The organism is Actinomycetospora chibensis (assembly GCF_028737215.1).
In the GTDB taxonomy this organism is placed as follows: Bacteria; Actinomycetota; Actinomycetes; order Mycobacteriales; family Pseudonocardiaceae; genus Actinomycetospora; species Actinomycetospora chibensis.
The window spans coordinates 57,672-240,879 of sequence record NZ_JAQZAM010000012.1 but is presented as its reverse complement, the minus strand read 5'-3'; the positions used below and the strand labels follow the sequence as shown (position 1 = coordinate 240,879).

Annotated in this window: 178 protein-coding genes, 1 tRNA gene and 1 riboswitch (1 of these 180 running past the window's edge); of the genes, 78 read left to right on the top strand and 101 right to left on the bottom strand. The window is 74.5% G+C overall.

Features of this window, described 5'->3' with window-relative positions:
• Positions 1-56 precede the first annotated feature (56 nt).
• Positions 57-509: a protein-tyrosine phosphatase family protein gene (locus tag PH189_RS19840; protein WP_274190548.1), complete on the bottom strand. Its 453-nt coding sequence runs from the start codon at positions 507-509 to the stop codon at positions 57-59.
• Positions 510-700: 191 nt separating this feature from the next.
• On the opposite strand from PH189_RS19840, the gene PH189_RS19835 reads away from it, so the two are divergent.
• From PH189_RS19835 to PH189_RS19820, 4 genes are all read left to right on the top strand, one after another.
• A complete protein-coding gene (locus PH189_RS19835) occupies positions 701-1,672 on the top strand; it encodes a heparin lyase I family protein (RefSeq protein WP_274190547.1) in 972 nt (323 codons plus the stop codon).
• 246 nt (positions 1,673-1,918) lie between these two features.
• On the top strand, positions 1,919-2,356 hold the full coding sequence (locus tag PH189_RS19830; RefSeq protein ID WP_274190546.1) for a hypothetical protein: 438 nt from the start codon (positions 1,919-1,921) through the stop codon (positions 2,354-2,356).
• A gap of 94 nt (positions 2,357-2,450) precedes the next feature.
• A complete protein-coding gene (locus PH189_RS19825; RefSeq protein ID WP_274190545.1) occupies positions 2,451-4,553 on the top strand; it encodes an HNH endonuclease signature motif containing protein in 2,103 nt (700 codons plus the stop codon).
• 76 nt (positions 4,554-4,629) lie between these two features.
• Positions 4,630-4,860, top strand: a complete 231-nt coding sequence (locus PH189_RS19820; protein ID WP_274190544.1) for a hypothetical protein — start codon at positions 4,630-4,632, stop codon at positions 4,858-4,860.
• A 17-nt stretch (positions 4,861-4,877) separates the two neighbouring features.
• Here the strand turns inward: PH189_RS19820 and PH189_RS19815 are convergent, their stop codons facing one another.
• Positions 4,878-5,255 carry a cupin domain-containing protein gene (locus tag PH189_RS19815; RefSeq protein WP_274190543.1) on the bottom strand — a complete coding sequence of 126 codons (378 nt, stop codon included), beginning with the start codon at positions 5,253-5,255 and terminating at the stop codon, positions 4,878-4,880.
• Positions 5,252-7,408: an RNA polymerase sigma-70 factor gene (locus PH189_RS19810; protein ID WP_274190542.1), complete on the bottom strand. Its 2,157-nt coding sequence runs from the start codon at positions 7,406-7,408 to the stop codon at positions 5,252-5,254. Before PH189_RS19810 ends, PH189_RS19815 begins: the two co-directional genes overlap by 4 nt.
• A 184-nt stretch (positions 7,409-7,592) precedes the next feature.
• On the opposite strand from PH189_RS19810, the gene aceE reads away from it, so the two are divergent.
• The 4 genes from aceE to PH189_RS19790 all read left to right on the top strand — a co-directional run bounded on the left by aceE (position 7,593) and on the right by PH189_RS19790 (position 14,362).
• The gene (gene aceE / locus PH189_RS19805) at positions 7,593-10,286 is read left to right on the top strand and encodes a pyruvate dehydrogenase (acetyl-transferring), homodimeric type (RefSeq protein WP_274190541.1); all 2,694 of its coding nucleotides are present in this window, start codon (positions 7,593-7,595) and stop codon (positions 10,284-10,286) included.
• 35 nt (positions 10,287-10,321) lie between these two features.
• On the top strand, positions 10,322-11,695 hold the full coding sequence (locus PH189_RS19800) for a 2-oxo acid dehydrogenase subunit E2 (protein WP_274190540.1): 1,374 nt from the start codon (positions 10,322-10,324) through the stop codon (positions 11,693-11,695).
• 101 nt (positions 11,696-11,796) lie between these two features.
• Complete coding sequence (lpdA, locus tag PH189_RS19795; protein ID WP_274190539.1) at positions 11,797-13,584, top strand: dihydrolipoyl dehydrogenase; 1,788 nt, start codon at positions 11,797-11,799, stop codon at positions 13,582-13,584.
• 31 nt (positions 13,585-13,615) lie between these two features.
• Positions 13,616-14,362 carry a phosphotransferase gene (locus PH189_RS19790; protein ID WP_274190538.1) on the top strand — a complete coding sequence of 249 codons (747 nt, stop codon included), beginning with the start codon at positions 13,616-13,618 and terminating at the stop codon, positions 14,360-14,362.
• Here PH189_RS19790 and PH189_RS19785 read toward each other — a convergent pair.
• A complete protein-coding gene (locus tag PH189_RS19785) occupies positions 14,337-14,945 on the bottom strand; it encodes a dihydrofolate reductase family protein (RefSeq protein WP_274190537.1) in 609 nt (202 codons plus the stop codon). The two genes, PH189_RS19790 and PH189_RS19785, sit on opposite strands and share 26 nt — an antisense overlap.
• 117 nt (positions 14,946-15,062) lie before the next feature.
• Between PH189_RS19785 and PH189_RS19780 the strand changes: the two genes are divergently transcribed.
• The gene (locus PH189_RS19780) at positions 15,063-15,545 is read left to right on the top strand and encodes a peroxiredoxin (protein WP_274190536.1); all 483 of its coding nucleotides are present in this window, start codon (positions 15,063-15,065) and stop codon (positions 15,543-15,545) included.
• A 71-nt stretch (positions 15,546-15,616) separates the two neighbouring features.
• On the opposite strand, the gene denD is transcribed toward PH189_RS19780, so the two are convergent.
• Genes denD through PH189_RS19765 form a run of 3 tightly spaced genes read right to left on the bottom strand, consistent with a single transcriptional unit; the run spans position 15,617 to position 18,337 of the window.
• Positions 15,617-16,576 (bottom strand): D-erythronate dehydrogenase, encoded by a 960-nt coding sequence (gene denD / locus PH189_RS19775; protein ID WP_274190535.1) that lies wholly within the window; start codon positions 16,574-16,576, stop codon positions 15,617-15,619.
• A complete protein-coding gene (locus tag PH189_RS19770; protein ID WP_274190534.1) occupies positions 16,567-17,943 on the bottom strand; it encodes a four-carbon acid sugar kinase family protein in 1,377 nt (458 codons plus the stop codon). The genes denD and PH189_RS19770 overlap by 10 nt, the downstream gene beginning before the upstream one ends.
• Positions 17,944-17,974: 31 nt before the next feature.
• Positions 17,975-18,337: a nuclear transport factor 2 family protein gene (locus PH189_RS19765; RefSeq protein ID WP_274190533.1), complete on the bottom strand. Its 363-nt coding sequence runs from the start codon at positions 18,335-18,337 to the stop codon at positions 17,975-17,977.
• Positions 18,338-18,691: 354 nt separating this feature from the next.
• Here PH189_RS19765 and PH189_RS19760 point away from each other — a divergent pair, with 354 nt between their 5' ends.
• The 7 genes from PH189_RS19760 (at position 18,692) to PH189_RS19730 (ending at position 25,563) form a co-directional block, all read left to right on the top strand.
• Complete coding sequence (locus PH189_RS19760; protein ID WP_274190532.1) at positions 18,692-19,288, top strand: TMEM165/GDT1 family protein; 597 nt, start codon at positions 18,692-18,694, stop codon at positions 19,286-19,288.
• A gap of 92 nt (positions 19,289-19,380) precedes the next feature.
• A complete protein-coding gene (locus PH189_RS19755; protein ID WP_274190531.1) occupies positions 19,381-21,030 on the top strand; it encodes an IucA/IucC family protein in 1,650 nt (549 codons plus the stop codon).
• Positions 21,027-22,832 (top strand): IucA/IucC family protein, encoded by a 1,806-nt coding sequence (locus tag PH189_RS19750; RefSeq protein ID WP_274190530.1) that lies wholly within the window; start codon positions 21,027-21,029, stop codon positions 22,830-22,832. Before PH189_RS19755 ends, PH189_RS19750 begins: the two co-directional genes overlap by 4 nt.
• Before the next feature lie 52 nt (positions 22,833-22,884).
• Positions 22,885-24,081 (top strand): type III PLP-dependent enzyme, encoded by a 1,197-nt coding sequence (locus PH189_RS19745; protein ID WP_274190529.1) that lies wholly within the window; start codon positions 22,885-22,887, stop codon positions 24,079-24,081.
• 9 nt (positions 24,082-24,090) lie between these two features.
• Positions 24,091-24,333 carry a hypothetical protein gene (locus PH189_RS19740; protein ID WP_274190528.1) on the top strand — a complete coding sequence of 81 codons (243 nt, stop codon included), beginning with the start codon at positions 24,091-24,093 and terminating at the stop codon, positions 24,331-24,333.
• A 16-nt stretch (positions 24,334-24,349) separates the two neighbouring features.
• Positions 24,350-25,027 (top strand): GNAT family N-acetyltransferase, encoded by a 678-nt coding sequence (locus tag PH189_RS19735; RefSeq protein WP_274190527.1) that lies wholly within the window; start codon positions 24,350-24,352, stop codon positions 25,025-25,027.
• A gap of 41 nt (positions 25,028-25,068) precedes the next feature.
• Positions 25,069-25,563, top strand: a complete 495-nt coding sequence (locus PH189_RS19730) for a 2'-5' RNA ligase family protein (RefSeq protein WP_274190526.1) — start codon at positions 25,069-25,071, stop codon at positions 25,561-25,563.
• Between the two features lie 12 nt (positions 25,564-25,575).
• Here the strand turns inward: PH189_RS19730 and PH189_RS19725 are convergent, their stop codons facing one another.
• Positions 25,576-26,043 (bottom strand): SRPBCC family protein, encoded by a 468-nt coding sequence (locus PH189_RS19725; protein WP_337994171.1) that lies wholly within the window; start codon positions 26,041-26,043, stop codon positions 25,576-25,578.
• A 145-nt stretch (positions 26,044-26,188) separates the two neighbouring features.
• On the opposite strand from PH189_RS19725, the gene PH189_RS19720 reads away from it, so the two are divergent.
• The 5 genes from PH189_RS19720 to PH189_RS19700 all read left to right on the top strand — a co-directional run bounded on the left by PH189_RS19720 (position 26,189) and on the right by PH189_RS19700 (position 30,909).
• Positions 26,189-26,617, top strand: a complete 429-nt coding sequence (locus tag PH189_RS19720; RefSeq protein ID WP_274190524.1) for a helix-turn-helix domain-containing protein — start codon at positions 26,189-26,191, stop codon at positions 26,615-26,617.
• A gap of 90 nt (positions 26,618-26,707) precedes the next feature.
• A complete protein-coding gene (msrA, locus tag PH189_RS19715; RefSeq protein WP_274190523.1) occupies positions 26,708-27,223 on the top strand; it encodes a peptide-methionine (S)-S-oxide reductase MsrA in 516 nt (171 codons plus the stop codon).
• Positions 27,220-28,023 carry a DUF1684 domain-containing protein gene (locus PH189_RS19710; protein WP_274190522.1) on the top strand — a complete coding sequence of 268 codons (804 nt, stop codon included), beginning with the start codon at positions 27,220-27,222 and terminating at the stop codon, positions 28,021-28,023. The genes msrA and PH189_RS19710 overlap by 4 nt, the downstream gene beginning before the upstream one ends.
• A 43-nt stretch (positions 28,024-28,066) precedes the next feature.
• On the top strand, positions 28,067-28,900 hold the full coding sequence (locus PH189_RS19705; RefSeq protein ID WP_274190521.1) for a mycofactocin-coupled SDR family oxidoreductase: 834 nt from the start codon (positions 28,067-28,069) through the stop codon (positions 28,898-28,900).
• A complete protein-coding gene (locus PH189_RS19700; RefSeq protein ID WP_274190520.1) occupies positions 28,900-30,909 on the top strand; it encodes a CehA/McbA family metallohydrolase in 2,010 nt (669 codons plus the stop codon). Before PH189_RS19705 ends, PH189_RS19700 begins: the two co-directional genes overlap by 1 nt.
• Before the next feature lie 56 nt (positions 30,910-30,965).
• Here the strand turns inward: PH189_RS19700 and PH189_RS19695 are convergent, their stop codons facing one another.
• Positions 30,966-31,736 (bottom strand): methylated-DNA--[protein]-cysteine S-methyltransferase, encoded by a 771-nt coding sequence (locus tag PH189_RS19695; RefSeq protein WP_274190519.1) that lies wholly within the window; start codon positions 31,734-31,736, stop codon positions 30,966-30,968.
• The gene (locus PH189_RS19690) at positions 31,733-32,302 is read right to left on the bottom strand and encodes an RNA polymerase sigma factor (protein WP_274190518.1); all 570 of its coding nucleotides are present in this window, start codon (positions 32,300-32,302) and stop codon (positions 31,733-31,735) included. Before PH189_RS19690 ends, PH189_RS19695 begins: the two co-directional genes overlap by 4 nt.
• Before the next feature lie 87 nt (positions 32,303-32,389).
• Here PH189_RS19690 and PH189_RS19685 point away from each other — a divergent pair, with 87 nt between their 5' ends.
• Genes PH189_RS19685 through PH189_RS19670 form a run of 4 tightly spaced genes read left to right on the top strand, consistent with a single transcriptional unit; the run spans position 32,390 to position 34,704 of the window.
• Positions 32,390-32,746, top strand: a complete 357-nt coding sequence (locus PH189_RS19685) for a VOC family protein (RefSeq protein ID WP_274190517.1) — start codon at positions 32,390-32,392, stop codon at positions 32,744-32,746.
• Between the two features lie 19 nt (positions 32,747-32,765).
• Complete coding sequence (locus PH189_RS19680) at positions 32,766-33,497, top strand: SDR family oxidoreductase (protein ID WP_274190516.1); 732 nt, start codon at positions 32,766-32,768, stop codon at positions 33,495-33,497.
• A gap of 14 nt (positions 33,498-33,511) precedes the next feature.
• Positions 33,512-33,970: a GatB/YqeY domain-containing protein gene (locus PH189_RS19675; protein WP_274190515.1), complete on the top strand. Its 459-nt coding sequence runs from the start codon at positions 33,512-33,514 to the stop codon at positions 33,968-33,970.
• Positions 33,971-33,978: 8 nt separating this feature from the next.
• Positions 33,979-34,704 (top strand): SDR family NAD(P)-dependent oxidoreductase, encoded by a 726-nt coding sequence (locus tag PH189_RS19670; RefSeq protein ID WP_274190514.1) that lies wholly within the window; start codon positions 33,979-33,981, stop codon positions 34,702-34,704.
• Positions 34,705-34,888: 184 nt separating this feature from the next.
• Here the strand turns inward: PH189_RS19670 and PH189_RS19665 are convergent, their stop codons facing one another.
• Complete coding sequence (locus PH189_RS19665; RefSeq protein ID WP_274190513.1) at positions 34,889-35,635, bottom strand: sulfite exporter TauE/SafE family protein; 747 nt, start codon at positions 35,633-35,635, stop codon at positions 34,889-34,891.
• A 53-nt stretch (positions 35,636-35,688) separates the two neighbouring features.
• On the opposite strand from PH189_RS19665, the gene PH189_RS19660 reads away from it, so the two are divergent.
• From PH189_RS19660 to selD, 3 genes are all read left to right on the top strand, one after another.
• Positions 35,689-35,922: an RNA-binding S4 domain-containing protein gene (locus PH189_RS19660; protein WP_337994170.1), complete on the top strand. Its 234-nt coding sequence runs from the start codon at positions 35,689-35,691 to the stop codon at positions 35,920-35,922.
• A gap of 394 nt (positions 35,923-36,316) precedes the next feature.
• Positions 36,317-37,021 carry a DUF742 domain-containing protein gene (locus PH189_RS19655; RefSeq protein WP_274190511.1) on the top strand — a complete coding sequence of 235 codons (705 nt, stop codon included), beginning with the start codon at positions 36,317-36,319 and terminating at the stop codon, positions 37,019-37,021.
• 9 nt (positions 37,022-37,030) lie between these two features.
• A complete protein-coding gene (gene selD, locus PH189_RS19650; protein WP_274190510.1) occupies positions 37,031-38,047 on the top strand; it encodes a selenide, water dikinase SelD in 1,017 nt (338 codons plus the stop codon).
• A gap of 31 nt (positions 38,048-38,078) precedes the next feature.
• On the opposite strand, the gene PH189_RS19645 is transcribed toward selD, so the two are convergent.
• A complete protein-coding gene (locus PH189_RS19645; RefSeq protein ID WP_274190509.1) occupies positions 38,079-39,203 on the bottom strand; it encodes a glycosyltransferase family 9 protein in 1,125 nt (374 codons plus the stop codon).
• A 24-nt stretch (positions 39,204-39,227) separates the two neighbouring features.
• Between PH189_RS19645 and PH189_RS19640 the strand changes: the two genes are divergently transcribed.
• The 8 genes from PH189_RS19640 (at position 39,228) to gcvP (ending at position 47,480) form a co-directional block, all read left to right on the top strand.
• Positions 39,228-39,977 (top strand): SDR family oxidoreductase, encoded by a 750-nt coding sequence (locus PH189_RS19640; RefSeq protein ID WP_274190508.1) that lies wholly within the window; start codon positions 39,228-39,230, stop codon positions 39,975-39,977.
• A gap of 39 nt (positions 39,978-40,016) precedes the next feature.
• The gene (gene clsA, locus PH189_RS19635) at positions 40,017-40,595 is read left to right on the top strand and encodes a cardiolipin synthase ClsA (protein WP_274190507.1); all 579 of its coding nucleotides are present in this window, start codon (positions 40,017-40,019) and stop codon (positions 40,593-40,595) included.
• Positions 40,596-40,703: 108 nt separating this feature from the next.
• Positions 40,704-41,093, top strand: a complete 390-nt coding sequence (gene gcvH, locus PH189_RS19630; protein WP_274190506.1) for a glycine cleavage system protein GcvH — start codon at positions 40,704-40,706, stop codon at positions 41,091-41,093.
• Positions 41,094-41,349: 256 nt separating this feature from the next.
• On the top strand, positions 41,350-41,817 hold the full coding sequence (gene garA / locus PH189_RS19625; RefSeq protein WP_274190505.1) for a glycogen accumulation regulator GarA: 468 nt from the start codon (positions 41,350-41,352) through the stop codon (positions 41,815-41,817).
• Positions 41,814-42,707 carry a MerR family transcriptional regulator gene (locus PH189_RS19620; protein WP_274190504.1) on the top strand — a complete coding sequence of 298 codons (894 nt, stop codon included), beginning with the start codon at positions 41,814-41,816 and terminating at the stop codon, positions 42,705-42,707. Before garA ends, PH189_RS19620 begins: the two co-directional genes overlap by 4 nt.
• 135 nt (positions 42,708-42,842) lie before the next feature.
• On the top strand, positions 42,843-43,316 hold the full coding sequence (locus PH189_RS19615; protein WP_133828637.1) for a bifunctional nuclease family protein: 474 nt from the start codon (positions 42,843-42,845) through the stop codon (positions 43,314-43,316).
• 186 nt (positions 43,317-43,502) lie between these two features.
• Positions 43,503-44,117 carry a MerR family transcriptional regulator gene (locus PH189_RS19610; protein WP_378014908.1) on the top strand — a complete coding sequence of 205 codons (615 nt, stop codon included), beginning with the start codon at positions 43,503-43,505 and terminating at the stop codon, positions 44,115-44,117.
• 76 nt (positions 44,118-44,193) lie between these two features.
• Positions 44,194-44,298: riboswitch (glycine riboswitch) on the top strand.
• Positions 44,299-44,516: 218 nt separating this feature from the next.
• Positions 44,517-47,480 (top strand): aminomethyl-transferring glycine dehydrogenase, encoded by a 2,964-nt coding sequence (gene gcvP / locus PH189_RS19605; RefSeq protein ID WP_274190503.1) that lies wholly within the window; start codon positions 44,517-44,519, stop codon positions 47,478-47,480.
• A 76-nt stretch (positions 47,481-47,556) separates the two neighbouring features.
• Here the strand turns inward: gcvP and PH189_RS30345 are convergent, their stop codons facing one another.
• The 10 genes from PH189_RS30345 to PH189_RS19550 all read right to left on the bottom strand — a co-directional run bounded on the left by PH189_RS30345 (position 47,557) and on the right by PH189_RS19550 (position 57,287).
• Positions 47,557-48,117: a Clp protease N-terminal domain-containing protein gene (locus tag PH189_RS30345; protein WP_337994169.1), complete on the bottom strand. Its 561-nt coding sequence runs from the start codon at positions 48,115-48,117 to the stop codon at positions 47,557-47,559.
• A 24-nt stretch (positions 48,118-48,141) separates the two neighbouring features.
• A complete protein-coding gene (locus PH189_RS19590; protein ID WP_274190502.1) occupies positions 48,142-48,360 on the bottom strand; it encodes a helix-turn-helix domain-containing protein in 219 nt (72 codons plus the stop codon).
• A gap of 49 nt (positions 48,361-48,409) precedes the next feature.
• Entirely contained in the window at positions 48,410-49,201 is a 792-nt protein-coding gene (locus PH189_RS19585; protein WP_274190501.1) for a universal stress protein, read from the bottom strand.
• Positions 49,198-50,607 carry an APC family permease gene (locus PH189_RS19580; protein ID WP_274190559.1) on the bottom strand — a complete coding sequence of 470 codons (1,410 nt, stop codon included), beginning with the start codon at positions 50,605-50,607 and terminating at the stop codon, positions 49,198-49,200. Before PH189_RS19580 ends, PH189_RS19585 begins: the two co-directional genes overlap by 4 nt.
• A gap of 115 nt (positions 50,608-50,722) precedes the next feature.
• Positions 50,723-52,027: an MFS transporter gene (locus tag PH189_RS19575; protein ID WP_274190558.1), complete on the bottom strand. Its 1,305-nt coding sequence runs from the start codon at positions 52,025-52,027 to the stop codon at positions 50,723-50,725.
• Between the two features lie 134 nt (positions 52,028-52,161).
• Positions 52,162-52,944, bottom strand: coding sequence for a VldE C-terminal domain-containing protein (locus PH189_RS19570; protein WP_274190500.1), 783 nt, complete (start codon positions 52,942-52,944; stop codon positions 52,162-52,164).
• A gap of 355 nt (positions 52,945-53,299) precedes the next feature.
• Positions 53,300-54,274 (bottom strand): NAD(P)/FAD-dependent oxidoreductase, encoded by a 975-nt coding sequence (locus PH189_RS19565; protein WP_274190499.1) that lies wholly within the window; start codon positions 54,272-54,274, stop codon positions 53,300-53,302.
• Positions 54,271-55,452, bottom strand: a complete 1,182-nt coding sequence (locus PH189_RS19560; RefSeq protein WP_274190498.1) for a hemolysin family protein — start codon at positions 55,450-55,452, stop codon at positions 54,271-54,273. The genes PH189_RS19565 and PH189_RS19560 overlap by 4 nt, the downstream gene beginning before the upstream one ends.
• Positions 55,449-56,804, bottom strand: coding sequence for a hemolysin family protein (locus PH189_RS19555; protein WP_274190497.1), 1,356 nt, complete (start codon positions 56,802-56,804; stop codon positions 55,449-55,451). Before PH189_RS19555 ends, PH189_RS19560 begins: the two co-directional genes overlap by 4 nt.
• An 18-nt stretch (positions 56,805-56,822) precedes the next feature.
• On the bottom strand, positions 56,823-57,287 hold the full coding sequence (locus tag PH189_RS19550; protein WP_274190496.1) for a PPOX class F420-dependent oxidoreductase: 465 nt from the start codon (positions 57,285-57,287) through the stop codon (positions 56,823-56,825).
• Positions 57,288-57,354: 67 nt separating this feature from the next.
• Here PH189_RS19550 and PH189_RS19545 point away from each other — a divergent pair, with 67 nt between their 5' ends.
• From PH189_RS19545 to PH189_RS19530, 4 genes are all read left to right on the top strand, one after another.
• The gene (locus tag PH189_RS19545) at positions 57,355-58,107 is read left to right on the top strand and encodes an SDR family oxidoreductase (protein ID WP_274190495.1); all 753 of its coding nucleotides are present in this window, start codon (positions 57,355-57,357) and stop codon (positions 58,105-58,107) included.
• Between the two features lie 57 nt (positions 58,108-58,164).
• On the top strand, positions 58,165-59,139 hold the full coding sequence (gene coaA, locus PH189_RS19540; protein ID WP_274190494.1) for a type I pantothenate kinase: 975 nt from the start codon (positions 58,165-58,167) through the stop codon (positions 59,137-59,139).
• 83 nt (positions 59,140-59,222) lie between these two features.
• Entirely contained in the window at positions 59,223-59,690 is a 468-nt protein-coding gene (locus PH189_RS19535) for a MarR family winged helix-turn-helix transcriptional regulator (RefSeq protein WP_274190493.1), read from the top strand.
• Positions 59,691-59,821: 131 nt separating this feature from the next.
• The gene (locus tag PH189_RS19530; RefSeq protein WP_274190492.1) at positions 59,822-60,319 is read left to right on the top strand and encodes a mycothiol transferase; all 498 of its coding nucleotides are present in this window, start codon (positions 59,822-59,824) and stop codon (positions 60,317-60,319) included.
• Here the strand turns inward: PH189_RS19530 and PH189_RS19525 are convergent.
• A complete protein-coding gene (locus tag PH189_RS19525; RefSeq protein ID WP_274190491.1) occupies positions 60,306-61,094 on the bottom strand; it encodes a DUF427 domain-containing protein in 789 nt (262 codons plus the stop codon). The two genes, PH189_RS19530 and PH189_RS19525, sit on opposite strands and share 14 nt — an antisense overlap.
• A gap of 98 nt (positions 61,095-61,192) precedes the next feature.
• On the opposite strand from PH189_RS19525, the gene PH189_RS19520 reads away from it, so the two are divergent.
• Complete coding sequence (locus PH189_RS19520) at positions 61,193-62,002, top strand: YqjF family protein (protein WP_274190490.1); 810 nt, start codon at positions 61,193-61,195, stop codon at positions 62,000-62,002.
• Here PH189_RS19520 and PH189_RS19515 read toward each other — a convergent pair.
• Positions 61,938-62,324, bottom strand: coding sequence for a hypothetical protein (locus tag PH189_RS19515; protein WP_274190489.1), 387 nt, complete (start codon positions 62,322-62,324; stop codon positions 61,938-61,940). The two genes, PH189_RS19520 and PH189_RS19515, sit on opposite strands and share 65 nt — an antisense overlap.
• A gap of 118 nt (positions 62,325-62,442) precedes the next feature.
• Between PH189_RS19515 and PH189_RS19510 the strand changes: the two genes are divergently transcribed.
• The gene (locus PH189_RS19510) at positions 62,443-63,249 is read left to right on the top strand and encodes an MmyB family transcriptional regulator (RefSeq protein ID WP_274190488.1); all 807 of its coding nucleotides are present in this window, start codon (positions 62,443-62,445) and stop codon (positions 63,247-63,249) included.
• Between the two features lie 290 nt (positions 63,250-63,539).
• Here the strand turns inward: PH189_RS19510 and PH189_RS19505 are convergent, their stop codons facing one another.
• On the bottom strand, positions 63,540-64,142 hold the full coding sequence (locus PH189_RS19505; RefSeq protein WP_274190487.1) for a methyltransferase domain-containing protein: 603 nt from the start codon (positions 64,140-64,142) through the stop codon (positions 63,540-63,542).
• A gap of 89 nt (positions 64,143-64,231) precedes the next feature.
• Between PH189_RS19505 and PH189_RS19500 the strand changes: the two genes are divergently transcribed.
• Genes PH189_RS19500 through PH189_RS19485 form a run of 4 tightly spaced genes read left to right on the top strand, consistent with a single transcriptional unit; the run spans position 64,232 to position 68,055 of the window.
• Entirely contained in the window at positions 64,232-65,122 is an 891-nt protein-coding gene (locus PH189_RS19500; RefSeq protein WP_274190486.1) for an acyl-ACP thioesterase domain-containing protein, read from the top strand.
• A gap of 49 nt (positions 65,123-65,171) precedes the next feature.
• Positions 65,172-65,876, top strand: a complete 705-nt coding sequence (locus tag PH189_RS19495; RefSeq protein WP_274190485.1) for a DUF998 domain-containing protein — start codon at positions 65,172-65,174, stop codon at positions 65,874-65,876.
• A 17-nt stretch (positions 65,877-65,893) separates the two neighbouring features.
• Positions 65,894-67,261, top strand: coding sequence for a pyridoxal phosphate-dependent decarboxylase family protein (locus PH189_RS19490; protein WP_274190484.1), 1,368 nt, complete (start codon positions 65,894-65,896; stop codon positions 67,259-67,261).
• A 29-nt stretch (positions 67,262-67,290) separates the two neighbouring features.
• Entirely contained in the window at positions 67,291-68,055 is a 765-nt protein-coding gene (locus PH189_RS19485; RefSeq protein ID WP_274190483.1) for a 5-formyltetrahydrofolate cyclo-ligase, read from the top strand.
• A gap of 42 nt (positions 68,056-68,097) precedes the next feature.
• On the opposite strand, the gene PH189_RS19480 is transcribed toward PH189_RS19485, so the two are convergent.
• Both PH189_RS19480 and PH189_RS19475 read right to left on the bottom strand, forming a co-directional pair.
• The gene (locus tag PH189_RS19480) at positions 68,098-70,233 is read right to left on the bottom strand and encodes a protein kinase domain-containing protein (protein WP_274190482.1); all 2,136 of its coding nucleotides are present in this window, start codon (positions 70,231-70,233) and stop codon (positions 68,098-68,100) included.
• A gap of 166 nt (positions 70,234-70,399) precedes the next feature.
• Positions 70,400-70,927 carry a hypothetical protein gene (locus tag PH189_RS19475; RefSeq protein ID WP_274190481.1) on the bottom strand — a complete coding sequence of 176 codons (528 nt, stop codon included), beginning with the start codon at positions 70,925-70,927 and terminating at the stop codon, positions 70,400-70,402.
• A gap of 62 nt (positions 70,928-70,989) precedes the next feature.
• Between PH189_RS19475 and PH189_RS19470 the strand changes: the two genes are divergently transcribed.
• On the top strand, positions 70,990-71,652 hold the full coding sequence (locus tag PH189_RS19470) for a TetR/AcrR family transcriptional regulator (protein WP_274190480.1): 663 nt from the start codon (positions 70,990-70,992) through the stop codon (positions 71,650-71,652).
• Positions 71,653-71,923: 271 nt separating this feature from the next.
• Positions 71,924-72,577 carry a sigma-70 family RNA polymerase sigma factor gene (locus PH189_RS19465; RefSeq protein WP_274190479.1) on the top strand — a complete coding sequence of 218 codons (654 nt, stop codon included), beginning with the start codon at positions 71,924-71,926 and terminating at the stop codon, positions 72,575-72,577.
• On the opposite strand, the gene PH189_RS19460 is transcribed toward PH189_RS19465, so the two are convergent.
• The 5 genes from PH189_RS19460 to PH189_RS19435 form a co-directional block, all read right to left on the bottom strand.
• Positions 72,525-73,763 (bottom strand): SAM-dependent methyltransferase, encoded by a 1,239-nt coding sequence (locus PH189_RS19460; protein ID WP_274190478.1) that lies wholly within the window; start codon positions 73,761-73,763, stop codon positions 72,525-72,527. The two genes, PH189_RS19465 and PH189_RS19460, sit on opposite strands and share 53 nt — an antisense overlap.
• An 11-nt stretch (positions 73,764-73,774) precedes the next feature.
• Positions 73,775-75,142 carry an FAD-binding oxidoreductase gene (locus PH189_RS19455; RefSeq protein ID WP_274190477.1) on the bottom strand — a complete coding sequence of 456 codons (1,368 nt, stop codon included), beginning with the start codon at positions 75,140-75,142 and terminating at the stop codon, positions 73,775-73,777.
• 132 nt (positions 75,143-75,274) lie between these two features.
• Positions 75,275-76,210, bottom strand: coding sequence for a YihY/virulence factor BrkB family protein (locus PH189_RS19450; RefSeq protein WP_274190476.1), 936 nt, complete (start codon positions 76,208-76,210; stop codon positions 75,275-75,277).
• 58 nt (positions 76,211-76,268) lie between these two features.
• Positions 76,269-76,796 (bottom strand): UGSC family (seleno)protein, encoded by a 528-nt coding sequence (locus tag PH189_RS30340; protein WP_337994172.1) that lies wholly within the window; start codon positions 76,794-76,796, stop codon positions 76,269-76,271.
• A 5-nt stretch (positions 76,797-76,801) separates the two neighbouring features.
• Positions 76,802-78,250 (bottom strand): thioredoxin family protein, encoded by a 1,449-nt coding sequence (locus tag PH189_RS19435; protein ID WP_274190473.1) that lies wholly within the window; start codon positions 78,248-78,250, stop codon positions 76,802-76,804.
• A 119-nt stretch (positions 78,251-78,369) separates the two neighbouring features.
• Between PH189_RS19435 and PH189_RS19430 the strand changes: the two genes are divergently transcribed.
• From PH189_RS19430 to ligD, 3 genes are read left to right on the top strand one after another with little or no spacing between them, the layout of a single operon-like run.
• Positions 78,370-78,768 (top strand): CopG family transcriptional regulator, encoded by a 399-nt coding sequence (locus PH189_RS19430; RefSeq protein ID WP_274190472.1) that lies wholly within the window; start codon positions 78,370-78,372, stop codon positions 78,766-78,768.
• Between the two features lie 20 nt (positions 78,769-78,788).
• Positions 78,789-79,883 carry an extracellular catalytic domain type 1 short-chain-length polyhydroxyalkanoate depolymerase gene (locus PH189_RS19425; protein WP_274190471.1) on the top strand — a complete coding sequence of 365 codons (1,095 nt, stop codon included), beginning with the start codon at positions 78,789-78,791 and terminating at the stop codon, positions 79,881-79,883.
• A gap of 9 nt (positions 79,884-79,892) precedes the next feature.
• Positions 79,893-81,317 carry a non-homologous end-joining DNA ligase gene (ligD, locus tag PH189_RS19420; protein WP_274190470.1) on the top strand — a complete coding sequence of 475 codons (1,425 nt, stop codon included), beginning with the start codon at positions 79,893-79,895 and terminating at the stop codon, positions 81,315-81,317.
• Between the two features lie 19 nt (positions 81,318-81,336).
• On the opposite strand, the gene PH189_RS19415 is transcribed toward ligD, so the two are convergent.
• Positions 81,337-82,188 (bottom strand): hypothetical protein, encoded by an 852-nt coding sequence (locus tag PH189_RS19415; RefSeq protein ID WP_274190469.1) that lies wholly within the window; start codon positions 82,186-82,188, stop codon positions 81,337-81,339.
• Between the two features lie 154 nt (positions 82,189-82,342).
• Between PH189_RS19415 and PH189_RS19410 the strand changes: the two genes are divergently transcribed.
• Both PH189_RS19410 and PH189_RS19405 read left to right on the top strand, forming a co-directional pair.
• The gene (locus PH189_RS19410) at positions 82,343-83,146 is read left to right on the top strand and encodes a glycerophosphodiester phosphodiesterase family protein (RefSeq protein ID WP_274190468.1); all 804 of its coding nucleotides are present in this window, start codon (positions 82,343-82,345) and stop codon (positions 83,144-83,146) included.
• Positions 83,147-83,368: 222 nt separating this feature from the next.
• The gene (locus tag PH189_RS19405) at positions 83,369-83,713 is read left to right on the top strand and encodes an RNA polymerase-binding protein RbpA (protein ID WP_274190467.1); all 345 of its coding nucleotides are present in this window, start codon (positions 83,369-83,371) and stop codon (positions 83,711-83,713) included.
• Positions 83,714-83,790: 77 nt separating this feature from the next.
• Here the strand turns inward: PH189_RS19405 and PH189_RS19400 are convergent, their stop codons facing one another.
• The 4 genes from PH189_RS19400 to PH189_RS19385 form a co-directional block, all read right to left on the bottom strand.
• Complete coding sequence (locus PH189_RS19400) at positions 83,791-84,564, bottom strand: polyprenol monophosphomannose synthase (protein ID WP_274190466.1); 774 nt, start codon at positions 84,562-84,564, stop codon at positions 83,791-83,793.
• Positions 84,561-86,138 (bottom strand): apolipoprotein N-acyltransferase, encoded by a 1,578-nt coding sequence (gene lnt / locus PH189_RS19395; RefSeq protein ID WP_274190465.1) that lies wholly within the window; start codon positions 86,136-86,138, stop codon positions 84,561-84,563. The genes PH189_RS19400 and lnt overlap by 4 nt, the downstream gene beginning before the upstream one ends.
• The gene (locus tag PH189_RS19390) at positions 86,132-87,241 is read right to left on the bottom strand and encodes a M24 family metallopeptidase (RefSeq protein WP_274190464.1); all 1,110 of its coding nucleotides are present in this window, start codon (positions 87,239-87,241) and stop codon (positions 86,132-86,134) included. Before PH189_RS19390 ends, lnt begins: the two co-directional genes overlap by 7 nt.
• A gap of 73 nt (positions 87,242-87,314) precedes the next feature.
• Entirely contained in the window at positions 87,315-87,521 is a 207-nt protein-coding gene (locus PH189_RS19385) for a hypothetical protein (protein WP_133828686.1), read from the bottom strand.
• Positions 87,522-87,657: 136 nt separating this feature from the next.
• On the opposite strand from PH189_RS19385, the gene PH189_RS19380 reads away from it, so the two are divergent.
• Together PH189_RS19380 and PH189_RS19375 are read left to right on the top strand one after the other, a co-directional pair.
• Positions 87,658-89,628, top strand: a complete 1,971-nt coding sequence (locus PH189_RS19380; RefSeq protein ID WP_274190463.1) for a DUF2339 domain-containing protein — start codon at positions 87,658-87,660, stop codon at positions 89,626-89,628.
• 92 nt (positions 89,629-89,720) lie between these two features.
• On the top strand, positions 89,721-90,692 hold the full coding sequence (locus tag PH189_RS19375) for a 5'-3' exonuclease (protein ID WP_274190462.1): 972 nt from the start codon (positions 89,721-89,723) through the stop codon (positions 90,690-90,692).
• 8 nt (positions 90,693-90,700) lie between these two features.
• Here the strand turns inward: PH189_RS19375 and PH189_RS19370 are convergent, their stop codons facing one another.
• The 10 genes from PH189_RS19370 to pafA form a co-directional block, all read right to left on the bottom strand.
• Positions 90,701-91,114, bottom strand: a complete 414-nt coding sequence (locus tag PH189_RS19370) for an MmcQ/YjbR family DNA-binding protein (protein ID WP_274190461.1) — start codon at positions 91,112-91,114, stop codon at positions 90,701-90,703.
• Positions 91,114-92,202: a DUF4333 domain-containing protein gene (locus PH189_RS19365; RefSeq protein ID WP_274190460.1), complete on the bottom strand. Its 1,089-nt coding sequence runs from the start codon at positions 92,200-92,202 to the stop codon at positions 91,114-91,116. Before PH189_RS19365 ends, PH189_RS19370 begins: the two co-directional genes overlap by 1 nt.
• A gap of 3 nt (positions 92,203-92,205) precedes the next feature.
• Positions 92,206-95,040, bottom strand: a complete 2,835-nt coding sequence (locus tag PH189_RS19360; RefSeq protein ID WP_274190459.1) for a DEAD/DEAH box helicase — start codon at positions 95,038-95,040, stop codon at positions 92,206-92,208.
• 77 nt (positions 95,041-95,117) lie between these two features.
• Complete coding sequence (gene tatC, locus PH189_RS19355) at positions 95,118-96,053, bottom strand: twin-arginine translocase subunit TatC (protein ID WP_274190458.1); 936 nt, start codon at positions 96,051-96,053, stop codon at positions 95,118-95,120.
• Between the two features lie 94 nt (positions 96,054-96,147).
• Positions 96,148-96,441: a Sec-independent protein translocase subunit TatA gene (gene tatA, locus PH189_RS19350; RefSeq protein ID WP_274190457.1), complete on the bottom strand. Its 294-nt coding sequence runs from the start codon at positions 96,439-96,441 to the stop codon at positions 96,148-96,150.
• A complete protein-coding gene (locus PH189_RS19345; protein ID WP_274190456.1) occupies positions 96,438-96,671 on the bottom strand; it encodes a bacteriophage holin in 234 nt (77 codons plus the stop codon). The genes tatA and PH189_RS19345 overlap by 4 nt, the downstream gene beginning before the upstream one ends.
• Positions 96,672-96,818: 147 nt before the next feature.
• The gene (locus PH189_RS19340) at positions 96,819-97,802 is read right to left on the bottom strand and encodes a helix-turn-helix transcriptional regulator (protein ID WP_274190455.1); all 984 of its coding nucleotides are present in this window, start codon (positions 97,800-97,802) and stop codon (positions 96,819-96,821) included.
• A complete protein-coding gene (locus PH189_RS19335; protein WP_274190454.1) occupies positions 97,799-98,794 on the bottom strand; it encodes a helix-turn-helix transcriptional regulator in 996 nt (331 codons plus the stop codon). The genes PH189_RS19340 and PH189_RS19335 overlap by 4 nt, the downstream gene beginning before the upstream one ends.
• A gap of 65 nt (positions 98,795-98,859) precedes the next feature.
• Positions 98,860-100,614 (bottom strand): serine/threonine-protein kinase, encoded by a 1,755-nt coding sequence (locus tag PH189_RS19330; RefSeq protein ID WP_274190453.1) that lies wholly within the window; start codon positions 100,612-100,614, stop codon positions 98,860-98,862.
• A gap of 105 nt (positions 100,615-100,719) precedes the next feature.
• The gene (gene pafA, locus PH189_RS19325; protein ID WP_274190452.1) at positions 100,720-102,078 is read right to left on the bottom strand and encodes a Pup--protein ligase; all 1,359 of its coding nucleotides are present in this window, start codon (positions 102,076-102,078) and stop codon (positions 100,720-100,722) included.
• 91 nt (positions 102,079-102,169) lie between these two features.
• On the opposite strand from pafA, the gene PH189_RS19320 reads away from it, so the two are divergent.
• The 3 genes from PH189_RS19320 to PH189_RS19310 all read left to right on the top strand — a co-directional run bounded on the left by PH189_RS19320 (position 102,170) and on the right by PH189_RS19310 (position 105,911).
• Positions 102,170-103,762: a bifunctional phosphatase PAP2/diacylglycerol kinase family protein gene (locus PH189_RS19320; protein WP_274190451.1), complete on the top strand. Its 1,593-nt coding sequence runs from the start codon at positions 102,170-102,172 to the stop codon at positions 103,760-103,762.
• 56 nt (positions 103,763-103,818) lie between these two features.
• A complete protein-coding gene (locus PH189_RS19315; RefSeq protein WP_274190450.1) occupies positions 103,819-105,336 on the top strand; it encodes a bifunctional phosphatase PAP2/diacylglycerol kinase family protein in 1,518 nt (505 codons plus the stop codon).
• 83 nt (positions 105,337-105,419) lie between these two features.
• Entirely contained in the window at positions 105,420-105,911 is a 492-nt protein-coding gene (locus PH189_RS19310; RefSeq protein WP_274190449.1) for an SRPBCC family protein, read from the top strand.
• A 99-nt stretch (positions 105,912-106,010) separates the two neighbouring features.
• Here the strand turns inward: PH189_RS19310 and prcA are convergent, their stop codons facing one another.
• The 8 genes from prcA to PH189_RS19270 form a co-directional block, all read right to left on the bottom strand.
• Entirely contained in the window at positions 106,011-106,820 is an 810-nt protein-coding gene (gene prcA, locus PH189_RS19305) for a proteasome subunit alpha (protein ID WP_274190448.1), read from the bottom strand.
• 55 nt (positions 106,821-106,875) lie between these two features.
• Complete coding sequence (gene prcB / locus PH189_RS19300; protein ID WP_274190447.1) at positions 106,876-107,712, bottom strand: proteasome subunit beta; 837 nt, start codon at positions 107,710-107,712, stop codon at positions 106,876-106,878.
• Positions 107,713-107,882: 170 nt separating this feature from the next.
• Complete coding sequence (locus tag PH189_RS19295; protein WP_274190446.1) at positions 107,883-108,077, bottom strand: ubiquitin-like protein Pup; 195 nt, start codon at positions 108,075-108,077, stop codon at positions 107,883-107,885.
• 76 nt (positions 108,078-108,153) lie between these two features.
• The gene (gene dop, locus PH189_RS19290; protein ID WP_274190445.1) at positions 108,154-109,671 is read right to left on the bottom strand and encodes a depupylase/deamidase Dop; all 1,518 of its coding nucleotides are present in this window, start codon (positions 109,669-109,671) and stop codon (positions 108,154-108,156) included.
• Between the two features lie 10 nt (positions 109,672-109,681).
• Positions 109,682-111,004, bottom strand: a complete 1,323-nt coding sequence (locus PH189_RS19285; protein WP_274190444.1) for a multidrug effflux MFS transporter — start codon at positions 111,002-111,004, stop codon at positions 109,682-109,684.
• Complete coding sequence (locus tag PH189_RS19280) at positions 111,001-112,296, bottom strand: esterase/lipase family protein (RefSeq protein WP_274190443.1); 1,296 nt, start codon at positions 112,294-112,296, stop codon at positions 111,001-111,003. Before PH189_RS19280 ends, PH189_RS19285 begins: the two co-directional genes overlap by 4 nt.
• A 41-nt stretch (positions 112,297-112,337) precedes the next feature.
• A complete protein-coding gene (arc, locus tag PH189_RS19275; RefSeq protein ID WP_274190442.1) occupies positions 112,338-114,140 on the bottom strand; it encodes a proteasome ATPase in 1,803 nt (600 codons plus the stop codon).
• A 184-nt stretch (positions 114,141-114,324) separates the two neighbouring features.
• Positions 114,325-115,119: a tRNA (adenine-N1)-methyltransferase gene (locus PH189_RS19270; protein WP_420791499.1), complete on the bottom strand. Its 795-nt coding sequence runs from the start codon at positions 115,117-115,119 to the stop codon at positions 114,325-114,327.
• 344 nt (positions 115,120-115,463) lie between these two features.
• Here PH189_RS19270 and PH189_RS19265 point away from each other — a divergent pair, with 344 nt between their 5' ends.
• Positions 115,464-116,306: a RecB family exonuclease gene (locus PH189_RS19265; RefSeq protein ID WP_274190440.1), complete on the top strand. Its 843-nt coding sequence runs from the start codon at positions 115,464-115,466 to the stop codon at positions 116,304-116,306.
• Between the two features lie 6 nt (positions 116,307-116,312).
• On the opposite strand, the gene PH189_RS19260 is transcribed toward PH189_RS19265, so the two are convergent.
• On the bottom strand, positions 116,313-117,344 hold the full coding sequence (locus tag PH189_RS19260) for a hypothetical protein (protein WP_274190439.1): 1,032 nt from the start codon (positions 117,342-117,344) through the stop codon (positions 116,313-116,315).
• 97 nt (positions 117,345-117,441) lie between these two features.
• Between PH189_RS19260 and PH189_RS19255 the strand changes: the two genes are divergently transcribed.
• A complete protein-coding gene (locus PH189_RS19255; protein WP_378014909.1) occupies positions 117,442-118,248 on the top strand; it encodes a thioesterase family protein in 807 nt (268 codons plus the stop codon).
• Positions 118,249-118,263: 15 nt separating this feature from the next.
• On the opposite strand, the gene hisG is transcribed toward PH189_RS19255, so the two are convergent.
• The 4 genes from hisG to metH all read right to left on the bottom strand — a co-directional run bounded on the left by hisG (position 118,264) and on the right by metH (position 124,002).
• The gene (hisG, locus tag PH189_RS19250) at positions 118,264-119,160 is read right to left on the bottom strand and encodes an ATP phosphoribosyltransferase (RefSeq protein ID WP_274190438.1); all 897 of its coding nucleotides are present in this window, start codon (positions 119,158-119,160) and stop codon (positions 118,264-118,266) included.
• A 31-nt stretch (positions 119,161-119,191) separates the two neighbouring features.
• The gene (locus PH189_RS19245) at positions 119,192-119,455 is read right to left on the bottom strand and encodes a phosphoribosyl-ATP diphosphatase (protein ID WP_274190437.1); all 264 of its coding nucleotides are present in this window, start codon (positions 119,453-119,455) and stop codon (positions 119,192-119,194) included.
• Between the two features lie 197 nt (positions 119,456-119,652).
• A complete protein-coding gene (locus PH189_RS19240; RefSeq protein ID WP_378014914.1) occupies positions 119,653-120,327 on the bottom strand; it encodes an HAD family hydrolase in 675 nt (224 codons plus the stop codon).
• Positions 120,328-120,450: 123 nt separating this feature from the next.
• Complete coding sequence (gene metH / locus PH189_RS19235) at positions 120,451-124,002, bottom strand: methionine synthase (protein ID WP_274190435.1); 3,552 nt, start codon at positions 124,000-124,002, stop codon at positions 120,451-120,453.
• A 197-nt stretch (positions 124,003-124,199) separates the two neighbouring features.
• Here metH and PH189_RS19230 point away from each other — a divergent pair, with 197 nt between their 5' ends.
• Complete coding sequence (locus PH189_RS19230) at positions 124,200-125,069, top strand: PAC2 family protein (RefSeq protein WP_274190556.1); 870 nt, start codon at positions 124,200-124,202, stop codon at positions 125,067-125,069.
• Positions 125,066-126,196 (top strand): MFS transporter, encoded by a 1,131-nt coding sequence (locus PH189_RS19225; protein WP_274190434.1) that lies wholly within the window; start codon positions 125,066-125,068, stop codon positions 126,194-126,196. Before PH189_RS19230 ends, PH189_RS19225 begins: the two co-directional genes overlap by 4 nt.
• Positions 126,197-126,388: 192 nt before the next feature.
• Here the strand turns inward: PH189_RS19225 and eccB are convergent, their stop codons facing one another.
• The 5 genes from eccB to PH189_RS19200 all read right to left on the bottom strand — a co-directional run bounded on the left by eccB (position 126,389) and on the right by PH189_RS19200 (position 133,164).
• Entirely contained in the window at positions 126,389-127,807 is a 1,419-nt protein-coding gene (gene eccB, locus PH189_RS19220) for a type VII secretion protein EccB (protein ID WP_274190433.1), read from the bottom strand.
• 50 nt (positions 127,808-127,857) lie between these two features.
• Positions 127,858-128,214, bottom strand: coding sequence for a DUF2237 family protein (locus tag PH189_RS19215; RefSeq protein WP_274190432.1), 357 nt, complete (start codon positions 128,212-128,214; stop codon positions 127,858-127,860).
• Positions 128,215-128,232: 18 nt separating this feature from the next.
• Positions 128,233-129,483 (bottom strand): cysteine--1-D-myo-inosityl 2-amino-2-deoxy-alpha-D-glucopyranoside ligase, encoded by a 1,251-nt coding sequence (gene mshC, locus PH189_RS19210; protein WP_274190431.1) that lies wholly within the window; start codon positions 129,481-129,483, stop codon positions 128,233-128,235.
• Positions 129,484-129,785: 302 nt separating this feature from the next.
• Positions 129,786-131,747, bottom strand: a complete 1,962-nt coding sequence (locus PH189_RS19205; RefSeq protein WP_274190430.1) for a vWA domain-containing protein — start codon at positions 131,745-131,747, stop codon at positions 129,786-129,788.
• Positions 131,737-133,164, bottom strand: coding sequence for an ATP-binding protein (locus tag PH189_RS19200; protein ID WP_274190429.1), 1,428 nt, complete (start codon positions 133,162-133,164; stop codon positions 131,737-131,739). Before PH189_RS19200 ends, PH189_RS19205 begins: the two co-directional genes overlap by 11 nt.
• Before the next feature lie 224 nt (positions 133,165-133,388).
• Between PH189_RS19200 and PH189_RS19195 the strand changes: the two genes are divergently transcribed.
• The 3 genes from PH189_RS19195 (at position 133,389) to PH189_RS19185 (ending at position 135,754) form a co-directional block, all read left to right on the top strand.
• Positions 133,389-133,976, top strand: a complete 588-nt coding sequence (locus tag PH189_RS19195; protein WP_274190555.1) for a class F sortase — start codon at positions 133,389-133,391, stop codon at positions 133,974-133,976.
• A gap of 190 nt (positions 133,977-134,166) precedes the next feature.
• The gene (locus PH189_RS19190) at positions 134,167-134,925 is read left to right on the top strand and encodes an SDR family NAD(P)-dependent oxidoreductase (protein ID WP_274190428.1); all 759 of its coding nucleotides are present in this window, start codon (positions 134,167-134,169) and stop codon (positions 134,923-134,925) included.
• Positions 134,926-134,953: 28 nt separating this feature from the next.
• Entirely contained in the window at positions 134,954-135,754 is an 801-nt protein-coding gene (locus tag PH189_RS19185; protein ID WP_274190427.1) for an enoyl-CoA hydratase/isomerase family protein, read from the top strand.
• Between the two features lie 193 nt (positions 135,755-135,947).
• Here PH189_RS19185 and PH189_RS19180 read toward each other — a convergent pair whose 3' ends face one another.
• The 5 genes from PH189_RS19180 to PH189_RS19160 form a co-directional block, all read right to left on the bottom strand.
• Positions 135,948-136,934: an MBL fold metallo-hydrolase gene (locus PH189_RS19180; protein ID WP_274190426.1), complete on the bottom strand. Its 987-nt coding sequence runs from the start codon at positions 136,932-136,934 to the stop codon at positions 135,948-135,950.
• Complete coding sequence (locus tag PH189_RS19175; protein WP_274190554.1) at positions 136,919-137,677, bottom strand: SCO1664 family protein; 759 nt, start codon at positions 137,675-137,677, stop codon at positions 136,919-136,921. Before PH189_RS19175 ends, PH189_RS19180 begins: the two co-directional genes overlap by 16 nt.
• A gap of 70 nt (positions 137,678-137,747) precedes the next feature.
• Positions 137,748-138,317, bottom strand: a complete 570-nt coding sequence (locus PH189_RS19170; RefSeq protein ID WP_274190425.1) for a DUF3090 domain-containing protein — start codon at positions 138,315-138,317, stop codon at positions 137,748-137,750.
• A 73-nt stretch (positions 138,318-138,390) separates the two neighbouring features.
• A complete protein-coding gene (locus PH189_RS19165) occupies positions 138,391-139,143 on the bottom strand; it encodes a histidine phosphatase family protein (RefSeq protein WP_274190424.1) in 753 nt (250 codons plus the stop codon).
• Positions 139,144-139,168: 25 nt separating this feature from the next.
• Positions 139,169-140,017, bottom strand: coding sequence for an undecaprenyl-diphosphate phosphatase (locus PH189_RS19160; RefSeq protein ID WP_274190553.1), 849 nt, complete (start codon positions 140,015-140,017; stop codon positions 139,169-139,171).
• A gap of 109 nt (positions 140,018-140,126) precedes the next feature.
• Between PH189_RS19160 and PH189_RS19155 the strand changes: the two genes are divergently transcribed.
• Together PH189_RS19155 and PH189_RS19150 are read left to right on the top strand one after the other, a co-directional pair.
• Positions 140,127-141,116 carry an aldo/keto reductase gene (locus tag PH189_RS19155; protein WP_274190423.1) on the top strand — a complete coding sequence of 330 codons (990 nt, stop codon included), beginning with the start codon at positions 140,127-140,129 and terminating at the stop codon, positions 141,114-141,116.
• Between the two features lie 90 nt (positions 141,117-141,206).
• A complete protein-coding gene (locus PH189_RS19150; protein ID WP_274190422.1) occupies positions 141,207-141,449 on the top strand; it encodes a DUF5703 family protein in 243 nt (80 codons plus the stop codon).
• Between the two features lie 56 nt (positions 141,450-141,505).
• Here PH189_RS19150 and PH189_RS19145 read toward each other — a convergent pair whose 3' ends face one another.
• Positions 141,506-142,453, bottom strand: a complete 948-nt coding sequence (locus tag PH189_RS19145; RefSeq protein ID WP_274190421.1) for an NADPH:quinone oxidoreductase family protein — start codon at positions 142,451-142,453, stop codon at positions 141,506-141,508.
• Between the two features lie 85 nt (positions 142,454-142,538).
• The gene (locus PH189_RS19140; RefSeq protein WP_274190420.1) at positions 142,539-143,855 is read right to left on the bottom strand and encodes a M20/M25/M40 family metallo-hydrolase; all 1,317 of its coding nucleotides are present in this window, start codon (positions 143,853-143,855) and stop codon (positions 142,539-142,541) included.
• Positions 143,856-143,919: 64 nt separating this feature from the next.
• On the opposite strand from PH189_RS19140, the gene PH189_RS19135 reads away from it, so the two are divergent.
• The 3 genes from PH189_RS19135 to PH189_RS19125 all read left to right on the top strand — a co-directional run bounded on the left by PH189_RS19135 (position 143,920) and on the right by PH189_RS19125 (position 145,804).
• Positions 143,920-144,003, top strand: a tRNA-Leu gene (locus tag PH189_RS19135).
• Between the two features lie 74 nt (positions 144,004-144,077).
• Positions 144,078-144,809 carry a VOC family protein gene (locus PH189_RS19130; RefSeq protein ID WP_274190419.1) on the top strand — a complete coding sequence of 244 codons (732 nt, stop codon included), beginning with the start codon at positions 144,078-144,080 and terminating at the stop codon, positions 144,807-144,809.
• 47 nt (positions 144,810-144,856) lie between these two features.
• On the top strand, positions 144,857-145,804 hold the full coding sequence (locus tag PH189_RS19125) for an endonuclease/exonuclease/phosphatase family protein (RefSeq protein ID WP_274190418.1): 948 nt from the start codon (positions 144,857-144,859) through the stop codon (positions 145,802-145,804).
• Positions 145,805-145,809: 5 nt separating this feature from the next.
• Here PH189_RS19125 and PH189_RS19120 read toward each other — a convergent pair whose 3' ends face one another.
• The 7 genes from PH189_RS19120 to PH189_RS19090 all read right to left on the bottom strand — a co-directional run bounded on the left by PH189_RS19120 (position 145,810) and on the right by PH189_RS19090 (position 153,273).
• Entirely contained in the window at positions 145,810-146,241 is a 432-nt protein-coding gene (locus tag PH189_RS19120; RefSeq protein WP_274190417.1) for an MOSC domain-containing protein, read from the bottom strand.
• Positions 146,242-146,272: 31 nt separating this feature from the next.
• Positions 146,273-147,313, bottom strand: a complete 1,041-nt coding sequence (locus tag PH189_RS19115; protein WP_274190416.1) for an LLM class flavin-dependent oxidoreductase — start codon at positions 147,311-147,313, stop codon at positions 146,273-146,275.
• A complete protein-coding gene (gene htpG / locus PH189_RS19110; RefSeq protein WP_274190415.1) occupies positions 147,313-149,160 on the bottom strand; it encodes a molecular chaperone HtpG in 1,848 nt (615 codons plus the stop codon). The genes PH189_RS19115 and htpG overlap by 1 nt, the downstream gene beginning before the upstream one ends.
• 288 nt (positions 149,161-149,448) lie before the next feature.
• Positions 149,449-149,853, bottom strand: coding sequence for a hypothetical protein (locus PH189_RS19105; RefSeq protein WP_274190414.1), 405 nt, complete (start codon positions 149,851-149,853; stop codon positions 149,449-149,451).
• Positions 149,846-151,327, bottom strand: coding sequence for a multicopper oxidase family protein (locus PH189_RS19100; RefSeq protein ID WP_274190413.1), 1,482 nt, complete (start codon positions 151,325-151,327; stop codon positions 149,846-149,848). Before PH189_RS19100 ends, PH189_RS19105 begins: the two co-directional genes overlap by 8 nt.
• Before the next feature lie 141 nt (positions 151,328-151,468).
• Complete coding sequence (locus PH189_RS19095) at positions 151,469-152,140, bottom strand: response regulator (RefSeq protein WP_274190412.1); 672 nt, start codon at positions 152,138-152,140, stop codon at positions 151,469-151,471.
• On the bottom strand, positions 152,137-153,273 hold the full coding sequence (locus tag PH189_RS19090; RefSeq protein WP_274190411.1) for a sensor histidine kinase: 1,137 nt from the start codon (positions 153,271-153,273) through the stop codon (positions 152,137-152,139). Before PH189_RS19090 ends, PH189_RS19095 begins: the two co-directional genes overlap by 4 nt.
• Positions 153,274-153,412: 139 nt before the next feature.
• On the opposite strand from PH189_RS19090, the gene ilvA reads away from it, so the two are divergent.
• Positions 153,413-154,693 (top strand): threonine ammonia-lyase IlvA, encoded by a 1,281-nt coding sequence (ilvA, locus tag PH189_RS19085; protein WP_274190410.1) that lies wholly within the window; start codon positions 153,413-153,415, stop codon positions 154,691-154,693.
• Here ilvA and PH189_RS19080 read toward each other — a convergent pair.
• The 5 genes from PH189_RS19080 to PH189_RS19060 form a co-directional block, all read right to left on the bottom strand.
• A complete protein-coding gene (locus PH189_RS19080) occupies positions 154,690-155,229 on the bottom strand; it encodes a GNAT family N-acetyltransferase (RefSeq protein ID WP_274190409.1) in 540 nt (179 codons plus the stop codon). The two genes, ilvA and PH189_RS19080, sit on opposite strands and share 4 nt — an antisense overlap.
• A 37-nt stretch (positions 155,230-155,266) precedes the next feature.
• Positions 155,267-156,478 (bottom strand): MFS transporter, encoded by a 1,212-nt coding sequence (locus tag PH189_RS19075; RefSeq protein WP_378014910.1) that lies wholly within the window; start codon positions 156,476-156,478, stop codon positions 155,267-155,269.
• 64 nt (positions 156,479-156,542) lie between these two features.
• Positions 156,543-158,444: a cytochrome c oxidase assembly protein gene (locus tag PH189_RS19070; RefSeq protein WP_274190407.1), complete on the bottom strand. Its 1,902-nt coding sequence runs from the start codon at positions 158,442-158,444 to the stop codon at positions 156,543-156,545.
• On the bottom strand, positions 158,441-158,866 hold the full coding sequence (locus PH189_RS19065) for a hypothetical protein (RefSeq protein WP_274190406.1): 426 nt from the start codon (positions 158,864-158,866) through the stop codon (positions 158,441-158,443). The genes PH189_RS19070 and PH189_RS19065 overlap by 4 nt, the downstream gene beginning before the upstream one ends.
• A gap of 189 nt (positions 158,867-159,055) precedes the next feature.
• A complete protein-coding gene (locus PH189_RS19060) occupies positions 159,056-160,051 on the bottom strand; it encodes an RDD family protein (RefSeq protein WP_274190405.1) in 996 nt (331 codons plus the stop codon).
• A 41-nt stretch (positions 160,052-160,092) separates the two neighbouring features.
• On the opposite strand from PH189_RS19060, the gene PH189_RS19055 reads away from it, so the two are divergent.
• Genes PH189_RS19055 through PH189_RS19045 form a run of 3 tightly spaced genes read left to right on the top strand, consistent with a single transcriptional unit; the run spans position 160,093 to position 161,974 of the window.
• Positions 160,093-161,094 (top strand): stage II sporulation protein M, encoded by a 1,002-nt coding sequence (locus PH189_RS19055; protein WP_274190404.1) that lies wholly within the window; start codon positions 160,093-160,095, stop codon positions 161,092-161,094.
• Complete coding sequence (locus PH189_RS19050) at positions 161,091-161,543, top strand: helix-turn-helix transcriptional regulator (protein WP_274190403.1); 453 nt, start codon at positions 161,091-161,093, stop codon at positions 161,541-161,543. Before PH189_RS19055 ends, PH189_RS19050 begins: the two co-directional genes overlap by 4 nt.
• Positions 161,540-161,974, top strand: a complete 435-nt coding sequence (locus tag PH189_RS19045) for a VOC family protein (RefSeq protein WP_274190402.1) — start codon at positions 161,540-161,542, stop codon at positions 161,972-161,974. Before PH189_RS19050 ends, PH189_RS19045 begins: the two co-directional genes overlap by 4 nt.
• Here PH189_RS19045 and PH189_RS19040 read toward each other — a convergent pair whose 3' ends face one another.
• From PH189_RS19040 to PH189_RS19020, 5 genes are read right to left on the bottom strand one after another with little or no spacing between them, the layout of a single operon-like run.
• Positions 161,975-163,297: a DUF58 domain-containing protein gene (locus PH189_RS19040; protein ID WP_274190401.1), complete on the bottom strand. Its 1,323-nt coding sequence runs from the start codon at positions 163,295-163,297 to the stop codon at positions 161,975-161,977. It lies immediately after the preceding gene.
• 23 nt (positions 163,298-163,320) lie between these two features.
• Positions 163,321-164,295 carry an AAA family ATPase gene (locus tag PH189_RS19035; RefSeq protein ID WP_274190400.1) on the bottom strand — a complete coding sequence of 325 codons (975 nt, stop codon included), beginning with the start codon at positions 164,293-164,295 and terminating at the stop codon, positions 163,321-163,323.
• Between the two features lie 12 nt (positions 164,296-164,307).
• Positions 164,308-165,513 carry a DUF4350 domain-containing protein gene (locus PH189_RS19030; RefSeq protein ID WP_274190399.1) on the bottom strand — a complete coding sequence of 402 codons (1,206 nt, stop codon included), beginning with the start codon at positions 165,511-165,513 and terminating at the stop codon, positions 164,308-164,310.
• On the bottom strand, positions 165,510-166,121 hold the full coding sequence (locus PH189_RS19025; RefSeq protein ID WP_274190398.1) for a DUF4129 domain-containing protein: 612 nt from the start codon (positions 166,119-166,121) through the stop codon (positions 165,510-165,512). The genes PH189_RS19030 and PH189_RS19025 overlap by 4 nt, the downstream gene beginning before the upstream one ends.
• Before the next feature lie 50 nt (positions 166,122-166,171).
• Positions 166,172-167,611: a DUF7847 domain-containing protein gene (locus PH189_RS19020; protein WP_274190397.1), complete on the bottom strand. Its 1,440-nt coding sequence runs from the start codon at positions 167,609-167,611 to the stop codon at positions 166,172-166,174.
• A 120-nt stretch (positions 167,612-167,731) separates the two neighbouring features.
• Here PH189_RS19020 and PH189_RS19015 point away from each other — a divergent pair, with 120 nt between their 5' ends.
• On the top strand, positions 167,732-168,322 hold the full coding sequence (locus PH189_RS19015; protein WP_274190396.1) for a putative glycolipid-binding domain-containing protein: 591 nt from the start codon (positions 167,732-167,734) through the stop codon (positions 168,320-168,322).
• A gap of 49 nt (positions 168,323-168,371) precedes the next feature.
• Entirely contained in the window at positions 168,372-169,037 is a 666-nt protein-coding gene (locus PH189_RS19010; protein ID WP_274190395.1) for a TVP38/TMEM64 family protein, read from the top strand.
• Between the two features lie 3 nt (positions 169,038-169,040).
• On the opposite strand, the gene PH189_RS19005 is transcribed toward PH189_RS19010, so the two are convergent.
• Together PH189_RS19005 and PH189_RS19000 are read right to left on the bottom strand one after the other, a co-directional pair.
• Complete coding sequence (locus PH189_RS19005; RefSeq protein WP_274190394.1) at positions 169,041-169,361, bottom strand: hypothetical protein; 321 nt, start codon at positions 169,359-169,361, stop codon at positions 169,041-169,043.
• 124 nt (positions 169,362-169,485) lie between these two features.
• Positions 169,486-171,009, bottom strand: coding sequence for an FAD-dependent oxidoreductase (locus PH189_RS19000; protein ID WP_274190393.1), 1,524 nt, complete (start codon positions 171,007-171,009; stop codon positions 169,486-169,488).
• A 115-nt stretch (positions 171,010-171,124) separates the two neighbouring features.
• Between PH189_RS19000 and PH189_RS18995 the strand changes: the two genes are divergently transcribed.
• Positions 171,125-172,591, top strand: coding sequence for an NAD-dependent succinate-semialdehyde dehydrogenase (locus tag PH189_RS18995; RefSeq protein ID WP_274190392.1), 1,467 nt, complete (start codon positions 171,125-171,127; stop codon positions 172,589-172,591).
• Between the two features lie 47 nt (positions 172,592-172,638).
• On the opposite strand, the gene PH189_RS18990 is transcribed toward PH189_RS18995, so the two are convergent.
• From PH189_RS18990 to PH189_RS18965, 6 genes are all read right to left on the bottom strand, one after another.
• Positions 172,639-173,625, bottom strand: coding sequence for a DUF3616 domain-containing protein (locus tag PH189_RS18990; protein WP_274190391.1), 987 nt, complete (start codon positions 173,623-173,625; stop codon positions 172,639-172,641).
• Positions 173,626-173,707: 82 nt separating this feature from the next.
• Positions 173,708-174,490 (bottom strand): alpha/beta fold hydrolase, encoded by a 783-nt coding sequence (locus PH189_RS18985; protein ID WP_274190390.1) that lies wholly within the window; start codon positions 174,488-174,490, stop codon positions 173,708-173,710.
• 5 nt (positions 174,491-174,495) lie between these two features.
• Complete coding sequence (locus PH189_RS18980; protein WP_274190389.1) at positions 174,496-176,163, bottom strand: glutamate--tRNA ligase; 1,668 nt, start codon at positions 176,161-176,163, stop codon at positions 174,496-174,498.
• 28 nt (positions 176,164-176,191) lie between these two features.
• A complete protein-coding gene (locus PH189_RS18975; RefSeq protein WP_274190388.1) occupies positions 176,192-177,376 on the bottom strand; it encodes an SPFH domain-containing protein in 1,185 nt (394 codons plus the stop codon).
• A 3-nt stretch (positions 177,377-177,379) separates the two neighbouring features.
• Positions 177,380-177,865: an NfeD family protein gene (locus PH189_RS18970; protein WP_274190387.1), complete on the bottom strand. Its 486-nt coding sequence runs from the start codon at positions 177,863-177,865 to the stop codon at positions 177,380-177,382.
• A 41-nt stretch (positions 177,866-177,906) separates the two neighbouring features.
• A complete protein-coding gene (locus PH189_RS18965) occupies positions 177,907-178,854 on the bottom strand; it encodes a DUF3097 family protein (protein ID WP_274190386.1) in 948 nt (315 codons plus the stop codon).
• Positions 178,855-179,151: 297 nt separating this feature from the next.
• On the opposite strand from PH189_RS18965, the gene PH189_RS18960 reads away from it, so the two are divergent.
• The gene (locus PH189_RS18960; RefSeq protein WP_274190385.1) at positions 179,152-179,943 is read left to right on the top strand and encodes a hypothetical protein; all 792 of its coding nucleotides are present in this window, start codon (positions 179,152-179,154) and stop codon (positions 179,941-179,943) included.
• Here PH189_RS18960 and PH189_RS18955 read toward each other — a convergent pair.
• From PH189_RS18955 to PH189_RS18940, 4 genes are all read right to left on the bottom strand, one after another.
• Positions 179,940-180,383 (bottom strand): FmdB family zinc ribbon protein, encoded by a 444-nt coding sequence (locus PH189_RS18955; RefSeq protein ID WP_274190384.1) that lies wholly within the window; start codon positions 180,381-180,383, stop codon positions 179,940-179,942. The two genes, PH189_RS18960 and PH189_RS18955, sit on opposite strands and share 4 nt — an antisense overlap.
• A 4-nt stretch (positions 180,384-180,387) precedes the next feature.
• Positions 180,388-181,680, bottom strand: a complete 1,293-nt coding sequence (locus tag PH189_RS18950) for a hydroxyacid-oxoacid transhydrogenase (RefSeq protein ID WP_274190383.1) — start codon at positions 181,678-181,680, stop codon at positions 180,388-180,390.
• Between the two features lie 16 nt (positions 181,681-181,696).
• Complete coding sequence (locus PH189_RS18945) at positions 181,697-182,518, bottom strand: N-acyl homoserine lactonase family protein (RefSeq protein WP_274190382.1); 822 nt, start codon at positions 182,516-182,518, stop codon at positions 181,697-181,699.
• A 174-nt stretch (positions 182,519-182,692) separates the two neighbouring features.
• Positions 182,693-183,208, bottom strand: partial view of a ferrochelatase gene (locus tag PH189_RS18940; protein WP_378014911.1) — the 3' end only. It continues 534 nt past the right edge of the window; the window shows 516 of its 1,050 coding nt (coding positions 535-1,050); its start codon lies off the right edge, out of view — the gene reads right to left on this strand; the stop codon is at positions 182,693-182,695.

Here is a 183,208-nt window from a genome sequence, read left to right as displayed (position 1 = left end):
GCGTACGCACACCAAGATCTTGTCAGAGTCGTGCCCGATGATTCGTCAGACACGCTCTAGCCGCGTCGCCGCGACATCTCGGCGAAGCGCAGGACCCAGCGCCGCTGCCACGGCGTCTGCACCGCGCGGTAGTGGTAGTGCTCGCGCGTCCAGCTCACGGCGTGGCTGGGCGTGAGGCCGTCGAGGATCGCGAGGCAGGCGACGACGGTACCGGTGCGTCCCTTGCCGGCCTTGCAGGCGGTCTCGACGTGCTCGCCGTCGTGGGCCCGCCGGTACAGCCGCTCGATGGCCCGGACCGCGGCGAGCGGGTCGCGCGGCACGCCGAAGTCGGGCCACTCGAGGCGCTCGTGCTCCCAACGCGGCGTGTAGTCGACGCCGAGATAGAGGCCGAAGTCGGGCTCGCGGCCGCTCGGCAGCGGGTCCCGCACGCCGCGGCCGCGGACGACGGTCCGGCCGGGCAGGACGAGCGTGCCGGACCACGGATCGGACGAATCGGAGCGGGACGCCATTCGCTCACTGTGCACGAGGGGGTCGCGAGGTCCGGCTGCTGGTCGAGACCCCGGCGGTCCTGCGACACCGTGCGGAGCTTCGGGTCCGGCAGACGGCGTATCTCGATGGGCTGGGGCGACATCTGATTGCGCACGAGCGTTTGTCGGGGCGTGGCGCGTTGGCACCCTCTGGTGACCAGGAGGAACCCCTCATGCCGCAACACCGCCTGCTCGACCGTCACGGTGAGGTCGAGGCCCGACTCCGTCGGATGACCGGCGGAACCTCCCACCGTCGGCCCCCGCGCAACGCCCGAAACCTGACCGCCGTGGCGCTCGCGGGCGTCGTCGCCGGGGGAGCGCTGGCCTCCACCGTCGAGCTCACCTCCGGGGACGGTCCGCCGTCGCAGCGACCCGGCTCGGACGGCGGCCGCGGGCCCGGTACGCCCCAGGCGCCCGATCGCGTCGAGGAGCCCGACCGCGACGTGGCGGCCGCGCCCGAGACCGACGGAGCCGTGGTCACCCCGACACCGGCCGTCGCCACCCCGAAGACGACCGCGCCGGCCGCCCCGCTGTGGCTCGGCAGTGGACCCGAGGCCTTCCGCGCCACCCCCTGGAACACCGTCGGCACGACGCCGCCGCGTATGGACGGCGACGCGCTGCGTTTCGCGGTGTCCGGGCCCTACCAGCGCACCGAGCTCGAACCCGCCGTGCCCGCACTGAAGGAGGGCGACGAGCTCTACTTCGCGTTCTCCGTGCGGCTCGACGAGAACTTCCCGGCCGGCGGGTCGAGCCGCCAGGTGATCACCCAGTGGAAGAACGACAGTCCTGGCTCGGCGCCGGTCGACCTGCGGGTGTGGAACGGCCAGCTCGTCCTGCACGGCGGCCACGGCCACCCCTCGGGTCCGTCCACGTTCACGCGCAGCCTGGGGCCGGCGCCGGTGGGTCGCTGGTCGGACGTCGTCGTCCGGGTGCGGTTCTCCGCGAACCCGGACGAGGGCAGCGTCAGTGCCTGGCAGGACGGTGAGCAGGAGGTGGGCTGCTACCACCCGCCCGGCGGCACCCTCTATCCCGGCCAGACCAGCTACCTGAAGACCGGCCTGGCCCGCGAGCCCACGATCACCCGGCCCGCCGAGGTCGCCTTCCGCGACTGGACGGTCGGGCCGACCCTCGGGTCCGTCCGCTGAGTCACCGCCTCGCACGGGCCCTCCACGAGGACGGGTGAACCTTCGGGACACACGGTCCGTGTCACGGGATGACCGTCGCCGATCGAGAGGACGATCCCGTGGACTCATCCACCACCACCGCGTCCCGCCCCGGGGGCGCCCGGCGGGCGGCTCCCGGACCGCTGCGGGCCGTGCAGGTCGCCGCCGTGCTCGCGGTGGTCGTCCTCGCCTGGCAGTTCGTCACGGCCGGGGAGCTGCTCCCGCGCGGTGGCCCGGTGGAGCTGCACGCCGCGGGCGCGATCGCCCTCGTCCTCGCGCTGGTCGGCGGCTTCGGCATCGCGGCCTGGTCCGCTGCGTCGACCACCGACGCCCCCGCCGGGCACCGTCCGCGAGCTCGCCCTGCCGCCGGTCGCGAACTCCGAGACGTCGGGCCTCGCCGGGCTCACCGCGCGGCCGTGGGACACCCAGATCCCGCTGAGCTGCCTGTACCGGGGCGAGCCGCGCCCGACGCCGCCGCCGGACGCGCCGCGCACCACCTACGTCCTCGTGGTGCGGGGCGCGGACGGCACGGAGCAGGAGATCGCGCGGTGGAGCCCGCCGCCCGGCCAGGACGCCGTCGTCAGCGCGTCCACCGACCTGCCGCCCGACCGCGTCCGCGGACTGGAGGTGCGGACCGCCGCGGGCGAGCCGGTCACGCGCTCCTGAGCTGGGAATCGTGACCGATCTGTGACCTGCGGGAGGGGCTGTCGGGGTCGTCGGCGGCCCGGGACTGTCGGGGGCCGCGGCTAGCGTTCCGGCTGTGAGCATCGACCAGGATGTCCGCTCCGGCCTGGCGGCCGAGCTGGACGCCCTGCCGCCCGGGGTGGAGCTGGTCGCCGCCCTGGAGCGCCTGTCGCCGGCGGCACTGACCGGTGAGGACCTCGCTGCCTACCTGCGCGGATGTGCCCGGGCCCAGAGCCGGGGCGCGGCCCGGGCGCTGGACGCGATGCACCACCTGGGCCGGGCGCAGGCCCAGGGCTGTGAGCGGCTCGCGGCGGTGGACGAGTTCTCCGGTGACGAGGTCGCCGCGGTGTTGGGCTGGTCGCGCACGATGTCGAGCCGCAAGCTCGATCTGGCCGAGGACCTGGCCGACCGGTTGCCGGCGGTCGGGGAGGCGCTGTGGGAGGGCTGGCTCGACGAGCCCAAGGCCACCCGGTTCTGCGAGTGGACCCGCGATCTCGCCGACGACCTCGCCCGGCACGTGTGTCAGGTAGTGCTACCCGAGGCGCCGGAGCTGCCGGTGGGGGAGCTGATCCGGCGCATCGAGCAGACCGCGGCGGCCCTCGATCCCGAGTGGGCGGCGCGGCGCGCCCGGCGCGCGGAGAAGAACGCGCGGGTCATCCTCTCGCCGAACCCGACGGGGACCGCGACGTTCTCGGTGTGCGACCTGGCGGCGCCCACGGGGTTGGCGATGCGGGACCGGGTCGACGGGCTGGCCGCGGCGGTCCGTGGGCTCGGGGTGTTGACCCCGGTCGGGACGCTGCGCGCCGAGGTCGCCGCACGCCTGCTGGACGAGAGCACGGCCGGGCTCGCCGACCGGGACGTCGCCCTCCTGCTCGCCGCCGAGTACCACCGGCAGGCCACCGACCTCGGCGACGGGGGGTCGGGCGGGCCGGGTGACGGCGGTCCGGACGACGGGCCGGACGAGGGACCCAGCGACGGCGACCCGACCGACGGCAACCCGACCGACGGCGACCCGACCGACGGCAACCCGACCGACGGCAACCCGACCGACGGCGGCCCGGACGGCAGCGGCCCGGACGACGGCGGCCCGGACGGCAGCGGGCCGAACGACCGCGGCCCGGACGAGGGACCCAGCGACGGCGACCCGACCGACGGCAACCCGGACGACAGCACAGGGCCGGGCGACCCGCCCGACACGCCCGACCTCGGGCAGGGCCTCCTGGACCTCCCCGATCTTCCCGATCTGCCGCCCATGATCGAGGGCCCCGATCCCCGCTCCGGGCGCGTCCGCTCCGGCACCACCGAACTGCGCCTGCGGCTCACCACCGCACTCGGGCTCGACGAGCACCCCGCTGCCGTCCCCGGCTACGGCACCGTGCTCGCCCCCCACGCCCGCACGCTGCTGCAGCGCCACCACGGCGGCGAGTGGCGCATCGTGCTCACCGACGACGACGGGCGTCTGCAGCGCGTCCTGCTCGCCCGGCGCCGCCCGCGGCCACCTCACCGAGATACCGGGCCCCGACCCCGGGGCGAGTCGTGCACCGCGATCGTCGAGCTCCAGGTCCCGGCGACGGTGCTGGCCGCCCTCACTCCTGACGACCATCGCACCCGCACCGGCGACTGGGCGTCACTGCTCACTGAGCTCCACCAGCGCCTGGGAGCGGGCCGGGACGGGCCGCCGGCGCCGGGCCCCGACGACCACATCCGCCGCCGACCCCGCGCCGAGACCGACCGCTGGGTCCGGGTCCGCGACCGGCACTGCATCGTGCCCGCCTGCCGCCGCCCCGCCCACCGGGCCGACCTCGACCACACCGTCGACCACGCCCACGGCGGGCCCAGCGTGCCCGGCAACCTCGGGGTCGTCGATCACCACCACCACCGGGCCAAGCACCACGCCCACTGGCGGATCCGCCAACCGACGCCCGGGCACTTCACCATCTGCACCCGCGCGGGCGTCCACCACACCACCCGCCCGAAGAGGATCCTCGAGCCGCTGCCGGCGCCACGGCCCGCAGCCGGCCCACGGCCCCTGCCCGCCGACGGACCTCACGCAGGTCCCGACGCCGACGACGTCATCTGGCGCCAGACCTTCCTCAAGAGGACTGCCCGGCCCGCCCCGTCGGCCGGACCGACGACCACACCGGGCCGGAGCACCTCCGACGACCCGCCGCCGTTCTAGCTGCTCGACGCGGTTCCGTCGGAGGTGACGGACGCGCGGGCGGCCGACTACCGTGGGAGCGAGGGGAGGGGTCGCGGTGCGGGACGAGGAACTGATCGTCGAGTTCGCGCTGACGCGCCTGGACAACCCCGGACTCGAGCTGGACGAGGTCGCCGCGCTGCTGGTCGCGCGGGTGGGGCCGGAGACGATGGTCGAGCTCGCGGGCCAGAACCTGGCCGACCGCGGCGAGCTGCGCGGCGCCCTGTTCGAGACGGCGGTCGAGCGGGTCATGCGCGTGGTGCTCGCGCTGCGCGACGCCCCGCTCTGAGTCGCCGGCCCGAGTGATCACCCGTCCAGCCGGCGCCCCTGCGACACGACCAGCGCGTCGAACCGCGCCGGGCCGACGATGGTGAGCGCCCGCGCCGGGGCGTCGCCCACGACCTCGAAGCCGTGCTCCACGTCGCGGGGCAGGAAGAGGAACGCGCCCGCCGACGCCGTCCAGCGCTCGTCGCCGCAGAACCCCGCTAGTTCGCCCTCGAGGACGTAGAACATCTCGTCCTCGCCCTCGTGGGTGTGCGCCGGCACCGTCAGCCCGGCAGGCGCCTCCTGCTCCATCACCGCGACGCGTCCCTCCGTGTCGCCGCCGTCCGCCTTCACCGTGAAGGTCGTGCCGTCGAAGTCGTACCGGTCGCCGCTGCCCGCGGGGCGCACGAAGAAGCTCACGCCCCGGAGTCTCGTCGATGCCGCCGGGCGATCGCGTCCGCGCGCACCTTCCAGGCGTCGGCGACCGGGCCCAGGTGCTCGAGCTTGTCGGGGTTGATCACCGTGCGGATCGTCTGGATCCGCCCCTCGAGGACGTCGAGCGCGATGATCGCGACGATCTTGCCGTCCCGGTCCCGCAGGATCGCCCCGGGCTGGTCGTTGATCGTGCGCGGGGCCATGTCGACGACCCCGGGCATGAGGGCGGCGAACCCGCCGACCAGCCGGGCCACGTTCTCGGACCCGACCACCGGACGGGCGAGCGCCGGGCCCTTGCCGCCGCTGTCGCTGACCGCCTGCACGTCGGGCGCGAGCAGCTCCCGGAGTCCGTCGAGGTCGCCGTCGGCGAAGGCGTCGAAGAACCGGGCGGCGAGCTCCTCGCGCTCCCGGCGGTCGGCCGCGAACCGTGGCCGGCCCTCCTCCATGTGCCGGCGGGCCCGCACCGCGAGCTGGCGGCACGCCGCCTCCGAACGCCCGACCGCCGATGCGATCTCGGGGAAGTCGAACGCGAACACCTCCCGCAGCACGAACACCGCGCGCTCCCGCGGGCTCAGGCGCTCGAGCAGCAGCAGCGCCGCCATCGACACCGAGTCCGCGAGCTCCGCGGACCGTTCCGGGTCCTCGTAGGGGTCGGTGAGCAGCGGCTCGGGGAACCACGGCCCGACGTAGGACTCCCGCCGGACCCGGGCCGAGCGCAGGACGTCGATCGAGAGCCGCGTGACCACGGCCGACAGGTACGACTTCACCGACGCGGGCTCGGTCGCCGACGACTCGTAGCGCAACCAGGTCTCCTGGACGGCGTCCTCGGCCTCGCTGACGCTGCCCAGGATCCGGTAGGCGATCGCGAAGAGCAGCGGGCGCAGCGCGGTGAACTCCTCGGTGCGGGTCACGGCGCCGACCCTGCGGCCGACGGGGCCTCCTGGACCGGCCGGTCGGCGTGCGGCCAGCGGATCGCCCCGGGCAGGCGCCGCTCGAGGCCGATCGCCGCGACGGTGCCCCGGACCTGGACCTGCTTGGCCAGCACGGCCGCCCGCCCGGTCACGGCGCGCCCGCGGGCCACGTCGGTCGCGGTGGTCGGCTGCAGCACGGCGTGCCGCCGGGACGAGGCTGACGCAGCGGGCGGTGAAGCCGAGGTCGAGCGGCCGATCGTCGACAGCGCCATCGGCGGCCGGACAGTCGAACCCGATCAGGACGTCCCCGGCCAGGGCGTCCGCGGCGTGCGCGGCCGACGGGAACGCGAACTGGCAGGACATGCTGAACCGCTCGCCGTCCGGCGCGGGCGTGTGCCCCGCGTCGCCGACGGCCAGGACCGCCGGGTGCGACAGCGAGCGCAGCGCGCCGTCGGTGAGGATCGCGCCCCGGTCGTCGACGGCGATCCCGGCGTCGCGGGCGAGCGGGGGCGCGGCGAACCCGCCGCACCAGACGGTGAGCCCGGACGGCACCTCGGCGCCGTCCTCGAGCACCAGGCGGTCCGATGCCACGGCCCGCACCCGGGTCCCGCCGAGCGCCTCCACGCCGAGCCCCTCCAGCGTGCGACGCACGTGCTCCGCCGCCGCCGGGGTGAACCACCCGCCGGCCTCGCCCGCGGTCACCAGGCGGACCGTCACGTCCGGACGGGTCTCGGCCAGCTCGGCGACCGTCTCGAGGCCGGTGAACCCGCCACCGACGACGCTGACGGGTGTGCCCGCGGGCAGCGCGGCGAACGCCCTGCGCAGCCGGTGGGCGGATTCCAGGTCCCCGACAGCGTGGACGAGCTCACCGCCCGGCACCGGCGCGGCCGCGGTCGAGCTGCCGGTGGCGACGACGACCCGGTCGAACGCCAGGGTCCGCGCGCCGTCGGCCCCGGCGACCATCGCGCGCCCGGCGTCCGGGTCGAGCGTCGTCACGTGGCCCTCGACGAGGGTGACCCCCGCGCCCAGCATCCGGCGCAGGTCCGGGGCGGGCACCGCGCGGCCGATGGCGACGTGGTGCAGGCGGAGCCGGTTGACGAACCGCGGACGCGGGTTGACCACCGTGACCTCGGCCCGTCCCCGCGCGCGGCCGGCCAGCCGCACGGCGACCGTCGCGCCCGCGTAGCCGGCGCCGATGACCAGGACCCGCTTCTTCGGTGTGCTCATGTACCCCAGGACGAGATGGGCGGCCCGGCCGTGACATCGCCACCCGTACGCCGGACCTTCCGGTGCTCGAAACGGCGGTTGACGCAGGGTCCCCGACCGGGTGGGGTCTCCGGGGACGGATGACGGTTCGGCGCCACGTGAGCACTCCCCGCACACCCCACGAGCACTGACAGGACTTGCGCGCATGGTTGACGACGACCAGGACCCGACCGGGACCGACGAATGGCGGGAGGCGCTCGAGTCGGTCCTCGCGGTGGAGGGACCCCAGCGCGCCCACGACCTGCTCGACGAGCTGATCGCCCAGGCCCGCGCGGCCGGCGCGCCCGTGCCCTATTCGGCGACGACGCCCTACGTCAACACGATCGCGGTGGAGGACGAGCCCCCGCACCCGGGTGACCGCGCGGTGGAGCACCGCATCCGCTCGGCCATCCGCTGGAACGCCGTCGCGACGGTGCTGCGCGCGAACAAGGAGTCCTCCGAGCTCGGCGGCCACATCGCGAGCTTCCAGTCGGCGGCGACGCTCTACGACACCGGCTTCCAGCACTTCTGGCACGCGCCCTCGGCCGACCACGGCGGCGACCTCGTGATGATGCAGGGGCACTCCTCGCCCGGCATCTACGCGCGCGCGTTCCTCGAGGGCCGCCTCACCGAGGAGCAGATGGACTCCTTCCGCCAGGAGGCGGACGGGAGCGGACTGTCGTCGTACCCGCACCCGTGGTTGATGCCGGACTTCTGGCAGTTCCCGACCGTCTCGATGGGCCTCGGCCCGCTGATGGCGATCTACCAGGCCCGCTTCCTGAAGTACCTGCAGGGCCGGGGGCTGGCCGAGACCGAGAACCGCCACGTCTGGGCGTTCCTGGGCGACGGCGAGATGGACGAGCCCGAGTCGCTGGGCGCGATCTCGCTGGCCGGGCGGGAGCACCTCGACAACCTGATCTTCGTCGTCAACTGCAACCTCCAGCGCCTCGACGGCCCGGTGCGCGGCAACGGGAAGATCATCCAGGAGCTGGAGGGCCTCTTCCGGGGCGCGGGCTGGAACGTCATCAAGGTCATCTGGGGGAGCCGCTGGGACCAGCTGCTCGCCGCGGACACCACCGGGAAGCTCCACCAGCTCATGGAGGAGACCGTCGACGGCGAGTACCAGACCTTCAAGTCCAGGGACGGCGCCTACGTCCGCGAGCACTTCTTCGGGCGCTACCCGGAGACCGCGGCCATGGTCGAGGACTGGACCGACGAGGAGATCTGGGCGCTGACGCGCGGCGGGCACGACCCGTCGAAGATCTACGCGGCCTACTCGGCCGCGGTGGACGAGCCGCACCGTCCCACCGTGATCCTCGCCAAGACCGTCAAGGGCTACGGGATGGGGGAGGCCGGCGAGGGCCAGAACATCTCCCACCAGCAGAAGAAGATGGCGGGCGAGCAGCTCACCATCTTCCGCGACCGGTTCGACCTGCCGATCGCCGACGAGGACATGGAGTCGCTGCCCTACCTGCGCTTCGAGCCCGACAGCGAGGAGGGGATCTACCTCCGGAAGCACCGCGAGGCGCTCGGTGGCTCGTTGCCCGCGCGCCGCCGCACGTCGGAGGCCCTGGAGGTCCCGGACCTCTCCGCCTTCGGCGGCCAGCTCGCCGGATCCGGCGACCGCGAGAACTCCACGACGATGGCGTTCGTCCGCGTCCTCAACACGCTGCTGCGCGACAAGAAGATCGGCAAGCACGTGGTGCCGATCGTCCCGGACGAGTCGCGCACGTTCGGCATGGAGGGCATGTTCCGCCAGTTCGGGATCTTCTCCCGGGTCGGGCAGCTCTACACGCCCGAGGACGCCGGCCAGCTGATGTTCTACAAGGAGGACAAGAACGGCCAGCTGCTCCAGGAGGGCATCAACGAGCTGGGCGCGATGTCCTCGTGGATCGCGGCGGCGACGGCGTACTCCACCAGCGACGTCCCGATGATCCCGTTCTACATCTACTACTCGATGTTCGGGTTCCAGCGCGTCGGCGACCTCGCCTGGGCTGCGGGGGACCTGCGCGCCCGCGGGTTCCTGCTCGGCGGCACCGCCGGGCGCACGACCCTCAACGGCGAGGGCCTGCAGCACGAGGACGGCCACTCGCACCTGCACTCGTCGGTGATCCCCAACTGCGTGTCCTACGACCCGACCTTCGCCTACGAGGTCGCCGTGATCATCGCCGACGGGCTGCGGCGGATGTACGCCGAGCAGGAGGACGTCTTCTACTACCTGACCCTGATGAACGAGAACTACCACCACCCGGCGATGCCCGAGGGCGTCGAGGAGGGGATCGTCAAGGGTCTTTACCTGTTCCGGGAGGGGACGCCGGCCGTCGGGGCGGGAGCCCGGAAGAGCCGCGCCAAGCAGAAGCCGCGCGCCCAGCTCATGGGCTCGGGGACGATCCTGCGCGAGGTGATCGCCGCCGCCGAGATGCTCGAGGACGAGTGGGGTGTGGTCGCCGACGTGTGGAGCGCGCCGAGCTTCACCGAGCTGCGGCGCGACGGCATCGACGTCGCCCGCTGGAACATGCTCCATCCCACCGAGACGCCCCGGCTCTCCTGGGTCGAGCAGTGCCTGGCCGACCGCCCGGCCGGACCCGTCGTCGCGGCGACGGACTACATGCGGGCCTTCCCCGACCAGATCCGGGAGTGGGTGGGCGACCGCCGCTTCGTCGTGCTCGGCACCGACGGCTTCGGCCGCTCGGACTACCGCAAGGCGCTGCGCGACTTCTTCGAGGTCGACCGGCGCTTCGTGGTGGTCGCGACGCTGTCCGCCCTGGCCCGCGACGGAGCCGTCCCGACCGAGAAGGTCGCCGAGGCCATCGAGCGCTACGGCATCGACCCCGAGCGCCCCGCGCCCGCGCACGCCTGACCCCCGACGAGATCGACGAGACCGCGAGGCATCCCATGACGGCCCCCACTGCATCGGCTGATTCGACAACCGAGGTCTCGGTCCCGGACATCGGCGACTTCACCGACGTCCCGATCATCGAACTCCACGTCGCGGTCGGCGACGTGATCGCCGTCGACGATCCGCTGGCCACCCTCGAGTCCGACAAGGCGACGATGGACGTGCCGTCGTCGCACGCCGGGCGCGTCACCGAGGTGCTCGTGGCGGTCGGCGACACCGTCAGCCAGGGCACGCCGGTGGTTCGGCTCGACGCCGCCGACGGCGAGCCCACGGAGGACGGCCCGGCCGAGGCCCCGGAGTCGGAGTCGGCTGCTCCGGTGCCGAAGGACGCGCCCGCGGCCGCCGACGCCGAGGTCACGGCGCAGGAGCCGCCGACGGAGAAGGCCTCCGCTCCGGCGGCGGGGCCCGCCGCCTCCTCGAACGGCGCGAGCAACGGCTCGGGCAACGGCTCCGGGCTCCCCGTCCACGCCGGCCCGAGCGTGCGCAAGCTGGCCCGCGAGTTCGAGGTCGACCTGGACCAGGTGCCGGCCACCGGCCCCAAGGGACGGATCACCAAGTCCGACCTGCTGGCCTATGTCCGCGGCCCCGCGCAGGCACCCGCCGCGGCGCCGGCGGCGGCCCCGTCCGGCGGCTCGGGCATCCCCGAGGTCCCGGCCCAGGACTTCTCGAAGTTCGGTCCGGTCGAGACGCAGCCGCTGTCGAGGATCACGCGGATCTCCGGCCCGTTCCTGCACCGCTCGTGGCTGAACGTCCCGCACGTCACGCACAACGACGACGCCGACATCACCGAGACCGACCGCTTCCGCAAGGAGCTCGACACCCAGGGCAAGGCCGAGGGTTACCGGGTCACGCTGCTCGCGTTCCTCATGAAGGCGTCGGTCTCGGCACTCAAGGCCTACCCGACGCTGAACAGCTCGCTCACGCCCGAGAAGGACGCGCTGATCATGAAGCGCTACTTCCACCTCGGCGTCGCCGTCGACACCCCGGGCGGCCTGGTCGTCCCCGTCATCCGTGACGTCGACCGCAAGGGCATCGTCGAGCTGTCCAAGGAGCTGGGGGAGGTGTCGGCGCGGGCGCGCGACGGCAAGCTCACGGCCGACGACATGAGCGGGGGCACGTTCACGATCTCCAGCCTCGGCGGGATCGGCGGCACGGCGTTCACACCGATCGTCAACGCGCCCGAGGTCGCCATCCTCGGTGTCGTGCGCTCGCGGGTCGCGCCGGTCTGGGACGGCGAGGCCTTCGTGCCGCGCACCCTGCTGCCGCTGTGCCTGTCCTACGACCACCGTGTCATCGACGGCGCCCTGGCCGCGCGCTTCACCCGCCACCTCGCGCACACCATGGGCGACGAACGCCGTCTGCTGCTGTAGGTGCGCTCCGCGCATGTGAGCACTTCGGGGTGCTGGAGCACTCCGAAGTGCTCACATGGCCGGAGGCCACCGAAGTCCCGTCCCCCGCAGAGGAGTACGCCATGGCCGACGAGATCGTGGTCGAGGTCCCCGACATCGGCGACTTCACCGACGTCCCGGTCATCGAGGTCCACGTCGCCGTGGGCAGCGAGGTCGCCCTCGACGAGCCGCTGCTCACCCTCGAGTCCGACAAGGCCACGATGGACGTCCCGGCCGAGACCGCCGGGACGGTCACCGAGATCCGGGTCGCGGTCGGCGACACGGTCTCGCGCGGCACGCCGATCATGGTCGTGACGCCGTCCGAGGGTGGCGCTGCGGGACCGCCGTCGACGCCGGCGCCCGCCTCCAAGACGGGCGCCTCGGAGCGGGCGCCGTCCCGGAACCGGTCCGCGCCGGCGGCCGCCGACGACGGCGCGGTCGGTGACGCGGACCGCCACGTCGGGCTCGTCGTCCTCGGGGCGGGCCCTGGCGGCTACACCGCCGCGTTCCGGGCCGCCGACCTCGGGCTCGAGGTCCTGGTGGTGGACGCCCGGGACAGCCTCGGCGGCGTCTGCCTCAACGTCGGCTGCATCCCGTCGAAGGCGCTGCTGCACGCAGCCAAGGTCATCGCCGAGACCAAGGAGATGAGCGGGCACGGGGTGAAGTTCGGCGCGCCGGAGATCGACCTGGACGAGCTCCGCACGTGGAAGGACGGCGTCGTCGGCCGGCTGACCGGCGGGCTGAAGGGCCTGGCCAAGCAGCGGAAGGTCTCGACGCTGCAGGGGTCGGGACGATTCCTCTCGCCCCACCGCCTCGAGGTCACCGCGCCCGACGGCGCCACCACCGTGGTCGGCTTCGACCAGGTCATCGTGGCCGCGGGTTCGGAGCCGGTCCGCCTGCCGTTCGTGCCCCACGACGACCCGCGCGTGCTCGACTCGACCTCGGCACTCGAGATCGCCGACGTGCCCGGGCGCCTGCTCGTCCTCGGCGGCGGGATCATCGGCCTCGAGATGGCGACGGTGTACGCCGAGCTGGGCTCGAGGATCACCGTGGTCGAGCTGATGGACCAGCTCATCCCCGGCGCGGACAAGGACATCGTGGGCCCGCTGGCCAAGCACATCGGCGCGCGCTACGAGGACATCCACCTCTCCACCAAGGTCACGGCCGTCGAGGCCACGGACGACGGGCTGGTGGTGTCGTTCGACGGCAAGAAGGCACCGGAGACCGACACGTTCGACGCCGTCCTGGTGGCCGTCGGGCGCCGTCCCCTCGGCGCCGCACTGGACCTCGACGCCGCCGGGGTCTCGGTGGACGAGCGCGGCTTCGTCGGGGTCGACGCGCAGATGCGCACGAACGTCCCGCACGTCTTCGCGATCGGCGACGTCGTCGGCCAGCCGATGCTCGCGCACAAGGCGGTGCACGAGGGCAAGGTCGCCGCCGAGGTCGCCGCCGGGCACAAGAGCGCCTTCGACGCCCGCTGCATCCCGTCGGTCGCCTACACCGACCCGGAGGTGGCGTGGGTCGGGGTCACGGAGACCGAGGCGAAGGCGCGCGGCCTGTCGTACGGCTCGGGGACCTTCCCGTGGGCGGCGTCCGGGCGTTCGCTCTCGCTCGGGCGCTCGGAGGGCTCGACCAAGGTCCTCTTCGACACCGAGACCGACCGGATCCTCGGCGCCGGGATCGTCGGCCCCGCGGCGGGGGACCTCATCGCCGAGGCCGCCCTGGCCATCGAGATGGGTGCCGACGCGGCCGACATCGGCCTGACGATCCACCCGCACCCCACGCTCTCGGAGACCATCGGCATGGCTGCCGAGGCCTTCGAAGGCACCCTCACCGACCTCTATCTGCCGAAGAAGGGGGCGAAGAAGTGAGATCGGCGCCGACGACCGTCTCCTGAGCGCCGTGGGCCCGGCCGAGCGCGTGGCGATCGGGTCGGGCTGGGACTCCGACGCCGTCCTGGTCGACGGAAGGTGGGTCGAGCGCACGGCCCGGCGCCCCGCCGCCGAGGCGGGCCTGCGGCGCGAGGCGCGCCTTCTGCCGTGGCTCGCGGCGTGGCTCCCGCTCGCCGTGCCCCGGCCGGTCGTGGTCGGCGAGACGCCGCTGACCGTGCGCCACACATGGGTGCCCGGGTCGGCGCTCGACGCCCCGTCGGCCGACCAGGGGCGGCGGCTCGGGGCGTTCCTGCGCGCGCTGCACGACGTCTCCGTCGACGCGGCCGTGGCGCACGGGCTCCCTGACCCGGCCACGGCCCGCGGGTGGCGGGACCGGTCGGTCGCGCGGTTCGAGGCCGACGTCGCACCCCGCCTGCCCGACGACCGCCGGCTGCGCGCCGCGCTGGAACGCCTGCGGGCGGCGCCGGCCGACGCCGTCGTCCACGGCGATCTCCGGGCCGAACACGTCCTCGTCGGAGACGGTGAGCTCACGGGCGTCATCGACTGGGGCGACGCCCGCGCCGGCGACCCGGCCAAGGACCTCGAGTGGCTGCTGCTCGACACCGGCGTCGCCCCGGCCGTGATCGAGGCCTACGGTGCCGACCTGACCGCTCGCGCCCGCGACTGGCGGCGCGTGGGCCCCTGTTACGCCGTGGTGCACGGCCTCGACACGGGGGACGACGCCCTCGTCGTCAGGGCTCTCGGGGAGCTCGCGTGACGCGGTAGCGCAGGGCCACCGTCCCCGGCCCGACGAGGGTGCGGATCGGCTCGAGCTCGACGAGCTCGGCGGGCATGTCCTCGCCGAAGAGACGCCGCCCCTGCCCGAGCAGGACGGGCACGACCTGCAGCGCCAGCTCGTCGAGCTCCCCGGCCCGCAGGAACGCCCGGGCCGCCTCGGCGCCGTGCAGCAGCACGTCCCGCTCGCCCGCGGCCTCCCGGGCCGCTGCCGCGGCCTCCCGGACGTCGGTGACGTAGCGGGCGTGGCCCGGAGCGGGCGCGTCCGGGACGGAGCGGGTCAGCACGATGATCGGGACGCCGTCGTGGTGGTCGCCGCCCCAGTGACCGGCGTGGTCGAAGGTCCGCCGGCCGGTGAGGACCGCGCCGGTGGCCATCGCCTCGGCGAGCACGAGGGCGTCGACGTCGTCGTCGCTGCGGGCGGTGGCCGGGTCGTCGCCCGCACCGAGGACGAGGGACTCGTGCAGCCGTTCCCCGCCGATCCCCAGGCCCTGATCGGGCCCGTCCTCCGGGCCGGTGACGAATCCGTCCAGGGACATCCACATGTAGAGCACGATCCTGCCCATGGCGGGCCCTTCCGCCGGAGGTCCGGGGACGACAGTGTGAACCCGGTCGTCGGCGAGGACGAACCGTCACTCGGACACCCGACGACGACCGGCCGTTCCCCAGAAGGAGCTGAACGAATGATCTCAGTGGGAGACAAGATCCCCGACGTGCCGCTCGCGACGGTCGGCGCCGACGGCGCCAACCCCGTGCGCTCCGGCGAGCTCTTCGGGACGGGCCGCACCGTCCTGTTCGGCGTGCCCGCCGCCTTCAGCCCCACCTGCAGCGACGCGCACCTCCCGGGCTTCGTGGCCAAGGCCGAGGAGATCAGCGCCAAGGGCGTCGACCGGATCGTCTGCGTGTCGGTGAACGACCCGTTCGTCATGGGCGCCTGGGCGAAGGACCAGGGGGTCGGCGACAGCGTGATCATGCTCGCCGACGGTGCCGCGCTCTTCGCCACGGCGATGGGCCTGAGCATCGACGCGTCCGACTTCGGGCTGGGCGTCCGGTCGTCGCGCTACGCGGCGATCATCGACGACGGCACCCTGACCTGGATCGACGTCGAGGCCGCCCCGCCGGACCACGAGGTCTCCACCGCCGACGCGGTGCTGTCGCACCTCTGACGGGCCGCACCTCTGACGGGCCGCACCTCTGACGGATCTGGGCCCGCGTCCCGTGGCTGCGGGACGCGGGCTCAGCCGCCCCGGTACGCGCGCACGATCTCGTCGTACGACGCGTCCGCGGCCAGGCCCAGCGCCGCCGCGCGCCGGGTCTCGAACCGCGACGGCCAGCTGCCCACGATGGCGACGACGGCCGGGTCCTCGACCCAGTCGACGAGCGCGCTCGTGCCCGGCCCGGCGACGCGGTCGAGGGCCGCTGTCATCTCGCGCGGCGTGGTGGTCAGCGCCGGGAGGTTCATCGCCGTCCGGCTGCCCCAGGTGGCGTCGTCCACCTCGGCGGCCCGGAGGACGCCGTCCAGCGTGCGCTGTGGCGAGGAGAGCGCGACCGGCATGTCCGGGGGCGCCGGGCACGCGGCGCGCTCGCCGGCGAGCGGCTCGCGGATGATCCCGGACAGGAAGCTCGAGGCCGCGGCGTTGGGACGGCCGGGGCGCACCGACACCGTCATCAGCCGCACGGTCCGGCCGCGCACGAAGCCCTTGCGGGTGTAGTCGGCGACGAGCTGCTCGCCGACGAACTTCTGGATGCCGTAGCTGGACTGCGGGCGCGGCAGGGTGTCGTCGTCGACGGGGCCGACCGGCCCGATCGCCGGATCGCTGCCGAAGACCGCGAGCGAGCTCGTGAAGACGAGCACCGGAGGCACCGCGTGGCCACGGGCGTACTCCAGCACCGCGCGGGTGCCGTCGAGGTTGGTGCGCATGCCCAGGTCGAAGTCGGCCTCGGCGGCGCCGCTGACGACCCCCGCGAGGTGGAAGACGGCGTCCGCCTCGTCGCCGAGGGTCCGGCTGAGCTCGCCCTCGATGTGCTCCACCCGAGGGTCGGCGGCGACGTCGTCGGCGGGCGCGACGAGGTCGACGACGACGAGCCGCGTGACGTCGGCCGGCGCCGCACCGCCGAGCCCGACCGGCCCGGCGAGCAGGCGGCGGCACAGCAGCGTCCCGAGGAACCCGGCCCCGCCGGTGACGATCACGCGCATGCGGCCTCCTCGAGGCGGTCGACGACGTCGGCGAGCGCGTCCTCGCCGCCCACGTTCCCGGCGAACACCACCAGGGGCGGCCCGCTCGCCGGCGCCCAGAGCGACACGATCCCCGGCAGCAGCGATCCGCGCACCCACGCCCGGTCGGCCCGCAACGACCCGGTCGCGACGTCCGAGGACGTGATCCCACCCTTGGCGAGGACGTAGGCCGGCGGGCTCGCGGCCGAGTCCGGTCCGGCGACCCGCCCGACGACCCCGGTGAGCGCGGCGCTGACCCGGCGCGCGATCTCCAGGCTCTCGGCCTCGTCGCGACCGGTCACGAGCGTGCGCGAGGTGCTCAGCACGGTGGTGCGGTGCTCGAGGGAGTCCGCGACCTGCGCGACCACGTCGTCGAGGTGCGCATCGTCGGAGTCCAGCACCGTCGGGACGTCGATCTCGACGCGGGCCAGCTCCCGCCGCGCACCGAGGCGCTCGAGCTGGCGGCTCGTGCGGGCCACGTGCGAGCCGACGACGACGAGCCCGTGGCCGGTGCCGACGGCGTCACGGAGGTCGGCGTCGGCGATCGGCGGCTGCCCACCCTGGCCGACGCGGGCGCGGACGAACGACGGGCCCATGCGGTAGACGAACCGTGCGCCGTCCCGCTCGGCGGCGAGGATCGCGAGCACCCCGGCGCGCAGGTCGTCGTCGACCACGGCGTCGAGGACGATCACCCGGGCCCGGGGCAGCGTCACCGGCCCGGCGCGCAGGCTCCCGAGGCCGACCTCGGCGACGTCGTCGGCCGGGATCGCCCCGCCGCTCTTCTCCGCGACCCAGTCGGCGAGGCGGGAGTGGCGGTAGCCGAAGGTGGCGTCGGCGGCGAACTCGCTCTCGGCCACCGGGGCCAGCGTGTCGCCGTCGGCCAGCCAGTGCACGCCGTCCAGGGTGATCCGGCCGGCGTCGGGGAAGGCGGGCGCGAGGACCACGGCGTCGGCGCCGACCTCGGCGGCGATCACGTCGGTCTCGAGCGGGAAGTGCCCGCGCAGCGTCGAGTCGCTGCGGCTGGCGACGATCACCTCGACGCCGCGGCGCCGGGCGACGTCCCGGCACGTCCGCACGACCTCGCGGGTGCGCGCCGCGGCGTCGTCGGGGGCGAGGCTGCGGGTGTTGGTCAGGACGAAGAACGCCGGCGCCCCCTGCGCGAGGGCCCAGTCGACGTCGCCGGCGCTCCAGCGGGTGAGCACCGGGAGGTCGCGGACGGTCTGCGTGCCGGTGGGGTCGTCGTCGAGGACCACGACCGTCGGGGTCCCGGCGAGGGCCGCCCGGACCTCCTCGGCCGGCACCGCCCGCACCGGCGGCAGGCCCGCCGGCCACTCACCGTCCTGCTGCATCGGCCCATGCTCCCCGATGGTGGGGCGGCGGTCAGGAGGAGCCGGAGTCCAGCAGGGTGTGCAGCCGGACGATGCGGCCGTCCTCGACGAGGGCGATGTCGGTGCCCGTGACGACGGGCGCGCCGCCCGCGGGCCCGAAGCCCCACGGGAGCACCCCGAGGTCGCCGCTCACCCGCACGAGGGCGGTGGGGCGGAAGGCGAAGTCCGGCGCGCCGTCCAGCAGCGCCGACACCTTGGCGTCGATCTGGTCGCGACCCCGCACGAGGCCCTCGGGGTCCTGGAACAGGACGTCCTCGGCGTACACCGCGGCGATCGCCTCGTGGCGCCGCGCGGCGTCGCGCTCGTTGAACACCCCGAGCAGGTTGCGCTGCATGAGCTCCTCGACCGTGGCCATACGACGATCATGCCCGCGGCCGCCGGGCGCGTCACCACCGCCCACTTCTCCCCGGAGGCCGTTTCCGCCCGGGCCAATTCGTGATTTCGGCACGCCGAATACTCGAATTCGCGCCGACGACCTCGGTGAGGAGTGCCACCGCGAATCGCAGGGCGCGGCGAACGGGTGCTACGTTCATCGCAGCGAAGGGGAGTAGCTCCCAACATCGCGGTCGACACACTGACGCCCTGCGTCCGGCCGCGGAGGCCGCCGGTTCCACCGGTGGCGGGCGAGACCTTCGGCACCGACCCGTTGAACGGGTTCGGGCCGGAGCGTGCGCCCTCGGTCCGATCCGACCGAGAGGAGCGCGCCCCCGTGACCGGCTTCCTGGCCGCCGCTGCCCTGAGCTTCGCCGTCATCTTCGTCGCGGAGCTCGGTGACAAGTCCCAGCTGATGGCGCTGACGTTCGCCACGCGTTTCCGCGCGCTGCCCGTCCTGCTCGGCATCACCGCCGCCACGGCGATCACCCACGCGGTCTCGGTCGGCGTCGGTTACCTGCTCGGGGCCACCCTTCCCACCTTCTGGATCTCCCTCGCGGCGGCCGTCGCGTTCGTCCTGTTCGGCCTGTGGACCCTGCGCGGCGACTCGCTCTCCGCCGACGAGAAGGACAAGGGCAACGCCACCACGCGCTCCGCGTTCGTGTCGGTCGGCGTCGCGTTCTTCCTCGCCGAGCTCGGCGACAAGACGATGCTCGCCACCGTCACGCTCGCCACCCAGTACCCCGGTACCGGCGGCGTCACGGGGGTCTGGCTCGGATCGACGATCGGCATGGTCGTGGCCGACGGTCTGGCGATCATCCTGGGCCGGGTGCTCGGCCGGAACCTGCCGGAGAAGGCGATCCGGATCGGCGCCGCGGTGCTGTTCTTCGTGTTCGCGGTGTGGCTCGCCGTCGAGGCATTCCTGAACGGCTGAGAATTCATTCACGCGCTTTCTCCCACGCTCCTTCAGGATCGCGTCCCACCCGGGGTGGCGTGACGCGAGCGACGGCGTCGGAGGATGGACCCATGACCGCGCTGTCCCTCCCCGCCGACGCCGTGGTCCGGGCCCGGGCCGCCGCGCGCGAGCGGCTGCTCAACGCGGCGGCGCGGGAGCTCGAGCTCCCGCCCGACGGGCCGGGGCCCTGGCGCCTCGACCTGCTGGAGAGCAGCGCCCTGGTCGCCGAGGTGACCGGCTGGTCGCCGTCGGGGCACCACCGGTGGGGCGAGGAGATCGTCCTCGACACGGGGGCGCACACCCGGCCGGTGTCGCACGAGGAGTTCGTCCACCTCCTGCTCACCCTGCTCGACGCGGCCCTGCCGGACCCGCGGGACTCCCCGACGGACCGGGTGGGGGCTCTGGGTGCGCAGATCCGCACCAGCGTCGCCCGCACGGCCCGCTACCTCGCCGCCCCGGCCCGCCCGGAGCCGGCGGACGCCCCCGGCCGGACCCGGCACGCCGAGCAGGCCGTGCGCACCGGGCACCCCTTCCACCCCGCGCCGAAGAGCATCGAGGGGGTCGACCACGAGGCCGCGGACCGCTTCGCCCCCGAGCTCGGGGTGTCCTTCCGGCGCCACCACCTCGCCGTCCACCCCGACCTCGTGGTGGAGCAGCGGGTCGCGCCCGGCCCCTGGACCCCCGACGAGGTCGCGGCGCACGCTCCCGAGGGCTGGCCCGTCGTCCCCGTCCATCCCTGGCAGATCACGCATCTGCGCGGGCTGCCGGGGACGTCGGCGCTGCTGGCCGACGGGCGGCTCCGGGACCTCGGTCCCCTCGGGGCACCCGTCTACCCCACGTCGTCGGTGCGCACCGTCTGCGACCCCGCGTTCCCGACCGCGTGGAAGCTCCCGCTGCACCTGCGGATCACCAACTTCGTGCGCACCATCCCGGTCGAGCACGCGCGCCGCGCGGTCGACGCGAGCCGGCTGGTGTCGGCCCTGCGGCCGGGATGGCCGACGCCGGGGTTCGAGGTGCTGATCGAGACCGGGTGGCGGGGGGTCGACCCGGCCGCGGTGGGGGAGGACGAGGCGGAGGACCTGATCACGTTGTTCCGCGAGAACCCGTTCGTCGTCGACCCCGCTGCCCCGCGCGTGCTCGCGGGGCTCCTCGAGCCGGGGCCGCGTGGCGGGGAGCCGGCGCTCGTCGGCGAGGTCCGGGCGGCCGGGGGAGACGCCGCGGCCTGGTTGCGGGCGTACCTCGCGGTCGCGCTGGTGCCCATGCTGGCGATCTTCGGCGCGCACGGCCTGGGCTTCGAGGCCCACCTGCAGAACACCCTGCTGCACACCGAGGACGGGGTCCCCGCGCGGTTCTGGGCGCGGGACATGGAGGGTGCGCACGTCAGCCGCGAGCGCCTCCCCGCCGGCCTGGACGCGGCGAGTCCGCTGGTCTACGACGAGGACGAGGCGTGGCAGCGGCTGCGCTACCACGCGGTGGTCAACGGGCTGACCAGCGTGGTCGCGGCCCTGGGCGCCGCGCTCCCGCCGGGGGAGCCGGCGCTGTGGCGGGTGGTCGCCGACGTGCTGGCGGAGGTCACCGGGCCGGGCGCTCCGTACGCGGCCGACCTGCTCACGAGCCCCGCCCTGCCGGCCAAGGCGAACCTCCTGAGCCGCTTCGCCGGGCGCGGCGAGAGCCCCCTCTACGTCGACCTGCCCAACCCGATCAGGAAGGCCGCCGGATGACCGATCGGGTCGACGACGTCCTCGTGCCCGCGCTGCGTGCACCCACCGCCACCGCGGTCCGCCGCCGTCTGTTCCGCCAGACCCTCGCCTCGCTCGTCTACGAGGGTGCGGTCGACGTCGCGACCGACGGCTCGGCGGACGGCAGGGAGCACGTGATCGCCGGCCTCGACCGCGACGGCCGCCCCGTGCGCTACCTCTTCGAGGCCGGCCGGGCCGTCGGGTTCGACCGCGTGCGCCTGTCGGCGGCGCCGGTCCGGCGCGAGGACGCCGACGGCGCGGTGGCCGAGGCCGCGTCGCTGCCGCAGTTCCTGGGCGAGGTCCGCGCCGCGATCCTCGGCGGTGCGCACCCCGAGCAGCTGGCGCGCTTCGCCGTCGAGGTCGAGGAGACGCGCGTCAAGGACGTGCTGGCCGAGTACGTGCGGGCGGGCCGCGACCAGCTCCTCGCCGAGGCCGACCACGAGGCGCTCGAGGGTCTGATCACCGACGGGCACCGCTACCACCCGGCCTACAAGTCGCGGATCGGCTTCGACCTCGACGACGACCTCGCCTACGGCCCCGAGTTCCTCCCGGTGCTGCACCCGTTCTGGGTCGGCGCGCACCGGTCGGTCGCCGAGGTCACCACCTCGGCCGTCGACCCGCCGGATCCGCGGGCCGAGCTGGGTCCGACGACGGCGGCGTCCTTCGACGCCCGGGTCCGCGACGCCGGCGGCGACCCGGCCGACTACGTGTGGCTGCCCGTCCACCCGTGGCAGTGGCGCGAGCGCCTCCGCCGGGCGTTCGCCGACCTGCTGGCCGACGGCCGCCTCGTCGCCCTCGGCCCCGACCCCGCGCCGTTCTCGCCCCAGCAGTCGATCCGCACCCTGAGCTGCCGCGCCGACCCGGCGCGCAGCCACCTCAAGACCGCGCTCGCGATCACGAACACCTCCACGTCCCGCGGCCTCGCCCCGCACACGGTGCGCAACGCCGCCCCGATCTCCGACTGGCTGGCCCGGATCGTGGCGCGCGACGACTACCTCGCCAAGGATGCGCGGGTCATCGTGCTCGGCGAGGTCCACGGCGTCGCCGTTGTTGCGCCGCCCCCGTCGGAGCTGGTCCGCGCCGAGACCGAGGGCGCGCTGGCCGCGATCTGGCGCACGAGCCTCGCGCCGCAGCTCGACGAGGGGGAGCGCGCGGTCCCCGTCACCGGGCTGACGACGACCGAGACCGGCGGCGCCCCGTTGATCGCGCCCTGGCTCGACGCGCACGGCGCCCGGACGTGGGTCGAGGCCCTCGTCGACGCCGTCGCCCTGCCGCTGGTGCACCTGCTGGTGGCGCACGGGCTCGCGCTCGAGTCGCACGCCCAGAACATGTCGCTGGTCCTGCGCGACGGCCTGCCCGCGCGCGTGGCGCTCAAGGACTTCCACGACGGCGTCCGGTTCTGCCGACGCCTGCTCGCCGATCCCGACGACGCCCCGGTGCTCGCCCCGCCGCCGGCACACCACACCAACCGGAACTCGTTCGTCGAGACCGACGAGCCCACCCTCGTGACCGACTTCCTGCTCGATGCGTTCTTCTTCATCAACCTCGGCGAGCTCGGGCTGTTCCTCGCCGAGCACGGGCTGATGGACGAGCCGGAGTTCTGGACGATCGTCGCCACGCGAATCCGGGCCCACGACCGGCGGCACGGCTCCGGGGCGTTCGACCTGTTCGCCCCCACCCTCGAGGTCGAGAAGCTGACCACCCGGCGGCTCACGCCCGACACCGAGCTGGCCCTGCACCGGGTGTCCAACCCGCTGCACCGGTTCGATCCGGAGGCGACCTGATGCTCGTGACCCCACCGGGACCCCACCGCGACCTCGGCGACCGGGACGCCCCGTGACCGCGCTCGACGCCCTGCTCCGCGACCGGGCGGCCCGCGACGAGCCCGTCTGCCTGTTCGCCTACGACCTCGACGGCCTGCGCCGGCACGTCACCGCGGTGGTGGCGGCGCTCCCGCCGCGGTGCCGCATGTACTACGCGATGAAGGCCAACAGCGCCGCCCCGGTCCTGGAGGCCCTGGCGCCGATCGTCGCCGGCTTCGAGGTCGCCTCGGGCGGTGAGATCGCCAAGGTCCGGGCGGTCGCGCCCGCCGCGCCGATCCTCTTCGGGGGACCGGCCAAAACGCCGGCCGAGATCTCCCACGCCCTCGACGCCGCGGTCACGCGCCTGCACGTGGAGAGCGTGCTCGAGCTGCACCGGATCTCCGCCGCGGCGGTGGCCCGCGGGACGACGGTCGAGGTGCTGCTGCGCGTCAACCTCGCGGGCCCCTTCCCGTCGGCGACCCTCGCGATGGCCGGGCGCCCGACCCAGTTCGGCATCGACGAGGCCGACCTCCCCGCCGCGACGGCCGCCGCCACCTCGCTCCCGGGCGTGCGGTTCGCGGGCTTCCACCTGCACTCGCTGTCGAACAACCTCTCCGCGGAGACGCACCTGGAGATGCTCGGGCTCTACCGCGACACCGTCGTGGGCTGGGAGAAGGAGCTCGGGGTCGTCGTGAAGGTGCTCGACGTCGGCGGCGGGATCGGGATCGACTACCAGGACCCCGCCCACCACTTCGACTGGGACGGCTTCACCCGCGGGCTCGTCGCCTGGGTCGACTCGGTCCCCGCCCACTGGCGCGAGATCCAGTTCGAGTGCGGGCGCTACCTCACCGCGGCGTGCGGGAGCTACGCCGTCGAGGTGCTCGACGTGAAGCGCACCCACGGCACGGCCTGGGCGCTCGTGCGGGGCGGGACCCACCACTTCCGGCTGCCCGTCTCGTGGCAGCACAGCCACCCGTTCACGGTGCTGCCGGTCGAGCGGTGGGACCCGTCGGTGCCCCGACCGTCGGTCACCGACGACCGGGTGACGGTGGCGGGGGAGCTGTGCACCCCGAAGGACGTCCTCGCCCGCGACGTCCCGGTCGCGCGAGTGCGCGCGGGCGACGTCCTCGTGTTCGCGCTCGCCGGGGCGTACGGCTGGGACATCTCGCACCACGACTTCCTCAGCCATCCCCACCCGGAGCACGTGTTCCTCGACGACGACCGGGCCTAGGCTGCCGGCATGCATCTGGTGATCTCCGGCCCGGGTCGCTACGACGGCGGGGTCGAGCGCCCGCCCGGACCGGACGGCGGCCCGCCCGCCGAGGTCGAGGTCGTGGGGGGCCGCAAGCTCGTCCGCACCGAGCCCGACGGCACCGAGATCTACGCCGTCACCGTCATCGTCTACACGCACGCCGGCGAGAACAGGGACGGCGTGCCCCGCTACACGCGGGACCGGGACTACACCGAGGAGCGGGCCGGGTAGGCGCGAGGATGCCCGCATGCTGACCGACGGCGTGATCACGCTGGCGGTGATGACCGCCGGCGACGCCGCGGCGCTGGTCGCCGGCGAGGACGACGCCATCGTCCGGCGGCTGGCGGGCGGCCCGGCGACCCCGGTGTCGGCCGAGCGGCACATCCGTGAGCGCGCCGAGGACTGGCGCGGCGACTGGTACCGGGGCGGGACGAAGCTCGCCTGGGGCGTCCGGGACGTCGCGACCGGGGCCCTGGCCGGGACGGCCGAGGTCCAGCTCGTGCAGCCCGAGCTCCCGGCCGGCGCGGCGAACCTGTCCTACAGCGTCTTCCCGCCCTGGCGCGGTCGTGGGTTCGGGTCGCGGGCCGTTGCGCTGATGTGCGCGTTCCTGGCGGCGCGGACCACGGCCACCCTGGCCGTCCTGCGCATCGACGCCGACAACGCCGCCTCGCTGCGGGTGGCCGAGCGCAGCGGGTTCCGGCCGGCCCAGGAGCTCGCCGGGCCCCGCGCGTCGATGCGGTGGTTCGCGCACGACTTGCGGACCCGTCCGGCGCCGGGCCTACAGTCACGCATGTTCTGTCCCACGTGCGGTCTCGACATGTACTGGGTGGTCGCCGACGACGACCCCGTCGGCGGTTGGTGGCAGTGCGACGACGCGCACCGCTGGCGGCGCGCGTTCGGCGGGTTCGCCCCGCTGGACCCCTGAGTCACGCGGCCGTCCCGCTCGCTCCGCACGCCCGCCGCACCATGGTCGCCGCCCTCGTGCCCGGGGCGGAGGCGCTGGTCGGGGCATACCGCGACGAGCTCGACCCGACGGCCCGGCGGGGGCTCGGCCCCCACCTCACGCTCGTGTACCCCTTCGTCGAGCCGGCCGCCGTCACGCACGCGACCGTCGAGGCCCTGCGCGCGGCGGTGGCGCCGACGGCGCCGTTCCGGTGCACCTTCGGCGCGCTGCGGTGGTTCGGGTCGCGGGTGCTGTGGCTGGCGCCGGACCCGGTCGCGCCGTTCCGGGAGATCGCCGACCGGATTCGTCGTCACGTCCCCGGCCTGGCGCCCGAGGAGCGCGAGCTCGTCCCGCACCTGACCGTCGGCCTGCGCCGGGCCGCGCCCCTCGCGGCGCTGCGGGCCGCCGAGGAGGCCCTCGCCCCGCGGCTGCCGCTGACGGTCCGGATCGACCGCGTTCAGCTCATGGTCCGCACCGAGACCTGGGACGTCGGCGCCGAGGTCCTCCTGCGGGGCTGACCCCGCCGGGGGTCAGCGCTTCTCGACGGTGCGGGCGAGGATGCCCAGCGTCGCCTTGAGCGCCTGCTCGGAGATCACCGGGAAGATGTCGCGCTCGGCCCACTCGGGGTGGATGGACGACCAGTCGTAGTACGAGACCACCCGGGTGCCGTCCTCGACGGGCTCGAGGCGGTAGCCGTAGACGTGCCCGATGTACGGGCGTGCCTGGCCCTCGATCGTCCAGGCGATCTCGTGGTCGGGCTCGTAGACGGTGATGACGACGTCGACGTCGTAGCGCCCGAGGGGACGGTCACCGAGCGCCTCGCGGTCCATGTGCACGGTGAAGCGGTCGCCGACGGCCTCCACCGGCTCGCCCGTGGCCTGCATGAGCATGCCCGAGCTGTCGATGGCGACGTGCCCGTGCGGGTCCCGGAGGACGTCGAAGATCGTCGCCGGCTCGGCCTCGATCCAACGGGGGACCTCGATGCGCTGCTCGCTCACGGTGCGGAGCATGTCACCCCCGGTCATCCGATCGCGGTCGACCCGTCGGGGGACGAGCGGAAACGCCGCCGTAACCCACGACACGTCCCGTCCCGCGACGCTGTGGGCTGACGGACCGGAGGGCTCGGCCCGGGGGCGGGGGGACATGAGCGACGCGCTCGCCGGCGCCGTGCCCGGACCGAGTCCCGAGGACACGGTCGCCGCCCAGGTCCGTCGCCGCCGCGAGGCGCTCGGCCTGTCCAACGGCGCCCTCGCCGCCCGCGCGGGGATCTCCCGGGCGATGCTGTCGAAGATCGAGCACCGCCGGACCTCGTGCAGCCTGTCCACCCTGGCGCGGCTCGCCGACGCGCTCGCGGTGCCCGTGTCCGCCCTGCTGGAGGAGGCCCCGGAACGGCACGCCGGGGGTCTCGTGTTCTACGTCCTCGAGGGTGCGCTGGTCTACGGCCACGGGGACGCCCGCCACACGCTGCGCGCCGGCGACGCCCTGGCGCTCGACGGCGAGGGCGAGTACGGACCGTACGAGCTGCTCGAGGCGCCCGTCCGCTTCCGCTCGGTGCTCAGCCGCGAGGCCTGACGTCCGAGGGCCGGGGAACGAGACCGGCGGAACACCGCCCGGCCGACGTGCGTTCACTCGTGAGCACGCCGAGACCGAGGAGGTCCATCAGTGGCCACACAGACCGCCATCCTGGCCGGTGGATGTTTCTGGGGCGCGCAGGAGCTGCTGCGCAAGCGCCCGGGCATCCTCTCCACCCGGGTCGGCTACTCGGGGGACGAGAACACCCCGAACGCGACCTACCGCCGCCACGGCGACCACGCCGAGGCCGTCGAGGTCGTGTTCGACGACGAGGTGATCTCCTACCGCGAGATCCTGGAGTTCTTCTTCCAGATCCACGACCCGTCGACCCGGGACCGCCAGGGCAACGACATCGGCCGCAGCTACCGCTCGGCCATCTACTACACGAACCCCGAGCAGGAGCGCGTCGCGCGCGACACCATCGCCGATGTCGACGCGTCGGGCCTGTGGCCCGGCAAGGTCGTCACCGAGGTGGAGCCGGCCGGTGCCTTCTGGGAGGCCGAGCCGGAGCACCAGGACTACCTGCAGAAGCAGCCCTGGGGCTACACGTGCCACTTCGTCCGTCCCGGCTGGGTGCTGCCTCGCCGTGAGGCGACCTCGGCGTGACGGCGACGGTCGGCGCCGCGGACACGGACCTCGCCGGCGAGTGGGCCGCCTGGCACGCGGAGCGCGAGGACGTCCTGCGCGCTCCGCACGGGTGGCTGAGCCTCACCGGGCTGCACTGGCTGGTGAGCGAGCCTCTCGCCTACCAGGACCTGCCGGGCACCTGGCGTTCGCGTGACGGCGGCGCCGACATCACCGCCCACGTCGCGGACGGCGTCGTCGTCGACGGCGCCGTGGTGGACGGCACGGCGCGCGTCGAGCCCGTCGACGGCAAGCCCGGCGTGTTCGTGACCGTGGGCGAGCGGCGGGTCGAGGTGATCCGTCGCGAGGAGCACGTCGCGCTGCGGGTCCGCGACCCGCAGGCGCCGACCCGGCAGCGGTTCTCCGGGGTGCCGGCATTCCCCGTCGACGCGTCGTGGGTCGTCACCGGGCGGTTCGAGCCCTGGGACGCGCCGCAGCGCATCGACGTCGACACGGTGATCGACGGCCTGGGCTTCCACCCGACGGCCGTCGGCACCGTGCGCTTCACGGTGGGTGGCGCCGACCAGGAGCTCGTCGCCCTGGCCGGGCAGGAGGAGCAGCTCAAGCTCCACTTCCGCGACGGGACGTCCGGGCACTCGACCTACGGCGGCGGGCGCACCGTGAGCACCGACGTGCCGGCCGCCGACGGCACCGTGCGGATCGACCTCAACCGCACGACCAACCTGCCGTGCGCCTTGAGCGCGTTCGCGACCTGCCCGCTGCCGCCGGCGGGCAACGTCGTCACGGTGCCCGTCGAGGCGGGGGAGAAGACCCCGGTCTGACGCCTGGTTCTTTTTTACAACCACTCGGTGCTACGGTCGAACCATGACCGAACGCACCGGGCGCCAGGCGGGCAAGGTCGCGCTCATCACCGGCGCCGCCCGGGGGCAGGGCCGCAGCCACGCGCTGCGGCTCGCCTCCGAGGGCGCCGACGTGATCGCCGTCGACATCTGCGCACCGCTCGACGGCGTCGCCTACCCGATGGCCACCCGCGAGGACCTCGACGAGACCGTCGCGGGCATCCGCGAGCGGGGCGGGCGGGTGAGTGCCCACGTCGCCGACGTCCGCGACGCCGACGCGATCGGCAAGGCCGTCACGGCCGGGGTGGAGGAGCTCGGCGGCGTGGACGCCGTGATCGCGAACGCCGGGATCGGGATGGCGTCGCCGCACGTCACGGCCGCGCAGGCGTTCCGCGACCAGCTGGACGTCAACACCGTCGGGGTCTGGAACACCGTGCAGGCCGCCGCGCCGACCATGATCGCGCAGGGACGCGGCGGAGCGGTCGTCGTCACGAGCTCGTCGATGGGCCTGTCCGGGCGCGGCGGCGACGGCAGCGGCCAGATGGACGGCTACATCGCGAGCAAGCACGCGCTGGTCGGGCTCGTGCGCGGGTGGGCGCACTGGCTCGCACCGCACTCGATCCGCGTCAACTCGGTGCATCCCTCGGGCGTCGCGACGACGATGGTGCTCAACGACGCGGTGGCGGCCCTGTTCACCGACCCGCCCGCCGGGGACGTGCCCGACGTCGGGAACCTGCTGCCCGTGGGGCTCCTCGAGCCCGGCGACATCACCGCGGCCGTGGCCTGGCTGGTCTCCGACGAGGCCCGCTACGTCACCGGCGTCGCGCTTCCCGTCGACGCGGGGTTCGTCGTCCGCTGATGTGTTGTCAGGACGACCAGGTCCTCGACCTGCCCGCCGCGGCGATCGAGGCGCTCGCCCACTACCGGCGTCTGCGCGATCAGCAGGGCTGGGGCTGGGGGGACGACGAGCTCCCGGAGTTCTTCCGGCTCGCGCGCTTCTCGCGTCTCGGGGACCTCGCCGACGCGCTCGCGACGACGGGCGGCGACTGGCCGGCGGCGATCCGACGGGTCGCCGGGGACACGCCCGCTCCGGGGCTGGTGGTGCTCGACGTCGACGCCGGCGGCACCGTCACCCCGCGGGTCGGGGCGCCGAGGCTCGCGTGTGCCGGGCGTCCGGTGACCCTGGACATCGTCGTGGACTCCCTCGTCGGGGCCGAGCTGGACGTGGCCGGGACCCCGGTGACGGTCGAGGCGGGCGGCGCGGCCGTGATGACGGTCGACGTCGACGGGCCGGTGCTGCGGGTCGGCGCGCTCGAGGTCGCCGGCGCGGTCGAGGTGCGGCCCGCGGCGTCCCTGCGGGTGCGGAGCTCGGCGTGGTCGCGGTGGTCGGTCGTCGACGAGGCCGGCGGCGGCTGGTGGCCCGACGGCGTCCCGCCCAAGCACGACGGCGCGCACCGGCCGTACTTCCACGCCCGGGACACGGTGCTGGAGGTGCCCGCGGGGTCGTTCACGGTCACGTGCACCCGGGGCCCCGAGTACGCGGCGGTGAGGACCACGGTGACCGTGAGCTCCGACGAGAGCGTCGACCTCGAACCGGAGCGCCTCGTCGATCCGGCCGCCGAGGGCTGGCGCTCGGCCGACCTGCACGTGCACCTGAACTACTCCGGAGACCTCGTCGTCGCTCCCGAACAGGCCCGGGCCATGCAACGCGGCGAGGGCCTCGAGCTCATGAACCTCACCGCCGGCAACCTCGGCGGCCCGCACGTCTACGACCGGGTGCTGTTCGAGAGCACCGTCGGCGAGGACCTGTGGACCGGGGACGCCGTGGCGCGCACGTCCGTCGAGTTCCGCAACGACCTCCTCGGGCACGTGCACGCCCTGGCGCCGTCGCGGCCCCCCATCCGGTACCAGACCGGGCACCCCGGCACCGAGCACGCGCACGACTGGCCGCCCAACGCCGAGGCCTGCGCGGACCTGCGGGAGGCCGGCGCCTCGGTGGCCTACGCGCACCCGGTGTTCGCGGGGTTCGGCGACGATCCCGACGACCCCTACGGCCCGTTCCTCGCCCCGCACCGGACGGTCGAGGCCCGCGAGCTCGTCGCCGACATCGCCCTCGGGCTGGTCGACGGCCTCGAGGTGGTGTCGTGCTTCGACGACACGGCGGGCGCGGAGCTCTTCCACCGCCTGCTCGGCAGCGGCCTGCGCCCCGCGGCCGTGGCCGGCAGCGACGTCTTCCTCTCGTTCGCCCACGGCCCGGGCGTCGCGTCGAACCCCCCGGGCTGGGTGCGCCTGTACGCCGACCTGGGCGACGCCCCGGTGTCGGCCGAGGCGGTCCGCGACGCCGTCCGGGCGGGGCGGACGGTGGCGACGAACGGGCCGTTCCTGATGTTGACCGTGGACGGTGCCGGCCCGGGCTCCGTGCTCGACGCCCGCCCCGGCCACGTCCTGGACGTCCGCGCGCGGGTGCGGGGCAGCGGGGCGCGGGAGCTCGTGCTCCACGGCCCGGACGGGGAGCTGGCCCGGCGGGCGGTCGACGGTGCCGACGTCGCGCTGACGGTCGAGGTCCCCGTCGACGGACCCCTGTGGCTCGCGGCGAGCGCCCGGGGCGGGCCGCACCCGATGGATCCCGGGCGCCCGGTGTTCGCCCACACCTCGGCGGTGCACGTCGAGGTGGGCGGCCGGCGCGTGGTCCGGGAGGCCGACGTGCGGTGGTGCCTGGGTCTGCTCGACCGCCTGGAGCGCCTGGTGGTCGAGGAGGGCCGCCTCGACCCCGAGCGACGCGACGGCCAGCTCGCCGACCACCGCGCCGTCCTCGACCGCGCCCGCGCCGTCTACCGCGCCGCCCTCAGGGAGAGCCGGACCACGTGAGTGAAGTTCGGGCCCATAGCCCCGAATTCCACTCACGGGTCGGCCGGAGACGTAGGTCAGGGGCGGCAGTCGCGGCAGGGGCGGTAGCCGGCGGCGCGGGCCCGGTCGAGGCTCGCGAAACCGCGGCGGTGGGCGTCGGTGATCCGGCGCGCGTGGTGGCACGACGGGAAGCAGACGACGCCGGTGGTGTCGCTGCCGATCAGGCGGGTGCCCGCGGCGGCGAGGTCGGCGACCCGGTCGAGGTCCAGGCCCTCGCCGGCCAGCAGGGTCGCCTTGTCCCCGGCACCGGAGAGGTACTGCCCGAGGCCGCCGTCGCCGCGCACCACGCGGTGGCAGGGGATGAGCAGCGGCACCGGGTTGCGGGCGAGCGCCGTGCCGACCGCCCGGACCGCCTTCGGGTGCCCGGCCTCGCGGGCCACCCAGCCGTAGGGGCGGACCTGGCCCGCCGGGATGCGCGCCGTGGCGGCGAGGACCTGCCGCGCGAAGTCGCCGACGTCGGTGAGGTCGAGCTCCGGTGGCCCGCCGGTCCCGCGCAGGGCGGGCAGCAGACCCCGGGGCGGGCGCGTCGCCGGGCGCACCGGGCGGCCGTGGCGCGTCCGGTACTCCTCGAGGAACACCTCCAGGTCGCCCGCGTGGGCCGCGGTCCGGAGGAGGCGCACCCCGCCGGCGCCGGCGACGGCGTACACCTCGCCGAGCGGGCTGGGCGCGCGCACCCAGCCGTCGACCACCCGGTCGGTCAGGGTCGTGGGGGCGGGCTCGGCGAGGTCGCGCAGACCGGCCAGCAGGGGGTCGGGGGCCGGGCGGTCTGCGGTCGGGGTGTCGGTCATGCCGTCTCCTCGGTGGTGTCGGCGGTCAGGCGGGCCCGGAGCGCCGCGAGCCCGCGGGCGGCGTGCGACCGGGCGGTGCCCTCGCTGCAGGCGAGGACGGTGGCCACCTCGGCGACGGGCAGGTCGACGACGTGGCGCAGCACCACCGCCGTGCGCTGGGCGACCGGCAGCTCGGCGAGCAGCCCGGCCAGCCGGTCGCCGAGGTCGCCGGTCTCGGCGCGCTCGGCGGGACCGGGGGCCGCGCTCGCGCGGTCGGGCACGGGGGCGACGCCGTCGGTCCGGGGCCGGCGGGCGGCGTCGCGGCGGTCGTTGCGGGCGGTGTTGAGCAGGATGGTCAGCAGCCAGGGCCGCAGGATCAGGCCCTCGATGCGCTCCGGGGTGTAGCCGCGCAGGGCGCGGTAGGCCCGCAGGAGCGCCTCCGCGGCGAGGTCCTCGGCGTCGGCCGTGCGGTCGGAGGTCCTCCGCGCGACCGCGTGCACGACGTCGCCGTGGGCGCGCACCACCGCCTCGAACCCCGCGTCGAGGTCCTCGATCAGCGCGGCGCGCAGCTGCTCGTCGTCCGCCACGTCCAGGAGAACACCAGACTCCCGAGATCCGTGGCGGGTCGGATTCGTCCAAGCCGTCGACGCCCTCGGAACGGCAGGCTGGCGGGCATGACCCCGACCGTGCGCCGCATCGTCGCCAACCTCGCCGTCGACGACCCCGCCGCCGATGCCCCGTTCTGGACCGGCCTGCTCGGGCTCGAGACCCCGATGGACATGGGCTGGATCGTCAACCACAGCGCGGGCACCGCCCAGGTGCAGCTCATCAGCCGCGACGCCACCGCCCCGGAGGACAGCCGCGTCTCGGTGGAGGTGGCGGACCTCGCCACATTGCAGTCGGTCCACGACGGCGCCGTGGCGGCCGGGTACGAGATCGTCCACCCGCTCACCGACGAGCCGTGGGGCGTCCGCCGGTTCTTCGTGCGCACGCCGCAGGGTGTGGTGGTGAACGTGCTCGCCCACGGGTGACCTGACAGGCTCCCGGCCCATGCGGACCTTGATCACCGGAGCGAGCTCGGGGCTGGGCGCGGGCCTGGCCCGCCGGCTCGCCGCGCGCGGACACGACCTCGCGCTCGTCGCCCGGCGCCTCGACCGCCTCGAGGCCCTGCGCGACGAGCTCGCGCCCACCGGGGTCCGGATCGTCGTCGCCGCGCTCGACGTCGACGACCACGACGCCGTCTTCGCGACGATCCGCGCGATGCGCGACGAGCTCGGCGGGCTCGACCGCGTGGTCGTCAACGCGGGGCTCGGCAAGGGCGCGCCGATCGGGACGGGACGGTTCGACGCCAACCTGGCGACGGCGCGGACCAACTTCGTGGCCGCCCTGGCGCAGTGCGAGGCCGCCATGGAGATCTTCCGCGCGCAGAACGCCGGGCACCTCGTCGTCGTGTCCTCGGTGGCCGCCGACCGCGGTCTGAAGGGCGCCCAGACGACGTACGCCGCGACGAAGGCGGGGCTCTCGCACCTCGCCGAGGGCATCCGCGTCGACGTCGCCGACACCCCGATCCGCGTCACCACGCTCGCGCCCGGCTTCATCCGCACCGACCTCAACGCGGGCATGACGATGCCGTTCGCCGTCGACGCCGAGACCGGCACCGAGGCCATGGCCGTCGCGATCGAGCGCGGGCCCGCCTTCGCGTACGTGCCGACGTGGCCGTGGGCGGCCCTCGGCCGGCTGCTGCGGGTGATGCCGACGCCGATTCTGCGTCGCATGACCTGACTACGGTGGTTCGTGTGTCCGAACTGAAGGAACGACTGCGCACCGACCTCACCACCGCGATGAAGGCCCGGGACCAGGTGCGGGTCTCGACGATCCGGATGGCGCTGTCGGCGATCAACACCGAGGAGGTCGCGGGCGAGCAGCACCGCGAGCTCACCGACGACGAGGTGGTCACCGTCCTCGGGCGCGAGTCGAAGAAGCGCCGGGAGTCCGCGGAGGCGTTCGACGGCGCGGGCCGCACGGAGCTCGCCGAGCGCGAGCGCGCCGAGCAGCTCGTGCTGGCCGACTACCTGCCCGCCCAGCTCTCCGACGACGACCTCACGGCGATCGTCGCGGCCGCCATCGCCGAGACCGGCGCGCAGGGCCCGAAGCAGATGGGTGCGGTGATGAAGGTCGTCCAGCCCAAGGTGGCCGGGCAGGCCGACGGCCGGCGCGTGTCCGGCGAGGTGAAGCGTCAGTTGAGCGGCTCGTGAGCCCTGTCGTGACCACTGCGCTCGTCACCGGCGGCGGCACCGGCATCGGGCGGGCCTGCAGCCTCGCCCTGCACCGGGCCGGCCACCCGGTCGCGATCTCCTACCGCCGCTCCGCCGACGATGCCGAGTCGGTCGTCGACGAGATCACCGCCGACGGCGGCCGGGCGGTCGCCGTGCGGGCCGACGTCACCGACGACGCGGCGGTGCGGGCGATGGTCGCCTCGGCCCGCGAGCAGCTGGGGCCGGTCGGAGTGCTGGTGAACAACGCCGGTGCGACGATCCCGATGCCCCTCGACGACCTCGACGGCGCCACCGACGACGTCTGGCAGCAGATGCTCGCGGTCAACCTCATGGCGCCCTGGTACTGCGCCCGCGCGACGGTCGACGACCTGCGCGCCGCCGACGACGGCTGCGTCGTCAACATCGGCTCGATCGCCGGGCTCACGGGCAACGGGTCGTCGCTGCCCTACGCGGTGAGCAAGTCCGCCCTGCACGGCCTGACCCGCTCGCTGGCCCGTGCACTCGCGCCCGTGCGGGTCAACGAGGTGGCTCCGGGCCTCGTGCTGACCCGCTGGTGGGCGGGCAACGAGGACCGTGGCCGCGAGCTCGCCGCCTCGGCCCTGCTCGACCGCGAGACCACGCCCGAGGACGTCGCCGCCGCGGTGCTCGGGGTCGTCGCGAGCCGCGCGATCACCGGCCAGACGATCGTCGTCGACGGGGGCCAGACGCTGTAGCCCGCGCGCGGGGGTGGTGGGGGGCGATGGTGCGGCGGAGTGGTGGGAGCGAGGGACGCCTCGGCTGCGTGAGGCGCAGTGGGGGTGACCCTCGCTGCGACCCGGCGAGCGAGCGGTGACGCAGCGAGGGTCACCTCGGCTGCGTGAGGCGCAGTGGGGGTGACCCTCGCTGCACTGCGGCGCGTCACGGCGTCGTCAGGGCCCGTTGCAGTAGGACGCCGGCGAGGACCAGCCCCGCGACGGCGATGCCGATGCGCAGCACCCTCGGCGGGAGGCGGCGGGCGATCGCGGGGCCGCAGTAGTTGCCGACGAGCAGCCCGCACGTCAACGGCAGCGCCGCCGACCAGGCGACCTCGCCGACGACGGCGAAGGCGACGGCGGCGACGGCGTTGGACGCGCCGAGCAGCACGTTCTTCACCGCGTTGACGCGCACGAGCGAGTCGGCGAGGGCGCGCACGAGCAGGGCCATCATCACGACGCCCGCGGCGGCGCCGAAGTAGCCGCTGTAGACCCCGACCGCGACGACGCCGACGACGGTCGCCGCGCGCCCGCCGCGCGTCGACACCGGAGCGGCGTCGATCCGCGGGGGCCAGAGCAGGACGAGCGACGCGCCGGCGACGAGGAACGGCACGATGAGCGCGAAGGCGTCCGACGGGGTCACGAGCACGAGACCGGCGCCGATGGCCCCGCCCAGGATCGTCAGCGGCAGCAGGCGCAGGACGCGGGGCGCCTGGCCGCGCAGTTCGGGGCGGGAGCCCAGCATCGAGCCGACGCTGCTGACCGCGAGGGCGATGGTGTTGGTCTGGTTGGCCGCCACCGGGGAGAGGCCGACGGCCAGCAGCGCCGGGTAGGAGAACAGCGACGCGAGCCCGGCCATCGACCCGGTGAGCCCGGCACCCAGCCCCGCGACCACCAGCAGCACGACGTCCATCGGGCGCCATCCCACCACCGGGACCCATGCGCCGCCCGGCACACTCTCCGGGTGTGGAGCGCCCGGCCGTCCGTGACATCGACATCCGCGACGAGGGGATCCGTCTCGGTCAGCTCCTGAAGCTCGCCGGTCTCGTCGAGCACGGTGCGGCGGCGCGGGAGGTGCTGGAGGCCGGCGAGGTCACGGTCAACGGCCGGAGCGAGACCCGGCGCGGCCGGCAGATCGCGCCCGGGGACGTCGTGGCCCTCGCGGGGGAGCGGATCCGGGTGCGTCGCTCGGATGGTTGATGAGTACAAACAACGAGACTCGGGGTCGACGTCCCGGCGAACCGGGTGGAACGACGGCGACCCCGAGTCTCGGTGGGAACAGCCCCACGGAGAGAGGTCAAGGTGGGGCTGAGCACCAGCTTAGCGCCCCTGCGCGGGCCCGTCGTCGCTGGACACGGCGGCCGATCCGGTCGACATCGGGTCGTCTTGCGGCCGTGATCCTGCCGTCACCGAGTAACCACAACATCACGTTCGGTCACCGCTCGCGGTGCTGCCCGGACAGATCGCGTGATCGGAGGAGAGACCTGCTCTATCGTGACTCCCGCCCTCGCGTCACGGTCACGATCTCGGGCCGCCGCGCGGGGCGGCTCGGCGGGAGGGATACGCCGATCGGGTCCACCGAGGGGAGCGGAGAGTGAGCGACGGCGACGGCGACGGCACCGACCGGCCGCGCCGTCGCGCGCGCGTCGGTCGCACCGGCGCCCGCTTCCCGCGCGGGATCGTCGAGGACGACCCCGAGGATCAGGGCCCGGTCTCGGAGCCCGTGCCCGTCCCGGAGGCCGCCCCCGAGGAGACCTCCGAGGACGCCACGGTCGGACGCACCGGGGCCCGGTTCGGCTCGCAGCGCCGCCGCGCCCGCCGGGCGGCCGAGCGCGAGGCGGCCGAGGACGCGGTCGTGCCCACCCAGGCCGCGCCGCCACTGCGCCGTTCGGCGGTGTCGGCGGGGCCCGAGGCCGACGACGCGCCGACCCTGCCGCTGTTCATCACCGCGACCCCGCCCCCGGAGAGCACGCGCACCCGCGTCCGTCCGTACGTCCGCACCGGCGGGCGCACGAAGGCGCGCGCCGACCTGGCCGTCGAGACGCTCGTGTCCATCCCCTCGCCGCGCCCGCCGCTGGAGGACCCCGAGCACGTCGCGCTCGGCGACGTGGTGGGCGACCCTCGCTCGGTCGCCGAGGTCGCCGCCCTGCTCTCGGTGCCGCTCGGCGTCGCCCGCGTGATCATCGACGACATGGCGGGCGCGGGGCTGCTGCTCGTCCACCCGCGGGCGGTCGCCGCGTCGGGCGCCCCCTCCCGCGACGTCATGCAGCGTGTGCTGGAGGGCCTGCACAGGCTGTAGAACGGGGGCATGACCGCGACGTCCCCGGCCACGCGCCTCACCGGCTACGCCCACGGCGGCGGCTGCGCCTGCAAGATCCCGCCCGGCGAGCTCGAGGACGTGGTGCGCGGGCTGATGCCGTCGCCGTCGACGACGCGCGAGGGCGAGCTCCTCGTCGGGCTCGAGGACGGCGACGACGCCGCGGCCGTGCGGATCCGCGACGGCCTCGCGCTGATCGCGACCACCGACTTCTTCACCCCGGTCGTCGACGACCCCTACGACTGGGGACGCATCGCGGCGGCCAACGCGCTCTCCGACGTCTACGCCATGGGCGGGCGCCCGGTGATCGCGCTGAACCTGCTGTGCTGGCCGCGCGAGGTGCTGCCCTACGACCTCGCCGCCGAGGTCCTGCGCGGGGGCCTGGCGGTGGCCGACCTCGCCGGCTGCCACGTCGCGGGTGGGCACTCGGTGGACGACCCGGAGCCCAAGTACGGCATGGCGGTCACCGGGGTCGCCGATCCCGAGGCCCTGATCCGCAACGACGCCGCCCGCCCGGGCACGCCGCTGACGCTCACCAAGCCGCTCGGCCTCGGCGTGCTCAACAACCGGCACAAGGCCACCGGCGAGTCGTTCGCCGCGGCCGTCGAGGTGATGACCACGCTCAACGCCGAGGCCTCGCGCGCCGCCGTCGCCGCGGGCATCCGGGCGGGCACCGACATCACCGGCTTCGGGCTGCTCGGCCACGCCCACAAGCTCGCGCGGGCATCCGGGGTCACCGCGGTGATCGACAGCAGTGCCGTGCCGTTCCTCGACGGCGCCCGCGAGGCCGCCCGCGACGGCTACGTGCCCGGCGGGTCGCGGCGCAACCTCGACTGGGTGCGGCCGCACGCGCGCCTCGACCTCGTGGACACCGACGAGACCATGGCCCTGCTGCTCGCCGACGCCCAGACCTCCGGCGGCCTGCTGCTCGCCGGCGAGATCCCCGGGCACCCCGTGGTCGGCGAGATCGTCGCCGCGGAGGAGGGGAGGACGCTCCGCGTCACGTGAGTATCCGGGTCGTCAGGACGACCCGGATCACTCACGTGCGGAGCATCCCCTGCTCCCAGAGGTCCAGCGTGGCCTCGCGGACCTCGGCGACGTCGACGTCGTGGGTCGCGCTCTCCTCGTGCCCGCACCAGCCGTCGAGCACCCGCATCCCGCACACCCGGCACCCACCGTGCCAGGAGACGAGCACCCGGTGCCAGACGCGGGTCAGCGGCGCCACGTCCGCGAGGTTGGCGTAGGTGAAGACGGCGACGGTCGGCGTACCGACCGCGCCCGCGAGGTGCCGCGGCCCCGAGTCGTTGCCGAGCACCAGCGTCGCGCGGGACAGCAGCCCGACCAGGCCCGGCAGATCGAGCGTCCCGACGGCCGTCTCGGGGGTCGAGCGCATGCCCGAGACCACGCGGGCGACCCGCTCGGCCTCCGACGGCCCGCCCGCGACGACCACACGGGCTCCGCGGTCGGCGAGATCCTGGGCGATCGCCCCGAGGCGTTCCTCGGGGTAGCAGCGCCGGGCGTCGGTGGCGCCCGGATGGACGACGAGCAGGGGCGCGTCGCCGGCCGGCACCACCGCGCGCGATGACGCGAGATCCTCGGCCGTGACCTCGACGCACGCCTCCACCCGCGTCGGCGCGGCCCCGGCCGCGGCGGCCACCTCGAGCCAGCGGACGGTGTCGTGCTGGAAGGGCCAGTACGGCACCCAGCGGTCGGGGCGCGGCGCGTCCGGGGTCGCCGACCCCGCCGTCACGCGGGCGCCCAGCCGCAGCAGCAGTGCGTTGGAGTTGCGCCCGCCGCCGTGCATCTGGACCGCGAGGTCGTAGCCGTAGGCCCGCTGCTCGGCGGCCCAGGCCTCGATCTCGTCCTCGCTCGCGTCCGGGTCGGGGCCGACCCGCACGCCGGGCATCAGGGGCACGGTGACGACCCGGTCGACCGGCGACGGCCTGCCGGCGAGCAGCCCGACGTGGTGCTGGGCACCGAGCAGCGTCACCTCGGCGTCGGGGTAGGCGGCGCGCAGGGCGGCCAGCGCGGGCTCGGCGACGACGTAGTCGCCGAGGCCGTTGGCCCGCAGCACCGCGAGGCGCCGGACGTCGGGGACCGGGGGAGCGGGGGCGGCGGGCAGGCCGAGGGCGGGGCTGGTTGACCCGGGCCCGGGAACGATCACGCGCGAGAGCCTACGGTCGGGGGCATGGCAGCAGAGCAGCGCGCAGCGGTGGTGACCGGATCGGGCAGCGGGATCGGGCGGGCGATCGTCGACCGCCTCCACGGTGACGGGTGGTCGGTCCTCGGCGTGGACCTCAAGGCCGACGAGACGCTCCCCGGACCGTCGCTCGGCGCCGACCTCACCACCCGCGAGGGCAACCGCGCCGCGGTGGACACGGCGCTCGAGCAGTTCGGCCGCCTCGACCTCGTCGTGCCCAATGCGGGCTTCCAGCACGTCTCGCCGGTGGCCGACTTCGACGAGGACCGCTGGGACGCCCTCCAGGCGATCCTGCTGACCAGCCCGTTCCTGCTGGCGAAGTACGCGTGGGAGGCCCTGCGCGCGGCCCCGGAGGGCGGGCGCTTCGTCGCGATCGCCTCGGCGCACGCCCTGGCCGCCTCGCCGTACAAGGCGGGCTACGTCTCGGCGAAGCACGGCGTCCTCGGGCTGGTGAAGACCCTCGCGCTCGAGGGCGCCGAGGACGGGATCACCGCCACGGCCGTCTGCCCCGGCTACGTGCGCACCCCGCTGGTCGAGAAGCAGATCGCCGACCAGGCCCGCGCCCACGGGATCAGCGAGGACCGGGTGATCGAAGAGGTCATCCTCACCCCGCACGCCCGCAAGCGGCTCATCGAGCCCTCCGAGGTCGCCGACGTCGTGGCGTTCCTGCAGACCCCGGCCGGGTCCACCTTCACCGGCTCGCCGGTGACGATGGACATGGGCTGGACGGCGCGCTGACCCTGCTGCGGCCGGAAGGTCCGGGGGATACTCCCCGCCGTGACCCTCCGCGAGCTCGCCGGCGAGCGCTGGCTCACCGTGCCCAACGCGCTGAGCTTCGTGCGCCTGCTCGGGGTGCCGCTGTTCCTCTGGCTGCTGCTCGGGCCGCAGGCCGACGGCTGGGCGCTCGTCGTCCTGGTGGCCAGCGGCATCACCGACTGGCTCGACGGCCGGATCGCGCGCGCCCTCGACCAGTACAGCCGCCTCGGCGAGCTCCTCGACCCGCTGGCCGACCGGCTCTACACCGTGGCCACGCTGGTCGCGTTCCTCATCCGCGGGATCGTCCCGTGGTGGGTGCTCGTGCTGATCATCGGACGTGACGTCGTGGTCTCGCTCGCGCTGCCGCTGCTGCGGCGCAAGGGCTACCTGGCCTTCCCGGTGCTCTACATCGGCAAGGCCGCGACGCTCAACCTGCTCTACGCGTTCCCCCTGCTCCTGCTCGCGCAGATGGACTGGGCCGGCGCCGACATCGCCCGTCCGTTCGCCTACGCCTTCACGGTGTGGGGGGTCGCACTGCACCTGTGGTCGGGCGCGCTCTACCTCGTCCAACTCGTCCGGTCACCGGTCGCGACGGCGTGACGTGCACGGTCCCGGCTTGGCCCGCCGGTGCCCGGCGCTCTAGCCTGCCGCCGCCCGGGGAGAACGCGGGCCGGACCGAGCACCAACCCCTGACGTGAGGAGTCGCCGGTGGTCCCCGAGGGCCTGCGCTACACCGCCGAGCACGAGTGGATCACCACGAGCGAGGCCGACCCGTCGGTCGTCCGCGTCGGCATCACCGACTACGCCCAGGACCAGCTCGGCGACGTCGTGTACGTCCAGCTGCCCTCGGTCGGGGCGACGGTGTCCTCCGGCGAGTCCGTCGCCGAGGTCGAGTCCACCAAGTCGGTCTCGGAGATCTACGCGCCGCTCGACGGCGAGGTCATCGCGGTCAACGACGGGCTGGCCGACACCCCGGAGCTCATCAACTCCGACCCGTACGGCTCGGGCTGGATGATGGAGCTGCGCCTGCCCGACCCGCGCGCCCTCGAGGACCTGCTCGACGCGGCCGCCTACCAGGAGATCGTCGACGGGTCCTGACCGTGCGCGGGCCCTCGTTCGGGGAGCCCGGACGGCCGCCACCGTTGACTCTCCGCCACGGCACGCGGACTCTCGCTCACGGTGGGTGGGGAGGGCCTCGACCCCGTGACGGGGACCGGTACCGTGACGGCCACCTCGCGACGATCCGTCACCGAGGCCGGGGACGGGGCCCCTTGAAGGGTCCCGGAGCCGGCCGGGGACGGGCGGGACACCTCGAGCGAGCACGAGACCGAGCACGACACGACGGAGGAGCACGGTGAGCACAGGCGGTCCCCCGGTCCCCCCCGAGCGTCAGGGCGAGACGACGTCGGTCTTCCGGGCCGACTTCCTGGCCGAGCCCGAGACCGAGTCCCGCGGCGCCCCGGTCTCCGGGGTCGACGCGCTGCCCACGGGCTCCGCGCTGCTGGTGGTCAAGCGCGGCCCCAACGCCGGGTCGCGCTTCCTCCTCGACCGGGACACCACGAGCGCGGGGCGGCACCCCGACTCGGACATCTTCCTCGACGACGTCACCGTCTCCCGCCGGCACGCGGAGTTCCGCCGCGACGGCGCGGAGTTCGTGGTGGTGGACGTCGGCAGCCTCAACGGCACGTACGTCAACCGCGAGCCGGTCGACACCGCGGTGCTCGCCAACGGCGACGAGGTGCAGATCGGCAAGTTCCGCCTCGTCTTCCTCACCGGTCCCCGTGACGGCGGGTCGGCCGGGGCGGGGGCGGGGCTGGAGTGACCGCCGCCGGGCTGTCCGAGCCTGGGGGTTCCCCCCTCTCGATCGGCTCGGTGCTCGACGCGCTGCGTGCCGACTTCCCGGAGATCACGATCTCCAAGATCCGGTTCCTCGAGTCCGAGGGACTGATCCGCCCGGCGCGCACCCCGGCGGGCTACCGGCAGTTCTCGCACGCCGACGTCGTGCGCCTGCGGTTCGTGCTGTCCGCGCAGCGCGACCACTACCTGCCCCTCAAGGTCATCCGAGCGCGGCTCGACGAGTTCGACCGCAACCCCGTCGACGGCGGCCCGACGCTGCCGGGGGAGACCCCGGGCGGCGCCGACGGCGCGCTCGCGACGGCGGCGGCCCCGCCGGAGTCGGGCGGCCCCGGCCTCGGTGGACCCGGCGGACCGGGCGGCCCCGGCGGCCCGACCACGCCCTCCGGCCCGAGCGCCGCGGCCACCGCCCGCGTGCGCAGCCTCGCCTCGGTGGCCGACCGCGTCGAGCCCGACGAGGACCCCGACGGCGTCCGCACCGCGCGCGGGGACACCGTGAGCCGCGACGTGCTGCTCGCCGAGGACGGCGTGGACTCCTCGCTGCTCGACGGCCTCGAGCACCACGGCATCCTGCGTCCCGATGCCGACGGCCGCTACGAGCCCGAGGACGTCCTGGTCGCGCGCACCGCGGCCTCCCTCGCGCGTCTCGGTGTCGAGCCGCGCCTGCTGCGCTCGGCGCGCGCCAGCGCGGACCGCGAGGTGGGCCTGCTCGCCCAGCTCGTCACCCCCGTCGCCCGCAGCCGCGGCCCCGAGGCCGCCCGCCGCGCCGAGGAGCTCTCGGCGGAGCTGGCGGCGCTCTCCGGACGCCTGCACGCGCTGCTCGTCGGGTCGGGTCTGCGCCACGGTCTCAAGCGCTGAACCGGCCCGTCACAGGGTCGTCACACGGCCCCCGGCCCGCTGGGCGACGGAGCCCGCGGAGGCCCTCGCGGACTCGGGCGCGGGGGTTCCCGAGCGTGTAGCGTCTCGATCCGTCGATCGAAGGAGGCGAGCCGCATGAGCGAGATGCGTGTCGTGGGGGTTCGGGTCGAGCTCCCCGCGAACCAGCCGATCCTCCTTCTCCGGGAGGCCGAGGGCGACCGGTACCTGCCGATCTGGATCGGCTCCGTCGAGGCCACGGCCATCGCCCTCGAGCAGCAGGGCGTCAAGCCCGCCCGCCCGCTCACCCACGACCTGCTGAAGGACGTGCTGGGCGCGCTGGACCGCCGGCTCGAGCAGGTCCGGATCATCGATCTGCAGGAGGGCACCTTCTACGCCGAGCTGGTGTTCGACGGCGACATCCGCGTCTCCGCCCGCCCCAGCGACTCGGTGGCCCTCGCCCTGCGGGTCGGTGTGCCGATCCACGCCGAGGAGGGGGTCCTCTCCGAGGCCGGTCTGGTGATCCCCGACGAGCAGGAGGACGAGGTCGAGAAGTTCCGCGAGTTCCTCGACTCCGTGTCGCCGGAGGACTTCCGCGGGGCGGATACGTAGTCTCGCGGCACGTCTGAGCGATGGGTCCAGACTCCTCCGTCGTCCGGACCCATCCGTCGGACGCCGCGGAGTACGGGTCGGTTACCCTCACCCTGAAGTCAAGGTCGAGAGTCGCCGCGCGTCGCGTTGACCCCCATCTCCGCCGCTCGTACCGTCGGCGCCACAACGGAACGAGGGAGGCAATCGGTGAGCGGTGGTCAGGACGGCGGACCCGCCGGCCCCGAGCTCGAGCCCCTCGGTCCGGAGGGCGAGCAGGGCTCGCTGTTCGCCGAGGAAGTGTTCGGCGACGGACCGCCCTCGGGTGACGTCGTCGGGTACCGCGGGCCGGCCGCGTGTCAGATCGTCGGCATCACCTACCGCCAGCTCGACTACTGGGCGCGCACCAAGCTCGTGGTCCCGAGCATCCGCTCCGCGACGGGCTCCGGCTCCCAGCGGCTGTACTCGTTCAAGGATCTCGCGGTGCTCAAGGTGGTCAAGAACCTCCTCGACACCGGCGTCTCGCTGAACAACATCCGCGTCGCCGTCGACCAGCTGCGCCGCCACGGCGTGCGCGACCTCGCCCGCATCACGCTGTTCTCCGACGGTGTCACCGTCTACGAGTGCACCTCGCCCGAAGAGGTCGTCGATTTGCTGCAGGGGGGTCAGGGCGTGTTCGGGATCGCCGTCGGCGGTGCCATGCGGGAGATCTCCGGCAGCATCGCCCGCTTCCCCGCCGAGCGGGCCGACACCGCCGTCGTCGACCCGTCGCCGGAGGACGAGCTGGCCTCGCGCCGCAACCGCGGAGCCCGCTCCGCCGGCTGACACCCGCCCGGTGACACGGGCCACGCGGACGCTGGGTCCGGCCGCCCGACTGCGCTATCCTCACCGCGTCGTACTTGGACACCGCGCGGGAGAGACCTGCACACAGAAGCCTCTGGTCGCAGGCGCCGAAGGAGCAACTCCTCCCCGGAACCTCTCAGGCATCCCAGACCGCGCGGAGGAGACGACCTCTGGAAAGAGGTGATCGGTTCCGGTTCCGGCCGGGGTCGACCACCCGCCGATGGTGCAAGCCGAGGGTGAGCCCACCTCACCGGCGAAGCTCTCAGGCGTCCGCACGGTAGCGGGCAGCGGCAGAGGGGGAGGCCGTACGCGACGGACGGCACGATGATGGTGCTGTCCGCGGCGTGCGAGGCCCCTGCTCGCCCTGCCACCGGAGGCGTCATGTCCGCACCGCACGGTTCGCCCCCCCGCTCCTCCTGGGAGTCCGCTCCCCTCGCTGCGCTCGAGCACGGGGTGCCCTTCGCCGACCGGCACATCGGCCCGGACGCCGCGGGCCTCGCGCGCATGCTCGAGACGATCGGCGTCGGCTCGCTGGAGGAGCTCGCCGACACGGCGATGCCCAGCTCGATCCGCACCGATCCGGCCGACTGGTCGGACGACCCCACCGGCCACGCTCCGCCGCCGCCGGCGACCGAGGCCCAGGTGCTCGACGAGCTGCGCGGGATGGCCGCGCGGAACACCACGCTGGAGCCGATGCTCGGCCTGGGCTACCACGGCACGCTCACCCCGCCGGTGATCCGACGCAACGTCCTCGAGGACCCGGCCTGGTACACGGCGTACACGCCCTACCAGCCGGAGATCAGCCAGGGCCGCCTCGAGGCCCTGCTCAACTTCCAGACGATGGTCTGCGACCTCACGGGCCTCGACGTCGCCGGCGCCTCGATGCTCGACGAGTCGACCGCCGCGGCCGAGGCGATGCTGCTGCTGCGCCGGGCGGACAGGACGAAGTCGAGCCGCTTCCTCGTCGACGCCGACACGCTGCCCCAGACCGTCGCGGTGCTGGAGACGCGCGCCGAGGCGCTGGGCATCGAGCTGCAGACCGTCGATGTGACCGGCGGGGCGAGCGGAGCGACGGGGGAGGGGGTGAGTCTTCCGGGTGACGACTTCTTCGGCCTCCTGCTCGCCGCCCCCGGCGCCTCCGGGGCGCTGCGCGACCACCGCACGGTGATCGAGGCCGTGCACGACCGCGGCGCCGCGGTGATCGCCGCGTGCGACCTGCTCGCCGCCACCATGGTCACCCCGCCCGGCGACCTGGGCGCCGACGTCGCGGTCGGCTCCACCCAGCGCTTCGGGGTGCCGCTCGGCTTCGGCGGCCCGCACGCCGGGTTCCTCGCCGTCCGCCAGGGCCTCGCCCGCCAGCTGCCGGGGCGTCTCGTCGGGACGTCGATCGACGCCGACGGCGACCCCGCCCACCGCCTCGCCCTGCAGACCCGCGAGCAGCACATCCGCCGCGACAAGGCCACGAGCAACATCTGCACCGCGCAGGTCCTGCTCGCGGTGATCGCCGCGATGTACGCCGTGCACCACGGGCCGACCGGGCTGCGCACGATCGCGCGGCGCACCCACCGGATGGCCGCCGTGCTGGCCGCGGGCCTGGTCAAGGGTGGCGTCGAGGTGGTGCACCGCGAGTTCTTCGACACCGTCCTGGTGCGCGTGCCCGGCGGGGCCCCGGCCGCCGTCGCCGCCTGTCGCGACGAGGGCATCCTCGTGCGTGAGGTCGACGCCGACCACGTCGGCGTCTCCTGCTCCGAGCGCACGACGCGCGAGCACCTGAAGTCCCTGTGGCGCGCCCTGGGCGCGGGCGACCTCGACGTCTCGGACCTCGACGCCGCCACCGCCGACGCCGTGCCCGCCACGCTCGAGCGGACGTCGTCGTACCTCACGCACCCGGTCTTCCACCGTCACCGCAGCGAGACCGCGCTGCTGCGCTACCTGCGCGAGCTCTCCGACAAGGACGTCGCGCTCGACCGCAGCATGATCCCGCTGGGCAGCTGCACGATGAAGCTCAACGCCACCGCCGAGATGGAGCCGATCACCTACCCGGGCTTCGGCGACCTGCACCCGTTCGCACCGGAGTCCGACGCGCCGGGGATGCTGCAGGTGATCACGGACCTCGAGGACTGGCTGGTGCACCTCACCGGTTACCACGCGGTCTCGCTGCAGCCCAACGCCGGCTCGCAGGGCGAGCTCGCCGGTCTGCTGGCCATCCGCGCCTACCACCGCTCGCGGGGCGACGAGCACCGCGACGTGTGCCTCATCCCGTCGTCGGCGCACGGCACGAACGCCGCGTCCGCGATCTCGGCGGGCATGCGGGTCAAGGTCGTGAAGACCACCGACCGCGGCGACGTCGACCTCGAGGACCTGGAGAAGGTCATCGGGGAGAACGCCGACACGCTCGCCGCGATCATGATCACCTACCCGTCGACGCACGGGGTGTACGAGCCGCGCGTGCGCAAGGTCTGCGCGGCGGTGCACGACGCCGGCGGGCAGGTCTACGTCGACGGCGCCAACCTCAACGCCCTGGTCGGGCTCGCCCGCCCCGGTCGCTTCGGCGCCGACGTCAGCCACCTGAACCTGCACAAGACCTTCTGCATCCCGCACGGCGGCGGGGGCCCCGGCGTCGGTCCGGTCGGCGTGGTCGAGCACCTCGCGCCGTTCCTGCCGAACCACCCGGCCCAGCCGTCCGCCGGGCCCGCGACGGGGATCGGCCCCGTCGCCGGTGCGCCCTGGGGCTCGGCGTCGATCCTGCCGATCTCCTGGGCCTACGTCCGGCTCATGGGCGTCGACGGGCTGCGCCGCGCGACGCTCACCGCCGTGGCCGCGGCCAACTACGTCGCGAAGCGCCTCGACGAGCACTTCCCGGTGCTCTACACCGGGCCGGGCGGCATGGTCGCCCACGAGTGCATCCTCGACCTGCGCCCGCTGACCAAGGCGTCGGGCATCACCGTCGACGACGTCGCCAAGCGCCTCGCCGACTACGGCTTCCACGCGCCGACGATGTCCTTCCCGGTGGCCGGGACGCTGATGGTCGAGCCGACCGAGTCCGAGGACCTCGCCGAGATCGACAGGTTCATCGACGCGATGATCGCCATCCGCGGCGAGATCGCCCGCGTCGAGTCGGGGGAGTGGCCGGCGGACGACAACCCGCTGGTCCACGCGCCCTTCACTGCCCGCTCGGTGCTGGGCGGGGCGTGGGACCACGCCTACTCCCGTGCGGAGGCGGCCTTCCCGGCCGGCGGGCGCCCGACGAAGATCTGGCCCCCGGTGCGGCGCATCGACGCCGCCCACGGCGACCGCCACCTCGTGTGCTCCTGCCCGCCGCTGGAGGAGCTCGCCGAGTCCTAGTACGTGTCAGCGGCGGACCGTCGCAGACGTTGAGTGTCCGTATCGCTCCGTCGATCATTCGACGACCCCGGGGCGGTCAGCCGCTGGCCGCTCCGGGCGCGTCGTCGAGGGCCGCGCGCACCGCGGGCAACGTGACGCCCCGGGCGTGCAGCAGCGGCGCCGCGCGACCGGTCTCGCGGTGGAGCATGCCCAGCAGGACGTGCTCGGAGCCGATGGCGCGGTCGCCGCGGTGCATCGCCTCGCGCAGGGCGAGCTCGAGGACCTTCTTCGCGCCACGGTCGAAGGGGATGCGACCCCAGAGCCGACGTCGCCGCCCGCCCGCGGCCCGGGTGTTCTCGAGCGCACCCGGGCCGAAGGCCTCCTCGATGCGGGCGCGGACCTCGTCGAGGTCGATGCCGACGCCGGCGAGCGCCTCGCGGTCGGGCAGGTCGGGCGGTCCCGCGCGGCGCAGGTCCTCCTCGACCACCGCGAGGGTCACCCCGCGGGCGGCGAGCAGCGCCGCCCCGCGGGTCTCACCTGCCCGGCACAGCCCGAGCAGGAGGTGCTCGCTACCGATGTGGTCGTCGGCGCGCTCGCGGGCCTCCTCCTGGGCCAGGACCACGATCCGGCGCGCCGGATCGGTGAAGCGTTCGAACATGGTCGGACCTCCGCGACGTTCTCCCTAGACGACTCCGCTGCGGCGGTACTTCTTGTGCACCGCCTGCCGGCTGACCGACAGCCCGTCGGCGATCTGCTGCCAGGACCAGCCCTGGTCCCGGGCGTTGCGGACCTGCAGCTCCTCCAGGGACTCGAGGAGCGCCCGCAGGGAGACCACCGCCGCCAGGCCTGTCGCCGGGTCCTGCGAGGACGCCGCCGCCGCCACTGCCGTCGCATCGGCCATGCGTGTCAATCTAGGTTGACACACGCTGAGTGTCAACCGACGTTGACACTCAGAGCGCCGTGGCCCCCGGGGACAGGACGATCGGCACGGGGGAGGCCTCGAGGACGGCGGCGCCGGGGTCGCCGATGAGCAGCCGGGTGGCGGCGCCGGCGGCCGAGGCGCCGGCGACGAGGAGGTCACCCTCGCCCCACTCCAGCGACCGCACGGCCTCCTCGACCGTCTCGTCCGCGACCGCGACGGTCTCGGCGCCGGCGATCCCCAGGCCCTCGAGCGCCTCGCGCTGCGCGCCGATCATCTGCTCGCGCCACTGCTCGACGACCACCCGCTCGGCGTGCAGGCCCGCCTCCGGCGGCACGGTGGGCCCGCGCTGCGGGGCGAAGGACGCGACGCGCAGGGCGGCGTCGGCGCGGCGGGCGAGGTCCGCGGCCGTGGCGAGCACGCTGTGGGCGCGGCGCCCCGGGCCGAACGCGCAGGTCACGCGGGTGACGGCACCGTCGGCGAGCGCGACGTGCCCGGCGAGCGCGACCGGCACGTCGGCGGCCCGCGCGAGGCGGGCGCCCACCGATCCCGGGCGGGGCGGGCCGTCGCCGAGCACCACCAGGTCGGCCTGGCGTGCGTGCGCGGCTCGGGCCAGGCCGCCGGGCACCGAGCGGTCCTCGATGTGCTCGACCTCGACCTCGACACCGTCGATCTCCGGGGTGGCCTCCGGCGTCTCGTCGTGCCCGGGCGGGGAGACGGTGCAGACGACGAGCGGGCCGCCGATCACGCGCGCCAGGCGCGCCCCGAGCGAGACCGCGGCGTCGGGGTCGGTCCCGGGCAGGTGCCCGACGAGCACGGTCACGACGACGCCCCTCCGTCCGACGACCCGGCCGGGGTGCCGATGAGCCGTGAGTGGCGGGCCCCGTAGAGCGCCCAGAAGATCAACGCGGCCGCCAGCCAGAGGACGAACACGAGGTGGGTGATCCAGGAGAGCCCGAGGATGAGGTAGACGCAGGCCGCGATCGACAGGACCGGGGTCACCGGGTAGCCGGGCACGCGGAAGCCGCGGGGGAGGTCCGGCGCGGTCCGGCGCAGCACCATGACCCCGATCGACACGACGCTGAACGCCACGAGGGTCCCCACGCTGACGAGGTCGGCGAGGACGTCGAGCGGCACCAGACCGGCCAGCACGGCGACGGCGATCCCGACGAGGAGCGTCGTGGGCACCGGGGTGAGGGTGCGCGGGTTCACCCGCGAGAGCAGCGGGGGCAGCATTGCGTCGCGGCTCATCGAGAACAGGATCCGGCTCTGGGCGTACATCGTCACCAGGGTGACGCTGAAGATCGAGATGACGGCGCCCGCGGCGAGGACGATCCCCGGCCAGCTGGCGCCCGTCACCTGCGTGAGGATCGCCGCGAGCCCGGCCTCCTGGCCCTCGAACTGCTCCCACGGCTGCGCGCCGAGCGCCGAGACGGCCACCAGCAGGTAGACCACGGTGACGACGACGAGCGAGAGCATCAGGGCGCGGGGGAGGGTGCGTCGTGGGTCCTTGACCTCCTCGCCGGCCGTCGACACGGCGTCGAGGCCGATGAACGAGAAGAACACCGTGCCCGCCGCGGCGCCGATACCCCCGACGCCGAGCGGCGCGAACTCCGCGAAGTTGTCGGCGGAGAACGCGGTGAACGCCAGCCCGACGAACAGCAGCAGGACCGCGAGCTTGATCACCACCATGATCGCGTTGGCCGTGGCCGACTCGCTCACCCCGCGGATCAGCAGCAGGGTGCAGAGGAGGACGAGGACGATCGCCGGCAGGTTGACGATGCCGCCGGCGCCCGGCGCTCCGGACAGCGCCTCGGGCACCCGGACGCCGACCGTGCTCTGGAGGAGGGCGTTGAGGTACTCCGACCAGCCCACCGAGACGGCGGCCGAGGAGACGAGGTACTCGAGGATCAGGCAGGCGGCCACGCCCATCGCCGCGGCCTCGCCGAGGGTGGCGTAGGCGTAGGAGTACGACGACCCGGACACCGGCACCGCCGAGGCCAGCTCGGCGTAGCAGAGTGCGGTCAGTCCGGCGGTGATCCCGGCGATCACGAAGGACAGGACCACCGCGGGCCCGGCCTTCGGGGTGGCCTCGGAGAGCACGAAGAAGATGCCGGTGCCGACCGTCGACCCGATGCCGATGGCCACGAGCTGACCGAGCCCGATCGAGCGCTTGAGGTCCCCGCCCTCGTGGCCCGCGGAGGCGTCGGCGCCGGTCTCGGCCGCCATGGTGGCGATCGGTTTGCGCCGCAACCAGGCGCTGCGGTCCGGTCCCGGCACACGTCCCCCTCAGGGCCTCGGTCAGGTGGTGATCCGCGTCGCCGTCGAGCGGGTGGCGGGGAGCTTAACCCGAGGAGTGCACTACGGCGGAAGGGTGACGCGTGCGCCCGACGACCAGCGCGAGGACCGCGGCCAGGATCGTCACGAGGCCGACGACCCAGAGCCCCGCGCGCTGGCTGCCGGTGAGGTCGGCGAGCCCGCCGGTGACGTACGGCGCGACGAAGCCCGAGAGGTTCCCCAGGGAGTTGATCAGGGCGATGCCGCCGGCCGCGGCCGCCCCGGTGAGGAACTGCGAGGGCAGGGGCCAGAAGGTGGGCAGGGCCGAGCAGGTCCCGACCGCGCAGACCGTCACCGCCGCCATCGTCCAGAACGGGTTGCTCTGGTAGAGCGCGATCGGGATGGCGATGCCGCCGAGGATCATCGGCAGGGCCAGCCACCAGCGCCGCCCGGACTCGCCGGCGAGGAAGCCGCCGTCGGTGCGGGCGGCAGCACGGTCGGCCGCGCGGCTCCAGAGCACCATCCCGACCGCCGCCACCGCGTACGGCACGGACGTGACCAGGCCCTTCTCGACGATGCCGAGCTTGGTCCCGAACTGCTGCTCGAACCCGGAGACGATCGTGGGCAGGAAGAAGCCCAGAGCGTAGAGGCCATAGGTGACGCCGAAGTAGACGAAGGCCAGCACGAGGATGCGCGGCGCGGTCAGGGCTCGGCGCAGCGGCCAGTGGCCGCCGGCCTCCACCTCGGCGGACTCGGCGGCCAGCCGCCGGCTCAGCCACGTCCGCTCGTCCTCGGACAGCCACGACGCCTGCTCGGGACGGTCGGTGAGGGCGAAGAACGTGACGATGCCGAGCAGGATCGCCGGGATGCCCTCGAGCAGGAACATCACCCGCCAGCCCGAGAGCCCGAAGAGGCCGTCGCCCACGGAGATGATCAGGGCGCTGACCGTCGACCCGACCGCGGTGGAGATCGGCACCGCGACCATGAACCAGCCGACCGCGCGCGCCCGGTACTCGGCCGGGAACCAGAAGGTCAGATACAGGATGATGCCGGGGAAGAAGCCGGCCTCTGCCACGCCGAGCAGGAAGCGGAGAACGATCAGCACCGTCGCGTTCGGCGCGAACGCCATGATCGAGGCGACGATGCCCCAGGACACGAGGATCCGGGTGATCCACCGCCGCGCGCCGAAGCGGTGCAGCGCCAGGTTGCTCGGCACCTCGAGCAGCAGGTAGCCGACGAAGAAGATGCCCGAGGCGAGCCCGAACACCGTGGCCGTCATCTGGAGCTCGGCGTTCATGCCGTTCGGCCCGGCGAAGCCGATGTTGACGCGGTCGAGGTAGTTGATGAAGTACAGCAGCCCCAGCAGGGGCATCAGCCGCCAGACGACCCGCCGCACCGTCCGGCGCCCGAGCTCACTGTCCGTGCTCGACCTGCTCGTCTCCGTCGACACCCGCTCAGTGGACCAGGTGAGTCAAGGGCGTGTGAAGAGCGGACCTGCCGACCGACTCAGCCGCAGCTGCGCAGGGCCGAGACGTCGGGGGAGCCGCCGCGCTCGAACGAGATGTGGACATGGTCCTCGTGGTTGGCCGTGGCGCCGCCACGGTCCTCCATGCTCTCCCAGCCCGAGCCGGTGTTGATCCGCTGGTCCCAGATCACGTACTCGACGCCGAGGTCGCCCTTGTTCTCGATGACGCAGTCGGCGATCGCGTCGCCGCTGGTGGTCATGAAGTCCAGCGCGTAGCCGTCGGGGTGGTCGGACTGGCCGCCGCGGCTGCCGACGCCCAGGACGTCGTGGCCCGGGAAGACGCACTCCATCGCGTTGCCGACCTCCTGGACGGAGTCGGCGACGCCGCCGTAGGAGCCGGACGCGCCGCACCCGGTCACCGAGGCGGTGCGCTCCTCCTCGGCGGCGGCCTGCTGGGTCTGTCGTTGTGCGGCGGCGTCCGCCTCGGCCCGGCGGGCCGTGGCGGCGTCGGCCGCGCGGTCGCGCTCAGCGGCCTTGATGAGGTCCGCGGACGCGGCGCCGCCCGACGGCTCGCTCACCGGCGTGACGGCCGAGCCGACCGACGACGAGGACGCCGACGCCGTGTCGGCGAGGGAGGCGCCCTGCGCGGAGAGCTCGAGCGTGGTGGCCGCGTCCTGGGGGTCCTGGTCGGGCAGGGCGATGACCGCCGGGCCGACGAGGGCCAGCGCGCTGCCGGTGAGCCCGGCCGCGACGGCGCCGTGGCGCATCGCGGAGCGGGCGGGGGAGCGGTGGCGCGACGCGCCGCGGACGGCGCCCTCGGGCATGACGAAGGGGACCGTCCGGGGCTCGCGTCGGCTCGTGCCAGCCTCAGCGTCACGGCCCCAGGGGGAGCGTTGCCGTGTCACGTTCTGCCTTCCGATCACGGAACGGCCTGGCGACACCGTCGGGGTCGGTGCTGCCGGTCGGGGAGCGAAGGTCCGTCGTTGGGGAGCGCCGTGACCTTCTCGTAACCGTTCCGTGAGCGAGAGTAGACGAACCGGACGTGCCGACCAGGCCGGGTTGCCTCCCCGACGGCGGACGGGTGGAACCCCGCGGCCGGCGGTCACGCGGCGCGACGACCGGGTGCCACGACGCGACGACGACCGGTCGGTGGCCGCTCAGGGGCCGCACAGGGGCCGCTCAGCAGGACACGCGGACCGCGATCGCCCGGCCGAGCAGGGTGCCCGAGCGCCAGGCCGTCTCGACCTTCGGGCTGCCCCACCCGTCGCCGCAGAGCCCGATGAGGTCGTCGTCGAGGGAGAACTCCTCCTCGCGCGGCTGCGCGGGGCTCGCGTACGTCCAGCGGTGCGCGTGGGTCCAGGCCGGCGCGTCGTCCAGGCCGAGCAGCTCCGTCACCGCGGCGACGACCGGGCCGATCGCGCCGTCGGGGTCGTCGAGGTGCCGCCGCGCCCGCTCCGCGGTGGAGTGCGCGACGAGCACCGGGGCGCCGTCGCCGCGGCGGTCGCCGTCGTCGGCGATCAGGTCGACGTCGGGGTGGCCGTTGACGAACGCCGCCGGCAGGCGCTCCCAGCCGCGGTGCCCGTAGCCCAGGGCCACCGAGACGACGGGGTTCCAGGCCCGCTCGGCGACGGCCGCGCTCGCGCGCAGGGCGGGATGGAGCAGGCGGGCGGCCTGCGGGTCGGGCATGGCGAGCACGACGGCGCACGCCGCCTTCCCGTCCACCGCCGGGCCGGGCGTCACCGACGACACCGAGTGGCCGGTGCTCACCGTGACCCCCTCGGCGAGATCGGCCACCAGCGAGCGCAGGCCGCCAGGCGCGGACCACCGCTGCGGACCGGACGTCGACGACCACGTGCCGTCCTCGCCCCGGGCCGCGAGGGTGTCGGTCCACGGCACCGCGAGCCCGCGCCGCTGCCAGTCCTCGACGACGGCGACGAACTCGTCGTCGCGCGCGGTGAAGTAGGCGGCGCCGAGGTCGACGACGTGCTCGGCCCCGTCGGGCAGCGGTCGCGCCGCCATCCGGCCACCGACGCGGTGGGAGCGCTCCAGCACCCGGGCCGGCGTCCCGGCGGCCGCGAGCGCGCGGGCGCAGGCGATCCCGCTGATGCCGCCGCCGACGACCAGGACCTCGCGCCGCATCTCCGGGGAGGTCACGAGCGCGCCCCCGACCGCGTCACGTGCGTGCTGTCGCGGACCGTGCCGACGTACTCCTCGACGAGGTCCTCCATGGCCACGAGCCCGACCGTGGAGCCCTCGGAGTCCACCGCGCGGGCGAGGTGCGAGCCCTCGCGCCGCAGGGCCGCCAGCGCCTCGTCCACCGGCGCCGACAGCGAGATCTCCGGGAGGGCCCGCACGCGGTCGGACGGCACCGGGCGGCCGGCGGCCTCGTCGTCCGAGGCCCCGTCGCCGTCGCCGTCGCCGAGGTCGAGCACGTCCTTGACGTGCAGGTACCCCGCGAGCTCGACGACCGGTGCGTGGTCGGGGTTCTCCCCCTCCGGCGTGATCGGGGTGGTGCCCGGCTCCATGGCGTCGGTGCCCAGGCGCGGGTGCGCGTCGGGTGCGGTCGGCGCCTGCACGGGGAAGCGCGAGAACCCGGTGCGGGCCACGGCCTCCTCCACGGCGCCGACCGTGGGGTGCGGGGGCAGCACGGTGACCCGGTCCAGCGGGATCAGCACGTCGGCGACGGTGTGCTCCGCCGAGCTCAGCGCCTGGGTCAGTCGGCGGGTCTGCGACGCGTCGAGCAGGCCCTCGGCGCGGGACTCCGAGAGCATCCCGGCGATCTCCTGCGGGGTGTAGGCCGACTCGCGCTCGTCCACCGGCGTCACGCCGAAGGCCTTGAGGATGTGGTTCGCGACCCAGTTCAGCACCACGATCACCGGGCGCGTGACCTTGAGGAAGGCGACGAGCGCGGGCACGAGCCACAGCGAGGTGCGCTCGGGCCCGGCGATGGCGATGTTCTTGGGCACCATCTCGCCGATCACGATGTGCAGGATCGTCACGATCGTCAGCGCGATCACGAACGCGATCGGGTGGATCAGGAACGACGGGACGCCGATCGGCTCGAGGACGACCTCGAGCTGGTGGGCCACCGCCGGCTCCCCGAGCGAGCCCAGCGCCAGCGAGCAGATCGTGATGCCCAGCTGGGCGGCGGCCAGCATCATCGAGAGGTGCTCGGAGGCGCGCAGCACGGTCCCGGCGCCGGCGGCGCCCTCGGCATGCAGGGCCTCGAGACGGTCGCGGCGCGCGGAGATCAGCGAGAACTCCGCGCCGACGAAGAACGCGTTCGCCCCGAGCAGGGCGAACATCAGGAGCAGGGCGACGCCGTCGCTCACGGGGAGGCCTCCTCGCCGCTCACGGCGACCGCGGCGGGCACCTTGGGTGGTCGCACCACGCGGACCTCGGCGATACGTCGTCCGTCGACGCGCGTGACGATTAGCTGCCAGTCGTCGAGCGTGACCGCGTCGCCGACGTGGGCCAGCCGCTGGAGCTCCGCGGTGATGTAGCCCGCGAGCGTCTCGTAGACCTCGCTCTCCGGGAACGACCAGCCGACGACCTCGGCCATCTCGTCGGAGCGCAGCATCCCGGAGACGATCCAGCTGTCCTCGCCCTCGTCGCGCACCCGGGCCGCCTCGCCGCGGTCGTGCTCGTCGCGGACGTCGCCGACGATCTCCTCGACGAGGTCCTCGAGCGTGACGATGCCCGCGGTGCCCCCGTACTCGTCGACCACCAGTGCCATCTGGAGCCCGGCCCCGCGCAGACGGTCGAGCAGCTCGTCGCCGTCCAGGGAGTCGGGGACGGTGGTGGCGGTGCGCATGAGGTTACGCAGCTTGGTGGTCGCGCGCCGGTTGCGGGGCTCGGAGAACGCCTGCTTGACGTGGACGACGCCGCGGATGTCGTCGAGGTCGCGGTCGACGACGGGGAAGCGCGAGAAGCCGGTGCGCACCGTGGCCGCGAGCATGTCGTCGACCGTCGCGTCCTGGGACAGCGACTCGACCCGCACCCGCGGGGTCATCAGCTCGTCGGCGCGACGCTCACCCACCCGCAGGGAGCGGGCCATGACCTCGGCCGTGCCCTCGTCGATCGTGCCCTGCTGGGCACTGGTGGTGAGGAGCGAGCCGAGCTCCTGGGGCGAGCGCGCCGAGCGCAGCTCCTCGGCGGGCTCGACGCCGAGGCGCCGCACGATCCAGTTGGCCGAGCCGTTGAGCCCGGTGATGAAGAACGACAGCACCCGCGAGAACCCGGACTGGAGGCCGGCCACCATCCGCGCGGTGCCCATCGGGCGGGCGATGGCGAGGTTCTTGGGCACCAGCTCGCCGAACACCATCGACAGCGCGGTCGCGAAGACGAGCGCGATCACCGAGGCCGTCCCGCCCGCGGCACCGGGCGGCAGGCCGAGGTCCTCGAGCAGCGGGGAGATCAGGGTCGCGATCGCGGGCTCGGAGAGGTAGCCGGTGATCAGCGTGGTGATGGTGATCCCGAGCTGGGCCCCGGAGAGCTCGAACGACAGGTTGCGGTGCGCGCGCTGCACGATCTTCGAGCGCCGGTCGCCGACCTCGTCGACATGATTGTCGATCTGGCTGCGCTCGAGGCTGGTCAGGGAGAACTCGGCGGCCACGAAGATCGCGGTGCCGAAGGTGACGGCGACGAACCCGACGAGTCCGAGCACCGACAGGAGGACGTCCACGGAGTACCGGGTCCCCCGTCAGCTTCCGGCCAACCGGGCGGGGAACCCGCCCGTGGCGATGGGGCCCCACCGCTGCACCGTCAACCGGATCACGCTCTTGCCCTGGCGGGCCATCGCCTCGCGGTAGGAGTCCCAGTCGGAGTGCTCACCCGAGATCGAGCGGAAGTACTCGACGAGCGGCTCGAGCGCGTCGGGCAGGTCGAGCACCTCGGCGGTGCCCTCGACGTGCACCCAGGGGCCGTCGAAGTCGTCGGAGAGCACGCACATCGCCACCCGGGGGTCGCGGCGCACGTTGGTCACCTTCGCCCGCTCGGGGTAGGTCGACACGAGCAGGCGGCCCTCCGCGTCGATGCCCAGCGTCACCGGGGAGGTCTGGTCACCGCCGTCGGAGCGACGCGTCACCACGATCGCCTTGTGTCGGGTGCGCAGGAACGCGTCGAGCTCCTCGCGCCCCACCCGGTCGTTCGTCGCCACGTTCACCACACCGACGAGCGTAGCCGCGTGCCCAGCCCGCACCGACGTCGTGGGCGTCCCGGCCTACGGTGATCCCGTGGCTTCCCTGGACGGTCGGCGGGTCGTGGTGACGGGCGCGTCCTCGGGCATCGGCGAGGCCGCGGCGCGCGCCGCCGTCGCCGCCGGTGCGCGGGTCGGGCTGGTGGCGCGGCGGGCCGAGCGCCTTGCGGGGCTCGCCGACGAGCTCGGGGAGGCCGCGGCGGTCGGTGTCGCGGACGTCACCGACGCCGCGGCGCTGACCGACGCCGTGGACCGCCTGGCCGCGGACCTCGGCGGCCTCGACGGCGTGGTCGCCGCGGCCGGGACCATGCACCTCGGGGCGATCGGGGCGACCGACCCGGAGCGCTGGCGCGAGGTCTTCGACGTCAACGTGCACGGCCTGCTCGCCACCGCGCGGGCGGCGCTGCCCCACCTCGGTGAGGGCGCGAGCTGGGTGACGATCTCCTCGATGTCCGGGCGGCGCGTGCCCTCGGCCGCCGGCGGGGTCTACGCGGCGAGCAAGCACGCCGCACACGCCGTCGACGAGACGCTGCGCCGCGAGGCGGGAGCACGGGGCGTGCGCGTCACCACCGTCGCCCCGGGCTTCGTGGCCACCGACCTCATGGCGGGCGACCTCGTGGCGGACGACGGGGCCGGGCGCGAGGACGTCGCCGCGTTCCGCGAGCGCATGCACGCCCAGGGCCTGACGCCCGAGCACGTGGCCGCGGCGGTGGTCCACGTGCTCGGCCTGCCGCCCGAGGTGTGCGTCGTGGAGTACGCGCTGACCTCGACCGCGCAGATGCGCTCCTGATCCGGACGGTGACCTGCGCCGCAGGCGGTGGCGCGGCACGGGGCGCGGGCGAGAACAATGGCGCGCCATGTGCGGCGAGCCCGGAGCGGGGAACGTGACGTGAGCGGGAGCCCGTTCGTCGACTTCGACCGGGACTCCTGGTCGCAGCTGAGCGACACCAGCGCCGTGCCGCTCACCGCCGAGGAGCTCGAGGAGCTGCGCTCCCTGGGCGACCCCGTCGACCTCGACGACGTGCGCGAGGTCTATCTGCCCGTCTCGCGCCTGCTCGACCTGCACGTCCGGGCCACGACGGGCCTGCTCGACGCCTACCGGCAGTTCCTGCGCCAGGACGAGCAGGCGACCCCGTTCGTGATCGGGATCGCGGGGTCGGTCTCGGTCGGCAAGTCGACGACGGCCCGGCTGTTGCGGCTGCTTCTCGCGCGCTGGGAGGACCACCCGAACGTCGCGCTGGTGACCACCGACGGCTTCCTGCTGTCCAACGCCGAGCTGGAACGGCGCGGGCTGATGCGGCGCAAGGGCTTCCCGGAGTCCTACGACCGGCGCGCGCTCCTGCGGTTCGTCTCCGACATCAAGGCGGGCAAGCCCGAGGTGCCCGTGCCGACGTACTCGCACCTGACCTACGACGTCCTCGACGAGCACCGGGTCGTCGCGCGCCCCGACATCCTCGTCCTCGAGGGCCTCAACGTGCTGCAGCCGGCCCCGCAGACCGGCGAGCGGGCGAGCGCGCTCGCGGTGTCGGACCTCATCGACTTCTCCATCTACGTGGACGCGCACCCCACCGACGTGCGCCGGTGGTACGTCGAGCGCTTCCTGGCCCTGCGGGAGACGGCGTTCCGCGACCCCGCGTCGTACTTCCGGCGCTACGCCGAGATGGACGAGACCGCGGCCCGGGCGCAGGCGGCGACCCTGTGGGACGAGATCAACGGGCCGAACCTGCGCGAGAACATCGCCCCCACCCGCTCCCGCGCGGACCTCGTCCTCACCAAGGGTGGCGACCACACCGTGCGGCGCATCCGGCTCCGAAAGCTGTGACCCGGGTGGCCCATCGGGGTGACACGGCCGTGACGGACGGCAACACTTCGCCCGTCCCGGGCGCGGGGATGGGACGATGAGGTATGTCCACTTCCGCGACCGGGACGCAGGACGACACGACCGGTTGGTCCGGTTCGTCCGACCCTGACCTCCCTTCGCGCCTGCGGCTGGCCGTCGGACGTCTCAACCGCCGCATCCGCGTCGACTCGAACGCGGCCCTGCCGCCGCTGCAGACGTCGGTGCTCGCGACGCTGGAGGACGCCGCGCCGCTGCGGCTCTCCGAGCTGGCGCGGCGGGAGGCGGTCACCCCGCCGACCATGAGCCGGGTGCTGGCGGCGCTCGACGAGGCCGGCCTGCTCATCCGGACGCCGGACCCCCAGGACGCGCGGTCGGCCCTGATCCACCTCTCCGATCAGGGGCACCAGGCCATCCGGCACATCCGCACGGAGCGGACGGCCTCGCTGGCGCAGCGTCTCGACCGGCTCGACGCCCAGCAGCGCGCGGCCCTCGAGGCCGCGCTGCCGGCGCTGGAGCGTCTGGTCGAGGAGTAGTCGAGGAGTCTCGGGGTGTAACGATCTGCACTCGGCTGACGACAGAGGGTGTGTCAGGTGTGAACGATGCGACCCCGGGAGAGCCGGTGCGGTTCCAGGCACCCCTGCAACGCCGACCCACGCCACCGGAGGTGGCCGACGAGCGCGAAGCGCTGGAGGGATGGCTCGACTACTTCCGGGCGCTGGTCGTCCTGGCCCTCGACGGGCTGGACGAGATGTCGCTGCGCAGGCGCATCCCCGCCGAGCGGGGCTCGAGCCTGCTGGGGATCGTCAAGCACCTCACCGAGCTCGAGCGCACGTGGCTCGTCGAGCGATGGGGGGAGCGCGGCAACCCGACGGCGCACGCGCCGAGCTACGTCGACGACCCCGACCCGGGCTTCCGCTTCGCCGACGTGGAGCAGCCCGAGGACGTCGTCGGCTCCTACCTCGAGGTGTGCGAGCGCGGCCGTGACGCGCTGGCCGGCTCCGAGTCCCTCGACGACGCCGTGCGTGACGACCGGCGCGGACACATCGAGCTCCGCTGGATCCTGCTGCACCTGATCACCGAGACCGCGCGCTACGCGGGGCAGGCGCAGGTGCTGCGCGACGCCGCGCAGGAGGCCGAGCCGGGGGAGCTCAGCTCGCCGTGACCACCAGGTCGTCGTGCGCGAGGCTCACGAGGTCCTTGATCGCCCGCGACTCGTCGGTGGGCGCCTCGTAGGACCACGCCGCGTCGGTGAGCACGCGCCCGTCCTCCAGGCGCAGCGAGTAGTACGTGGCCCGGCCCTTGTAGGGGCACACGGTGCGCTTCTCGCTGGGCTCCAGCGTGGCGGCCAGGGAGTCGCGCGCGATGTAGAAGCGGTCGACCAGGCCCGTCTCGCCCAGCAGGACGCCCCCGGCCGCGTCGGCCACGGCCACGCCGTCGGCGGTGGCGGCGGTGACGTGGCGGCTGGTGTTCCGCAGGTTCACGCGGTGGTACGGGTCGGGCAGGTGCCCGAGGACCTCGTCGTCCTCGTCGAGCCAGCGATCGGCCGCCCCGGGGGCCAGCACGGCGCGCCCGGCCAGCCACGACGACTCGGCGATCGGGGTGGGGTAGGCCCACACCGCGTCGGGGACCACGCGGTCGCCGACCCGCAGGCTGCGGTAGGTCGCGTCGCCCTTGAACGGGCAGTGGGTCGTGGTGTCGCTGGCCTCCAGGAGGTCGGTGCGCAGATCCTCCTCGGGCACGTAGAGCTGGGGCGGCAGGCCGGTCTCGAACAGCAGCGCCCCGCGGACCGTGTCGAGCACCGTCACCCCGTCCACCTCCGCGCGCACGCGCCGCGTGAACGGCTCGAGCAGCAGCGAGTGGGCGGGTCCCTCGACGGTGAACGTCCGCGTCTCCGGCACCTTGCGGGACAGCGGCCCACCGAACATGGTCAGCGCCACGACGACCTCCTCGACTCGACTCCTCTCGGAGAGCAACCCCCGCGGTGGTCGGCGATGTTCCCGGGTTGCCGCGCCTCCGCACCGGGGATGACGGGGGCATGACCCCACCCGTCGAGCCCGTGATGCGCGAGGCCCCGGGCTACACCGGGCCGACGATGATGACCCAGCGCTGGTGCGACGTGGCGTTCCTGCACTGGGCGGTCGACCCGGCGGAGGTGGCGCCGCTGCTCCCGCCCGGGGTGCGCCCCGACGTCCGCGACGGTGTCACCTGGGTCGGGCTCGTGCCCTTCCGGATGGTGGGTGCCGGGGTGATGCGCGGGCCGTCGATCCCGTGGCTGGGGACCTTCCCCGAGACCAACGTGCGGCTCTACACCGTCGACGACCGCGGGGTGCGCGGCATCGTCTTCCGCAGCCTCGACGCCACCCGGCTCGCGGTCGTCGCCGGGGCCCGCGCCGCGTTCGGGCTGCCGTACCGGTGGGCGACGATGCGGATCGAGGACGGCCCGGACCGCGTCTACGAGACGAGCCGACCCCACCCGAGCCTGGTCCGGCTGCGGGTGGGGGAGCCGATGGCGTCCGGCCCGCTCGAGGAGTTCCTCACCGCCCGGTGGGGACTGCACGAGCGTCACCTCGGCGTCGACTGGTACGTCCCGAACGTCCACGAGCCCTGGCCGCTGCACCGCGCCGAGCTGCTCGAGCTCGACGACACGCTGCTGGCCCGGGCGGGTTTCCCGGAGCTCGCCGGGCGCCCGCCGGACCACGTCGCCGCCTCGCCCGGGGTGTCCGTGCGCTTCGGTCTCCCGCGGCCCTGGCGGCGCCCGGCGGTCCCTTCTCCTCCGGCTCTCACCGCCGCGCGTACTGGAGGTCGGCGAACACCGCGACGGCCGCTGCCTGGGCGAGCACGATGACCACGCCGAGCATCGTGAGGCGGTCCCACGCGCCGACGACGAGGCCGAGGCTCGCGAGCACCCAGGCGGAGTTGCCGAGCACGACGACCCAGGTCGCCGGGCGGGGGATCACCGTCCGTCCCGCCAGGGCGACGAGCCCCGCGGCGTAGACGACGAGGAACACGCCGACGCCGAGGAGCAGGCCGGCGGGCAGGCCGAGCAGCGTGTCGAGCACGCCGGCCCCGGCCGCGGCGGCGAGGCCGAGGGCGCCGGAGGCCACGGCGTCGAGGCGCAGGACGGCGCGCAGGTCGAGTCGGGTGGCGAGGGCGGTGGTCGTGGTCATCGGTGTCTCCTCCGGTCGCTGGATGCGTCGGGGAGAACCCTGCGGCGGCGCCGGTAGCCGCGTCGATGACCTCGCAGGTCATGGTCTCCGGTGCGGGGGCCGTCCTACGGTCGGCCTCGTGACCAGCACGCTCGACGCCCGCCCCGGCCCCGGCGACCTGCTGCGCGGCTGGCGCACCCGGCGCCGCCGCAGCCAGATGGACCTCGCCCTCGACGTGGGCGTCTCCACCCGCCACCTGAGCTTCGTCGAGACCGGGCGGGCCCGGGCCAGCCGGGAGCTGCTGATCGACCTGTGCGAGCACCTGGAGGTCCCGTTGCGCGAGCGCAACACCCTGCTCCTCGCCGCAGGCTTCGCCCCGACCTACGCGGAGTCCCGGCTCGACGCGCGGGGTCTCGAGGCGGTGCGCGGGGCGCTGGAGCACCTCCTCGCAGGCCACGAACCGTTCCCGGCGCTCGTCGTCGACCGGTGCGGCGACGTGGTGATGGCCAACCGCGCCGTCGGTGCCCTGCTGTCCGTCCTCGACCCCGCGGTGCTCGCCCCACCGGTGAACATCTACCGCCTGAGCCTGCGTCCCGACGGCCTCGCGCCCCACGTGCGCAACCTCTCCGAGTGGGCCGGGCACCTGCTCCACCGCCTGGAACGCCTCGCCGACCTCACGGGCGACCCGCGCCTCGTCGCGCTGCGCGAGGAGCTCGCGGAGTTCGCGCCCCCGCCCCCGCAGGGCGGTCCGGCGGCCCGCGCGGCGCACGTCATGCTCCCGCTGCACCTCGACCACCCCGAGGGCGAGCTGCGCCTCTACTCGACGATCACGCACTTCGGCGCGGCCTGGGACGTCACGCTCGACGAGCTCTCGCTGGAGTCGTTCGTCCCCGCCGACGAGGGGTCCCGCGCGGTCCTGGAGCGGCTCGCCGCGTCGGGGGAGTGACGCGGGGCTCTCCACCTCGATCTCTCGACATCGTCGCCGGTGTTCGCGCGACGGGCACACGGTCGGCCGGCGCGCGGGCCTGTGGTACCTGCCGAACGTGCCACCGCGCTGACGACACGCTCGAGAGATCGAACTCGGCGAGCACCCGTGTGGGTCACGCCGCACGACGGGCACGTTCGGCGGGCGCGCCCGCCCGTCGATCATGCGCGACGTGCCCCTCGCGAGGCTCGCGTCCGAGATTCCGCTCGCGCCCGAGGGCATCCGGTGGCACGGGCGGTGCTCGCCGTGCTCTACCGCCGGACGGCGTGCACCGCGATCACCGGGTCCCCACGGGACGGGCGGCGCTGGGCGACCGGCTCGTCGAAGCCGCCGGCGTCGCGCAGGTAGGACGCGACGATCGCCGCGCGCCCCTCGTCGTCGGCGGCGAGCCAGCCGCGGACCGCCTTCGTGGGGAAGCAGCGGTTCGAGAAGGTCAGCGCGAACGTCCCGCCGGGCCGCAGCACGCGGGCGACCTCGGCGCACACCCCGACCGGCGCCACGAGGTAGTCGACCGAGACCGTGCAGATCGCGGTGTCGAAGGCGGCGTCGCCGAAGGGCAGCGCCGGGTCGGCGTTGAGGTCCCGCACGACCCTCGCGTCCGCCATCGGGTTGGCCTCGAGCTCGGCGGCGTTCATCCCGAGCACGGTGAGGTGCCGCGGGCGGGTGCGCAGGTGCGAGACCCACGAGCTCATGAGGTCCAGGACGTCCCCGGTGACGCCGACCTCGTCGTAGTACGCGCCGACCGCGGCGATCGCCTCGTCGTCGATGTGCTGTACCAGCCGCGGGGGGCCGTAGAAGCGGGCGTCGTCGCCGGTGTCGGCGCGGTCGAAGAACCCGGGCGGGTAGTCGGTCACCTCGCCCGGGTGCCCCGGGGGCGGTCGTCACATGTGATCCGGGCGGTGCCGCGTCGTCCGGTCCGCGCGCGATGGGGAGCATGGTCGCCATGGCCGAGCACGCACTGGTCCTCCCGACCGCCGGTCCGTCGCTGGCCGGGGACGGCGGGGGTCTCACCGACCTCGCGGCGTTCCCGGTCCTGCGCCCGGTCACCCCGCGCTACTCCGACCTCGGCGGCGACCGGCGCGTGACGACGGTGGCGCTGACCCGATGGCTCGAGGAGGCGCGCGTCCACGCCGAGCTGCCGCGCTTCCGGGCGCTCGTCCAGGACGGCGGCGGTCGCTTCCGGATCGTGCTCGCCGCCCAGCGCCTCCGCGCCCTCGCGCCGGTCCCCCGCGGGGCCGGGTACCGGATCGGGCTCGGCGTCCGGCGCATCGGCGGGTCGTCGTTCTCCTACGGCTACGGGGTGTTCGCCGGCGACCGCTGCGTCGCCGTGGCCGACTCGGTGACCGTCGTGGCCACGAGGTCGGGGCCGAGCGAGCTCCCGGACGAGCTGCGTGCCGACCTCGCGTCGATGGTGATCGACGAGCCGGGCCGGGCCGCCGCCCCGCGCCCGGAGGCGGCCCGCCGCGACCGCACCCGCTATCCGGCCGTGCACCGGCTGGCCTCGCGCATCGACGACGTCGACACCAACCGGCACGTGAACAACGTCGCGATCCTGTCCTGGTACGCCGATGCGGTCGCGGCGTGGCAGTCCGGGCGCCTCGGCGACCCCGAGGGCGGGCCGCCCGAGGAACTCGCGGCGGCCGCGTGGGAGGTGCAGTACGTCGACGAGGTCGCCCACCCGCGGACCTACGACGTCGTGCTCGCCGTCGACGCCGCGGCGGACGGCCTGCACTACCGGGCCGGCCTGTTCTCCGGCGAGCGGTGCGTGGGCCTCGCCGACGGCTTCGGCGCCGCCGGGCCGCTCGACCCGTCCGGCGCCGGGCTCCGGCCGTGATCGGGACGGTGATCGGAACGCACCGCGCGCCGCCGACGTTGGACACCACGTGACGACGCCGACGACGTGGACGACGCCGCCTCGCGAGGCGGAGACGATGGTGCGGTCCGGGGCGCGGCTGGGTGTGGCCGCCGTGGCCCTGGCGCTCCTCGTCATCGGGGCCATGCACCTGGTGGGTCCCTCGTCGGCGGTCGACCCCGTCCGCCGGACGATCAGCGAGTACGCGCTCCTGCCGGGCGGCTGGCTCTTCGACGTCGCGGTGGTCGTCCTCGCGCTCGGCTCGGCGGGCGTGCTCGCGGCCCTGGTCGCCGCGCGTCTGACGCCCGCCCGCTCCCTGCCGTCGGTGCTGATCGGCGCGTGGTGCGTCGGCCTGCTGCTCGTCGTCGCGTTCGAGAAGACGAACTGGTCGATCGGGCCGAGCGTCTCGGGCTACATCCACCGGTACGCGAGCCTCGTGGCGTTCATCGCCCTGCCGCTCGGTGCCCTGCTGCTCGCCCGCCGCCACCGCGGCGATCGGTCCGCCCGGCCCTTGCGGATCGGCGTGCGGTGGGGATCCTGGCTCGCGCTGGCGTCGTTCCTGCCGATCGTCGGGGCCATCGGCCTGCGCGGCGTCACGGGCGTCCCGTGGTGGCGCGCGGTGCCGCTGGGCCTGCTCGAGCGGGGCCTCGCCCTGGCCGAGGTCCTGGTGGTCGCCCTGCTCGGGATCTGGGCGCTGGCGCACGCCCGGCGATCCGTGGTCGCCCGGCCCGAGTAGCCGTACCGTCCCGCGAGGTGTGGGACGACAGCCTCGACCGGGCCCGCCGGTTCGCGGGGGAGTGGCTGGCCTCGCTGCCCGACCGTCCCGTCGGGCTCCCGGTCGACGCCGACGCGATGCGCGCCCGCCTCGACGGGCCCTTGCCGCCCGAGGGCCTGCCGGCCACGCAGGTGCTCGACGAGCTCGCCGCCGCCCTCGAGCCCGGCCTCGTGGCGTCCGGGGGCCCGCGCTACTTCGGGTTCGTCACCGGCGGCGCGCTGCCCGCCGCGCTCGGCGCGGACTGGATGGTCTCCGCGACCGACCAGAACGCCGCCGCCGCCGTGATGTCGCCGGCCGCGGCCGCGGTCGAGGCGGTCACGACGCGGTGGGTGCTCGACCTGCTCGGGCTCCCGCCCGACGCGGCGATCGGATTCGTCACCGGCGCCCAGATGGCGAACGTCTCGTGCCTGGCCGCGGCCCGCCACGCCCTGCTCGACGCGAAGGGATGGGACGTCGGCGCCGACGGGCTGGCCGGAGCGCCGGTGCCGACCGTGCTGGCCGGCGGCAAGGTCCACTCCACGGTGCTGCAGGCCCTGCGGCTGCTGGGGTTCGGCTCGGACCGGGCGGTCCGGGTGCCGGCCGACGACCAGGGCCGGATGCGTCCCGACCTGCTCCGGGACCTCCTCGCCGCCGTCGACGGCCCGGTGCTCGTCTGCGCCCAGGCCGGGCAGGTCGACACCGGCGCGTGCGACCCGCTCGAGGCCATCGCCGACGTCGTGCACGCCCGCGAGCAGGCCTGGCTGCACGTCGACGGGGCGTTCGGGCTGTGGGCCGCGGCCGCGCCGTCGCGCCGGCACCTCGTCGCCGGCGTCGCGCGCGCCCACTCGTGGGCCGTCGATGCCCACAAGTGGCTCAACGTCCCCTACGACTCGGGGCTGGCGATCGTCCGCGATCCGGCGGCGCTGACCCGCGCGCTGAGCCTCTCCGCCGCCTACCTGGCGGTGGACGCCCAGGACCCGTCCGGCCGGACCCCGGAGAGCTCGCGGCGCCACCGTGCGCTCCCGGTGTACGCGGCGGTGCGCAGCCTCGGGCGCCGCGGCGTCGCCGACCTCGTCGAACGCTGCTGCGCCCTCGCCCGGCAGGCCGCCGAGGAGCTGGGACGCCATCCCGGCATCGAGGTCCTCGCCGACGTCGAGCTCAACCAGGTGCTCTTCCGTCCCCGCGACGTCGACCCCGGCGAGCTCTCCCGGGCCGTCGCGCGCGACGGCACCTGCTGGGTCGGCACCACCGTGTGGGCCGACCGCCCGGCCGTGCGCTTCTCGGTGTCGAACTGGTCGACGACGCCCGAGGACATCAGCCGGTCGGTCGCTGCGATCACCGGGGCGATCGACCGCGCGACGGGCTGATCCCCGGCACCGGGCCGTACGGTGTCGCCGTGGCACGGACCCGACGGCACGACGCGGACGCCGGGGGACCGGCGGAGATCGTCGAGGCGAAGCACGCCGTCCGTCAGCGCGTGTGGGACGCCCTGCGCGACGGGAAGATCGCGCGGTTCCCGGGGGCGCATGGCCGCATCCCGAACTTCGTCGGCGCCGAGGCGGCCGCGCAGCGACTGCGGGAGACCGACGTCTGGAAGCAGGCGCGCACGCTGAAGTGCAACCCGGACTCCGCGCAGTGGCCCGTGCGCCAGCGCGCGCTCGAGGACGGCAAGACCGTCTACATGGCGGTGCCGCGCCTCGCCGAGGAGGCACCGTTCTTCCTGCTCGACCCCGACGACCTCGACGACACCCCGCGCAAGGCGTCGTCGATCAAGGGCGCCTCGCGGTCCGGGCGCACGGTGGCCGTCGAGGACCTCGAGCCGGTCGACCTCGTCGTCACCGGCTGCGTGGCCGTCGCGGAGGACGGCGCACGCCTCGGCAAGGGCGGCGGGTTCTCCGACCTCGAGTTCGCCGTCGCCGGCGAGGCCGGGCTCGTCGCGCCGGACACCCCGGTGGTGACGACGGTGCACGAGCAGCAGGTCGTCGCCCTCGGGGCGATCCCCGTGACCGACCACGACGTCCGCCTCGACCTCCTCGTCACGCCCGACCGCCTCGTCACCTGCACCCGCGAGGTGCGTCACCCCGGCCGCATCGTCTGGGACGAGCTGACCGAGGAGAAGATCGCGGCGATCCCGCTCCTGCAGCGCCTGCGGCGGTCCTGAGGGGCTCGCCACTTCGATCTCCCGACAGTGCGGCCGACCCGCTCAGCTGCCGATCCCGAGCACGGCGAGGCGGGCCTCGTCGAGGCAGGTCACGCGGGCGGTCGAGTTGGCCGGCGGGGCCATGACGACGCTCGTCGGCGAGCTGCAGACCGGGACGGTCGCGGTGGTGCGAGACGTCGCAGTGTCCACCACCGACACCGTGCCGTCCTGGACGTTCGCGGTGTAGAGGTGGCGGCCGTCGGCGGCGTAGCTGACGTACTGGGGGCCCGCGCCCACGACCGGCGTGGCGACCACGCGGTCGGTGGCCGTGTCGACGATCGACACGCTGGCGTCGTCGTAGTTCGCGACCGCCACCCGCGCGCCGTCGGGGGAGGGGGCGAGCGCGTGCGGGCTGAGGCCGACGGGGACGGTCGCGAGCGTGGCGCCGGTGCCCGCGTCCATCACCGTGACGAGGTTGGACTCGTGGTTGGCGACGTAGGCGCGGTCGGCGCTGAACGCCACCCAGTGCGGGTTCGCGGCGACCGGGAGGCGCCCGGTGATCGTGTTGGTCGTGGTGTCGAGGAGGTCGATCGTGGCGTCGTCGTGGCTCGGCACCCACACCGTCCGGCCGTCCGGCGCGGCGGCGAGGGCGTAGGGGCGGCGGTCGACCGGGACGACGGCGACGACGTCGCGGGTGGCGGTGTCCACGACCTGCACCACGTTGACCGCGTCGTCGTCGGTGTAGGCGCTGATGTAGGCGCGGGCGCCGTCGACGGAGAAGGCGATGAAGCGCGGGGGAGCAGCGGGCACCGGGATCGTGTCGACCGCCGCCCCCGCGGCCAGGTCGACCACCGTGACCACCCGGGGGTCGCGGTTCGCGACGTAGGCGACCCGCCCGCCCGGCGCCACCGTCAGCGAGCCGGGCGTGCGCGGCGTCGGGACCGAGCCGACCACCCACGCCGTCCCGCTGCTCGCCGCCACCGCGGCGGCACCGGGCGGGGCTCCGACGGCTCCGGTCCCGGGATCGCCGGAGCCCCGGATCGCCACGAGCAGCACGGCGAGCAGCGCCAGGACGACGACGGCGGACCCCGCGAGGACGACGATCGCCCGGGAGCCCGGGCGGGTGACCCACGCCCTGAGGCCGGTGCCAGTGTCGCCGGTGCGGGGGCCCTCGGGCGGCGCGGCGCCGCCGGCGTCGGACACCGCAGCCGGGGCGGGCGTCGAGGACTGCTGCTCGGTGGGTGGGTCCAGGGGTGGATCGGTGGGCGGGCCGGTCGGTGGGCCGTCTCCGGCCTCCACCTCGGGGAGGGTGCTCCGGGGCGTGACCACGGTAACCCGCTCGGTGGTGGGGACGGGCCGCGGGGGCGCGGTCGCCGTGCCGCCCAGCGCGGCACGCGCCGCGTCGCCGAGCTCGCCGGTGGTGGGGTAGCGGTCCGCCGGGTCCTTCGCCATCGCGGTCACGACGACCTCGTCCAGGGCGTCCGGGAGACCCGGGACGGCGGTGCTCGGACGCGGGGGATCGACGTGGACGTGGGCGTACATGAGTGCCGGGGCCTCGGAGCCCTCGAAGGGCGTCCGGCCGGTGAGGCACTGGTAGAGCAGGCACCCGAGCGCGTAGACGTCCACCCGCGTGTCGACCGGGCCGTTGGTGAACCGCTCCGGGGCCATGTAGTCGATCGTGCCGACGGTGGAGCCCGACATCGTCAGACCGAACGCCGTCTGGCCCACGGAGTGCGCGATGCCGAAGTCCATGACGTAGACGAAGTCACGGTCGGTGATCAGCACGTTGGACGGTTTGATGTCCCGGTGGATCAGCCCGTCGCCGTGCGCGGCGTCGAGCGCCTCCGCGATCTGGCCCACCAGGTGGACCGCGCGCTCCGGGGGCAGGGCGCCCTCCTCGCGCAGCAGCGTCGCGACGGTCCGCCCGCTGTCGACCAGGCGCATGTCAATGTAGAGGCGGGAGTCGATCTCCCCGAAGTCGTGGATCGGGATGATGTGCGGGTCGCGGAGCCGGGCGGCCACGCGGGACTCGCGGCGGAAGCGCTCCTGGAACTCGGCGCTGCCGCTGAACAACGGCGGGAGCAGCTTGAGCGCGACGACACGGTCCCGCTCCGTGTCGACCGCCTGGTAGACGTCACCCATCCCACCGGAGCCGATGAGACGCTCGAGGCGGTACCGCCCGAACTCGCTGCCGTCCACCCGTGAGTGCCCCCTCGACGCCCGGTGCGGATGGGGCTGGATCGTAACGATCAATCGGGCACGAGGGGATGGTCCACCGCGACGGGCTCCTTCCGACGAAATGACATGAGGGCCGTGGGCCGGAGGAGCGGGACGGGCTCCTCCTGTCGAAATGACATAATGTCGATTATCGGATCGAGCGGGTGATGCGGGAGGCCCGGCCGCTCCGGGCGGTCGCCACCATCAGCGCCACCGCGCCCGCCGTGAGCGCCAGGGAACGCACGAGGTTCGCGTCGAGGAGGCTCGCGATGGTCGCCTCGTCCTGACCGATCCGGTCGAGACGGTCGTGCCTCGGGATCGCCCACGCGACCGTCGACACCAGCGACACGAGCCCGCTGGCCGCGACGATGCCCGCCAGTCCGCGCGGCACGTCGGCCGGCCGTGTCCACGGGAACGCCGCGCAAGCGAGGAACGTCAGGAAGCCGGGCACGATGACGACGATCGGGATCGCCTCGTTGTACTGCGCGTGGTAGGCGAGGAAGTCTTCGGGCGGCACGTCCCGGAACAGCGGATACGACACCGCCTGGGCCTGCCAGCCGACGCCCGTGGAGTACGCCGTCAGCGCCGTGAGGGCCACGAGGTGCGGGCGGCGCCAGTCGGCCCGGGTGCCGACTCCCCCGAGGATCCGGGAACGGATGGTCGTCGTGTCGGTCATCGCCGTCCTCCCACTCTTTGGTTAGAGTGAGACTAACTCTATTTGGGTTGGAGTCAAACGAAATGTCGGCACGTCGTCGGTACGACGCCTCCGGCCGCGAGCGCCGGGCCGCCCTGACGCGCCAGCACATCGCCCTGACCGCCGTCGAGCAGTTCGTGGCCCAGGGGTACGCCACGACGTCGGTGGCCTCGGTGGCGAAGGCCGCGGGTGTGTCGGCGCAGACGGTCTACAACGGGTTCGGGACGAAGGCCGCGCTGCTCAAGGAGGGCTACGACCTCGTCCTCGCCGGCGACGCGCAGGACGTCCCGTTGGCCGAGCGGCCCGAGGTGCGCGCGCTGTACGCCGATCCCGACCCGGCGGCGTTCCTGCGGGGCTACGCGCGACTCGGGCGGTCGCTGCTGGACCGCCTCGGGCCGCTGGCGCTGCAGATCGGCGCGGGCGCGCTCTCCGGCGACCCGGACCTCGTGGCCCTGCGGGCGACCACCGACCAGGAACGCCTGATCGGCACCGGCATGGTCGTCGGTCGCGTGGTCGAGCTCGGGGCCCTCTCCCCCGGCCTCGCCGAGGACGTCGCCCGCGACCGCCTGTGGACGCTCAACAGCGTCGAGATCTGGCATCTCCTCACCGGCGGGCGCGGCTGGACCGGCGAGCAGTACGAGGACTGGGTCGGCGACGCCATGTGCGAGGCCGTGCTGGCGCCCGACCGCCGGCGTCCCGCCTCGTGATCGAGATCCGCTCGTCGGAGCCAACCGACCGGTGATGGCGCGCACACGACGCATCGGACACGACCGATCGGCCGCTGACCGGTTCGTGGCGCCGCCGACCGCGCGCCTCCTTCACAGCTCGCGGCGCATCGAGCACGGTGAGGACACGACCGGATCGCGTGACGGACTCCGTATCTCCGGAGAGTGATCGCCGGTCACGTTCAGTCGACGTGGGGGGACGTGTGGGACGCGCGGCGGTGGGGGCACCGCGGAGCGGGCGGCGGAGTAGCCCGTGACCGAGGAGTCCGACGAGATCGACCGGCTGGTCGCTGCGGTGGTGGCCGGCGACAAGGCCGCGCTCAACCAACTGCTGGTGATCCTGCGCCCCCTGGTCGTGCGCTACTGCCGCTCCCGGCTGGGCACCGAGCGTTCCGGGATGGCTGCGGACGACGTCGCCCAGGAGGTCTGCCTGGCCGTCCTGAAATCGCTGCCGACCTACACCGACCAGGGGAAGCCGTTCCTCGCCTTCGTCTACGGCATCGCCGCGCACAAGGTGGTCGACGCCCACCGCCACGCGGGCCGCGACCGCTCCGAGCCCACCGACGACGTCCCCGAGGGCTTCACCGACGCCGCGGGTCCCGAGCAGCACGCGCTCGAGGCGTCGGCGAGCGCCGAGATGCGCGCCCTGCTCGCGCAGCTGCCGCCCAAGCAGCGCGAGATCCTGGTCCTGCGGGTGGTCGTCGGCCTCTCCGCCGAGGAGACCGCGCTCGCCGTCGGCTCGACGCCCGGCGCGGTGCGGGTCGCCCAGCACCGCGCGGTCGCCAAGCTGCGCGGCGTGCTCAACGAACCCGACGACCGGGCCGGGCCCGACGACACCCCGCCGCGCGGGATCTTCAGTACGCGGGACGCAGCGGGAAGCCGGAGCGGGCGTCGGGGCCGAGCTTGATGCCCAGCACCTGGTGCAGCTGGATGTTGTTCACGTCGAACCCGACCTGGCACGCGGGCATGTAGAGCCTCCACACCCGGGCCCGTCCCTCGCCGGCCTCCTCGACGCAGGCGTCCCAGTGCTCCTCGAGGTTCGCCGACCACCCGGCGAGCGTCCGGGAGTAGTGCTCCCGCAGGTTCTCCTCGTGACGGATCTCGAAGCCGGCCGCGTTCATCCGCGAGATCAGCCAGCCGATCGGCAGCAGCTCGCCGTCCGGAAAGACGTAGCGGTCGATGAACGGGTCGGCCGCGGCGCGGTGGTGGTGATCGGGCCGGGTGATGCAGTGGTTGAGCAGGCGCCCGCCCGGCCGCAGCTTCGCGTAGAGGAACCGGAAGTACGACGAGATGTTGCGGCGCCCGATGTGCTCGGTGAGTCCGATCGAGCTGACCGCGTCGAAGTCGCCCTCGGACACGTCGCGGTAGTCGGAGTGCCGGATCTCGACGAGGTCGCCGAGCCCCCGCCGCGCGACCTCCTTCTGCGCCCAGGTGGCCTGGTCCCGCGAGAGGGTGACGCCGAGCGCCTGCACGCCGTGGTGCTCGGCGGCGTGCATCGCCATCTGGCCCCAGCCGCAGCCGACGTCGAGCAGCCGCATCCCGGGCTGGAGGTCGAGCTTCTCGGCGACCAGCGCGTGCTTGGTGAACTGCGCGTCCTCGAGGGTCGCGGTCTCCGACGGGTAGACGGCGCAGGTGTAGGCCATCGAGGGGCCCAGCACCAACTCGTAGAAGCGGTTGGAGACGTCGTAGTGGTGCTCGATCGCGGTCGAGTCGCGGTCCTTGGAGTGCCGCCGTCCGCGCTGGCGGTGCTCCTCGGGCGGCGGCGCGACGCGGTGGCGGAAGCGCAGCGGCGCCATGCGCGCCGCCATCCTCAGCAGCGTCGACGGGGTGACGTCGGAGACCGTCAGCTCGCTCATCGCCGTCAGCGCCTGGTACAGGCTGCCCTCGACGTCGAGGTGGCCGGAGACGTAGGCCCGGGCCAGCCCCAGGCTGTTCGGCGAGGCGGCGAGGTACGCGAGCGCGGTCTCGCTGCGGACGTCGACGGTGGCCACCGGATCGGCGGCCGACGGCGTCGAGGCGCTGCCGTCGTAGGCGCGGATGGCGACCGGGGCCTCGTCCCCCAGTACCGGTCGGAACAACTCGGCGACCTGCACGTCTGTCCTCCTCAGCCCGTCACGGTCTTGGTGTAGAGGTCGGGGAGGCGACCGTCCGGGTCGTACCGCGCCTTGAGCTCGCGGTACGTCGCTCCCCCGTACAGCGCGTCGAACTCATCGCGGGTGTAGCTCGCAGTGGAGTACAGCGACTTGTGGCCGTCCAGGGCCATCAGGACCTGCTCGATGCGGCGATTGTGATGGTCGGGCGCCATGCCGGGCGCCAGCTCGGCGTCGGACCAGAACCCGACGTTGACGTAGGTGGTGTCCGGGGCCAGGGGGTAGAGCGGCCACGCACGCCCGTCACGCTGTTTCAACGGGCACAACCACACCGGACTGATGCCGATTTCCCGATGGAAGAACTCGAGGAAACCCGGGAGCCGGTCGACCGGCACCTCGACGTCCTGGATGATCGGCTCGACGCCGGCGGCCCCGTTGCGGCGGGCGATCGCCTGCGACAGGCCGAGGCGACGGTCCAGGGCGACGAGACGGCGGTAGACGTCGGAGCGGCGATAGCGCGACGGCCACAGGCGCCGCACCGTCGGGTTCTGCACGCCGAGGGCCCGCGAGCACCAGAACCAGTCGGTGTCCCAGCGCCACAGGTAGTCGTGGATCGTCAGGTAGTCCGTGTCGCGTGCCTGGATCGACCGGTAGTAGATCCCCTGCCCGGTGTAGTCCGAGAGGTACGGCGCGCTGTCCACCATCTCGCCGAGCGAGAGGTAGTGCTCGTGGGGGGAGAACACGGTGCCGTCGCAGAAGTCCACCCGCTCCCCCGCCCACCGCCCGGTCGCGGTGATCTCGGCGAGCGCGGTCGCGGTCGCCTCGGCGGTCCCGAATCGGACGTGGCGCAGCCGCACGAACGGGCGGACCGGGGCGAGCTCGATGCGCAGTCGCAGCGCGTACCCGAGCGTGCCGTAGGAGTTGGGCAGGCCGGCGAGGAGATCGGGGTGGTCGACGGTCGAGAGGATCTCGCCGGTGCCGGTGAGGACGTCGGCCTCGATCACGGACTCGTGCGGCAGGCCGTCGCGGAACGACGTCGACTCGATGCCGAGCCCGACGACGGCGCCGCCGAGGGTGATCGTCTTGAGCTGCGGGACCACCAGCGGCATCAGCCCGTGCGGGAGGGTGGCGGCGACGAGGTCGGAATAGGTCGTCATCCCGGCCACGTCCGCGGTACGGGCCACCGGGTCGACCGACAGCACGCGGTCCAGCCCGTCGACGGCGAGCCCCCTGCGAGCACCGCCGCCGTCCCGGAAGCGGAACAGGTTCGAGGTCTTCTTGCGCAGCCGCACCGGGGCGTCCGGGGGGAGCTCCGCGAGCCCCCGCCGCACGGCGTCCACGGCCTCACGATGCGCGATTCCGGCGTCCGCGCCGACGGTCATCTGGGTGCCTCCTCCCGGATCTCGCGGAGCAGCGTATGCCCGCCGTGAACCCGAGAGCACCGGGAATCCGATGTTCCGTACGCCACCCGAGGGATGGCGGGTCGGTCAGGGGTCGTCGAGGACCCCGTCATGTCACCCGACCAGATCGGCCACGAGCTCGATCCCGGTGCGGCCGGCCTCGCTGCGGTCCGAGACGGATTCCGGTGCGCGGGTGTCGGTCCACACCGTGACCAGGAACAACCAACGGACCACGAGATAGACGATCAGCAGGAAGCCGACCAGGGCGCCCAGCGCCGCCACCGCGGGTGAGGTGCCGATCAGACGGAAGTACAGACCACCGATCTGTTGCAGGACGACGAGTCCCACCGCGGCGACCGCCGCCGCCGGCAGCAGCGGGCGCAGGGCCCGCGCCGGGCGCGGCAGGTGGGCCAGGCACCACGCGACGACGAGCCAGTTCGCGGCCAGCCCGATCGCGATCGACCCGACCGCCAGCAGCGCCCGGGCGCCGAGGGTGCTGGTCAGGCCCAGGAGGTCGAGCAGCCGCCTCCCCAGGACGCCGGTCAGCGACGCCAGCGCGAACGAGACGGCCAGCGCGACGCCGATGCCCAGCAGCGCACCGACGTCCGAGACCGCGTGGCGCAGCCGGTGCTCCGGGCACGGCCGTCCCAGCAGCGCGGTCACGGCGTCGCGCAGGTGGCTGATCCAGCTCCAGCCGGAGATCGCCGCGGCCGCCAGTGCGAGCGCGCCGAGGGTCCCGCGCTCGGCCACGACGACGTGGACGACGTCGACGACCTCCACGCTCACCGGCTGGGGCAGGGCCACCGCGAGGAGGCTCTCCACCTGGGCGAACACGCTCTGGCTCGAGGACAGCACGAACCCGACCACGGACACCGCGAGCATCAGCAGCGGCACGAGGGCGAGCACGGTGAAGAACGTGACCGCGGCGGCGAGGTGGTCACCGTGGCGGGCGCGGTAGAGCCGCCGGGTCTCGCGCAGGCGCCGCCACGACGGCGCCACCCGGCCGGTCATCGGCCGGCGGACGCGTGGCCGCCACCCCACCGGTGCCATCGGGTCAGGCAACCACGCCCGCCCCGGGACACCGCACCGGGGTCCGTCGCCCCGTCCTTCAGGGGCCCGCGGTGTCCCCGGTGACCGCTGCGAGGACCCGCGGCAGCGCCTCGTCGGCGAGCGCGGCCATCTCCGCGTCGGTGCGGTCCTGGATCGGGTGGGCGACGTAGACCGCCGGCACGCCGGCGAAGCCGAGGGCGCGCGCCTGCGCGTCGGTGGCGGAGACGAACTCCGTGGACGCGACGAACGTGGCCGTCACGCCGTCGGCCTCGAGGGCGGCGAGGTCGTGCACACTGCACGACGTGCACGAGCCTCAATCGGCGAGGGCCTCGATCACCACGTCGCACTCGGCGGCGATCTCCGCGCGCAGGTCGGCGGGCGCGGGGCGGGTGAAGGTCGGCTTGGCGTAGCGCCGGACCGCCGCGCCCCGCTCGGCGAGCAGGGTCTCCAGGCGGTCGAGGAAGACCTCGCCGCGGGGCTTCGAGATGTCGAGCAGCCCGACGGTGCGCCCGGCGAGGTCGTCGGGACGCGGCCCGACGGTGCGGGCGGCGGGGCGTGCCTCGTCGGTGGGGTCCAGGACGATCAGGGAGCTCACGGGTCCTCCTCGATGACGCGGGTGACGGGCGTGCTGCCGCCGGGGCCGCCGACCCAGCCGCCGAGGACGGCGGAGAACTTCCCCGCTCCCCCGCCGGCGACGGCGATCATCAGCCCGCCGGGACGGAACTTCGGACGCGGCCCCAGCGGCCGGTGCCGTGGCGCCGGCATGCCCTCGTCGATGCCGTCGGCGCCGCGCGCGATCTCCTCGGGCGCCAGCAGGAGCAGCTCGTCGAGCTCGGCGTGCAGGCGGGCCCGGTCCCAGCCCGCCTCGGCGAAGACCGCGGTGTGCTCGGGGACGACCACGAGCACCGCGTCGAACCCGGGCGCGAGCTTGGGGTGCCCGACGCCGCGCAGCCCCCGGGCGAGCGACCGCGCCAGCGACTCGGGCGTCCGCGAGATCTGGTCGACGACGCCGTGGGCGCCCTCGGCGGCGAACACCGTCACCGCCGAGGCCCCCGCCGGGACCCCGCGCGAGACCGAGAGCGGCTCCCACGGCGAGCGCTGCTCGTCCTCGGCGAAGCAGAGCCCCACCTTGCCGGGCTGGCCCAGGGTCGCGCGGTCGACCTCGCCGGGACGCCCGCCACCGACGTTGCGGATCACCAGCTGCAGCGCGCGCCCGATCGTTGAGTTCGCCCGGGTGCCCTGCCCCAGCGCGTTGCCCCCGGTGTTGACCCCGATCCGGCACGCGATCGGGCCGTGGACCAGGACGGCCGGCGCGGCGCCCCACGTGGTGGCGAGCAGGCCGTGGGCGTTGAACTCCTCGGCGCAGGCGGCCTCGACGGCGGCGAGCACCACGGGGAGGTACTCGGGGCGGCAGCCCGCGAGGACGGCGTTGATGGCGACCTTCTCGACGGTCGCCGGCACGAGGTTCGGCGGCACGGTGGCGACGACCTCGTCGGGCGCCCGTGACGTCCCGGCCAGCATCCGCAGCACGCGCGCCGGCGTCGGCGCCACCACCGGGAGCCCGTCGGTCCAGCCGCGGTCGTAGAGCGCCTCGGCCTCGTCCTCGAGCCCGGCGAGCTCCACGCGCCGGGCGTGCAGTTCGTGCCCGCGGGTGCGCACCAGCAGCTCCTCGGCCACCGCCGGATCGTGGGTGCGCGAGCCGCAGCCCGGCTTCCAGTCGGTGAGCTCCGCGCCGAGGCCGGCGACGCCGGACAGCTCGCGCCAGCGCGCCCGGTCCCAGCCCTCGGCGCGGTCGGTCTCGGCGCCGCCCCGGCGGCGCAGCAGCGTCGGGACCACGTCGATGCCCAGTGCGAGGCTCGCGTCGAGGCCGGTGTCGTCGACGACGGCGACGCCGTCCGGGAACGTTGGGTCGTCCTGGCTGTAGACGGTCGCGTCGAGGTCCCCGAGCACCGGAGCGACCAGCTGGCAGGTCGGGCAGTCCTGCTTGACCACCACGACGAGCCCGTCGTCGGGGACGGGGGCGGACACCGTCGTGGGCACGGACGGCACGCTACCCAGACCGGGTGCGGTCGTGTCGAGAATCCCTGCACCCGCGACGCGGACTTGCGCGCGCCCCGCCCTCCGTGCACCATCCACATGGATGGCGTGGGGAGGGCATGATGGCCGGTGAGCCGGACCGTACCGAGAAGATCACCGTGAACCTCGGGCCGGTCGACCTCGGCCGGATCGACCTCCTGGTGCAGGAAGGACACTTCACCAACCGCACCGACTTCATCCGCACCGCCGTGCGCAACCAGCTCACGGCGAGCGCCCCCGCGATCGAGCACACGGTCGCGCGCCGCACCCTCGTGCTCGGCACGCAGCACTTCTCCCGCCGTGAGCTGGAGGCGATGCGTGACCGGGGCGAGCAGGTGCACATCCGGGTGCTGGGGCTCGCCACCGTCGCCGACGACGTCACGCCCGAGCTCGCGCTGGCCACGATCGCCTCGGTCGAGGTGCTCGGGGCGTTCCGTGCGAGCCGGGCCGTCAAGTCGGCGCTCGGGTCCCGCATCGTCTGACCGCTGTCCCTGGAGGCACTGTGTTCCGTACCGCCAAGCTGATCCGCGAGACCCTGCGCGCCGGGACGGCGGTGAACGGGACGAGCGAGGCCGCGCGCCTGATGCGCTCCGGCCGGCTCATGGAGGCCACCTCCGCCCTGCAGGAGCGCCTCGGCGGCGGCCTGCCCACGAGCAGGGGCTCGATGCCGGCCGGATTCACGATGCCGGCCGGATTCACGATGCCCGGACCCCGTGGCGCCGGCGCCCGGACGTCCGACCGCGCGCCCGGCACCGTCACCCGCGGCTCGGCCGGTGGCCTGGCCTACCGCCTCTACGTCCCCACCGGTGCCCCCACCCTCGGCGCGCCGCTGCTCGTGATGCTGCACGGCGGCACCCAGGACGCCGACGCGTTCGCCGCCTGCACCGGGATGGACGAGGCGGCCGAACGAGCTGGGGTGGTCGTCGCCTACCCGGAGCAGTCGCGCTCGGCGAACGCGATGGGCTACTGGAACTGGTTCCGTCCCGGCGACCAGGCGCGCGACGCCGGCGAGCCCGCGATGATCGCCGCCGTCACCCGCGCGGTGACCGCGCAGCACGGCGTCGACCCGGCGCGCATCGCCGTCGCCGGGTTCTCCGCGGGCGCGGCGATGGCCGCGGTGATGACGGCGACCTACCCGGACCTGTTCTGCGGGGCCGGGGTGCACTCGGGGCTCCCCCACGGCGCGGCGCGCGACGTGGGCTCGGCGTTCGCGGCGATGTCCAGCCCGCCCAGGACGGTGACCGACGCCGGTCCGGTTCCGCTGATCGTCGTGCACGGCGACGCCGATCGCACCGTCGCGGCCGGCAACGGCGAGGCGGTGGTGCGGGCGGCGCTCGTCGCGAAGGGCGCCACCGAGCACGTCCGCGAGACCGGGCGCACCGAGGGTGGGCGCGGCTGGACGCGGGAGCGCTGGTCCGAGCCGGGCGGCCGGGTGCTCGCGGAGTCGTGGACGGTGCACGGCATGGGCCACGAGTGGTCCGGGGGCCGCGCCGGGGAGAAGTACGCCGACCCCACGGGTCCGGACGTCGCCACGGCGATGTTCGCGTTCTTCGGGTTCACCACGACCGGGGTGCACCAGGACCGCGAGGTCGGGTAGATATCCCCCGTGCCCGACCTCTCCGAGTACAACGCGAAGCGGGATCCGGAGCGCACGCCGGAGCCGTTCGGAGAGGTCGGGGAAACCCCCGCCGGGGAGCGCTTCGTGATCCAGGAGCACCACGCGCGCCGCCTGCACTACGACGTCCGCTTCGAGCGCGACGGAGTGCTCGTCTGCTGGGCGGTGCCCCGGGGCCTGCCCGACAAGCCCGGGGCGCCCCGGCTCGCGGTGCACACCGAGGACCACCCGCTGGAGTACCTGGAGTTCCACGGCGAGATCCCTGCCGGCGAGTACGGCGGCGGGGCCATGACGATCTGGGACGCCGGGCACTACGAGGTCGAGAAGTGGTCCGACACCGAGGTCGCGGTGACGCTGCACGGCGAGCGGGTGGACGGCCGATTCGTGTTCTTCAAGCCGGACCGGAGCGACCACGACGAGAAGGACTGGCTCGTCCAGCGCCGGAAGTCCGACGCCGCCGCGCCCGCGCGGAACAAGGCGGCGCAGTCCCCGCGGGTCGCGGTCGGCGGCCGGTCGCTGCGGCTGTCCAACCTCGACAAGGAGCTCTACCCCTACGTCCCCAAGGCCTCGGTGATCGACTACTACGCCCGGGTCGCCGACACGATTCTCCCGCACCTCGCCGGCCGGCCCCTGACGCTGCGCCGCTTCCCCGACGGCATCTCCGCCCCGTCGTTCTACGAGAAGAACGCGGGAGCCAAGGCGCCGGAGTGGCTGCGCAGCGTCGAGGTCCCGACCCCCGGGAGCAGCCGGGGCACGACGACGGCCAACTTCGTGGTGGTCGAGGAGCTCGCCACGCTGGTCTACCTCGCCAACCTGGCGGTCCTCGAGCTGCACGTGCCGCAGTGGCGGGTCGACGAGGACGACGTCGTGCAGCCGCCCGACGAGCTGGTGTTCGACCTCGACCCCGGCGAGGGCACCACGGTGGTCGACTGCGCGCGCCTGGCCGAGCGTCTGCGCGGCGTCCTCGCCGCCGACGGGCTCACGCCCTGCCCGAAGACCAGCGGCAGCAAGGGCATGCAGGTCAGTGCCGCGGTGCGGGTCGACGACCCGGGGCGCACGTCCGCCTACGCGAAGAACGTCGCCGAGCTCCTGGCCCGCGAGACCCCGCGCTCGGTCACCGCGATCATGGCCAAGGACCGGCGGCGCGGGAAGATCTTCGTCGACTGGAGCCAGAACAACACGGCGAAGACCACCGTCGCGCCGTACTCGATGCGTGCCCGCGCGGCGAACGGTGCGCCGACGGTGTCCACGCCGCTGACGTGGGACGAGGTGACCGCGGCCACCGAGGTCCGGGAGCTGACCTTCTCCCCCGCCGACGTGCTGGCGCGCATCGAGGCCGACGGGGACCTCTACGCCGCGGCGCTCGGCGAGGGCGTCGAGCGCCCCGACCTGCCGGAGAAGCCGTCGGCGGGCTGAGTCGCGACCTGCGAGCCTCTCAGCCGAGCACGCGGTTGGTGGCGCGACCGACGCCGTTCACGACACCGCCGACGGCGTCCCCGACCCCGCCGACGATCCCGCCACCGCGGGAGCCGGACCCGCCGCCGCTGCCGGACCCGCCGCCGGAGCCACCCGAGCCGCCGCCGGAGCCACCCGAGCCACCCGAGCCGGAGCCCCCCGAGCCACCCGAGCCGGAGCCCCTGTCCGAGCCGGAGCCACCCCCCGAGCCCTCGTCGTCGTCGGCGTCACGGGGGGTCCGGGTCTCGCCACTGCTGCCACCGGCCGTGGTCTCGTCATCCTCGGCCGCGGAGGTCGTCGTGGTACGGCGCGTCGACGGCGTCGTGGTCTCGTCCTCGGCGTCGCGGGCCAGCACCCGCGGCGCGACGGTGACGGTGCGCGGGGGTTCGGCGAGCGCCACGCTCGGGTCCTGCAGCGGCGGGAGCACCGAGGCGTCGGCCGGCGACCCTGGCTGCGGGCCGCGGGTGCTCGTTCCGGGGGGCACGGCTCCGCCCGGGAGCGTGCCCGGGGCGACGACAGGGAAGGTGCCGACGCGCGGCAGGGCGGTGTTCTCGCCGTTGTTCGCCAGCGTCGAGACCGCCAGCGGGACCACGGCGGCGGCCGCGGCGACCGAGGCGGCGGCCAGCCCCCAGCCCCGGAGACGGTGCGCGCCACCGGTCGCCACCGGGGCGGCAGCAGCGCCGCGACGGCGGTGCCGGGACGGCGGGGGCGGCGGCGAGGGTGCGAGCTCCTCGGGGGCCTCGTCGAGGCCGCGGCGGGCCCAGCTCGGGAGGTCGTCGGGGACGGACCCGGACGACCACCAGGAGGGCTCACCCCCCGACCCCTTCGGCATCTGCGCTCCCCTCAGCCCAGCGTGATCGCCGAGACTACTGCATGTGCACGAACGCCTCCACGGTGGCCTGCGGCCCCACCGAAACGTGTCATGGGTCAGGCCCGGAGTGGATGCGCTGCGCAGGATGGCCGGCGACCGGGCAGACTCCGCGGACGTGACCCCGGCGCAGCACCCGTACCTGGCCGGGCGGACCCCGCGCGCGTTCGCGCACCGCGGCTGGCACATCGGCGAGCTCGAGGGCCTGGAGAACTCGCTGGCCGCGTTCCGGAGGGCGGTCGACGAGGGCTACACCCACGTCGAGACCGACGTCCACGCCACCGCGGACGGCGTCCTCGTCGTGCACCACGACGCCACCCTGCGCCGCGTCGCGGGCCATCCCGGGGTGCTGCGCACGATGCCCTGGGCCGACCTCGCCGGCGTGCGGCTGCGCGGGCGCGAGCCGCTGCCGCGCCTCGAGGAGGTGCTCGAGGCGCTGCCGGAGACGCGGTTCAACGTCGACCTCAAGGCTCCGGGCAGCCTCGCGCCGATGCTCCGTCTGCTCGAACGCGACGACGTGGCCGAGCGGGTGGCCGTCGCGAGCATGGACGAGAGCCGCCTGCAGGCGGTCCGGGCACGGTTCGGCGACCGCGTCGTCACCGGGCTCGCGAGCCGCTCGGCGCTGCGGCTGCGGGGACGGGCCGTGGCGCCGTCGCTGCTCCGGCGCCCGCTGGACCGCGTGCTCCGCGTGCACGGCGATCTGGCGCAGCTGCCGGTGCGCTTCGGCTCCCTCACGGTGATCGACCCCGCGATGGTCGCCACGGCGCACGCGCTCGGGATCGAGGTGCACGTCTGGACGGTCGACCGGACCTCGGAGATGCACCGCCTGCTCGACCTCGGGGTCGACGGGCTCATGACCGACCGGCCCGATCTGCTGCGCGACGTGCTCGTCACCCGGGGGGCGTGGACCGCGCCGGCCTGACCGAGATCCGGATGGCACGCAATTCATCGCGCACGACCCGATACCGTGTGGAGGCGCGCCGGTCGGGGTATTCCGTAGCCGGTGTGCACCCGTGAGTCGGGTCACGCGCGGGGTGAACGGCGGGCATCACGGGAACGAACCGTGGTGGTGCGGCGTTGACCCACGCGTGCCCGAAGGCCGTGCGTCCTCGGGTGCACTTGCAGTCGAGGAAAGGACACCATCATGGCCGACCGCGTCCTCCGTGGCAGCCGTCTCGGCGCTGTCAGCTACGAGACCGACCGCGACCACGACCTCGCCCCCCGTCGTTCCTTCGCCTACCGCTGCCCCAAGGGCCACGACTTCGAGGTGCCGTTCTCGGACGACGCCGAGGCGCCCGTGACCTGGGAGTGCCGCCTCCACGGCGACGAGGGCAAGCGGATCGACGGCACCGAGCCCGAGCAGAAGAAGTCCAAGCCTCCGCGTACCCACTGGGACATGCTGCTCGAGCGCCGTTCGGTGCCCGAGCTCGAGGAGCTGCTCGACGAGCGTCTGGGCCTGCTCAAGGAGCGCCGCTCCGAGAGCGCCTGAGCGCTCACGAGATCGTGAGGGCCGTTCCGGCATCCGCCGGGGCGGCCCTTTCGCCTGTTCGCTCCTGATGCTGGTCTTCAGCGTGGGCGGGCCCGCCGACGTCGCGCCCGGTCGCGCACGGCCCAGGACGTGATCCGCCACAGCGCCTCGCGGACGACGGCGCCGCTCATCTTCGACTCGCCGTGGGCGCGCTCGACGAACGTGATCGGGACCTCGCGCACCCGCATCCCCGCCCGCTGCACCCGGAACGCGACGTCGACCTGGAAGCAATAGCCCTCCGAGGCGACCGTCGCCATGCCCACCTCGGCCAGTGCGCCGCGCCGGAAGCAGCGATAGCCGCCGGTGACGTCGTGCAGCGAGAGCCGCAGCGCCCGGCGCGAGTAGACGTTGCCGGCGCGCGAGAGCAGGCGCCGGTGCCACGCCCAGCCCTCCGTCCCGCCGCCGGGCACGTAGCGGGACCCGAGCACGACGTCGGCGTCCCGGGCCGCCGCCAGCAGACGGGGCAGCTCCTCCGGGGCGTGCGACCCGTCGGCGTCCATCTGCACGATCCACCCGACGCCCTCGGCGAAGCCGTCGCACCCGCCGTCGAGCACCGTGCTGAACGCGTCCACGTACGCCGCGCCGAGACCGGCCCGCGGCGCGTGGTGGTGCACCCGGACGCGGGCGTCGGTCGCGGCGATCGACTCGGCGAGCGTCCCGGTGCCGTCGGGGCTGCCGTCGTCGACGACGAGGATCCGGAGCGCGGGCAGGGTGTCGAGCAGTCGCGTGACGAGGCCGGGCAGGCTCTCGCGCTCGTTGTACGTGGGGACGGTGACCAGCACGTCGGCCCCGTCCGGACGCGGTCCCGTCACGCGGCGTCCCGCCGGCGCCGCACCAGCCCCACGGCCACCGCGGCGAGGCCCAGCGCGACCAGCACCCACTCGGGAGCGGGGCCCAGCCGCGTGGCGAGCGTCGTCGTGGTCCGCAGCGGCACGGTCTCGACGAGCAGCCCGGGCGTGAACAACGGCCCGGTGCGGGCGACGAGCGTCCCGTCGGGCGCCACGATCGCGCTCTGCCCGCTCGTCGCCGCGATGACGACGGCGCGGTCGTGCTCGATCGCGCGCAGCCGCGACATCCCCTGCTGCTGGTAGGTCATGTCGCTGTACCCGAAGGTCGCGTTGTTGGTGGGCACCGTGAGCAGGTCGGCCCCGCCCCGGACGGCGTCGCGCACGGAGTCGTCGAACACGACCTCGTAGCAGGTCACGACACCGAGCCGGGCCGGGCCGGTGGGCAGCACGCCCGTGCCGGTGCCGGGCTCGAAGTCGGTGACGCGGTCGACCAGCGGCGAGACGAGCTCGGCGACGCCGCGCAGCGGGATGTACTCGCCGAACGGGAGGATGTGGCGCTTCACGTACGTCGTGCCGGGACCCTGGCCCGGCACCCAGACGATCGAGGCGTTGCGCGGCCCCCGGACCAGCGTCCCGTCCGGGCCGCGGGTGCCGGAGAGCACGGCGCCGACCACCACCGGCACCCCGATCTCGTCGGTCACGGCCCGGATCTCCCGGGCGGCGTCGGCGTTGCGGATCGGGTCGATGTCCGAGGCGTTCTCCGGCCAGATCACCAGGTCGGGGCGGGGGGCCCGGCCTGCGCGGACGTCGTCGGCGAGACGGCGGGTCTGCGCGACGTGGTTGTCGAGCACCGCCCGGCGCTGGGCGTTGAAGTCGAGTCCCGCGCGCGGGACGTTGCCCTGGACGGCCGCCACCGTGATCGCCGGGCCCGGGGCGTCGGCGCGCACCGACGGCAGGGTCGCGAGGCCCGCGAGGGGCCCGAGCAGGACCGCGACCAGGGCGCCGGCCGCGGCGCGGGGACGCCGCGGGGGTCGCAGCGCGCGCACGAGGGCCCACAGGCCGGCCCCGGTCAGCGCCACGGCGACGCTCACCAGCGGCGCGCCGCCGAGCGAGGCCAGCGGGGAGAACAGCCCGCCGGGCTGGCCGAACGCGACCTTGGCCCAGGGGAAACCGTCGAAGGGCCACCGCTCGATGAGGGCCTCGCCCGCCACCCAGACGCACGCCACCCACACCGGCGCGCCGGGCAGACGCGTCACGAGCGGGAACAGCGCCACCGGGACGGCGACCACCACGACGAGGGCGACGAGCAGGAGCAGCCAGACGGCGCCGACGTACTCGCCGGTCCAGTGCAGCAGCGGCAGCTGGTAGGCGACGCCGACCAGCGCCCCGAGCCCGAACGCGCTCCGCACCCGGCACCCGTCGACGACGGCGACGACCAGAGCGAGACCCAGCGGCGCGGCCCACCAGGCGCCGAACGGCGGGAACGCGACGTAGAGCAGGAGCCCCGCCACGACCGCGCCCAGGAGACGCAGCCAGAGGGCGCCCCGAACCGATCGTGCGGGTGCCGTCCGGGCGGGCTCGGGGTGGGTCGTCAGCACGAGAGCAGGTCGTGGGGCTGCCGGTTCACCGGCTCGCAGCCGTCGTCGGTGACCACGACGATGTCCTCGATGCGGGCACCCCAGCGCCCCGGGAAGTAGATCCCCGGCTCGATGCTGAACGCCATGCCCGGCTCGAGGACGAGGTCGTTGCCGGCCACGATGTAGGGCTCCTCGTGCACCTCGAGACCGATGCCGTGCCCGGTGCGGTGCACGAAGTACTCGCCGTGCCCGGCGTCCCGGATGATCGCGCGGGCGGCCTCGTCGACGCTCTCGGCGGTGACGCCGGGGCGCGCCGCGGCGACCGCCGCCGCCTGGGCGCGCTGGAGCACCGCGTACACGTCGCGGACCTCGTCGCCGGGCTCCCCCACCACGTAGGTGCGCGTGGAGTCGGAGTTGTAGCCGTCCGGCAGCGGCCCGCCGATGTCGACGACGACGACGTCGCCGGCCTGGATCATCCGGTCGGACACCTCGTGGTGCGGGCTCGCGCCGTTGGGCCCGGAGCCCACGATCACGAACGCCGCCTCGGCGTGGCCCTCCTCGAGGATCGCCGCGGTGATGTCCGCACCGACCTCGGCCTCGGTGCGCCCGGCCACGAGCCAGCCCGGGACGCGGGCGTGCACGGCGTCGATGGCCGCGCCCGCGCGGCGCAGGGCGTCGACCTCCACGTCGTCCTTGCGCATGCGCAGCTCGCGCAGCACCGGCGTCGCCAGCTCGAGCGAGGCCTGTGGCAGGGCGTCACGCAGGCCGAGGACGTGCAGGGCCGGCATGTCGGCGACCACCGCGACGCGCCGGGCGCCGCCGAGACGGGAGGCGGCCAGGGCGTGCGGGTCGACGCCGTCGGTCCAGGTCAGGGTCTCCATCGCGTCGACGGCGGTGCCGTCGAGGCCGGGGCGCTCCAACGTCGGGACGACGAACGCGGCGTCGCCGTCGACGGGCAGCAGCAGGGCCGAGAGCCGTTCGTGGGAGTGCTTGACGACGCCCGTGAGGTACTGGAGATCGGGCCCCGGCGTGATCACCAGGGCGTCGACCCCGGCCTGCCGGGCGGCGGCCCGGGCGCGCTCGAGCCGGGCCGTCACGCGGTCGGACGCGAGGGTGCTGCTCATGGTCGCCGAGCCTAGGACAGGCCGGACCGTGCGGGGTGCGCCCCGGTCAGGTCGCCGGGGCGCACCCGCGGGATCACTCGGCGAGCTTCGCGAACGCCTGCGCCCAGAGGAAGTACTTGTTCGTGCCCAGGTCGCGCACGGTCTTGATGTTGAACGCTTCCTTGAGCTTCTCGGCGTCGCTCTCGCTGACGCCCTGCAGGGCGGCGACGGGTGCGTCGGCGATCTCCTGCGCGGACTTGGTCTCGTACTCCTTGTCGAGCTTGCTCGCGATGTCACCCATGGTGGGTCTCCTCTCGGTACGCGGGAATCGGCAACCGGCCTGTGCCCGCTCGTCGCGGGCGCCACGCGACACTCATCGTCCGGACTGAGTAGTCCTCCCCTGGGCGGGCGGCTCGCGGAAGGCCAGGCTCCGTGCCATGAACACCCCGGTGCCGCAGGACGCGCTCGTCGTCCGCCTCGGTGACGACCTCGCGGGCGTGGCCCGCGAGGTGGACCGCATCCGCACGACCCTCCTGACGCTGCAGAGCGCCCCGCGAACGACCGCCCCGGCGTCGGCGTCCGTGCCGGCTCCCCCGCCGCCCGGGCCCTGGGCCCCGCCGGTCGCGTGGGCCCCGCCGGTCGCGTGGGCCCCGCCGCCCGCGGGCTGGGGGCCGCCGTCACCGCCGGCTCGCCCCGCCCCCCGGCTCCCCCGTCCGCCCCGGGCCCCCCGCGCCGCCTGGTCGCCGGCGAAGCTGCTCGCGGTCACCGGCGCGGCGACGACGGTGCTCGGCGTCGTGCTGCTGCTCGTCCTCGCCGCCGGGCGCGGCTGGTTCGGTCCCGAGGCGCGGGTGATCGGCGGCGCCCTGCTCGGCCTGGCCCTGGTCGGGATCGGGGTGCGCGTGCGGCGCCGGGCCGGCGACGCCGAGGTACCGTCCGCCGCGGTCGCCCTCGCCGCGACCGGCGTGGCGGCGCTCTTCCTCACCGTGGCCGCCGCCGTCGCCCTCTTCGGGCTCCTCCCCCTCGCCCTCGGCGCCCCGTTCGCCCTGGCGGTCACCGCCGGCGGGCTGGTGCTGGCCGACCACTGGCGCCACCAGGGCCTCGCCCTCGGCGTGCTGGTCGCCGCCGGGCTGGCCGCTCCCCTGGTCGTCGGCGGGCCGACGCCCACGCTCGTCGCCCTCGTGCTCGGTGCCCAGGTCGCCGCCGTGCTCGTCGCCCGCCGTCGCACCTGGCTCGCCGTCGCGACGACCGCCGCCGTCGTCTCGACCCTCGCGGCCCTCGGCGCCGCGATCCGGCTGCTCCTCGGTGCCCCCGACACCCACCTCGCGACGACCGTGGCGGTGCTCGCGGTCCTGGTCGCCGGCGGCGTCTCGGCCGTCCTGCTCGGCACCTCCGGCCGGGTGGCCGCCACCGCCGTGCTCGGGGCGCCGGTGCTGCCGGTCCTGCTCGTCAGCATCGGCCTGGCCCGCATCCCCGGCACCCTCGTCGCCGGCGGTGTCGCGGTCGCCCTACTGCTCGCCGTGGTCGGGTTCGACCGCGTCGTCCCTGCCGGAGCGGACGGCACGCAGCGCCGTGGAGCTGCCGCGCCGGAGGCCGGGTACCGCGCGCTCGCGCTCGTCGCGGGGGCCGGCGCCACCGGCGCGCTGCTGGTCGCGACCGTCCTCGCGATGGGCTCCGGCCCGCTGTCGCTCCCCCTGCTCGCCGAGGCCCTCGTGCTCGGCGTCGCCGCGGCCGTGACCCGCCGGGCCGGCCCGCTGCTCGCCGCCGCCGTGCTGGGCCTCGTCGGGGGTCTCGTCGCGCTCGGGCAGGACGCGCCGATGGAGCTCGTCGCGAGCTTCCCCGCTCGCCCGTTCGTCGTCACCCTGCCGGGCGGCGCCGTCACGGCGGGTGCGGTCGGCGAGCTCGCCGCGGCCCTCGTCGTCTACCTCCTGCTCTCCGCCGTCGCCCTGGTCGGCCTGGTCGCCCTGGGGCGGCTCGGGTGGCTGCGCGACCGCGGCCGGGCCGCGACGGCTGCCGGCCTGCTCGGGGTCGTCGCGCTCTACGGGGCGGCCGGTGCGGTCGTGACCGCGGCGCTGCTGATCTCGCCCACCCGCGACGCGTTCCTCGTCGGGCACGTCCTCGTGACGGTCTCGTGGACCGCGATCGCGCTGGTCCTGCTCGCGCGGGGCCTGAAGGACTCGCTCTCGCGGGTGCTCGGCGGCGTGCTGGTGATCGCCGCGGTGGTGAAGCTCGTGACCTTCGACCTCACCGCCCTCGACGGCCTCGCCCGCGTCGCGGCGTTCCTCGGCGCCGGGCTCGTCCTGCTCGCGGCCGGGTCGCGCTACGCCAAGGCCGTCATCGCCGCACCGGGAGCGTCCGGTGCGGACGGTGCGCCTGGCTCGGGCGGCTCGGCAGGCCCGTCGGAGGCGTGAGGCCCGTTCCGTCGCGCTCGTGCGCGCTCGTCCGTGTCGGGACACGGGCAGGCGCGCACGAGCGCGCCGCGCCAGGTGGGAAGCTGCCGCTCATGGACGCGCCGGTGATGCTGCTCGACTCGGCCAGCCTGTGGTTCCGGGCCTTCTACGGGGTCCCGGCCACCCTGACCGCGCAGGACGGCACGCCGGTGAACGCGGCCCGCGGGTTCTGCGACATGGTCGCCCGCCTGGTCCGCGAACGTCGCCCCGGTGCCGTGATCGCGTGCCTCGACCGCGACTGGCGCCCGGCGTTCCGCGTGCGCGCGATCCCGTCGTACAAGGCCCACCGCGTCGACCCCTCGATGGGCGACCCGTCCTCCCCCGTCGGCGGCGCCCCGGACGCCGAGGCCGCGCCGCCCGAACTCGGGCCGCAGGTCGAGATCATCCTGCAGGCGCTCGCCGCCGCCGGGATCCCGACCGCGGGGGCCGAGGGCTACGAGGCCGACGACGTCATCGGCACGCTGTGCGCCACCGAGACCACCGACGCGATCGAGGTGGTCAGCGGCGACCGGGACCTGCTGCAGCTCGTCCGCGACGAGCCCACCCCGACCCGCATCGTCTACATCGCCCGCGGGGTGTCGAAGTACGAGCTCTACGGGCCGGAGGACGTCGCCGCCCGCTACGGGGTGCCCCTCGCCCGTGCCGGGGACGGCTACGCCGAGATGGCGATGCTGCGGGGCGACCCCTCGGACGGCCTGCCCGGCGTGGCCGGCATCGGGGAGAAGACCGCGGCGCAGGTGGTCTCGAAGTTCGGCTCGTGGGACGAGATGATCTCCGCGGTGCTCGACCGCTCCGACACCCGCATGTCCTCGGCCGTGCGCGCGAAGATGGCGCGGGCCGGCGAGTACCTCGTCGTGGCGCCCGAGGTCGTCCGCGTCGCCCCCGACGCCCCCATCGACTGGACCGGCGAGCGGCGCACCCTGCCCCACGAGCCCGCGGACCCGGACGCGCTCGCCGCCCTCGCCGAGCGCTGGAACCTCACCGGCTCGGTCGACCGGCTGGTCGCGGCGCTGCGGGGCGAGTAGGGGGCGGATCAGCCGTCCTGGCCGCGGCCCTGCTCGGCGAGCCAGGCCTTGGCGACGGTCTTCGGCGCGCGGTCGACCCAGGCGTCCTCCACCAGCTCGCGCAGCTCGTCGACCCCGATCCGCTCCAGACGCACGAGCACCGCGGGGAAGCCGTCGAAGTGCGGCGTCGTGAAGTAGACGGCCGGGTCGTCGGCGATCAGCGCCTCCTTGACGCCGAGATCGGCCACCCGCACGCCGAGCACGTCGCCCTCGGGCAGCGGCACGCCCGCGGCTTCGAGGGCCGCCTCGTCGGAGCGGCGCAGCGGTCGCTCCCAGACGAAGCCCTTCTTCGACACCCGCCAGTGCGCCGAGCCCCACGACACCGCCTCGTCGGTGCGCGGCAGGGCCAGCGCGAGACGGCGGACGTCGTCGAGCGTCGCCATCAGCGTGGTTGCCCGACCGAGTAGGTGCCGCTCGCGTCGATGATCGAGACGGGCACCTGGGCGGGCCGGCCGTCGACGGTCGCCGAGCAGGTGAACGTCGCCCCGGGCCGCACCTCCTGGTCCGACGGGCACGTGACCCCGGTGATCTGGCGGCGCCAGTCCTCCGTGACCACCCGCGTGACGCCCTGCGTCACCGAGTCCGCGTCGAGGACGTCGACCCGGGCGAACCGCGGCCCGACGACGAACGCCAGCAGCCCCAGCACGATCAGCGCGATCACGATGAGGGCCGCGACGACCAGGCCCACCGCCTTCCAGGGGAAGGGCTTGCGGGGCTGCGGCGGGTACGGACCGCCCCAGCCCGGACCGGGCCGGCCCCAGCCCGTCGCGTTGCCGGGCGCCGCCCACACCGACGTCGGGTTCGGTCCGGGGCCGGGTGCGGGCTGCTGGACGTAGCCGGTCGGGCCGTAGCCGGGCTGGGGGCCGTCACCCTGGTGCTGGCCGTAGCCCTGCTGGGGCGGGTATCCCTGCTGCTGCCCCTGTCCCGGCTGACCCCAGGCGGTCTGCTGGCCGGTCTGGCCGTACCCGGTCCGGCCGTACCCGGGCTGCTGCCCATAGCCCGGCTGGCCATAGCTCGGCTGCTGGCCGTAGCCCGGCTGCTGCCCGTAGCCCGGCTGCTGCCCGTAGCGCGACTGCTGCCCGTAGCTCGGCTGGCCGTATCCCGTGGGCTGGCCGTATCCCGTGGGCTGGCCGTATCCCGTGGGCTGGCCGGACGGCGGGGCCCAGGGCTGCTCGGCCGGCCCGGCGTGCGGCCCGCCGGGTTGCTGCTGCGGCGCCGGGCCACCGGGGGGCGCCCACGGGCTCGGCTCGCCGGCGGTCGTCGGGCCCGTCGGCCCGGGCAGCCCCTCGGGCGGGGTGTCGTCCCGGGTGGCCGGGCCCGAACTCCCCGGATCGTCCTGCTCCGGACCGTCCGGCTCCGCGCTGTCCGCCCTCGGGTCGTCCGCGGCTGGCCGCCCCGCCCCCGAGCTCTCCGCCGCGGGCGGCGCCCAGGGCGACTCCGGCCGGCTCGGCTCCTCCGGCGGCGTGCTCACGGCCTAGCCCTCCCCCACGGCGACGACACCGCGCCGGATGGCACGGACCGCGTCGCCCGCGGCCCGACCCACGGTGTCGTCGTTGCCGGCGACGGCGCGGATCTGGTCGAGCAGGTCGACGACCTGTCGGCACCAGCGCACGAAGTCTCCCGCGGACAGCTCGGTGCCGTGCGACGTGGCCCCGGCGAGCACGACCGCGAGCGAGTCGCCGCGCACCCACCGGTGCACCGGCCAGGCGAAGCCGAGGTCGGGCTCGCGGGTGCGGTCGAGGCGGTGGCGGCGCTCGTCGGCGACGAGGTCGTGCCACAGGGCCACCGTCTGCTCGACCGCCGACGTCGCGTCCTCGGGCACGCGCGGCACGCCGCCGTCGTCCCGGCGGCTGTCGTAGACCAGCGACGACGCCACCGCCGCGATCTCCGCCGGGCCGAGCCCGCGCCAGACGCCGTGGCGCAGGCACTCGGCGACGAGGAGGTCGGACTCCCCCCACAGCCGCGAGAGCCGGCGCCCGTTCTCGGTGACGACCTCGTCGTCGAGGTAGCCGCGCTCGCCGAGCAGCCCGCGGATGCGGTCGAACGTCCGGGCGAGCGAGTGCGTCGTCGAGCGCACCCGGTCCTGGAGCTGCTCGGTCTCGCGCTCGAGGCGCTGGTAGCGCTCGAACCACCGCGAGCGGTCCTCCCGGTCGGCGAGCCCGTGGCACGGGTGGGCGCGCAGTGCGCGGCGCAGCGACGCGAGCTCGGGGTCCTCGTTCTCGGCGCCCCTGCGGCGGCGGGCCGACCCCGAGCGCGTCGGCGGCTCGATCCCGGTCTCGCGCAGCGCGTTGGCGAGGTCGCGGCGCAGCCGCGGGACACGGTGGTCCATCTTGCGCGGCAGCTTCATCGTGCCGAGTGCCGCGACGGGCTCGGGGAAGTCGGCGAGCGAGAGGCGCCCGGCCCACCGGTCCTCGGTGAGGACGAGCGGGCGCGGCTCCTGGTCGCGGGGGCTGCGGTCGACGCCCGGGTCGAGCACGACGGCCAGCCCGGCGCGCTTGCCGCCCGGGACGGCGATGACGTCCCCTGGCTTGAGCGCCTCGAGCGACGCCGCGGCCTCGGCCTTCTGCTCCGACCGGCCCTGGCGTGACAGCAGCTTCTCGCGCTCGGTCACCCGGCGGCGCAGGTCCATGTACTCCGCGAAGGACCGGAAGTCGCCCTCGTGGCCGGAGTGCCCGCCCGCGGCCTCGGCGTAGCCGGCGAGGGCCTCGCGGTTGCGCTCGAGGCGCTTGGCCAGCCCGACGACGCTGCGGTCGGCCTGGAACTGGGCGAACGACTGCTCGAGCAGCTCGCGGGCGCTCTCGACCCCGACGCGGTCGACGAGGTTGACCGCCATGTTGTAGCCGGGGCGGAACGAGGAGCGCAGCGGGTACGTGCGGGTCGAGGCGAGGCCGGCGACCTGTTCGGGGTCGACGCCGGGCACCCAGAGCACCACCGCGTGGCCCTCGACGTCGATCCCGCGGCGGCCCGCCCGGCCGGTGAGCTGGGTGTACTCCCCCGGCGTCAGCTCGACGTGGGCCTCGCCGTTGTACTTGACGAGCTTCTCGAGCACGACCGTCCGCGCCGGCATGTTGATGCCCAGCGCGAGCGTCTCGGTGGCGAACACCGCCCGCACGAGGCCGCGGACGAACAGCTCCTCGACGGTCTCCTTGAACGCCGGCAGCATGCCCGCGTGGTGGGCCGCGACGCCGCGCTCGAGGCCGTCGCGCCACTCCCAGTAGCCCAGGACGTCGAGGTCGGCCTCGGGCAGGCCCGCGGTCTTGCGCTCGACGACCTCGCGGATGACCGCCACGTCGTCCGGGCCCGTCAGTCGCAGCCCGGAGCGCACGCACTGCGTCACCGCGGCGTCGCACCCGGCCCGGCTGAAGATGAACGTGATCGCCGGCAGGAGCCCGGCGGCGTCGAGGCGCTCGATGACGTCCACGCGCGACGGGGGCCGGAAGCCCGATCCCCCGCCGCGCCCCGGCGGTCCGGAGCGTGCCGGTCCGCCACGACGGTCACCCGGGCGTCCGCCACGGCCGGGCGGCCCGGACCGGGCGCGGCCCCCACGGACCGAGGGCCCGCGATCGATCTCGGCGACGGCCCGCACGAGCGTCGGGTCGACCTTGAGCGCCGTCGTGCCGCCGCGCCGTTCCTCGGCGAACAGGTCGAACATCCGGTGCCCGACGATCATGTGCTGCCACAGAGGCACCGGGCGGGTCTCGTCGACCACGACGGTGGTGTCGCCGCGGACGGTGACGAGCCAGTCGCCGAACTCCTCGGCGTTGCTCACCGTCGCCGACAGCGACGCGATCTGCACGTGCTGGGGCAGGTGGAGGATGACCTCCTCCCACACCGCGCCGCGGAAGCGGTCGGCGAGGTAGTGCACCTCGTCCATGACGACGTAGGCGAGACCCTCGAGCGCCGGCGACTCCGCGTAGAGCATGTTGCGCAGCACCTCGGTGGTCATGACCACCACCGGGGCCGAGCCGTTGATCGCCGCGTCGCCGGTCAGCAGGCCGACCGCGTCGGCGCCGTGGCGCTCGACGAGGTCGGTGTACTTCTGGTTCGACAGCGCCTTGATCGGCGTCGTGTAGAAGCACTTCTGGCCGCGGGCCAGGGCGAGGTGCACCGCGAACTCGCCCACGACCGTCTTGCCCGCGCCCGTCGGCGCGCAGACCAGGACGCCGTGCCCCTGCTCGAGGGCCAGGCAGGACTGCCGCTGGAAGTCGTCGAGCTCGAACGACAGCTCGGCGGCGAACTGCGAGAGCTGGGGGTGCGAGGAGCGGGTGCGAGCCTGCTCGTAGGCCTCGGCAGGAGAGCGAGTGGCCACGCCTCCACAGTGTCACAAGACTCGGGGGCTCCGCCCCCGAGACCCCCCCCGACGACGTCACACGGGCGAGGAATTCGTCAGGTCGCGTCCCACCGGTCGGCCGAGCCGTCGCTGCCCCGATCGGTGGCCGGTGACGGCGGGGGCAGCGGCTCGATGCGCGGAGCCGGCGCGGGGGCCGGCGTCGACGAGCCCAGGCGGTCGTCCAGCGGCGACGGCTGGTCGGGATCCAAGCCGTCCCAGCCCTGCTCCAGTCGTCGCCGGGCCTCGCGCTTGTCGTGGACCCGGGCGACCTGGATGGAGAGCTCGAGCAACAGGACGAGCGAGACGCCCAGCGCGAGCATCGAGATCGGGTCCTGTCCCGGCGTCGCGAGCGCGGCGAACACGAACAGCCCGAAGATCAGCCCGCGCCGCCAGCTCGAGAGCTGGGCGTAGGAGACGATCCCGACGCGGTTGAGCATGACCACCAGCAGCGGCAGCTCGAAGCTCACCCCGAAGATGATCAGCAGGGCGATGAGCAGGCTGAAGTAGTCGGAGCCCCGCAGCACCGTGGTCTGGATGTCGCCGCCGACGGTGAACAGGAACTGCAGGGCCTGGGTGACGACGAAGTACGCGAGCACCGCGCCGGCGGTGAACAGCACCACCGCGAGGCTCACGAACGTGTAGGCGAAGCGCTTCTCCTTCGCGTACAGGCCCGGCGTGATGAAGCCCCAGAGCTGGGCGAACCAGATCGGGCTCGACATCAGGACCCCGGCCGTGGCGGCGACCTTGAGGCGCAGGGTGAACTGCTCGAACACGCCGAACGCGACGAGGCGGCACTCCTGCCCGCCCCCGAGCTGGACGCGGTTCTCCGGCGGCAGGGCGCAGTACGGCTCGGTGAGGATCTGTCCCAGCGACGGCAGGCCGAACGGGTAGGCGGTGTACCAGAAGAAGCCCAGCGCCGTGCCGATCGCGACGGCCAGCAGCGCGACCGCGAGGCGTCGTCGCAGCTCGTAGATGTGCTCGACGAGCGTCATCGTGCCGTCGGGATTGGCACGACGGCGTGACCCGGGCCGGCGCAGACCGCGCCACCACCGGGCACGCGACCCGGAGGACGCAGTCATCGAGGGTTCAGGAGGTGGAGCCGGGCCGCGTGGTCGGGGTGGCGTCCGGCGACGAGGGCGCGACGCCGTTCGTGCCCGACGAGCCCTCGTCCAGCGCGCGACCCGGTGCCTGCGGCGTGCCTGCCTGGGATTCGACGGAGGCCTCCCCGGGCTTGGCGGCCTGCTCGTCCTCCTTCAGCCCGCGGGTCTCGGCCTTGAAGATGCGCATGGACTGCCCGAGGCCGCGTGCCATGTCGGGGAGCTTCTTGGCGCTGAAGAGCAGCACCACGCCCACGATCGCGATGATGACCCATTCGCTCACGGTGTGGCTCCTTCCACGGTGCTGCTGATGCTACGCGTGCGCCGCTGCTCGAGCCGGACCCGCAGTGCGGCCGTGCGCGCCCTGAGCATCCCGGCCTCCCGACCGAGCTGCTCCCGGGCGACGCCCGCGACGAGGGCGAACCGCTTGACGGGCTTGAGCAGGGCGACCACGACCAGGCCGAGCACGACCATCGCAGCGACCACCGCGACGATGCTCCACAGGTACGGCACGGCGCCGACCCTAACCCGGCGTCGTGACCCTGCGGTGAACGCCCGGGCGCGGTGAGGGGCCGGTGTCGCGGGCAGGCTCCGGAGATCAGGAGCGCACGGTCCGCCTCACGGTGGAGGTCGAGGTGGACCGCGCTCTTCTGATCTTCGTCACGAGCCCTCGCCGTACACCGCCAGGGCCTCCCGAGCCCGGGCGCGGCGGGCCTCGACCAGGTCCGGCGGCGCCAGGACCTCGACGGCGTCGCCCAGGCCGAGCAGCAGGCGGACCATCCAGTCGCGGTCGCCGTAGCGCATGGTCAGGCGGGCCGAGCCGTCGGCGTCCGCGTGCAGGCCCTCGACCGGGTAGTACTCGGCCACCCAGCGAGCGGCGGGGCGCAGCACGAGGGCGGCGACGTGGGCGCCGTCGTCGGGGCGCAGCAGGTCCTCCCCCGACCCCTCGCGGCCGCGGGCCCCGGGCGGCGGGGCGGAGGGTTCGTCGAGGACCTCCGCGTCGTCGACGCGGTCGAGGCGGAAGAGCCGCACGCCCTCGGCGCGGCGGCACCACGCCTCCAGGTACACCGAGGCGTCGACGAGCAGCAGGCGCATCGGGTCGACGACGCGGCGGCCGACGGCGTCGCGGGACGCCGAGTAGTAGGTCAGGCGCAGCGCGCGGCCCGTCTCGACCCCGCGCCGCACGGCGTCCTCCGCCCCGCCCGGCGCGCGGCCCAGGCCGACGGCGACGCCCTCCCCCATGACGGGCTCGGCGGCCTCGACCCCGACCCGTCCCGCGGCGTCCTCGATCTTCGCGAGCGCCCGCTGCACCGCGTCGGCGTCCACCACCCCGGGCGCGTCGGCCAGCGCCCGCAGCGCGACGGCGAGCGTCGCGGCCTCGTCGCCGGACAGGCGCAGCGGGCGGCGCATGCCGGCGTCGAACGTGACGGTGACGGTGTCGCCCTCGAACGAGAGGTCGACCAGGTCGCCCGGCCCGTACCCCGGGAGCCCGCACATCCAGAGCAGCTCGAGGTCACGCCGCAGCTGGGCCTCGGCGACCCCGAAGTCCGCGGCCGCCTCGGCCACGGCGATCCCGGGCCGGGCGAGCAGGTAGGGCACGAGCGTGAGCAGGCGCGGCAGCCGCTCGGCCACCCCGGCGGTCACCGCAGGCTCCCGGCGTCGGCCGCCTCGGGGGCGCGGTCCAGCGACCCCCGCAGCAGCGCCACCACGGCGTCCCGCAGCTCGGGGGGCTCGAGGACGACGGCGTCGGGGCCGTGGCCCGCGACCCAGCGGGCCGCGGTGTCGAGGCGGGAGAGGTCGATCTCCACCACGTCCGGGTCGCCGCCGGGGTCGGGTCGGGCGCCGCGTCGCAGACCTTCCGCGCGCCCCGGGGCGAGGCGGATGCGCGCCAGGCCGGTGGGCGGTGGCGGCCCTGCGGAAGCTGCGACGAGCGCGACGAGGTCGACGTCCGGGGGCGGCGTCACGGCCCCGCGCGGCCCGGTCGCCCGGACGTCGTCGCCGATGCGCGAGAGCCGGAAGCAGCGGACGTCGTCGCGGTCGCGGTCGTGGCCGACGAGGTACCAGCGGCCGCGCCAGGACACGACACCCCACGGCTCGACCGTGCGCGTCCGGGCCTCCGCGGACGGGTTCGACCGGTGGGAGAAGGTGACGACGCGGCCGGCGCGGCTCGCGGCCAGCAGCGGCGCGAACGCCGGCTCGGTGGCCCGCAGCCGGGGCTGCACCGCCGACGCGGCGTCCGGGTCGACCGCGATCCCCGCCGCCCGCAGCTTCTGCAGCGCCGTGCGTGCGGCTCCCGCCAGCGCCGGCGAGTCCCACAGCCGCGCGGCCAGCGCGACCGCCGTCGCCTCGTCGGGAGCCAGGTCGATGTCGGGCAGCTCGTAGTCGCGCCGGGCGATCCGGTAGCCGTCGACGGGCTCGGCCATCGAGGACCGCCCGGTCTCCAGCGGCACCCCGAGCTCGCGCAGCTCGGCCTTGTCCCGCTCGAACATCCGGAAGAACGCCTCGTCGGAGGCGACGTCCGCGTAGCCCGGCACCGTGGCCCGGATGCGCTCGGCGCTGAGGAACTGGCGCGTCGAGAGCAGGCAGAGCACGAGGTTGACCAGGCGTTCGGCGCGCGCGGACGGGCTGGTCGTCACCCGCAGGAGCCTACGGCCCCTCGCGCAGGTGTTCGAACGCCGGTGCCCGGCGCGTCTCGTCGGTCCTAGATGGAATCGGAGCTGCGCTGGGCCCGCTGGATCCGCACCTGGCCGTCGTCGTCGCGGTCGACCTCGAAGCGGTAGCTCTCGCGGCTGGTGCGCCCGCTCGAGGTCGTGAACTCGATCTCGGCGGTGACCGTGTCGCGCCGCACGGCAACGTTCGTCGCCCGGACCTCGCGGATCCCGGACCAGAAGCTGCGGTACTCGTCGTAGCCGCCCGACTCGTCACGGGCGCGGTCCGAGAGCACCTCCCAGGCGCCGTCGATGTCGCCGGGCAGCGACGAGTAGTAGTCCACGACCACGGACCCGGGATCGCCGGGCGCCGCCGGGTCCACCGGCGACAGCGGCTCCGCGACCCGCGGCGTCGGCGTCGGGGACGCGGGGGCGCCGCCGCCGACCGGGTCCGCGGGCGCCTCCGAGGACAGGGCGGGCTGCGCGGGCGCGGCGACGGGCGGCGGCGTCCGGCCGCCGGTCCCGACCGCGACCGCCACCCCGACGCCGACGGCCAGGACGGCGCCCGAGGCCGCGGCCACCACGGCGACCCGGCGGGAGCCGAAGCGCGAGGGACGGCTGCGGTCGGAGCCGCCCCGCGAGGTCCGTCGCGGGCGCACGTCGGCCGGCCGGACGCCGGTCGGACGCCCATCGGCCGGACGCGCGGCGACGGGACCGGCGACGGCACCGGCGGCGGCGACCTCCGACGGGCCGGCCACGGGCGAGGCCGGCGGGACGGCGGCCATCCCGTCGGCGGGAGCGTCCTGCCCCGGCTCTCCGACCGGCGGAGCCGGCACCGGCACCTCGGCGGTGCCGGTGACCCGTGGGGCGGGCACCTCGGCCCGGCGCGGCGCCGGGACGAAAGGTGCCGTCCCGCGACTGCGCAGGGCCCGCTCGACGGCGCCGGTGCCGGGCCGGTGCGCGGGGTCGAGGCGCAGCATCGCGGCGAGCGGACGTCCGAGCACGCCGGCGCGGGTGGCCGGGCGGAGCTTGCCCTCCGCCATGGCGTGGAGCACGGCGAGGGTGTTGTCGTGGTGCCCGCACACCAGCTCGTTCTCGACCGCGGCGTAGAGCGTGGCGCCGAGGGAGAAGACGTCGGACGCCGGCGTGGGGTCCCCGCCCCGGGCGACCTCCGGGGCGAAGTAGCCCGGGGTGCCCGCGACGGTGCCGCCGCCGGTGGCCGTCGTGTCCCACGTGGCCCGGGAGACGCCGAAATCGGTGATCTTCGCGACGCCGTCGTCGGTGATGAGGACGTTGCCGGGCTTGATGTCGCCGTGGACGATGCCCGCCTCGTGCACGGCGCCCAGGGCGTCGGCCACCTGGGCGCCCACCCAGGCCGCCTCGGCGGGATCGAGCGGCCCGTGCTCGGCGATCAGCGCCGCGAGCGAGCGCGACGGCAGGTACTCCATGACCAGCCACGGACCCGCGTCCTCGACCACGTCGAACACCGCGATCGCGCGCGGGTGCACGACGCGCGCCGCGATCCGGCCCTCGCGCATGGCGCGGGCCCGGGCGACGCGCTCCTCGGTGGGGTCGCGGTGGCCGCCGTCGGCGAGCTGCTTGACGGCGACGGTGCGCCGCAGTCGCCGGTCCCAGGCCGTCCAGACGACCCCCATCGCGCCGGAGCCGATGCACTCGCCGATCCGGTACCGGCCACCGAGCACCGTGCCGGCCACGGACGCGTCGACCGGCACCGGCGCGGCGTCGTGCATCGTGCTCGGCGCCGCCGCGGGGCGTAGCAGGCGGGAGGTGCGGGGCTGGTGCTGCATCGAGTTCTCGTGCCGTCCTCGGGCGTCGTCGGTCGGTGCGTGCTGGGGCAGTGCGTACTGGGTTACCTCGTGCGCCCCCGACGCACGCCGCCGACGTGAGCGCAGTTACAACGTCGCGATCAGTCGGTCGACACGTTCGTCCACGGCGCGGAAGGGGTCCTTGCAGAGGACGGTTCGCTGGGCCTGGTCGTTCAGTTTGAGGTGGACCCAATCCACGGTGAAATCTCTCCCGGCGGCCTGGGCGGCGGCGATGAAGTCGCCGCGCAGCTTCGCGCGGGTGCTCTGCGGCGGGGTGTCCTTGGCCGCCTCGATCTCGCCGTCGTCGGTGACACGGTCGACCATGTCCTTGCGCTGGAGCAGGTCGAAGATGCCGCGACCACGACGGATGTCGTGGTAGGCGAGGTCGAGCTGGGCCACCCGGGGGCTCGACAGGCCGAGGTCGTGCTTGGAGCGGTAGCGCTGCACCAGGCGGTGCTTGATGGCCCAGTCGATCTCACGGTCGATCAGGGAGAGGTCCTGGCGCTCGACGGCGTCCAACGTCCGGCCCCAGAGCTCGAGCACGCGGTCGGTGACCGGGTCCGAGCCGCGCCGGGCGACGTGCTCGACGGCGCGGGCGTGGTACTCGCGCTGGATGTCGAGCGCGCTGGCCTCCCGGCCGCCGGCCAGGCGCACCGGGCGACGCCCCGAGAGGTCGTGACTGATCTCGCGGATGGCGCGGATCGGGTTGTCGAGGGTGAAGTCCCGGAACTGCACGCCCTGCTCGATCATCTCGAGCACGAGGTGGGTGGTGCCCACCTTGAGCAGCGTGGTGACCTCGCTCATGTTCGAGTCGCCGACGATGACGTGCAGGCGCCGGTAGCGCTCGGCGTCGGCGTGCGGCTCGTCGCGGGTGTTGATGATCGGGCGCGAGCGCGTGGTGGCCGACGACACGCCCTCCCAGATGTGCTCCGCGCGCTGGGACAGGCAGAACACGGCGCCCCGCGGCGTCTGCAGGACCTTCCCGGCGCCGGCGATGAGCTGGCGGGTCACGAGGAAGGGCAGCAGCACGTCGGCGATGCGGGAGAACTCCCCGGAGCGCCCGACGAGGTAGTTCTCGTGGCAGCCGTAGGAGTTGCCCGCGGAGTCGGTGTTGTTCTTGAACAGGAAGATGTCGCCGCCGATGCCCTCGTCGGCCAGGCGCCGCTCGGCATCGAGCAGCAGATCCTCGAGGATCCGCTCCCCCGCCTTGTCGTGGGCGACCAGCTGGGTGAGCGAGTCGCACTCCGCGGTGGCGTACTCCGGGTGCGAGCCGACGTCGAGGTAGAGGCGCGAGCCGTTGCGCAGGAAGACGTTGGACGACCGCCCCCACGACACGACCCGGCGGAACAGGTAGCGGGCCACCTCGTCGGGCGAGAGGCGCCGCTGGCCGTGGAAGGTGCAGGTGACACCGAACTCGGTCTCGACCCCGTAAATCCTCCGCTGCATGCGCACCACCCTAAGCGTTCGAGGGGCCCTGTGATGCTCCTCGAGCGGCCGGGTCCCGGGTCTCCCCGACCGGATCACTACGGTCGGCCACGTGGCGCTCCCGGTACGTGGACTGGCAACGGACATCTCCCACGGCGTGGGACGACGGGTACGCCAGGGCGCGCGCGGCAGCCGGCGGCGCCTCGCGGACGTCAACGTGCAGGACTGCCGGATCACCACCGCCATCGGCGGGCTGCCCTACACGGCCGCGGACCCTGCGCTGGCCGCGCTGACCAGGTCGGCCAACCACAGCAAGCTCTGGTTCGGCGTCGCCGCCGTGCTCGCCGCCGGCACGCGCCACACCCGCCGCGGCGCCCTGCGCGGCACGCTGGCCATCACGGGGGCGAGTCTGCTGGCCAACGGCGTGCTCAAGCCCCTGGTCCCCCGCCGACGGCCCGCGGCGGAGCTGCTCCCCGAGTACCGCTCGCTGGACTTCCCGCCGACGTCGTCGTCATTCCCCTCCGGCCACGCCGCCTCGGCCGCCGCGTTCGCCGCCGCCGTGGCGATGGAGAGCCCGAAGGCCGCGACGTGGGTCGTGCCGCTGGCCCTGACCGTGGCGTACTCCCGCGTCCACGTCGGCGTGCACTGGACCAGCGACGTCGCCACCGGGATGGCGCTCGGGGCCGGGGTGGCGCTGGCCACACGGCGCTGGCTGCCGGTGCGCGACATCGACGAGGCCGCCGCCCGCCCCGTGGCCGGCGCGCCGAGCCTCCCGGACGGCGAGGGCCTCGTCGTGATGGTGAACAGCCGCTCGGGCAAGGCCGGCGTCGACCCGTACGACGAGCTGGTGAACGCGCTGCCCCGCGCCCGGGTGCTGCGCCTCGAGGAGCACGCCGACCTGGCCGAGGCCCTGACCGACGCCGCCCTCCAGCCCGGGGTGCGGGCGCTGGGCATCGCCGGCGGGGACGGCTCCGTGGCCGCTGCCGCGCGGGTGGCCGAGGACCTCGACCTGCCCCTGGCCGTGGTGCCCGCCGGGACGCTCAACCACTTCGGGCGCGACGTCGGCGTCTACGACACCCAGGAGGCCATCGACGCCACGGGCGCGGGCGAGGCCGTCGCCGTCGACCTCGGTGAGCTGCGCATCCACGCCGACGTCGAGGGCCGCCAGGAACCCCAGCGCGTCGTCTTCGTCAACACCTCGGCGTTCGGCGGCTATCCCGAGATGGTCCGGCTCCGCGAGAAGTGGCAGCCGCGGTGGCGCAAATGGCCGTCGGCGGTCGCCGCCCTGCTGGTGACGCTCAAGCGCAGCCGGCCCATCCGCGTCCGCCTCAACGGGGTGGAGCGGTCGGTGTGGATGCTGTTCGTCGGCAACGGGCCCTATGTGCCGACCGGGATGGTGCCGTCGTACCGGCCCCGTCTCGACACCGGTGTGCTGGAGGTCCGCTACCTGCGCGCCGACCGGCGCTTCGCCCGTGCCCGCGCCTTCGTGGCGCTGGCCACCGGCGTGCTCGGCCACAACCGGATCTACCAGGAGAGCGCCATGCGGTCGCTGGACATCGAGCTGCTGGACGGACCGGTCGAGGTGGCCGCCGACGGCGAGGTCGTGGGCAAGGGACGGCGCCTGCGCTACCGGGTGGCCGACCATCCCGTGCCGGTCTACCGCCGCGACGAGGCGCTGTGGCCGCACCGCGCCACCGCCCGCTGATCCGGCCGCATCCCGTGACCCCAGCCGTGGTGACCCCGTCCGTGGTGACCCCATCCGTGGTGACTCCAGCCGTGCTCCCGGTCGTGGCCGCTCCCCGCTCCGACTCCCCCGCCTGGTCCTCCTGGCTCCAGCGCCTCGACCGCACCGCCGACCGCGGCCTTATCTGGGCCGCCGTGGCCGGTGGCCTCGTGGCCTCCGGCCGCGGGCCGCTGCGCCGCGCCGGGGTCCGCGGGATCCTGGCCGCCGCCGCCACCTCGACCGTCGCCCACGCGCTGGCCAAGCCCCTGCTCCCCCGCTCCCGCCCGTGGTCTCGGCGCTTCCCGTCGGCCCACGCCGCGTCCTCGACGGCGTTCGTCACCGGCGCGGCCATGGAGTCGCCGGTGCTCGGGGCGGCGCTGGCCCCGCTCGCGATCGGGGTGTCGTCCGCCCGGGTGTCCCTCGGCGAGCGGACCTTCGCCGACGTGGCCGCCGGCGCGGTGCTCGGCGCCGGCATCGCGACGCTGACGCGCCGCTGGTGGCCCGTGGTGCGCCACGCCCCGGCCCGGGCCCGTCCCGCGGGCGGTGCCCCGGCCCTGGGCGACGGCGCGGGGCTCGTGATCGTCGCCAACCGGTCCGCCGGCACCCCGGGCCCGCTCGAGACCCTCGGTCAGATCGTGGCGCCCGTGGTGGGGGTCGGCGGGGACGAGGACGAGGAGGACCCGGTCGCCGAGGTGCACGCCGAGATCCACGCGGTGCTCCCGAAGGCCCAGGTCGTCATCCCGACGCCGGGCGAGGACTTCGTCGTCGAGGTGGAAGCCGCCCTCGACCGTCCGATGGTCGACGGCAGCGCCACCCGCGCGATCGGGGTGGCCGGCGGCGACGGCTCGGTGGCGGCCCTGGCCGGGCTCGCCCAGCGCCGCCACGTGCCCCTGGTCGTCCTGCCCGAGGGCACGCTCAACCACTTCGCCCGCGACGTCGGCATCGACGACTCGCCCTCGGCGCTGGCCGCCGCCCGCGACGGCGACGCGGTGCTGGTCGACGTCGGGCTCGTCGACATCACCCCCGCCGAGGGCGAGGAGCGCACGGTCGCGTTCGTCAACACGGCGAGCCTCGGCGGCTACCCCGACATGGTCAAGCTGCGCGAGGACTGGGAGGAGCAGTGGGGCAAGTGGCCGTCGGCGGCCATGGCCCTCGTGCGGGTCCTCGCCGAGGCGACCCCGCTCGTCGTCGAGCTCGACGGCCGCCGCCAGAGCCTCTGGCTCCTCTTCGTCGGCAACGGCGGCTACCAGCCGCGCGGCATGGCACCGCTGTCCCGCCCGCGTCTCGACGCGCGGGTGCTCGACGTCCGCTACCTGCGCGCCGACGTGCCGTTCTCCCGCACCCGGTTCATGATCTCGGTCCTCGCCGGGACCCTCGCCCGCAGCCGCGTCTACGTGGCGAACACGAGGACGCGGCTGTCGGTGCGCGTGGTGGGCCCGCCGGTCGGGCTGGCCACCGACGGCGAGGTGCAGCCCGACAGCGAGCGCTTCGTCTTCCGGATCGCGCCCAAGCCGGTGCCGGTGTACCGGTCGCGCGAGGAGATCCCGCGCCCCTAGGTGCCCGCCGGTCGCCGGACCGTATAAGAATAGACTAATATAAGCCGGGCATCCTTGGACCAGGGAACCCGGAGCGCTCCGTCATGAAGTACACCGTCTCGATCGAGATCGCCCTGCCGAGGGAGAGGGTGGTCCAGCTGCTCGCCGACCCCGCACACCTGCCGAAGTGGCTGCGGGGCCTGGTGCTGCACGAGCCGTTGAGCGGAGTGCACGGGCAGGTCGGCACCGAGTCGCGCGTCGTGATGCGGACGGGGCATCAGACGACGGAGGGCACCGAGACCATCACTCGACGGGAACCGGCGAACCTGCACGGGATCCCGAGAGACAGCGTCGTCCACTTCGACCGCGAGATCGTCGCCGAGGGCATGTGGAGCGCGGCGCGCGAACGGCTGACCGAATCCGGTCCGGAGACGACGCTCTGGGCGAGCGAGAACGAGTACCGGTTCAGCGGCGTGCCGATGCGACTGGTGGGGCTCCTCATGCGCGGTGCCTTCCGCAAGCAGTCGCGACAGCACATGCAGGACTTCAAGGCGTTCGCCGAGCAGGGGACGGACGTCCGCGAAGCGACGGGCTGACCCACGTCACCCATCGGCCCGCTCCGCCCCCGGCGGCCACCCACCCGTCACCCGACTCGCCTGCTGACGACGTGACGGGTCACGACACCGCGAGCGCGCTCAGGCCTGCGGGTCGGCCCCGCCGGCGCCGGAGACCTCGTCGCCCGCGCCGGTGTCCCCGTTCTCCCCGGCCGGGGTCTCTTCGGCCGCGGGGCTCTCGTCGCCGGGCAGCAGGGCCGCAAGGGCGGCGCCGGTCACCCGGCGGAACGTGCGACGGGGGCGGCGGGCGCGGTCGAGGACGGCGACCTCGAGCGAGTCGACACCGAGGCGCTCGGTGGACGAGGCGCTCGAGGAGGTCCCGTTCTGGGCCTGCAGCGCCTCGAGGGCGATGCGCAGCGCGTCGCGCATCTCGAGGTCCGGCTCGTACGACGAGCGCAGCGCCGCGCTGATCGGCTCGGTGGTGCCGCCCATGACCACGAAGCGGGGCTCGTCGGAGATCGACCCGTCGTAGGTGATGCGGAACATCTGGTCGCGGTCGGGCGTCGCGCCGACCTCGGCCACGCACAGCTCCACCTCGAAGGGCTTCTGCTGCTCGATGAAGCTCGCCCCGAGGATCTGGGCGTAGGCGTTGGCCAGCGAGCGGCCGGAGACGTCACGGCGGTCGTAGGAGTAGCCGCGGACGTCGGCGAAGCGGATGCCGGCGGTGCGCAGGTTCTCGAACTCGTTGTAGCGGCCGACCGCGGCGAACCCGAGCGAGTCGTAGATCTCGGAGACCTTGCGCAGGGAGTTCGAGCGGTTCTCCGCCACGAACAGCACGCCGCCGGCGAAGGTCAGCACGACGACGCTGCGCCCGCGCGCGATGCCCTTGCGCGCGAGCTCCGAGCGGTCGCGCATCAGCTGGTCGACCGACGCGTAGAAAGGCATCGTCATGGCGGGGAGCGCTCCTGGGGTCTGGTGCGGTGCGGTGCGTGGCGGTGGGTGCGGCTCAGCCGCCGGGCTTCTCGCGGCGGCCGGCGACGACGGCCTCGGCGACCGCGGCCGTCTCCTCCTGGGGCAGCGTCGTGGCGCCCTCGGCGTCGATGGTGACCACGACCGGGTAGATCGCGCGGATGGTGTCCGGGCCACCGGTGGCGCTGTCGTCGTCGGCGGCGTCGTAGAGCGCCTCGACGAGGGTGCGCACACAGTCGGCGGCCGACGCGGCGGGGTCGTGGCGCTTCTTCAGCGAGGACTTCGCGAACAGCGACCCCGAGCCGACGCCGGCGTAGTCGGTCTCCTCGTTGCGGCTGCCGACGACGTCGTAGGAGACGATCCGCCCGGCGCGGGCGGGGTCGGCCGCGTCGAGGTCGTAGCCCACGAACAGCGGCACGAACGACAGGCCCTGCATCGCCGCGCCGAGGTTGCCGCGCACCATGCCCGCGAGCTTGTTCGCCTTGCCGTCGAAGGTGAGTTGGACGCCCTCGAGCTTCTCGTAGTGCTGCAGCTCGACCGCGAACAGCCGCACCGCCTCGACGGCCAGCCCGGCCGTACCCGCGATGCCCGCCGCCGAGTAGTCGTCGGTGACGAAGACCTTCTGCATGTCCCGTGACGAGATGAGGTTGCCCATCGTGGCGCGACGGTCGCCGGCGATCGCGACGCCTCCGTCGTAGACCGCCGCGACGATCGTCGTGCCGTGCGGGGCGGTCACGTGCCCCGCCTGCTCGGCCGTCACCGGCCGGGCGTTCGCCCCGGGCAGGAGGTCGGGCCGGACCTCGCGCAGGAAATCGACGAACGAGGCCGTCCCGGCCTGGAAGTAGGCCGGGTGCAGGGCCGACGAGGGCTCCATCGGTGGGGGCGCTCCTAGGCAGGTCGGGTGGGCTGTCGGGGGCTGTCGGGAGGGCTGTCGGGCGGGCTGCCGGGTGATGGAACACCGCCCCCGAGACCCGGCGTACCGGGCCGCGGGGGCGGCGGGGTTCTCAGGAGTTCCGGCGCGGGCCGTGAGGCTCCGCCGGGAGGTTACTGGCCACCCTTCTGGACGTAGGCGCGGACGAAGTCCTCGGCGTTCTCCTCGAGCACGTCGTCGATCTCGTCGAGGATCGTGTCGACGTCCTCACCGAGCTTCTCGCGGCGCTCCTGGCCGGCGGCGGTCGAGTCCTCGCCGCCGCCGCCGTCGTCGCCCCCGCCCTGCCGCTGGGTCTGTTCCTGCGCCATGGCTGCCTCCCGGGTCCTCGGTACTGCAGGTCGAACCCTACCCATCGAGAGCGACATCCGCCCGTACCGCGGATCACTAGCCCCGCGTGAGGGCCTCGACCAGCGCGCTGGCGTCCGCGGAGTTGTCGATGAGCTCGCCGACGTGCCCGCGCGTGCCGCGCAGGGGCTCCAGGGTCGGGATCCGCACCAGTGACTCGCGTCCGAGGTCGAAGATGACCGAGTCCCAGGACGCCGCGGCCACCTCGCCGGGGTAGCGCTCGAGGCACCGCCCGCGGAAGTAGGCCCGCGTGTCCTCCGGCGGCGCGGTGACGGCGGCGCGGACGGCCTCCTCGTCGACCAGCCGCTTGATCGACCCGCGGGAGACCAGGCGGTTGTAGAGACCCTTGGCCTGGCGGACGTCGGCGTACTGCAGGTCGATGAGGTGCAGCTTCGGCGAGTCCCACGGCAGGTTGTCGCGCTGCTGGTAGCTCTGCAGCAGGTTGAGCTTGGCCACCCAGTCGAGGCGGTCGGCGCAGCGCAGCGGGTCGGTGCTGAGGTCGTCGAGGACCTGCTGCCAGATGTCGAGCACCTCGCGGGTCATCGGGTCGATCTCGCCGTCCTGCGTGGTCTCCTCGTGCTTCCAGGCGCGCTCGAGGTAGGCGTGCTGGAGGTCGAGCGCGGTCATCTTGCGCCCGTCGGAGAGCTCGACGACGGTCTTCAGCGTCGGGTCGTGGCTGATGCGGTGCACCGAGCGCACCGGCTCGAGCAGGCGCAGGTCGTCGAAGCGGACCCCGCCCTCGATCATCGAGAGCACGAGTGCCGCGGTGCCGCACTTGAGGAACGTCGAGTACTCGGCCAGCGTCGCGTCTCCGATGATGACGTGCAGGCGGCGGTACTTGTCGGCGTCGGCGTGGGGCTCGTCGCGGGTGTTGATGATGCCGCGCTTGAGCGTGGTCTCCAGCCCGACCTCGACCTCGATGTAGTCGGCGCGCTGGGAGAGCTGGAAGCCCGCCTCGTCGCCCGACGCCCCGAGCCCGACGCGGCCGGCGCCGCAGACGACCTGCCGCGACGCGAAGAACGGCGTCAGACCGGTGATGATCGTCGGGAACGGCGTCTGGCGGGCGCAGAGGTAGTTCTCGTGCGAGCCGTAGCTCGCGCCCTTGCCGTCGATGTTGTTCTTGTAGAGCTGGATGCGCGGGGTGCCGGGGACGGTGGCGGCGCGCTCGGCGGCGTCCTCCATGACCCGCTCGCCCGCCTTGTCCCAGATGACGGCGTCGCGCGGGGTGGTCACCTCGGGAGCGGAGAACTCCGGGTGCGCGTGGTCGACGTAGAGGCGGGCGCCGTTGGTGAGGATGACGTTCGCGGCGCCGAGGTCGTCGAGGTCGCCGGTGTCCGGCGGCGGGCCCGCGCTCGGCCCGAGGTCGAACCCGCGGGCGTCACGCAGCGGCGATTCGACCTCGTAGTCCCAGCGTGCGCGGCGTGCGCGGGGCACGTCGGCCGCTGCGGCGTAGGCCAGCACGATCTGGGTCGAGGTGATCACCGGGTTCGCCGCCGGGTCGCCGGGGACGGAGATGCCGTACTCGATCTCGGTGCCCATGATGCGGCGCGCGGTCATGCACTCGACCCTACGGGTGCGACGGGCGCGCGGCCTGCTCCGACCCCGGGCCCCGTTCCGGGGTCCGCCACAGGACCGCGAACACCACCGCGCCCGCCACGACCGCCCCTGCCATCGTCGCCGCCATGGGCACCGCGGAGCGGCCGCCGGCGATCCCGACGAGCGGGGCCGTACCCGCCCCGACCAGGAATTGGGCGGTGCCGAGCAGCGCCGACGCGCTCCCGGCGTGCTCGGGGTGGTCGGCCAGGGTGAGCGTCGTGGCGTTCGGCAGGACGAACCCGACGCCGATCACCGTGACGACGAGGCCCGCGAGGATCCCGGCGAGCCCCACGTCGAGCAGCGCCGACGCCAGCAGCACGCTCGTGCCGGTGAGCGCGACGCCCAGCCCGACGACCAGCAGCCGCTCCGGGCGCACCCGCCCCGAGCCCGCGAGACGGCCCGCGACCTGCACCGACGTGACGATGGCGACCGAGTTGGCCGCGAACACCCCCGAGAACCCCTGCGGCGAGAGCCCGTAGAGCTCCTGCAGCACGAAGGTCGAGCCCGAGATGTAGGCGAACATGGCCGCGAAGAGCAGGCCGGCGGTCAGGACGCAGGCCAGGACCCGCCGGTCGGAGAGCAGCACGCGGAACGAGGCCGCGGTGGCCGCCGCGCTCCCCGAGCGGCGGCGCGACCGGGGCAGCGACTCGCGCACCAGCAGCAGGACCGCGACGCCCGCGAGGGCCCCGTAGACGGCCAGCACGACGAACACACCGCGCCAGCTCGTCACGCGCAGCAGCTGGCCGCCGAGCACCGGCGCGACGATGGGCGCCACCCCGGAGACGAGCATCAGCGTGGCGAACGAGCGCGCCGACGACGTCGCGTCGCTGGTGTCGCGGACCACGGCGCGCGCCACGACGATCCCCACGGCTCCGAGCAGGCCCTGCGCCAGGCGCAGCGCGATCAGGACCTCCACGCTCGGCGCCACCGCGCAGAGCACCGAGGCGACCGCGAACCCCGCCGACCCGATGAGCATCGGGCGCCGCCGTCCGAGCACGTCGGACAGCGGGCCCGCGACGAGCTGGCCGAGCGCCAGCCCGACCAGGCAGGCGGTCAGCGAGAGCTGGGCGATCGACGGCGTCGTCGCGAGGTCCGCGGTGAGCGCGGGCAGGGCCGGCAGGTAGGTGTCCAGCGACAGCGGGGCGGCGGCGGTCAGCGCACCGAGCACCACCAGCCGGGCGCGGTGCGCGCGCCTGCTGAGGGTCTGGCTGTCGGTCCGGCTGCCGGTCCGGCCGGCGGTCCGCTCCTCCCCCGCCCCTGCCGCCGGGTCCTCCGACGGGGCGGGCCCGGTCACGCCGGCTCGTCCTCGCCCGGATCGTCCGCGGTGTCGTCCGCAGTGTCGTCCGCGAGGTCCTCCGCCGTGAGCCAGCGCAACAGGTGGTCGTGGACGTCCGGGTCGTTGAGCAGGTGGAAGTGGTGCGACGACGTCAGCGGCTGCACGTCGGCGATCGCGCCGCCCGCCGAGTCGACGGGCACCAGCAGGTCGCCCAGCGCGTTGGCCAGCGGGTGGTACTCGGAGCTGGTGACGCAGGCGGCCACCGCGTGGTGCGAGGCGTGCGCGAGCAGCGGCACCTCGGCGTCGGACACCCCGGCCACGAGGTCGCGGATGCCGGCGGAACGCCGGTCGAGGAACTGGCCCCAGGTGGCCGAGCGCGGCCATCGCGAGAGCCCGGACGCGAGCTGGTCGACGCGGTGGGCCAGCGGCGCACCGCGGTGCGGGGAGCCGAGGTAGACCATGCGCCGGACCGTGGCGACCCACGGCTGACCGGTCTCGACGGCGTGGTGGCAGGCGTGGCGCAGCAGGAGCCCGCCCATCGAGTGCCCGACGAGGTCGAGCCGGCGCACCTCGGCGGGCCACCGGTGCCAGAGGTCGGTGAGCAGCAGAGAGAGCGCGGCCCCGTTGTCGGCGATCCGCAGGCCGGAGTTGTAGCGCAGCAGCAGCGGCGTCGCGCCGGTCGCCGACGCCACCCGCTCGGCGTAGCCCTCCCCCGCGCTCGCCTCGCCGTAGAGCCGCCAGGCGTGCTCGGTCTCACCGAGGCCGTGGACGAACAGGACGAGGCGGCCGAGGTCGCGCTCCGGGTGGTCGGCGACGGCCGCGCGGAGCTCCTCGGGGTCGGCGGGCAGCGCGTCGTGCTCGTCTTCGAGCGTCGAGGTGTAGAGCGTCATCGGGACGGCGAGGTCGTTGTCGAGGGCCACCATGTGGTCGCCGACCAGCCCGTTGACGGCCCCGGTGATCACGGCGCCGGTGGGGTTGCCGGTGATGGGGCGCCACTCTCCGGGGCGGGCCAGGCCCGCGGCGACGCCGATGCCGCGCCCGGCGAGGTGGGAGATGCCGCGCACCGCGGCGTAGACGCCCGAGCTGATGCCGTCGTGCATCACCTGCACGGGCCGCGACGCCGGGCCGAGCCCGACCCTGCGCAGCGCGCCGAAGACGGTGCCCGCGACGGCTTCGTGCGTGCCCTGGACGGGGCGCGACACGATGTCGATCGCCTCCGACGCGACGCCGGCCGCCCCGCGGACCTCGTTGCGATCCCTCGAGGGGGTGCGCTCCGGGGTGCGGGACGGCCGGGTGTGCTCGTCGGTCATGACCCGAGATTACCGGTACTGGGCGTACACAGCTTCTCGTGTCACAGGTACTGGCCGGTGTTCGAGGCCGTGTCGATCTCCTTGCCCTGCGCCGCGCCCTTGCCGGTGACGAGCGTGCGGATGTAGACGATCCGCTCGCCCTTCTTGCCCGAGATCCGGGCCCAGTCGTCGGGGTTGGTCGTGTTGGGCAGGTCCTCCGACTCGGCGAACTCGTCCACCACCGCGTCCAGCAGGTGCTGCACGCGCAGACCGGACTGCTGCGACTCCAGGTGCGACTTGATCGCGGCCTTCTTCGCCCGCCCCACGATGTTCTCGATCACCGCGCCGGAGTTGAAGTCCTTGAAGTACAGGACCTCCTTGTCCCCGTTGGCGTAGGTGACCTCGAGGAAGCGGTTGTCGTCGGTCTCGGCGTACATCCGCTCGACGACCCGCTCGATCATGCCCTCGAGGCACGCCGCGCGGTTGCCGCCGAACTCGGCGATGTCCTCCTCGTGGACCGGGAGCCCGTCGATGAGGTACTTGCCGAAGATGTCCATCGCCGACTCCGCGTCGGGACGCTCGATCTTGATCTTCACGTCGAGCCGGCCCGGCCGCAGGATCGCGGGGTCGATCATGTCCTCGCGGTTGGAGGCACCGATGACGATGACGTTCTCGAGCCCCTCCACACCGTCGATCTCCGAGAGGAGCTGGGGCACGATCGTCGTCTCGACGTCCGAGCTGACGCCCGAACCACGGGTACGGAAGATCGAGTCCATCTCGTCGAAGAACACGATGACCGGCGTGCCCTCGGACGCCTTCTCCCGCGCCCGCTGGAAGATCATCCGGATGTGCCGCTCGGTCTCGCCGACGAACTTGTTGAGCAGCTCCGGGCCCTTGATGTTCAGGAAGTGGGCCTTGACGTCGCGGCTGTCCTCACCGCGGGTCTCGGCGACCTTCTTGGCCAGGGAGTTCGCCACCGCCTTGGCGATGAGCGTCTTCCCGCAGCCGGGCGGGCCGTAGAGCAGCACGCCCTTGGGCGGGCGCAGCTGGTAGGTCCGGAACAGGTCCGCGTGCAGGAACGGCAGCTCCACCGCGTCGCGGATGGAGTCGATCTGCCGCGAGAGACCGCCGATGTCGGTGTAGGCGACGTCGGGGACCTCCTCGAGGACGAGCTCCTCGACCTCGGCCTTCGGCACCTTCTCGTACGCGTAGCCGACCTTGGAGTCGACCATGAGCGAATCGCCCGGCTTGAGCTCGGGCCCGCCCGGTGCGAGCAGCGAGTCGGCCAGGTGGATGACCCGCTCCTCGTCGGCGTGCCCGATGATCAGCGCCCGCGTGCGGCTGCCGTCCTCGTCGGTGAGGATCTCCCGCAGCGCGCACACCTCGCCGATGCGCTCGTACTCGCCCGCCTCCACGACGGTGAGCGCCTCGTTGAGCCGCAGGGACTGCCCGCGGGTCAGTTCGGCGGTCTCCACCGCCGGCGACACCGCAACGCGCATGCGGCGGCCGGAGGTGAACACGTCCACGGTCGAGTCCTCGTGGGCGACCAGGAAGACGCCGTAGCTCGACGGCGGCTGCGCGAGCCGGTCGACCTCCTCGCGGAGGGAGACGAGCTGGGCGCGCGCCTCCTTGAGCGTCTCGGTGAGCTTGTCGTTGCGCTCGGTCAGCTGGGAGACGCGCTGCTGCGCCTCTCCGAGTCGCTGTTCGAGGATGCGCGCGTGCCGTGGGGATTCGGTCAGCTTGCGCCGCAACAGCGCGACCTCGTCCTCGAGGAAGCGCACCTGTGCTGCCATGTCCGCCGAGCCGCGCTCGCCGCGGTCCCGGCCGTGGTCGGATCGGCCCCTGGGGTCGTCGTCAGTCGTCACGGCGCCCTCCTCCGCTACTCCGTGGCGCAACCGTACCCGCGAATCGAGGTGTCCGTGGAGTAGCGTCCCGGTGACGGACTTCTCACGCCACCCCCTTGCGCGCTGTCACGGTGGGTGAGTTCACCATCACGGAACATCACCGCCCGCTCACCCTCGGTGGCGATCCGACCCTGGTCGGGGACGGTCAACCCCGGCTGGGTCGCCGCTGGACGCGAGGGGGCGTGACGCCGTCCGCGAGCCGTCGCGCCGTCACGATGAAGGCCGTGTGCGCGATCATCCGGTGCTCGGGACGGACGGCGAGTCCCACCGCGTGCCACGGCCGGACCATGGCCTCCCAGGCCTGCGGCTCGGTCCAGCAGGACTGCTCGCGCAGCGCCTCGGTGAGCGACGAGAGCTGGGTCGTCGTCGCGACGTAGCCGACCAGCACGCCGCCGGGCACCAGCGTCGCGCGCACGACGTCGAGGCACTCCCAGGGCGCGGCCATGTCGAGGACGATGCGGTCGGCCGTCTCCTCGGGGTCGTGGTCGGCGAGGTCGCCGACGCGCAGGTCCCAGTTCTCCGGGCGCTCGCCGTAGAAGCGCTCGACGTTCGCGACCGCGTGCTCGGCGTGGTCGGCGCGCACCTCGTAGGAGCGCACGTGGCCCGCCGGACCCACCGCGCGCAGCAGGCTGCACGTCAGCGCGCCCGACCCGGCGCCGGCCTCGAGCACCCGCGCGCCCGGGAAGACGTCGCCCCACATGAGGATCTGCGCGGAGTCCTTCGGGTAGATCACCTGGGCGCCGCGCGGCATGGCGAGCACGTAGTCGGGTAGCAGGGGCCGCAGGGCGAGGTAGGGCGTGTTGGCCGCGGAGAGCACCACGCTGCCCTCGGGAGCGCCGATCAGCTTGTCGTGCGCGATCGCCCCGCGGTGCGTGTGGTAGCTCTGCCCGCGCTCGAGCACCAGGCTGAAGTGCCGGCCCTTCGGATCGGTGAGCTGCACCCGGTCGCCGGGACGGAACGGCCCGCTGCGGACGGGGCCGCGCTCGTCGGGGGTGTCGTCGGGCGCGGTGTCGTCGGGCGCGGTGTCGTCGGGCGCGGTGTCGTCGGGCGCGGTGTCCTCGGGCGCGGTGTCCTCGGGGTTGCTGTTCTCGGGCGCGACGGTCTCGACCGGCGTCTCGTCGGTGACCGCTCCGTCGCTCTGCACGACGACCCACCCTAGGGATCGGGCGCTCCGGCGCCGCGAGGGGCACGTCCGGCAGGCGTCGGCGCCGTCCGGAGGTGCGGAACGTGCCCGTCGTGGCGAGGAGGACCGGAGCTGTCGGGGTGCCGACCTACCGTGGCGGCATGAGCACGCAGGCCGACGCGACGGACGTCCACGCCGCCCCGCCGCGCCCGCCCGCGCTCTCGCCGTCGCGGGCGGTCGACTTCCGGCGCTGCGCGCTGCTCTACCGCTTCCGCGCGATCGACCGGCTGCCCGAGACGCCCTCGCCCGCCGCGCTGCGGGGCACGGTCGTGCACGCGGTGCTGGAGCGCCTGCACGCCCTCCCGCCCGACGACCGCCGCCCGGGCGCCGCCCGGGAGCTCGCCCGGGACGTGCTCGACGAGCTCGAGCCCGGCGACCGCGCGCTGCTCGGCGACGACCCGGGGCTGGTCCCGCTCCTCGAGCGCTACTTCGCCCTGGAGGACCCGCGCGGCGTGACGTCGGAGGCGCGCGAGCTGCAGGTCGAGGCCGAGCTGGAGGGACCCGAGGGGCCGACGCCGCTGCGCGGCCACCTCGACCGGCTGGACACCGGGCCGGACGGGCTCACGGTCGTCGACTACAAGTCCGGGCGGGCGCCGCCGGTGCGCGGCGAGCTGCGCGCGCTGTTCGGGGTGCGGTTCTACGCGCTCCTGCTCGCCCGCAGCCGGGGCGTGGTGCCGACGGTGCGGCTGCTGCAGCTCGGCGACGTGACGACGCTGACCCTGCGCCCCACGGCCACGGAGCTCGAGCGGTTCGCCGGCGTGCTGCGGGCGGTGTGGTCCGCGATCGGCCGCGCCGCGCCCACCGGCGACTTCCGCCCGAACCCCGGTCCCGGGTGCGCCTTCTGCGACCACCGCCCGCGGTGCCCGGCGTGGGGCGGGACGCCGCCGCCCTACCCGGGATGGCCCGCGCCGCTGGCCGTCCCGCGCCCCCGAAAGCCGGGGTGACGGGGATCAGCAGCCGGGTGGCGCCCCGCCGGTGCCGTCGGGGAACGGCAGCGCGCACGGCGCCCGGCGCGGGGTGCCCAGGGCCCCGCCCCCGGGGGTGGCCTCCGTGCTGTTCGTGACGATGCTCAGCGAGGTGAACAGCCGCACCATCTGCCGCGAGTCGATGTTGGGGATCTCGTCCTGCGCGCCGGCCTGGGCGTTGAGGGCGTTGGAGGGCTCGCCGCCCGTCTCGTCGACGACGTAGGCGCCGTAGTCGCGGAACGCCTCGGCGATCTTGCGGGTGTCGGGCTCGGTGATCCAGCTCAGGTCGGCGTCGGGGGGCAGCCCCATGAGCGTCCCCATGTTCACGCGCGGGTCCGGGCCGCGGTAGACGTCCTGGAAGGCCCCGTCGGCCCGGAAGGCCGGCCAGCGGTACCCCTCCTGCGCGGTGCTGCAGCTCAGCTCGCAGTTGAGGTTGATCTTCAGTGGGTGGCGGAGCGGCTCGGGCTTGGACATCTCGCCGACCCGGATGGTGCCGCCGATCCCGGAGAGGTTCGAGCCGCCGTGGCAGCCGAGCCGGCCGTCACCGCGCAGCGGCACCGCGGGGAAGGAGACGTCGTAGGACGGGTCGCCGCCGGGGCGCAGGCGCAGCGGCTGCCCGGCCACCACCGTCTCCGCGTCCGGGGTGTCGGCGAGGAAGGTCGAGCAGTTGTTGTACGACCCGTCGGCCGACAGCCCCGGGTCGACGTGCACGTCGACCCGGGTGCGGGGCGACACCGCCTCGCGCACCGGGAACGCCGGGTCGACGCTGATGTTCTCGATGTCCAGGTAGACGTCGCGGGCCTGCGTGTTGAACGGCGCGAACTGCGCCGACTGCGCCAGGGGGAGGTTCCAGACGGAGTCCCAGGCGAAGGGATGCGTGTAGAGGTCGCGCGAGGGCCCTCGATAGGGTTCCGGCCCCGAGCCCAGCCCGCCCAGCGACGTCGCCACCAGCACGCCCGCGATGGCCATGGCGGCGGTGAGCACCGCCAGCAGGACCCGTGTCCTGGCTCCCGTCACACGGTCCCCCTGGTCGGTGGCAGGCCATGATCGTAGCGGGAGCGACCCCCGGCCCCGCTCCCGCTCCCCTCCCCCGACCCCGCTCCGGAGAGCCCCCGTGACCCCGACCGAGCCCTTCTTCCGCCTGCTCACGCCCGCGGCCGACGACCCGCCCGGGGTCCAGCGCGTGCTCGCGACCGACTCGACGGCCGGCCCCTGGTTCCCCGGGGCGCAGCACATGGGCCCGCCGAGCGCGCTGCTGGTCCGCGCGCTGGAGCACTGCGAGCCCCGCGAGGAGGTGCTGCTCTCGCGCCTGACCGTCGAGGTCCTGGGGCGGGTGCCGGTGGGCGAGCTGACCGTGTCCGCCCGCGTGGAGCGTCCCGGACGCACGATCGAGCTGGTGTCCGCGGAGCTCGCGTCCGACGGTCGGGCGGTGGCCCGCGCCGCGGGCTGGCGCCTGGCGGTCACCGACACGTCCGCCGCGGCCACGGACCCCGGACCGGCGATACCCGGTCCGGACGAGGGCCGCGTGATCCCCACCCCCGAGGGCTGGCTGCCGGGCTACCTCGACGCGCTCGAGTGGCGCTGGATCGCCGGGCACCTCGGCGAGTCCGGGCCCGGGCAGACGTGGGGCCGCCTGCTGGTGCCGGTCGTCGACGACGAGGAGCCGAGCCCGTGGCAGCGCCTCGCCTCGGTGGCCGACTCCACCAACGGCGCCGCCTCGCGGCTCGACCTCAACGACTGGCTGTTCGTCAACACCGACCTGACGCTGCACGTCCACCGCGCCCCGAGGGGCGAGTGGATCGGGCTCGACGCCGACAGCGTCATCGGGCCGGAGGGGCTGGGGACGGCGTTCTCGGTGCTCCACGACGAGCACGGGCGGGTCGGGAGGGCCGCCCAGGCGCTGACCGTCAGGCCGCGCTGACTCTCGTCGCGGGCCTCAGCGTGTGCCGTTCGTGGCGCCGATGGCCCGGCACGACTGCAGCGACGAGGTCACGATGCCCGTGGCCCCGAGGTCGGCGAGCTCGTCCATGATGTCGTTGACCCGCTTGCGCTCGACCATGGAGCGGACCGCGACGAACTTCTCGTTCGACAGCGGCGCGACGGTGGGCGACTCGATGCCCGGGGTCAGCTCGATCGCCCGTTCCTTGAGGTCGATCGGGCAGTCGTAGTCGAGCATGACGTAGCGGCGGGCGTAGACCACGCCGCGCAGCCGCTCGACGAAGCGGGACTTCGAACGCTCGATGTCCGCCGTGTCCGGCGCCTGGTCGAACTTCGCGTTGCGGTCGATGATCACGGCCTCGGACTCCGTGATCGGGTCCCCGATCGCCACCAGGCCGTGCTGGGCCAGGGTGCGCCCGGAACTCACGACGTCGGCGATCGCGTCGGCCACCTGCAGCTCGATCGAGATCTCGACGGCGCCGTCGAGGCGGATGACGTCCTTGGCCGCGATGCGCTGCTGGGCGAGGTTCGCCCGCACGAGCCGGGGATACGAGGTCGCGATCCGCTTGCCGGCGAGGTCCTGCACGGTCCACTCGTTGCGTGCCGGGGCGGCGTAGCGGAACTTCGAGTGCCCGAAGCCGAGCCGCAGCAGCTGGTTCACCGAGGCGCTGGACTCCTCGGTGAGGTCGTGCCCGGTGATGCCGAGGTGCAGCTGGCCCTCGGACACGTACGTCGCGATGTCCTTGGGGCGCAGGTAGAAGAACGTGACGCCGTTGGCCTCGTCGTGGAGGCTCAGGTCGCGGCTGTCGGTCCGTTGCCGGTAGCCGGCGTCGCGCAGCATCATGGACGCCTCTTCGGACAGGGACCCCTTGTTGGGTACGGCGACGCGGAGCACGGCTCCTCCTCCTGACACCTGTGGGTGTCGACTACAGGTGCTTGTAGACCTGGTCGAGCGTGAGACCGCGCCCGAGCATGATCACCTGGACACGATAGAGCAGCTGGGAGATCTCCTCGGCCAGCTTGTCATCGGTCTCGTACTCGGCGGCGATCCACACTTCACCGGCCTCCTCGAGCACCTTCTTGCCCTGGGCGTGGACCCCGGAGTCCAGCGCCGCGACGGTGCCGGATCCCTCCGGCCGGTCGCGCGCCTTGGTCGTGAGCTCGTCGAAGAGCACGTCGAACGTCTTCACGTCGAGCCATCGTTGCACGGCATGACGGGGAGTCGCACACCACCGGATTCTCCTCGTTCGCCCGGGTTGTTCGTCCCCCGCTCGTCCGGGGCGCCGTCCGGGCCCCCCGGCGCGCCGAACGGGCGGTCGGTGAGGAAACCGACCCCGGCGCTGGTCCCTTCGAGCCGGGGCGCTCTGCCGACCGTGTCACGGAGCGCTCAGCGTGCGACGGCCCGCGACCGGTGGTCGCTCCCCGACCCGTTCCGGAGGGCGTCCCGGAGGTCGTCGAGGGTCAGTCCGACGAGGCTCTCGCGCAGGACACGGCGCTCCCCCGCCGGCACGGGCACCTCGGCGGGGACGACGAGCACCGTCGCGCCGGCCGCCACGGCCGAGCGTGTGCCGGTCGGTGAGTCCTCGACGGCCAGGCTCGCGCGAGGGTCGACGCCCAGCTTTCCGGTGGCCAGCCGGTAGGGCGACGGGTCCGGCTTCGTCGCCGGCACCTCGTCGCCGCACACCGTGATGTCGAAGAACCCGCGGCCGATGGTGTCGAGCGCGACCTCGGTGAGCTCCCGGTAGGTGCTCGTCACGAGCGCCGTCGGGAGCCCCGCGGCCCGCACCATCGCGAGGGCCTCCCGGGCGCCGGGGCGCCACGGGACGCCGCGGCCGAAGACCTCCGCGGTGCGGTCGGTCAGCCAGCGGCCGTCCGTGGCCACGCCGTCGTCGTCGTCCGGGTCGAGGCCCACCTCGGCCCGCACCGCGCGCACGGTGCGGACGAGGCTGGATCCCGTCAGCTCCTCGCGGGTCTCGGTCGACAGCTCGCCGCCGTGGTGCGCGGCGAGCTCCTGGATCGTCACCGACCAGAGGCCCTCGGTGTCGACCAGCGTGCCGTCCATGTCCCAGAGGACGGCCTGCAACCTCACGGGGAGCTCCTCTACGGGATCGGCTGGACGCGGCGCCGCACGTCGACTCGTCGCACGACGAAGGAGTGCGAGGGGTCGAACCGGCGTGCCGCGAGGCTAGGCGTTGAAGTACTTCGCCTCCGGGTGGTGCACGACGAGCGCGTCCGTGGACTGCTCGGGGTGCAGCTGGTCCTCCTCGGAGAGCTCGACGCCGATGCGGCCCGGCTCGAGGAGATCCACGATCTTCACGCGGTCCTCGACGTTCGGGCAGGCGCCGTAGCCCAGCGAGTACCGGGCCCCGCGGTAGCCGAGCTTGAAGTACTCCTCGACGTTCTCGGGGTCGGAGTCGGCCATGACCGAGCCGTCGGAGAAGCCGAGCTCCTCACGCACACGGCGGTGCCAGTACTCGGCGAGCGCCTCGGTGAGCTGCACGCCGAGGCCGTGGACCTCGAGATAGTCGCGGTAGGAGTTCTCCGCGAAGAGCTCGTTGGCGAAGTCGGCGATGGGCTGGCCCATCGTCACCAGGTTCATCGGCAGCACGTCGACGCCGCCGAGCTCCTTGGCCTCCTCGCGGGTGCGGAAGAAGTCGGCCAGGCAGAGGTGGCGGTCCCGCTTCTGGCGCGGGAACGAGAACCGGTGCACCTCCTTGGCGTCCGGGTCCGGCTCGGCGAGCACGATGATGTCCTGGCCCTCCGAGATCGCCGGGAAGTAGCCGGCGACCACGGCGGCGTGGGCGAGGATGCCCTCGGCCTGCAGCCGGTCGAGCCAGTAGCGCATGCGCGGCCGGCCCTCGGTCTCCACCAGCTCCTCGTACGACGGCCCGTCCTCGCTGGCCTTCGAGCCGCGCAGGCCCCACTGCCCGAAGAAGGTGGCGCGCTCGTCGAGCAGTCCGGCGAAGTCCTTGAGCCGGATGCCGCGGACCACGCGGGTGCCCCAGAACGGCGGCTGCGGGACCTCGATGCGCCGGGCGACGTCGGAGTGGTCGGGGATCTCCTCCGGCTCCGCCTCCGCCTCGCGCTTGGCCTGGATGCGCTGCGAGCGCTCGCGGCGCTCCTTGCGCTCGGCCATCTTGGCCGCCTCGGCCTCGGTGCGCTCGGTGTCGCCGCTCATCACGGTGTCCATCAGGCGCAGGCCCTCGAAGGCGTCCTTCGCGTAGCGCACGTCGCCCTGGAAGAGCTCGCCGAGGTCGTTCTCGACGTACGAGCGGGTCAGCGCGGCACCGCCGAGCAGCACCGGGTACTTCTGCGCGACCCCGCGGTCGTTCATCTCCTGCAGGTTGTCCTTCATGACCACGGTGGACTTCACCAGCAGCCCGGACATCCCGATGGCGTCGACCTTGTTCTCCTCGGCGGCCTCGAGGATGGCGTTGATCGGCTGCTTGATGCCGATGTTGACCACGTCGTAGCCGTTGTTGCTCAGGATGATGTCGACGAGGTTCTTGCCGATGTCGTGGACGTCGCCCTTGACCGTGGCCAGCAGGATCTTGCCCTTCCCGCCGTTGTCGTCGGCCTCCATGAACTGCTCGAGGTGGGCCACCGAGGCCTTCATGACCTCGGCCGAGGCCAGCACGAACGGCAGCTGCATCTTGCCGGCGCCGAACAGCTCGCCGACGGTCTTCATGCCGGCCAGCAGCGTCTCGTTGATGATCTCGAGCGGGTCCTTCTCCTCCATGCCCGCGTCGAGGTCGGCCTCGAGCCCGTTGCGGTCGCCGTCGACGATGCGGCGCTCGAGGCGCTCGAACAGCGGCAGCGCCGCGAGCTCCTCGGCGCGCGCGTCCTTGGCCGACGAGGCCGAGACGCCCTCGAAGAGGTTCATGAAGTGCTGCAGCGGGTCCGGGGTGTCGCGGGACTCGTCGCGCCGGTCGTAGACGAGATCGAGCGCGGCCTCGCGCTGCGCGTCGTCGATCTGCGACATCGGCAGGATCTTCGAGGCGTTGAGGATCGCCGAGTCGAGGCCGGCCTCGGTGCACTCGTGGAGGAAGACCGAGTTGAGGACCTGCCGCGCCGCCGGGTTGAGGCCGAACGAGATGTTCGAGAGGCCGAGGGTGGTCTGGACCTGCGGGTAGCGCTCCTTGAGCTGCTTGATCGCGTTGATCGTCTCGATGCCGTCCTTGCGGACCTCCTCCTGGCCGGTGGAGATCGGGAAGGTCAGGCAGTCGATGATGATGTCCTCGACCTGCATGCCCCAGTTCTCGGTGAGGTCCTCGATGAGGCGGAACGCCACGCGGGTCTTCCACTCCGCGGTGCGGGCCTGCCCCTCCTCGTCGATGCAGAGGCCGATGACCGCGGCGCCGTGCTCCTTCGCCACCGTCATGATCTTGATGAAGCGCGACTCGGGGCCGTCGCCGTCCTCGTAGTTCACCGAGTTGATGGCGCTGCGGCCACCGAGCTGCTCGAGCCCGGTGCGCAGCACGTCGGCCTCGGTGGAGTCGAGCACCACCGGCAGCGTCGAGGCGGTGGAGACGTCGTGGGCCAGGCGGTCCATGTCGGCGCTGCCGTCACGGCCGACGTAGTCGATACAGAGGTCCATGAAGTGCGCGCCCTCGCGGGTCTGCGCCTTCGCGATCTCCACGCACTGCTCGTAGTCGTCCTCGACCATCGCCTCGCGGAACGCCTTCGAGCCGTTGGCGTTCGAACGCTCGCCGATCATGAGGAAGCCGGTGTCCTGGCGGAACGGCACGGCCTGGTACACCGACGCGAGACCCGGCTCCGGCTTCGGGTCGCGGGCGGCCGGCGTGAGGTCCTTGCACTTCTCGGCCAGCGCCTTGATGTGCGCGTTCGTCGTGCCGCAGCAGCCGCCGACGAGCTGGAGCCCGTAGTCGGTGACGAACGAGGCGCAGTAGTCGGCGAGCTCGTCGGGCTGCAGGGGGTACTCGGGGCCGTTCGCACCCAGCTCGGGCAGGCCGGCGTTGGGCATCACCGAGACCGGGATGCGGCTCTGGCGGCTCAGGGCGCGCAGGTGCTCGCTCATCTCGGCGGGGCCGGTGGCGCAGTTCAGGCCGATGCCGTCGATCCCGAGGGGCTCGAGGGCCGTCAGCGCCGCGGTGATCTCGGAGCCGACGAGCATCGTGCCGGTGAGCTCGACGGTGACGTGGCAGATGACCGGGATGCGCAGGCCGTACTCGTCCATCGCGCGGTAGGCGCCGAGGATGGCCGACTTGGCCTGGAGGAGGTCCTGGCAGGTCTCGACGAGCACGGCGTCCGCGCCGCCCTCGAGGGCGCCGAGGACCGACTCCTTGTAGTGGTCGCGCAGCAGCGCGAACGGCGCGTGGCCGAGCGTCGGCAGCTTGGTGCCCGGGCCGTTCGACGCGAACACGAAGCGCGGGCGGTCCGAGGTGGCGTACTCGTCGGCGGCCTGCCGGGCGATCTTCGTGCCCTCGCGGGCGAGCTCGCGGACCCGGTCGACGATGTCGTACTCGTTGAGGTTGGCCCAGTTGGTGCCGAAGGTGTTGGTCTCGATGACGTCGGCGCCCGCCTCGAGGTGCCCCTGGTGCACACTGAGCACGGCGTCGGGACGCGAGACGTTCAGGATCTCGTTGCAGCCCTCGAGGTCCTGGAAGTCGTCGAGCGAGAGATCCTGGTCCTGGAGTGCGGTGCCCATGGCACCGTCTCCGATGAGCACCCTGGAGTGCAGGGCAGACAGGAATCCAGACTCACTCGAAGTAGTCATCACACGATCGTAACGTGATCGGCGAGCAGTCCCGGACGCACTGCGAGCCTCGTCACGACCCGTAGGCTGTGCGGGTGCCCGAGTCCGACGACCACCTCGACGAGCCCGTGTCCAGCGACGAGGCCGAGGGAACGGAACAGCTCGAGGACCCCGACGACGCGTCGGAAACGGCCCCCATCAGCGACGACGCGCCGGTGATGCTGGCGGCGTTCGAGGGCTGGAACGACGCCGGGGACGCCGCGAGCACGGCCGTGGAGCACCTCGCGCTGCACTGGGACGCCACCGAACTGTCGGCGATCGATCCCGACGAGTACTACGACTTCCAGGTGTCCCGGCCGACCGCGCGGATGGTCGACGGGGTCAGCCGCGCCATCGACTGGCCCACCACCCGCCTGACCCGCTGCCGGCCCCCGGGATCGGCGCAGGACCTCATCCTCGTGCGCGGCATCGAGCCGAACATGCGCTGGCGCGCCTTCTGCGCGGAGATCATCGACCGGGCGCGCGAGCTCGGCGTCGGCACGGTGATCACCCTCGGCGCCCTGCTCGCCGACACGCCCCACACCCGACCCGTCCCGGTCACCGGCACGTCGTTCGACAAGGCGTCGGCCGCCCGCTACCGGCTGCAGCGCTCGCGCTACCAGGGCCCCACCGGGATCGTCGGGGTCCTCCAGGACGCCTGCGTCCAGGCCGGGATCCCCGCGATCTCGTTCTGGGCCGCCGTGCCGCACTACGTCTCGCAGCCGCCCGCGCCGAAGGCCTCGATCGCCCTGCTGCAGCGCGTCGAGGAGGTCCTCGACGTCGAGGTGCCGCTCGGCGGCCTGCCCGAGCAGGCCGAGAAGTGGGAGCGCACGGTCTCGGAGATGGCCGACGAGGACGACGAGGTCCGCGAGTACGTCAAGGCCCTCGAGGAGGCCGGCGACGCCGAGACCGACCTCGAGGAGGCCTCCGGCGAGGAGATCGCGGCCGACTTCGAGCGCTACCTGCGCCGGCGCGGTCCCGGCGGCGACGGCCCCGGCGGCACCGCGGGCGGCCCGCCCGGGCCCGGCAAGGCCCCCTGGGAGCGGTGAGCGCCGCTCCGGCGGCGGAGCGCTCCGGGATCGCCCGGCTGCGGTTGGCCGCGCTCTACGCGGGCGGCTTCCTCGGCCCGTTCGGCGGTGGGGTCACCGCCTCGATGCTGCCCGAGCTGGGCGCCGACCTCGGGCTGTCCCCGTCGGCCGCCTCGGCGTCGCTGACCGCCTACCTGCTCCCGTTCGCGCTGCTCATGCTCGTCTCGGGGACGCTCGGCCAACGGTGGGGCGCGCGGCGCACCGTGCGCGTCGCCTACGTCGCGTACGTCGTGTTCTCGCTGCTCGGCGCCGTGGCCGGCACCGGCTGGCTGTTCCTCGGGGCGCGGGCGCTGCAGGGAGCGGCCAACGCGTTCACCACTCCCCTGCTGCTGGCCTCGCTCGCCGCGGCCACGCCCCCGGAGCGCCTCGGGCGGTCGCTCGGCGTCATGGGTTCCCTGCAGGCGGCCGGGATGACGTTCGCGCCCTTGGTCGGCGGCCTGACCGCGGAGGTGGACTGGCGTCTCGCCTTCGTCGGCGTCGCCATGGTCGCCGCGCTCCTGGCGGTCGCGGGGATCCCCGCCGACCCGCCCGCCGACCCCGGCGACCGGCCGCGCCTGCGTGACGCCTGGCGCCCGTCGGTGCTGCGGCTCGGGCTCGTCGCCGGGCTGGCGTGGGGCGCGCTGGGCGGGCTGTCGTTCCTCGTCGCCCTGCGCGTCGAGGACGCCTTCGCCCTCGGCGCCGGGGTCCGGGGTGCGCTGCTCACGTGCTTCGGGATCGCCGGGCTGCTCACCGCACGCCTCGTCGGGGCCGGCGTGGACCGCCTCGGGCCGCGCGTCGTCGTGCGGCTCGGCGCGCTCGCCGCCGCGGTGCTCGTCGCCGCGATCGGCCTGCTGCCCTCGGCGATCGCGGTGGCCGCGGTCTGGGCGCTCGCCGGGGCCGCCGCCCAGCTGGTGCTCGTCGGTGTCAACGCGCTCGTCCTGCGCGGGGGCACCGCCGGCGGGGTCTCGGTGGTGCAGGCCCTGCGCTTCCTCGGCGCCGCCGCGGCGCCCGCGGTGTTCCTCGCGCCCTACCACCTCTCCCCCGTTGCGGCCTTCGGCCTCGCGGGCGTCCTGCTCGCCGGGGCGGCGGCGCTGGTGCCGCGGCGGTAGTCGCGGGAGCCGGGGTGGTGGCGCGCCGGTCGGGGCAGCGAGGGACGCCCTCGCTGCGTTGGACGCAGTCGGGGTGACGCGCGCTCCGCGCGTGCCTCGCGCGCCTGCGGCAGCGAGGGACGCCCTCGCTGCTCTGGACGCAGGCGGGGTGACCCTCGCTCCCACCACCTCGGGCAGCGCGCCGGGTCGAGGTCAGCGCGCCGACTGGGCCGCGACGGCGTCGAGGGTCGGGCCGCGCGGGAGGAGGTCGAGCACCGCGCGGGGGGCCGGGCGAGGCGTGCCGAGGCCCAGGGCGGCGGCGCTCGCGGGGTCCGGGACGGCGAACACCCGCCCGCCCGGGTCGACGAGCACCCCGGCGGACGGATCGGTCGAGGCGGGGTCGGCGGGCGCTCCCGGTGCCACCGGGAGCACGTAGGTACCGCCGCCGGCGACCCAGGCGCCGTCGAGCGGGGGCCCGACCAGCGGGGTGGGCTCGACCGGCCCGGGCAACGCGGACGCGGCGAACACCGCGGCCGCGCCGGAGGCCTCGGCGCGCACGCAGGTGGTGGTGGCCTCGTCGTAGGTGACCAGCCGGGGGGTCGCCGACGGGTAGGCGCGCACGTCGACGACCGCGACACGTGGCGCCGCGGCGAGCCGGCCCGCCGGGACGGCGGCGATCCCGGGGTCGGCGGCCGGGTCGGGGTTGGCGAAGCGGGCGAGCTGGGCGATCACCGCCGGCACCTCCTGCACCCCGGCGGCGGCGACGAGGAAGAAGCGACCGCCGTCGGGGCTCACGACGGCGCCGACGGGCACGCCGAGCGCGGCGGTGCGGGCGTCGGTCGGCGCTCCCCCGCTGCCGGGGACCTGGACGGGGACCAGCGGCGGGGCCTCGGGCAGCGTGCCGAGCAGGGCCGGGCCCGCGTTGCGGGGGCGCGCGCCGGTGAGCTCCAGGCCGCGGACCACGGAACCCAGCGACGGGTCGATCCGCGCTCGGCGCCCCTCGGTGACGAGCCAGAACCCGTCGGAGCCGCGCAGCAGCAGCGCCTCGTCGGCCGCGAGCGGACGCCCGGGCGCCGGGACCCCGCCGAGCGCGACGGTGGTGATCGCCGGGTCCGCGGCGGGGTCGGGCACCGAGGGGTCGAGCGTCGCGCGGTCGCAGACCGCCCAGGCGTCGGGGGCCGGAGCGGCCAGAGCCGGCAGCACCGACGGCGCGCCGGGAATGCCCGCCGGTGCGGTGCGGGGCGCCTCGGCGAGGGCGTCGTCACGGACCGGCACCGGGGGCCCGCCCACCTCGGTGTTGCCGGCGGCTCCGGCGAGCAGGCGCGCGGAGGCGAGGTTCAGGGCCGGGACCAGGCGGTCCGGGCCGTGCGCCACGGCGTAGAGCGCGCCCGAGGGCTCGCCGCGCACCACCGACTCGTCGCGCCACCCCTCGTCGCCGCGCACGAGCCCGACCACGGCGAACCCCACGAGCGCCAGCACCGCGAGCACCGTGCCCACGAGCAGCGCGCGGTTCTGGCGGCGGCCCGGGTCGTGGCGCGGCGTCGGGTCACGGCCGACCAGCGCGGACTCCAGGCGGCGCACGGCGTAGCGGTGCGCCTGGACCTGGGTCGCGGAGGGCGGGTCCGAGGGCACAGCAGGATGCGTACCGCATGTGAGCGATTGGAGTCGTCGGAACGACCGATTCACTCACGTGCGCGGTGCGCCTCCAGCTGGGCGAGGTCGACCCACTCGAGCGTGCGGGCATGGGTGGCCTCGAGCACGACCGGCGGGGCGACGCCGCCCTCGAGCGCCTCCTGCCAGCGGCTGGCGCACAGGCACCAGCGGTCGCCGGGCTCGAGGCCGGGGAAGCCGGCGTCGGCGCGGGTCAGGTCGTTGCCACGCTCGGCGGAGTAGGTCAGGAACTCCTCGGTGACGCGGGCGCACACGGTGTGCACGCCCGCGTCGTCCGGACCGGTCTCGCAACAGCCGTTGCGGTAGAAGCCGGTGACGGGGTCGTGACTGCAGTCGGCGAGCTCGCCGCCGAGGACGTTGCGGGGCATGCGCGGGAGGTACCCGCGTCAGCGCAGCGTGACCCCGAGCAGCGCGTCGGCGGCGTCGGCGAGCCGGGTCGGCGCGTCGGGGGCCCACCCGTCGCCACCGCGGCGCAGGAGCACCTCGTCGGCCCAGGCGTCGATGGCGGCCAGTGCCCCGGGCGTGTCGAGGTCGTCCGCGAGGTGCGCGCGCACCCGGGCGATCGTGTCCTCGGGGTCGGGCCCGGTCGGGGCCGCGACCGCGTCGCGCCACCGGTGCAGCCGCGCCTGGCCGCCGGTGAGCAGGTCCGCGGTCCAGGACCGGTCGGTGCGCCAGTGCCCGCCCATCAGGGCCAGGCGCACGGCCAGGGGGTCGACGCGGTCGGCCCGCAGGCGGGAGACGAAGACGAGGTTGCCCTTGGACTTCGACATCTTCTCGCCGTCGAGCCCGATCATCCCGGCGTGGCAGTAGTGCCGGGCGAGCGGGTGCGCGCCGGTGAGGGCCTCGGCGTGCGCCGAGCCGTACTCGTGGTGCGGGAAGGCGAGGTCCGAGCCGCCGCCCTGGACGTCGTACTGGTCGCCGAGACGGTTCAGGGCGATGGCCGCGCACTCGACGTGCCAGCCGGGGCGCCCCTCCCCGAGGTCGGAGGTCCACGACGGCTCGCCCTCACGGGCCATGCGCCACAGGAGCGCGTCGAGCGGGTCCCGCTTGCCCGGACGGTCGGGGTCGCCGCCGCGCTGCGGGAACACCTCGCGCATCCGCGCCTCGTCGTAGCGCGAGACGTAGCCGAAGTCCCGCGTGGCGGTGTGGTCGTGGTAGACGTCCGGGAACTCGGCGTCGTCGGCGCGGTAGGCCGCGCCGCTGGCCAGGAGCTTGCCCACCAGCTCGCTGATCTCGTCCATGGCCTCGACGGCCCCGATGAAGTCGCGCGGCGGGAGGATCCGCAGCGCGGCCATGTCCTCGCGGAACAGCGCCGTCTCGCGCATCCCGAGCACGACCCAGTCGTCCTTGTCCCGCTCGGCCCGCTCGAGCAGCGGGTCGTCGATGTCGGTGACGTTCTGGACGTAGTGCACGTCGTGGCCCGCGTCGAGCCACAGGCGGTGGATCAGGTCGAACGCCAGGTAGGTCGCCGCGTGGCCGAGGTGCGTCGCGTCGTAGGGCGTGATGCCGCAGACGTACATCCGGGCGGTGGACCCCGGCGTGGTGGGTCGGATGTCCCCACCGGCCGTGTCGTGGAGCCTCAGCGGGGGCGGGCTGCCGGGCACCCGCGGGACGTCGACCGATGACCACGCTCGCATGCCCCCGAGCCTAAGCCCGTCGCGGCGGTGCCCGCCCGGACTCGTGGCGAACCGCTCGCCGCTCCGGTGCGAAGACCGTGGTGGACCCCGGCCGGGTCGAGTCAGCAGGACGTCGTGGGCGAGCACTCCGCCCTGCACGGGATGACGGACCCGGCCGGGGTGGCCAGGAGTCGCGGGGGGGATCGACTCCAGCCACGATCGAGCGTAACCGCATTCCCCCGCAGTGGCGCACTGTGGTGCACGCAGGGTCATCGGACAGATGGCATTGCACCGTGTGGTGGATGCGCAGCGCGTCCGATGCCTCAGCGTCGTCGGCGACTCGCCAGGTAGTCGCTCACCACCGCGGCCCCGAGACCGTCCAGGTCCGGATTGACGACCCGCCCGCCCGCGCGCCGGGCGACGAGGTCGACGAACGCCTCCAGGCGCGGGTCCTCCCCGAGCATGAAGACCGTCATCGCCGCGTGCAGACGTGCCAGCGCATCGACCTCGTTCAGCGTCGCCCGCAGCGTCTCCGGGCTCGGCGGGTAGTCGAACGCCGCGTGCCCGTCCGGCTCGAGGTGCGCGGTCGGCTCGCCGTCGGTGACGACGAGGACGACGGGCGCCGCGTCGATGTTCCTGCGCAGGTGTCGGCCCGCGAGCAGCAGCGCGTGGTGGAGGTTCGTGCCCTGCTCCCAGGCGCCCTCCAGCGCGGTCAGCTCCCCGAGCTCGACCTCCTTGGCGTGCCGGCCGAACGTGATGAGCTGCAGCGCGTCGCCCCGGAACCGCGTGGACACCAGGTGGTGCAGGGCCAGGGCCGTGCGCTTCATCGGCACCCAGCGCCCGTCGGCGACCATCGACCACGAGGTGTCGACGCACAGCGCCACCGCGGCCCGGGTGCGCTGTTCGGTCTCGACGATCTCCACGTCGGAGACGTCGAGGTCCCGCACATCACCGCCGGCCTTGCGCATCTCGGCGTTCAGCAGCGTGCGCGAGACGTCCCAGCGTTCGGTGTCGCCGAACGACCACGGGCGTGTCGCGCCCGTCGCCTCCCCCGCCGCCCCGGAGCGCTGGGTCTCCCGCTCGCCGCGACGGGTCGACAGCGAGCCGACGACGTCGCGCAGCGAGGACTGCCCGAGCTGGCGCAGCGCCTTCGGCGAGAGCATCAGCGAGCCGTCGGCGGCGCGCTGGAAGACGCCCTGTTCCTCGAGCTCGCGCTGCAGCTCGGCCAGGCGCTGGGCGTCGACGCGAGCCTGCTCGCCGAGGGTCGCCTCGAGGGCCTCGAAGTCGATGTCCTCCATCCGCGCGCCCGGGTAGGACTGCGAGAGCTGCTCGGCCAGGGCGTCCATCTGCCCCAGCTCCTCCATGGCCCGGGTGGCCTCGCCCATGCCCATCGGGTCGTCGCCGCGGAATCGGCCGCGGCCCTGCCAGTCCTCGCCGGGGCGCATGCCCTGGAGCTGCTGGTCGAGCCGGGAGAGCTGTTCGGCCAGCCGTGGGTCGCCGAAGGCCTGCTGCATGAGGCCCTCGAGCTCGGCGCGCTGCTCGGCCGACAGCGAGTTCATCATCCGCTGGGCCGCGGCGGCCCTCTCGGCGAGCAGGTCGATCAGCTCGTCGGTGGTCTGCGGGTTCTCCGGGAAGAACTCGCCGTGCTTGCCCATGAACTCGCCGAACTGCTCCGCGGTGTCCTCGCCGCGGGCGTGCGCCTCGAGCAGGTCGTTCAGGTCCGAGATCATCTCGCGGACCCGCTCGACGTCCTCGGGCGTCGCGTTCTCCATGGCCTGCTTCATGCCCTGGAAGCGCTGATCGAGCGCCTCCCGGCCGAGCAGGTCCTGGATCTGTTCGTAGGCCTGGCGCGCCTCGGCGTTGCGCCAGTCGTAGTCCTGCAGCTCGGCGACGGCACCGGCGGGCGACGGGGGCAGCGCGTCGAGCTGCATCTCGCGGAACCGGGCGTCGTCGGAGTCCTCGGCCTGCAGGGAGTTGCGCTCGGCCTCGAGCGCCCGCTCGAGCAGCTCGCGGACCTCCTGCAGCGTCCCGTCGAGACGGTGCTCGCGCTGCAGCTTGCTGCGCCGCTCGTTGAGCCGGCGCATGAGGTCGTCGAGACCCTGCTGGTCGCCCAGCCCGCGGCGCATCAGCTCGCGCATCGCCTGCCGCGGGGACGTGCCCTCCATGACGTCGCGGCCGAGCTCGTCCATCGCCGACCGCAGGTCGAACGGCGGCGCCAGGGGATCCGGCCCGTCGTAGAAGCGGCCGTAGGAGTACCGGCCGGTGCCGGGCTTGTCAGCCGCCATAGGTCACCGTGCCCTCGTCCGCGTCGTCGTCCTTGGCCAGCTTGCGGGTGAGGTAGAGGTGCTCGAGGGCGAGCTCGACGGCGCTGGCCAGCGGCCCCGGGGCCTCCGTGCCGGCGGCGCCCAGGCGCTCGGCGACCGTGTAGACGACCGAGATCGAGGGCAGGGCGTCGACGACGTCCTTGGCGGCGATCCGGTCGCCCGTGACGACCCGCCGGTCGCCCTCCAGGGCCGACACGCCCTCGGCGAGCGGGGTCAGGTCGACCCCGGCGAGGCGGGCGCGGGCGGTCTCGGAGATCGAGCGGCGCAGCAGGTGCGTGAGCAGCTCGGCCTCGCGGCCCTCCTCCCCCGACTCGAACTCGAGCTTGCCGCGCAGCACCGGCGGCACCGCCTCGAGGTCGACGGGACGGGCCACGGCGGTGTCCTCGCCGGTGACCGCGGCCCGGCGCAGCGCGGCGGCCGCGACGGTCTCGGCCGCCGCGATCGAGAACCGCGCGGACACACCGCTGCGCTGGTCGATCGCGCCGGAGCTCCGCAGGTGGCGGGTGAAGCGGGCGAGGACCTCGACGAGGTGGTCGGGCACGTCGGCGACGAGGTGCGCCTCCTGGTGCACGAGCGCGATCTCGCCGACGATCTCGAGCGGGTAGTGCGTGCGGACCTCGGCCCCGAAGCGGTCCTTGAGAGGCGTGATGATCCGCCCGCGGTTCGTGTAGTCCTCGGGGTTCGCGCTGGCCACGAGCATGATGTCCAGCGGCAGGCGCAGCGTGTAGCCGCGCACCTGGATGTCGCGCTCCTCCATCACGTTGAGCAGCGCGACCTGGATGCGCTCGGCGAGGTCGGGCAGCTCGTTGATCGTCACGATGCCGCGGTGCGCGCGGGGCACGAGGCCGTAGTGGATGGTCTCGGGGTCGCCCAGGCTGCGGCCCTCGGCGACCTTGACGGGGTCGACGTCGCCGATGAGGTCGGCGACGGAGGTGTCCGGGGTGGCCAGCTTCTCGGCGTAGCGCTCGGAGCGGTGCCGCCAGGTGATCGGCAGGTCGTCGCCCTCGTCGGCGACACGGCGTCGGCTCGCCGGGGTGATCGGCTCGCCGGGGTGCTCGCCGATCTCGGACCCGGCGATCACCGGCGTCCACTCGTCGAGCAGGGCCACGAGGCTGCGCAGCAGGCGCGTCTTGCCCTGCCCGCGCTCGCCGAGCAGCACCACGTCGTGCCCGGCGAGCACCGCGCGCTCGAACTGCGGGAGCACGGTGCGGTCGAACCCGACGATCCCCGGCCACGGGTCCGCGCCGGCACGCAGCCGGGCGAGGAGGTTGTCGCGCAGTTCGGTACGGACGCTCTTGGGCGTCGCCGCCGGGTGGCCGCTGCGCGCGAGCTCACCGGCGGTGGTGGGGAGATCTGCAGGAGCGGAAGGGGTGCTCACTCCTCCACGCTACGTCCGCCACGGCGATCCGGCCTCCGTGAACGGAGATCGCGCGCGGAGCGCGGTGACCCGAAGGTGGCTCCTGACGTCCGGTCACGGAGCGTGCACTCTCGACGGTCACAGGAGTGGTCGCGATCCGTGGGGGGAACATGGCGCGTGCGACGGGCGTGGGGCGGCACCGTCGACCGGTCGCGCCGCGTCCCGAGCGGTCGCCGGTGAACCGCATGCTGGCGGCGCTGGCGTTCCTGCTCAGCGCGGGGTGTGCCGCGATGGGGGTGGCGGCGGGGGTCGCCACCGCGGAGCGTCCGCCCGACCCCTGTCCGCCGAGCACCGCGTCCTGGCGCCCCGACCCGACGCCGATGCGCGCCGCCGACCCCGTCGAGCTGACCATCGACCGCATCGACGCCTGCTCGTCGCTCGTGCCGGTCGGGGAGGGCGACGAGGTCGACGGGTGGCGCCGGGTCGCGGCGCCGTCGGTGCACGCCCCGGAACAGGCCGGCTGGTTCCGTGCCGGGCCGACGCCGGGGGCGCGCGGCCCCGCGGTGCTGGTCGGTCGCGTCGACGGCGACGGACGTCGCGGCGTCTTCGCCGGCCTCGCGGACGCGACCGCGGGCGACCGGATCACCGTGCGGCGCCGTGACGGGTCGACGGCGGTCTTCGTCGTCACGGGCACCGTGCAGGTGTCCCCGGTGAAGTTCCCGGCCCGCGAGGTGCACGGCGACACCGGCGACGCCGAGCTGCGGCTCATCGCCTACGGGGGCTCCGCCGGGGACGACCTGATCGTCTACGCCCGCCTGAGCGGGCAGGGCTGAGCCCGGAGGGGCCGTCGCGACGCGGACGGGAAACGCTTCGGTTCCCGAAGCTCCGCTCACGGAGATGTCGACCTCCGCCGGCCCGTGCGCTGTGCCGAGGCTCCCGCTTGCGCGCGCCCGGGCGCGTCCGCTTCGCTCCGTGCCGCCGTCACGCGAGGCCGCCGTCACGCGAGCGAGGAGAAGCCACCCCATGGGCAGGATGGACGGGAAGATCGCGATCGTGACCGGAGCCGGGCGCGGCATCGGCCGCGGGATCGCCGAGAAGCTCGCCGCCGAGGGCGCGACCGTGGTGGCCACGGACGTCGACGAGGCGACGGCGAACGACACCGCGGCCACACTCGGCGCGGCCCCCGGAGGCGACGCGCTCGGCCTCACGTGCGACGTCGCGTCGCGGGAGTCCGTCGAGACCATGGTCGCCGCCGTCCGCGAGCGCTTCGGTCGCATCGACGTGCTGGTCAACAACGCGGGCTACGACAAGGTCGGGCCGTTCGTCGACTCCGACCCCGCCGACTGGGACCGGATCATCGGGATCAACCTCTACGGCGTCCTGCACACCTCGAAGACCGTCCTCCCGATCATGGTGGAGCAGGGTGGCGGGCGGGTGGTCAACCTCGCCTCCGACGCCGGCCGGGTCGGCTCGTCCGGCGAGGCGGTGTACTCGGCGGCCAAGGGCGGGATCATCGCGTTCACCAAGACCACCGCTCGCGAGATGGCCCGCCACCAGATCGCGGTCAACTGCGTGTGCCCCGGCCCGACCGACACCGCGCTGTTCGCGTCGGTCACCGAGGACAACCCGAAGCTGCGCGACGCGCTGATCAAGGCGATCCCGCTGCGCCGGCTCGCGCAGCCCGCCGACGTCGCCCACGCCGTCGCGTTCCTGGCCTCCGACGAGGCCGCGTACATCACCGGCCAGACCCTGTCCGTCAGCGGCGGACTCTCGATGAGCTGACCGCACGAACCCACCGAGGAGAGCGCCCGTGCCGTTCGAGGACTACCACCAGCTGACGTTCGAGCGCCGCGACCACGGCGTCCTGCTGATCACCATCGACCGCCCCGACAAGTACAACGCGGCCGACGAGGGGCTCCACGGGGAGCTGGCCCGGGTCTGGCGGGACGTGGGGGCCGACGAGCAGACCCGTGTCGCCGTGATCACCGGCGCCGGGAAGGCGTTCTCCGCGGGCGGCGACCTGGCGATGGTCGAGCGGATGGCCGGCGACTACGACCGCGTCCAGCACATGCTCCGCGAGATGTCCGACCTGGTCTACAACATCATCGACTGCGACAAGCCCATCGTGTCGGCGATCAACGGCGTCGCGGTCGGGGCCGGGGTGGTCGTCGCGCTGCTCGCGGACATCGCCATCGCCGCCGAGGACGCCCGGCTCGGCGACGGGCACGTCAAGCTCGGCGTCGCGGCCGGCGACCACGCCGCGATCATCTGGCCGCTGCTGGCCGGCATGGCCAAGGCGCGGTACTACCTGCTGACCGGCGAGATGGTCACCGGCGCCGAGGCCGAGCGTCTCGGGATGGTCGCCAAGGCGCTCCCCCGCGACCAGGTGCTCGACGAGGCCCTGCGCGTCGCCGACACCCTCGGCACCGGCTCCCAGCAGGCGATCCGGCTCACCAAGCGCAGCCTCAACAACTGGCTGCGCAGCGCCGGGCCGACCTTCGACCAGTCCGCGGCCTACGAGATGCTCACGTTCCTCGGCCCCGACGTCGTCGAGGGCTACACGGCGCTGCGCGAGAAGCGCGAGCCCCGCTTCCCGTCGGCGGCCGACTGAGGGACCGGCCGCGGCACCTTCCGCGCCGACCGCGCGATCCCCGCCGGTGCCACCGGTGGTGGCCGGCGACGTACGCGAGGACCGCGACGCCCCACACCACCAGAGCCCGCCCGGACCGGCGCGGGGGGACGGCAGCGTTCACAGGGGGCGGTCACAGGGGGGCGGTCACAGGGGGGCGGTCACAGGGGGGCGGTCACAGGGCCCGGGTCCCGCCGATCGGGAGATCCCAGAGGTCCGCGAGGTCGCGCCCGGCGCGCACCCACTCCGCGAGCACGCGCTCGCGCGGCTCGGTGACCGGCTCGCCGGAGAGCACGAACGTGCCCCAGTGGATCGGCACCACGTGCCGCACCCCCAGGTCGCCCGCGGCCCGCACGGCCTCGGCCGGGTCCATGTGCACCCCGCGGAGCAGGTGGCGGGGCGCGTACGCGCCGATCGGGAGCACGGCCACGGCGAGGTCGTGGCCGAGGTCGCGCTGCCGCGCCCCGATCCGCGCGGGGAACGGGCCGTAGCCGGTGTCGCCGGCGTGGACCACGCTGCGCCCGTCGGACCCCGTCACCACCCAGCCGCCCCAGAGCCGGCGGCAGGTGTCGAGCAGGGTGCGCCGCGACCAGTGGTGGGCGGGGACGAACTCGACGGTGACCTCTCCCCGGCCCCCGCCGACCTCCACGCTCTCCCACCAGTCGAGCTCGGTGACGTCGGTGAAGCCGAGACGGGCGAGCAGGGGCCTGCTGCCGCCGCCGGCGAGCACCCGCGTCGAGCGCGGGAGACGGCGCAGGGTCGGCGCGTCGAGGTGGTCGTAGTGGTCGTGGCTCAGCAGCACGGCGTCGACGGGCGGCAACTCTTCGGGGGTCACCGGCGAGGGCCGCAGGCGGGTGCTCGCGCCCGGGATGCCGCCCGCGAGAACGGGGTCGACCAGCAGCGTCACACCGTCCACGCGCAGCAGCGTCGAGGCGTGCCCGAGCCACGTCACGGAGATCTCGCCGGGCCCGGCGGCCGGGAGCGGGAGGGCGTCGACGACCGGTACGCCCGACCCGTCGCGCTCGGCGCGGGGCGGGAACGCGCGCAGCAGCTCGTAGGCCTGCCGTGGACTCAGCAGGTCCGACGTGCGGCGGTGGTGGAAGTCGCGCGGCCAGCGCGGATCCCGGCGGGGCGGGAGCAGCCGGCTCAGAACGCCGGCCACGGGATCGGAGGCCAGCGTCCTCCCGGCGCGGGCAGCTCGTTCGCGTCGAGCAGCTTCGAGAGCCGCGAGCGCAGCGCCGAGACCTCGGCACGGGTCAGGTGCTCGTGCAGGGTGTCGTCGAGCCCCGCCCTGTTGCCCGGGGACAGGGCCTTGCGCAGGCGGCGCAGACCGTCGACGACGTCGTCGGAGAGCGGCTCGCCCACCCAGCCCCAGAGCACCGTGCGCAGCTTCTCCTCGCGGTGCAGGCAGATGCCGTGGTCGACGCCGTAGACGCCGCCGTCGACGCCGGCGAGCACGTGCCCGCCCTTGCGGTCGGCGTTGTTGACGACGACGTCGAGCGCCGCCATGCGCCGCAGGGCCGGGTCGTCGGCGTGCACGAGCAGCGCCGGGTCCCCCGCGGCGTCGCGGGCACGCAGGACGGTGCGCCAGCCCTGGCCGACCGAGCGCGCCGGGACGACGTCGACGAGCTCGCGCTCCTCGTCGGTGTCGATCCAGCGCTGGACCATGCCGGGGCCGAAGGGGCCGTCGCGCAGCACCGTCGTCGGCACCACCCCGAACCCGGCCGCCTCGCTGACCAGGTACGTCGCCACCTCCCGCCCGGCGAGCGTGCCGTCGGGGAAGTCCCACAGCGGGCGTTCGCCGCGGACGGGCTTGTAGACGCAGCGGCCCTCGACACCGTTGAAGTCGATGACGCACAGCAGCGTGGTGTTGGACGCCTCCGTGAGACGGCCCTCGACCTCCATCCGGCCGTGGAGCAGCAGCTCCCGGTCGTCGGAGGTCGACCCGTTCGCGCCCGTGTCCCCGTTCACGCGCCTACTCGGGGGAGGCGACGCGTCGGTAGCCGTTCTGCCGCGGGCACACGTGGCCGGAGGCGTCCAGCGGCTGGGTGCACAGCGGGCACAGGCGCCGTCCGGCGCCGACCACGCGCTCGGCGCGCGTCGCGAACGCGCGGGCGCCGGCGGGCGAGAGGAACACGCGCAGCGCGTCGGGGCCCTCGTCGGTGTCGTCGAGGACGACCGACTCGTCGATCTCCTCCTCGGTGACCGCGAGCAGCTCGACCACGACGTTCTTGGACTCGGCGTCCCAGCCCAGCCCCATGGTGCCGACGCGGAACTCCTCCTCCACCGGCACCTCGAGCGGCGAGGTGTCGACCTCGTCCTCGGGCACCGACACGGGGACGTCCGCACCGAAGCGCCGCGAGACCTCCTCGAGCAGGGTGCCGATCCGCTCCGAGAGCACCGACACCTGCTGCTTCTCGAGCAGCACGCTCACCCGCCGGGCCGATTCGGTGGCCTGGAGGTAGAAGGAGCGTTCGCCGGGCTGCCCGACGGTGCCGGCGACGAACCGGTCGGGCTGGCGGAAGACGTGGATCACCCTGGGCATGGCTTCTCGATCGTAGGACTCACGGAGGGACGCCGCTGGAGGAGGTGCGGATCCCCTGGCGTCAACGGCGTCCTCATGCTACTCCCGTCGACCCTCCGACGGTGGCCTCCGCGGGGACGGTGACGTCGCCGGACGAGGCTGCCGTGGGGTCGTCGGCGGCGTCGGAGGAACTGTCGGATTCCTCGCTCTCCGGCTTCGGGACCAGCGCGGACAGGTCGCCGCCGGTGTCGTTGACCCGCACGACGAAGGGCCGGGTGGGCGTGTAGCTGATGACGCTCACCGAGCAGGGGTCGACGACGATGCGCTGGAACGAGTCGAGGTGCAGACCGAGCGCGTCGGCGACCGCGGCCTTGATCACGTCACCGTGGCTGCAGGCCACCCACAGGGCGCGGTCGCCGTGCTCGGCGCCGATGCGCGCGGCCTGCCGGCGGATCGCCGCGACCGCGCGGGCCTGCATCCCGGCGAGGCCTTCCCCGCCGGGGAACACGGCGGCGGACGGGTGGGCCTGGACGACCTTCCAGAGGTCCTCCTTGCCGAGATCGCCGAGCTTGCGCCCGGTCCAGTCGCCGTAGTCGACCTCGGACAGGTCGTCCTCGACCGTCGCCTCCAGGCCGCGGGCGGTGAGCAGCGGGGCCACCGTCTCCCGGCAGCGCTGCAGCGGCGAGGTCACCACGGCCGCCAGGGGCAGCTCGGCGAGCCGGTCGACCAGCTTCTCGGCCTGCGTGCGGCCGTGGTCGTCGAGACCGACGCCGGTGCTGCGACCGGCGAGCACACCCGACACGTTGGCCGTCGACCGGCCGTGCCGCAGAAGGATCACCGTTGTCACGACACGACCGTACGCGGGTGCTCGCCTACGTCGCCGGGACGACCCCGTTGCTCACGGCGAGCAGGACGACCAGCCCGAGCAGCACCCGGTACCAGACGAAGACGTAGATCGTGTGGTTCTCGACGAACTTCAGCAGCCAGGCGATCGAGGCGTAGCCCAGGACGAACGCGATGATCGTGGCGACGATCATCTGCGGGATGCTCGGGACCACCACGAGGCTGCCCTGCACGTCGGCGGCGGACGGCTCGAGGATGTCGGGGATCTGGGTCAGCCCGGAGGCGAACACCGCGGGCAGCGCCAGCAGGAACGAGAACCGCACGGCGACGGCGCGCTCCAGGCCCAGGAACAGGCCGGCGGTGATCGTGCCACCCGACCGCGAGACCCCGGGGATCAGCGCCATCGCCTGTGCGCAGCCCATGACGATGCCGTCGCGCAGCGTGAGCTGGTCGGGGCCGCGGCGCTGCCGTGAGTAGCGCTCGGCGGCGGCGAGGACGAGCGCGAACACGATGAGCACGGTCGCGTTGAGGTACAGGTTGCGGGCCGGGCCCTTGATCGCGTCCTCGAAGGCCAGGCCGAGGACGCCGATCGGAATGGAGCCGATGATCACGTACCAGGCGAGCTTGTAGTCGTAGCCGCGCTCGTCGCGGCGCGCGAGGCCCACGAACCAGGCCCTGAGCAGGCGCCAGATGTCACCGAAGAAGTAGATGAGCACCGCGGTCTCGGTGCCGAGCTGGGTAACCGCCGTGAAGGCCGCGCCGGCGTCGTTGCCGAAGAAGAACGCCGAGGTGATGCGCAGGTGCGCGGACGAGGAGACCGGCAGGAACTCCGTCAGTCCCTGCACGATCCCGAGGACCACGGCCTCGAGCCAGCCCATCGGGGCACCCACCTGCACGGGCACGGACGGTAGCCCACCGCCACCCCCTGCCCGCCTCCCCCTCGGGCCCCTCGGAGGTGGTCGTGACGCCTTCGTAAGCTGGCCGACCGTGGAACAGCGACGGCTGGGCACGAGCGGGCTGCGGGTCTCGCGCCTGGCGCTCGGCACGATGAGCTGGGGCCGGGACACCGACGCCGACGAGGCGGGCGCGTCGCTGCTCGCGTTCCTCGACGCCGGCGGCACCCTGGTCGACACCGCGGACGTCTACGCGGGCGGCGAGGCCGAGCGGATCCTGGGCGGTCTGTTCGACGACGTCATCCCCCGGGGCGAGGTCGTCGTGGCCACCAAGGCCGGGGCCCGGCGCGAGGACGGCCCGTTCGGCGGCGGCGCCTCGCGGGGCGCGCTGCTGACGGCGCTCGACGACTCGCTGGACCGCCTGAACACCGACTACGTCGACCTCTGGCAGCTGCACGCGTGGGACGACGACGTGCCGCTCGAGGAGACCCTGGCCGCCGTCGACGTGGCGCTGACCACGGGACGGGCCCGGTACGCCGGGATCGCGAACTACGCGGGCTGGCAGGTCGCCTCGGCCGCGACCCGCCAGGCCCTGACGTCGCTGCCGCTGGTGTCGGTGCAGTCGGAGTACTCGCTGCTGGAACGGACCGTCGAGAACGAGGTGCTGCCGGCCGCCGGTCACCACGGGCTGGGGCTGCTGCCCTGGGCTCCCCTGGGCCGCGGGGTGCTCACCGGCAAGTACCGCGAGGGCGTCCCCGCCGACTCCCGCGGCGCGTCCGAGCACCTGGCGGGCTACGTCGGGCGGCACCGCACCGAGCGCACCGCCCGCATCGTGCAGGCCGTCGTCACCGCGGCGCACGGGCTCGGCACCTCGCCACTGGCCGTCGCGCTGGCGTGGGTGCGCGACCGGCCCGGGGTCGCAGCACCGGTGGTCGGCGCGCGGGACGGGGCCCAGCTGCTGGGCTCGCTGGCCGCCGAGGACCTCGTGCTGCCCCCGGCCATCCGCGGCGCCCTCGACGACGTCAGCTCCCCCACGGCCCCCGACGACGAGATCGACGAGCCGGAAACCCCGCCCTGGGAGTGATCCACACCGGGGTCGCGGTACGTGCGCGGGGAGCGATCCGGTGCGTACGGTGGACGTCGCTCCGTCACGTGTCCCGGAGGTGATCAGCTCGTGAACGATGCTGGTGATGAGGGTGCGCTCATCGGGGCGCCCGTGGTGGACGGCGACTGGGAGTACCAGCCCGTCCGCCTTCCCCCGGACATCACACGTATCTCGGCCACCGTGCAGCTCGGCATCCGCGCCGAGTTCGGGGGCTGGGAGCTCGCCCGCACGCTGCTCTACAGCGACGGGACCCGGAAGGTCTGGCTGCGCCGCAAGGTCTCCCGCGCCCTCCAGGCCGGCCTCGCGACCTGACACGTCCGTGTCAGCCTGGGGGCCACACTGACGTTCAACGTCAGAAGAGCCCCATCTCAGGTCGGCGGTAGGAGCACCACGCGCCCGGTGGTCCGGCGCGCCTGCAGCTCGGTGAACGCCGCCGGCAGGTCCTCGAACGCGTACTCGGCGCCGACGAGCGGGTCGATCGCCCGCCGCTCCCAGAGCACCTCGATCTCCCGCTGCCAGGCCGCCACGAGCTCGGGCGCCCGCTGCTGGTACGCCGCCCAGTGCACGCCCACCACGCCGTAGTTCTTCACCAGCGCGTGGTTGGTGGGCGCCTCGGCGATGCGCCCGCCGGCGAAGCCGATCACCAGCAGCCGCCCCTCCCACGCCACGACCCGCCGCGCGGCGTCGAACAGGTCGCCGCCCACGGGGTCGTAGACGACGTCGGCGCCGCGCCCGTCCGTCAGCTCCCGCACGGCGGTGACCAGGTCGTCGTGACCGACGACCACCTCGTCCGCGCCCAGCGCCCTCACCACCGCCGCCTTGGCCTCGTCGCCCACCTGGGCGATCACCCGGGCGCCCGCGGCACGACCGAGCTGCACCGCGGCCGCCCCCACCCCGCCCGCGGCGGCCAGGACGAGCAGCGTCTCGCCCGCGCCCAGCGTCGTGCGGTGGTGCAGCGCGCACCAGCCGGTCTGGTACGCCACGAAGAAGCCGGCGGCCTGGCCCGCGCTCATCCCCTCGGGCCACGGCCATGTCGTGCGCAGCACCGCCTCCTCCGCGAAGCCGCCGTGCGGCAGCGCCACGGGGCCGAAGACCCGCCGGCCGTCGTCGGTCACCCCCGCCACCTCGAGGCCGGGTGTGAACGGCGGCGGAACGCGCTCCTGGTACTCGCCGGCGGTGTGGAGGATGTCGGCGAAGTTCAGGGCCGCGGCCTCCACCCGCACGCGCGTCCCGTCCGCCGCCGGGGGCCGCGGGACGTCGGCGATCTCGAGCACCTCGTCGAAGGGCCCGTATCGCGGGACCCGCCAGGCGCGCACGCTCAGCCGTCCCCGTGCAGCGGCGGCGGGGCGCCCGCGCCGCCCGCACCCACCGGTCCGGCGTCGTGCACGACGGGGCCGCCGCTCAGCACCGGCGCAGGATCTTCTCGAGCACCCGGGTCCCGAACTGCAGCGCATCGACCGGGACGCGCTCGTCGATGCCGTGGAAGAGCGCGGTGAAGTCGAGGTCCGGGGGCAGCCGCAGCGGCGCGAACCCGAAGCAGCGCATCCCGAGCTTCTCGAAAGCCTTGGCGTCGGTGCCGCCGGACATCATGTAGGGCAGCGTGTGGGCCTGCGGGTCCTCCTCCTGCACGGCCCGGGTCATGACGTCGACGAGCTCGCCGTCGAAGCTCGTCTCCACGGCCTGCAGGTTGCGGATCCACTCGCGCTCGACGTCCGGGCCGAGGATCTCGTCGAGCTCGCGCTCGAAGGCCTCCTGGCGCCCCGGCAGCACGCGGCAGTCGATGGTGGCCTCGGCGACCGACGGGATGACGTTCGCCTTGTAGCCGGCCGAGAGCATCGTCGGGTTCGCGGTGTCGCGGGTGGTCGCGCCGACCACGCGGGCGACCCCGCCGAGCTTCGCCACCGCGCCGTCGAGGGCGGCCGCGGAGTCGGTCGGGAACTCGATGCCCGTGAGCGTCGTGATCTCGTCGAAGAAGCCCTGCACCGACTCGGTGAGCACCAGCGGGAAGCGGTGGCGGCCCAGCCGGGCAACGGCCTCGGCGAGGATCGTCACGGCGTTCTCGTCGTGGATCATCGACCCGTGCCCCGGACGGGACCGCACGCGCAGCCGCATCCAGGCGATCGACTTCTCCGCGGTCATCACGGGGTAGACGCGGACGTCCTCACCGAGGGTCAGGGAGAAGCCGCCGACCTCGCCGAGGGCCTCGGTGCAGCCCTCGAACAGGTCGGGGCGGTTCTCGGCGAGCCAGTGCGACCCGTAGGCGCCACCGGCCTCCTCGTCGGCGAGGAACGCGAAGACGAGGTCGCGCGGGGGCACCGTGCCCTCGGCGGCGAACTGACGCGCGAGCGCCAGGATCATCGCGTCCATGTCCTTCATGTCCACCGCGCCCCGACCCCAGACGTAGCCGTCCTGGACCGAGCCGGACAGCGGGTGGACCGACCACTCGCTCTCGTCGAAGGGCACGACGTCGAGGTGCCCGTGCACGAGCAGCGCGGGGCGCTCGGGATCGGCGCCCTTCAGCCGCGCGAACACGTTGTGCCGCCCGGGAGCCCCGGACTCGATCACCTCGGTCTCGTACCCCACCTCGCGCAGCTTCGCGTCCACGTAGGCGGCGGCCTCGGCCTCGCCCGTCGTCGTCGCGAGCTCTCCGGTGTTCTGGCTGTCGATCTGGATGAGCTCGCTGGTCAGCGACACGACCTCGTCCTCGGCACGACCCATGCGCGGCATCCTGCCACCCACCGTGATCGGACCGCGCGGCGTCGTCTAGGCTGTGTTCCCGCAGGTCCGAGTGGCGGAATGGCAGACGCGCTAGCTTGAGGTGCTAGTGCCCTAGTAGGGCGTGGGGGTTCAAGTCCCCCCTCGGACACACTTCTTCATCCTCCTTCCCCGACCTTCGCGGGGCGCCCACACTCGTCGCGTCATCGTGGCGAGGAGTGCGGAATGGCAGGAACGCATCGGGCGCACGGCGTGCCGTGCTGGGCCGAACTGGACGTCGACGACCCCGGCGTGGTGACGCCGTTCTACGCCGCGGTGCTCGGGTGGTCCGTGGACGCCGAGGTCGTCGCCGGTCACCAGACCCGCGTCCTGCGCCACGGCGGGAGCCCCGTCGCGGCGATCGGGTCGCCGGGCGCCGCGGCGCCGCCGGTCTGGACGCTGTACCTCGCGGTCGACGACGTCGACGTGGCCGCCGAGCAGCTCGAGGAACTGGGCGGGCAGGTGCTGCACGGCCCCGAGGACGACCACGCCGGCGGGCGGCTGCTCGTCGCGCTCGACGCCGGCGCTGCCGTGGTCGGCCTGTGGGAGTCCGACGACGGGATCCCCGCGCCGTCGTCCGGACGGCTGTGCTGGGCCGAGGCGGCCTCGGCGGAGCCGGGCACCACGCGCACCTTCTACCGCGAGCTCCTCGGCTGGGAGTTCGTCGACGGGGGCGACCAGCCGGGCCACCTGCACGGCCTGGTCGACGGAGGGCCGGTCGCGGGTCTCGGGCTCGCCGGCGACGCCCTGCCCCACTGGCTCCCGTTCTTCGCGGCGGCCGACGTCGACGCCGCCGTCGAGGCCGCCCGCAGGGCCGACGGTGAGGTCGTGACGCCGGTGGCGCCGGGCCCGCACGGCCGCCACGCCACCCTGTCCGACCCCGCGGGCGCGCGCTTCGGTGTGATCGAGGTCGGCTGAGTCGCGGCCCGTCCGGGCGGTGCTGGATCGGTACTGTCGTTGCCGGGATGCCGAACGCACGGGGGGACGTCGTCGCGCCCCCGTCGCGCCGTGCGCCACGGGGTCCGTGGTGGATCTGGTGGCTCCTCGCGGTCCTGCCCTGGGCGTGGTTCCCCCTGCGCGACGAGCTGGGCTCCGCCGGCGACGTCGTGGCGATCGTGATCCCGGTGCTCGCCGTCGTGGCGGCGGTCGTCGCCCTCGTCGTGGGACGAGGGCGTGGCCTCGTCGCTGCGGTGTCGGTGCTGGTCGCCGGAGCGGTCGCGGTGGTCGGTCCGTGGACGCCCGTCGACACCGGACCGGTCCGTCCCGGCGCCGCGGTGACGGTGGCGAGTGCCAACGTCACCGCTCTCGAGACGACGCTGCCCGCGCTGCGGGCGACCGCCGCCGACGTGCTCGTCGTCGTCGAGAACACCCGCAGCATCGACCGGGAGCTCGACGAGGACCACCCGCACCACGTCTTCAGCGGCGGGACCCCGTCGGTCGGGGTGTACAGCCGGTTCCCGGTGCGGGTCCTCGACGGGACCGGTCCGGACCTGCCGGGCCTGCGGGTGGCGGTCGACGCGCCGACGCCGTTCGTGCTCTACGCGATGCACGTGCCGCGCCCGTGGTGGACCGGCGGCGGCAGCTACCAGGCGACCCCCGCCGAGCACCGCCGCCTCGTCGTCGCCCTCGCGGACCGTGTCGCCCGCGAGCCGGGCCCCGTGGTGGTGGCCGGGGACCTCAACTCGACCGACCGCGGCCGCGACTACCGGCTGCTGGCCGACGGCACGGGGCTCACCGACGTCATGCGTGACGACTGGACCGGGCCCACCTCGGTGACGCAGTGGCAGGCGTTCCTCCTGCGCATCGACCACCTGATGGTCGGTCCGGGCTGGTGCGGCGAGGGTCCGCGACGCTTCTTGCTCGCGGGCTCCGACCACGACGGCATCACCGCAGGCGTCGGGCCCTGCGCCTGACGCGGTCAGCCCGCGGACTCGACCTCGTCGCCGACCGTGATCGTGCCCGAGGTGAGGACGCGGAAGATCGCGCCGCCCCGGCCGTGCAGGGCGCGGGCCGCGCCCGGCCCGATCGTCTCGTCCATCACCCGGCACGGCGCCGCCCGGCGGACGACCTCGAGGACGACGTCACCGACCACGAGCTGCGCCCCCGGTTCGGTCGGCACCTCGCCCTGGTCGAGGGTCAGGGTGCGACGCGTCCGGTCCTCGGGCACGGGGGCGCCGAGCGCCTCGGCGGCCGCCGCCAGGTCGTCGCGGCTCTGGACGGAGACGTGGCGGTGCTTGGTGCCGTGGTACCGGTCGCCGACGAGACCGCGCCCCGCCTCGGCCTCGACCCTCTCCACCGCGACCATCGGCGCCTTGCGGGCCGGGGCGGTGTGCAGGGCGGCGACCCGCATGCTCAGGTCCGGTCCCGGGCAGCGCGCTCCATCAGCCCTTCGCCACCAGCGGCGTGACCTCGGTGCCCAGGAGCTCGATGGAGTGCAGGAGATCCTCGTGCGCCAGGCGCGGGTTGGTCATCTGCAGGTTGATCCGCTCCACGCCGCCCAGCTGCTCGGAGACGCGCAGGACCTTCTCCGCGACGGTGCGCGGATCGCCGACGAAGAACGCGCCGTCGGGACCGCGCATCGCGTCGAAGGCCCGCCGTGTCGGCGGCATCCCGCCACGCTCGGCGGCGACGGTCGTGAACATCTCCTCCCACCCCGGGTAGAAGGCGTTCGTGGCCTCGGCGACGTCGTCGCCGAGGAAGCCGAAGCAGTGCAGGCCCACGCGCAGCGCCTCCGGCGGGTGCCCGGCGTGCTCGCCCGCGCGTCGGTAGAGGTCGACGAGCGGGGCGAACTGCTTCGGCTCGCCCCCGATGATCGCGATCATCAGCGGCAGGCCCAGCAGCCCGGCCCGAGCGAACGACTCGGGCGTCCCGCCGACCCCGACCCAGATCGGCAGGCGCTCCTGGGACGGCCGCGGGTAGACGGGCTGGTCGGTCAGCGACGGGCGGTGCTTGCCCGACCAGGTCACCACAGGCGAAGAGTTGATCTTCAGGAGCAGGTCGAGCTTCTCGGTGAACAGCTCGTCGTAGTCCTCGAACGCCAGCCCGAACAACGGGAAGGCCTCGACGAACGAGCCGCGGCCGACGACGAGGTCGACGCGGCCGCGCGAGATGAGGTCGATCGTCGCGAACTCCTGGAACACCCGCACCGGGTCGGCGGCGGACAGCACCGTCACCGCGCTGCGCAGGCGGATCCGTTCGGTGCGCGCCGCTGCGGCCGCGAGGATCACCGGGGGCGAGGCGTCGTAGTACTCGCTGCGGTGGTGCTCGCCGATCCCGTACGAGTGCAGGCCCACGCGGTCGGCGAGCGCGATCTCCTCCAGGAGGTGCTCGAAGCGCTCCTCGGGGCCGATCTCGCGTCCGGTCGACGGGTCGGTGACGCGGGCGACGAAGCTGTCGACCCCCAGGAGCACGGGGTCGGCCACTAGAGGGCCTTCTGCAGACGTGCGGCCAGGGTCGTCACGAACGCGGCCGGCTCGGCGATGTCGCCGCCCTCGGCGAGCAGCGCCATGCCGTAGAGCAGCTGGGCGAGGTCCTTCTCGGCCTTGCCCTCCGACTGCGCGGACTGCAGGCCGGTGACCAGCGGGTGCGACGGGTTGAGCTCGAGGATGCGCTTGACCTTCGGCGGCTCCTGCCCCATCGCCCGGTACATCTTCTCGAGGGTCGGGGTGAGGTCGCCGGGGTCGCCGACCAGGCAGGCCGGCGAGGTGGTCAGGCGCGAGGACAGCCGGACCTCCTTGACCTCCTCGGCGAGCTCGGTGCCCATCCACGAGAGCAGGTCGTCGAAGCCCTCCGGGGTCTCCTTCTCGTCGCCCAGGTCGACCTCGCCCTTGGCCACCGACGCCAGCGGGGTGCCGTCGAACTCGGACACGGCGTCGACCCACACCTCGTCGACGGGGTCGGTGAGCAGCAGGACCTCGTAGCCCTTCGCGCGGAACGCCTCGAGGTGCGGGGAGTTCTCCAGTCCCGAGCGGGAGTCGCCGGTGGCGTAGTAGATCGAGTCCTGGCCCTCGGGCATGCGCTCCTTGTAGGCCGCGAGCGTCGTCGGCTCGTCGGCGCTGTGCGTCGACGGGAAGGAGCAGATGTCGAGGATGGCCTTCTGGTTGTCGTGGTCGGAGAGCAGGCCCTCCTTGACGGCCTTCCCGAGCTCGCGCCAGAAGGTCGCGTACTTCTCGGGCTCGTTCTCCTGCATCGCCTTCACGGTCTGCAGGACCTTGCGCACGAGCCGCTTGCGGATCATCTGGATCTGGCGGTCCTGCTGGAGGATCTCGCGCGAGACGTTGAGCGAGAGGTCCTGCGCGTCGACGACGCCCTTGACGAAGCGCAGGTACTCGGGGACGAGCGCCTCGCAGTCGTCCATCACGAACACGCGCTTGACGTAGAGCTGCACGCCGCGCTTGTGCTCGCGCATGAACAGATCCATCGGCGCGTGGCTCGGCAGGAACAGCAGTGCCTGGTACTCGAACGTGCCCTCCGCGGAGAGCCGCATGGTCTCCAGCGGCTCCTGCCAGTCGTGCGAGACGTGGCGGTAGAACTCCGCGTACTCCTCGTCGCTGACCTCGGACTGCGAGCGCGCCCAGAGCGCCTTGCGGGAGTTGACGGGCTCCTGCGAGCCCTCCTCCTCGCCCGGGTTCAGGCGGATCGGCCAGGTGATGAAGTCGGAGTAGCGCTTGACGATGCGCCGCACGGTGTCCGGGTTCGCGTAGTCGTGCAGCGCGTCCTCGGCGTCCTCGGGCTTGAGGTGCAGCGTGATCGCCGTGCCCTGCGGTGCGTCGGGGACGGGCTCGAGGGTGTACGTGCCCTCCCCCGTCGACTCCCAGTGCACGCCCTCGGCGGTGCCGGCCTTGCGGGTGGTCATCTCGACGCGCTCGGCGACCATGAAGCTCGAGTAGAACCCGATGCCGAACTGGCCGATGAGCTCCGCGGTCTGCTCGGTCGAGCCGGCGTCCTTCATCTGCGCGAGCATCTCGGCGGTGCCCGACTTGGCGATCGTCCCGATGAGCTCGACGACCTCCTCGCGCGTCATGCCGATGCCGTTGTCGCGCACCGTCAGGGTGCGGTTCTCGGCGTCGGTGACGAGCTCGACGTGCAGGTCGTCGGTCTCGACCGTGACGTCCTTGTCGACATAGCTCGCGAGCCGGACCTTGTCCAGCGCGTCCGAGGCGTTGGACACCAGCTCCCGCAGGAAGACGTCCTTGTCGGAGTAGATCGAGTGGATCATCAGCTGCAACAGCTGACGGGCCTCGGCCTGGAACTCGATCGTCTCGCTCATGCGTCCTCTCCCCGGGGTGGGTCTCGCGGTACGCACCGAGGATATCGACCGCTCGCCGCGCGCTCCGGGGGTGCGGGGCCGGGTGCCGGAGATCGAGGGGCACGGCCCTCCGGGAACACCGGGCCGAGAGATCGCTCCCGCTGCTCGGTGAACCCGACGTCACCGGGTCCCTGGAGCACCCGGGCGGTCATGGTCCTCAGCACGAGGGATCCGGATCCGAGGCGGTCCTCGCGGTCGTGGAGGCGGCCCTCGCCGCGTGATCCCTCCGGGTGCTCCGGGAACCCGATGTCATCGGGTCGCGAGAGCACCGGGAGCGATCACCGCCGACGGCCGGGCGCGCACCACCCAGATCGCGAGGGTCACCGCGGTGCCGACGATCGCGACCCCCAGCGGGACGTGGACCGCGAGCACACCCGTGGCCCCGAGGGCGACCTGGGCCGTCTCGACGACGACGAGCGCCGCCGAGACCCCGATCGGCCAGGCCGGGAGCCGGCCGGGGCGCCAGGCGAGCACCGCGAGGGGGACCTGGATCATCGCGACCAGGAGCAGCGTGCCGCCCACCGCCTGGTGGACGATCATCCCGACCGCGGAGGCCTGCAGGATGCCGCCGGCGGCGACGGCCTGGACGACGGTCATGGCCGCGTGCAGCACGACGACGACCCGGAAGAGGCCCACGGCCAGGCGATCAACCATGGCCGTGGCCCGCGACCGACGTCGCGGCCCGTTGACCGGCGCCGACGACGAGGAACTGCAGCATCATGCCGTCGTCCTCGTGGCGCAGCAGGTGGCAGTGGAGCATGTACGGCACCTCCGGATCGGTGTGCGGGCCCACGCGGACGAGCGCGCGCACGGTGGTCCCCGGGGGCACGGCCACCGTGTCCTTCCAGGGGCGGTCGCCGGCCGCGACCCCGGGTTCGAGCACCTGCATCCGGGCGTCGTGGACGTGCATGTTGTGGGGCAGCGTGTGTCGGTTGGCGAACTCCCAGATCTCCGTCGTCGAGGCGGGGACGACCTCGTCGATCCGGGACATGTCCATCGCCCGGCCGTTGATCCGGTTGTGCGCGAGCACGAAGCGGCGGGTGCGACCGCCCTCGGCGAGCGGGGTCTCGCGGGACAGCCGCGCCGGCACGGGCGGTGCGGGCGCGAGCCGGGCGGCGGGGCGCAGCTCGAGCAGGTCGAAGGAGTCGTCCGCACCCGCCGCCCGCGCGACGCCGTTGACCGCCCCCAGGTCGTGGGACAGCGAGCGCAGCACGCGCCGGCGGCCGGGGGTGACGTCGACGACGACCTCGGCCCGCTCCCCCGGGGTCAGCACGACGCCGGTGACCGTGCGCGGCGCCGGGAGCAGGCCGCCGTCGGTGCCGACGAGGGTCAGCGGCGCCTCGTCGTCGCACGCCACCCGGTAGCTGCGCGCCGACGAGGCGTTGAGGACGCGCAGGCGCACCCGGGTCGTGGTGACGTCGAGGAAGGGCGCGACCGTGCCGTTGACCAGGACCGTGTCGCCCAGCAGGCCGACGGTGTTGCGGTGCTGCTCGTCGAAGCTCCCGTCCGGGGCGAAGCTGCGGTCGGTGAGGACGAGCGGCACGTCGTCGACGCCGTAGGTCGAGGGCAGGTCGACCTGGGCCTCGGGGTCGTCGACCAGGAACAGCCCGAACAGCCCCCGGTGGACGTGGCGTTCGGTCCGTCCGTGGGGGTGCGGGTGGTACCAGAGCGTCGCCGCCGGCTGGTCGACGCGCCAGGACGCCTCCCAGGTGGCGCCGGGGGCGATCGGCTGGTGCGGGCCGCCGTCGGCGCGGGCGGGCACGCGCGCCCCGTGCCAGTGGGTGGTCGTGGTCTCGGGCAGCCGGTTGGTCACCCGGAGCACGACGTCGTCCCCGCGCGCCACCCGCACGGTGGGGCCGCCGAAGGGCAGGCCGCCGTAGCCCCAGGTCGGGGTCGCGACGCCGGGGAGGAAGGAGCTCGTGCCGGGGGCGGCGACGAGCTCGACGACCCGGCGCCCCGCTGCGTCGCGGGACGACGGGGCGAGCGGCGGGATCGCGAGGGGGCGTGGCGCGGCCTTCGGGGGGCGGACGCCGGGGCCGTTCGCGCAGCCCGCGACGGAGCTGACGGCCACGGCGCCGGCCGCGGCGAGCGTGGCGCCGAGGAAGCGGCGGCGGGACAACGGGGACACGACGGGGAGCGTCGCGGCGGGCGGGGGTGGCGGTCGTCGTTGCGACGACGTGTCCCCGTCCTACGCCCGGCGGCGTAGGGACCCTGAGGTGTGCCTCCGGCACAGGTGAGCACTTCGGAGTGCTGGAGCACTCGAAACTGCTCACATGCGCGAAGCGCACCTCGGGGTGATCAGCCCGCTCTCGTAGGCGACGACGACGAGCTGGACGCGGTCGCGGGCGTCGAGCTTGGTCAGCAGCCGGCCCACGTGGGTGCGGGCGGTGGCCGGGCTGATCACCAGGCGGGCGGCGATCTCGTCGTTGGTCAGCCCGCCACCGACCAGCGCGAGCACCTCCCGCTCGCGCGGAGTGAGGACGTCGAGGCGCGCCGCGGGCACGCGCGGCTCCGGGCGCCCGGCGAACTCGGCGATGAGCCGGCGGGTCACCGCGGGCGCGAGCAGCGCCTCGCCGCGGGCGACGAGGGCGATCGCGCGGACGAGGTCGGCGGGCTCGCCGTCCTTGAGCAGGAAGCCCGCGGCTCCGGCGCGCAGGGCGCGGTAGACGTACTCGTCGAGGTCGAAGGTGGTCAGCACGAGCACGGCGGTACCGGCCAGTCCCGCGTCGGCGACGATCGTCTCCAGGGCGCTCAGACCGTCGACACCCGGCATCCGCACGTCCATGACCACCACGTCGGGCCGGGTCTCGCGGGCGAGCGCGACGGCCTGCGCGCCGTCGGCCGCCTCGCCCACCACCGCGAAGCCGTCCTCGGTCTCGAGCAGGACGCGCAGGCCGGCGCGGATCAGCTGCTGGTCGTCGGCCAGCACCACCCGGATCACCGGGCTGCCGTCCCCGTGAGCGCCGTCCCTGCGAGCGGCAGCGCGGCCTCCACCACGAAGCCGTCGGGTCCCGAGGCGGCCGACGAGCGCCCGCCGAGCACCGCGGCGTGCTCGGCGAGGCCCCGCAGCCCGTTGCCGGGGGTGACCTCGCCGGCCGGTCCCCCGTCGTCCACGACCCGCAGCCGCAGCTCGGCGTCGTCGCGCTCGAGGTCCACGGTGACCCGTTGCGCGCGGCGCGCGTGGCGCACGGTGTTGGTGACGGCCTCGCGCACGATGCGGAACGCGGCATGGTCGACGGACGTGGCCAGGGTGCCGGGGCTCCCGCGCACCTCCACGCCGACGCCCGCGAGCCGTGCGACGCGGGCGACCTCGTCGAGGCGCCCCAGGCCCGGGGACTCCGGGCACTCCGGCTCGCGCAGCACGTCGAGGGTGGCGCGCAGCTCGGCCAGCGCCGACCGGCTCGCCTCCTTGATCTCGAGCAGCGCGGCGACGGCCTGCTCGGGGCGCCGGTCGGCGACGTGGGCCCCGACGCCGGCCTGCACCGCGATCATCGCGAGGCTGTGCGACACGACGTCGTGGACGTCGCGGGCGAGGCGCAGCCGCTCCTGCTCGACCCGCCGTCGCGCCTGCTCCTCGGCCCGCTCGGCCGCCTCGGTCTGCCCGCGGCGCAGCCCGCCGACCGCGACGCCGACCGCCACCGTGACGACGATCCACATGAGGCGGTCGCGGTCGGGGGGCGCGACGACCTCCTCGCGGAACGAGACGACGCGCTCCAGCCCGAGCCACACCACGAACAGCACGACGCCGATCCCGACCGACCGGGGCCAGCTGAGCCGGGTGGCGACCGTGTACATGGCGACGGCGACCATCAACGACGCCGGCCCGTCGGGGTAGCCCGTCCAGTAGTAGGGCGCGACCGTGAGCAGGGCTGCGGCGAGCACCGTCACCGGCGCGCGGTGACGCCAGACGAGGGCGACGGCGGCGGTGACGATCAGCGCGGCGCCGCCGGGCCACCACGGCCGGTCGTCGGGCCGGGCGGTCAGGGCCGTGCCCAGGATCGAGGCCGCGCCCAGCGCCGCGGCCAGCGCGACGTCGGTGGGCCGGGGCCACCACGACCGGGCGTTCGGGGTCACCCCGGTGACGCTAGGGGCGGGCCGGGGCGTCGTCGTCAGCGTTCGGACGTACGCGACCCGGGGATCTCTCGGGGTGGACCCCGGTCCGGGCGCCGGGGACACCTACCATCGATGGATCAATCGGTGACGAGGAATCGGGATGACGATGGTGCGCGGCGACGGTACGACGTTCGAGAAGCAGGTCCTCGAGGCGTCGGAGCGTCTGTCGGGCATTGCCGAGCGCACCCCGCTCCAGCGCAACATCCGGCTCTCGGCGTCCACCGGCACCGAGGTGTGGTTCAAGCGCGAGGACCTCCAGGTCGGGCGCTCCTACAAGCTGCGCGGGGCCTACAACCTCATCAGCCAGCTCGACGACGAGGCCCGGGCCGCCGGGGTCGTGTGCGCGAGCGCCGGCAACCACGCCCAGGGCTTCGCGTTCGCGTGCGCGGCGCACCGGGTGCACGGGCGGGTCGTCATCCCGTCGACCACCCCGCGCCAGAAGCGCGAGCGGATCGTCGCGCTCGGCGGCGAGATGATCGACCTGGTGGTCGACGGCGACACCTACGACGAGTCGTCGGCCGCCGCCACCCGGTGGGCCGAGGAGACCGGTGCGACGCTCGTGCCGGCGTTCGACGACACCCGCACGGTCGCGGGCCAGGCCACGGTCGTCGCCGAGATCGTCGAGCAGCTGGGCCGGGCGCCCGACACGATCGTCGTGCCGGTCGGCGGCGGCGGTCTGCTCGCCGGCACCGCCACCTGGCTGCAGGCCACCCACCCGCGCACCCGCGTCGTCGGCGTCGAGCCGGCGGGTGCCCGCAACGTGGCCGCCGCGCTGCACGCCGGGAGCCCGGTGGTGCTCGACGAGCACGGGTTCGACCGGTTCGTCGACGGTGCCGCCGTGCGCAAGGCCGGCGCCGTGACCTACCCGCTGATCCGCCGGTCCGGCGCCGAGCTCGTCGCGGTCGACGAGGGCCTGGTCTGCACCGAGATGCTCTCGCTCTACCAGACCGACGGCATCATCGCCGAGCCCGCGGGCGCCCTCGCCGGCGCCGCGATCCGCCCCGACGGGCCGGGCCTGGACCTCGTGCCGGGCGAGACCGTCGTCGTCGTCCTCTCCGGGGGCAACAACGACGTCTCGCGCTACGCCGAGGTCATCGAGCGCTCGCTGCGCTTCCAGGGCCTCAAGCACTACTTCCTCGTCGAGTTCCCCCAGGAGCCCGGCGCCCTGCGCCGCTTCCTCGACGAGGTGCTGGGCCCGGACGACGACGTCACGCGCTTCGAGTACGTGAAGAAGGACAACCGCGAGTCCGGCCCGGCGCTCGTGGGTGTGGAGATCGGGTCGCGCGACGACCTCGAGCCCCTGCTCGAGCGCATGGCCCGCTCGCCGCTGCAGATCGAGGCGCTCGAGCCGGGCTCGCCCGCCTTCCGCTTCCTGCTCTAGAGACTGACGCAGCTCGACAGATCGAGCGCCCAGCGCGTGGCGGGCGCCGACCACCCGGGCCCCTGGTAGGGCTCGCCGTCCGGGCGCCAGCCGCGGTGCGCGTAGAACGCCTGCGCGCCGGTGTTCGCGGTGTAGACCCACAGCGTGGCCCGGGCGAAGCCCGCCGCCGCGAGGTGCGCGACGCCGACGTCGTGCAGCGCGCCGCCGGCGCCGGTGCCGATGACCTCGGGGTCGAGGTAGAGGGTGTACAGCACGGCGCTCACCTCGGTGGTGTCGCCGGCGAGGTCGGGGTCGCGCGAGGGGCCGACGGTGCAGTAGCCCCGCACCCGGCCCTGTTCGTCGTCGGCCACGAACACCGCCATCGGCTCGGGCGCGGCGATCGCCGCCCGGCGCACCTCGGCGATCTCGGCCGCATCGAGGGCGTCGAGCCGCTCGTCGGCGACGATCCCGCGGTAGGCGTGCCGCCAGCCCGCGACGGTGATCTCCCCGAGGCGCAGGGCGTCGGCGTCGACCGCGCGGCGGATGGTCCAGCGCACCCGGTCATTCTCCTTCAGCCTCGTTCTCCCGCCAGCCTCATTCGCCGTCAGCCGCCGCGGCGCGCGCGGCCACCCGTTCCGGGACGGGCTCGGCGGCGACGGGGGTGACGGCGATGGCCGCGAGCGGGGCGAGGGCGGCCAGGGCGAAGCCCGCCGCGTAGCTCGAGACGCCGATGACCGCCCCGAGCACCGGCGGCGCGGCCGTCGCGACGATGTTCTGGGTGGTGTTCTGCACGCCGAGGGCCCGGCCGGACCAGGCGGTACCGGCGATCTCGGCGGTGGCGGTGAACGCGAGGCCGTTGTCGGCGACGGTGATGATCGAACCGGCGGCGATGGCCGCCACCGCGATGATCCCGGTGGTCAGGTCGCCGAACGCGAACACGAGCAGCACGGCGGCGCTGGCCACCGCGAGCTGGCGCATCGGGCGCAGGCGCGAGCCCACGCGGTCGGACCACCAGCCGCTGGCGATGCGCCCGCCGGCGCCGGCGATCTGCGCGCCCGCGACGAAGAACCCGGCCGCGGCGGGCGCCCAGCCCTGCTCGCGCACGAGGTACTCCAGCGAGAACGCGGAGATCGCGAACTGCGGGAGCACCAGCAGCGCACTCGCCGCGTGCACCCGGGGCAGCACGACGCTGCGGTAGGGCGAGGCGGGCGGGGCGTCCCCGGGTGCCCGCGACGCCCGCGGCGGGTCCGCGGCGACGACCAGGACGAGCACCGCGCAGACGAGGCAGGCGAGCGCGGGCCAGCCCAGCGCGGCGAAGGAGCCCTCGCGCAGCGCGAGCGTCGGCAGCGCGAGCCCGGCGGCGGCCACCCCGAGCGGCTGGGCGGTCTGGCGGATCCCCATCGCGAGCCCCCGCTCGTCGACGTCGAACCAGCCCATGATCAGGCGCCCGCTCGCGGCGTTGACCGAGGCCGCGCCGATTCCCGCGAGCACCAACAGGCCCACGGCGACGGGGATCGACCGCGGCGCGAGGAGCGCGAGGACGCCGGTGACCACACCGCAGGCCCCGAGCCCCGCTGCCATCGGGAGCCGCTCGCCGACCCGGTCGACCACCGCACCCCAGGCGATCAGCGCGACGAGCAGGCCGAGGGTCGGCGCGGCGACCACCACGCCGACGGCGGCGAGGGAGAGCCCGCGCTCGTCGCGGAGCATGGGCACGAGGAACGGGACGCCGTACACGACCGCGGACGCCGAGGTCTGGGCGGCGACTCCGGCAGCGAGGACGGCCCAGCGTCGACGGGAGCGCACGGGTCCTTGTTCTACGCGATCCGCGCCCATTCCGCAGGAAACGACTCCCACATCGTGGGACAGCTCAGCGTGATCCGAGACCCACCAGCAGGTCGGCCTCCCCCGTCCGGGCCTGGCGCGACCACGCGACGAGCACGACCACCACCGCGGCGAGCAGCGGGAGGTCGCCCAGCAGCCAGGTCAGGATGCCGGCCAGGTGCTGGTCGGCGAGCAGGTCCGGCGCCCACGGCAGGCGCAGGCGCACGAAGAAGTCGTCCACGAACAGCTGCCCGCGGCCCCCGCCCGCGGGCAGCACCGGCGTCCGCGAGACGGGACGGTCGGTGGCGAGCAGGGCGAGCCCCACGAGCGCGTGCACCGGCATCGAGGCCAGCAGGAACGTCAGCCGCGCGAGATAGGGCAGGCCGGGGCCGTCGGGTGCGCCTCCCACCAGCGGGCCGAGGAACAGCACCCCGACCAGCAGGAACCAGAGCGTCATCAGCGGCTGCAGCCAGCCCAGCGGCTGGGTCAGCGCGAAGACCGGGGTCAGGTAGAGCAGCACGGGCGAGGCGACGACGAGCACCAGGGCGACCAGCGGATGGCTCGCCCGGCGCAGGGTCGGCGCGGCCAGGACATGCTCGAGCCACTCCGCCGGGCCCTCCGGACCGCCCGGCGGGGCCTCGCGCAGGGTGCGGCGCGCCAGCACGATCGGCGCGCCGAGCGCCCACAGCAGGGGGACGGCCGTCGCCACCAGCATGTGTCCCGCGACGTGGACGCTGAGCACCGCCGGTCCGTAGCGCCCCAGCCCCGACGACGTCGCGACGACCAGCAGTGCGCATCCCCCGAACCACGCCAGCGACCGCCCTGCCGGCCACCGCGCGCCCTCCGCGGCGAGGCGGCGCAGCCCACCGGCGTAGAGCGCGGCGAGCACCACGGCGAGCACCAGCGCGGTCAGGTCGGGGCGCCAGGAGGTGGCGAGCACCTCGGGGTCCGGCGCCGCGGCCAGGCCGTAGCCGAGGACCGCGGTCGGGGTGCTCATCGCGCCCGCGGCCTGCACCGGCGGGACCGCGCGGGTCGCGACGGCCGAGAGCCCCACGACGACCGCGAGGACGCCGAGCTCGACGGGCCGGGTCACGCGGCCGGTCCGCCGGCGCCACAGGGCTGCGCCGGCCAGGACGCCGAGCGCCGCGGTGAGCAGGACCAGGGCCGTGTAATCGGTCCCTGTGTGCGGGGCGCCCCGCAGGGCGACCGCCGCGGCCACGGCCCCCGACGCGATCGTCGCGACGCCCGCGGCCGTGCCGATGCGGGCGGCGCGCCGGGTCGCCCGCGGGTCGCGCAGGCGCAGGACCACGAGCACCCCGAGGGTCCCCGTCCACACCGCCGCCGCGACGACGTGACCCGCGAGCGCGGGCAGGGCGAGGTCGTGGCCCACCCCGTCGGCGGCGTGCCCGGTCGCGACCGGGACGAGCAGGGCCGCGACGGCGAGCGCGAGGACCCCCGTGCCCCCGGTCCGGCGCCGCACCTCGCCGGCCGCCACGGCCGTCGCCACCCCGAGGCCGGCGGCGACCAGCCAGCTCACCGGCTCGCCGCGCGCGAGCATCACCGTCACAAGGTCCGGGCCAAGCGGGAGCCCGCCGCCCGTCGAGTCGGCGAGCGTCGCGGGCACCGACAGCGCCGCGCCGGCCGCGCCCACCCAGGCCGCCCACCGCGCGACGCCCAGGGCCCGCCGGCCCTCCGCGCTGAACGGCTCGTCGCCGGCGGGCGGGGTGCTGACGACGAGCGCCACGAGCAGCCCGCCGACCGTCGCCGCGCCGGCCAGGTCGACCACCGTGCGCAGCACCGGCACGGCGACGCGGACGGCGAGGCCCGGGTCGGGGAGCCCGAGGTCCGGGTAGCCGACGGGCCCGCGCACGAGCACCGCGACGGCGGCGGCGAGCACCCCGAGCAGGGCACCGGCGATCGGCCCCGCGATTCCAGGGCGCCGCGTCACGGGTCGATCTCGCTCGGGTACCGGGCGCGGTACTCGTCGAGGTGCTGGGACTTGCAGACGTGCTGTTCCTTCTCGTTCTGCGCCTGGCGCATGCACTCGTCGAGGGTCCGCACGCCGCCGGTCTCGAGGTAGGTCACGGCCCCGGCGAGGGTGCTCCACTCCACGACGGCGGCGATCCCGACGGCGACGACACCGAGCGCGAGCCCGGCGAGGGGACCGCGACGGCTCGTGTCCCGGGAGCCGCGCAGGCGCGCGAGAGCGGCCAGGGCGACGACGACCGCGAGCAGGCCGAGCGCCAGCCCGCCCCAGCCCGTCCACGCGCTGACCAGGGCCATGGCGCCCAGCACCGGCGCGGCCACGACGATGCCCGGGTGCCGCGCGGTGCCGACGTCCGTGGGGGGCGCGGCGGGCTCGGAGGGCACGGCGCCGATCGTGGCAAGCCGGTCCCGGCCGGCCGTCGCGGGGGTCGGCGGGGTGTGGGCGATTGCTTCGGTTTCCGAAGGGTCTCGACCGGGTCGTCCGGTTCCGGGAGCTCCGCCGAGGCCCGAGGAGGTCGACGAGAACGCTTCGGTTTCCGAAGCATCGCGGTCGGGTCGGACGGGACCGGAGGCTCAGCCGGGCGGGGCGAAGCCGCCCGGCGAGGGCGTGGACTCCTCCGCGCGCGTCGCCGGCGGGGCCTCGGCCGCGGGAGCGAACGGCGCGCCGGGGCGCGCGTACGGGGACGGTGCAGGCGCGCCCGGTCCGGGGGCCATCCCCACGGGAGCGCCGGCCGGGACCGCCGGTGCCCACCCCGGTGGCCCGCTCCCCGGTGGCCCGCTCCCCGGCGGCGCGGCGCCCGCCCCGGCCGTCAGGCGGTCGGTCTCGCGGCGGCGGCGTTCGCCCAGCACCGCGAGCAGGTAGGGCTCGGCCGGCACGCCGGGCGGTGGTGGTGGGGCGACGCGGGCGGAGACATCGGCCGCGAGCCGCTCGGCCAGCGACGCCCGTACCGCGCCCGCGAGCTGCGGGGCGCGCACGAGGAACTGGCGGGCGGCGAGGGCGAGGTCGTCCGGGAGGCGGGAGAGCTCGCAGCCCCGTGCCCAGGCCGCGAGCCCGGGGTCGGGCGGCGGGAGGCTCTCGAGGCCCGTGCGCGGTAGCCGTTCCCGGACGACGACCGTGCCGGCGAGGAGGTCGCCGACCCGCTGCCCCTGGGCCGTGCTCGCCGACACCACGATCCCGATGAGGCCCGTGAACAGCGACAACAGCCCGAAGTCGACGATGAACCCGGCGAGCGCGCGGGCGAGGGCGTGGCGGAACACGATCGGCCCGCCGTCGGTGCGCACCACCCGCAGCCCCATCGCGTACTTCCCCGGGGAGCGGCCGCGCGTGAGCGTCTCCCACAGCAGCGGGTAGCCGACGAACACGCCGACGGTGGTGATCAGGGAGACCGCAGCGGCGAGCGCGGGGTCGACGTCCGCCCCCACCGCCGACATCACCAGCAGGACGACGAGCAGCAGCACCAGCATGATCAGGACGTCGAGCGCGAGGCCCAGCGCCCGGCTGGGCAGGCGCGCCGTGCGCACGTCCAGCTCGACCGCCTCCCCGATCACCACGCGGTCCACGAGAGCCATCGTGCCAGCGTCGGCCCGCGCTCGGTGGAAGGATCGGCGGCGTGGACGTCGACGCCTACGTGGCGGCCCATCGGCCCGACTGGGACCGCCTCGCCGCCCTGCTCGACCGGCGCCGCTGGACCGGCGACGAGGTCGACGAGGCCGTGGCGCTCTACGAGCGGACGGCCACCCACCTCTCCGTGGTGCGCTCGACGTCGCCCGACCCGGCGCTGGTGGCGCGGCTCTCGACGCTGGTCGCCCGCGCCCGCACCGCGATCACCGGCTCGAGCGGCCCCGCGTGGCGTGACCTCACGCGGTTCGCGACCGTCGGCTTCGCGGTGGCGCTGGCGTCGTCGTGGCGCTGGTGGCTGACGACGCTGGCGGTCAGCTCGGTGGTGATGGTCGCCGTCGGGGTCTGGGTGGCCCGCTCCCCCGACGTCCAGGCCGCCCTGCTCCCGCCCGAGGAGACGCGCCGGCTGGTGGAGGAGGACTTCGCGTCCTACTACAGCTCCGACCCGGCGTCGTCGTTCGCCGCCCGGGTCTGGACCAACAACGCCTGGCTCGCCGCCGTCTGCCTGATCACCGGCGTGCTCATCCTCCCGGTGCTCTGGGTGCTGCTGCAGAACGTCGTCAACGTCGGGCTCTCCGGCGGGATCCTCGCGGCCAACGGCCGGGCGGACCTGTTCTTCGGGCTGATCACCCCGCACGGCCTGCTGGAGCTCACGGCCCTGTTCGTCGCGGCCGGCGCCGGGCTGCGGCTGGGGTGGTCCTGGATCGACCCGGGCCCATCGACGCGCTCGGAGTCCCTCGCCCGGCAGGGGCGCACCACCGCGGGGATGGCGCTCGGGGTCACCGTGCTGCTGCTGATCTCCGGGGTGATCGAGGCCTTCGTGACGCCCTCGGGGCTGCCGACCGCCGCCCGGATCGGCATCGGGGTGCTCGCCGAGGCCGGGTTCGCGGCCTACGTCCTGTGGGGCGTGGTGCTGGTGCGCCGCCACGGCCCGTCCGCGCCCGCGCTCGCCGACCTCGCCGCCGATCGTCGCGGTCACACGCTCCCGACATGAGCACCGTCCCGGAGGACCTGCTCGTCGGGCTGCGCCGCGCGCGCGACCGCATCGACCGCGACTACGCGCAGCCCCTCGACCTCGACGCCCTGGCCGCGACGGCGGGCCTGTCGAAGTACCACTTCCTGCGCTGCTTCGCCCGCACCTACGGGCTCACGCCCCACGCGTACCTCACCGAGCGGCGTGTGGAGCGCGCCCAGGATCTCCTGCGCGCCACGAACCTCACCGTCACCGAGGTGTGCCGGCTGGTGGGCTACGAGTCGCTCGGGTCGTTCTCGACCCGGTTCCGGCGGCTCGTCGGCGCCAGCCCGTCGGAGTACCAGGCGCGCTGGGCACGGACCGGCCCGCCGCGCATCCCGGGGTGCTTCGTGCTGATGCACGGGCTCAGCGATCGCGCAATTCGCGAGAAGCCGGTCGGGGTCCCCCCGCGAGGAGAATCCTCGGCATGATCACCAACGTCTCGCTCGTCACCGTCTACGTCACCGACCAGGACGAGGCCAAGCGCTTCTACTGCGACGTCCTCGGCTTCGTCGAGGGCACTGACATCACGATGGGCGAGGGCTTCCGCTGGGTGACGGTCGTGCACCCGGAGCAGCCCGAGCTGCAGGTGACGCTGATGGTGCCGGGCCCGCCGCTGACCGAGGAGATGGCGGGCGCCGTCCGCCGCGCGCTCGCGGCGGGGTCGATGGGCGGCATCGGCCTCTCGACCGACGACTGCCGGGCCGAGCACGAACGGCTGGCGAAGCTGGGCGTCGAGTTCGTCCAGGAGCCCGCCGAGCGCCCCTACGGCGTCGAGGCCGTGTTCCGCGACAGCTGCGGCAACTGGCTCGTCATGGTCGAGCCCACGCCGTTCACCGGCGAGGACTTCCCGCACGCCTAGCTAGAGCCGCCCCGCCGCCTTGAGGGCGAGATAGCGATCGGCGACGGCCGGGGGCAGCTCCTCGGGCCCCGCGTCGACGACCTCGACACCCCGCCGGGCGAGGCGTTCGGCGGTCCGGCGCCGAGCGGCACGGGCGGTCTCGGCGGCGGCCGCGGTGTAGACGGCCTCGGCGTCCCCGCGCCCGGCGGCCATCGTCGCGAGCTCCGGGTCGTCGACGGCGGCGAGCAGCACCGTGTGCCGGCGCAGCAGGCTCCCGAGCACCGGGTCGAGGCCCTCGGTGACGGCCGCCTCGTCGAGACCCGTGACGAGCACGACGAGGCTGCGCTGCCCGGCACGGGCGAGGACGGACGCCGCGAGCAGGCGCATGTCGGTCTCGACCAACCGCGGCTCCAGCGGCGCCATGGCCGTCACGAGCGCGGGCAGCAGGTCACCTGCCGTCGCTCCGAGCACCGAGGCCCGGACCTCGCGGTCGAGCGCGAGGAGGTCGACGCGGTCGCCGCCGCGCGAGGCCAGCGCGGCGAGCAGCAGCGCGGTGTCCAGGGCGGCGTCGAGCCGCGGGCCGTCCGAGCCGGCCCGCGCGCCGACTCGGCCCGCGGAGCTGCGGCCGGTGTCGAGCACGACGAGGACGTGGCGGTCCCGCTCGGGGCGCCAGGTGCGCACGACGAGCTCGGGGGAGCGCGCGGACGCCCGCCAGTCGATCGAGCGGACGTCGTCACCCGCGACGTACTCGCGCAGCGAGTCGAACTCGGTGCCCTGGCCCCGCACCTGGATCGCGCGGCGGCCGTCGAACTCGCGCATCCGTGCCAGCCGGGAGGGCAGGTGGCGGCGGGACCCGAACGGCGGGAGCACCCGCACGCGGGCCGGGACGGTGCGCCCGCCCTGGCGCGCGGCGAGCCCGAGGGGACCGAGCGAGCGGACGGTGACCCGGACGGCGTCCCGGTCGCCGCGTCGGGTCGGCGTGAGAGTGGTGGCCACCCGGCGCCGCTCCCCCGCCGGCACGACGAGCCGGTGCCGCGCGGGCAGCGCGCCCGCCGAGGGCTCCCAGGCGTCGCGCAGCACGAGGGTCGCGCGGCGGCGGCCGGGGTTGGCCACCCGCAGCGCGACCTCGAGCGACGTCCCCAGCCGCAGCGTCGTGACCCGGTCCGGGTCCTGCTCGCGGTCGAGGTGCAGGCTCCCGACGGGGACCGCCGCCAGCGCGTCCAGGACGGCGACCAGCGCGAGCGTCCCGGACACGAGCAGGACCCCGAGCAGCGACGGCACCCCCAGCCCCACGACCAGCGCGCCGAGGGCCACCAGCAGGGCGAGACGCCCGGTGACGGCCATGTCGTGCGCCCACCCGCCCCGGTCTACCGCGGGACCGGCACGGCGCCGAGCACCCCGGACACGACGCCGTCCGCGGTCACGCCCTCGAGCTCGGCCTCGGCGCGCACCGCGACCCGGTGGCGCAGCACCGGCAGGGCGAGGGCCTGCACGTCGTCGGGCGTGACGTACGGACGACCCGAGAGCCACGCCCAGCTGCGCGCGGCGAGCAGCAGCGCCGTCGCCCCGCGCGGGGAGACCCCGAGGCGCAGGGACGGCGACGCCCGGGTCGCCCGGCACAGGTCGACGACGTAGGCGAGCAGCTCGGGCCGGGCGGTCACGCGCGCCACGGCGGCCCGCCCGGCGCGCAGGTGCTCGGCGCCCGCGACCGGCGCGACGCCGGCGGCCGCGAGGTCGCGGGGGTCGAAGCCCTCGGAGTGCCGGGTGAGCATGCGGATCTCGTCGTCGCGGGCCGGCAGGGGCAGCACGAGCTTGAGCAGGAAGCGGTCGAGCTGGGCCTCGGGCAGCGGGTAGGTGCCCTCGTACTCGACGGGGTTCTGGGTCGCGGCCACCACGAACGGGTCCGGCAGCGGGCGCGGGACCCCGTCCACCGAGACCTGGAACTCCTCCATCGCCTCCAGCAGCGAGGCCTGGGTCTTCGGCGGGGTCCGGTTGATCTCGTCGGCGAGCAGCAGGTTGGTGAACACCGGGCCCGGGCGGAACGAGAACTCGGCGCTGCGGCCGTCGTAGACCAGCGAGCCGGTGACGTCGCCGGGCATGAGGTCCGGGGTGAACTGCACCCGGCGCTCCTCGAGGGAGAGCGCCGCAGCCACCGAGCGCACGAGCAGCGTCTTGGCGACGCCGGGCACGCCCTCGAGCAGCACGTGCCGGCGCGTGAGCAGAGCGATGACCAGGCCCGTCACGGCGGCGTCGTGGCCGACGACGGCCTTGGCCACCTCGCGGCGCAGCGCGAGCAGGGCCTCGCGGGCCTCGTCACCGCTGATCTCCCCCGTGCCGGTCACACCTGCATCCGATCACGCCCGCGGTCCGGGGGCGCCAGGGGTCGCTCCCGAGGCGTCGCGGACGGCGGAGCGGAGGCGGTCGAGCTCGCCCGCGAGCGTCACCAGTGCGGCGTCGTCGGCCGGGGCCGGGCCGGCCAGGAGGGCGCCGACCGCCCCGGCCGGCCACCCGGTGCGCCCGGCGGTCGCGTCGACGACCGCGCCGTCCCCGGCGCTCCGCGGGACACCGAGACGCCCGGCGAGGTCGCGGCGCGCGTCGGCGCGCAGGGCGGCCGCGGCCCGGTCGCGCGCCCCGGCGCGGCGGTAGAGCCGGGCCCGGCCCCGCACGGTCTCGCCGGCGGGGACGACCACCGGCAGGTTCTCGGTGACCACGCGCCCGAGGCGCCGCCCACGCCAGAGCGCGAGCGCCAGCCCGGCCACGAGCAGCTGCGCCGGCCCCCACACCCAGCCCGGCGGCAGGAGCTCGGAGGTGCCGCGCTCCTGCCCCGGCTCGGCCGGGGGTGGCACCGGCAGGTACCAGAGCAGGTCGGGGTGGGCGCCGAGGACGTTCAACGCGAGGGCGGCGTTCCCGCGCTCGTCGAGGACGTCGTTGGTGAACGGGGCCGCGTCCCCGACGACGGTGACGGTGCGCCCGCGGTCCCGGACCTCGACGAGCGACACGGCGCCGCTCGGGGTGCCCGTCGGGTAGCAGCGGGCCGCCGCGGGATCGGCGGTGGAGTACGCGGCGCCGGCGAGGTCGACCGGCCCGGCGAGCACCGCGGCGCGCAGCCCGCACGCCGGCTCGGTGGGTTCGGGCAGCTCGATCGGCTCGGGGCGGACGCCCGGGGCCAGCGCGGTGAGGGTGCGCTCGTCGGGGCGCACGAGGACGAGGTCGGCCCGGGACGCGGCGAGGGCGTCGCGCTGGCGCGTGCTGAGCTGCGCGGGCAGGGCGACGAGCACGGTGCGTCCCGCGCCGGCGGTGGCGGCGTCGAGGTCGGTGACGGTCTCGACCCGCACGCCCTGGGCCTCGAGGAGTGCGGCGAGCGCCCGCGCGCCGTCGGGCGACGCGGCCTCCGGGTCCAGCTCCCCGGTGCGCGGCGCGGCGCCCAGCACGGCGATGACCAGCGCGGCGAGCAGCACGAGGCCGACGACGAGCACCGGGCCGCGCCAGCGACGACCCGCGGTCGTCGTGGCCGCGGACGACGCCGCAGCGTCTCCGCGCGCGACGTCCCCCTCGGTCACGCGACGCCGACCGCGCGCGTGGCGGCCACCGCGTCGTCGGCGGCCCGCATCAGCTCCACGGTGTCGGCGTCGGCGGGACGCCCGCCGTACACCGTCTCGTCGAAGCGCCGCGCCGCGTCCTGCAGCGCCCCGGCCGCGGCGGGCAGCGCCCGGCCGCCCTCACGGGCCGCGTCGCCGGCGGTGCGCCCGCGGCGGGGCTCGAGCAGCGTGCGCTCCTCGAGCGACCGGACGATGGCGCGCATCCGCTCGCGCACCGCGTCGTCGTACCTCCCCGCCGCGGCGTGCTCCGCGGCGAGACGCCGGTGCTCGGCGGCGGTGCGGTCGGTGGCGCCGAGCACGCCGCCGGGCACCGCCGTGGTGCGGGCGAGCGGACCGAAGCGCCGTCGCACCAGCACCACCACGACCACCACCAGCACGACGATCACCAGCAGCCCCCACCCGCCGCCGGGCGAGATGCCGGACGCGGCGCGCAGCAGGTCCTCGATGCGGCGCGCCAGCCACTGCAGCGCCGCCGACAGCGGGTCGGGGGCGGCGTCGGAGTAGATCGCCCGAGCGAGCTCCTCGCGGGCGAGCTCGCGGGCGGGGTCGGCGCCGAGGTCGATCGGCACCGCGTGCGGGGCGGGAGTCCCGGGCGGGACGGGACTCCCTGGCGGGACCATCAGCGTCCCCCGCCTCCGCCCGTGCCACCCCCGCCCACGGCGGCCCGCTGCAGCTCGATGTCGAAGCCCTCCCGGCGCATGCGCTGGTCGACGTAGAGCAGGCCGGTGACGCCCGCCTGGAACGGCGTCGTGAGGGTGGTGGCGATGATCGCGCCGACGGCGCTGATCAGCAGGACCGGGAGCGACGTGATGCTCGCCGGATCCCCGTTCGAGGTGGCGACACCGAGCGCGGTGCCGAGGAACTGGAACGGCAGCGCGATCACCGCCGCGATCACCGCGGCGATGATGCCGCCGAGGAGCTGGATGCCGAACACCGGCCAGAACCGGCCGGTGACGAGGAACCACGAGCGCCGCAGCGCCTCGGTGACGCCGACGCCCTCGAGGACGTAGGCGGGCGTGGCCAGCGACCACGAGACCGAGAGCCACACGACGACCACGATCGCCGCGAGCACCCCGATCCCGATCACCACGCCGCCCAGCACCCCGTCGACGGCCAGCAGCAACAGGCCCGGCACCGCGCCGACGACGAGGATCCCCAGGGCGATGAGCGCGACGAGCACCGCCACCCCGAGCACGCCCGGGACGCGCGGGCGGGCGGCACGCCAGACCTCGCCGGCGTCGACCGGCGCGCCGAGTACCGAGCGGCTGATGACCACCATGAGCACGCCGGTGAGCACGGCCGTCGCGACGAGCGTGATGATCGCGCCGACGAACCCGGTGACGCCGGCGCCGGCCACGAGACCGGTGACCTGCGCGAGGTCCGGCGACCCGCCCAGCCCCTCGGCCGACGACGTCACCACCAGCTGCAGCACGACCTGGACGATCTGGCTGATCACCGCGACGATCGCGGACGCACCGAGCACCACCCGCGGGTGCGCGCGGATGTAGCCGAGTGCCCCGTCGAGGACCTCGCCGAGGCCCAGCGGGCGCAGCGGGACGATGCCGGGCTTGGGGGCCTGTCCGAAGCCGGGGCCGGGGCCGGGGCCACCGCCGAAGCCGGCGGGGCCGTAGCCGGGGCCGGGGCTGCCGGGAGCCTGACCCCCGTAGCCGGGAGCCTGGCCCCCGTAGCCGGGAGCCTGGCCCCCATATCCCTGGCCGCCCTGGCCCCCGAAGCCGGGGCCGCCGGGAACCTGGCCGCCGTAGCCCTGGTTGCCGTACCCCTGGTTCCCGGAGGCGCCGTAACCCGGCGCGCCGTACCCCGGCGCGCCGTAGCCCGAGGTGCCCTGGCCCGCCGAGCCCTCCGCCGGGGACGCGAAGCCGGACGACGGCGGTGCCGACCCACCGGCACCGCCCGAGGTGCCTGCGGTGCCCGCAGAGCCCTCTGACGGGTCCCAGGCCGGCACCGAAGTGTCCGGACCGGGCGTGCCGCGCGGCGGGGTCGGTTCGTCGGCGCGGGCCTCCCGTGGTTCGTCGTTCTCGTCGGACGAGGGACCACTCACCTCGGGCACTCTCCCTCCGCGCCGGCGCGTCCGGCACCGGACCGATGACGCGGCGATCGTGCCACGCCGGTGCGACCGGCACGCGCGGATCGCCGTCGGGGCGTCTGCCACGATCCCCGCGTGGCCCTGCACTCCGCGTTGTGGCGACGCCTCGACGTCTCCGACGGACTCGCGCACGGCGCCGTGTCCGACTTCGCTCCTGATCACGAGCACCCCGACGGTGCGCACCTCCTCGACGGGTCCGCCGTCGTACGCGACGACAACGGGGCCTGGTCGCTGCGGTTCTCCGTGATCGCCGACCGGGCGTGGCTGACCCGCACCGTGTTCGTCGAGGTGCTCGCCGACGACGGTCTCGAACGGGTGACGCTGTCGGTCGACGCGCTCGGGGACTGGACCCTCGACGGGCGGCCCTGGCCGGAGCTGCGGGGCTGCACCGACATCGACGTCTCCGCGACGCCGCTCACCAACGCGCTGCCGGTGCGCCGGCTCGACCTGCCGGTCGGCGGCGAGGCCGCGGTCGACGTCGCGTGGCTCGATGTCCCGTCGCTCGCCGTGCACCGCGTGCGGCAGATCTACCGCCGCGGCCCGGACGACGCCCGGGGCCTCGCGACCTACACCTACGCCGACCCCACCTACGGCGAGTTCGCGGTGACCGTCGACCCCGTCGGCCTCGTCGTCGCCTATCAGGGGCTGTTCACACGCATCGGTTGAGTAGGCTCGCGTCCGTTCGGCACCCGACGCTGCGGTGGAGGCGGAATCCGTGCGCCTCCTCTCGCTGACCTCCGGTCGCGCCCGCTGGGTCGTGCTCGCCGTGGTGCTGCTCGCCGCGGTCGCCCTCGCCCTCGTGGTGCCGCTGCCGACGGCGCTGGAGCTGCGCGACCGGGTCCGTGCCCTCGGCGCCTGGGCGCCGCTGACGTTCCTGCTCGCGCACGCGCTCGTCACGACCACGCCGATCCCGCGCACCGCGTTCTCGCTGGCCGCCGGCCTGCTCTTCGGGCCGTGGCTGGCGCTGGCGCTGTGCGTGGTGGCGAGCACGGCGTCGGCGGCCGCCGGTTTCGGGATCTCCCGGCGCCTCGGGGGACGCGCGATCCACCGGCTCGGGCCGGGCCGGGTGCGCCTGCTCGAGGCACGCCTGTCGTCGCGCGGGCTGCTGTCGGTGCTGTCGGCGCGCCTGGTCCCGATGATCCCGTTCGCGCCGCTGAACTACACGTTCGGGGTGACGAGCGTGCGCTGGCGGCACTATCTCGGCGGCACGGCGCTCGGACTGGTGCCCGGCACCACGGCGGTCGTGCTGCTGGGCGACGCGGTCACCGGGACGCTCTCGCCGAGCCTGCTCGTGATCTTCGTCGTCAGCGGGGCGATCGGGCTGGGCGGCGTCGCCCTGTGCGCGCGGCCGACGCCCGAGACCTCGGACGGACCGGAGTGAGCGTCAGCTGCCGGGCGGCGGGGCCGGCGCGCCGGTGGGCTCCGGCTCGCTGCCGCTGGTGCGGGGCCCCTCGGTGGGCACCGGTCCCTCGGGCGGGCGCGGCTCCTCCGCGGGGGCGGCCGGGGCCACCGGGTCGGGGGTGATCACGCCGGGCTGCGGGGCCGGCCCGGGCGGCGGGAAGCCCTCGGTGGAGAACTGGTCCGGGTTCGACGGCGATCCGGGGGCCGGCTCGGCCGGGAAGACGCAGGCGCTCAGGCTGATGCCCCCGGCGAGCAGTACGGCCGCCAGGGCCGCGGTGCGCCCGGCCGTCCGTCGGTTCGGCACTCGGTTCCCTCCCAGGTCGTCGCGCCGGTCTCCCCGGCGGCGCGCAGACGGTATCGCGTCGCGCCCCCACCTGCCGTGCTCGCCCCACGTGAGCGATCTTCGGGGCTATGGCCCCGAACATCGCTCACGGCCGGCGGCCGGCGAGGATGCCCCGCGGGCGGATCGAGCGCATCGGCTCCGGGCCGACGCCCTCCTCGCGCAGGACGTCGTTCGCCGCCGTGACCGCGGTGACGGCCGCGCGCTCCATCAGCGCCGACGGGACGTCGCTCGCCACCCAGTCGCCGGCCAGGCGCAGCCCGCGGGCGTCGGTGAGGACGCCGGGCCGCACGAGGTGGTAGCCGGGGTCGAAGCCCGGCGCGTTGGTGTAGCGGTGCGCCTCGACGTCGATCACGCGCAGGTCAGCGGTCTCGGGCCAGAGGGCGGCGAGCTCGGTGCGCATCGCCGCGACGAGGTCGTCGGTCGGGGTCCCGGACGGGCAGGCGTACGAGTGCAGCTCGATCACCGAGCGCCGTCCCGGCCCCGACTCGGCGGCCCAGCGCGCCGACCCGCCCTCGAGCCGGTGGAAGAGCGCCACCGAGTCGAGGACCTCCTCGCGGGTGACGCCGGTGAACACCGCCCGCGCCGGGTCGACGTCGCCCTCGCAGAACAGCCGGGCGACGACGTAGGGCTCGCCGCTCGGCAGCGCAGCGATCCGCCGCGCCAGCCCCGGGGCGGCGGCGACGAGCTCGGGGGACGCGGCCACGAGGTCGCGCGTGGCCGGGACGTCGGTGGTGACGACGAGGTGGCGGGCGTGGCGGGCGGGCTCGCCCTCGACGTCGACGGCCCACCCGTGCGCGCCGTCGGGCCGCACCGCCACCGCGCGCGTCCCGGTGCTCACCGTCGCCCCGTGCTTCTCCAGCAGGCGCGTGAACGGCTCCCACAGCGAGGTGCGGTAGTCCTCGGTCGTGGCGTCCATGCCGAGGCCCTCGGGGTTGGCTGTGAAGTAGAAGTGGCACATCGCCAGGAACTCGGCCGCCGAGTAACGCTGCTCGACGTTGAAGAACGAGTGCGCGAAGACCTCGAAGAGCATGGCCCGGCCGCGGTCGGAGAAGCCGAGGGAGTCGAGCAGCTCCGCCGCGCTGCGGTGGTCGTGCTCGGCGTAGGTCCGGACGGGGTCGTAGTGCAGCATCGCCAGCGCCTCGTCGGCGTTCACGTGCCGCAGCTCGCCGAGCTTGAAGCTCGGGCTGCGCAGGACGAGGGCGACGAGGTTGAGCAGCGGGGTGCGCGGCAGCGCGGTGAAGTCCTCGGGCTCCCAGCCCACCGACGGGCGGCTCGCGATGGGGTAGCCGCCCACGTCGCGCAGGAAGCCGAGGTCCGGGTCGAGGCGGCGCAGGATGTCGCGCAGCGTGTAGTACTGCCGGAAGAAGCCGTGGTAGCCGTGCTCGACCACGACCTCGCTGCCGTCGGCCAGGCGCCGGTCCCAGGTGCCGAGGCGCCCGCCGAGGTGCGGCGCCGCCTCGAGCAGCTCGACCTTCACGCCCCGCTCGGCGAGGACCAGCGCGGCGGTCACGCCCGCGATCCCGCCGCCGACGACGAGGGCACTCGCCTCCGGTCCCACCCGCTGGGGCAGGTCGGGTCGGGCGCGGACGTGGTGGTGGGGTCGGGACACGGGCCGGAGCCTAGGCCGGACGGTCGGCATGGGCCTGCGGAGACGGGGGCACCTAGCGGGGCGAGGATGAGTCGTGCACGTCCCGATCGGGACGTGACGAAGCGGGAGGGGACGCATGGCCGAGACCGACCGGGAACGTCGCGTGATCGACGAGGTCACGAAGGGACTGATCATCGGCGGATCGGTGCGTGACGCCACCGAGCAGAGGACGTTCGGCGTCGAGGACCCGTCGACGGGCGAGCTCCTCTGCGACGTGGCGGACGCCTCGCCGGAGGACGGCATGGTCGCGCTGCAGGCCGCGCACGACGCGCAGCCCGACTGGGCCGCCACCGCACCCCGCGAACGCGAGGAGATCCTGCGCCGCGCGTTCGAGCTGATCACCGAGCGTGCCGACGACATCGCCCTGATCATGACGCTGGAGATGGGCAAGCCGCTGGCCGAGTCCAAGGCGGAGATCACCTACGCCGCGGAGTTCTTCCGCTGGTTCTCCGAGGAGGCCGTGCGGATCTCCGGCGAGTGGAAGGTCAACGCCACCGGCAGCGGGCGCGTCCTCGTGATGCGTCAGCCGATCGGGCCGTGCCTGCTGATCACGCCGTGGAACTTCCCGCTGGCGATGGGCACCCGCAAGATCGGCCCGGCGATCGCGGCCGGCTGCACGATGGTCATCAAGCCGGCGAGCCTGACGCCGCTGACCATCCTCAAGCTGGCCGACATCCTCGCCGAGGCGGGCCTGCCCGACGGCGTGCTCAACGTCGTGACGACGACGTCCACCGGCAAGGTGATGGGGCCGCTGATCGCCGACGGGCGCATCCGGAAGCTGTCGTTCACCGGGTCCACCGAGGTCGGGCAGAAGCTGATCGAGCAGTCCGCGCAGCAGGTGCTCAAGACGTCGATGGAGCTCGGCGGCAACGCCCCGTTCGTGGTGTGCGCCGACGCCGACGTCGACGAGGCCGTGCAGGGCGCGATGCTCGCCAAGATGCGCAACATCGGCGAGGCGTGCACCGCGGCGAACCGCTTCTACATCCACGCCGACGTCGCCGAGGAGTTCACGAAGAAGCTCGTCGACCGGATGGCCGACATGAAGGTCGGGCGCGGCACCGAGGAGGGTGTCGAGGTCGGCCCGCTCGTCGAGGCCGACCAGCGTGACAAGGTCGCCGAGCTCGTCGACGACGCCGTGCAGAAGGGCGCCACCCTGCGCACCGGGGGCGAGATTCCCTCGGGCGCGGGCTACTTCTACCCGCCGACGGTGCTCTCCGACGTGCCCACCTCGGCGCGCCTGGCCAAGGAGGAGATCTTCGGCCCGGTGGCGCCGATCTTCACCTTCACCGAGGACGACGACGCGATCCGCGCTGCCAACGACACCGAGTTCGGCCTGGTGAGCTACCTGTACACGAAGGACCTGAGCCGGGCGATCCGGCTCTCCGAGCGCCTCGAGGCGGGGATGGTCGGGCTCAACCAGGGCATGGTGTCCAACGCCGGCGCGCCCTTCGGGGGCGTGAAGCAGTCGGGCCTGGGCCGCGAGGGCGGCACCGTCGGCATCGACGAGTACCTCGAGATCAAGTACGTGGCGATGAACGTGTGAGGGGCCTCCCACGTGAGTGATCAGGGTTGCCAGGCAACCCGGATCACTCACGTGGCCGCAGGCCACAGGTCTCCCAGGAGGGTCTCGCCGTCGAGGCGGTGGGCAGCCGGGGTGTCGTGCAGGACGAGCAGACCCTCGGGCAGGACGGCGAGGCCCTCGGGGCGGTCGCAGCTCACGCCGACGGCGAGCTCCGCGACCGTCTCGATCCCGTCGCGCGGGATCGCCGGAGGGAGCGGGGCGGCCGCCGCGCCCGGCACGCGAAGGACGCGGGCCGGCCCGTCGAGCACCATCGTCGGGCCCGCGAGGACGAGCAGGTCGTCGCCGGCGCGGGCGAGGTCGCGCACACCGAGGCCGTCGAGGTCGAGGAAGACCTTGTCGATCCCCTCGAGCACCAGTTCAGTGCCGTCGACGTGCACCGCCAGCCCCAGCAGCACGGCCCACCCGCGCAGCACCGGTCCGCGCAGCCCGAGGACGACCCGCTCCCCCAGCACGGCGACGCCCTCGACGTCGAACCCGTTGTCCTTGCCCGGGATGCCGAGGAACGGGCCGAGGTGCTCGTCGTCGGCGAGCGCGCCCCACAGACCCCGTCGGCCCGACGGCAGGCGGGCCCCCGCGCCGGGTGCGGGACGCGGGCCGTCCGGCCCGTCCTGCAGCGGCAGCCGGGCGAGCAGGCGCCGCGACTTCTCCCTCGACGTCCTGGCGAGGCACGCGGGCACGTCCGCCGGGTCGGTGCCGGGCTTGACCCGCTTGCGCTTCGGGCTGTGCGAGCCGACGACCCACAGGCAGCCGTCGACGACGTCCAGCCCCTCGGCGTCGACCTCCTCGCCGGGCTTGCCCGGCAGGTCGACGGCCTCGCCGAGCGGCACCTCGTCGGGACTGCCCCACCCCCGACCGTCGCGCCGCAGCGCGAGCAGCGAGGAGCCCTCGTCCGGGGCGACGAAGAGCGTGTCGCCGACCGCGGCGACGCCGGAGAGGTCCACACCCGCCGTCGGCGCGTGGGCTCCGAGGTGCAGGGGCACGGTCGTCGGGCTCATGACGCCCACTGTCCTCGGAATGTGACGACCGGGGTGCGCCCGGAAGCAGGACGCCGGAAGCAGGACGCCGCGAGCATGGCTCCTAGAGCAGGACCTCGGCCAGCACCCGCGCGAGATCGGCCGGTTCCCAGCCGTGCGCGGCCCCGGGCACATCGCCGCGCTCCGCGTGCGGCAGCACGTCGACCAGCGCGTCGGCGGCCTCGACGAACAGCGGCCAGGCGGAGGTGCCGGTGAGCACCGTCGTCGGCGCGGTGACCTCCCGGGCGACCGTGCCGTCGCGCAGGGCGTCGGCCGCCCACGCGAGCGCCTCGGCATCGGCCGCCGTCGTCGGCGCGAGCCGCAGGTAGCGCTCGCGGTCCGGGCCGGCGAGCATCCCGTCGAGCCACTCCGGGGGCATGCCGTCCATCGCGAAGCGCAGCACCGCCTCGGGGCCTGCGGACCTCGTGCGTTCGACGATGCCGGCGTGCCAGGCCCGGGCGTCGGCGGAGCCGTCGGTGCCGAGCGGGGTCTCCCAGAGCACCAGGTGGTCGACCCCCGGGATCCGCGTCGCGGCGCCCAGGGCGATCGCGCCGCCCGAGGAGCTGCCGTAGAGCGCCGCCCGCCCGCCGAGCTCGTCGACCAGCGCGCGGAGGGCCTCCACCTCCCCGGCCAGGGTGAACGGCGGGTCGCCGGTGCTGTCGCCCCGCCCGGGCCGGTCGTGGTGCACGACGTCGAACCCGCGGGCGGCGAGCTCGCCGCACAGGGTGCGGGTCGCGGCGTCGGTGGCCCGCATCTGCCCCAGGCCGCCGACGAGCACGAGCGGACGCCCGCCCGAACCCTCGCGGTCGTAGGCGATGCGGCGGCCCTGGCCGGTGCGGACGTACACGGCCCTCAGCCCGCGGTGCCCGCCGTGGCGCGCAGCCGGCGCACGACCTCGTCGGCCCCGAGGGCCCGGGTGACCTCGTAGAGATCGGGGCTGCGCTGCGCCCCGGTGATCGCGACGCGGGCGACGTTGGCGGCGTCGCGCAGCATGCCCGGGTAGGCGTCGGGGTCCTTCTTGTACGTCTTCGGGTTGGGCGCGAAACCGTGGCGGGTCGCGAGGTCGCGAATCTGCTGGAACCACGTCGGCTGGTCGCCCTCGTGCGTGTACGTGTCCGCGAGATCCGCCGCGACGGTGCGCACCAGCGACGCGTCCAGCTCGCCGAACCGCTCGTCGCCGGGGTCGGTGACGTCGGTGAAGAGCTCGGGGAAGAAGAAGCCGTAGGCCTCGCGGAAGTCCGACCACTTCGCGAGGTCCTTGCGCGGGTTCTCCACGCCCACCCGCTCGACGTCGATCGCCGCGAGCGCGAGCTCGGGGTTCGCGTCGAGCACCTTGACGACCTCGGGGTCGTACTCGGTGGCCCACGCCCGCACCCCGGCGAGCACGTCGGGCCCCGACAGCGTCGCGATGTGGTCGGCGGAGATGTCGCTGAGCTTCACCGTGTCGACCAGCGGCCCCGCGAGCCCGAACTCGTCGAGGCGCAACGGCGTCGCCAGGGCCTCGTCCAGCGGGACCTCGGCCAGCCGAGGGTTGGCGAGCCCGCGCAGGTAGTACTGCACGGCGGGCACCGGGAAGCCGGCCTCGAGGTAGTAGTCGACGGAGGCCTCGGCGTCCTTGCGCTTGGAGAGCTTGCGCTTCGAGCCGCCCTCCTGCTTCATCAGCGGCGCGAGGTGCGCGTAGTCGACGGGCTCGAAGCCCAGCGCGGCGAACAGCTGGCGGTGCGTCGGCACCGACGAGAGCCACTCCTCGGTACGCACGACGAGGCTCGTGCGCATGAGGTGGTCGTCGACGGCGTGGGCGAAGTGGTAGGTCGGCAGCCGCGTCGGGCTCTCCGAGGTCTTGAGGACGACCACGTCGTTGTGGTTGTCCTCCATCTCGACCCGGCCGCGCAGCCGGTCGGTGAACGCGAACCGCTCCCCCACCTTTCCCTCGGACCGGAACCGCGCGACCCACGGCTTGCCGGCGTCGAGCGCCGCCCGGACGTCCTCGGCGGAGGCGTCGCGCCACGGTGCCCAGCGGCCGTAGTACCCGGTCGGCAGCTTGAGCGTGCGCTGCGCGTCGGAGATCTGCGCGAGCTCGGACTTGGTGGCGAAGCACGGGTACGCCCGGCCCTCGCGCATCAGCTCGCGCACGTAGGTCTGGTAGATCGCGGCGCGCTGCGACTGGTGGTACGGCCCGTACTCCCCGCGCGGAGCCGGGAGTGCGGTGTCGCCCTCGTCGGGGACGAGGTCGAACGCGTCGAACGCGCGGGTGAACTGCGCGTCGGCGCCCTCGACCTCGCGGCTCTGATCGGTGTCCTCGATCCGCAGGACGTAGACGCCGTCGGTGGAGTGGGCGAGGTCGCGCGACACCATCGCGGTGTACAGGCCGCCGACGTGCACGAACCCGGTCGGGCTCGGCCCGAAGCGCGTGACGAGCGCACCGTCGGCGAGCCCGCGCGGCGGGTAGCGCTCCTCGAGCTCGGCGGGCTCGGGTAGGTCGGCCGGGAACAGGCCGTCGACGAGGGCGCGATCGAGCATGGCCCCAATCTACGAGGTGGCCCCCGGCTCAGACGGTGTCGGTCGGTGGGAGGCCTACGCCGTCGGTGGCGTGGCGCCCGAGGCCGTTGGTCTCCGGCTCCGCGACGGCGGCGTCGGCCCGCTGCTCGGCGGCGGCCACGACCTTGGCGATCTCGGGGTCGGTGCTCATGTCGAACCAGTCCGCGACGTCCTCGTCGGTGTGACCCGGGCGCGTGGCGGCCGTGGAGTCCTCGGGCGAGGGCTGGTACCGGAACACCCTGTCCTCGCCGGGCGCCCCGAGCATCTTCGTGAAGCCCTCGAGCGCCTTGCCGAAGTCGCTGGGCACGACCCACATCTTGTTGCTGTCGCCCTGCGCCATCTGCGGGAGCGTCTGCAGGTACTGGTACGCCAGCATCTCGGGCGTCGGACGGCCGGCCTTGATCGCGGCGAACGTCTTCTCGATCGCCTTGGCCTCGCCCTGCGCCTGGTAGAACGCGGCGGCCCGCTCGCCCTGGGCGCGCAGCATGGTCGCCTGGCGGTCGGCCTCGGCCTCGAGGATCACGGCCTGCTTGTTGCCCTCGGCGTTGAGGATCGCGGCCTGCTTGTTGCCCTGCGCGGCGGCGATCGACGACTCCCGGTGGCCCTCGGCCGTGAGGATCATCGCCCGCTTCTCGCGGTCGGCCTTCATCTGCTGCTCCATCGAGTGCTGGATGGAGGGCGGGGGGTCGATGGCCTTGAGCTCGACGCGCACGACGCGCAGGCCCCAGGGCCCGGTGGCGTCGTCGAGGGCCCGGCGCAGGCGGGTGTTGATCGTCTCGCGGGAGGTCAGCGCCTCCTCCAGGCTCATCCCGCCGACGACGTCGCGCAGCGTCGTGGTGGTGAGCTGCTGGACGCCGTTGATGTAGTCGGAGATCTCGTAGACCGCGTTGCGCGGTTCGGTGACCTGGTAGTACACGACGGTGTCGATGGAGACCGTCAGGTTGTCCTGGGTGATCACCGGCTGCGGAGGGAAGGAGACGACCTGCTCCCAGAGCGCCACCCGCTCGCGGATGCGGTCGATGAACGGCACCAGGATCGTCAGGCCGGGCGCGGCGGTGCGCTGGTAGCGCCCGAGCCGCTCGATCACCGCGGCCTCGGCCTGGCGGACGACGGTGACGCTCTTGACCACCGCGGTGATGATCAGGATGAGAACGATCGCGGACACGACGTACAGCACGAGCGTGACGGGGTCCATCAGCTAGCCCTCTCCCTGCAGGGGCGGGCGGGACGGGTGCGCGGGCCCGGCGACCTCCGCCGTGACCACCGCCGTCGCCCCGCGGATGTCGACGACGACCACGGGGTCGCCGGTGGCCAGCTCGGCGCCCTCGTGCAGCGCGCGGGCCGTCCAGAGCGCGCCGCCGATGCGCACGGTGCCCGCGTCGGCGGGGGTGATCGGCTCGACCACCTCGGCCAGCGCCCCGAGCAGCGCCGTCGGTCCGGCGTTGGCCGAGCCGTCCTCGCGCGATCCGTGGATGCGGCGCAGCAGCGGCGGGCGCGCGAGAAGGACGAGCAGCGCCGCGGACAGGCCGAAGACCGCGACGTCCAGCCCCAGCGGCGCGCCGAGCGCGGAGGCGCCGGCGGCGACGAGCGAGGCGACGCCGAGCATCAGCAGCACGAGGGTGCCGGAGATCAGCTCGACCGCGATCAGGAGCACTCCCGCGACGAGCCAGAGCAGCGGGATCACACCGGTGAGTGTGCCACGCCGGGGTGTCGGTGCAGGTGAATTCAGGGACCGACGGTCACGAAGTCGATCAGCTGTTCCATGGCCGTGATCAGGGGCGTCTCGAGATCGGACCACGACGACACCGACGACAGGACCCGCCGGGCACCGTCGCGGTCGTCGCCCCACCCGAGTGCCTCGCACACGCCGCGCTTCCACTCGATGCCGCGCGGGATGGTCGGCCAGGCCGCGATCCCCACCGCGGAGGGCTTCACGGCCTCCCAGATGTCGACGTAGGGGTGGCCGAGCACGAGGACGTGGGCCGCGGCGGGCCCGAGCTCGCGGCGCAGGCCCTCGGCGATGCGGGACTCCTTGGAGCCGGTGACGAGGTGGTCGACGAGCACCCCGAGACGCCGGTCGGGGCCCGGGCCGAACTCGCGGGCCGCGTCGACGAGCACGTCCGCGCCGTGCAGGGGCTCGACGACGACGCCCTCGACGCGCAGGTCGTGGCCCCAGACCCGCTCGACGATCGCGGCGTCGTGCAGACCCTCGACCCAGATCCGGTGCGGCAGCGCGGTCTTGGCGCGGACGTTCTCGACGCGGCGCGAGCCCGAGGCCGAGCGCTGGACCGCGGGATCCGGCCCGGCGGCGCGCTGCGGCGGGATCAGGGTGGCGGGGCGGCCCTCGTGGAGGAAGGCCGCGGGCTTGTTCGGGAAGAGCCGCCGGCGCCCGGCGGCGTCCTCGAGCACGACCTCGCGGATGTCCGCGCGGATCACCGCGCCGCAGAACGTCTCGGCGGCGTCCTCGACGACCAGCCCGGGCTCGGCGACCACCGAGACCACCTCGCGGATGGGCTGGTGCGGCGCGAGCCCCGGCAGCCCGCCGGTGCGCCCGGCGCCGGACGACGGCCCGCTCCCGCCCGCGCGGCCCGGGGCGCGGACCGCCCCGCCGGTCGAGCGGAAGCTGGCATCTCCGGAGGAACCGTGCATGCCCCGGCCCTGAGTCCTCGCCACGGGGCGGGACGCTAACGGCGCGCCATGATCGTCCGGGCTCGACACGCCCAGGGTGGTCGAGCGAGGGTCACCCTCGCTGCGTCCGGGGCAGTCGGGGCGTCCCTCGCTGCGGCGGGTCGAGTGTGCTCGCGGGGCCGCCGACGCGACAGGCACGTGGCGCATGATCAACGGGCGGGCGCGCCTGCGCACGGTGCCCCTCGCGGACGGGTGGCGAGCGCTGTCGGCACTCTGGAGAGATCGAACTGGCGAGCCCGCCGCCCGGGAGCCCCACCTCCGCGGCGCCCGTATCGTGATCGGGTGCCCTGCGCGAGTGCTTCCCTGGCCGTGTGGAGCGCGGCGTGGCTCGCGGGCTCCGCCGCGGCCGACGACGTCCTCGATGCGCTGACCCCGTGGTCCGAGGCCCACGACCTGGTCGCCGCCGACGCCGCGACGGCCGCCGTCACCGACCTGCCGACCCCGGACCGGGCCGGCACGGGGCTCACGGTGCTGCTCGCGCTCGCCCGGAAGCGCTGCTCGCCGACGGGTCCCGACGCCCGGGTCGTCCTGCCCGCGGCCGGGGACGTCCGCGGGCTCCCGGGTCCCGACGCCCTGCGCACCGCGGCGATGGAGGCCGGCGAGTGCGCGGTGCTCGCCGGAGCGGGGCTCGCCGCGGTCCCCGCGCCCGTCGCCGACGGCGTGCTGCGCTGGACCGTGCACCTGGTCGACGACGTGCCCCCGGCCGCGCACCCGAGCCTGCCCGACGCCGAGCACGAGCTGCGCAGCCTCGTCCGCGACGCGGCCGACACCCTCGCCGCGCTCGACGTCGCCCGGCCCCGGCGCGGGGTCCGCGAGGAGATCGCGGACTCGCTGCGCCGCCGGCCGCGCCCGACGTGGCCGACGGGCACCCCGCCCCGGCCGCTGCGCGTGCTCCAGCACGCCGACGAGGTGGAGGCGATCCTCCTCGCGGCGTCCGGGGACGATCCCGGCGGCGCCATGTCCTCGTCGGCCGCCCTGGCCCGCAACGACGCCCTGCGTCCGCTGGCCACCGCGGTGCGGGGCGCCCGGGTCGCCGCCGTCGCCGAGACCGTCCGGGTGCTCAGCGCCGCCTAGTGCCCGTGACCGTGCCCATGGCCGTGACCGTGACCCTCGGAGGATGACGACGACCCCGAGGAGCCGGAGGATTCAGAGGAACCGGACCCCAGCATCGGCTCCCCCACCCGCAGCGGGGCCTGCTCGTAGCGCCCCTCGTGCGCGGCCACCGGGCGGGTGTCCCCACGCAGCTCCGGGTGCTTGGCCTCGAGCCGCTCGCGCTGCTCCCACGTGCGCTGCATCCGGGTGACGTACTCCCGGTTGCCGTGGTAGGTGCCCCGCCAGGTCTGGGGCATCTGCTCCTTGGCCAGGCCCGCGTCGGCGCGCCCGTGCAGGGCCGGGCGCGACGGCACCTTGCGGGACGCGCCCCCGCACTCCGGGCAGGCCGGGGCGGGGGCGTCGCGCCCGATCAGACGCTCGAAGCGCAGGCCGCAGTCGCAGCGGTAGTCGTAGATCGGCACCGGGCTACCAGTTCGAGATCGACTTGCGGAAGATCTCCGCGAGGTCGTCCTCGGTGGGCGTCTTCGGGCAGGTGGCCAGCAGTCGCTGCTGCTTCATCGTCCCGTCGACCAGGTCGGGGATGTCGCCCTCGCCGAAGCCGACCTCGCCGATGCCGTTGGGGATCCGGATGTCGCGCATCAGCTCGGTGACCACGTGCGGCAGCTGCTCGGACGCGTTCGACTGCGTCTCGGCGTTGGGCCCGAGCATCCGCGCCGCGGCCATGTGCCGGTCGGGCGCGGCCTCGAAGCTGAACCGGAACGCCTCCGGCGCCGTCAGCGACACCGACATGCCGTGCGGCACCATCGCCTCGTCCGACGGATAGCCGGCGGGGTGGAAGTCCCGCACCTGCCCGGCGATGGGGTAGGCGTTGGCGTGCGGGATGTGCACCCCGGAGTTGCCGAAGCCCATACCGGCGAAGGTCGCCGCCATCATCATGTCCATCCGGGCGTCGACGTCCTCCTCGCCGCGCTCCACCGCCGTGCGGAACGAGCGGGCCAGCAGCGACATCGACTTCTCGCACCACAGGTCCGACACCGGGTTCGAGCCGCAGTAGGTCACCCGCTGTTCGGGCGTCTTGCGGTCGAACGTCGTGTACCAGCGCGCGGTGTACGACTCGAGCGCGTGGCAGACGATGTCCATGCCCGAGGCCGCCGTCACCTCCGGCGGCAGCGTCATCGTCAGCAGCGGGTCGACGACGGCGAGCGTCGGGCGCAGCCGCCAGTGGCTGATCCCCGTCTTCACGCGCAGCGAGAGGACGTCGAGGACGCACATCGCCGTCGACTCGGAGCCCGTGCCCGCCGTGGTCGGCACGGCGATGAGCGGCTTGAGCTGGCCCGGCGGGACCTGGGCGTTGCCGACCGGCTTGTTGATGTAGTCCATCAGCTCGCCGGGGAAGGTCGTCAGCAGGTTGACGGCCTTGGCGGTGTCGATCGCCGAGCCGCCGCCCACGGCCACGAACCCGTCCCACGGGCCCTGCTCGTGGGCGTAGCCGACGGCCTTGTTCATCGAGTCGTCGGTGGGCTCGACGTGCACGCCGTCGAAGATCTCGACGGTCATGTCGTACCGGCGGATCTGGTCGGCGATGCGGTCGGGAAGGCCCGTCTGCTGCATGCCCGGGTCGGTGATCAGCAGGATGCGCTTCGCGCCGTACTGGGCGAGGTCGAAGCCGATCTCGTCGCAGGCACCCGCGCCGAACTTGAGCGGCGGGGCGCCCCAGGTGAAGACCGATTCTTCGGTGGGGACCGGGGGGACGGTCATGGGAGGCGTGCTCCGATCAGGTGTAGTGGCCGCCGTTGCCCACGGTCTTGAGCTGGCGGATCTGGTCGGGGTCGTGGCCGAAGACCACCGTCGCGTCCGTCTTCTCGGCGACGCCGCGGATCTTCTCCACCGACGAGTAGAACTGGCCCATGTCGTTGACGATCGCGGCCGGCGTGGTGGGCGGCCCGTAGCTCTCACCCATGTACACGGCGTCGGACGTGAAGATCATGGTGCCGCTGTCGGGCAGGTCGACCTGCATCGACATGGTGCCGGGGGTGTGCCCCGGGGTCTGCAGGAGCGTGACGCCGGGGAGGAACTCGGTGTCGCCCGAGACCGTCTCCCAGTTCAGGTCCTCGTAGTCGGTCTTGAGGTGCGCGCCCGTGAACAGGCCGTCGAACCCGAACGCGAAGTCCTTCTCCTTGTCGGAGCAGATGAGCTTGGCGGTGGAGTCCTTGAACAGGCCGGCGTTGCCGCAGTGGTCGAAGTGCAGGTGCGAGAGCACCACGTAGTCGATCTGGTCGACCCCGACACCGAGCTGCTGGAGGCGCGAGTCGAGGTACTCCTCGTCGCTGACCTTCTCGTAGGGGAAGAAGTCCTGCAGGCCCGTCGGGCCCCAGCGCTCCTCCCAGTCCCGCGGGCAGCTGGTGTCCCACAGGATCGTGCCGTCGGGGGTCTCGACGAGGACGCAGTGCGTGGGCACGTCGGCCCACTCGGTCGGCTGGTCGCGCATCTGGCGCGGGCGGATTGACCGCCCGGGCTTGAGCAGCAGCCAGGTCAGGTCCGCCGTCATCATCCCGCAGTCGAGGATGCTGACCTTGATCTCGCCGCTCGCAGCCATTCAGGGCTCCTTCGCCGTGCCACCGATGGGAGGGGGACGCGGAGGCGATAGATGCATCTCCGGCCACGTGACGCCGGACACTAGCGATGCGAACGATCACTGGCAACACGCCGGATGGCGGCTGTCGGACGCCTGTTTCCCCTGCTCCTGCCCCTGATTGGCAAGAGCGCGGCGCTAGCTCCCCGGGCGCTTCGCGGGCTCGCAGCAGCCGGGGTGGCAGAGGGCGCCGTTGCACCCCACGCCGGCGCGCGGGGCGGTGCCGAGCTCGCGCACGGGGGCCCCGTCGACCTGCTCCGCGACGAGCTCCACGACCATCTCGACGAAGCGCGGATCGGACCCGGCGCTGGCAGCGCGAGCGAAGCCCATGCCGAGCTTCCCGGCGTGCTCGGCGGCCTCGTTGTCGAGGTCCCAGACCACCTCCAAGTGGTCGGAGACGAAGCCCACGGGGCTGACGACGGCGGCGCCCACGCCGCGGTCGTGGAGGTCGTCGAGGTGGTCGACGATGTCCGGCTCCAGCCACGGGATCTGCGGCGGGCCCGAGCGCGACTGCCACACGAGGTCGTGCTCGGTGGCACCGACGGCGTCGGCCACGAGACGGGCGGCCTCGGCCATCTGACGCGAGTAGCGGTGCCCGCCCTCCTCCGGCGGCCCGGCGGTGCGGTCGGCGGAGACGGGGATCGAGTGGGCGGT

What these genes read in the sequence shown, in the direction of transcription:
- dop (WP_274190445.1), bottom strand. Translation starts at nt 109,671, where the DNA reads ATGACCGCGCGCCGCATCATGGGCACCGAGATCGAGTACGGCATCTCC.
- PH189_RS19455 (WP_274190477.1), bottom strand. Translation starts at nt 75,142, where the DNA reads ATGACCGTCGGCGCGGACGCCGGAATCGCGCATCGTGAGGCCGTGGAC.
- PH189_RS19720 (WP_274190524.1), top strand. Translation starts at nt 26,189, where the DNA reads ATGAGCGACGCGCTCGCCGGCGCCGTGCCCGGACCGAGTCCCGAGGAC.
- PH189_RS19160 (WP_274190553.1), bottom strand. Translation starts at nt 140,017, where the DNA reads ATGGGCTGGCTCGAGGCCGTGGTCCTCGGGATCGTGCAGGGACTGACG.
- PH189_RS19840 (WP_274190548.1), bottom strand. Translation starts at nt 509, where the DNA reads ATGGCGTCCCGCTCCGATTCGTCCGATCCGTGGTCCGGCACGCTCGTC.
- PH189_RS19380 (WP_274190463.1), top strand. Translation starts at nt 87,658, where the DNA reads ATGAACACCCCGGTGCCGCAGGACGCGCTCGTCGTCCGCCTCGGTGAC.
- PH189_RS19750 (WP_274190530.1), top strand. Translation starts at nt 21,027, where the DNA reads ATGACCGATCGGGTCGACGACGTCCTCGTGCCCGCGCTGCGTGCACCC.
- PH189_RS30345 (WP_337994169.1), bottom strand. Translation starts at nt 48,117, where the DNA reads ATGTTCGAACGCTTCACCGATCCGGCGCGCCGGATCGTGGTCCTGGCC.
- PH189_RS19265 (WP_274190440.1), top strand. Translation starts at nt 115,464, where the DNA reads ATGAGCACGCAGGCCGACGCGACGGACGTCCACGCCGCCCCGCCGCGC.
- PH189_RS19570 (WP_274190500.1), bottom strand. Translation starts at nt 52,944, where the DNA reads ATGCCCGAGGGCGCCGTCCGCGGCGCGTCGCGCCACCGCTCCCCCGCC.
- PH189_RS19310 (WP_274190449.1), top strand. Translation starts at nt 105,420, where the DNA reads ATGAAGTACACCGTCTCGATCGAGATCGCCCTGCCGAGGGAGAGGGTG.
- PH189_RS19705 (WP_274190521.1), top strand. Translation starts at nt 28,067, where the DNA reads ATGACCGAACGCACCGGGCGCCAGGCGGGCAAGGTCGCGCTCATCACC.
- PH189_RS18995 (WP_274190392.1), top strand. Translation starts at nt 171,125, where the DNA reads ATGGCCGAGACCGACCGGGAACGTCGCGTGATCGACGAGGTCACGAAG.
- PH189_RS19230 (WP_274190556.1), top strand. Translation starts at nt 124,200, where the DNA reads ATGCTGGCGGCGTTCGAGGGCTGGAACGACGCCGGGGACGCCGCGAGC.
- PH189_RS19375 (WP_274190462.1), top strand. Translation starts at nt 89,721, where the DNA reads ATGGACGCGCCGGTGATGCTGCTCGACTCGGCCAGCCTGTGGTTCCGG.
- PH189_RS19500 (WP_274190486.1), top strand. Translation starts at nt 64,232, where the DNA reads ATGGCCGAGCACGCACTGGTCCTCCCGACCGCCGGTCCGTCGCTGGCC.
- PH189_RS19765 (WP_274190533.1), bottom strand. Translation starts at nt 18,337, where the DNA reads ATGGCCACGGTCGAGGAGCTCATGCAGCGCAACCTGCTCGGGGTGTTC.
- coaA (WP_274190494.1), top strand. Translation starts at nt 58,165, where the DNA reads ATGGCGCGCCATGTGCGGCGAGCCCGGAGCGGGGAACGTGACGTGAGC.
- PH189_RS19060 (WP_274190405.1), bottom strand. Translation starts at nt 160,051, where the DNA reads ATGGCTCTCGTGGACCGCGTGGTGATCGGGGAGGCGGTCGAGCTGGAC.
- lpdA (WP_274190539.1), top strand. Translation starts at nt 11,797, where the DNA reads ATGGCCGACGAGATCGTGGTCGAGGTCCCCGACATCGGCGACTTCACC.
- PH189_RS19535 (WP_274190493.1), top strand. Translation starts at nt 59,223, where the DNA reads ATGTCCACTTCCGCGACCGGGACGCAGGACGACACGACCGGTTGGTCC.
- tatC (WP_274190458.1), bottom strand. Translation starts at nt 96,053, where the DNA reads ATGACGCTCGTCGAGCACATCTACGAGCTGCGACGACGCCTCGCGGTC.
- PH189_RS18975 (WP_274190388.1), bottom strand. Translation starts at nt 177,376, where the DNA reads ATGGACCCCGTCACGCTCGTGCTGTACGTCGTGTCCGCGATCGTTCTC.
- PH189_RS19740 (WP_274190528.1), top strand. Translation starts at nt 24,091, where the DNA reads ATGCATCTGGTGATCTCCGGCCCGGGTCGCTACGACGGCGGGGTCGAG.
- selD (WP_274190510.1), top strand. Translation starts at nt 37,031, where the DNA reads ATGACCGCGACGTCCCCGGCCACGCGCCTCACCGGCTACGCCCACGGC.
- PH189_RS19735 (WP_274190527.1), top strand. Translation starts at nt 24,350, where the DNA reads ATGCTGACCGACGGCGTGATCACGCTGGCGGTGATGACCGCCGGCGAC.
- PH189_RS19575 (WP_274190558.1), bottom strand. Translation starts at nt 52,027, where the DNA reads ATGCCCCTGCTGGGGCTGCTGTACTTCATCAACTACCTCGACCGCGTC.
- PH189_RS19205 (WP_274190430.1), bottom strand. Translation starts at nt 131,747, where the DNA reads ATGGCGGCTGACAAGCCCGGCACCGGCCGGTACTCCTACGGCCGCTTC.
- PH189_RS19475 (WP_274190481.1), bottom strand. Translation starts at nt 70,927, where the DNA reads ATGACCGACACGACGACCATCCGTTCCCGGATCCTCGGGGGAGTCGGC.
- PH189_RS19580 (WP_274190559.1), bottom strand. Translation starts at nt 50,607, where the DNA reads ATGGCGGCCGAGACCGGCGCCGACGCCTCCGCGGGCCACGAGGGCGGG.
- ilvA (WP_274190410.1), top strand. Translation starts at nt 153,413, where the DNA reads ATGACGATGGTGCGCGGCGACGGTACGACGTTCGAGAAGCAGGTCCTC.
- PH189_RS19405 (WP_274190467.1), top strand. Translation starts at nt 83,369, where the DNA reads ATGGCCGACCGCGTCCTCCGTGGCAGCCGTCTCGGCGCTGTCAGCTAC.
- PH189_RS19810 (WP_274190542.1), bottom strand. Translation starts at nt 7,408, where the DNA reads ATGAGCACACCGAAGAAGCGGGTCCTGGTCATCGGCGCCGGCTACGCG.
- htpG (WP_274190415.1), bottom strand. Translation starts at nt 149,160, where the DNA reads ATGAGCGAGACGATCGAGTTCCAGGCCGAGGCCCGTCAGCTGTTGCAG.
- PH189_RS19385 (WP_133828686.1), bottom strand. Translation starts at nt 87,521, where the DNA reads ATGGGTGACATCGCGAGCAAGCTCGACAAGGAGTACGAGACCAAGTCC.
- PH189_RS19195 (WP_274190555.1), top strand. Translation starts at nt 133,389, where the DNA reads ATGCTGGCGGCGCTGGCGTTCCTGCTCAGCGCGGGGTGTGCCGCGATG.
- PH189_RS18990 (WP_274190391.1), bottom strand. Translation starts at nt 173,625, where the DNA reads ATGAGCCCGACGACCGTGCCCCTGCACCTCGGAGCCCACGCGCCGACG.
- PH189_RS19170 (WP_274190425.1), bottom strand. Translation starts at nt 138,317, where the DNA reads ATGCCCAGGGTGATCCACGTCTTCCGCCAGCCCGACCGGTTCGTCGCC.
- PH189_RS18945 (WP_274190382.1), bottom strand. Translation starts at nt 182,518, where the DNA reads ATGGCTGCGAGCGGCGAGATCAAGGTCAGCATCCTCGACTGCGGGATG.
- PH189_RS19040 (WP_274190401.1), bottom strand. Translation starts at nt 163,297, where the DNA reads ATGGCCGTCACCGGGCGTCTCGCCCTGCTGGTGGCCCTCGGCGCGCTG.
- PH189_RS19780 (WP_274190536.1), top strand. Translation starts at nt 15,063, where the DNA reads ATGATCTCAGTGGGAGACAAGATCCCCGACGTGCCGCTCGCGACGGTC.
- PH189_RS19125 (WP_274190418.1), top strand. Translation starts at nt 144,857, where the DNA reads ATGCCGAACGCACGGGGGGACGTCGTCGCGCCCCCGTCGCGCCGTGCG.
- PH189_RS19700 (WP_274190520.1), top strand. Translation starts at nt 28,900, where the DNA reads ATGTGTTGTCAGGACGACCAGGTCCTCGACCTGCCCGCCGCGGCGATC.
- PH189_RS18950 (WP_274190383.1), bottom strand. Translation starts at nt 181,680, where the DNA reads ATGACCGTCCCCCCGGTCCCCACCGAAGAATCGGTCTTCACCTGGGGC.
- PH189_RS19730 (WP_274190526.1), top strand. Translation starts at nt 25,069, where the DNA reads ATGGTCGCCGCCCTCGTGCCCGGGGCGGAGGCGCTGGTCGGGGCATAC.
- PH189_RS19330 (WP_274190453.1), bottom strand. Translation starts at nt 100,614, where the DNA reads ATGCAGCACCAGCCCCGCACCTCCCGCCTGCTACGCCCCGCGGCGGCG.
- PH189_RS19615 (WP_133828637.1), top strand. Translation starts at nt 42,843, where the DNA reads ATGAGCGAGATGCGTGTCGTGGGGGTTCGGGTCGAGCTCCCCGCGAAC.
- PH189_RS19680 (WP_274190516.1), top strand. Translation starts at nt 32,766, where the DNA reads ATGCGGACCTTGATCACCGGAGCGAGCTCGGGGCTGGGCGCGGGCCTG.
- PH189_RS19450 (WP_274190476.1), bottom strand. Translation starts at nt 76,210, where the DNA reads ATGGCACCGGTGGGGTGGCGGCCACGCGTCCGCCGGCCGATGACCGGC.
- PH189_RS19280 (WP_274190443.1), bottom strand. Translation starts at nt 112,296, where the DNA reads ATGACCGACGAGCACACCCGGCCGTCCCGCACCCCGGAGCGCACCCCC.
- PH189_RS19430 (WP_274190472.1), top strand. Translation starts at nt 78,370, where the DNA reads ATGGCCGGTGAGCCGGACCGTACCGAGAAGATCACCGTGAACCTCGGG.
- PH189_RS19050 (WP_274190403.1), top strand. Translation starts at nt 161,091, where the DNA reads ATGAGCACCGTCCCGGAGGACCTGCTCGTCGGGCTGCGCCGCGCGCGC.
- PH189_RS19130 (WP_274190419.1), top strand. Translation starts at nt 144,078, where the DNA reads ATGGCAGGAACGCATCGGGCGCACGGCGTGCCGTGCTGGGCCGAACTG.
- PH189_RS19770 (WP_274190534.1), bottom strand. Translation starts at nt 17,943, where the DNA reads ATGCAGCAGGACGGTGAGTGGCCGGCGGGCCTGCCGCCGGTGCGGGCG.
- PH189_RS19140 (WP_274190420.1), bottom strand. Translation starts at nt 143,855, where the DNA reads ATGGGTCGTGCCGAGGACGAGGTCGTGTCGCTGACCAGCGAGCTCATC.
- PH189_RS19370 (WP_274190461.1), bottom strand. Translation starts at nt 91,114, where the DNA reads ATGGCGACGCTCGACGACGTCCGCCGTCTCGCGCTGGCCCTGCCGCGC.
- PH189_RS19175 (WP_274190554.1), bottom strand. Translation starts at nt 137,677, where the DNA reads ATGGAGGTCGAGGGCCGTCTCACGGAGGCGTCCAACACCACGCTGCTG.
- metH (WP_274190435.1), bottom strand. Translation starts at nt 124,002, where the DNA reads ATGACTACTTCGAGTGAGTCTGGATTCCTGTCTGCCCTGCACTCCAGG.
- PH189_RS19685 (WP_274190517.1), top strand. Translation starts at nt 32,390, where the DNA reads ATGACCCCGACCGTGCGCCGCATCGTCGCCAACCTCGCCGTCGACGAC.
- PH189_RS18980 (WP_274190389.1), bottom strand. Translation starts at nt 176,163, where the DNA reads ATGCTCGATCGCGCCCTCGTCGACGGCCTGTTCCCGGCCGACCTACCC.
- PH189_RS19755 (WP_274190531.1), top strand. Translation starts at nt 19,381, where the DNA reads ATGACCGCGCTGTCCCTCCCCGCCGACGCCGTGGTCCGGGCCCGGGCC.
- PH189_RS19520 (WP_274190490.1), top strand. Translation starts at nt 61,193, where the DNA reads ATGACCCCACCCGTCGAGCCCGTGATGCGCGAGGCCCCGGGCTACACC.
- PH189_RS19215 (WP_274190432.1), bottom strand. Translation starts at nt 128,214, where the DNA reads ATGCCCCGCAACGTCCTCGGCGGCGAGCTCGCCGACTGCAGTCACGAC.
- PH189_RS19045 (WP_274190402.1), top strand. Translation starts at nt 161,540, where the DNA reads ATGATCACCAACGTCTCGCTCGTCACCGTCTACGTCACCGACCAGGAC.
- PH189_RS19785 (WP_274190537.1), bottom strand. Translation starts at nt 14,945, where the DNA reads ATGGGCAGGATCGTGCTCTACATGTGGATGTCCCTGGACGGATTCGTC.
- gcvP (WP_274190503.1), top strand. Translation starts at nt 44,517, where the DNA reads ATGTCCGCACCGCACGGTTCGCCCCCCCGCTCCTCCTGGGAGTCCGCT.
- denD (WP_274190535.1), bottom strand. Translation starts at nt 16,576, where the DNA reads ATGCGCGTGATCGTCACCGGCGGGGCCGGGTTCCTCGGGACGCTGCTG.
- prcA (WP_274190448.1), bottom strand. Translation starts at nt 106,820, where the DNA reads ATGACGATGCCTTTCTACGCGTCGGTCGACCAGCTGATGCGCGACCGC.
- PH189_RS19295 (WP_274190446.1), bottom strand. Translation starts at nt 108,077, where the DNA reads ATGGCGCAGGAACAGACCCAGCGGCAGGGCGGGGGCGACGACGGCGGC.
- PH189_RS19415 (WP_274190469.1), bottom strand. Translation starts at nt 82,188, where the DNA reads ATGCCGAAGGGGTCGGGGGGTGAGCCCTCCTGGTGGTCGTCCGGGTCC.
- PH189_RS19800 (WP_274190540.1), top strand. Translation starts at nt 10,322, where the DNA reads ATGACGGCCCCCACTGCATCGGCTGATTCGACAACCGAGGTCTCGGTC.
- PH189_RS19640 (WP_274190508.1), top strand. Translation starts at nt 39,228, where the DNA reads ATGGCAGCAGAGCAGCGCGCAGCGGTGGTGACCGGATCGGGCAGCGGG.
- PH189_RS19240 (WP_378014914.1), bottom strand. Translation starts at nt 120,327, where the DNA reads ATGGACGGCACGCTGGTCGACACCGAGGGCCTCTGGTCGGTGACGATC.
- mshC (WP_274190431.1), bottom strand. Translation starts at nt 129,483, where the DNA reads ATGCGAGCGTGGTCATCGGTCGACGTCCCGCGGGTGCCCGGCAGCCCG.
- PH189_RS19665 (WP_274190513.1), bottom strand. Translation starts at nt 35,635, where the DNA reads ATGGACGTCGTGCTGCTGGTGGTCGCGGGGCTGGGTGCCGGGCTCACC.
- PH189_RS19590 (WP_274190502.1), bottom strand. Translation starts at nt 48,360, where the DNA reads ATGGCCGATGCGACGGCAGTGGCGGCGGCGGCGTCCTCGCAGGACCCG.
- PH189_RS19515 (WP_274190489.1), bottom strand. Translation starts at nt 62,324, where the DNA reads ATGACCACGACCACCGCCCTCGCCACCCGACTCGACCTGCGCGCCGTC.
- prcB (WP_274190447.1), bottom strand. Translation starts at nt 107,712, where the DNA reads ATGGAGCCCTCGTCGGCCCTGCACCCGGCCTACTTCCAGGCCGGGACG.
- PH189_RS19390 (WP_274190464.1), bottom strand. Translation starts at nt 87,241, where the DNA reads ATGAGCAGCACCCTCGCGTCCGACCGCGTGACGGCCCGGCTCGAGCGC.
- PH189_RS19835 (WP_274190547.1), top strand. Translation starts at nt 701, where the DNA reads ATGCCGCAACACCGCCTGCTCGACCGTCACGGTGAGGTCGAGGCCCGA.
- PH189_RS19190 (WP_274190428.1), top strand. Translation starts at nt 134,167, where the DNA reads ATGGGCAGGATGGACGGGAAGATCGCGATCGTGACCGGAGCCGGGCGC.
- pafA (WP_274190452.1), bottom strand. Translation starts at nt 102,078, where the DNA reads ATGCAGCGGAGGATTTACGGGGTCGAGACCGAGTTCGGTGTCACCTGC.
- PH189_RS19105 (WP_274190414.1), bottom strand. Translation starts at nt 149,853, where the DNA reads ATGGTTGATCGCCTGGCCGTGGGCCTCTTCCGGGTCGTCGTCGTGCTG.
- PH189_RS19470 (WP_274190480.1), top strand. Translation starts at nt 70,990, where the DNA reads ATGTCGGCACGTCGTCGGTACGACGCCTCCGGCCGCGAGCGCCGGGCC.
- PH189_RS19695 (WP_274190519.1), bottom strand. Translation starts at nt 31,736, where the DNA reads ATGACCGACACCCCGACCGCAGACCGCCCGGCCCCCGACCCCCTGCTG.
- aceE (WP_274190541.1), top strand. Translation starts at nt 7,593, where the DNA reads ATGGTTGACGACGACCAGGACCCGACCGGGACCGACGAATGGCGGGAG.
- PH189_RS19120 (WP_274190417.1), bottom strand. Translation starts at nt 146,241, where the DNA reads ATGCGGGTCGCCGCCCTGCACACCGCCCCGGCCCGCAAGGCGCCGATG.